Annotated in this window: 198 protein-coding genes, 5 tRNA genes and 6 pseudogenes (2 of these 209 cut by a window edge); 96 read left to right on the top strand and 113 right to left on the bottom strand. The window is 36.7% G+C overall.

Going from position 1 to position 230,686, the window contains the following annotated elements; genetic code table 11:
- The 3 genes from IPP64_04985 to hisS form a co-directional block, all read right to left on the bottom strand.
- Positions 1–439, bottom strand: the beginning of a protein-coding gene (locus tag IPP64_04985) for a T9SS type A sorting domain-containing protein (GenBank protein ID MBL0328773.1). It extends 1,136 nt beyond the left edge of the window; 439 of the gene's 1,575 nt are visible here — the first part of the coding sequence; the start codon lies at positions 437–439; its stop codon lies beyond the left edge, outside the window.
- 244 nt (positions 440–683) lie between these two features.
- Positions 684–2,171, bottom strand: a complete 1,488-nt coding sequence (gene hutH / locus IPP64_04980; GenBank protein ID MBL0328772.1) for a histidine ammonia-lyase — start codon at positions 2,169–2,171, stop codon at positions 684–686.
- A gap of 87 nt (positions 2,172–2,258) precedes the next feature.
- Positions 2,259–3,920, bottom strand: coding sequence for a histidine--tRNA ligase (gene hisS / locus IPP64_04975; protein MBL0328771.1), 1,662 nt, complete (start codon positions 3,918–3,920; stop codon positions 2,259–2,261).
- Between the two features lie 247 nt (positions 3,921–4,167).
- Here hisS and IPP64_04970 point away from each other — a divergent pair, with 247 nt between their 5' ends.
- Positions 4,168–6,315, top strand: coding sequence for a S46 family peptidase (locus IPP64_04970; GenBank protein MBL0328770.1), 2,148 nt, complete (start codon positions 4,168–4,170; stop codon positions 6,313–6,315).
- Between the two features lie 59 nt (positions 6,316–6,374).
- On the opposite strand, the gene IPP64_04965 is transcribed toward IPP64_04970, so the two are convergent.
- From IPP64_04965 to IPP64_04950, 4 genes are all read right to left on the bottom strand, one after another.
- The gene (locus IPP64_04965) at positions 6,375–7,190 is read right to left on the bottom strand and encodes a hypothetical protein (GenBank protein MBL0328769.1); all 816 of its coding nucleotides are present in this window, start codon (positions 7,188–7,190) and stop codon (positions 6,375–6,377) included.
- 1 nt (position 7,191) lies between these two features.
- Positions 7,192–8,757, bottom strand: a complete 1,566-nt coding sequence (locus IPP64_04960; protein MBL0328768.1) for an alkaline phosphatase D family protein — start codon at positions 8,755–8,757, stop codon at positions 7,192–7,194.
- Positions 8,758–8,828: 71 nt separating this feature from the next.
- Positions 8,829–10,505 (bottom strand): energy-dependent translational throttle protein EttA, encoded by a 1,677-nt coding sequence (gene ettA, locus IPP64_04955; protein ID MBL0328767.1) that lies wholly within the window; start codon positions 10,503–10,505, stop codon positions 8,829–8,831.
- A 97-nt stretch (positions 10,506–10,602) separates the two neighbouring features.
- A complete protein-coding gene (locus IPP64_04950; GenBank protein MBL0328766.1) occupies positions 10,603–11,238 on the bottom strand; it encodes a hypothetical protein in 636 nt (211 codons plus the stop codon).
- 56 nt (positions 11,239–11,294) lie between these two features.
- Between IPP64_04950 and IPP64_04945 the strand changes: the two genes are divergently transcribed.
- Genes IPP64_04945 through IPP64_04930 form a run of 4 tightly spaced genes read left to right on the top strand, consistent with a single transcriptional unit; the run spans position 11,295 to position 15,219 of the window.
- Complete coding sequence (locus IPP64_04945) at positions 11,295–13,412, top strand: S8 family peptidase (GenBank protein ID MBL0328765.1); 2,118 nt, start codon at positions 11,295–11,297, stop codon at positions 13,410–13,412.
- A 4-nt stretch (positions 13,413–13,416) separates the two neighbouring features.
- A complete protein-coding gene (locus IPP64_04940; protein ID MBL0328764.1) occupies positions 13,417–13,677 on the top strand; it encodes a hypothetical protein in 261 nt (86 codons plus the stop codon).
- Between the two features lie 4 nt (positions 13,678–13,681).
- Positions 13,682–14,551, top strand: coding sequence for a UbiA family prenyltransferase (locus tag IPP64_04935; protein MBL0328763.1), 870 nt, complete (start codon positions 13,682–13,684; stop codon positions 14,549–14,551).
- 2 nt (positions 14,552–14,553) lie between these two features.
- On the top strand, positions 14,554–15,219 hold the full coding sequence (locus IPP64_04930) for a YdcF family protein (GenBank protein MBL0328762.1): 666 nt from the start codon (positions 14,554–14,556) through the stop codon (positions 15,217–15,219).
- A 63-nt stretch (positions 15,220–15,282) separates the two neighbouring features.
- On the opposite strand, the gene IPP64_04925 is transcribed toward IPP64_04930, so the two are convergent.
- Both IPP64_04925 and IPP64_04920 read right to left on the bottom strand, forming a co-directional pair.
- Positions 15,283–16,059: a C40 family peptidase gene (locus IPP64_04925; GenBank protein MBL0328761.1), complete on the bottom strand. Its 777-nt coding sequence runs from the start codon at positions 16,057–16,059 to the stop codon at positions 15,283–15,285.
- A gap of 151 nt (positions 16,060–16,210) precedes the next feature.
- Positions 16,211–17,389: an acetyl-CoA C-acyltransferase gene (locus tag IPP64_04920; GenBank protein MBL0328760.1), complete on the bottom strand. Its 1,179-nt coding sequence runs from the start codon at positions 17,387–17,389 to the stop codon at positions 16,211–16,213.
- A 315-nt stretch (positions 17,390–17,704) separates the two neighbouring features.
- On the opposite strand from IPP64_04920, the gene IPP64_04915 reads away from it, so the two are divergent.
- The 3 genes from IPP64_04915 (at position 17,705) to IPP64_04905 (ending at position 21,014) form a co-directional block, all read left to right on the top strand.
- Positions 17,705–19,762, top strand: a complete 2,058-nt coding sequence (locus IPP64_04915) for an HDIG domain-containing protein (protein MBL0328759.1) — start codon at positions 17,705–17,707, stop codon at positions 19,760–19,762.
- Between the two features lie 137 nt (positions 19,763–19,899).
- The gene (locus IPP64_04910) at positions 19,900–20,157 is read left to right on the top strand and encodes a hypothetical protein (GenBank protein ID MBL0328758.1); all 258 of its coding nucleotides are present in this window, start codon (positions 19,900–19,902) and stop codon (positions 20,155–20,157) included.
- A gap of 11 nt (positions 20,158–20,168) precedes the next feature.
- Positions 20,169–21,014, top strand: coding sequence for an alpha/beta fold hydrolase (locus tag IPP64_04905; GenBank protein ID MBL0328757.1), 846 nt, complete (start codon positions 20,169–20,171; stop codon positions 21,012–21,014).
- Between the two features lie 47 nt (positions 21,015–21,061).
- Here IPP64_04905 and IPP64_04900 read toward each other — a convergent pair whose 3' ends face one another.
- The 6 genes from IPP64_04900 to IPP64_04875 all read right to left on the bottom strand — a co-directional run bounded on the left by IPP64_04900 (position 21,062) and on the right by IPP64_04875 (position 30,529).
- Positions 21,062–22,321: an aminotransferase class V-fold PLP-dependent enzyme gene (locus IPP64_04900; GenBank protein MBL0328756.1), complete on the bottom strand. Its 1,260-nt coding sequence runs from the start codon at positions 22,319–22,321 to the stop codon at positions 21,062–21,064.
- Between the two features lie 35 nt (positions 22,322–22,356).
- Complete coding sequence (locus IPP64_04895) at positions 22,357–23,448, bottom strand: hypothetical protein (protein ID MBL0328755.1); 1,092 nt, start codon at positions 23,446–23,448, stop codon at positions 22,357–22,359.
- A 58-nt stretch (positions 23,449–23,506) separates the two neighbouring features.
- Positions 23,507–24,451, bottom strand: a complete 945-nt coding sequence (locus IPP64_04890) for a T9SS type A sorting domain-containing protein (GenBank protein MBL0328754.1) — start codon at positions 24,449–24,451, stop codon at positions 23,507–23,509.
- A 111-nt stretch (positions 24,452–24,562) separates the two neighbouring features.
- Positions 24,563–25,927, bottom strand: coding sequence for a PorP/SprF family type IX secretion system membrane protein (locus IPP64_04885; protein ID MBL0328753.1), 1,365 nt, complete (start codon positions 25,925–25,927; stop codon positions 24,563–24,565).
- Positions 25,928–25,972: 45 nt separating this feature from the next.
- Positions 25,973–29,722: a gliding motility-associated C-terminal domain-containing protein gene (locus IPP64_04880; GenBank protein MBL0328752.1), complete on the bottom strand. Its 3,750-nt coding sequence runs from the start codon at positions 29,720–29,722 to the stop codon at positions 25,973–25,975.
- A gap of 108 nt (positions 29,723–29,830) precedes the next feature.
- Positions 29,831–30,529 (bottom strand): SDR family oxidoreductase, encoded by a 699-nt coding sequence (locus IPP64_04875; GenBank protein MBL0328751.1) that lies wholly within the window; start codon positions 30,527–30,529, stop codon positions 29,831–29,833.
- A gap of 66 nt (positions 30,530–30,595) precedes the next feature.
- Between IPP64_04875 and IPP64_04870 the strand changes: the two genes are divergently transcribed.
- Complete coding sequence (locus tag IPP64_04870; protein MBL0328750.1) at positions 30,596–31,141, top strand: hypothetical protein; 546 nt, start codon at positions 30,596–30,598, stop codon at positions 31,139–31,141.
- 8 nt (positions 31,142–31,149) lie between these two features.
- Here IPP64_04870 and IPP64_04865 read toward each other — a convergent pair whose 3' ends face one another.
- The 6 genes from IPP64_04865 to IPP64_04840 form a co-directional block, all read right to left on the bottom strand.
- The gene (locus tag IPP64_04865) at positions 31,150–32,682 is read right to left on the bottom strand and encodes a fused MFS/spermidine synthase (protein ID MBL0328749.1); all 1,533 of its coding nucleotides are present in this window, start codon (positions 32,680–32,682) and stop codon (positions 31,150–31,152) included.
- Between the two features lie 46 nt (positions 32,683–32,728).
- Positions 32,729–33,316, bottom strand: coding sequence for a hypothetical protein (locus IPP64_04860; protein ID MBL0328748.1), 588 nt, complete (start codon positions 33,314–33,316; stop codon positions 32,729–32,731).
- Positions 33,317–33,468: 152 nt separating this feature from the next.
- The gene (locus IPP64_04855) at positions 33,469–35,178 is read right to left on the bottom strand and encodes a hypothetical protein (protein MBL0328747.1); all 1,710 of its coding nucleotides are present in this window, start codon (positions 35,176–35,178) and stop codon (positions 33,469–33,471) included.
- A 59-nt stretch (positions 35,179–35,237) separates the two neighbouring features.
- The gene (locus tag IPP64_04850) at positions 35,238–35,801 is read right to left on the bottom strand and encodes a sigma-70 family RNA polymerase sigma factor (GenBank protein ID MBL0328746.1); all 564 of its coding nucleotides are present in this window, start codon (positions 35,799–35,801) and stop codon (positions 35,238–35,240) included.
- 54 nt (positions 35,802–35,855) lie between these two features.
- Positions 35,856–36,296: an energy transducer TonB gene (locus tag IPP64_04845; protein ID MBL0328745.1), complete on the bottom strand. Its 441-nt coding sequence runs from the start codon at positions 36,294–36,296 to the stop codon at positions 35,856–35,858.
- Positions 36,293–36,772, bottom strand: coding sequence for an energy transducer TonB (locus IPP64_04840; GenBank protein ID MBL0328744.1), 480 nt, complete (start codon positions 36,770–36,772; stop codon positions 36,293–36,295). The genes IPP64_04845 and IPP64_04840 overlap by 4 nt, the downstream gene beginning before the upstream one ends.
- A gap of 187 nt (positions 36,773–36,959) precedes the next feature.
- On the opposite strand from IPP64_04840, the gene fahA reads away from it, so the two are divergent.
- The 3 genes from fahA (at position 36,960) to IPP64_04825 (ending at position 39,415) form a co-directional block, all read left to right on the top strand.
- The gene (gene fahA, locus IPP64_04835; GenBank protein ID MBL0328743.1) at positions 36,960–38,231 is read left to right on the top strand and encodes a fumarylacetoacetase; all 1,272 of its coding nucleotides are present in this window, start codon (positions 36,960–36,962) and stop codon (positions 38,229–38,231) included.
- Between the two features lie 6 nt (positions 38,232–38,237).
- Positions 38,238–38,444, top strand: coding sequence for a hypothetical protein (locus tag IPP64_04830; protein MBL0328742.1), 207 nt, complete (start codon positions 38,238–38,240; stop codon positions 38,442–38,444).
- Between the two features lie 131 nt (positions 38,445–38,575).
- Entirely contained in the window at positions 38,576–39,415 is an 840-nt protein-coding gene (locus tag IPP64_04825; GenBank protein ID MBL0328741.1) for a hypothetical protein, read from the top strand.
- 69 nt (positions 39,416–39,484) lie between these two features.
- Here IPP64_04825 and IPP64_04820 read toward each other — a convergent pair whose 3' ends face one another.
- From IPP64_04820 to IPP64_04800, 5 genes are all read right to left on the bottom strand, one after another.
- Positions 39,485–40,141 (bottom strand): hypothetical protein, encoded by a 657-nt coding sequence (locus tag IPP64_04820; protein ID MBL0328740.1) that lies wholly within the window; start codon positions 40,139–40,141, stop codon positions 39,485–39,487.
- A 145-nt stretch (positions 40,142–40,286) separates the two neighbouring features.
- On the bottom strand, positions 40,287–43,724 hold the full coding sequence (locus IPP64_04815) for a T9SS type A sorting domain-containing protein (protein MBL0328739.1): 3,438 nt from the start codon (positions 43,722–43,724) through the stop codon (positions 40,287–40,289).
- A gap of 147 nt (positions 43,725–43,871) precedes the next feature.
- Positions 43,872–44,828 (bottom strand): PD40 domain-containing protein, encoded by a 957-nt coding sequence (locus tag IPP64_04810; protein ID MBL0328738.1) that lies wholly within the window; start codon positions 44,826–44,828, stop codon positions 43,872–43,874.
- A 2-nt stretch (positions 44,829–44,830) separates the two neighbouring features.
- A complete protein-coding gene (locus IPP64_04805; GenBank protein ID MBL0328737.1) occupies positions 44,831–46,954 on the bottom strand; it encodes a S9 family peptidase in 2,124 nt (707 codons plus the stop codon).
- Positions 46,955–47,044: 90 nt separating this feature from the next.
- Positions 47,045–47,956 carry an OmpA family protein gene (locus IPP64_04800; GenBank protein ID MBL0328736.1) on the bottom strand — a complete coding sequence of 304 codons (912 nt, stop codon included), beginning with the start codon at positions 47,954–47,956 and terminating at the stop codon, positions 47,045–47,047.
- Positions 47,957–47,971: 15 nt separating this feature from the next.
- Here IPP64_04800 and IPP64_04795 point away from each other — a divergent pair, with 15 nt between their 5' ends.
- The 5 genes from IPP64_04795 to IPP64_04775 all read left to right on the top strand — a co-directional run bounded on the left by IPP64_04795 (position 47,972) and on the right by IPP64_04775 (position 58,984).
- Positions 47,972–49,738, top strand: coding sequence for a DUF885 domain-containing protein (locus tag IPP64_04795; protein ID MBL0328735.1), 1,767 nt, complete (start codon positions 47,972–47,974; stop codon positions 49,736–49,738).
- Positions 49,739–49,847: 109 nt separating this feature from the next.
- A complete protein-coding gene (locus IPP64_04790; GenBank protein ID MBL0328734.1) occupies positions 49,848–51,002 on the top strand; it encodes a hypothetical protein in 1,155 nt (384 codons plus the stop codon).
- Positions 51,003–51,095: 93 nt separating this feature from the next.
- On the top strand, positions 51,096–56,387 hold the full coding sequence (locus IPP64_04785) for a gliding motility-associated C-terminal domain-containing protein (protein MBL0328733.1): 5,292 nt from the start codon (positions 51,096–51,098) through the stop codon (positions 56,385–56,387).
- Positions 56,388–56,404: 17 nt separating this feature from the next.
- On the top strand, positions 56,405–58,645 hold the full coding sequence (locus tag IPP64_04780) for a gliding motility-associated C-terminal domain-containing protein (protein ID MBL0328732.1): 2,241 nt from the start codon (positions 56,405–56,407) through the stop codon (positions 58,643–58,645).
- 117 nt (positions 58,646–58,762) lie between these two features.
- Entirely contained in the window at positions 58,763–58,984 is a 222-nt protein-coding gene (locus IPP64_04775) for a hypothetical protein (GenBank protein ID MBL0328731.1), read from the top strand.
- 3 nt (positions 58,985–58,987) lie between these two features.
- Here IPP64_04775 and IPP64_04770 read toward each other — a convergent pair whose 3' ends face one another.
- Entirely contained in the window at positions 58,988–59,737 is a 750-nt protein-coding gene (locus IPP64_04770; protein ID MBL0328730.1) for a TerB family tellurite resistance protein, read from the bottom strand.
- A 96-nt stretch (positions 59,738–59,833) separates the two neighbouring features.
- Between IPP64_04770 and IPP64_04765 the strand changes: the two genes are divergently transcribed.
- The 3 genes from IPP64_04765 to IPP64_04755 all read left to right on the top strand — a co-directional run bounded on the left by IPP64_04765 (position 59,834) and on the right by IPP64_04755 (position 61,608).
- The gene (locus IPP64_04765) at positions 59,834–60,235 is read left to right on the top strand and encodes a hypothetical protein (protein MBL0328729.1); all 402 of its coding nucleotides are present in this window, start codon (positions 59,834–59,836) and stop codon (positions 60,233–60,235) included.
- Between the two features lie 122 nt (positions 60,236–60,357).
- Positions 60,358–60,606, top strand: coding sequence for a hypothetical protein (locus IPP64_04760; protein MBL0328728.1), 249 nt, complete (start codon positions 60,358–60,360; stop codon positions 60,604–60,606).
- Between the two features lie 72 nt (positions 60,607–60,678).
- The gene (locus IPP64_04755) at positions 60,679–61,608 is read left to right on the top strand and encodes a DoxX family protein (protein MBL0328727.1); all 930 of its coding nucleotides are present in this window, start codon (positions 60,679–60,681) and stop codon (positions 61,606–61,608) included.
- 83 nt (positions 61,609–61,691) lie between these two features.
- Here IPP64_04755 and IPP64_04750 read toward each other — a convergent pair whose 3' ends face one another.
- From IPP64_04750 to htpG, 4 genes are all read right to left on the bottom strand, one after another.
- Positions 61,692–62,471: a TPM domain-containing protein gene (locus IPP64_04750; GenBank protein MBL0328726.1), complete on the bottom strand. Its 780-nt coding sequence runs from the start codon at positions 62,469–62,471 to the stop codon at positions 61,692–61,694.
- Between the two features lie 13 nt (positions 62,472–62,484).
- Positions 62,485–62,922: a TPM domain-containing protein gene (locus IPP64_04745; protein MBL0328725.1), complete on the bottom strand. Its 438-nt coding sequence runs from the start codon at positions 62,920–62,922 to the stop codon at positions 62,485–62,487.
- A 68-nt stretch (positions 62,923–62,990) separates the two neighbouring features.
- The gene (locus IPP64_04740) at positions 62,991–63,596 is read right to left on the bottom strand and encodes a LemA family protein (protein MBL0328724.1); all 606 of its coding nucleotides are present in this window, start codon (positions 63,594–63,596) and stop codon (positions 62,991–62,993) included.
- A gap of 189 nt (positions 63,597–63,785) precedes the next feature.
- Positions 63,786–65,645 (bottom strand): molecular chaperone HtpG, encoded by a 1,860-nt coding sequence (htpG, locus tag IPP64_04735; protein ID MBL0328723.1) that lies wholly within the window; start codon positions 65,643–65,645, stop codon positions 63,786–63,788.
- A 389-nt stretch (positions 65,646–66,034) separates the two neighbouring features.
- Here htpG and IPP64_04730 point away from each other — a divergent pair, with 389 nt between their 5' ends.
- The 7 genes from IPP64_04730 (at position 66,035) to IPP64_04700 (ending at position 73,465) form a co-directional block, all read left to right on the top strand.
- Positions 66,035–67,519, top strand: coding sequence for a T9SS type A sorting domain-containing protein (locus tag IPP64_04730; protein ID MBL0328722.1), 1,485 nt, complete (start codon positions 66,035–66,037; stop codon positions 67,517–67,519).
- Positions 67,520–67,558: 39 nt separating this feature from the next.
- A complete protein-coding gene (locus tag IPP64_04725) occupies positions 67,559–68,476 on the top strand; it encodes a WD40 repeat domain-containing protein (GenBank protein ID MBL0328721.1) in 918 nt (305 codons plus the stop codon).
- An 83-nt stretch (positions 68,477–68,559) separates the two neighbouring features.
- Positions 68,560–69,582, top strand: a complete 1,023-nt coding sequence (locus tag IPP64_04720; GenBank protein ID MBL0328720.1) for an LLM class flavin-dependent oxidoreductase — start codon at positions 68,560–68,562, stop codon at positions 69,580–69,582.
- Between the two features lie 82 nt (positions 69,583–69,664).
- Positions 69,665–70,204, top strand: coding sequence for an RNA polymerase sigma factor (locus IPP64_04715; protein MBL0328719.1), 540 nt, complete (start codon positions 69,665–69,667; stop codon positions 70,202–70,204).
- Between the two features lie 29 nt (positions 70,205–70,233).
- On the top strand, positions 70,234–70,527 hold the full coding sequence (locus IPP64_04710) for a hypothetical protein (GenBank protein MBL0328718.1): 294 nt from the start codon (positions 70,234–70,236) through the stop codon (positions 70,525–70,527).
- Positions 70,528–70,531: 4 nt separating this feature from the next.
- The gene (locus tag IPP64_04705) at positions 70,532–71,011 is read left to right on the top strand and encodes a periplasmic heavy metal sensor (protein MBL0328717.1); all 480 of its coding nucleotides are present in this window, start codon (positions 70,532–70,534) and stop codon (positions 71,009–71,011) included.
- Between the two features lie 192 nt (positions 71,012–71,203).
- Positions 71,204–73,465 (top strand): CotH kinase family protein, encoded by a 2,262-nt coding sequence (locus tag IPP64_04700; protein MBL0328716.1) that lies wholly within the window; start codon positions 71,204–71,206, stop codon positions 73,463–73,465.
- 218 nt (positions 73,466–73,683) lie between these two features.
- On the opposite strand, the gene IPP64_04695 is transcribed toward IPP64_04700, so the two are convergent.
- From IPP64_04695 to IPP64_04670, 6 genes are all read right to left on the bottom strand, one after another.
- Positions 73,684–74,670, bottom strand: coding sequence for a S1/P1 Nuclease (locus tag IPP64_04695; protein ID MBL0328715.1), 987 nt, complete (start codon positions 74,668–74,670; stop codon positions 73,684–73,686).
- 36 nt (positions 74,671–74,706) lie between these two features.
- A complete protein-coding gene (locus IPP64_04690; protein MBL0328714.1) occupies positions 74,707–75,426 on the bottom strand; it encodes a 2-phosphosulfolactate phosphatase in 720 nt (239 codons plus the stop codon).
- A gap of 8 nt (positions 75,427–75,434) precedes the next feature.
- Positions 75,435–75,788, bottom strand: a complete 354-nt coding sequence (locus IPP64_04685; protein ID MBL0328713.1) for a hypothetical protein — start codon at positions 75,786–75,788, stop codon at positions 75,435–75,437.
- A gap of 61 nt (positions 75,789–75,849) precedes the next feature.
- Positions 75,850–76,953, bottom strand: coding sequence for a glycine cleavage system aminomethyltransferase GcvT (gcvT, locus tag IPP64_04680; GenBank protein ID MBL0328712.1), 1,104 nt, complete (start codon positions 76,951–76,953; stop codon positions 75,850–75,852).
- Between the two features lie 39 nt (positions 76,954–76,992).
- Positions 76,993–78,084, bottom strand: a complete 1,092-nt coding sequence (locus IPP64_04675; protein ID MBL0328711.1) for a glycosyltransferase family 4 protein — start codon at positions 78,082–78,084, stop codon at positions 76,993–76,995.
- A 7-nt stretch (positions 78,085–78,091) separates the two neighbouring features.
- Positions 78,092–79,279, bottom strand: a complete 1,188-nt coding sequence (locus tag IPP64_04670; protein ID MBL0328710.1) for a glycosyltransferase — start codon at positions 79,277–79,279, stop codon at positions 78,092–78,094.
- Positions 79,280–79,390: 111 nt separating this feature from the next.
- On the opposite strand from IPP64_04670, the gene IPP64_04665 reads away from it, so the two are divergent.
- The 3 genes from IPP64_04665 to IPP64_04655 are packed head-to-tail and all read left to right on the top strand — an operon-like array spanning position 79,391 to position 82,091.
- The gene (locus IPP64_04665; GenBank protein ID MBL0328709.1) at positions 79,391–81,268 is read left to right on the top strand and encodes a polysaccharide biosynthesis protein; all 1,878 of its coding nucleotides are present in this window, start codon (positions 79,391–79,393) and stop codon (positions 81,266–81,268) included.
- A gap of 3 nt (positions 81,269–81,271) precedes the next feature.
- Positions 81,272–81,661, top strand: a complete 390-nt coding sequence (locus IPP64_04660) for a hypothetical protein (GenBank protein MBL0328708.1) — start codon at positions 81,272–81,274, stop codon at positions 81,659–81,661.
- A gap of 10 nt (positions 81,662–81,671) precedes the next feature.
- Positions 81,672–82,091 carry an acyl-CoA thioesterase gene (locus tag IPP64_04655; protein ID MBL0328707.1) on the top strand — a complete coding sequence of 140 codons (420 nt, stop codon included), beginning with the start codon at positions 81,672–81,674 and terminating at the stop codon, positions 82,089–82,091.
- 93 nt (positions 82,092–82,184) lie between these two features.
- Here the strand turns inward: IPP64_04655 and IPP64_04650 are convergent, their stop codons facing one another.
- The 3 genes from IPP64_04650 to IPP64_04640 are packed head-to-tail and all read right to left on the bottom strand — an operon-like array spanning position 82,185 to position 84,897.
- Complete coding sequence (locus IPP64_04650; protein MBL0328706.1) at positions 82,185–82,766, bottom strand: tRNA-(ms[2]io[6]A)-hydroxylase; 582 nt, start codon at positions 82,764–82,766, stop codon at positions 82,185–82,187.
- Position 82,767: 1 nt separating this feature from the next.
- Complete coding sequence (locus IPP64_04645) at positions 82,768–84,003, bottom strand: cation:proton antiporter (protein ID MBL0328705.1); 1,236 nt, start codon at positions 84,001–84,003, stop codon at positions 82,768–82,770.
- 6 nt (positions 84,004–84,009) lie between these two features.
- Positions 84,010–84,897: a universal stress protein gene (locus tag IPP64_04640; GenBank protein ID MBL0328704.1), complete on the bottom strand. Its 888-nt coding sequence runs from the start codon at positions 84,895–84,897 to the stop codon at positions 84,010–84,012.
- A 119-nt stretch (positions 84,898–85,016) separates the two neighbouring features.
- Here IPP64_04640 and IPP64_04635 point away from each other — a divergent pair, with 119 nt between their 5' ends.
- From IPP64_04635 to IPP64_04605, 7 genes are all read left to right on the top strand, one after another.
- On the top strand, positions 85,017–85,745 hold the full coding sequence (locus IPP64_04635) for an acyl-CoA desaturase (protein ID MBL0328703.1): 729 nt from the start codon (positions 85,017–85,019) through the stop codon (positions 85,743–85,745).
- Positions 85,742–86,539 (top strand): DUF1295 domain-containing protein, encoded by a 798-nt coding sequence (locus IPP64_04630; GenBank protein MBL0328702.1) that lies wholly within the window; start codon positions 85,742–85,744, stop codon positions 86,537–86,539. The genes IPP64_04635 and IPP64_04630 overlap by 4 nt, the downstream gene beginning before the upstream one ends.
- An 81-nt stretch (positions 86,540–86,620) precedes the next feature.
- Positions 86,621–87,649 (top strand): class I SAM-dependent methyltransferase, encoded by a 1,029-nt coding sequence (locus IPP64_04625; GenBank protein ID MBL0328701.1) that lies wholly within the window; start codon positions 86,621–86,623, stop codon positions 87,647–87,649.
- Positions 87,650–88,894, top strand: a complete 1,245-nt coding sequence (locus IPP64_04620) for an FAD-dependent oxidoreductase (protein ID MBL0328700.1) — start codon at positions 87,650–87,652, stop codon at positions 88,892–88,894.
- 144 nt (positions 88,895–89,038) lie between these two features.
- Complete coding sequence (locus IPP64_04615) at positions 89,039–89,449, top strand: DUF1365 family protein (protein ID MBL0328699.1); 411 nt, start codon at positions 89,039–89,041, stop codon at positions 89,447–89,449.
- On the top strand, positions 89,446–89,829 hold the full coding sequence (locus tag IPP64_04610; GenBank protein ID MBL0328698.1) for a DUF1365 family protein: 384 nt from the start codon (positions 89,446–89,448) through the stop codon (positions 89,827–89,829). Before IPP64_04615 ends, IPP64_04610 begins: the two co-directional genes overlap by 4 nt.
- A 16-nt stretch (positions 89,830–89,845) precedes the next feature.
- The gene (locus IPP64_04605) at positions 89,846–91,084 is read left to right on the top strand and encodes a class I SAM-dependent methyltransferase (protein ID MBL0328697.1); all 1,239 of its coding nucleotides are present in this window, start codon (positions 89,846–89,848) and stop codon (positions 91,082–91,084) included.
- Between the two features lie 7 nt (positions 91,085–91,091).
- Here the strand turns inward: IPP64_04605 and IPP64_04600 are convergent, their stop codons facing one another.
- Positions 91,092–92,429 (bottom strand): MFS transporter, encoded by a 1,338-nt coding sequence (locus IPP64_04600; GenBank protein ID MBL0328696.1) that lies wholly within the window; start codon positions 92,427–92,429, stop codon positions 91,092–91,094.
- A 192-nt stretch (positions 92,430–92,621) separates the two neighbouring features.
- Between IPP64_04600 and IPP64_04595 the strand changes: the two genes are divergently transcribed.
- The 4 genes from IPP64_04595 to IPP64_04580 all read left to right on the top strand — a co-directional run bounded on the left by IPP64_04595 (position 92,622) and on the right by IPP64_04580 (position 97,935).
- Positions 92,622–95,102, top strand: a complete 2,481-nt coding sequence (locus IPP64_04595; GenBank protein MBL0328695.1) for a TonB-dependent receptor — start codon at positions 92,622–92,624, stop codon at positions 95,100–95,102.
- A 21-nt stretch (positions 95,103–95,123) separates the two neighbouring features.
- On the top strand, positions 95,124–96,053 hold the full coding sequence (locus IPP64_04590; GenBank protein ID MBL0328694.1) for a DUF4249 domain-containing protein: 930 nt from the start codon (positions 95,124–95,126) through the stop codon (positions 96,051–96,053).
- A gap of 115 nt (positions 96,054–96,168) precedes the next feature.
- Positions 96,169–97,110 carry a thioredoxin-disulfide reductase gene (gene trxB / locus IPP64_04585; GenBank protein MBL0328693.1) on the top strand — a complete coding sequence of 314 codons (942 nt, stop codon included), beginning with the start codon at positions 96,169–96,171 and terminating at the stop codon, positions 97,108–97,110.
- Positions 97,111–97,209: 99 nt separating this feature from the next.
- A complete protein-coding gene (locus IPP64_04580) occupies positions 97,210–97,935 on the top strand; it encodes a hypothetical protein (protein MBL0328692.1) in 726 nt (241 codons plus the stop codon).
- Positions 97,936–98,151: 216 nt separating this feature from the next.
- Here IPP64_04580 and IPP64_04575 read toward each other — a convergent pair whose 3' ends face one another.
- Positions 98,152–98,343 carry a cold shock domain-containing protein gene (locus IPP64_04575; protein MBL0328691.1) on the bottom strand — a complete coding sequence of 64 codons (192 nt, stop codon included), beginning with the start codon at positions 98,341–98,343 and terminating at the stop codon, positions 98,152–98,154.
- Positions 98,344–98,441: 98 nt separating this feature from the next.
- Here IPP64_04575 and IPP64_04570 point away from each other — a divergent pair, with 98 nt between their 5' ends.
- On the top strand, positions 98,442–99,266 hold the full coding sequence (locus IPP64_04570; GenBank protein MBL0328690.1) for an alpha/beta fold hydrolase: 825 nt from the start codon (positions 98,442–98,444) through the stop codon (positions 99,264–99,266).
- 60 nt (positions 99,267–99,326) lie between these two features.
- Here the strand turns inward: IPP64_04570 and IPP64_04565 are convergent, their stop codons facing one another.
- From IPP64_04565 to IPP64_04545, 5 genes are all read right to left on the bottom strand, one after another.
- Positions 99,327–100,313, bottom strand: coding sequence for a T9SS type A sorting domain-containing protein (locus IPP64_04565; GenBank protein ID MBL0328689.1), 987 nt, complete (start codon positions 100,311–100,313; stop codon positions 99,327–99,329).
- A gap of 64 nt (positions 100,314–100,377) precedes the next feature.
- Entirely contained in the window at positions 100,378–101,361 is a 984-nt protein-coding gene (locus IPP64_04560; GenBank protein MBL0328688.1) for a T9SS type A sorting domain-containing protein, read from the bottom strand.
- Positions 101,362–101,421: 60 nt separating this feature from the next.
- Positions 101,422–105,906, bottom strand: a complete 4,485-nt coding sequence (locus tag IPP64_04555) for a DUF3494 domain-containing protein (GenBank protein ID MBL0328687.1) — start codon at positions 105,904–105,906, stop codon at positions 101,422–101,424.
- Between the two features lie 571 nt (positions 105,907–106,477).
- A complete protein-coding gene (gene dnaK / locus IPP64_04550; protein ID MBL0328686.1) occupies positions 106,478–108,385 on the bottom strand; it encodes a molecular chaperone DnaK in 1,908 nt (635 codons plus the stop codon).
- 159 nt (positions 108,386–108,544) lie between these two features.
- Positions 108,545–109,588: a DUF4249 family protein gene (locus IPP64_04545; protein MBL0328685.1), complete on the bottom strand. Its 1,044-nt coding sequence runs from the start codon at positions 109,586–109,588 to the stop codon at positions 108,545–108,547.
- Between the two features lie 174 nt (positions 109,589–109,762).
- On the opposite strand from IPP64_04545, the gene panB reads away from it, so the two are divergent.
- The 3 genes from panB to IPP64_04530 all read left to right on the top strand — a co-directional run bounded on the left by panB (position 109,763) and on the right by IPP64_04530 (position 111,846).
- Positions 109,763–110,581, top strand: coding sequence for a 3-methyl-2-oxobutanoate hydroxymethyltransferase (gene panB / locus IPP64_04540; protein MBL0328684.1), 819 nt, complete (start codon positions 109,763–109,765; stop codon positions 110,579–110,581).
- Positions 110,582–110,678: 97 nt separating this feature from the next.
- The gene (locus tag IPP64_04535) at positions 110,679–111,086 is read left to right on the top strand and encodes a GxxExxY protein (GenBank protein MBL0328683.1); all 408 of its coding nucleotides are present in this window, start codon (positions 110,679–110,681) and stop codon (positions 111,084–111,086) included.
- A gap of 70 nt (positions 111,087–111,156) precedes the next feature.
- Positions 111,157–111,846: an RluA family pseudouridine synthase gene (locus IPP64_04530; GenBank protein ID MBL0328682.1), complete on the top strand. Its 690-nt coding sequence runs from the start codon at positions 111,157–111,159 to the stop codon at positions 111,844–111,846.
- A 67-nt stretch (positions 111,847–111,913) separates the two neighbouring features.
- Here the strand turns inward: IPP64_04530 and arfB are convergent, their stop codons facing one another.
- Positions 111,914–112,318, bottom strand: a complete 405-nt coding sequence (gene arfB, locus IPP64_04525) for an aminoacyl-tRNA hydrolase (GenBank protein ID MBL0328681.1) — start codon at positions 112,316–112,318, stop codon at positions 111,914–111,916.
- A 116-nt stretch (positions 112,319–112,434) separates the two neighbouring features.
- Here arfB and IPP64_04520 point away from each other — a divergent pair, with 116 nt between their 5' ends.
- The 9 genes from IPP64_04520 to gldM all read left to right on the top strand — a co-directional run bounded on the left by IPP64_04520 (position 112,435) and on the right by gldM (position 122,112).
- Positions 112,435–113,721: an N-acetylmuramoyl-L-alanine amidase gene (locus IPP64_04520; protein MBL0328680.1), complete on the top strand. Its 1,287-nt coding sequence runs from the start codon at positions 112,435–112,437 to the stop codon at positions 113,719–113,721.
- Positions 113,722–113,725: 4 nt separating this feature from the next.
- The gene (locus IPP64_04515) at positions 113,726–115,666 is read left to right on the top strand and encodes a sensor histidine kinase (protein MBL0328679.1); all 1,941 of its coding nucleotides are present in this window, start codon (positions 113,726–113,728) and stop codon (positions 115,664–115,666) included.
- Positions 115,667–115,683: 17 nt separating this feature from the next.
- Positions 115,684–116,331 carry a response regulator transcription factor gene (locus tag IPP64_04510; protein ID MBL0328678.1) on the top strand — a complete coding sequence of 216 codons (648 nt, stop codon included), beginning with the start codon at positions 115,684–115,686 and terminating at the stop codon, positions 116,329–116,331.
- Between the two features lie 153 nt (positions 116,332–116,484).
- Positions 116,485–117,216: a hypothetical protein gene (locus IPP64_04505; GenBank protein ID MBL0328677.1), complete on the top strand. Its 732-nt coding sequence runs from the start codon at positions 116,485–116,487 to the stop codon at positions 117,214–117,216.
- Positions 117,217–117,282: 66 nt separating this feature from the next.
- Positions 117,283–118,092 (top strand): hypothetical protein, encoded by an 810-nt coding sequence (locus tag IPP64_04500; protein ID MBL0328676.1) that lies wholly within the window; start codon positions 117,283–117,285, stop codon positions 118,090–118,092.
- 153 nt (positions 118,093–118,245) lie between these two features.
- The gene (locus IPP64_04495) at positions 118,246–118,467 is read left to right on the top strand and encodes a hypothetical protein (protein MBL0328675.1); all 222 of its coding nucleotides are present in this window, start codon (positions 118,246–118,248) and stop codon (positions 118,465–118,467) included.
- 20 nt (positions 118,468–118,487) lie between these two features.
- The gene (locus tag IPP64_04490) at positions 118,488–118,970 is read left to right on the top strand and encodes a hypothetical protein (protein MBL0328674.1); all 483 of its coding nucleotides are present in this window, start codon (positions 118,488–118,490) and stop codon (positions 118,968–118,970) included.
- Positions 118,971–119,053: 83 nt separating this feature from the next.
- Entirely contained in the window at positions 119,054–120,376 is a 1,323-nt protein-coding gene (locus tag IPP64_04485; GenBank protein ID MBL0328673.1) for a T9SS type A sorting domain-containing protein, read from the top strand.
- Between the two features lie 140 nt (positions 120,377–120,516).
- Positions 120,517–122,112 (top strand): gliding motility protein GldM, encoded by a 1,596-nt coding sequence (gene gldM / locus IPP64_04480; GenBank protein ID MBL0328672.1) that lies wholly within the window; start codon positions 120,517–120,519, stop codon positions 122,110–122,112.
- 48 nt (positions 122,113–122,160) lie between these two features.
- On the opposite strand, the gene IPP64_04475 is transcribed toward gldM, so the two are convergent.
- Together IPP64_04475 and priA are read right to left on the bottom strand one after the other, a co-directional pair.
- The gene (locus IPP64_04475; protein MBL0328671.1) at positions 122,161–122,745 is read right to left on the bottom strand and encodes a hypothetical protein; all 585 of its coding nucleotides are present in this window, start codon (positions 122,743–122,745) and stop codon (positions 122,161–122,163) included.
- A 21-nt stretch (positions 122,746–122,766) separates the two neighbouring features.
- Positions 122,767–125,355 carry a primosomal protein N' gene (gene priA / locus IPP64_04470; GenBank protein ID MBL0328670.1) on the bottom strand — a complete coding sequence of 863 codons (2,589 nt, stop codon included), beginning with the start codon at positions 125,353–125,355 and terminating at the stop codon, positions 122,767–122,769.
- A gap of 619 nt (positions 125,356–125,974) precedes the next feature.
- Here priA and IPP64_04465 point away from each other — a divergent pair.
- Complete coding sequence (locus IPP64_04465; GenBank protein MBL0328669.1) at positions 125,975–126,430, top strand: hypothetical protein; 456 nt, start codon at positions 125,975–125,977, stop codon at positions 126,428–126,430.
- A 185-nt stretch (positions 126,431–126,615) separates the two neighbouring features.
- Here IPP64_04465 and IPP64_04460 read toward each other — a convergent pair whose 3' ends face one another.
- From IPP64_04460 to IPP64_04450, 3 genes are all read right to left on the bottom strand, one after another.
- The gene (locus IPP64_04460; GenBank protein ID MBL0328668.1) at positions 126,616–127,266 is read right to left on the bottom strand and encodes a YdcF family protein; all 651 of its coding nucleotides are present in this window, start codon (positions 127,264–127,266) and stop codon (positions 126,616–126,618) included.
- 273 nt (positions 127,267–127,539) lie between these two features.
- Positions 127,540–128,514 (bottom strand): 6-phosphofructokinase, encoded by a 975-nt coding sequence (pfkA, locus tag IPP64_04455; protein ID MBL0328667.1) that lies wholly within the window; start codon positions 128,512–128,514, stop codon positions 127,540–127,542.
- A gap of 5 nt (positions 128,515–128,519) precedes the next feature.
- The gene (locus IPP64_04450) at positions 128,520–129,695 is read right to left on the bottom strand and encodes a class I SAM-dependent RNA methyltransferase (protein MBL0328666.1); all 1,176 of its coding nucleotides are present in this window, start codon (positions 129,693–129,695) and stop codon (positions 128,520–128,522) included.
- Between the two features lie 205 nt (positions 129,696–129,900).
- Between IPP64_04450 and IPP64_04445 the strand changes: the two genes are divergently transcribed.
- The 6 genes from IPP64_04445 to IPP64_04420 all read left to right on the top strand — a co-directional run bounded on the left by IPP64_04445 (position 129,901) and on the right by IPP64_04420 (position 137,102).
- On the top strand, positions 129,901–130,842 hold the full coding sequence (locus IPP64_04445) for a T9SS type A sorting domain-containing protein (protein ID MBL0328665.1): 942 nt from the start codon (positions 129,901–129,903) through the stop codon (positions 130,840–130,842).
- Between the two features lie 301 nt (positions 130,843–131,143).
- Positions 131,144–132,040, top strand: a complete 897-nt coding sequence (locus tag IPP64_04440; GenBank protein ID MBL0328664.1) for a hypothetical protein — start codon at positions 131,144–131,146, stop codon at positions 132,038–132,040.
- A 51-nt stretch (positions 132,041–132,091) separates the two neighbouring features.
- On the top strand, positions 132,092–132,526 hold the full coding sequence (locus tag IPP64_04435) for a hypothetical protein (protein MBL0328663.1): 435 nt from the start codon (positions 132,092–132,094) through the stop codon (positions 132,524–132,526).
- Positions 132,527–132,611: 85 nt separating this feature from the next.
- Positions 132,612–135,704, top strand: coding sequence for an ATP-binding cassette domain-containing protein (locus IPP64_04430; GenBank protein ID MBL0328662.1), 3,093 nt, complete (start codon positions 132,612–132,614; stop codon positions 135,702–135,704).
- A 74-nt stretch (positions 135,705–135,778) separates the two neighbouring features.
- Positions 135,779–136,321 (top strand): sigma-70 family RNA polymerase sigma factor, encoded by a 543-nt coding sequence (locus IPP64_04425; GenBank protein MBL0328661.1) that lies wholly within the window; start codon positions 135,779–135,781, stop codon positions 136,319–136,321.
- A gap of 1 nt (position 136,322) precedes the next feature.
- Entirely contained in the window at positions 136,323–137,102 is a 780-nt protein-coding gene (locus tag IPP64_04420; protein MBL0328660.1) for an anti-sigma factor, read from the top strand.
- A 106-nt stretch (positions 137,103–137,208) separates the two neighbouring features.
- Here IPP64_04420 and IPP64_04415 read toward each other — a convergent pair whose 3' ends face one another.
- The 5 genes from IPP64_04415 to IPP64_04395 form a co-directional block, all read right to left on the bottom strand.
- Positions 137,209–137,589, bottom strand: a complete 381-nt coding sequence (locus IPP64_04415; protein MBL0328659.1) for a DUF1987 domain-containing protein — start codon at positions 137,587–137,589, stop codon at positions 137,209–137,211.
- A 10-nt stretch (positions 137,590–137,599) separates the two neighbouring features.
- Positions 137,600–138,145 (bottom strand): hypothetical protein, encoded by a 546-nt coding sequence (locus IPP64_04410; GenBank protein ID MBL0328658.1) that lies wholly within the window; start codon positions 138,143–138,145, stop codon positions 137,600–137,602.
- A gap of 176 nt (positions 138,146–138,321) precedes the next feature.
- Entirely contained in the window at positions 138,322–139,152 is an 831-nt protein-coding gene (locus IPP64_04405) for a hypothetical protein (GenBank protein MBL0328657.1), read from the bottom strand.
- 101 nt (positions 139,153–139,253) lie between these two features.
- The gene (locus IPP64_04400) at positions 139,254–142,556 is read right to left on the bottom strand and encodes a SpoIIE family protein phosphatase (protein ID MBL0328656.1); all 3,303 of its coding nucleotides are present in this window, start codon (positions 142,554–142,556) and stop codon (positions 139,254–139,256) included.
- Positions 142,557–142,645: 89 nt separating this feature from the next.
- The gene (locus tag IPP64_04395; GenBank protein MBL0328655.1) at positions 142,646–144,046 is read right to left on the bottom strand and encodes a SpoIIE family protein phosphatase; all 1,401 of its coding nucleotides are present in this window, start codon (positions 144,044–144,046) and stop codon (positions 142,646–142,648) included.
- Between the two features lie 71 nt (positions 144,047–144,117).
- Here IPP64_04395 and IPP64_04390 point away from each other — a divergent pair, with 71 nt between their 5' ends.
- Both IPP64_04390 and IPP64_04385 read left to right on the top strand, forming a co-directional pair.
- Positions 144,118–144,861: a methyltransferase domain-containing protein gene (locus IPP64_04390; GenBank protein MBL0328654.1), complete on the top strand. Its 744-nt coding sequence runs from the start codon at positions 144,118–144,120 to the stop codon at positions 144,859–144,861.
- A gap of 40 nt (positions 144,862–144,901) precedes the next feature.
- A complete protein-coding gene (locus IPP64_04385; protein ID MBL0328653.1) occupies positions 144,902–145,618 on the top strand; it encodes a ZIP family metal transporter in 717 nt (238 codons plus the stop codon).
- Between the two features lie 182 nt (positions 145,619–145,800).
- Here the strand turns inward: IPP64_04385 and IPP64_04380 are convergent, their stop codons facing one another.
- Positions 145,801–146,268: a redoxin domain-containing protein gene (locus IPP64_04380; GenBank protein MBL0328652.1), complete on the bottom strand. Its 468-nt coding sequence runs from the start codon at positions 146,266–146,268 to the stop codon at positions 145,801–145,803.
- 125 nt (positions 146,269–146,393) lie between these two features.
- On the opposite strand from IPP64_04380, the gene IPP64_04375 reads away from it, so the two are divergent.
- From IPP64_04375 to IPP64_04365, 3 genes are all read left to right on the top strand, one after another.
- Complete coding sequence (locus IPP64_04375; GenBank protein MBL0328651.1) at positions 146,394–147,023, top strand: peroxiredoxin; 630 nt, start codon at positions 146,394–146,396, stop codon at positions 147,021–147,023.
- 92 nt (positions 147,024–147,115) lie between these two features.
- Positions 147,116–147,763 (top strand): OmpH family outer membrane protein, encoded by a 648-nt coding sequence (locus tag IPP64_04370; protein ID MBL0328650.1) that lies wholly within the window; start codon positions 147,116–147,118, stop codon positions 147,761–147,763.
- Positions 147,764–147,812: 49 nt separating this feature from the next.
- Complete coding sequence (locus IPP64_04365; GenBank protein MBL0328649.1) at positions 147,813–148,199, top strand: nucleoside triphosphate pyrophosphohydrolase family protein; 387 nt, start codon at positions 147,813–147,815, stop codon at positions 148,197–148,199.
- Positions 148,200–148,201: 2 nt separating this feature from the next.
- Here IPP64_04365 and IPP64_04360 read toward each other — a convergent pair whose 3' ends face one another.
- Both IPP64_04360 and IPP64_04355 read right to left on the bottom strand, forming a co-directional pair.
- Complete coding sequence (locus IPP64_04360; protein ID MBL0328648.1) at positions 148,202–148,819, bottom strand: LysE family transporter; 618 nt, start codon at positions 148,817–148,819, stop codon at positions 148,202–148,204.
- Positions 148,816–150,351 carry a GH3 auxin-responsive promoter family protein gene (locus IPP64_04355; GenBank protein ID MBL0328647.1) on the bottom strand — a complete coding sequence of 512 codons (1,536 nt, stop codon included), beginning with the start codon at positions 150,349–150,351 and terminating at the stop codon, positions 148,816–148,818. The genes IPP64_04360 and IPP64_04355 overlap by 4 nt, the downstream gene beginning before the upstream one ends.
- Positions 150,352–150,447: 96 nt before the next feature.
- Between IPP64_04355 and IPP64_04350 the strand changes: the two genes are divergently transcribed.
- Positions 150,448–151,245, top strand: a complete 798-nt coding sequence (locus IPP64_04350; GenBank protein ID MBL0328646.1) for a hypothetical protein — start codon at positions 150,448–150,450, stop codon at positions 151,243–151,245.
- Here IPP64_04350 and IPP64_04345 read toward each other — a convergent pair.
- From IPP64_04345 to IPP64_04335, 3 genes are all read right to left on the bottom strand, one after another.
- Entirely contained in the window at positions 151,235–152,107 is an 873-nt protein-coding gene (locus IPP64_04345) for a hypothetical protein (protein ID MBL0328645.1), read from the bottom strand. The two genes, IPP64_04350 and IPP64_04345, sit on opposite strands and share 11 nt — an antisense overlap.
- 86 nt (positions 152,108–152,193) lie before the next feature.
- Complete coding sequence (locus IPP64_04340; protein ID MBL0328644.1) at positions 152,194–153,312, bottom strand: M42 family metallopeptidase; 1,119 nt, start codon at positions 153,310–153,312, stop codon at positions 152,194–152,196.
- Positions 153,313–153,389: 77 nt separating this feature from the next.
- Positions 153,390–155,222 (bottom strand): DUF885 domain-containing protein, encoded by a 1,833-nt coding sequence (locus IPP64_04335; GenBank protein MBL0328643.1) that lies wholly within the window; start codon positions 155,220–155,222, stop codon positions 153,390–153,392.
- Between the two features lie 213 nt (positions 155,223–155,435).
- Between IPP64_04335 and IPP64_04330 the strand changes: the two genes are divergently transcribed.
- From IPP64_04330 to IPP64_04315, 4 genes and pseudogenes are all read left to right on the top strand, one after another.
- Complete coding sequence (locus IPP64_04330; GenBank protein MBL0328642.1) at positions 155,436–156,497, top strand: tetratricopeptide repeat protein; 1,062 nt, start codon at positions 155,436–155,438, stop codon at positions 156,495–156,497.
- 44 nt (positions 156,498–156,541) lie between these two features.
- Positions 156,542–158,599, top strand: coding sequence for an OmpA family protein (locus IPP64_04325; protein MBL0328641.1), 2,058 nt, complete (start codon positions 156,542–156,544; stop codon positions 158,597–158,599).
- Between the two features lie 98 nt (positions 158,600–158,697).
- Positions 158,698–159,391, top strand: a pseudogene (gene mnmD, locus IPP64_04320) (tRNA (5-methylaminomethyl-2-thiouridine)(34)-methyltransferase MnmD).
- 39 nt (positions 159,392–159,430) lie between these two features.
- A complete protein-coding gene (locus IPP64_04315; protein ID MBL0328640.1) occupies positions 159,431–159,883 on the top strand; it encodes an NUDIX domain-containing protein in 453 nt (150 codons plus the stop codon).
- A 62-nt stretch (positions 159,884–159,945) separates the two neighbouring features.
- On the opposite strand, the gene apaG is transcribed toward IPP64_04315, so the two are convergent.
- The 5 genes from apaG to IPP64_04290 all read right to left on the bottom strand — a co-directional run bounded on the left by apaG (position 159,946) and on the right by IPP64_04290 (position 164,442).
- The gene (apaG, locus tag IPP64_04310; GenBank protein ID MBL0328639.1) at positions 159,946–160,341 is read right to left on the bottom strand and encodes a Co2+/Mg2+ efflux protein ApaG; all 396 of its coding nucleotides are present in this window, start codon (positions 160,339–160,341) and stop codon (positions 159,946–159,948) included.
- Positions 160,342–160,535: 194 nt separating this feature from the next.
- Complete coding sequence (locus IPP64_04305) at positions 160,536–161,906, bottom strand: DUF5103 domain-containing protein (GenBank protein ID MBL0328638.1); 1,371 nt, start codon at positions 161,904–161,906, stop codon at positions 160,536–160,538.
- Positions 161,896–162,453, bottom strand: a complete 558-nt coding sequence (locus IPP64_04300) for a hypothetical protein (GenBank protein MBL0328637.1) — start codon at positions 162,451–162,453, stop codon at positions 161,896–161,898. The genes IPP64_04305 and IPP64_04300 overlap by 11 nt, the downstream gene beginning before the upstream one ends.
- 180 nt (positions 162,454–162,633) lie before the next feature.
- On the bottom strand, positions 162,634–163,362 hold the full coding sequence (locus IPP64_04295) for a DUF2807 domain-containing protein (GenBank protein ID MBL0328636.1): 729 nt from the start codon (positions 163,360–163,362) through the stop codon (positions 162,634–162,636).
- Positions 163,363–163,374: 12 nt separating this feature from the next.
- Entirely contained in the window at positions 163,375–164,442 is a 1,068-nt protein-coding gene (locus IPP64_04290) for an acyloxyacyl hydrolase (protein ID MBL0328635.1), read from the bottom strand.
- A gap of 156 nt (positions 164,443–164,598) precedes the next feature.
- Here IPP64_04290 and mazG point away from each other — a divergent pair, with 156 nt between their 5' ends.
- Entirely contained in the window at positions 164,599–165,366 is a 768-nt protein-coding gene (gene mazG / locus IPP64_04285; GenBank protein MBL0328634.1) for a nucleoside triphosphate pyrophosphohydrolase, read from the top strand.
- Between the two features lie 4 nt (positions 165,367–165,370).
- On the opposite strand, the gene IPP64_04280 is transcribed toward mazG, so the two are convergent.
- Positions 165,371–166,702 carry a hypothetical protein gene (locus IPP64_04280; protein ID MBL0328633.1) on the bottom strand — a complete coding sequence of 444 codons (1,332 nt, stop codon included), beginning with the start codon at positions 166,700–166,702 and terminating at the stop codon, positions 165,371–165,373.
- Positions 166,703–166,746: 44 nt separating this feature from the next.
- Between IPP64_04280 and IPP64_04275 the strand changes: the two genes are divergently transcribed.
- Positions 166,747–167,331, top strand: coding sequence for a DUF479 domain-containing protein (locus IPP64_04275; GenBank protein ID MBL0328632.1), 585 nt, complete (start codon positions 166,747–166,749; stop codon positions 167,329–167,331).
- A gap of 182 nt (positions 167,332–167,513) precedes the next feature.
- Here IPP64_04275 and IPP64_04270 read toward each other — a convergent pair whose 3' ends face one another.
- The 5 genes from IPP64_04270 to IPP64_04250 form a co-directional block, all read right to left on the bottom strand.
- A complete protein-coding gene (locus IPP64_04270; GenBank protein MBL0328631.1) occupies positions 167,514–168,128 on the bottom strand; it encodes a phosphatase PAP2 family protein in 615 nt (204 codons plus the stop codon).
- Positions 168,129–168,165: 37 nt separating this feature from the next.
- Entirely contained in the window at positions 168,166–168,888 is a 723-nt protein-coding gene (locus IPP64_04265) for a response regulator transcription factor (protein MBL0328630.1), read from the bottom strand.
- Positions 168,866–169,927: a histidine kinase gene (locus IPP64_04260; GenBank protein MBL0328629.1), complete on the bottom strand. Its 1,062-nt coding sequence runs from the start codon at positions 169,925–169,927 to the stop codon at positions 168,866–168,868. The genes IPP64_04265 and IPP64_04260 overlap by 23 nt, the downstream gene beginning before the upstream one ends.
- Before the next feature lie 9 nt (positions 169,928–169,936).
- Positions 169,937–171,784, bottom strand: coding sequence for a peptidase M61 (locus IPP64_04255; protein MBL0328628.1), 1,848 nt, complete (start codon positions 171,782–171,784; stop codon positions 169,937–169,939).
- Between the two features lie 178 nt (positions 171,785–171,962).
- On the bottom strand, positions 171,963–172,400 hold the full coding sequence (locus IPP64_04250) for a peptidylprolyl isomerase (protein MBL0328627.1): 438 nt from the start codon (positions 172,398–172,400) through the stop codon (positions 171,963–171,965).
- A 127-nt stretch (positions 172,401–172,527) separates the two neighbouring features.
- On the opposite strand from IPP64_04250, the gene IPP64_04245 reads away from it, so the two are divergent.
- Both IPP64_04245 and IPP64_04240 read left to right on the top strand, forming a co-directional pair.
- Positions 172,528–173,493 (top strand): cytochrome-c peroxidase, encoded by a 966-nt coding sequence (locus IPP64_04245; GenBank protein ID MBL0328626.1) that lies wholly within the window; start codon positions 172,528–172,530, stop codon positions 173,491–173,493.
- A 221-nt stretch (positions 173,494–173,714) separates the two neighbouring features.
- Entirely contained in the window at positions 173,715–174,602 is an 888-nt protein-coding gene (locus tag IPP64_04240; GenBank protein ID MBL0328625.1) for a peptidoglycan DD-metalloendopeptidase family protein, read from the top strand.
- A 1-nt stretch (position 174,603) separates the two neighbouring features.
- On the opposite strand, the gene IPP64_04235 is transcribed toward IPP64_04240, so the two are convergent.
- Both IPP64_04235 and IPP64_04230 read right to left on the bottom strand, forming a co-directional pair.
- Positions 174,604–176,277: a WG repeat-containing protein gene (locus IPP64_04235; GenBank protein MBL0328624.1), complete on the bottom strand. Its 1,674-nt coding sequence runs from the start codon at positions 176,275–176,277 to the stop codon at positions 174,604–174,606.
- Positions 176,278–176,354: 77 nt separating this feature from the next.
- On the bottom strand, positions 176,355–176,735 hold the full coding sequence (locus IPP64_04230; GenBank protein ID MBL0328623.1) for a hypothetical protein: 381 nt from the start codon (positions 176,733–176,735) through the stop codon (positions 176,355–176,357).
- Positions 176,736–176,856: 121 nt separating this feature from the next.
- On the opposite strand from IPP64_04230, the gene IPP64_04225 reads away from it, so the two are divergent.
- Together IPP64_04225 and IPP64_04220 are read left to right on the top strand one after the other, a co-directional pair.
- Positions 176,857–177,054: a hypothetical protein gene (locus IPP64_04225; GenBank protein MBL0328622.1), complete on the top strand. Its 198-nt coding sequence runs from the start codon at positions 176,857–176,859 to the stop codon at positions 177,052–177,054.
- Between the two features lie 146 nt (positions 177,055–177,200).
- Positions 177,201–177,992 carry a hypothetical protein gene (locus IPP64_04220; GenBank protein MBL0328621.1) on the top strand — a complete coding sequence of 264 codons (792 nt, stop codon included), beginning with the start codon at positions 177,201–177,203 and terminating at the stop codon, positions 177,990–177,992.
- On the opposite strand, the gene IPP64_04215 is transcribed toward IPP64_04220, so the two are convergent.
- Complete coding sequence (locus IPP64_04215) at positions 177,964–178,623, bottom strand: CoA pyrophosphatase (GenBank protein MBL0328620.1); 660 nt, start codon at positions 178,621–178,623, stop codon at positions 177,964–177,966. The two genes, IPP64_04220 and IPP64_04215, sit on opposite strands and share 29 nt — an antisense overlap.
- Positions 178,624–178,702: 79 nt before the next feature.
- Between IPP64_04215 and IPP64_04210 the strand changes: the two genes are divergently transcribed.
- The gene (locus IPP64_04210; GenBank protein ID MBL0328619.1) at positions 178,703–178,918 is read left to right on the top strand and encodes a hypothetical protein; all 216 of its coding nucleotides are present in this window, start codon (positions 178,703–178,705) and stop codon (positions 178,916–178,918) included.
- A gap of 3 nt (positions 178,919–178,921) precedes the next feature.
- Here the strand turns inward: IPP64_04210 and IPP64_04205 are convergent, their stop codons facing one another.
- From IPP64_04205 to IPP64_04180, 6 genes are all read right to left on the bottom strand, one after another.
- The gene (locus tag IPP64_04205) at positions 178,922–179,860 is read right to left on the bottom strand and encodes a peptidoglycan DD-metalloendopeptidase family protein (protein ID MBL0328618.1); all 939 of its coding nucleotides are present in this window, start codon (positions 179,858–179,860) and stop codon (positions 178,922–178,924) included.
- A gap of 185 nt (positions 179,861–180,045) precedes the next feature.
- Positions 180,046–181,245, bottom strand: coding sequence for a pyridoxal phosphate-dependent aminotransferase (locus tag IPP64_04200; protein ID MBL0328617.1), 1,200 nt, complete (start codon positions 181,243–181,245; stop codon positions 180,046–180,048).
- Between the two features lie 86 nt (positions 181,246–181,331).
- Positions 181,332–181,715 carry a DUF1573 domain-containing protein gene (locus tag IPP64_04195; protein ID MBL0328616.1) on the bottom strand — a complete coding sequence of 128 codons (384 nt, stop codon included), beginning with the start codon at positions 181,713–181,715 and terminating at the stop codon, positions 181,332–181,334.
- A 15-nt stretch (positions 181,716–181,730) separates the two neighbouring features.
- Positions 181,731–182,084 carry a DUF1573 domain-containing protein gene (locus tag IPP64_04190; GenBank protein ID MBL0328615.1) on the bottom strand — a complete coding sequence of 118 codons (354 nt, stop codon included), beginning with the start codon at positions 182,082–182,084 and terminating at the stop codon, positions 181,731–181,733.
- Positions 182,085–182,265: 181 nt separating this feature from the next.
- Positions 182,266–182,718, bottom strand: a complete 453-nt coding sequence (locus IPP64_04185) for a DUF1573 domain-containing protein (GenBank protein MBL0328614.1) — start codon at positions 182,716–182,718, stop codon at positions 182,266–182,268.
- Between the two features lie 41 nt (positions 182,719–182,759).
- Positions 182,760–183,236, bottom strand: coding sequence for a DUF1573 domain-containing protein (locus IPP64_04180; GenBank protein ID MBL0328613.1), 477 nt, complete (start codon positions 183,234–183,236; stop codon positions 182,760–182,762).
- A gap of 146 nt (positions 183,237–183,382) precedes the next feature.
- On the opposite strand from IPP64_04180, the pseudogene IPP64_04175 reads away from it, so the two are divergent.
- The 4 genes and pseudogenes from IPP64_04175 to IPP64_04160 all read left to right on the top strand — a co-directional run bounded on the left by IPP64_04175 (position 183,383) and on the right by IPP64_04160 (position 188,892).
- Positions 183,383–186,015, top strand: a pseudogene (locus IPP64_04175) (valine--tRNA ligase).
- 17 nt (positions 186,016–186,032) lie between these two features.
- A complete protein-coding gene (locus tag IPP64_04170) occupies positions 186,033–186,314 on the top strand; it encodes a hypothetical protein (protein MBL0328612.1) in 282 nt (93 codons plus the stop codon).
- Positions 186,315–186,511: 197 nt separating this feature from the next.
- The gene (locus IPP64_04165; GenBank protein MBL0328611.1) at positions 186,512–187,105 is read left to right on the top strand and encodes a murein L,D-transpeptidase catalytic domain family protein; all 594 of its coding nucleotides are present in this window, start codon (positions 186,512–186,514) and stop codon (positions 187,103–187,105) included.
- Positions 187,106–187,224: 119 nt separating this feature from the next.
- On the top strand, positions 187,225–188,892 hold the full coding sequence (locus IPP64_04160) for a M1 family metallopeptidase (GenBank protein MBL0328610.1): 1,668 nt from the start codon (positions 187,225–187,227) through the stop codon (positions 188,890–188,892).
- 2 nt (positions 188,893–188,894) lie between these two features.
- Here IPP64_04160 and IPP64_04155 read toward each other — a convergent pair whose 3' ends face one another.
- On the bottom strand, positions 188,895–189,635 hold the full coding sequence (locus IPP64_04155) for a YdcF family protein (protein ID MBL0328609.1): 741 nt from the start codon (positions 189,633–189,635) through the stop codon (positions 188,895–188,897).
- A gap of 146 nt (positions 189,636–189,781) precedes the next feature.
- On the opposite strand from IPP64_04155, the gene IPP64_04150 reads away from it, so the two are divergent.
- From IPP64_04150 to IPP64_04110, 9 genes and pseudogenes are all read left to right on the top strand, one after another.
- Positions 189,782–190,429: an aminopeptidase gene (locus tag IPP64_04150; protein MBL0328608.1), complete on the top strand. Its 648-nt coding sequence runs from the start codon at positions 189,782–189,784 to the stop codon at positions 190,427–190,429.
- The gene (locus IPP64_04145; protein MBL0328607.1) at positions 190,429–190,824 is read left to right on the top strand and encodes a hypothetical protein; all 396 of its coding nucleotides are present in this window, start codon (positions 190,429–190,431) and stop codon (positions 190,822–190,824) included. Before IPP64_04150 ends, IPP64_04145 begins: the two co-directional genes overlap by 1 nt.
- A 126-nt stretch (positions 190,825–190,950) precedes the next feature.
- Positions 190,951–194,336 (top strand): annotated as a pseudogene (locus IPP64_04140) (methylmalonyl-CoA mutase family protein).
- Positions 194,337–194,769: 433 nt separating this feature from the next.
- Entirely contained in the window at positions 194,770–195,147 is a 378-nt protein-coding gene (locus IPP64_04135) for a GxxExxY protein (GenBank protein MBL0328606.1), read from the top strand.
- A 207-nt stretch (positions 195,148–195,354) separates the two neighbouring features.
- The gene (locus tag IPP64_04130; protein ID MBL0328605.1) at positions 195,355–196,143 is read left to right on the top strand and encodes a TIGR00266 family protein; all 789 of its coding nucleotides are present in this window, start codon (positions 195,355–195,357) and stop codon (positions 196,141–196,143) included.
- Positions 196,144–196,206: 63 nt separating this feature from the next.
- Entirely contained in the window at positions 196,207–196,560 is a 354-nt protein-coding gene (locus IPP64_04125; protein MBL0328604.1) for a hypothetical protein, read from the top strand.
- 48 nt (positions 196,561–196,608) lie between these two features.
- Entirely contained in the window at positions 196,609–197,109 is a 501-nt protein-coding gene (locus IPP64_04120; GenBank protein MBL0328603.1) for a GNAT family N-acetyltransferase, read from the top strand.
- A gap of 13 nt (positions 197,110–197,122) precedes the next feature.
- Positions 197,123–197,782 (top strand): TatD family hydrolase, encoded by a 660-nt coding sequence (locus IPP64_04115; GenBank protein ID MBL0328602.1) that lies wholly within the window; start codon positions 197,123–197,125, stop codon positions 197,780–197,782.
- 23 nt (positions 197,783–197,805) lie between these two features.
- Complete coding sequence (locus IPP64_04110) at positions 197,806–198,528, top strand: tRNA threonylcarbamoyladenosine dehydratase (protein ID MBL0328601.1); 723 nt, start codon at positions 197,806–197,808, stop codon at positions 198,526–198,528.
- On the opposite strand, the gene IPP64_04105 is transcribed toward IPP64_04110, so the two are convergent.
- Positions 198,529–199,605 carry a PA0069 family radical SAM protein gene (locus IPP64_04105; GenBank protein MBL0328600.1) on the bottom strand — a complete coding sequence of 359 codons (1,077 nt, stop codon included), beginning with the start codon at positions 199,603–199,605 and terminating at the stop codon, positions 198,529–198,531.
- Between the two features lie 112 nt (positions 199,606–199,717).
- Between IPP64_04105 and IPP64_04100 the strand changes: the two genes are divergently transcribed.
- Together IPP64_04100 and dinB are read left to right on the top strand one after the other, a co-directional pair.
- Positions 199,718–200,782, top strand: coding sequence for a SpoIIE family protein phosphatase (locus IPP64_04100; GenBank protein ID MBL0328599.1), 1,065 nt, complete (start codon positions 199,718–199,720; stop codon positions 200,780–200,782).
- 45 nt (positions 200,783–200,827) lie between these two features.
- Positions 200,828–201,913 carry a DNA polymerase IV gene (gene dinB, locus IPP64_04095; GenBank protein ID MBL0328598.1) on the top strand — a complete coding sequence of 362 codons (1,086 nt, stop codon included), beginning with the start codon at positions 200,828–200,830 and terminating at the stop codon, positions 201,911–201,913.
- Here the strand turns inward: dinB and IPP64_04090 are convergent.
- Both IPP64_04090 and IPP64_04085 read right to left on the bottom strand, forming a co-directional pair.
- On the bottom strand, positions 201,910–202,275 hold the full coding sequence (locus IPP64_04090; GenBank protein ID MBL0328597.1) for a hypothetical protein: 366 nt from the start codon (positions 202,273–202,275) through the stop codon (positions 201,910–201,912). The genes dinB and IPP64_04090 overlap by 4 nt on opposite strands.
- A gap of 49 nt (positions 202,276–202,324) precedes the next feature.
- A complete protein-coding gene (locus tag IPP64_04085; protein ID MBL0328596.1) occupies positions 202,325–203,458 on the bottom strand; it encodes a YcaQ family DNA glycosylase in 1,134 nt (377 codons plus the stop codon).
- A gap of 145 nt (positions 203,459–203,603) precedes the next feature.
- Between IPP64_04085 and IPP64_04080 the strand changes: the two genes are divergently transcribed.
- On the top strand, positions 203,604–204,443 hold the full coding sequence (locus IPP64_04080; GenBank protein ID MBL0328595.1) for a hypothetical protein: 840 nt from the start codon (positions 203,604–203,606) through the stop codon (positions 204,441–204,443).
- Positions 204,444–204,484: 41 nt separating this feature from the next.
- On the opposite strand, the gene IPP64_04075 is transcribed toward IPP64_04080, so the two are convergent.
- Positions 204,485–205,876, bottom strand: coding sequence for a SpoIIE family protein phosphatase (locus tag IPP64_04075; protein MBL0328594.1), 1,392 nt, complete (start codon positions 205,874–205,876; stop codon positions 204,485–204,487).
- 140 nt (positions 205,877–206,016) lie between these two features.
- Here IPP64_04075 and IPP64_04070 point away from each other — a divergent pair, with 140 nt between their 5' ends.
- Positions 206,017–206,580: a YceI family protein gene (locus IPP64_04070; protein MBL0328593.1), complete on the top strand. Its 564-nt coding sequence runs from the start codon at positions 206,017–206,019 to the stop codon at positions 206,578–206,580.
- A 110-nt stretch (positions 206,581–206,690) separates the two neighbouring features.
- On the opposite strand, the pseudogene IPP64_04065 reads toward IPP64_04070, so the two are convergent.
- From IPP64_04065 to IPP64_03990, 16 genes and pseudogenes are all read right to left on the bottom strand, one after another.
- Positions 206,691–207,838, bottom strand: a pseudogene (locus tag IPP64_04065) (aminopeptidase).
- Between the two features lie 213 nt (positions 207,839–208,051).
- Positions 208,052–208,366, bottom strand: a complete 315-nt coding sequence (locus IPP64_04060; protein ID MBL0328592.1) for a DUF3467 domain-containing protein — start codon at positions 208,364–208,366, stop codon at positions 208,052–208,054.
- Positions 208,367–208,454: 88 nt separating this feature from the next.
- Positions 208,455–212,744, bottom strand: a complete 4,290-nt coding sequence (gene rpoC, locus IPP64_04055) for a DNA-directed RNA polymerase subunit beta' (GenBank protein ID MBL0328591.1) — start codon at positions 212,742–212,744, stop codon at positions 208,455–208,457.
- An 83-nt stretch (positions 212,745–212,827) separates the two neighbouring features.
- A pseudogene (gene rpoB, locus IPP64_04050) lies at positions 212,828–216,532 on the bottom strand (DNA-directed RNA polymerase subunit beta).
- A 263-nt stretch (positions 216,533–216,795) separates the two neighbouring features.
- Positions 216,796–217,167, bottom strand: coding sequence for a 50S ribosomal protein L7/L12 (gene rplL / locus IPP64_04045; protein ID MBL0328590.1), 372 nt, complete (start codon positions 217,165–217,167; stop codon positions 216,796–216,798).
- A 95-nt stretch (positions 217,168–217,262) separates the two neighbouring features.
- Entirely contained in the window at positions 217,263–217,760 is a 498-nt protein-coding gene (locus tag IPP64_04040) for a 50S ribosomal protein L10 (protein MBL0328589.1), read from the bottom strand.
- Between the two features lie 91 nt (positions 217,761–217,851).
- On the bottom strand, positions 217,852–218,547 hold the full coding sequence (locus IPP64_04035) for a 50S ribosomal protein L1 (protein ID MBL0328588.1): 696 nt from the start codon (positions 218,545–218,547) through the stop codon (positions 217,852–217,854).
- A gap of 103 nt (positions 218,548–218,650) precedes the next feature.
- A complete protein-coding gene (gene rplK, locus IPP64_04030; GenBank protein ID MBL0328587.1) occupies positions 218,651–219,097 on the bottom strand; it encodes a 50S ribosomal protein L11 in 447 nt (148 codons plus the stop codon).
- 140 nt (positions 219,098–219,237) lie between these two features.
- Positions 219,238–219,803, bottom strand: a pseudogene (nusG, locus tag IPP64_04025) (transcription termination/antitermination factor NusG).
- Positions 219,804–219,823: 20 nt separating this feature from the next.
- Complete coding sequence (gene secE, locus IPP64_04020; protein MBL0328586.1) at positions 219,824–220,015, bottom strand: preprotein translocase subunit SecE; 192 nt, start codon at positions 220,013–220,015, stop codon at positions 219,824–219,826.
- 89 nt (positions 220,016–220,104) lie between these two features.
- Positions 220,105–220,175, bottom strand: a tRNA-Trp gene (locus tag IPP64_04015).
- A gap of 125 nt (positions 220,176–220,300) precedes the next feature.
- Positions 220,301–221,488: an elongation factor Tu gene (gene tuf / locus IPP64_04010; protein MBL0328585.1), complete on the bottom strand. Its 1,188-nt coding sequence runs from the start codon at positions 221,486–221,488 to the stop codon at positions 220,301–220,303.
- A 67-nt stretch (positions 221,489–221,555) separates the two neighbouring features.
- Positions 221,556–221,627 (bottom strand) — tRNA-Thr (locus IPP64_04005).
- A gap of 107 nt (positions 221,628–221,734) precedes the next feature.
- A tRNA-Gly gene (locus tag IPP64_04000) sits at positions 221,735–221,810 on the bottom strand.
- 80 nt (positions 221,811–221,890) lie between these two features.
- Positions 221,891–221,971, bottom strand: a tRNA-Tyr gene (locus IPP64_03995).
- Positions 221,972–222,005: 34 nt separating this feature from the next.
- Positions 222,006–222,079 (bottom strand) — tRNA-Thr (locus tag IPP64_03990).
- Between the two features lie 449 nt (positions 222,080–222,528).
- Between IPP64_03990 and IPP64_03985 the strand changes: the two genes are divergently transcribed.
- Positions 222,529–223,218, top strand: a complete 690-nt coding sequence (locus IPP64_03985) for a YdcF family protein (GenBank protein ID MBL0328584.1) — start codon at positions 222,529–222,531, stop codon at positions 223,216–223,218.
- A gap of 63 nt (positions 223,219–223,281) precedes the next feature.
- Here the strand turns inward: IPP64_03985 and raiA are convergent, their stop codons facing one another.
- From raiA to IPP64_03945, 8 genes are all read right to left on the bottom strand, one after another.
- The gene (raiA, locus tag IPP64_03980; GenBank protein MBL0328583.1) at positions 223,282–223,581 is read right to left on the bottom strand and encodes a ribosome-associated translation inhibitor RaiA; all 300 of its coding nucleotides are present in this window, start codon (positions 223,579–223,581) and stop codon (positions 223,282–223,284) included.
- Between the two features lie 67 nt (positions 223,582–223,648).
- Entirely contained in the window at positions 223,649–224,527 is an 879-nt protein-coding gene (locus tag IPP64_03975) for a tyrosine-type recombinase/integrase (protein ID MBL0328582.1), read from the bottom strand.
- A gap of 92 nt (positions 224,528–224,619) precedes the next feature.
- On the bottom strand, positions 224,620–227,049 hold the full coding sequence (locus IPP64_03970; protein MBL0328581.1) for a T9SS type A sorting domain-containing protein: 2,430 nt from the start codon (positions 227,047–227,049) through the stop codon (positions 224,620–224,622).
- Positions 227,050–227,156: 107 nt separating this feature from the next.
- Positions 227,157–227,351 (bottom strand): 30S ribosomal protein S21, encoded by a 195-nt coding sequence (locus IPP64_03965; GenBank protein MBL0328580.1) that lies wholly within the window; start codon positions 227,349–227,351, stop codon positions 227,157–227,159.
- 118 nt (positions 227,352–227,469) lie between these two features.
- On the bottom strand, positions 227,470–228,609 hold the full coding sequence (locus IPP64_03960) for an acyl-CoA dehydrogenase family protein (GenBank protein MBL0328579.1): 1,140 nt from the start codon (positions 228,607–228,609) through the stop codon (positions 227,470–227,472).
- 51 nt (positions 228,610–228,660) lie between these two features.
- Entirely contained in the window at positions 228,661–229,188 is a 528-nt protein-coding gene (locus tag IPP64_03955; protein ID MBL0328578.1) for an adenine phosphoribosyltransferase, read from the bottom strand.
- A gap of 97 nt (positions 229,189–229,285) precedes the next feature.
- Positions 229,286–230,248 (bottom strand): helix-hairpin-helix domain-containing protein, encoded by a 963-nt coding sequence (locus tag IPP64_03950; protein ID MBL0328577.1) that lies wholly within the window; start codon positions 230,246–230,248, stop codon positions 229,286–229,288.
- Between the two features lie 134 nt (positions 230,249–230,382).
- Positions 230,383–230,686: the 3' portion of an amino acid permease gene (locus tag IPP64_03945; GenBank protein ID MBL0328576.1), read on the bottom strand. 1,148 nt of this gene lie beyond the right edge of the window; 304 of the gene's 1,452 nt are visible here — the last part of the coding sequence; the start codon falls outside the window, past its right edge; its stop codon occupies positions 230,383–230,385.

Here is a 230,686-nt window from a genome sequence, read left to right as displayed (position 1 = left end):
ACGGATTGACTACGATCCCTTCTTTATCTTGCACTTTCACACCATTTTTTCCTACCGCTGTACCACTTGTCCACCAAGTTGCGCCACCATCGGTTGATTTGGTAAAAACAATACGATCCACCCAACTTCCACCGGATGGAGGATTTGATAAATGTGAATAATAAAAATTACCTGTGGTATCTGTAAAAATTATTGGATCACCCCAAACACCATTTGTTGGATCCGATAAATTCCCAATTGACCAAGTTGCACCGCCATCAGAGGAATGATAAACATTGTCCAAGTTAGCACCGGCAACTACCTGATTCGAATTTTTAGGATTGATACGAATCGAAACCTCTTCCGGATCGTTCACATTACTAATCATCACATTGGTGTATTGTGCTGAGAGCGTTGTTGCGAAAAACAACAAAGCGAGAAGAAAGATGTTTTTTTTCATCACCTATTTTTTAACGCTGATACCATTTGAATTTGCAATGCACTCATTACAATACGTTTTCCCATCACAACCTATTACACCAGGACAATCCATAGTACACATATCATCTTTGTGCTTTTGGTATAATACATCGTCATAGCATGAGCCTTTATCTTTTTTACAAGAAAAAATCGAAAATGACAAAAACATCATGAAGAAAATAATTGAAAATTTATTGCTTTTCATTGTCAAATATTTTAATCTATTACAAACTTATACTGAACTGTTTCAAAAATTGAACACTCTTTTCAATTTCTGTGTACATGATTTTATCTTCATCAACAAAAGGAACATGTTTTCTATAATCAGCAACAACTTTTTGCAATACAACAGAGGATTTAAGTGGCTTTCTGAATTCCAATGCCTGCGTACCGTTGAACAATTCAATCGCCAAAATTCGATTCAGATTTTCAACTACCTTATAACATTTTGTAGCTGCATTCGAACCCATCGATACATGATCTTCTTGTCCGTTTGAACTTACAATCGAATCAACCGATGCCGGAGAGCACAATTGTTTATTCTGACTAACAATACTTGCTGCTGTGTATTGCGGAATCATAAATCCGGAATTTAATCCCGGTTTTGCAACCAAGAACGATGGCAAGCCGCGTAAACCTGCAATCAACTGATAGGTTCTTCTTTCGGAAATACTTCCAAGTTCAGCTAACGCAATCGCTAAAAAATCCAAGGCCAATGCCAACGGCTGTCCATGGAAATTTCCGCCTGAAATAATTTCATCCTCCTCCGGAAAAACAGTTGGATTGTCGGTCACAGAATTTATTTCTGTCAAGAAAACATTTTCCACATATTCAATCGCATCTTTGGAAGCGCCATGCACTTGAGGAATACAACGAAAAGAGTAAGGATCTTGTACGTGTTCTTTTTTCTGTTTGATAATTTCACTTCCTTCCAACAACTTGCGCATGTTCTCCGCAGTTTTTAATTGTCCTTTATGCGGACGAATGGTATGAATGTGTAATTTGAATGGATCCATTCGTCCATCAAATCCTTCTAAGGAAATCGCACCAATGACATCCGCTGCGCTATTTAATTTTCTAGTTTGCAACAAACACCATACACCATAGGCGCTCATAAATTGAGTTCCGTTCAACAATGCTAACCCTTCTTTCGATTTTAAAGCAATCGGTTTTAAATTTAATTGTTTCAACACATCTGCTGCGGTTTGCTTTTTCCCTTTGTAAGAAACTTCACCCAATCCCAATAAAGGCAAACACATATGTGCCAATGGCGCCAAATCTCCGGAAGCACCTAAGGATCCTTGCTGATAAATAACCGGTAATACATCGTTATTAAAAAAGTCGACCAGGCGCTCAACCGTTTGCAACTGCACTCCGGATTTACCATACGACAAAGCTTGAATTTTCAACAGCAACATCAGCTTTACAATATCCGATGGCACTTCATCCCCTGTTCCGCAAGCATGCGACATTACTAAATTCTGTTGTAGTTTTTCTAAATCAGCATCCGGTATGGTGACATTGCACAAAGAGCCAAAACCGGTGTTGATACCATAAATCGGTTCTTTTTGTGAAGCCATTTTTTTATCGAGGTAATCGCGACAAGCGGTAATGTTCTTTTTTGCTTCTTCAGAAAGAGCAAGCTTTTTGTTTCCTGAAATGATTTCAGAAATTGTTTGTAAGGATAATTGGGCTGTTGTTATTGTGTGCATATTTTTACCACTAAGGCACCAAGTTCACTCAGCTTCACTAAGACTTGTTAATCCTTAGCGCCTTCATAGTGAACTTAGTGGTGAATTTTATTTTAATTTTTCTATAATTTTTTCAATGCTTATTTCTTCTCTTTCACCACTAACTATATTCTTCAAGGTCAAAACACCCTCTTTCGTTGAAACAACAAAAGGAATATTTTTTGATTCACCATAGGTGAACTGTTTTTTCGCATCTGCTTTTACATTTGGATAAATTTCAGAATTGATGCCTGCCTTACGAACCTTTGCTAATAAAGGAAGCATATCACTCTGGTCTTTTTCATTAAAAGCAACAAACAATAATTTTGTAGATGCAGAAACCGTATCCGGATATAAATTCAATTCGTTTAGCACATCATAAATCCGATCTGCCCCAAACGAAATTCCAACACCACTCATATTTGGCAATCCGAATATTCCGGTTAAATCATCGTAACGACCGCCACCACAGATGCTGCTGGTGAATTGCGAGCGAGGGTCATTAACTTGAACCTCAAATATTGCTCCTGTATAATAATTTAATCCTCGGGCTAAAGTTAAATCTAACTCAACACTAGAATATTGAGGATTTCCTAATTCTTTATTCAAGAGCTTTAAACGATCAGTAATTGCTAAAACTTCTTCAACACCAATTAATCCTTGAGGAATATCCTTAAATTTTGTTTTTAAATACGGAACTTTATTATTGTCATCTAGTGGTCGAAATTCATCTACAAATAGTTTTAATTTTGAAATTGACTCTTCAGAAAATCCTTTTTCTCTTAATTCATCATAAATTTTTTCACCTATCTTATCATATTTATCCAAGGCAACCGTTATATCTACAATTCTATTTTCTTCACCAATTGCAATTCCAAGCCCTTGGAGTATTTTTCTATTATTTATTTTAATTACAACTTTAACTTTTAATCTCGTAAACACATCATCAATCATCTGCACCAATTCCACTTCATTAATCAAGGAATTGCTACCAATAACATCCGCATCACATTGGTAAAATTCTCTGTAACGACCTTTTTGTGGCTTGTCTGCTCTCCAAACAGGTTGAATTTGATAGCGCTTGAACGGAAAAGTAATTTCATTTTGGTGTTGAACAACGTAACGTGCAAAGGGTACTGTTAAATCGTATTTAAGTGCCTTTTCTGAAATGTACTTTGTCAATTCACTTGATTTTAAATCATTAATTTTTTGTTGAAAATTTAATAATTTTTCCTTTTTTTCTAATATCTCTTGGAAATACAACAAAGTTTTTTCTTTAACAGAATCCATCTTACGTTGAAACTCCTGAAGCTTTTCTTTTATTTTATTTGATTCATCATTCTCAACTCCTTTTTTTAATCGCTCTTGAATTTCGTTCAAATATGCTTGATTTTCAGGGTAGAATTCCTTATTCAAATAATTACTAAAATCAACAGACTCTTCTAGTTTTAATTCGAAGATGTTTTCATTTTCATCATTCAATTTTAATTCCTTCCTCTTGAAAGAATCGAAATACTCTCCAGAATCTAAAATTTTAAAAATCAACTTATCCCCTTCTTCACCGTATTTACCCATAAGGGTAGAAAGGTTTTCCATTGCAGGTGTTTCAATTGGCAAATAGCCATAACGCTGAAACACTTTTTTAATGGTATCAAAAATATAATTTCGTCTCACCATTTCTTGTGGTGAAAAATCGCGGGTGCCTTTGGGTATGGATGGTTTTTGTGCCATTTTATAAAATCCTAATTCTAAAATTTCTTAATCCTTAATTTAAACCACGAATATCGTGATTTTTCCCCTAATAATCACCCTACCATTCATCCTAAAATATCTACCATTGATAACTGATTTTAAAGCCTTTAGCTTATCTATGATGGCTGTTTCATTATAATTTATAGTTTTGTAAACTCTAAACTAAAAAATTAACCTTTTATGAATTGCAATGCATTCATAAATGCTTTTAAAAACTATTCTACTTATGACTAAAAAAATCACGTTACTGCTTTTAACTTTTCAACTTTTAACGGCTAACTTCATAAAGGCGGATGAAGGAATGTGGCTGCCAATGCTTTTAAAAGACAATTATGAGCAAATGGTAAAAGCCGGCTTAAAACTTACTCCGGAACAATTGTACGACATCAACAATGCGAGTTTAAAAGATGCGATTGTTTGGTTCAACGGAGGTTGTACATCTGAAATTATATCTGAAAAAGGATTATTGCTTACTAACCACCACTGCGGTTACGAAGCCATTGCAAATCATAGTACTGCTGCTGACAACATTCTTGACAATGGATTTTGGGCAAAAAATTATGCAGAAGAAAAAGTAAACAAGAACTTATTTGCTTCAATCCTTGTTCGGATGGAAGACGTGTCCGACAAAGTAAACAAGGCACTTGCAGGTGATGCTAGTGAGGCAAAAAAACAAGAGGTATTTAAAAATTTAGTGGCGGATGCAACAAAAGACACACATTACGAAGGTCTTGTGCGTTCGTTCTTCAGAGACAATGCCTATTATTTATTTGTGTTTGAAAAATTCACAGATGTTCGTTTAGTGGCGGCTCCTCCTCAATCCATTGGGAAATTTGGTGGCGAAACCGACAATTGGATGTGGCCACGCCATACCGGAGATTTTTCTATGTTCCGCATCTATGCAGACAAAGACAACAAACCTGCAAAATATGCAGCAGACAATGTACCTTACAGACCGAAAAAATTCTTAAGCATTTCTATTAAAGGTGTTGAAGAAGGCGATTTCACAATGGTTTATGGATTCCCAGGAAAAACTAACCGCTATGAAACTTCTTATGGTATTGAATTGGCAACCGACAAAATCAATCCTGCTATTGTTGCTTTGCGCGACATTCGCTTAACAGCCTGGAAAGAACAAATGGATAAAAGTGATAGCACTCGTTTGTTAATGTCGGCTCAATATGCACGTATTTCGAATTATTGGAAATATTTCATCGGACAAACAGAACAGTTGAAACGATTGAAAGTATACGAAGAGAAAAAAGAAACCGAAAAGCAATTCAATACTTGGGCAAAAGGAAAAGCGGAATACGAAAGCATCTTCCCTAATTATGAAAAAGCGTATGCGGATTACAACAACTATGCACTGCACTCAACATACATGAGAGAAGGCATTTCCGGCTGCGGAATTTTGGCTGCCGCCCTCAACTACTCTGCCTTAGAAAAAGCATTGACAACGGATTCAAAAAATGCGGATAATGTAAAAAAAGCTACAGACCGCATCCTTGCATTCAATGCAAACTTTTACAAATCGTTTAACAGAGAATCAGAGCAAAAGATTTTGGCGAAAATTATTCAGATGTATTATGAAAATATTCCGGCAAATCAACAACCAGCCTACATGGCCGAAGTATTAAAAAAATACAAAGGAAAAACGAATACCGAAACATTTGAAAAATTTGCCAAAGCTGTTTTCGCGAAAAGTATCATGACCACATCCGCATCGGCATCTAAATTCCTAGAAAAACCGGATGCTAAAAAATTACAAAAAGATCCTGCGTATGCTTTTGTGATGGCTTGTTACAATAACTATAATACTAACATTGATGCACACATCGAAACGTTTAACGCGATCAATACAACCGAAGGAAGTAAGTATATCAAAGGATTGATGGCAATGCAACCGAGCAAGAAATTTTATCCGGATGCTAACGGAACATTGCGTTTAACCTATGGTAGTGCAAAATCATATTCACCAAAAGATGCTGCACACTTTAATTTCTATACAACATTAAACGGAATCATGGAAAAAGACAATCCAAACGATTTCAGCTTTAATGTTCCATCCAAATTAAAAGAGCTTTATAAAAGCAAGGACTATGGAAGATATGCTGATAAAAATGGTGATATCCGTGTTGCCTTTATCAGCAACAACGACATCACCGGAGGTAATTCTGGCAGTCCGGTTTTAAATGCAAATGGTGAATTAGTTGGACTTGCTTTTGATGGTAATTGGGAAGCGATGAGCGGAGATATTTATTTCGACAGTAAATACAAACGTACTATCAGCAATGACATTCGTTATGTTTTATTCTTGATTGAAAAATATGGCGGAGCAACCAATTTGATTAACGAAATGAAGATTGTAAATTAGTTTTCTAAGCTTTGCTCGAAATGACAATTAGAATGTCATTTCGAGCAAAGCCGAAAAAGCTATTTTATCTTATCCAATATCTTCTTTATATTCCCTTTTATTTCTTTACTGATAATCTTCTTCGCTTCTACAGGTGAATCAATAGATGTTTTTAATATTTCTATTTCATCGTAATAGTTAAACTTCCTATCCTTATTGGTATCAAAACGTACTTTCATCAGAATACTTTTTGTTTGCATATCAATAAACCAGTCGACTAGCTGTGTCTGATCCGGAGTAATTTTAAACATATTCTTACCCGACAAATCTGTTAAATAAACGGTTTCCGCATCATCGGTATTAATGTATCCATCCAGATTGGTATCATCTTCGCGAATACCTAATAGGATAAAATAATATTTATCACCTGTATATTCTTTGTCATAATAAGGGAAATAAAATTGCGAAATGATAGCCGGCTTCTGCAACAAAAGATGAGTTTCATCATTTTGTTTGTTATAAAAGATAATGTTATTGCAATTTCCAAAATCCAAGGAATAGAAATTATATTTATAACTGCGGTAACTGCTGGCATAACTTTCAGCATATTCCCCACTCGACTTCGAACGCAACCCTTTGTCTTCCATACTTTCAATCGTCTTCATGCCAATGGGAATCAGCAAATAATCTGTGCTATCCAAATCCATATAATCACCATACACCAAAATCTGCTGATTTTTAGCATCATTTACAGCTGTTGAGTCGCTAGCAACCAATCGAATTCCTGATTTATTATCGGTGCGGTTATTTTGAAAAAGCACCATTACTAATAATATTAAAACTGCTCCGGCAATTCCACCGATAAGTATTCCGAGTAATAATCTTTTTGATTTCATATTATAATTTTATCCATTGTTTTTTAAAACTTCCTTTATTCGTATCAAATTGTACAATATAGCTTCCTGCCTTTAAATTAAGAGGAATATGATATTCATCAACTGTTTCATTTATGTTTTTAGAAAACACTAATTCTCCTGACACAGAAAAAATTTGAATACTTCCTAAAATTGTTTTTTCATAAAAAATCACATTCAAATTTTGCGAGGGATTCGGCTGAATGGACACGATTGCGTTTTTCTTTTCTTCCAAAGAAGTTGTAGTCATTGGTGGTAAATATCTGCAAAAATGATAGGAGTTTATTAACGAGAGCGAGGCACCACTGCTATCGATCCGATAACCTTCAAAATCAATACAAATGCTATCCAAACTAGTGCTTTCATCAGAAACAATCACTCTTCCGAATTGTCCAAAAGTGTTGTTAGGGTTCATAAAATATCCGCCTTCGCTGTAAATTCCACCTTTGAATGAACCATTTTGATTTAAAGCGGCTGCTTGAAAAATAGGATAATTGTAAGCGGGACACGTATTCGTAGAAAAGTTTGCATGTGTTCCATTATCAATGGCCAACATGTGTGCATCACCCGATAAAATAAATAAATTTTGAATGTTGTTACAATACAAAAAATCATTAATGGATGTTCGCTCAAGAGAAAAAGCAGCCCAATTATCTGTCCCTACACCACTCCAAGAATAGGTGCTCATCCAGGCAATCATTAAATTGTGGTCTCTGGCATACAAACATTCACTTTCAAACCAGGCACGTTGTGATGCTTTCATGATATGTCCGGGATATCTTTCCGATCTTAAATCAGTTAAAATAAAATGAATCCTGCCAACGGTAAAAGATTGAGCAATGGGGCTGGTGGTATCTGAACCAAAAGCTAATGGATAATGAGGAACATATTCATGGTATACCTTTCTTGCATTAACTTTCCCAGCATACGAACTATCTGAATCATTTCCACAATAGTCGTGATCATCCCAAACATATGCGATAGGGGTTTGTTTTAAAAATTTTGCCAAGCGTGGTTTAGAAAGAACGCTGTTCTCATAGGGCAAACGATGTATATTAATATTTATTCCGCTGTTCGGATTTTGATAATGAAGATCGCCCATATTTAAATAGAAATTCGGAGCCAAATTTCTCATGGCATCAAACACACGGTGATTTGAATTGATTCCACATGACCCAATAACAAACGAATAGGAAAATGGCCCATTCGCAAACGTAGTAAAACTGCCGATATCTTCTGCACTAGTATCAATAATACCATCCGACTGAATTGCATAAAAATATTTTGTTTGAGGATTCAAACCATTTATTTCTAATGACACCATATAATTGGTGGATGCACCTACAGAATAAAGTATAGAATAATCAGGAAATGAAAACAAACTATCTTGAGAAACCACCAATTGCACAGCAGAAGAGCTATCCGTCATCTTAGCATTTACCTTTACTGATTTAAATGTAAGTGCTCCCGACCACAAATATTTCACTTCGTTTTGTGAATATGCAGATGAAAAGAAAATGGCAAAAAAAAGGAATAAAAAACTGCGCATCTATCAATAAAAATGAGGAATTCAAATGGTTTGAATTCCTCATTAAAGTTAAAACAATTTTATGAGATAAACTAAACCGTTAATTTCTTATAACGTACACGTTTCGGTTCAACATTTCCTAAACGTTTTTTCTTATTCTCTTCATATTCAGAATAACCACCTTCAAAATAATAAACGGTTGAATCGCCTTCAAAGGCAAGAATATGTGTACAAACTCTATCCAAGAACCAACGATCGTGGGAAATAATTACAGCACAACCTGCATAACTGTCCAAACCTTCTTCCAACGCTCGAAGTGTGTTCACATCCAAATCGTTGGTAGGCTCATCCAGTAACAATACATTGGCCTCTTTTTTCAAGGTCATTGCTAAATGCAAGCTATTACGTTCACCACCGGAAAGAATACCACATTTTTTTCCTTGATCAGAACCATTAAAATTAAACTTGGAAACGTATGCTCTAGAATTCAATGTTTGTCCACCAATCACAATATTATCTGCTCCACCGGTTAATACTTCATAGATTGTTTTCTCAGGATCAATTTCAGCATGCGACTGATCCACATAGGCAATTTTTACGGTTGAACCCACTTTAAACTCTCCATGATCCGGAGTTTCTTCACCCATAATCATACGGAACAAAGTTGTTTTACCTGCACCATTCGGGCCAATAATACCAACGATTCCGGCAGGAGGCAATTTAAAATTTAAATGCTCGTATAATAATTTATCACCAAATGCTTTAGATACTTCAATGGCTTCAATCACTTCATTTCCTAAACGCGGACCATTCGGAATAAACAATTCCAATTTTTCTTCGGTCGCTTTTGCATCCACACCCAACATTTTTTCATAGTTCTGTAAACGTGCTTTTGATTTTGTCTGACGACCTTTTGCACCTTGACGTACCCAATCCAACTCGCGCAATAATGTTTTCTGGCGCTTGCTTTCTGTTTTTTCTTCTTGTGCTAAACGCTTTTGTTTTTGATCCAACCACTCCGAATAATTTCCTTTCCAAGGAATACCTTCACCTCTATCCAATTCCAAAATCCATCCCGCTACATTGTCTAAGAAATAACGATCGTGGGTTACTGCAATTACAGTTCCTTTATAGTTTTGTAAATGTTGCTCCAACCAATCAACCGATTCTGCATCCAAGTGATTGGTAGGCTCATCTAATAATAATATTTCAGGTTCTTGAATCAACAAACGACATAATGCAACACGTCTGCGTTCCCCTCCTGATAAATTTTTAACGGGTGCATCACTTTCCGGACAGCGCAATGCTTCCATCGCTTGCTCCAAACGATTATCCAAGTTCCACAAATCAAACTGATCAATCAAATCTTGCAATTTAGCCTGACGATTAATCAACTTATCCATGTCTTCTGCCGACATTTCTTCTGCAAACTTATTGTTTACTTCCTCGTATTCTTTTAAAATATTTACATGTTCTGCAGCACCTTCGCGAACAATTTCTATAACTGTTTTTGTTTCATCCAATTGCGGCTCTTGCTCCAACATCCCGATTTTATATCCGGGAGAGAAATGAATTTCACCTTGGTAGTTTTTTTCAACTCCGGCAATAATTTTAAGCAACGTGGACTTACCCGAACCGTTTAATCCGAGAATACCAATCTTTGCTCCGTAGTAAAAAGATAAATAAATATCTTTTAAAATAGTTTTACCTGCAGGTAACGTGCGACTCACGTTCACCATCGAAAAAATAATTTGTCTGCCTTCTGACATCTTTTTAAATTGAAAAATTAATAATTGATTCCGAGTGCTATCGGATCGTAAAATTTATGGGAGTGTAAATATCGGAATTTTTGATGAAATAAACGGGTTATTTTGCAGCTAAATACAAGGGATACTTTTCGTTGTATTTTCGCAGATAGATGAAGATAGAATCGGCTTTTTTACGTTTTTTCAGCTTAATAAATTCGGCATACAATTCGGCATCATTTTTCAATAATAGCTCCATGTTTTTGACATTAAAATCAACAATTTTATTTGTTTGTGAATCAAAAATAAACTGTCGCAACTCCTGAAACGTAGGCTGAATCGCATACATATCGTTAATCGGATCCGAACGCATGGGTGATGAAACAATCATTGCAGAAAACAAACTCAATGTTCCGATCACATTCAGACGATTAAATTCATTATTAAAATTTACATAAATGGCTCTGTTTTGTGAATACCCCCAAACAGCGCTTCGTTGCAATTTCTGCTCAACGCCTGCACTGTCTTTATACACCACCACATTCTGCTCCAGCACTTGTGTAAAAAAATCAAGTTGATCTTTGGGTAAAACAGAAACAATAGCAGATTTAAGTATAGGGGTGTTGTTTTTAAAATGCTGCAACGTCAGAAAGATTCCTTCTTTAAATTCATAATCGCGCGAACAAGCAACCGTGTTTGTTTGGGCATTACACAGCAATGGAAACAATAACAGAATGAACCAACCAACTTGACGCATAGGAATTAGTTTTTTTCCCTTAAGAATCGTAAATTTCGTAATTATTCAGCTATAAAATGAAAAAAACATACTCCTTCTTTTTCGCTTTATTGATTTTTTCAATCAATGCATTTGCTCAAGGCAAAATGAATCTTGCACTGGCATTAAAAAACAATCCCGCTTCCACTGAAATTATTGACATTTTTATAAAAGGAGACATTTTAACCATTCAGCAACTTTGTGCCAACGTTAACGGAAAAGTCAACTATTTTTCAGGCGATATTGCCGCTATAAAAATTCCAGCAGCTTCGCTTTCAACATTTGCACTTCATCCTAAAATTGAGCGACTGGAAGCATTTCCTCCCCACTATAAACCGATGAACGACACCATGCTTTTGCACAACAATGTTGGTCCGGTTCACTCCGGTACAACGCCTTTGACACAAGGTTATAACGGCAACGGAGTGGTAATTGGAATTATTGATACAGGTATTGATTTTTCGCATCCCGATTTAAGAGATAGTGTTGGGAATACCCGCATCAAATATCTTTGGGATGAGCGATTGCCCGTTGCTGCTAATACACCAAGTTATGGATACGGACAAGAATGGGATAACATTGGAATAGATGGTGGACTGGCTGCTGCATCTACAGATATCGACTGGAATGGACATGGAACACATGTTGCCGGAATTGCTGCAGGAAATGGATTGGCAAGTGGAAACTATAAAGGTGTTGCACCCAAAGCAGACATTGTAATGGTGGTTTATGATTTTTATACCTATAATCCAACGTCTATGACGGATGCGGTTGACTATATTTATTCAAAAGCCAATCTATTGGGCAAACCTTGTGTGATTAATGCCAGTTTAGGAAGCTATTTAGGCTCGCATGATGGTTTAGATTTGGAAGCACAATTGATTAAAAATATGATTACGGCTCAACCCGGAAGAGCATTTGTGGCTTCTGCCGGAAACGCAGGTGATGTCGACTATCATTTGGGATATACAGTAACAAGTGATACCAACTTTACATTTTTTCAAGGCAGCAGTGGCGTAAACATTGGTATTTATGCGGATACAGCCGACTTCAACAACGTAGATTTTGCAATTGGTGTTGACCAACTAAGCCCGACACATTCTTTACGTGGCACAACACCATTTTCAGACATTTCGACACATTTGTTTGTATTAAAAAACGACACAATATATAATGCAGGGAACAGAATTGGAATTGTACAATCCTATGGGAGTTTAATAGGAGGAGTTTACTCAATGGAATTCAACATTCTCTCCGACTCCATCGGTTATGTTTGGCGATTAATCACTACCGGAAGTGGAAAATTTGATGTTTGGGATTTTAATATAATCAGTAGCGGATTGCCTTCTATGGCAACGATGCCCGACAGCATGAATTATAAATTCCCGGATTTAAATCAAACCATTTGCTCCGGTTTTCAATGTTTAAACGAAGTAATCACCGTAGGAAATTATACCAATAGAAAAAGTGTGTTGAATTACAACAGTGTACTTTATGTTGATCCGTTTCGAACTCCCGGACAGCGCCATCCGAACTCGAGCTCCGGGCCGACACGCGATGGACGAATCAAACCAGACATTGCAGCACCTGGAGATTTCACCATGTCGTGCTCCTTATTATCTAATTTACCGTTGGATGCCGTTACTTACCCCGACTATTACGATCCGGGCGGATATCATACACGGGGTGGAGGAACATCTGCCTCCGGCCCAGGTGTAGCAGGAATTGCTGCTTTGTATTTACAAAAAAATCCCACAGCCAACGCCATGGATGTAAAAAATGCCATAATCAATTGCGCAACAGTTGATGGATTTACAGGAGCTGTGCCAAACAACCAATACGGTTATGGAAAAGCAAATGCGTTTACAGCCTTGACAGGATGCCTTGTAACGGATGTTGAAGAAGGTAGCGAAAGCACTTTTAATATTTACCCCAACCCAACGCTATCTGGAACGGATATTCAGATAGAATTTCAAGACCTATCAGCAAACCCGAATTCAACTTTAATAATATACAACTCAATTGGACAAGTAATTGCTACAGAACAAATCAAGGATTCATCTGTTCAATTAAAAGCATTCGCTCCCGGAATTTATTTTTGCAAATTAGTTTCCGAAGGAAGAATCATCGCTACACAAAAAATGATAATTTTGTAGTCGTATGGAAAAAAGAATTAAAATTTTAGGAATTATTGCACTTTCATTGGGAATAATCTCTGCTTTGCTTTGTGTGATGCCTTACGGCCTATTTCTTTCGCTACCAACCGGATTTTTAGGAATGTTAACATCAACGACCTATGTTTATTTCGACACCAAATATGGGATAAGTAAAAAGAAACTTAGCCTGGGTGTTATCGGAATTCTATTAAGCTCTATTCCAATTATCCTAGTATTGGCAATCATTATTATGAGCAAACGATAAACGCATGGATGCAAAACCTAATACCATCAGTAATTATCTTTCACTCGTAAAATTTAGTCATACTATTTTTGCTTTGCCATTTGCCATCATCGGTTACTTTTTGGCAATTACCTATACCGAAGCAACCTTCAACATCAAGCTATTTGCATTAGTTGTTTTATGTATGGTATTCGCAAGAAGCGCAGCTATGGCGTTTAACAGGTACATCGACAGAAGAATTGACGAACAAAATGCACGAACAGCGATCCGTGAAATTCCGGCTGGAATTGTAAAGCCTCAATCAGCATTAATTTTTGTGATTGCCAACTGTGTTTTATTTGTTAGCGCAACTTATTTTATTAATCCACTTTGTTTTTATTTATCACCGGTAGCACTTCTGGTTGTTTTAGGATACAGTTTAACCAAACGTTTTACAGCATTGTGCCATTTGGTTTTAGGATTGGGATTATCGCTTGCACCCATTGGCGCATACCTTGCAGTTACAGGTGAATTTAATTGGCTACCACTCTTCTTCTCCTTTGCCGTTTTATTTTGGGTAAGTGGCTTTGATATTATTTATGCCTTGCAAGACGAAGATTTTGATCGATCACAAAACTTGAAATCCATTCCGGTAATGCTTGGAAAAAAAGGCGCATTAATGCTTTCTAATATTTTGCATGTAATAAGTGTCGCATTTGTTGTATATGCCGGCATCTATGCAGAATTTGGATTCTGGTATTGGGGCGGTGCTGTTGTATATGCATTGCTATTATTCTATCAGCATACCTTGGTAAAGCCGAATGATTTATCAAAAGTAAATCTGGCCTTTTTCACCACCAACGGAATCGCAAGTGTTGTATTTGCAGCTTTTGTTCTGATTGATTTGTACGTTTAGCAATGTTCCAAAAAATAAAATCCCTCCCTTTTAAAAAATTAGTCAAATGGTCGTTTATACTAGTTGTGATCCTTATTCTATCCATTATTCTCAGTAATTATTGGATTATCAAAAGTACCAAAGCACAAATTTATTCCGACACCTCATTGATTCCTCAAAATGATGTTGCCTTGCTATTAGGAGCGAGTAAAACCTTGCGCAACGGGAGTGAAAACTTATTTTTCAAATATCGTATTGAAGCAGCTGCTAATTTATACAAAGCAGGAAAAATAAAACACATTATTGTGAGTGGCGACAATTCGAAAAAAGAATACGATGAGGCCACCGACATGCGAGAAGCATTAGTAGCATTGGGTGTACCCGACAGTTGCATTACACAAGATTATGCAGGATTCAGAACCTTGGACTCGATGGTTCGTTGTTTGAAAGTATTCGGCCAAAACAAAATCACTGTCATCTCGCAACGTTTCCATAATGAGCGAGCTGTATTTATTGGAAATTTTTATGAAATGGAAGTTGTGGCATTCAATGCCAAAGATGTACCGGATGCTTTTTCATTAAAGACCCGAACACGGGAGCATTTCGCAAAGTTTAAAGCAGTTTTGGATTTGTATTTATTGCATAAGCAACCCAAATTTTTAGGAGAGAAAATTCTGATTAAACTTTAGTCGCGACTATTAGAGAGAAATCAATCCGCTTTAATTGGCTGAATCAGCGCTATCCGCGTTCCATCAGATAATCCTTTTCAACAATCTCAAACGGTGAGAATAATCTCGTTTATCGTTGTTAAAAATCCCTTGATGATCAAAACCATCGATGCGAACTTTTCCTGAAGCGTGAATGATTTTATTATTGTCCATTACAATTCCAACATGTACAATCTTCCCTTCATCATTATCAAAAAAAGCCAAATCACCGGGCTCCGCTTCTTCCACAAAACTAAGCGTTTCGCCTTCTTCCGCTTGCTGATAGGCATCGCGTTTAATCTTTACCCCGTTGAGCTTATAGACCATCTGAGAAAAACCGGAACAATCAATACCGAATGGTGTTTTTCCACCCCATAAATACGGAGCATTCAAATACATCATCGCTGTATCAATAATTCCATTTTTAGAAAATGGTAACAGTCCGGTTACATAAGCACCATCATATGAATAAGTAGAATTTTCAATTGCACATTCGCCATTATCAAAATTTGGAAGTGTGCTACCAATTGAAACCGGAAAAAGCTGGGATAGTTTTGTATCGGAAACGATCTGAATCAACTCATTCACACAATATGCTTCAGTCGAATTTAGAATATCAAATGTAGGTTGAGCAATCGGGAGAAACTGTTTTTTGTCAATCCAACATTCGTAGGCATCGTAGGCAATTTTAATTCTACACCACGAACCTTGTACTTCCAAAAGCTCAAAGTGATCGCCAAATAGCAATTGAGTAACCATTTCGGAACGATCCGAAGGTTCTTTTCTGCAAGGGACGATGCTTAAGTTACAAATTCCGAACATACAACTAAGACTCTTAGTTTAAAACAAAAACATTGTTAAAATTGTCATTCCGACTATCGTGGAGGAATCTAATTAGACATTGACTTCAATTCATATCTAGATTTCTCCACGCTGTTCGAAATGACAACCATATAACATTTATTAAGTAATCTTAAACATTCTCAACAACAACAGCACTCGCTCCTCCACCACCATTACAAATTCCGGCAGCACCATACTTCGCTTTGTTTTGTTTTAATACATGAATTAACGTAACAATGATACGCGCTCCGGAACAACCTAAAGGATGACCCAAGGAAACAGCACCACCATTTACGTTTACTTTGCTTGCATCCAATTTCATTTTTTGCATGTTCACGATTCCAACAGTTGAAAAGGCTTCGTTTAATTCAAAATAATGAATATCACCTAATGTCAACCCTGCTTTTGAAACAGCTTTTGGAACTGCTAAAGAAGGTGCTGTGGTAAACCACTCCGGTGCATGTTCTGCATCCGCAGAACCACGAAGAATCGCGATTGGTTTCACACCTAATTTTTCCGCTTTTTCTTTGCTCATCAATACAACTGCTGCTGCTCCATCATTCATTGTAGAAGAGTTGGCCGCAGTTGCTGTTCCGTCTTTTGAAAATGCCCCTTTCAATTCAGGAATTTTATCAAAACGAACATTTTTATATTCTTCATCCTCTTTCATAATGATTGGATCGCCTTTACGTTGAGGAATTTCAACGGGAACAATTTCATCATTAAATTTTCCTGCAGCCCAAGCTGCTTGTGAACGTTTATACGATTCGATTGCAAATGCATCTTGTTCTTCGCGAGAGATGTTACATTCTTTCGCACATAAATCCGCGGCATTTCCCATCGGATAATTATGGTAAACATCCGTTAATCCGTCTTTTGCCAAACCATCAATCATTGTAACGTTACCATATTTATTCCCCCAACGCATGTTTTCAGAATAAAAAGGAACCTGACTCATATTTTCCATTCCACCGGCAACAACTACATCAGCATCACCCAACATAATACTTTGTGCGCCAATCATAATTGCTTTCATTCCGGATGCACATACCTTATTGATTGTGGTGCACTGAACGGTATTTGGTAAACCTGCAAAAATTGCAGCCTGACGTGCAGGAGCTTGTCCCAAATTCGCTTGCAAGACACTCCCCATATAAACTTCCTGTACTTCTTTTCCATCAACACCGGCTTTTGCCAATGCTCCTTTGATTGCTACTGCTCCTAATTTAGTTGCAGAAACGCCTGCTAGTGCTCCGCCAAAACTTCCCAATGGTGTTCGAACTGCAGAGATAATGTATACTTCTTTCATAATTGATTTATTGATTTTAGTCCCGATAGCAATCGAGATAGAGATTTATAATAGAGGCAAATTTAAGCATTATTCGGGCTTTTAACAAATTGTTAAACTCAAATTGATATGCACTGCATAAGGCTTAAAGACCTTTGTTTTAAAGGGACAGTTAAAAAACAATCGTTTTTTAACCGTTTTATTGGTGTCATCCACACGCGCATGGCTGTAGACAGGTTCCACCTACCATTGTGAATAAACCTGTGCACAAACTTGCCACTACGTCCTCTTAAAAATCCTCATTAATTGGTTATTTTCGTACTGACAATTAAAATCATGAAAAAATTTATCTCTTTCATCCGCCATTCTCATCCTGAAATATACAAAGGCATTCTTTTTTGTATTGCGGTTGCTGCTATCGTATTCATTTTCCCCAAGCAAGGAAAATTTAAGTATGAATTTCAAAACTTAAAAGGCAAACCTTGGTTACATGAAGATTTAATTGCACCGTTCGATTTTGCTATAAAAAAATCAGCGGATGAACTACAAAAAGAAAAATCTGAAATTCTTGCCAACGCTAAGCCTTACTTCAAATTCGACAAGTCAATTGTGGAAGCAAAAAAGAAACAACTAAAATTTGAAATTGAAAAAACCTGGGATACCAAAAAAAACAAAACAATCCAAACAAAAGCGTTGGCGATTGGCGAACAAATTTTAGATTCTATCTATAAAAAAGGAATACTTGAACCAAATGCTGTTATCGACAATAAATCTTCTGATTTCTCCATTTATGTAATTGACAACAACATTGCTGAAGAGCATGAATTGCGCGATTTCTACACAATTACTTCTGCCTTTGAATACCAACAGGCGCAACTGGCAAACAACAACGATTCCAAACAACTGTTACCAATTCTTGAAAACTGTATTGCTCATACCATCTTCTACGACAAAGGAACATCTGATAAAATATTAAAACAAAGCATTGATGATATTTCGCCTTCGCGAGATAAAATACTAAAAGAACAAAGTATTATTTCAAAAGGTGAAATTATTGATGCGCATAAATTTCAAATTTTGGAATCTTTAAAATCAGAGTATGAAGGACAGAGTGGCAACTCTAGCAGTTACCTATTTATTTTATTAGGACAAGTAATGATTGTAACTTCTTGCTTATTTGTTTTAATTGCCTTTTTGGGCTTTTTCAGAAAAGATATTTTCTTAGACAATGCAAAAATTACATTCATTTTGATATTGGTCTTCTTACAAGTTTTGATGGCTCACTTCTCAAATGGCTCACAGTCGTTCAGCATTTACCTATTACCTTTTTGTATTTTACCCATAATTGTTCGTGCATTTTATGATACCCGAATCGCGCTTTTTACGCACTTGGTCACAGTACTGATTGTTTCGTTTATGGCACCCGACCGCTTTGAATTTACTTTCATTCAATTACTAGGAGGCATGGTTGCAATTTTTAGTATTGTAAATATGCGCAACCGTTCGCAAATATTCATTTCATCCGGATTTATATTTTTAACCTACAGCATTGCATTCGTTGGCATCACGATTATTCAAGAAGGAGGCAGCGATGCCATTTTATTGGAAGATTTCGCTTGGTTTGGAATTAGCGCATTGCTTACCTTATTTTCTTATCCGCTTATTTTTGTTTTCGAAAAATTATTTGGATTCATTTCCGATGTGTCACTTCTGGAATTATCCGATACTAATGGAAAACTATTACGTGAATTAGCATCTCGTGCTCCGGGAACCTTCCAGCACTCCTTGCAAGTTGCCAATCTTGCGGAAGAAGCTATCTATACAATTGGTGGCAACACTTTACTTGTTAGAACAGGAGCCTTGTACCACGATATCGGTAAAATGGAAATGCCGATGTATTTTATCGAGAACCAAGCTAACGGGATTAATCCACATGATGAAATGAGCTTTGACGAAAGTGCAGCGATGATTATTTCCCACGTCATTAAAGGAATTGAGATTGCAAAACGCAACAACCTTCCTGAACAAATCATCGACTTTATCCGCACACACCATGGAACAAGTATTACGGGTTACTTTTATCGTTCGTTTCAAAATGCATTCCCCGAAGAACAAATTGACGAATCCAAATTTCACTATCCTGGGCCGATTCCATTTTCAAAAGAAACTGCAGTATTAATGATGGCAGATTCGGTAGAAGCTGCCTCTCGTAGTTTAAAAAAGTATGATGCCGAAAGCATCGACAATTTAGTAGAGCGAATTATCAACACACAAATTGAGCAAAATCAATACGCCAATGCCGATATCACGTTTAAAGATATCAATACACTTAAAAAGATTTTTAAGAAAAAATTAATGAATGTGTATCACGTAAGAGTAGAGTATCCCCGATAATCACTTTTCAACACTTCCAAATTTCATTTCCACAAAAAGTGTGAATCTTGCAAGTTTACAACATTGTTTTGCAACACATTGATATTTTCTTCTTACCAACTTTGTTCTATAATAATTTACACAAAATATAGACTTAGATGGAACCTATTCACCTAGACCGTAACGCACTGAACAACCCTGATAAAAAGAAAGAAATCAGTGAATCAGAACAAGAGGGTTCCCTATTAACCATTGAGAAACCTCAAGACAAGCAAACTAAAATCAAATTAAAAACTGAAAAAGAAATAGAACAGTTGGATGCGGATCAAGAAACAACAAAAAAGAACAATGATTTACGAATCTCTTTCAGCTTCTTTTCGAACATACAACAAAATAAGACGAATTACATTTACTAAAAAAAACGACCATGGAACCAATACACCCAATAGGAAAAGATATTAGTATTACGTTAAACGGAATGACAACGTGTTATGATGATTTTGGCACTGGTGAAATCCCAATCATTTTTATTCATGGATTCCCATTTGATAAATCGATGTGGGATGTGCAGATGGAGCAGTTAAAAAAAACAAACCGAGTGATTGCTTATGACATTCGAGGATACGGAAAATCAAGCGCAGGTGAAGACGAACAAAGTATCCGGTTGTTTGCTGACGATTTATTAAATTTCATGGACGCCTTGTTCATAGAAAAAGCGATTGTTTGCGGTTTCTCAATGGGGGGCTACACCTTGTTAAGTGCTACATCTCGCTATGCAAAAAGATTTGAAGCTTTAATTTTATGCGACACACAGTGCATTGCAGACTCAACCGAATTAAAAGAAAAACGAAATGAAGTTATTTCACAAGTAAAATCGGGAAAAATAAATGAATTCACTGAAACATTCCTTGGTTCTGTTTTTTGTCCGGAATCAATCCAACTAAAACCTGAAATCGTAGAAAAAGCAAGAGCCATTATCCTCAACACCTCTCCATTTACAATTGCAGGAGGATTGGCCGCCATTTCTCAACGATGGGAAACCTTCACTACTTTATGTGAAATCAATGTGCCAACGTTAATTTTAAGTGGTAGAAACGATGCAATTACCCCAGTTGAACAAGCTGAATTCATGCATAAAAATATTGAAAATGCCAAACTCTATATTATTGAAAATGCCGGGCATATGTCCAACTTAGAACAACCAGAACAGTTCAATAAATATCTCGATCATTTTATTAAGAGCTTAGTAAAAGAGGAAATGTTGGTTGTATAGCTTACAAACGATAGGGGCTAAACATTACTAAGAAGTGATTGTAAAAACTAACCAGCAATCTCCTTTAATGCTTTAATAAAAACAGTCAATTCCGCGGTTGTTGTATAAACATGTGGCGTGACCCTCACACCACGAACATTTGCCGAATCAATCGCAACGGTCCAGATTTTATATTTATCGAATAACGTTTTTGCTAATTCAGCAGGTTTGATGCCTTCGATTCCAACGTTGGCGATTCCACAATGTCTGGAAGGATCCGTTGGCGTATTCAGATATACTTTTTTTATATCCGTTACCTTTGAAGTCCAGAATGTTTGCAAATAACGCAATCGTTCTTCCTTTCTTTTTATACCAATCATTTGATGGTAATCAATTGCATGATGAATCGCGATATCTGTTGCAACCGGATGTGTACCGGTATGATTCAACTTTTTTATATCCGTTTCCGGAAAACCATATTCACCATAAATCGGCCAGATTGTTTTTATTTTATCTTTTCGCACATACAATATTCCGGCTCCCATGGGAGTACCTAACCATTTATGCAAACTGCTGCCATAATAGTCGCAACCAAGTTCCGAAATTTTAAAATCAAAATGCGCCACCGCATGCGCACCATCTACCATCACTTCTACACCTTTACGATGTGCCATCTCAGAGATTTTTTTTATTGGTAGAATTTGGCCGGTAATATTAATCATGTGACAAACCATGAGTAATCGAGTTTTAGAAGTGATTGCATTTTCATACAATGCAACAATTTCTTCATCTGACTTCGGGTGCAATGGAACGGATACTATTTTATTGACAATCCCGTATCGCTTGCTTTGTTGTTTGAACATATCGAGCATACTTCCATAATCTTGCTCCGCCATCACTGCTTCATCTCCTGCTTTCCATTCTATTCCGGAAATAATAGTATCCAGCGATTCTGTTGTATTTCGTGTAATAATCAATTCTTCTGAGGAGCAGCCCAATACTTCTGCCAAACGATCGGTTACTTTTTGTTTATTTTCATACTGAACCGTACGCATATAATAAGAAGCCTCTGTATTAATTGTTCGAATATCGTTTAGGTATTTATCTAGAACAGGTTGAGCCATCATACTGAAATAGCCGTTCTCTAAATTTATATAATCAGGCTTCAGTTTATAATCATTGCGAACTTGCAACCAAAAATCATCGGGCGTATTACTCATCAGTCCTTCAGGAAGTTCATCCAATATACTTTTTGCCTTTGCTGTAAACGGAATCGTTGAAAACAAGAGCATCGACTTAATAAAATTTCTTTTGTTCAGCATGGACATATTTTTAAAATGCATATTAAATATACTGCAATAAATTATTTTTTCAAACTTTCGAGCAACGCATCTAAATGATTTGATGAACAATAGCATCCTACTAAATGACATTGACCAACGGAAGCCAAATCAAACAAGAGTATGGGTGAATGAACCAACTTCTTTTCAAAATTTTCTTTCAAGTCTGTTACACATCCTTTGTGATTACAGCCTAATGTTGTATTCAAGTGTTTATAAGGCCCGGGACCAAACCAACCTACCTTTTTTCGAAGTACAAAATCGTGTTCATTGTAACCAATCATTAGCCTATAGTTATCCTTGCTTTTAAAATCAAAATCCGTTCTCCGATTGTAGTAATTTTTTAATACTTCGTCTACAGAAAGCGCTGGAGCAATTAAACAAATATTAATCAGGGTGTTAACAGGTGTAGGACTTGTACTTTCACTAAAATCAAACAACGCATGCAACGCCACTTTTGCGCCTAAGCTATGTGTGATAATGTTAACGGTATCGAATTGTAAATTATAAATTACCTTTCTCAAGGTGTGTCCGACAGGAAGTGAATTTTTTTCAGCTTCTTTGAGAAGATCAAACAAAGCATTATTATTCTTTCTATTCGTTGAAAAACAACAATCATACATGGCATCCCAATACACCTCAACAAAAATTGTTTTTAAACTTTTGCCGACTTTCTCTTCCAATATTTCATAATCTCTTGGAGAAGTGCGATCATTATTACTTTTCAAAAATGGTTTCCGATAGCCATGAATAAGAAAGCTAACGGAACCACAATCAGCTTTTTTAGAACCAATGAGTCGCTTCGTAAAAGCAAGTATAGAATCATTTAATACGTTTACATTTTCACGGGTAAACGTTTCAAATTGACAGCCATACTGCTTAGAGATTGTTAGGAATGCACTTGGATGTTTTGCATACCAATTTAATAAGGATGCATTACAACTATCTAACGAGGTATTTGAAATAAAACAATCTGGATACAAAAAACCATCCTTATCAAGATAGATAGCAAACGCCTCATGCTTTACCTCTCTTTCACCAAAAAGAACATGTGTAGATTGCCCTGAAACAGAGAAAAAAGACAATAAAAATAAAAATGATAAATATACTCTCATTGATTAAAAAAAAGACTGTCAAAAATGACAGTCTCAAAAATAGAATTAATAGTTCAGTTTATTTTTTAACAACCTTATGAGTAACCATTTGATTATTAGAATTTACTTTGATAAAATACAGGCCTTTTTCTTCAGGCAAAATAATGGTTGTTTGCAAAGCTGATATTTGCATATTTGAAACAACTTGGCCCAAAGCATTTAACACCTCAACCTTTGTTGTTTCGTTAATTTTTTCAAAACTCAGAGTAACATTGTCATTCGTTGGATTAGGAAACAACTTAATTTCATTATTGAAATCATTACCTATGATACCAACTGTACCGGAAGTGTACTCTCCTGTAATAATAACATTATCAACTAACCAGGTATCAGTAGAAGAACTTGATCTGCAAGTAATACTAATTTGAACTTGAGTGACAGTTCCTGGGAAAACGATTTCGCAATTGCTATACCCTAGAGTCGTTTGTAAACCACTTGTGATTGGTTGAAACAACGCTTCTGTGGTTGGCAGATAATATACTTTTGCTACACCGGTAGCTGCATACTCCCAAAAACTATTGTTTGCGATTGCACCTCTTATTCTCAATCGCCCGCTAAAGGTTGTTCCACCATCAACACTATATTGCATTAAAACATAATCCAAATCATCCGGACCACCTGTACTACCTGATAAATTCATTGCGGCTAAATTAAAATGAACTCGAACGCTGTCGTATCCGGAAGCAACAGGAACATTGCTAAAATCAAGTACTAATCCTCCGCTATTGGTTGTTGTTTCCCAAGCTCTTGAGGCACCAATACCAATCGGACTGCTAGGTGGAGCCGCAGTAGGTATGCTGGTGCCTGAATTATAAATCACAGGACCTGTAAAACTCCAAGTAGGCGTTGCAGGTGTAATTTCAAAATCTTGAATTGCTAACGTATCAATTGTTAATTGTGCTTTCAGATTTAAGGAGCAAAAAGATAATAAGATGCAAACGAATAATGTTAAGTTTTTTTTCATGGAAAGTAGTTTTAGATAAGTAAATAAAAATTCGAAAAAATTAAACTAAAAAAGAAAAAAATCGCCTCAAATCTAATAAGAAATGAGGCGAATCAAAATTTAAACCTATGATTACTCTAGTTTTTGCAACCAAGTATCCGGATATTCTGTTTTAAACTTCAGCTGTTCAGCTTCAGCATCGGTTTGTTTGTCAAATTTATTTACAAATACATAATACACTTTCGTTTTATGATTTTGAACGATTTGAGTGTTATTGTATCCTTTAATAATGTTTGCATCTCTGAATTTATTTGCATTGTCTTTACTGCTAAAAGTACCAATCACAACATAAAAGCCTGCACTCATGCTCATTCCGTTATCATCAACGAAATCACTACTATTTCCTGTACGCATTAAGTTTTCTGTTAAACTTTCTGTAGGTTTTGTTGCTGTTGCACCTTCACCGGATTGCAATTTCGCAATAGCCTCTTTCAATCGTTGAATCTCAGCTTCGCTGGTATCTGATTTTGCTTTTAACTTCGCAATCATTTCATCCACTACAGCATCTTTTGTATCCTCTTTTATCACCTCATCACTTTTTGAACCACCACCAAAGGTGTAACTCAATAAAAATTCGGAAGTATTACCGGTGTATGCTTTCACTTTACTAATTCCTAAATCATACGCATAACCTACAGCGATGTTCTTATAACGCAAACCTGCACTCATTGCTATTGCATTGTTACTGTGGTAGGTTACTCCTACCCAACCAATTTTTTTCCAGTCCAATACGATATTTCCATCATACTGAAAAACAGATCCTGTAGCGTAACGCACCATTACTAACGGATACACGGATATTTCTTTTTCCTTCGATACATCAAATGAATACTTAATTGATCCTTGGTAATGACGAGCAAAAGTATAATAACTGCTACCATCATCTATTTTTTTGTATTTCATGGTGTTTCCTAAAATTTGTGGAGCACAAACACCAATTTCTAATTTTTTCCAAGTGTATGCTAATCCGAAATCAGCAGAAAAAGCGGCTTTGCTTTGAGCTTCTGTATACAAAAACGGATCATCACCATCACGAACCACAGCTTTTGAAAAATCGATTTTATTATTGATTACTCCTAAGGCCACACCAAAAAACAAATTGTGATCTTCTTTTAATTTCAATTTATAAGAGTAGTTTGCAAAAGCGCCAACACGACTGGTAATATCAGTCACATCAGAATACAGGTTTAATCCTAAACCGATGTTTTTTGCTTCAATAGGACCATCTAACGTTAAATAGCTGGTTTGCGGTGCACCGGTAATTCCTGTCCATTGTGAACGGTGTGTTAAAAATGCATTTACGCGTTCGTGATTCCCTGTAAAAGCAGGATTGGTCACAAATGGATTTGCATAGTACTGACTGCTAAATGGAACTTGCTGAGCAATGGTTGTTCCTGTTACTAAAATAAGAGCAGATGATATAATTAAATTCCTCATAGGATATAATTTTAAATGTTGTTTGTTTCTTTTACCTGATTAGATTTATTTAGAGCCTTCTTTTAAAATGGTGATGGCCCCTTTTAATATTTTCTCATCATTAGCGAATTGAATTACATAATAATAAGTTCCATCAGGTAATCGACCACCTGTTTTAGTGGTACCATCCCAATTGTTATCATAAGCATCCGAGCTGAACACTTCTTGTCCTTCACGATTAACAACAATCACTTTGGTGTCAGGATAATTTTCAATGTTTTGAATCACCCAACGATCATTATAGCCATCGTCATTCGGAGTCATCAAATTCGAAATGGTTACGTTATAATCCATCACAACAGTAATGGTCATTGTATCTACATCCATACAACCATTGGCATCGGTTCCGGTTAATGTATACATGGTAGTAACAAGTGGTGCTGCTGTTGGATTAGAAATAGATGCATTGGTTAATCCTGTATTTGGGAACCAGAACCAAGTAATTACACCTGAACCGGAACCTTCTAAATCAACCGTATTTCCTAAACTTAATTCAACATCTGCACCTGCAGATACGGAAGGTGAAGGATAAACGATTGTAGTTACAGAATCCATATTCATACAACCGGTAACGGAATCGGTAATGGTAAGAACAAATGTTCCGGCAGTAGAAACCGAAAGACTTTGAACGGTATCGGTAGTACTCCATAAATAATCAAATGCTCCTGCAACTGCACTCAAGGTCAAGGTATCTCCTGCACAGAATCCTAATGGTCCGCTCGCTGATATAGTAGCAGATGGCAACGCATTTACCACAACATTCACAGAAACGGTATCTAAACATCCTTGATTAGAAGTTAACATTAAACTTACAGTAAATGTTCCTGCTGCACCGTAAGTATGTGTTGGACTTGGCGCTAATGAATTGTTTCCATCACCAAAATCCCATTGATTAAATTGAATAAATCCAGAAGGAATTGTGGATGTGTTTGTAAATGTTGTTGCATTACCATAACAAACTGTATCGGCTGTAAATGCTCCAACAGGCTTTGGATAAACAATCACCATTGCTGGTGCAGAAGTGTCTGCGGTACACATATTACTTTGTACGATAATGCGGTACCAAGTTGTATCCACTAAATTTAAATAGGTTTGAGTTGTTGTTGTATTTGCTAAACTTACCCAAGTAGCTCCTCCATCAACAGAAGATTCCCAATCAACAACCGAACCTACCGTTCCTGTTGCTGTTAATGTTCCAGAATTTGCACCTTCGCATCCTGAAGCAGCACCAGTGATTGTACCTGCAACAGATGCAGCATCAACAGTGATCGTGTCAATATTAGAAATCGTACCTAAACAAACACCACTATTAACAAAAGCTCTGTAATAAGTAGTTGTCATTAAATTTAAATACGACTGTGTATTCGTTGTATTTGAAAGAGCAAACCAAGTAACACCATCGGTTGTTGTTTCCCAATTGATAATGGTTCCAACATAACCTGTTAAAGTTAACGTTCCGGAGTTTACGCCTGCACACACTGTATCATTCGCAACAAGATTTCCTCCAATTGGCGGACTATCAACAATGATAGTCGCAGTTAAGGAGGTATCGCTTGAACAAACGCCACTTACAACGATTGCACGATACATAGTTGTAGACAATAAATTCAAATAGTTTTCTGCGGCAGTCGTATTCGCAATTGGAGTCCAAGTAACACCACCATCAACAGAAGATTCCCACATTGTAACACTTCCTACATATCCAAACAAGTTTAATGTACCGGAGTTTGCTCCGCCACATACTGTTGTGCTTCCAGAAATGGTACCTCCCACAGAAACAGGATTAACAGTTAAAGTAGCAACACCAGAGTTCACAGATGAACAAGCTCCATTTTGAACAACCGCTCTATATACAGTTGTAATAATAATGTTTGAATAAATATACATTGGAGTGGTATTGCTAATCGAAATCCAGTTGATACCGCCATCCGTTGAATACTCCCAGCGCACTACGTTACCTGTATGGCCTGTTAAAAATAATGTATCTCCATTGTTACCGTAACAAACATTAGCACTCGCTGTAACAGATCCTCCAACAGAAGGAACATCAATTGTAATTGTATCAATACTTGACAATGCAGAAGGACAAGCACCGCTTGTTACATTCGCTTGATAGTAAGTAGTTGAAGAGATGTTTAAATACGACTGAGAAGTTGTTGTGTTTGCGATGGTTGTCCAGGTGATACCATCGGTAGAGGATTGCCAGTTAGAAACGGTTCCGATATTACCGGACAAGGTAATGGTTCCACTATTGGATCCACTACAAACCGTATCATTCATTGTTGTTGTTCCTCCAACAGAAATAGGACTTACTGTAATTGTAACCGTTCCTGAATTCGTTGCTGCACAAGCACCACTCTTTACATTTGCACGATAAATCGTTGTTGCTGTCAAATTCAAATATGATTGTGTGTTTGTGATGTTTGCAATGGTTGTATATGTTGCTCCACCATCTGTGGAAAATTCCCAATATTGAACAGTACCGGTATTACCGGCTAAAGTAAGTGTTCCGCTATTTGCTCCGGAGCATACTGTAGCAGCAGAAGAAATTGTTCCTCCAACTGAAACTGGATTCACTACGATAGAATCAATTGAAGAATAGGTTCCTGTACAACCGGCACTGGTAACAAATGCTCTAAACCAACGTGTAGCCGTTAAGTTTAAATACGATTGCGTTGTTGTTGTATTGGTAATGTTTGTCCAACTCACACCAGCGTTGGTTGAAAATTCCCAACGAGTAACACTACCCGTATGACCTGCCAAGGTTAAGTTACCACTGTTTGTACCACTACATACGGTGGTTCCACCGGAAACCGTTCCACCAACTGATGGAGGATTAACAGTAATGGTAGCTGCAGGAGAAAACAACGCCACACAAGATCCGCTTTGCACTTGCAAGCGATAACGAGTTGTTTGGGTTAAATTTAAATAGGATTGAGATGCGGTTGTATTTGCGATATCCGTCCAAGTAGAACCACCATCTATAGAGAATTGCCATTTTAAGATGGATCCTACTCGCCCGCCACCGGAATTAACAACTCCGGAATTGGCACCACTACAAACTGTTGTAGAACCTGTAACCGTTCCTGCTACCGTAGATGGGTCGATGGTCATGATGGCTTCAGAAGAAACGGTTGAAGCACAAACACCATTTTGAACCTGCGCTCTGTATCTTGTTGGCACAGTTAAATTCAAATAACTTTGAGTTGTCCCAGTGTTGGAAATACTAATCCAAGTGGTACCACCATCTATTGAATATTCCCAGTTCAAAACCGAACCAGTATGACCAGAAAGGGTTAAACTTCCAGAGTTCGCCCCGTTACAAACATTGGTTCCTCCGGCAACGGTTCCGCCAACTGACAAAGCAGTAGAAGTAACAGTATAACCGGTAAATGCATCATTGGTTGTATTGATGTCGGTTCCTAAAGTTGAAAATGCCGTAAATGTATACGTTGCCGGCAATGATAAATCAGCAGGAACAGTAAATGTATAAGATACAGTAGTGTTCGAAGCGAAAGAAGCGAAACTCACCCCTAAATCTGTTACTGGCGCACCAGCATCAATTGTATAAGACAAATCAAATGGCACACCACTTAAATCTGTCAAACCCACATTTCGAACGCTGATGGTTACGCTTGAGGTAGCGCTTAATGAACAACCTGATACAGGTGCAGTTATCGCGATAACGCTAACATCCTGTGCTAATGCAATTTTACCAATAAGTAGAAGGGAAAAGAGCGTAAAGATTTTTCTCATAGAGTAGAATTAATTGAATAGATAGTTTAGTTTTTATTAAAAACACCGAGACGTTTTACGAATAGGCGCTTTTAAGGTTACGAATATATAAAAATTTACATACAAACGCTAAGGCGTACTCAATGAAACGGGAATCACTTTCCCATTCATTATTTTATGTGCATTTAACACAAAATCAGATACATACAAAGACATTTCACTGGCCGAAACAGGGGCTTTGTACCCAGGAAATGCTTCACTCAACATTTCTGTTTGAACAGCCCCCAACGCCAAACAATTGAAAGCGATATTCCTATCCTTGAATTCCTCTGCCAAACACTCTGTCAAACATACCAGCGCTGCTTTACTTGAACTATAGGCCGACAAACCCGCAAACTTCGCACTACCCTGAAAACCACCCATACTGCTGATATTTACAATGTGAGACTTTTGTTTTTCCTCCATCATTGGCAAAACACCTTGTATTAGGCGGATGACAGAAAATACATTTACATTGAAAACATAGTCTAACTCCGACTTCGAAATCTCTGAAAATGGCTTATTAATAATTGCACCGGCATTATTTACCAAAGCATCGATTGAGGAGGTATGCTTTTTTAAATTATTAAGCAGACTTACTATTGACATTTCCTTACTTAAATCACACTCGATTGTAATCACATTCTTGTTTTCACACTCGCTTTTAAGGCGCTCAAGCAACTTCCCATCTCTCGATACTGCAAAAATGGTATGTGTCGAATTGGTACTTAAGTTCTTAACCAACTCATAACCAATCCCCCGACTTGCTCCTGTTACAACAATTTTCATTTTTAAACGTATTAATTATAGTAGCCAAAGAAACGCAATTTTTTTGTAACTTTATGCACCAACAATATGCGCAAACTCATTTTCTATATCAGTTTTTCTTTTTTTTGCTTTGGATTTCTAAACTCCATTGCTCAGGATAGTGCAATGATTCGAAAACGGCCTGTCAAAAAAAACTTCAAAGACAATATTTTTGTGGGAGGAAATGTGGGCTTACAATTTGGAACCGTCACTTTTGTAGACGTATCTCCACTTGTTGGTTATAAATTTACAGAGAAAATTTCAGCAGGCATTGGAGCAACCTACCAATATTATCGTTACCGCGATAAGTACTACGACTTTGAAACGAATGTTTATGGTGGTAGAGTATTCGCAAGATACAACTTCACCGATTACCTTTTCGGACACGCAGAATATGAATACTTAAACTTAGAAGCGTTTGATTTTTACAGAAGAAGAGTAGATGTTGGAAGTTTAATGGCTGGTGCTGGTTACATCCAGCGTATCAGTGATCGGTCAGGGATCGTTGCAATGGTTTTATATAATTTCACCGAATCGGCTTATACGCCTTATCAAAATCCAATTTTTAGAGTTGGATTTGTTGTTGGATTATAAAAAAAGGGCTATTCGAAAATCGGCAATACCCGCTGATTCGGATCCACATTAAAACTTTGAATCGCCATCACTCTCCAACGCTGCGCAGCCTCTGCATTCAGAATATCCAATACAGGATATTCATCTTTTAAAACAACTGCATCTTTTAAATCCATATTCTTTTCATCAATAAAATCCGGATGGGATTGAATTGCACCTGTTGATGCATAAAATAAAATATTACGTTGATCAGGATTGGGATCGGTTGTTAATGCTTTAACATTAAATCCGGCTGCTTGAAATGTTTTATAAACCGAACGCATCGACTTACCAATACTCCCTTCAAAATAACCCAAACTATTTACAAATATAATTCCATCAGGATTTAACATTTCTTTTAAAGCAGTTAAAGACTCAATTGTAAATACATGGTTCGGTGGATCTTCTCCTTTGAACATATCCAACACAATAATATCGTATTTTTTTTTGCAGTTTCTTATAAAATGTCTGCCATCATCCACCTTGATGTTTACTTTCGGACTCAAATAAAAATACTCTCTAGCAACATCTGCAATGCGTTGATCAAGTTCACAAACATCCACATCAAATCCTTTTTCGATTAATTTCTTAGCAACACTCCCACCACCTAAACCGATTAACAAAGATTTAGAGGCTTTCGGAAATGAATCTACATAATCAGAGATACGATACACATAGGTGAAATATTTTTCTTCACCATTTGTTTCATCCGCCAATGAATCATACATCGTTTGTGAAACACGGTTAACAAATAGCCAACGACTGTAACCATCCAAAACAGTATCTTTATTGTAATGCGGATAATCTAAAACAGCAACCTGCCCGAGCAAGCCTTCTTCTGCATATACACGTTTAATATTCGATGAAAAACTTTGAGACGCTATCGAAATAGCCCAAACACACAGCAAAAAAAAACCTGCTGCTTTAGCAATTTGTTTTTGTTTGATAATAACAAAAAGTGGAATAATTCCTAATACAATACCCGTTAGTATCGCGGGCAATGTTAAACCGAAATTTGGAATAATATAAAATCCAAACGTAAACGTTGCAAGAATACCACCTACAGTAGAGACCGCATAAATGGCACCGGCAGCCCTTCCGGATTGCTCTACATCAACTGTAATTGCACGAATAATTAATGGAGATACCATTCCCATCATAAAAACGGGTGGAAATAAAATACAAGAAGCAGAAACAATTACAGAAGGAATTAAACTATGTGAACCAACAACCCACAGAATCATTTTTGAAGAGAACGGCATCAAAACCGTAAATGCGGCAGCGGCTAATAAAACATAAAATAAAGTAAGCGGATTTTTACTTTTGTAGGAAACGATTCCACCGGCATAATACCCAACAGCCAAACCGCCTAAAGTAATGGCTAAAACACTTGCCCATACATACAACGAGGAGCCAAAATATGGGGCCAACATTTTTGCACCTAGTAATTCGGCCGCCATTACAGAACCACCTTCAATAAATGAAAGCAAAAAATAAAAATTCTTGTTTTTGAAAATTTGCATACAGAGCAAAGATAGAGAAAAAAAGGTACAGAGAAATGGAACAAATTTATTCCTCAAACGGAGTATAGGAAAAGTAAACAGTAACGGTACCTACCACATCTACATTTTTTTTGTTGGGTTTAATCACCACCTCGCCTCTGTATTTATCCTTTTTAGGAAGAATAATATAACCCGGAATCCATCTATCAATTTGTTTTAAAAACTTCAAACAATTTAAATGCAAATTATTTAATTCATACGTACCCGTTTTATTATCATAAGTAGCAGGTACACCTTTTACCATCATGGTCGGACTTTTATCTTTAATATACACTTTGCCGTTCTCCAATATTTTCACTTCCATCACAACCGTATCTTTCTCCTTCCCTTTCAGTTCAATTACCTTTTTGCTAAAGCAATCATTAAAATATTTATTGTAATTAAAAGGATAAGCATATCCTTCTACAATAGGAAATGGCTGGTATTTATCCACACTTTCCCAAGCACCTTTTCCACCAGCAACGTTGTACATATTAAATTTGCATACCGCTTTCACATATACTTCTCCATCTTTAGCCTTTGCAATTTTTATAGTGCCGCGCACCGGGGTTGTATCCGTTTGTGCAACAGAGATACTGCAAATGAGTATAAACAATAAAAGGAAATAAGTTTTGATGCTATTAATCATAATTACACTCATATGTCCTCTCGTCCCGATAGCTATCGGGACGAAATGACACACAACAAGCATTTAGTTATATAATAAATCCATGACAATCCATTTTATTCTGGTCATCAGCGTTCCATCTAAAAATTAAAATATGCTTTCATCTCCTCTACCGTCTCAAATTTCTGATCAACTTTATTCATAACAAATTCTTTTGTCCCACCATTAATGGAATTGAACTGCTCCGGTTTCAACCAATACAATATTCCATTTTCAACAGTCCACAGCATATTTTTTGACTTCGGATTAAAAGAAAAACGCGTTACCGGGTTTTTATAATACGTAAACAATCCATTTTTTTCTTTATCCACCAAATACACATCGTAGCACATTAAATCTTTTTTCAAATCATTTTTAATCGTTGCCGTGCATAAAACACCTGTTGGATAGGCGCTTGGATTATCACAATTGAATACTCCAAAACTACTTACAGTAAACGACCGCATTACTTTTTGAGTTGTTTCCATTTGTTTAAACAAATTGGCAGCTCGTTCTTCATTCGCTTTTACAATTGCTTCTTGTTGCTTTTTAAATTCAGCAACTTTTGCCTGATAGATTTCTTCTATTCGTTCCTCCTCTGCAATGCGTTTATCAAGCGTTAGTTTGTATTTATTAAATTTTTCCTGATACGTTGCCAGTGCTGTTTCATAATTTTTACCTTCAAAAACAGGGTATACCACAAGCTCATATTTCTTCAACCCTTTCACCAACGTAAGATTGTAATTCACTCCTGCTTTGGCCCCTTCTTTCACTGTTGCTTCATCCCAAGTGACATCATACATCGCTTTATTAAAATTGGCATTTTCATCTCCAACTTCAAATAACAATCCTTTGTAAATTGACAATTCAGGAAACTCTTTCGCATCCACTTCTATATTGAATGTATATTTCCCTTTTTTTACTGGTGCTGGTTTTACAGGCTCTGAAACAGTTTTCGGTAATGCTGCAACTTGAACTTCTTTTTCTTTTTTCGCTTCTATTTTTTTAGTTTCTAAAGTTTTGTATTCTATTTTTTCTTGAATAGGCACTTGTCTTATAGTATCCTTAAAATTGCTTGAGTTATCTTTCTTTGCGACTACCTTATCTTTCCCCAAACAACTCCAATTGTTTGCGAGTGTATCCAATTTATAAAAATTGTATTGCTCCCCATCATAATCTGATGCCATTTCAAAAGCAATTTCTTTTTTAGGAGCCATGGTTAGCATTTCTCCATTTTGATATGCCAATACCTCTATCATTCCAGCCGACTCAAACTGATACTTCACTCCTGCACTATCATAGGTCATGGGAATTCCGGACACAAAAAAATCAAATGCATCGTGCAACTCTCGGTAACGCAACTCTACTTCTCCTGTTATGAGTTTTCCGTCTTTATCTGTAAATGCATTCTTAGGAATAGTGATTTTCGATCCTGTTTTATAATCCAAGTTTGCTCCTTTTTCTGCTATCACAGTATAGGTTGTATACGTCACATTTAAACCTTTGATTGGAGGAGCGATGCAAGGTTTTGCTTCTTCTGCTTTGTAGAATGCTTGCAATGCCACACTATCCATTAATTGCTCTTGATTGTTTGTATCAGACAAATCTGTCTTTGTGTTTTGATTCAACAACACAACCGTTGCAACAATTGCAATTGTTACAGCAACTACACTCGACAAAAACCAGGGTTTCTTAATCAACGGCTTGCCCCCAACACTTGCACTCTGTTTTAAAACCGAATCAAAATCCTTGCGCTTGGCAATTTCTGCTGAGCTGATTTCGGGACGGTTTAAATTTACTTTTCGTTTCATTTGTTTCTTTTTATTTCTTGTCGGTGAAAGTCGACAAGTTCTTTTATTTTTTTGTCTAATTATTTAATAATTTTCTTCAACTTCTCTAAAATCCTATACGTCTTCACTTTTGCATTGTTCTCTGTAATTTCCAAAATCTCACCTATTTCTTTAAAAGAACGCTTTTCAAAAAAGCGCATCTCGATCAATTGTAATTCATCTTCCGGAAGTTCTTGTCCGATAATTTCCACAATCTTATCATGGTATTGATCAATTTTTGTTTCTTCCATCTCCTCCATCATTCCGTAAACCCCAACCGAATCAATATTTACCGTACGTTGCTTTTGTGCGCGATAAATGTTGTTTACTTCACTGGAAGCAATTCTATAAAGCCAAGAAGCGAACGGCACTCCACGAAATTCGTATTTATGCAAGCTTTCCAACGCTTTTATAAAAACCTGCTGCATGGCATCAAACGCTTGTTCTTTGTCATCCACCCGCTGGTAGATGTATCTGAAAATCTGTTCATAATACTTATCATACAAGCTCGCAAACTTTGCCGGCTCCTTTTTAGCCGCCTCAACTAAAGCCTGTTCATTGGCTAAGTCGGTTTGTGTTGCATGATATTTTGATGTTTCAATCATATACAATCTTCTGAATTCTGAACTTATAACGTAGGTATTAAAAAAAGATACAGCCTAAAGTTGAAATTTAATCGGCAAATTGTATTGCATGATTGTTTGCTTATCGTTTTTCAACCCCGGAGTCCATTTTGGCATTATCGAAACAATCCTTAATGCTTCCTGCTCTAAACCGGGAGCACCGGGAATCCCTTCTAAAATATTTACATTTGTTATTCCACCATCGAGGTTCACCGTAAACCTTACACGTACCGTCCCTTGTATTCCTGCTTTCCTTTCTGCAGCGGGATATTTTAGATTCTTTTTAATAAATGCATTCATCTCCGATTGACCACCCGGGAACATCGGCATTTGTCCGACCTTCACATATCCGGCTAAATTGGGAGTCTTCGTTTCCGCCACGTCCACCTTCTTCACTTTTATCGTTCCTCTTTTCGTATCCTGTGCAAAACAGGAAATCGAGAACATTAAAAAAGTTATGAAGAATAGCTTTTTCATTTCAATTTAAAGTTAATGGGTAGATTAACTTGCACCTCCACATTTCTGCCATTTTGCATTCCAGGATTCCACTTAGGCATCATTTTTACAACTCTTATCGCTTCCAAATCAAGATTTACACTGCCATTTATTCCTTTTAAAAGCTTTACATCTGAAAGAGTTCCATCCACCTCAACTTTAAATGTCACCCAAACAGTAACTTGATTTCCTCCTTTTTTTTCAACTGTAGGATTCTTTATATTTTTTTGAATAAATGAATCCATTTCTTTTTGACCACCTGGGAAAGTTGGCATTTTTTCTACTATTGTAAGAGGTGCCGTTACTGAAACTAGCATTGTATCAAGACCAATATTGCTTGACGCAACCGTATCCTTATTTGCAGACTCCACCTTCTTAACTTTAATTGTACCTTTCGTATCCTGTGCAAAACAGGAAAGAGAGACTATAAAAAAGAAGAGAATGACTATTTTTTGCATTTTATTGAATTCTACTGATATAACGTAAAAGTAATTAAAAGATACCTTAAAAAGTGACTAGGTGATTAAGAAACTAGGTGACTAAGGGGTTTATTAAATCAAACTCGCTTTACATCGTCACTTAATCACCTCGTTACCCAGTCACCTACAAAAAAATTCTTACTTTTGTTCCTCTCAATTTAATACTATGATAAAAGCAAACGACCCCTCATTAAAATCCTGGATAGAAGTACAACCCAACAGCGATTTCCCTATACAAAATTTACCTTTTGGTATTTTCAAAACACAGAGTTCCAGTCCGCGTGTTGGTATCGCTATTGGCGATCAAGTGTTGGACTTAGCCATATTAAACAAGTTGGGCTTTTTAGACAAGTTAAAAATTGACAACTCCATCTTTACCAACCAATATTTGAATGATTTTATTGCATTAGGAAAATCAACAACTTCTGCTGTTCGTGAATTGGTTTCTCATTTGCTGAATGAAAACACCCCTGATTTGCGCGACAACAAAGAAGCGAGAGCAAAAGTATTTCAATATATTAGTAATGTACAAATGCTTATGCCTGTAAGAGTTGGCGACTACACCGATTTTTATTCCAGCATCGATCATGCTACCAATGTAGGAACAATGTTTCGTGACCCGAATAATGCATTGTTACCGAACTGGAAACATTTACCCGTAGGTTACCATGGAAGGGCTTCTTCTATCGTTATTTCTGGAACTGATTTTCACCGTCCTAAAGGACAAACAAAACCGGTTGAAACGGAGCCTCCTGTATTTGGACCTAGTAAATTATTGGATTTTGAATTAGAAACCGCTTTTATTATCGGCAAAGGAACACAACTTGGAGAAAGTGTAACAACTGCTGCTGCTGAAGATCATATTTTTGGAATGGTTTTGTTTAATGATTGGAGTGCGCGCGACATTCAAACATGGGAATATGTTCCACTTGGACCCTTCCTTGCGAAAAATTTTGCGTCTACCGTTTCTCCTTGGGTGGTGACCATGGACGCATTGGAACCATTCCGAGTTCCAGGGTATAAGCAAGAACCAAAAGTATTACCTTATTTAGAATATACCGGAAATAAAAACATTGACATCAACCTGGATGTTTTTATTGCACCGGAAAAAGGAGAAGAAAATTTAGTGTCGCATTCCAATTATAAATTTATGTATTGGACCATGGAGCAACAATTGGCTCACCATACCGTAAATGGTTGCAACATTAATGTTGGGGACATGATGGCCTCCGGAACAATCAGTGGCCCTACGCCAGATTCATTTGGATCTATGCTCGAAATCTCGTGGAGAGGAACCAAACCAGTGAAGATGAAAGATGGCAGCGAACGCAAATTCATTAATGATAACGACACCGTAATTATTCGTGGATATTGCGAAAAAGAAGGTATTCGCATAGGATTTGGGGAAGCGAAAGGGAAAGTTTTACCGGCAATCTAATCGAATATGAAAGCACTTTCTATTATCGGAATGGTGTTTAGCCTCTTGCTACTACTGTTAAGTTTTGCTGTGATCGATATTCATTGTTATGACCAATGGGGCTCTAGCCAACCGGGGCTCGAAATTGGATTGATTATTTTTATACTTGCCGCATTTTTCTTAGCCTTTTCAATCGTGGCTTGCGTTTTTGCCTTTAAAAAGAAGAAGGCTTAAAATTTCTTACCCTAAAAACAAAGGGATTCACCTCTATTTATCATTTTTTTTAGCCATCGACTAAACTTCATTGTTTTTCGTTCGTCATAGATGCAAATAAACTTAAAATCAACAATTAAAACGATAAACAAATGAAAACGACAAACGCTTTTAAATACATAATGGTAGTTGCTACTGTTGGTATGTTATTCACTTCTTGCAGAAGAGATAAAGATGAAAAAGATACAGATACATCCTCTGCTTCTGACAATGCTTTAGCTGAAGGAACCTACAATGATGTAAACAACATTGCTGACGAAGCAGCTAGCGGAAACTTGACTTCATATTTAACTCCTAGCCCATCTGAAAATAAATCCATTTTAAGTGCTTGTGCAACAATTACTCACGACACAACAGTAACACCGCGTATATTAACAATCGATTTCGGCACAAGCAATTGTCTTTGCAATGACGGCAGATACCGCAGAGGGATTATCAATGTTTCCTATTCAGGTCATTACCGCGATTCGGCATCAACACATACCATTTCATTTACCAACTATTATGTAAACGACAATCAAGTGTTGGGCTCAAAAACAGTTACGAATAATGGTCATAACTCAGCCGGACATTTATCTTATTCTATTTCGGTAAATGGACAAATTATCAAAGCAAGCGGTGGTGGAACAATCACTTGGACATCTACCCGCACTCGTGAATGGATTATTGGAGAAAGCACATTAATTTGGAATGATGATGTGTATTTAATTACCGGTTCCGCAAACGGATCAAACGCTGCAGGAGTTTCTTACAGCATGAACATTACAAGTCCATTAAGAAAAGAAATCGGATGTCGTCATTTAGTAAGCGGACAGTTATCCTTAACACCATCCGGCAAACCAACACGATATGTTGACTTTGGTTCAGGAGCATGTGATGATCAAGCAACAGTAACAATTAACGGAAACGTTTACAACATCACTTTACGATAACTATTAATCTGTATAAAAAAAACGCTCCTCCGAATAATCGGAGGAGCGCTTTTTTATTTATGAATTTACTTAAAATTTAATGCTAAATCCTACCGAAGCATTGTAACTTGAATGTGAATGCGGATGAACTCCAATTTCAACAAACACACCAAAGTTATTCACAAAATAATAACGAGCACCTACAAATCCCGCAACGTAAGGACTAAACGGATTCACAGAAACAGAATAATCGTTGTTGGGGTCATTGTCAGAATACGAGTAAACATTCAAATGTGCTCCAATTAAAACACCACCATATACTTCTGCCTTTTTTGAATTCAATACATCCCAGTGGTATGCAGCACGACCTGCAATGGTATAATAACTATGTCGTTTTTCATAACGATAGCCGTTGCCATAAAATGTATTGTAGTTGTATTCGTATTTTTCTGTTTTATATCCAAAATACGCACCAACACCCAAAAATCCGGGGCCCAATTTTTTCGGCCATGGTTGCTCATACGATAAATTTAAATAAGGAGAAGATGAATATTTTTCTCCACCAACTCTAACATAATATCCTGATGCTAATCCAATACCAAGGTTGATGATGTGTGTTTTTTCATCGAAACATTTTTCTCCATCACCTGGACTTAATACCAAATTACTGTTCTTATTAATTGGCTCTCCGGCAAATGTTGAAAGAGAAAATGCCACCATACCGATCAATGCGAATGTTTTTTTCATAATTAGTGTTTTTGATTGTTTACGCCATTATTTTAGCGAAGGTTCTACAAAGTTATAAAGTAATATCCATTATGGTTGGTAATATCCAATCAAAAAAAATGCCTCTTTTAAAAAAGAGGCATTTTTTCAAACAAAATAAAACACCTTATCGAATAATCAACTTTTTGGTAATCAACTCCTTACCAGATTTTAGTACAACAAAATAAACACCACTTTGCAGATGCGATAAATCAGCTTCAACACTTTCAGCGGTTAAACTTTTAAATTCATAATGATATACATTCTTACCAAGTACATCCACAATATCCACAACTCCATCTTGTTTCGTTGTCATATTAATATCAATAAAAACATGTCCATCTGACGGATTTGGATAGACACTTAATGTGGTATTATCAACTAAAAAATAATCGTCCATCGAACTGGTTAAGCCTACCGTAAACTGCTGATAAATTTGTCCACCAAAATCTGTTGGGTAGGTTTTTATAATTGACGAAGGTGTTACTTTTCGCAATCTTAAATAGCCACTTCCTTGTGATGGGTTTGCCCAGAATGCCAATCCATCTTCACCGGTATCTCTCATCTCAAGCGTATAGCAACCATTTGCCAACGTTACGGTATCTTTATAAATAGTATTTGCACTTAGTGTTGCACCATTTCTGGAAACAATTGTTGTTCCTGCATCATCTTTCAACGTGTACATATCTTCCCACGGATAATTGTTTGTTCTGAATTCAATCACAAATGGAGAAGGCATTACAGCAGGATACGTATATTTATTTACTTTCTCATTGTTGAATGCATATTGATCAACACCACCATTTGGATTACTGATGGTAACAGTAAAATCGGAAGCGCCCATTGCCCAATTAAATGTTCCCAATGTAACCGTTGCTGATTCCATAAATGGTAAACTACCTGTCCATGTGTATACAGATGGTGTTGCACCATTCATGCCATAGGTAATTGTTAAAGAAGTTAATGTGGTTGAACCTGTATTTCTAATTTTAATTACGGGTGCAGTACAAACCGGATTCATACGCGCCCACATTTGATCTTTGCTGGGCGACAAGATATCTTCCAGAGCGGCATCCAATGTAAAGTTTGGTGCACTATAACTCACTAACTGATCTTCAATTTGATAATAATCCCAACCACCAGTGTGCGAATAAGCTTGTACATCGTGATCTAAATTAATTGTTCCACCCGGAGTTGTAAACGGAGTTAACTCAAAATCATACGTCCATACTTCTGCACCCGGGCACCAGTTTGCGCGGTCATACACCCATGTTCCACCTTGAGGATATAACGGGTTCACATCACAGTTGTCGCGCCATACCAATTTTGAAAATTGTTGAACACCGTTCACTTCGAAGTAATGTGTTTTCGCACAAAATTCAGCGCAGTTTTCAGGAGTATCCATTCCATGACCAGTTATTCGAGACTTCCAACGCGTTGTTACACCATTGACAGGTATTGTTTTATTGAGTGGCAACAAATGATTATCAATCGGATCAGTTGGGTTACCATAATCAAATCCACCATTCCATAAATTTTGAATATCAACAACATCTCTTGGAGGAGTTCCTTCAATCATTAAAAATTCCATGCTCAACAATTCTTGCCAATTTCCAGCTTCTAAATGAACGCTGTCTGCAAGCAAAGTTCGGTAATCACTAACATCAAATGTCCATGTCCACCCACTGCCTAAGCTCAACCCATTTCCGTACGGTGTGATGTAACGTGCCAATTCATAACGAAGCACTTGCGGAAATTTTTTATACCATTGATAATATAATAAATGCAATGTACTATCCGGAGTAACGAAAGAAGAATCAGTTGCGATACCATTTACGTCATATACATAATTATTATAATAAGATGGCCAAACAATCATGGTATCAACCGGCATACCAGGATTACTAGTTGAATCCGTATAGGTAACAATTTGAATTGGAGCATTCATTGTTGAATCCACAATTAATGTAGAATCGATTACTGTAGTGAATACACCTTGTTCAAATGTAATATTTGGACGTAAAGTTGTTTGCGAAAATTGAGAGATTAATTCAGACGCACTTTTCAATGGATTGTCGACACTTACTAAGCTTGCTGCAGCATGTGTTCCGGGAGCCGCATCTGCAAACGTAGCATAATTTCCATCATTGCATTGGTAATACAATGCAAGGTTTGCATAATTCGGATGCGAAGGAGTAATTTTCTGATTCATGTAGTTTAGAATCGTTGTTGCATTTAACTCGACATTAAAAACAGCAAACTCATCAATTTTTCCCGCATACGTTTGCGAACCTGCCCAATTACCTCTTCCGATTTTAAATTTCGAAATGCCTTGCATGGATTTAACCTTTGCAGTTCCACTATGCCACAGCACACCGTTCAAATAAATTTTCATGGAGCCGGTTGCAACATTTTTTGTGAAGGTCCAATAGTTCCATTGTCCTTCAATTTCAGAAGTTACTGCTGCTTTATTAATTCTATCATAAGCCGTTCCGCCATATCCTGCATCCCAATATACATTGCTATCACTCCAAGGCAAATGGCTGTTTAATAATCTTCTGTCCAACGAATCTACCGCTTCAAATGCCGTTCCATCCATTGGCTGAGCGGGAGCACCAAAACACCAGAATGCAACGGTAACAAAAGAATCGATTGCAACTAAATTCGAATTCATTGGAACATCTACATAGCCATAGGTTCCAAAAGAAGCAACTCGATCTGTTCCTGAATTTGTTAATCCAGAATTAAATGTTGTAGTGGATGCAGCAACAATATTGTCGATGGCTGTTGCCATATTTTCATAAGTAATTTCAACTAACAAATTGGAAACACCATCCCAATTAAATGGAGTTGTCAACTGCAAGCTATTCCAACCCAAAGTTGTAAATTGAGTGTTTTGAGAATATACTGTGGTAAAACCAGAGTTATTAAATGTGCTTTGTGATAAGGAATCTAAGGTAACCGCCTTGATGTGAATCGTCATGTTTTGCATTTGCGCTCCCAATGTTTGCAGATAAAATTGCAAGCCAGTAATATTTCCGGCAGTCATTCCAGCTGCAGAAATTTCAGATGCTTTCCACAAATATTGTGTTCTGGATACAGGAGCAGATGCGCCAAATGGAAACACATCGTTTGTTGTTCCTGCCCCAACCGCATAGGTATTCAAAGATGTTGTATCGGTGTGTACAGCAGTGTACTGCCAATGTGTATCATACGAAAACGAAGGCGTATTCATATACATCACACTATCCGGAGATGCACCATTCATAGTATAAGTAGGCTGATTAATGAGAGTTGAATCCAACAAACCGGTATGATCATATAAATAGGTGTAGGTTAAATAATCCCATTCTCCACAAGGAGGTGTTTGGGCCGGATTACATTTTAAAGTGTATCGCATCAATATTTTTTCGAAACGGACAGTATCTGATGGGAAGACGAACCATGCATTTTGAGGAGAACCAAAAGTAAATGTTTGCACGCGAATGGTATCACCTGGATTCGCCACAATTGCGCCAACGTTCAACACAAGAAAAGATAATGTAACAAAGAGTAGTTTTTTCATTAGAAAAATAGTTAAATTTTAAGCTAACGAAAATACATAATTCAGAGGGGGAGTACAAGGAAAATAGAAGAACATTCTTAGCAATTGATAAGGAAAATACAAGTAGTAAAAACCAATCAATCAGACCATTGAAACTGTTCGAATTGTTTACCGTTTTAGGAGAGATGAAATATCAACCGTGTAGATCCGACTCAAACCATTTTCATATTTATTCATTTCCTTCAACAACTCGATTAATGAATATTGTTTTTCAAAAATTGTTTTGACAGAATTCCGTTTGCTTGTAAAATAAAGCGTTTCGTTCTTCTCATCCACAAACGGACAATAATCCATTTTATCTGAATTAATTTCTTTACTCAAATTAAGGGAGGAAGTCCATTCACCTTTTTTATTTTTAAAACTAATATATAAATCACCGCTGCCAACGCCACCTGCACGATTATAACCGGTGTAAATTAAATACGACTCGTCCGCTGCAACAAATGCATTAAACTCATACTCCGTTGTATTAATGGAATCGCTCAATAAAACTGGGGACGTGTATTTGCCGCTTACAAATGCAGACATAAAAATATCATCCCTTCCTTTTGATAACGAAGGCAAGTTATCGGAAGTAAAATACAAATTACCATTTTTTGAAAGCGAAGGATAGAATTCATTTCCAACAGAATTAACAGGTGCGCCCAAATTTATTGGATCCGACCAATCCTCCTTGATTGATTTGCGCTCCACATACCAAATATCATAATCTTTTATTTCTAAGGATTTATCATCCACCGCGCGATTTGAAACAAAATACAATCTCAAACCATCCAAATAAAAAAACGGCTCCAAATCATTGAACCTTCCTGAGAATGCCGCCATTTTTGCTTCACTCCATTTTCCATTTACTTTTTGGGAATAAGCAATAGAGGAACTTCCTTCGACATAACTTTGGACAGTAAAATAAACTTCATCTCCGGATGGCGACAAGGCAATGTCTCGCACATTCGGAAACTGAGAAAACAATTCCGGCAGAAAAGGTGTTGCAGTTTCGGATGCATTTTGAGCAAGATTGTTGATTGCCCAAAACAGTATTAGAACAAAAATAGATATGCGTTTCATGTTTAGTATTTCATTCCTAAATTATAAAACACAAAACTCCAAATGTCAGCATACTCTTCAATTTGTTTAGATGTTGGCTTACCGGCACCGTGACCGGCATTGGTATCAATACGAATTAATACTGGGTTTGCGCCCTTTTGTTTTTCTTGCAAGGTTGCAATAAATTTAAATGAATGTGCAGGCACTACTCGATCATCGTGATCACCTGTAGTTACTAATGTTGCAGGATAAGCAACTTCTTTCACATTGTGTAGGGGTGAATACTTAATAATGCAATTGTATTCCTCTTTATTTTCACTTGAGCCATAATCACCTGTCCACGCCCACCCGATAGTGAATTTATGAAAACGCAACATATCCAAAACACCAACCGTAGGAATCGCAACTTTTGCTAAATCCGGACGCTGTGTCATCACTGCACCAACCAACAATCCACCATTGGAGCGACCATGGATAGCCAACTTTGAAGAAGAAGTATATTTTTCTTTAATTAAATATTCAGCGGCTGCAATAAAATCATCAAATACATTTTGTTTTTGGCATTTTGTTCCTGCCTTGTGCCAATCTTCTCCGTAATCACCACCACCGCGTAATCCTGGAATGGCATAAATCCCTCCATTTTCTAAGAAAACAGCCCGATCGATTCTGAACTCCGGAGAGTAATAGGAATTAAAACCACCATAGCCAAACAAGAAACATGGATTTGTGCCATCCAACTTAATACCTTTTTTATGGGTAATAAACATTGGCACTTTGGTTCCATCCTTGCTGGTATAAAAAACTTGTTTGGTTTCATAGTCATCGGACTTAAAATCAATTTCCGGCTTGAACCAAACGGTCATTTTATTGGTAACCATGTTGTATTTATAAACCACATCCGGTGCAGTAAATGTTTTATAGGAAAAGAAAGCTAAGCTATCATCTTTGTCACTATCAAACGCATCCACTTTACAAACACCAGGCAATTTAATTTCACTTTCTTTTTTACCATTCATATCATACACATACAAACGTGTTGTCACATCTTTTAAATATTTTGCAACAAACTTCCCATTTGCCAACGATACGCTTTCCAACAAATCAGTAGATTCCGGAATTATTTTTTTCCAGTTTTCATAATCCGGCTTGCCATGAATATCGATTTCTAAGAGTTGGTATTTCGGAGCACCTTTATCCGTTATCACATAAAGTTTATTGCCTTCATTGTGAACAACACCATAATTGTTTTCGAAATTATTTACTAACTGTATGAAAGCTGAATTGGGTTTATCAAGTTCCTTAACGGCTAGCGTTGTTCCACTTGTAGATTCCGAACCATACAACAGCAACAACTTTTCATCTTCTGAAATAGAAGCAGAAAAATTTCTTAACGGATTTTTTTTATCTTCATACACCAATACATCCTTACTTTGAGCTTCTCCGATTTTATGATAATACACTTTATGATATTCATTTTTATTAGAAAGCTCACTACCTCCGGTTGGGGCATCATAAGCACTATAATAAAATCCATCACCTTTCCATGCGATATCAGAAAATTTCACCCACTTAATTTCATCGGATAATTTTTTACCGGTTTCAATTTCCATTGCATAAATCTCACTCCAATCGCTACCAGCACGGTTAATGCTATATGCCAAATACTTACCATTTTTACTGATGCCCATTCCTCCAAGTGAAGCGGTACCATCGTTCGCCAATGTATTCGGATCAAGTAATAGACGAGCTTTACCATTTAAGCCTTCCTGAACATAGAGGACACTTTGATTTTGAATCCCATCATTTTTATAGAAGAAATAATTTTTCCCTTTTTTGAAAGGAGCACTTACTTTGGCGAAATTCCAAATCTTCGTTAATCGTTCCTTTACTTTTTCTCGGAATGGAATGGTTGCCAAATAGTCAAACGTTACTTTATTTTGAGCCTTCACCCATTCACCTGTTTCTGCAGAACGATCATCTTCGAGCCAACGATATGGATCGGCAATTTTGTTTCCAAAATACGTATCCACAGAATCTGTTTTGCGAGTAATTGGATAGTTCATTTTCACAGGATCATTGTTAACAAGCGTAGCTGCAACCGAAACAACTGCAGAAAGGATTAAAAATGGGACAATTTTTTTTAACATCGTTTTTCAAGTTTATTTATCAAAAATAAGTAATTAATTGGGAGAAAATTTATAAAATGATTAGTGGTTGTAGAGGAGGATGAATGGATATTAATCTTCTTCATCCGTATTTATTAATGGAATCTCTTTCTTTTGAGGAAGATTATAATCTTTTCTAAGAACAGATACAACAACCCTTTGATTTATTGGACCTTTTAATTTACCAATTACTTTATAGGCCAAATCTCTCTTTTCCAATGGTTGTTTTTTGCCATAAGACTTGCAAGACAAACGATCCTTTTCGATTCCTTTCAGAACCATCAGATCATATACTTTTTTCACTCTTAATTCTGAAAGTTTCTTCGGATTTTTTTCCTTTTTGTCGGCATGTCCAGCTAATTCAAAAACATATTGAGGAAAATTCTTCATTAAATCTACCAAGCAATCAACAGCAGTATCTCCTGAATAGACATAATAATCATATTCATCAACCTGACTTCTACCAAACTCTAAGCTGTTTTTTTTGAAAAAAACGGTAGGTATAATTAAGGACCGTTGGATAGGAATTAAACAAAAATCATGAATGATGTTCGCATTAGAAATATTTTCTTCCGTTTTAAACTTTACTTTATCAGCTGAATTCAAATAGCCATTGCGAAAATAACTATATTGACACATTCCGTATGGGACTTTCACCGTTTCATCGGGAGCAATCGTAGTCAACACATATTCTAAACTCGGTTTTAGGACACTATCATGAAAAAAATAAAATCCTGAAGAATCACTTTTTGTTTCAAATGTTCGCTGATCAATACAAACCAATTTAATGATTGTATTTTTAATAGGTGTTTTAAATTTACAATCATAAATTCTACCTGATAACTTATGCCCAATTTGTGCATTTGCAACAAAACAAAAAAGGATGCAACCTAAAAAAACTATCCTGACTAATAATGGTTTTAAGCCCTTCATTTTATCATCAATTAATGCACTAAAGTTAATACTATTTTCTACCTTTAGCATCCAAATAAAAACTCAATGAAAAAAATCTATTTAGCAGCCCTTGTTTGTTTTTCAATTGTCTCCTGTGGAGGCGATTCACAAAAAGCTGAAATAAAAACTGTAACGGATATGAATCCACAATTTGATAAATACAAAGAGCAGTTTATTGAGAATCTTTGGAAGGTTTATCCAGGCTGGGCAAGTAGCCTTGGGTACCACAAATATGACAGTGTGCTCATTGTACCGAATGAAGCTGCCAGAGCAAAAGAATTAGCTTTTGCAAAAGCCAATTTAGATTCGTTAAAATTAGTTGACATTAATGGACTATCCGACAATAATAAAACGGATTATTACATGATCGAAAACCAATTAAAATCAATTGAGTGGTCGATCAACGCTTTCAAATCCTTTGAATGGAACCCAACTGAATATAATGTTTCCGGCAGTTTCGCAGAACTCTTAAATGGCAACTATGATTCGTTAGACGTTCGTTTGCGGAATTTCTATTTAAAAATGACCAACATTCCTGCCTACTACGAAGCAGCAAAAATGAACATCAAAAATCCAACAACAGAGCATACGCTTTTGGCTATCGAACAAAACTTAGGAGGGATTTCAGTATTTGAAACCGATTTTCATAATGCGCTAAACAAAGTACATTTTGGTGAACACGAGAAACAATCAATGGAAGCAACAGCAAAACAAGCAATAGCAGCCATTAATGATTTTGCTGAATGGTTGAAAAAGTTAGATAACAAAACACCACGCAGTTTCCGTTTAGGAAAAGAATTGTATGCCCAAAAATTTGAATACGATATTCAAAGTGGCTATTCTGCAGACGAAATTTTTGAAAAAGCATTGGCACGTAAAAAAGAACTGCATGAAAAAATGTTTGAGCTGGCCGACAAACTTTGGGGAAAATACATGCATAGTGCTCAGAAGCCAACAGACAAATTGGTTTTAATAAAACAAATAATCGATAAGATTTCTGAGAAACACGTAAAACCGGAAGAGTTTCAATCTGCAATTGAAAAACAAATGCCCGTGTTGGTTAACTTCATCAAAGAAAAAGATTTAATCTACATCGACCCATCAAAACCTTTGGTAGTTAGACGTGAGCCTGATTACATGGCTGGTGTTGCAGGTGCATCTATCTCGGCACCGGGACCGTATGATAAAAATGGAAACACTTACTATAATGTAGGTAGTTTAGCCGGTTGGGATAAAGAAAGAGCAGAAAGCTATTTGCGTGAATACAATCACTACATTTTACAAATCTTAAATATTCACGAAGCTATCCCCGGGCATTATACTCAATTAGTGTATAGCAATCAATCACCTAGTTTAATTAAAGCCATATTTGGAAACGGAGCAATGGTAGAAGGCTGGGCCGTTTACACAGAACGCATGATGCTAGAAAGCGGTTACGAAAACAGTGATGAAATGTGGCTCATGTATTATAAGTGGAATTTAAGAACCACTTGCAACACCATTTTAGATTATAGTGTGCACACAAAAGAAATGAGCAAGGAGGCCGCTCTTAATTTATTAATGAACGAAGCATTCCAACAAAAAGCAGAAGCCGAAGGAAAGTGGCGAAGAGTTTCAGTGACTCAAGTACAACTTTGTTCTTATTTTACCGGATATACCGAAATCTATGATTTCCGCGAAGAATTGAAAAAACAAGCCGGTGAAAAATTTAATTTAAAACAATTTCATGAGAAATTTCTCAGCTATGGAAGTGCGCCCGTTAAATACATAAAAGATCTAATGTTAAACGAAATGAACAAACCAGCCAACTAATTGTTGAATCATAATGCTCATCCCCTGTTCAAAAATACCCAACAAAAAAAAATCGGAGCTTCGAAAAAAAGCTTCTGATTTTTCATTTGCTGTTTATGATTCGGTGGCAATGATTCACACCGAACATTGGAATCAAGTAGTGAATTATGGAAGTGAATATTTACAGCTTCCCTTTTTAGGTGTTTTAGAAAAAGAGCATCCCAACAACATGCATTTTCATTATGCAATCATCTACCAAGAAAAAAAACCGGTAGCAATTGCTTATTTTCAGGTAATCGACTTTTCTTCAGATAGCTTCGGAAGTTCAATACTTGAATCAACGAGTGACTATTCCTGCTTAATAACCGACTATCTAAAAAAACACATCACCAACCATTTAATCAAAAGTGCCGACCACATTAACATGCGCTTATTGATATGCGGAAATGCCTTTGTTAGTGGCGAACATGGTTTCACAAGCATTCCCGAAACAAATAAAACAGAAGTAATAGATGCTTTAGCAGATGTCATCTACCGAATTAGCAGAGCGGAGAAACTAAGAGGAAAAATTGCGGCAGTTTTGGTAAAAGATTTTTATTCCTCATCGGTTGTTCATACAAAAGAATTTGAAGAATATAAATATCACGACTTCTTGGTAGAGCCGAATATGGTGTTGGATATTCAATGGGAGAATTTTGATGCCTACTTGAATGCAATGAGTAAAAAATATCGTAATCGAGCGAAGAGCATTATTAAAAAGGGAGCCCAAATTATTCGAAAAGATTTTTCGGCCTTAGACATTCGAAATAATTCAAAACAAATTTTTGAACTTTATAATAATGTTCATTTGAAGGCAAAATTCCGAATGGCATCCATTACTCCTACTTATTTTGAAGAAATGAAAAATATAATGGATGAAGAGTTCAGTTTCACCGGCTACTATTTTAACGAAAAATTAGTCGGCTTCCGCTCCACCTTCATTCTTAAAAATGATATCGAGGCACATTTTATAGGATTGGATTATTCGATCAACAAGGAACTTGACCTCTACCAAAACATTTTATGCGATTATGTGAAGGATGGCCTCAACAAAAAAGCCAAACACCTCATTTTAGGAAGAACTGCTTCTGAGATCAAAAGCACACTGGGAGCGGAAGCCGTAGAGTTAACCTGCTACATCCGCCACCGAAATCCGCTATCTAATAGAATTATTAAGCCTTTTGTGGATTATTTAAAGCCTTCCGAGTGGGTTCCACGCAACCCTTTTAAAGAAATAAGCATCTGATATAAAGAAGATAACGGGAGTATTGGAAATCCCGTAAATTTCTTTTACATTGGCTAAAATTTTTTTGCAAAATTATAGCCCAACATTCAGCGCATGAAACGTTTTAAACACTTTGTATTTTTTATATTTTGTTTCACCACCTCTGCATCCATTGCTCAAAGGGGAATTGACGGCAACAGAATTGTATCTGCGGCAGGAACAATCGTGAATGAATATACCACATTGACTGCAGATGCTGCTGCAGGAGCCACAACCATAACTGTTGCTGCAAGCGGGTTAAATGCGAATACACGTTTTGGTGCAGGAAATAATTTGGCTGCAGGTGATTTAATTATGATTATTCAAATGCAGGGGGTTAGTTCTTCAACTAGTTCTTCTATCGAATTTCCTGCAGGAAGCGGCCAATTTTATGGTTTTCCGAATGACTTAACCTGGGGGCAAATCACAAGTTATAACAATTGCGGCAATTATGAATTTTGTCAAGTTCGTTCGGTACCAACCGCCACAACAATTACCATTGATTGTGGGTTAAAAAACCCTTATACTTCTGCAGGCAGAGTTCAAGTCATACGCGTACCAAGATACAATACATTAACAATAAATTCTGGGGGAGTCCTCACCTGTCCGGCTTGGGCAGCTGGTGGTATCTATACCGGAGGAATAGTGGCAGTTGAAGTGTATGGAGCCACAGTAATAAATGCGGGCGGGAGCATCACCTCAACAGGCTTAGGGTTCAGAGGTGGTTCTCGTGTAGGTGATAATGTTACAACTTTAGGAGGGGGGCAAGTTGCAAGAAATGATGCAACTGAAGGTGCTGAAAAGGGTGAAGGTGTATTTGGATATCAAGCTGACTATAATGTTATTGCAGGGAGATTCTGCAGAGGCGCAGCCGGTAATGCCGGTGGCGGTGGAGATGCACATAATGCAGGAGGAGGCGGTGGAGCAAATGCAGGAACTGGCGTTTGGGATGGAGAAGGTAATCCCGATGTTAGTGGAGGTGCCGGTTGGATTGCGGCTTGGAATCGAGATATTTCAGTGACGTTTGCCACTCACGTTTCTTCTGGAGGTGGTCGTGGAGGATATTCTTTTTCTTCTGCAAATAGAGATGCTACACTTGAAGGCCCAAAACCATTTCAGGCTGCCGGATCAAATTTATGGGGAGGCGACTTTAGAATTAATAATGGTGGATGGGGAGGAAGACCATTGGATTATTCAACTGGCAAAATATTCCTTGGTGGTGGCGGTGGAGCCGGTGATCAAGAAAACAATTGCGGTGGAAGTGGTGGAAATGGTGGCGGAATGGTTTATATTATGAGTTACGGAACAATTAGTGGCGCTGGTACAATTACGGCCAATGGTGCTGCAGGTTCAAACACAACTTCCTCAGGCGTAAACTTCGGAATTGATGCTGCCGGTGGCGGTGGCGGTGGCGGTACCATAATTTTGAATTCTATCGGAACCGTTTCAGGAATTACTGCTGCTGCAAATGGTGGAGTTGGTGGAAACCAAGACGTACTTCCTGCAGTAAATGAAGCAGAAGGACCAGGTGGCGGTGGTGGCGGTGGCTATATCGCTATTTCTACAGGAGTAATAACAGCAACTGTCAATGGTGGAGCAAACGGAACAACTGACTCAAATGCGATGACCGAATTCCCTCCAAATGGTGCGACAAGAGGTGGGGCAGGATTAACAAATCAACCTATTTCTGCAGATACTATTAATGTCGCTAATACAACCATCTGCTCGGGAAATACAGCTACATTGACAGCAAATTTAGTTGGTAGTATTCCTGGAACAATCACTTGGTACAGTGCGCAAGTTGCCGGAACCGTTTTAGGTACAGGAGCAACATTCACCACACCAACACTTTCAACAACTACAACTTATTATGTCGGATTTTGTCCAGGCACCTATACTATTCCAGTTACAGTGACGGTTAACACTTCCCCAACAACATCTGCTGCAGGTCTTGACCAAACTGTATGTGCAACATCTGCCACTTTTGCTGGAAACCCAGCCTTAGCAGGTACTGGAACATGGACATTAATCAGCGGAGCAGGAACAATCACTACACCTTCTTCCCCGACCTCAGCGGTTACCGGTCTTGGATTAGGAGCAAATGTTTTTCAGTGGACAATTACCAATCCTCCTTGTGGAACTTCAACTGATCAAGTTACAATTACCAGCACTGGTGGTCCAACAACATCCGTTGCCGGAACAGCTCAAACTGTTTGCGGAACCTCTGCTACACTTGCTGGAAACACACCAACAACAGGAACGGGAACATGGACCTTAGTGAGTGGTGCAGGAACAATTACAACACCTTCTTCACCTACTTCCGGTGTTACCGGATTGGGAGTTGGACCAAATGTATTTCAATGGAGCATTGCCAGCGCCCCTTGTCCACCTTCGACTTCAACAGTTACCATAACGGGTGTTACAGCTCCAACAACAGCTAACGCTGGAACTCCACAAACTGTTTGCGGAACTAGTGCTACACTTGCTGGAAATACAGCCACAACCGGAACTGGAACATGGACATTAGTGAGTGGTGCAGGCACCATTACAACACCCTCTTCACCTACTTCCGGGGTTACCGGATTAGGAGTAGGACCGAACGTCTTCCAATGGAGCATTGCCAATGCACCTTGCCCTGCTTCTACTTCTACCGTAACTATTACAGGAGTTGCTGCTCCAACAACTGCTAACGCTGGTTCAGCGCAAACAGTTTGCGGAACCACTGCTACACTTGCTGGAAATACAGCCACAACCGGAACTGGAACATGGACATTGGTGAGTGGTGCAGGAACAATTACCACACCTTCTTCACCTACTTCCGGTATCACCGGATTAGGAGTTGGACCAAATGTATTTCAATGGAGCATTACCAATGCACCTTGCGTTGCTTCTAATTCAACAGTTACAATAACAGGAGTTGCTGCTCCAACAACAGCTAACGCTGGAACTCCACAAACTGTTTGCGGAACCACTGCTACACTTGCTGGAAACACGGCTACAACAGGAACTGGAACATGGACCTTGGTGAGTGGTGCGGGAACAATTACCACTCCTTCTTCGCCAACTTCCGGTGTTACCGGATTGGGAGTTGGACCAAATATTTTTCAATGGAGCATTGCAAATGCCCCTTGCCCCGCTTCTACTTCTACCGTAACTATTACAGGAGTTGCTGCTCCAACTACTGCTAACGCTGGTACTCCGCAAACTGTTTGCGGAACCACTGCTACACTTGCTGGAAATACAGCCACAACCGGAACTGGAACATGGACCTTGGTGAGTGGTGCAGGAACAATCACAACACCGTCTTCACCTACTTCCGGTATCACCGGATTAGGAGTTGGACCAAATGTATTTCAATGGAGCATTACGAATGCCCCTTGCGTTGCTTCTACTTCAACAGTTACAATAACAGGAGTTGCTTCTCCAACTGCTGCTAATGCTGGTACACCGCAAACTATTTGTGGAACAACTGCTACGCTTGCAGGAAATACTCCAACAACCGGAACGGGAACGTGGACTTTAGTAAGTGGTGCTGGAACAATTACCACTCCTTCTTCACCAACTTCCGGTATCACCGGATTAGGAGTTGGACCAAATGTTTTTCAATGGAGCATTACGAATGCCCCTTGTCCTGCATCTACATCAACCGTTACGATAACAGGCACAACTGCTGCAGATGCTACCATTAGTAGCGTTACCCCTATTTGTCTCGGTACTCCTGCATTTAATTTAACAGCTGCAACTGCTGGAGGAGCATGGACAGGAACAGGAATCACTTCCGGGGCAAGTGGAACTTTTAACCCTGCCACTGCCGGAGTAGGAACATATACTATTACCTATACCATTTCTGGAGCTTGCGGAAATGTGGATACAACAATCGTGACGGTTCTTCCGAATGATGATGCTACAATCAGCCCTATTGCTTCTTTATGCGTAAGTGCAACTCCAACCAATTTGGTTGCTGCTACGGTTGGTGGGACCTGGAGTGGAACAGGAATTACAGATGCAGTAAATGGAACTTTTGACCCTGCCGTTGCAGGAATTGGTTCATATACCATCACCTATTCTACCCCTGGAATATGTGGTTCAACGGATACAGTAATTGTTACAGTTAATTCAAGCTCCGATGCAACAATTACTTCAATCGCACCAATTTGTACAGGCAGTTCCGCATTCAATTTAACAGCTGCTACTGCAGGAGGCGTATGGAGTGGCACAGGTATTACATCAGGTGCCACCGGTACATTTGACCCGACAATTGCAGGAATAGGTGTACATATTATTACTTACACTATTTCCGGAACATGTGGTGCAACTGACACGGCTTCCATCAATGTAACCGCAGCGGCAAATGCCACAATTACGGCTATTTCGCCAATTTGTGCAAGCACTGCACCCTTTAACTTAACAGCAGCAAATAGTGGTGGTACATGGAGTGGAACAGGAATTACAGATCCAATCAATGGAACATTTAATCCATCGTTGGCTACACCAGGAGTAAATACGATTACCTATTCTATTTCGGGAGCATGTGGCGATACAGCAACAACAACGATTACTGTAAATGCATTACCTGTTCCAACATTTACAGCGGATGTTACTAGCGGATGCGAGCCATTATGTGTGACATTTAACGAATCAGCGACTAACACCTGTACTTCGATGAGCTATGATTTTGGGGATGGTAATACATCAGCCTCTTCTACTTTTACAAATTGTTATACTTCTCCAGGAACCTACTCTGTATCCATCACCTGCACAGATGCAAATGGATGTGTAGGATTAGCTACTGTTACGAATATGATCACCGTTTCTCCTAGACCTCTAGCTAATTTTACGGTGTCACCAAGCGGAGTATTACCTGTTGGTTCAACAGCTGTATTTACTGATATCTCCACCAATGGAGGTATTTCATTTTGGAATTTTGGTGATCCGACATCAGCAAGCAATACATCTATTTTAACAAGCGACTCACATATGTATGCAGATGCGGGCATCTATTGTGTGCTTCTTATCGCAGGAAATACAGGAGGATGTGTTGATTCCATCACTATTTGTGTTGATGTTGCTGATGATGCTACCATTAACACGCCAAATGTTTTCACTCCAAATAATGATGGAGCAAACGACATTTTCTATTTTTTAACCACATCTGTTAAAGAACTAAACTGTTCTGTTTATGATCGATGGGGACTAAAAATAGCAGAGTGGACTTCCCTAAACGATGCGATAAATGGATGGGATGGACGAACAACGAGCGGACTTATTGCGCCAGACGGGGTGTATTACTATATTATGAAAGCAAATACCGCTAACGAAAAAGTAATTGATCAAACCGGATTTATACATTTATTAAAAGAAAAATAATTACAAACCATTTAAATATGAAACATAAAAATCTCCATTATTTTGCAATTGTAGTTGCAATTGTATTTTGCAGCACAAACCTCTTGAAAGCACAAATGGTTGGCCCGGATGCCTACATAAAAGCTACAAGTGTAGAAATTGGTCTCGATGGTCAAGGTGGTTTTGAAGGATGCAGTACTACTGCTTCTCCTCCACTTCCTGGGATGCATTTCCGCTCAGGCAATCCACTTTTTGGATTCGTTGCAAATCCACAAATAAATTTATGGACCACTTTTGATGGCGACTTTTTCACTCCCGGAACTCCAGAAAATGGATGGGGAATTGAAATCGGAACTACCGGAGGGGTAGCTGCCAGTAACAATGCTACAGGAGAGTTTAATATCCCAGGAGCAATTACCGATTGGACCCATAACTTCGATTGTTATTCAGCTGATTGGGAAGGAGATCTAACCTCTGGAACGAACCTCCATATAAAAGTAAACTACTTCTTACAAGAAACAGATCTATTTTATACTACAACAGTTTCTATTACCAACAATACATCTGCAACAATTCCGGAATTGTTTTATTACAGAAATTTAGATCCGGACAACAATGTTTCGATTAGTTCGGATTATACTACTCAAAACACGATTGTTAGTCAACCCGGTTCAGGCTGTAACCTCGCACATGTAAGTGCAACATCATTAGTTCCTGCAACCCAGCCACAATCCTATTTAGGATTAGCAGCCGTTGGCCCTAACTGGAGAGCAATGTATGGCGGATTCTCAAACAGAGATGGTTCTGACATTTGGAATGGCACTGGAGGTGGTTTTGTTCAAACTGTTGGTGCAACAAATTTTGCTGATGAAGCAATTGCCTTAGGTTATAAAATTGAAAACCTAGCCCCCGGAGCTACAGAAATCATCAAGTTTGTGGTGATTTTAGATGGTGCATCTGCTACGATGGCCATCAATAATTTATTGTATTTGTCCTATCCAGGATCATCTTCAACAACACCACAAGTTTGTACTCCATTCATTGATACAATTCCAACTTGCGGTGGTCCGGTTCCAATTTCAGTTACTGGAACATCTTTGGGTGATTATTCATGGAGCTGGAGTCCGGCTACCGGTTTATCTGGAACTACCGGAACAACTGTTATCGCAGATCCTCTAACAACAACAACCTATACCGTAACAGGAACACCTATTTCAGCATGTGTTGCACCGGTTAGTTTCACATTTGTAGTAGACCTTACAACACCGGCAGATGCAACCATTAATCCGGTCACATCCATGTGTTCGAGCGCCACTCCATTTAACATGACTTCGCTTACAGGAGGAGGTACTTGGTCAGGAACAGGAATTACAAACAGTGGTACAGGAACATTTGATCCATCTGTTGCCGGTGCCGGAACATTTACGATTACACATACAATCGGAGGTGGTTGTGGCGATACAGCAACGACTAGTGTTACCGTTCTCCCTTCTCCAACCCCTTCCACAGCGGCAAGTATAACAAGTGGCTGTGCACCTTTATGTGTTGACTTTACAGAAACTGTGAGTGCTACATGTACAAGTGTTGGTTATATCTTTGGTGATGGCGATACGTCTAGTGCTTCAAATCCATCACATTGTTATGATACAACTGGTGTATTTACCGTTTCCATACATTGTACAGATGCGAATGGATGTGTTGGGACAACCACATTTACTAATATGATTACAACATTCCCAACTCCTGTATCCAGCTTTACTGTTGCTCCGGGAACTACCGTTGCACCAGGAACAAATGTTATTTTCACAAATACAAGCAGCGGAAGTACAGGTTCTTCGTGGACATTTGGTGATCCGGGATCTAGTGATAATACATCATCCTTATTTTCACCAACACACCTTTATCCTGCTGAGGGAACATTCTGTGTTGATTTAATTTCTACTGCAACTTCTGGTTGTGCGGATACATCAAGATATTGCATCATCGTTGAAGGCGAATCATCCATCTTTATCCCAAATTCATTCAGTCCGAATGGCGATGGAAACAATGATATTTTCTTGGTAACAACCAAAAATTTCAGAGAGGTAACGTATGATATTTACGATCGTTGGGGATTATTAATTGCTAGTTATGATGGAATAACAGGAGGTTGGAATGGCAAAACTAAAAATGGTAAAATGGCTACAGATGGTGTTTATTACTACATTTTAAAAGCCACAACTGACAATGGTAAACTAGTGGAACAAGAAGGATTCATTCATTTGTTCTCCGAAAAATAAGGAATCTTAATTATTGAAAAAAAATGCTCTTCAGAAATGGAGAGCATTTTTTTTGTTAATCCTGTGGTAATACAAACTTAATGTGTCGACTCTAATTTTGTAATAAAAAATTAAATAATGACACAATTAAACAACACAGAGATGAATACGACCGAAGCAGTAGTATATTTAAAAAATGGGAAAAGAAAATATGGTTTAATTTTAGAAGAAGTGATTAACGATACTTATCAATTTATATCAAACGTTGACTACTTTGCATTTTTAGAGAACAAAAACCAAGAATATATTGAAGAATTGCATGCATCAACAATAGAAACGATTGACACAAATTTAAAGTAAGAATTAGGAAAACCCTCTTTGCTTTTTAATATTATCGTAGGCGCTTTGAACTTTTTGAAATTTTTCGTTCGCAGCTTTTTGCACCTCTTCCCCTAATGCTGCTACTTTATCTGGATGAAACTTCACAGCCATTTTACGATACGCTTTTTTCACTTCTTCATCCGTTGCAGACGGGGTAATTTCCAGGATTAGATAATCGCTATTGGTATCTCGGAAGTACATCGCTTTTAATGAATTAAAATCAGCAGCACTTACTCCTAAATAGTTGGCAATGGTATGAATGGTTTGTAATTCCAATTCGTGCACATGACCATCCGCTTTTGATATTCCAAACAAATAATGAATAATTTGCAGACGTTCAGAATGAGGCATGTATTGCTTTATTTGTATACATACGTCATGCAATGGAATTTCTTGCTTTAATATTTCCTTTAACAGCAAAATTTGTTGTTGTGCATGATCTTCACCAAACTGCTGACTTAAAAAACGTTTAACGAAATCCAATTCACTTTTTAATGTACGCCCATCACTTTTCATAACGGCAGCCGAAAGCACTAATAAACTTGCAGCAAAATCACCAACATGTGGTGCGGAACCACGATTAGAATAGGTTGTTTTTCCGTTCGCTTGAACTGTTACACTGGCTGCATCAAATGCAGAACCCAATGCAAACCCTAAAATTCCACCAAGTGGGCCACCCAATGCCCATCCTAAGCCTCCACCTAACCATTTACCAAATTTTACTTTTGCCATTGCTTTAAATTATTGTGCAAATTTAATTATTAAAAGAGTTGGAATAATAATTGAATGCTATAAATTCGTAAAAAACTCACCTAAAATAAATCTACCATGAAAACAGATGCATACACAAAAACAATCTTGACCATCATTGCAATTGCATTAATCGCTTTGGTCTTTAAAAACGGAATAATTATTAATGAAGCAAAGGCAGACAAAGCAATGCTCAGTCGTTATGCCTCCATTCCTTTAAATGACGATGGCTCTATCAATGTAAAATTAGTAAGCAGCGATATGGATGTAAACCTAAAAAGTATCGGAGGAAGCAGCGTTTATGGCACCATTCCGATGAATTTAAAAGAAATAGGAGGGAGCAGTTTTTATGGAAGTTTACCGATTAATATCAAGGAATATGGTGGAAGTTCTGTAAGTTCAAGTGGATTACCTATAAACATTGAATCTTTGAACGGAAGTAGTGTATATAGTTCACTACCTGTGAAGGAAACACACTAATATTTATGACTGATAATCAATTAGTTACAACCTTGTAAGCAATTTAGAATTATTCTTTTGCAGGGCATTCAAAAAAAGCTATAAATTTGCCACGTATTAACTAACTTAAAACTAATTACAAAATGAAAAAAGTATTATTATTTGTTGCTGTTGTTACAGCTGCATCATTTGCTTCTTGCAAAAAAGACAGAACTTGTACTTGTACTTCTACTACAGGTGGTGTTACAACAACTACAGTAACAGTTATTCACGAAGCTAAGAAAGCTGATGCTCGTCAAATGTGTTACGGAACTCAAACAACTACAACTACTGCAGGTGGTGGATTCTCTGGATCTTCAGTTGGAGCAGATGAAACTTGTGAGTTGAAATAATCTTTAACTGATTATACAAAAAGCGTTCTTCCAAGAAGGACGCTTTTTTTTTACCCAATACAGATTGAAACAATGATAAAAAAAATTCTTCTGGCGTTACTCTGCTCATTAATGGGTGCGCTCTTTATTTTTTCAGGCTGGACAAAACTCTTCCCTATTGAGCCTTTTGAGTATACATTTGTTGACCTAGGTTTTATCAACTGGCAAGTAGCACCATTTGTTGCTAGGTTTATGATTGGTTTCGAGTTCTTCATTGGAGTGATGCTCCTATTCAACCTAAACCTTCATAAAATTACTTATAAATTAGCCATTGGAATTCTTTTGATTTTTTGCGTTTACCTTACACTTTTAATGGCATTTGTAGGAAACAAAGGAAACTGCGGATGCTTCGGTGAACTTTTTCCAATGACTCCATTCTGGGCATTGATGAAAAATGTAGTGATGCTCCTCCTCTTTTTTGTTTTGTACAAATTTCATAATGGATGGGAATTAAAAGGGAAACTCAAATATGCAATCTTGCTTATTTTTATTTCATCACTCGTATTTCCTTTCATTCGTAATACGGTTGAACTGAATTATTCTGAAGCTTATCTTAACAAATCCGAAGGGAATCAAAAATTAGAACTGGATTCATTGTACAGTAGTGCAAAATTAAATATCCCTCCCAAAACACTTTCGCAAGGAAAACATGTTTTAGCATTTATGAGTATGACTTGTCCGCATTGCCGCATTGCTGCAAAAAAGATGCGCATTATCCATGAACGCAATCCGGAAATACCTATGTATATTGTTTTGAATGGAAAGGATGAAAAATTAAAACCATTTTATGATGATACGCATGCAGAAGGAATTCCACATTGTATTTTAAACGGAAGGAACTTTGTGTTTTTAGCAGGAGTAGAAATGCCAAGAATTTATCTCATCAACAACAGCGTTGTTGAGCACGATTTATATTATTTTGATTTAGATCAAGGTGAGCTGGAAAAATGGTTAAAAGAATAGTAAAAAAAATCCTGTGATTGCTCACAGGATTTTTTTTTAAGGAACCCGTCTGTAGAGGCTGGTTCATATTTTCGTAATCTGCACTACCAGCTTCCACCGGCACCGCCACCACCGGCTCCACCGCCACCAAAGCCGCCAAAACCTCCGGAAGAACCGCCACCAAAGCCACCACCGCCTCCGCCAAACATATTGCCCAACAAGAACCCGGTGCCCATGCTCATTCCTCCACCACCACCTCGGCCACCTTTAGAGGCTCTGTAGATGATGAATAGAATAATCAGAATCAAAGGCACAATCATTTTTCTCGGGAAACTTTTCTTATTCTTTTTGGCATATGCCGTTGAATCATATTCCCCTTTTGCAATGGCCATCAAGATGTCAACCGTTTTATCAATCGCTTGATAATAATTACCGGAAGCCAATCCCGGTCCTAATTCGTTATCCGAAATTTGGTTAGCAGTGGCATCCGGAATGGCACCTTCCAACCCATAACCCACAGAAATATGCACTTTGCGTTGTCCCTTTCCTCCAGTTGGTTTGATTAAAATGACTACACCATTGTCCTCTTTAGATTGACCAACGCCCCATTTCTGATGCAAACGAGTTGCAAAATCCCAAGGTTCAAGCCCGCCAATTTCATCAACAATTACTACTGCAATTTGATTCGAAGTTGTATTTGCAAAATCAGCCAATTTACTTTCCAACTGTCTTTGCTCATTCGATGAAAGAAAATCAGGAAACTCTTTAGATAAATTATTTACTAATCGTGGAGGACTAGGTCGCTCCGGAATCCCATCTGACTGTGCAAACACCGATGAGGAAAACAGGACCAATAAAATAATCGAAAAATATTTTTTTAACATCTGTGTCGTTTTATTATTTACCAAAACTCATGTCATTTGAAAGTTCATTGGTATCATTTGACTGCAAAGGAAAGTTCACTTTTAATTTTTCTCCAGCCATTTCTATTCCTTTGCAAAGTCCTTCTGTAAATTCTTGTTTTTTAAAATGTGCCAACATCGTTTCTTTGATGGTGTCCCAAAAATCACTTGGCACCTTCTCATTGATTCCTTTATCGCCCAAAATTGCAAACTTATGATCTGTTACTGCTAAATAGAACAAAACGCCATTGCGCAATTCTGTTTTATCCATTTTCAGCGCATGAAACCTATCTGCTGCTGCATCCAAAACATCTCCTTTGCATTTATCATCAATGTGCACACGAATTTCACCAGAGGTGTTTAATTCGGCATTGGCTATGGATTTTTGAATGGATTTTTGTTGTTCGGAAGAAAAGAAATTTTTTGCTGACATCTTTAATTATTAAAAGTTTAAAAAAGGGGAATAGCCCAATTAACTATTCCCCTCAGTAACTAATTCACTTAGTTTTTGTCTCTCATACTCTTGATATCAGGGGCTGTTTCAGCACCTGCTTGCGACTCAAAGTAAGCACGTTTTTGGAATCCAAACATTCCTGCCCAAATATTTTTTGGGAATTTACGGATGTAGGTATTCATATTCTGTGCAGCTTCGTTAAAACGCATACGCTCTGTGGAGATTCTGTTTTCCATTCCTTCATATTGCGCTTGAAAATCGCGGAAGGCTTGTACACTTTGCAAAGCCGGATAGTTTTCAGCAACGGCCATTAATCGACCTAAAGAAGAACTGAATGCATTTTGAGCTTTTTCAAATTCAGCTAATTTCTCAGGAGTTAGGTTATCCGCATTGATTTGGATGCTGGTTGCTTTACTTCTCGCTTCCATAACTTCCATCAACGTTGTTTTTTCAAAATCAGCTGCACTTTGTACAATTTCGAATAGATTTTTTGTTTTATCCATACGTGCTTGATACGCAACTTCTACTTGTTGCCATTGTGCAGTTACACCTTCATCCATTGTAACCATTGAGTTGTACGAGCTACACCCGTTAAATCCAATTAATAATACAAATAAGCCTATTACAGCTAAAATGATAGTTCCTTTTTTCATTGTTTTTTAGTTTGTTTTTATCCGCTTTAACTTTTGCCAAAACGGGGGTTGGTTAATATGCGCCTCTATTGTCAAAGCATATACCATTGTAGGTACAATGACAAGCTGACGAAATTTGTCATACCTCCAATCTTCCACCACATCGAATTTCATCACAATGACAGGCATTTCAGAGATACAAGGAGCAATTTAGTCAATTAAATCAACACTTCTCTTAATAAACTTTGTCAATTCCTCACCTTTTAGGAGCCCTTGCGACAACATTGCCAAATCTGCAGTCTGTTTTGTCAGTTGCTTCTTTTTATCTAAGTCCTTCTCATTCAATATCTTAGATATTAAAGGGTGATTGGAGTTCACCACCAAATTGTGCATCTCCGGCATCGAACCATAAAAGGCCATACCTCCACCGATTGCGCTCATATCCTTCATTCTTCTCATAAACTCAGGCTTCGTAATAAGCATCGGTGCGTCTTTTTCACTCAGACTTTCAAATACCACCGTGAACTTTTCCTTTGGAACTGTTTCTTCCACGATAGGCTTTAATGTATTTTGTTCTTCCTCTGTAAGTTTGCTCGGCTGTACTTCTTCTTTCTTAATTAATTTATCAATAACATCTGCATCCACACGAACGAAAGAAGTGTTTCCTAATTTCTGCTCCAACTGATTGATGTAATGAGAATCAATCGGACTATCAAATACAATTACATCGTAACCGCGTTCTTTTGCTGTTTCAATAAAACTGTGTTGCTCTTCAACATTTGTTGTGTACAAATAAATAACACGCTTGTCTTTATCCGTTTGTGCCACTTTTACTTTTTCAGCATATTCTTCTAAAGTAGAATACACACCTTCTGTATTTTTAAGAAGTGCAAACTTTTGTGCTTTCTCATAAAATTTTTCTTCCGACAACATTCCATACTGCACAAATACTTTGATATCTTCCCACTTCGATTCAAAATCTGCACGATCTTTTTTGAAAATCTCTTCTAATTTATCCGCCACCTTTTTAGTAATGTGTGCAGCAATTTTTTTCACATTACCATCACTTTGCAGGTAACTACGACTAACATTTAAAGGAATATCCGGAGAATCAATTACCCCTTGTAACAAGGATAAAAAGTCGGGCACAATGTTTTCTACCGAATCAGTAACGAATACTTGATTGCTATACAATTGAATTTTATCTTTTTGTACTTCAAATGATTTTTTAATTCGTGGGAAATATAAAATCCCAGTTAAGTTGAATGGATAATCAACGTTCAAGTGAATATGAAACAAAGGATCCTCAAAATTCATTGGATATAATTCACGATAAAATGCTTTGTAATCCTCATCTTTCAAATCTGCCGGTTTTTTTGTCCATGCAGGAGATGGATTATTAATCACATTATCAACTTCTACTTCATGGTCCTTGTCGCCTTCTTTTTTCGTTCCGAATTTAATTTCAACCGGAAGAAATTTGCAGTATTTATGCAACAAATGATCAATTCTTTCTTGTTCTAAAAATTCTTCCGAATCTTCTGCAATATGCAATACGATATCTGTTCCTCGTGTTGTTTTATCGGTTTCTACTAATGTGTATTCCGGACTACCATCACATTCCCAGCGAACTGCTTTTGCTCCTTCTTTGTGAGATAACGAGAAAATTTCAATTTTCTTTGCAACCATAAAACCGGAGTAGAAACCCAATCCGAAATGACCAATGATGGCATTTGTCTCCGGTGTTTTGTCTTTGTATTTATTTACAAATTCTTCTGCTCCGCTAAATGCAATTTGCGTGATGTACTTTTCAATTTCTTCTCCTGTCATACCAATTCCTTTATCACGAATGGTTAACGTTTTTGCAGCTTTATCAATGATTACTTCAACTTTGATATCGCCCAAATCACCTTTGGTTTCACCGATTGCGGTTAATGTTTTTAATTTTTGAGTAGCATCCACAGCATTTGAAACTAACTCACGTAAAAATATCTCGTGGTCGCTGTAAAGGAATTTTTTAATGATTGGGAAAATGTTTTCGGTCTGTACGTTAATCTTTCCTGTGCTCATGGTTAATCGTTATTAGTTTTGATTATTAGTTGTTTCTTAGAATATCCTATCGACTGAAGTGGAGACATCTTGCCTGTTTTTAAGTATAGTGCTACTTGGTGCAAGATCCCTCCACTTTGGTCGAGATGACACGAACAAAGTCAAACTACATGCCAGTGGGCTTTTTCTGACAAGATGACAACCTTGCTCTTTCAAGATTAAATAGGAAAGTAATTAAAAAAAAAGGACTGTGAAAAAGCTATGCGATGCATAACAAAATAAAATATAAACAATTAAATATCAATAATTTACAAATAATTTATCAATTTCAATTCATAACATTCTGTACAATATTGTAATTGAGTTTCATAACCGAGCGACTACATTTGACACCAAACCCAACTATTACTATGAAAAAAATTCACGTATTGCTGTCTGGCTTATTACTATTCAACCTCGTTATACAAGCGCAACCTTGCAAAGAAATTATCGGTTATTACCCAAATTGGCAATGGTACGACAGAGGTCAATTGGTAAAACCAACAACGATTGCTTATTCAAAATACTCTGTGATCAATTATTGTTTTTTTAAACCCGAAACAACAGGTTTAATTTCTAACACCGATGCGTGGGCGGATGAAAATTTATTGCTTGGACAAATCAACTGGTCGACCACTCCAACATCTTATTATCCCAATACATCTGTGATTGATTTGGCTCATAATGCAGGAACCGATGTTATGGTTTCGATTGGTGGCTGGACATTATCAGATAATTTCCCAGGCATTGCAGCCAATGCCACAAAACGCGCAACATTTGCAGCTGAGTGCAATCGCTTATTGGATTATTATAATTTCGATGGAATTGATATCGACTGGGAATATCCTGGTTATGCAACACATTCGGGTACACCGGCCGACAAAGTAAATTTCACCATTTTCATGCAACAGATTCGTGATTCCATTACAGCATTAGGAATACGAAATGGTAAATCATACAAATTGTCCGCTTGTTTCGGAGCGAGTGCAAGCTATGCTGCAGATATTGAATGGACCAACATTGTTCCGATTTTAGATATGATTAACTTAATGACCTATGATTTTTTCGGAACATGGGATTGTTTGGCAAACCACAACTCCCCTTTGTATGCACCAACCAGCGGAGATCCTTCTTTTAATTTAAATAGTGCCTTTAATTTATTGACCACAACCTACAGTGTACCGGCATCAAAAATAAATTTAGGCGTTGGTTTTTATGGACGTTCGCAAACAGGTGCAACTGCTTTACATGCAGCTACCAGTTGCAATGCAAACACCACTTTATTTTCTGCTGATGATGGCACTCCGCTATATTACAATGTGGAAGCCAACATGACGCAGTTCAACAAATATTGGGACAATACAGCAAAAGTTCCCTATCTGTTAGGCAAGCCTACAGGAACAGCACCCGGTACATTTGTATCCTACGACAATAAACTATCAGTTGGATACAAAGCACAATACATCATGAGCAACAATGCTCGTGGTGCCATCATTTGGGAAATTACCGGTGATTATATGGAAACAACACCCGGCTCGGGAGTTATTGCAGGAACACCTTTGGTAGATACATTGAATCAAGTATTTTGTCTAGCAACCTCAATAACCAATAACGAAAAAGAAATTTCCTTCTTTTCAATTTATCCTAATCCAACAAACGGAGAATTGTTTGTTTCCGTAAAAGATAAAACCGAAGGTGTATTTACAATAAGCGATGTAAAAGGTTCAATCATACTTCAACAAACAATGGTAAAAGGAGAAAACAAAATCAATATGCAATCGTTTTCAAAAGGAATTTACTTTTTAAGTATTCAATCCGGAAATGAAATATACCATCAAAAAATAATTAAGGACTAACTCAGATTCATTGTTGCTAATATTAGTAACTTAGCAACAATGAATATTTCAGTCAAGAAAATAGGCACTTTAACCGGTCATAGTGGCGCGGTGTATGCACTGTCGGAAGTACAAGAAAAAAAAAGTGAACACTCATCACAAATTTTCTCCGGCAGCAGTGATAAATTTCTTGCTCTTTGGAATTTAGAGACCTTACAACCCGAAAAGTTTGCAGCTCAGTTTCCATCCATCGTGTATGCGATTTGTCATATTCCCGAAAAACAAATTTTATTAGTAGGCACTTCAGCAGGAAGCATTCATGTTTTAGATCTTGAAAAAAAACAAGAACTTAAAATATTACAACACCATACTTCCTCCATTTTTGATTTAAAATATTCCGCTCAAACAAATTGCTTTTATTCTGCAGGTGGTGACGGCAATTTTGCCATCTGTAGTTTGGAAACACTTTCCATGATTCAAATCAAAAAACTTTGTGCCGAAAAAGTGCGAAGCATTGTTTTCAATTATCATAACAGTGAATTTGCCGTTGCAAGTGGCGACTGTAACATCCGTATTTTTGATTTAACCACTTTGGAAGAAAAGAAAATCTTTGTTGCTCATACCCTATCTGCCAACATCGTTTGCTACTCACCCGATGGGAATTTAATTTTAACAGGAGGAAGAGATGCCCATCTCAACATTTGGGATGCAAAAAGCTATACCCTCATTCAAAGCATTCCTGCGCACAACTACGCCATTTACGATATTGTATTTTCTCCAGATGCAAAATTATTTGCAACAGCCAGCAGAGATAAAACCGTAAAGATTTGGGATGCCGAAACATTTGAATTACAAGTACGCATCAACAAAGAAAATTATGATGGACATGTAAACTCTGTAAATAAATTATTATGGACAGAGAAATATCTTGTTTCTACTGGGGATGATCGGGCGGTTATGGTTTGGGAAGTGAAATAAATCAAGCAATTCCATCATTTAAATAAATTTGCACCTCCAAACAATTCAAACAACCATTTGTTATTACTTAAACAAAATATTTTATGGAAATAGGAATCGACAGTTTTGCATCAGCAACAAATAATAATAGCACAACCGCAAAAGACAGAATGAATTCGATGGCTCAATTGTTAGAGCGCATGGAACAAGCAGATAAATCAGGATTGCATGTTTTTGGAATTGGAGAACACCATCGCAAAGAATTTATGGATTCGGCACCGGCTATTATTTTGGCTGCCGCTGCCGCAAGAACCAAACAAATAACACTTACCAGTGCAGTTACCGTTTTAAGTGCTGCAGATCCTGTGCGTGTATTTCAAAATTTTGCGACATTGGATTTAATATCACAAGGTCGTGCCGAAATGGTTGTAGGACGCGGTTCATTTACAGAAGCATTTCCATTGTTCGGGTTAGACTTAAATGATTACGATGAATTGTTTTCTGAAAAATTAAATCTTTTATTGAATATTCGCGACAATGAAGTTGTAAACTGGTCGGGACACTTTCGCGCTGCCTTAAAGAATCAAGCCATTTATCCACGACCATTGCAAGAAAAACTTCCAATATGGTTGGGCGTTGGCGGAACACCGGAATCATTTGTACGCGCAGGCTCATTGGGCTTGCCATTAATGGTGGCCGTGATTGGCGGAGAAACACATCGCTTCCGTCCGTTTATTGATTTGTATCGTGAAGCAGGTAAACGTGCAGGATTTGCACCCGAACAATTAAAAGTAGGATTACATTCCTTGGGGTATGTTGCAAATTCTGCGGAAGAAGCTGTTTCAGATTATTATCCGGGCTATGCAGAAACATTTACTCGAATAGGAAAAGAAAGAGGTTGGCCTCCGGTAACAAAAGCACGCTTTGATGCACAAAACGGACCAACTGGAGCACTATTAGTTGGAAGTGCGGAAGAAGTTGCGGAAAAAATCATTCGTCACAGTGCATCCTTGGGTGGCATCAGCAGATTTACGTTTCAAATGGACAATGCTGCATTACCTCATGAAAAGTTGATGCAATCAATAAAATTAATTGGAGAGAAAGTAATTCCCATCGTGAACAAATAAGTTTTACCGCTACAATAAACGTTATTGCCTATATCTATACATGGAGGAATGAGAACCTCCCAAAATTTCTATCTTTGTTTGAATGCAGTCTGCTCCGCTTCCAACATTTCAGGAAATTTATGAAACGTATAAAAACAAAGTTTTTAATACCGTTATCTCCTATTTGCAGAATCAGGAAGATGCTGAAGAAGTAACGCAGGATGTATTTGTAGAAGTACATCGTTCTATCAACACCTTTGAAGGAAAATCCAGTTTAAGCACTTGGATTTACCGTATCTCCATCAACAAATCATTGGATTTTATTAAAAGCAAAAATCGTAAAAAAAGGTTTGCATTTATGAGTAGTTTGTTCAACGATGCAGGAGATTTAAAACATGATTCCCCCGATTTTTATCACCCTGGAGTTCAATTGGAACAGAAGGAGAATTCAACAATTCTGTTCAAAGCCATTCATTCCCTTCCAGAAAATCAAAAGACCGCATTTATCTTATCCAAGTTGGAAGGATTGAGTTATGCTGAGATTTCGGAAGTTATGCAGCTGAGTGTTTCCTCCGTGGAATCCCTTTTATTTAGGGCAAAACAGAATTTACAGAAGGAATTATCGAATTATTATAAAAGTTAGCGCAAGTTTTAATTTTAAACATCGTCAAAATGGATATGAACAAAGAAAAATGGATAAATGAGGTAATGAACTCTCTGGATGATGTAAAATCAGCCGAAGCAAATCCTTTTTTATACAACAAGATTTTAAACAAGCTAGGTTCAGGAGAAATCGAAAATACTCCAATGAAACTTGTATGGTTGGCTGCAGCATCTTTTGCATTGTTGGCGGTGTTGAATTTTCAAGCAATAAAAAAATCAGCTTCGGGTTCAAACAACAGAACAGATGTACAAGAAATTGCGAGTGCATATAATTTGGTGAATACTAATTCTATCAACTATTAATAAGATGAACAGAACGAAATTATTAACCATTGCGGTCATCGGCCTACTCCTATTGAACTTAGGAATATTGGGAATGATGTTCTTTGGAAAACCGGCTCATCCGCCCATGCATCCTCCACATGGCGGTCCGAATGGCGAAGGTCCAAAACAAATGATTATTGAGCGATTGCATTTGGATGCTGCTCAGCAAAAGGACTATGAATTATTAGTGGTAGACCACAGAAACAAAACCGATGAATTGCACGAAGCATCTAAAAAATTGCATGATGAATTATTTTCATTATTAAAAGGCGATACAATTAACAAAGGTCACAGTGATTCATTGATGTTGGAAGTCGCAAACAATCAAAAAGCAATTGAGAATTTAAATTTTGATCATTTTAATGCCATTAAGAAATTGTGCAAAGGAGAACAAGTTGAATATTTTAATGAGTTGGTGAATGATTTAGGGAGATTATTTGCTCCGAAAGGACCTAGAAGATAGCTCTCTGGCAGAATGTCATCTCGACCGAAGTGGAGAGAGCTAAATAAGCAACCTCTGCACAATGGTCGCTATTATCCTAATCTTGAAAGATTGCTTCGTCCCTCGCAATGACGACACAATAAACATTATTCTTTATTAACAACCGCAAGTTTTTAAAAGAACCATCGTCTAAAAGAAAAACCAACATATTTTATGAGAAAATTATTCTTAGTAAGCACATTCGCACTATGTTCCTTTTTCGGAAAAGCACAAACATTTTACGACATCAATACGATTCAAACCATTGAAATTAATTTTTCAGAAACCAACTGGGATTATTTGATGGATACAGCCAAAGCGGGTTTCGAAACCAATTTGATGGCGCAATGGGTAAAAATAAATGGTGTTCAGTTCGACAGTGTCGGTGTACGTTACAAAGGAAATAGCACCTACAATGCAGCACAAGTTAAAAATCCATTACATATTGAATTGAATGATTTCATCAATCAAGATTATCAAGGATATACCGATATTAAATTAAGCAACATTGGCAAAGATCCATCCATGGTGAGAGAAGTGTTGGGCTACTCCATTTTGCGCCAGTACATGGCTGCACCGCTCTCTAATTATGCGAATGTATATATCAACGGAACATTGATAGGAATTTATGCCAGCTCAGAATCCATTGCAGATAATTTTAATGAGAATCATTTTTACTCCAACAGCGGAACGGCCTTTAAATGCAACCCACCGGCAGGAGCTGGTCCGGGCACAACCGATTACCCTGATTTAGTTTACCAAGGAACAGACAGCACATTTTACTATGATGGGTATGAATTAAAATCAAATTATGGTTGGGCTGATTTAATAAAACTAACCGACACCTTAAAAAACTACACCTCAAATGTAGAAAAGATATTAGATGTTGACAGAGCATTGTGGATGCTCGCATTTAACAATACGATTGTGAACTTGGATAGTTATATCGGAACATTTAAACAAAACTATTATTTGTACCGCGATGAAACACAACGTTTCAATACAACCATTTGGGATTTGAATGAATCGTTTGGAACCTTTAGCATGACGGGTACCATTTCACTTTCATCAACAACAGCAAAGCAACAAATGACACATCTATTGCATTCGGGTGATGCGAATTGGCCATTGGTTCAAAAGCTACTCGCTGTTCCAATGTACAAACGCATGTACATTGCACACATGCGAACCATCTTAAGTGAAAATTTTGCAAGTGGAACCTATTTTACAACGGCACAAAACTTACAAACATTGATTACTCCTTCCGTTACCGCTGATGTAAATAAATTCTATACATTAAGTCAGTTTACCAGCAATTTAACAACGGATGTGAGTTCTGGAATGACGAGCGCACCGGGATTAACAAATTTAATGGGTGCACGAAATACGTGGTTGATGGCACAAACGGACTTTACCTATTCAACACCAACCATTACTGGAATTGCAGCCACAACAGCTAGTCCAATCATGAATAACAACGACACCATTCTTGCAACCGTTACAAATGCAAATATCAATGGGGTTTATTTGGGTTATCGTTACGATGTAAAAGATGCTTTCAAACGTATATTAATGTATGATGATGGAGCTCATGGTGATGGTGCTGCAGCAGATAATGTATTTGGAGTAGAAATTCCAATCAATGCCTCCTATGTTCAATATTATATTTATGCAGAGAATAACAATGCAGGAATGTTTTCTCCACAACGAGCGGAGTATGAATATTACACTTTATATGCAACCATCAGCATGATGAATGCCGGAGATGTTACAATTAACGAATTGTTAGCAATTAACACATCTACGGTTACAGATCCCAATGGTGACTTTTCTGACTATATTGAATTTTACAATAACACTTCGAGTATTGTGAGCATGGACAATGCCTATTTATCGGATGATTATACAACTCCATTAAAATGGGCTTTCCCAAACAATACAACCATTGCTCCAGGCGGTTATTTAATTGTTTGGGCAGATAGTGATACGTTACAAAGTGGTTTGCATTCAAACTTTAAATTATCAGGAACTGGAGAACAAGTGATGTTATCTTACGCGAGTGGAACAATTATCGACAGTGTAACTTACGGAGCACAAACTGCAAATACATCGTATGCACGTTGTGCAAATGGAATCGGTTCCTTCATTACACATTATCCAACATATATGTCGTTTAACTGTTTAACAGGAATTGATGAAAATGATTTAGATGCGAATATTCGCTTATTTCCAAATCCTGCAAGTATCGACCTAACAATAAGTTCGGATAAAGAATTTGAAACTATTGAAATCTACAACACTTTATCACAACTGATCTTTTCAGTGAAAGTGGACGAAACAAAATCTCATGCACTTAACATTTCCGGTTTATCAAATGGAATTTATTTTATTAAAGTGGATAACAAGATTGTTAAGAAAGTGAGTGTTAACCACTAATAAATATCGGAGTATAATTAGGACATCATTGCTCTGAACGAAGCAATCTATGCTTAATCGTGGCGATTGTTCTCATCTGGAAAGGTATCTTCTAGTTTCTGCTAAAGAGCAAAACTCGAAATGATGTTCTTAAAAAACACATTTCATTGAAAAACACAGACCAGCCTCTGGCAGGAAGGTTCGTATTTTCGTATATTAATTAGTAATTCGAAGCCAGGTTAATCATCATGCCCCTTCACATCTCTCGACTTTCCATTTTTCCAAAGCTCTTCAGAAATCTTGTTGGCTTGTTTCAAGGAATCAGAAACATCTTTATCGTTGAAACGATTTAGGTCGGGTTTGCCGGCATTTACCCAAGCGGTGTACCATAAACTACCAACAGAAATAATGGCTTCACGCATGCGATGCTCTACCATACCATTTAACAAGCGATCATAATCTTCGGTGTATTCTTTTGAATATACCTTCATGACTGTATTTCCGCGATTTTCAAAACTATATTTTTTATCGGGGGAATAAATCGCATTGAGTTCTCTTTCAAAAATTAAGACCGAATCAACGGCAGCATGACTGGCTTTTACAAAGTCCCATGCTTTATTGATTGGTTTTTCAATATACTTTGCACGACCAACCCAATAATCATAACCTTCCGATTTCATTTCAGGAATTCGAGATTCCCAAAAGCCGTGAATCCCTTTTTGATTGGTTAATTGTCCGTTATAATTTTCAGTTGTATGAAGCGGAACATGCGCATCAGCAATGTAATGACCGAGGTCGGCAGAATAGTGTAGAATTAAATCCAAATTCTCTTCTTTAAATGCTTCAGTTAAACGGTAGACCATTTTTTCGATATGCCATGGAACAATACCGTAAGCTTTGAGTGTATCTTCCGAATATTTAGCTACTGCCTTTTTCCACCACAACGGAACGGAATCAAATGGATATTTTCCATAATGATCGATGTCGATGTAATGACGTGGGGCTTCATCTTCATTCGCATATCTTCTTTTATCTGGATCAACAGCATGTTCAGAAATGTATTCGATGTGTTGTTTGTAAAAACCAATCATTCCTTCCGGCAAGGTAAATACAGCCATGCGATTGATTTTTTTATGCGCATAAAATCCCCATGAATAAGCAGGTGGCTTATTGGGAAGAAGAAAGAGTAAGAGTACTATTAAAAAAACGAAGATTATTTTACGCATACAACGTAAAGATAAGAAATATAAGAATCGGAAAGGTTAAGGGAGTTTTACTAAATATTTACCTTGTAAAACAGGAATAGCAGTGGTTTGATCCAACTGAAAACAATATTTAATATCTTTTTTCAAGCCCATTGCAGCGAGGCGCTCGGCATGAGAAGAGTTGCGAATAAATTTAATCTGACTTTTTTGTGATTGTTCGTACAGGAATGACATTGCTTTAGCGGCATCACCGGTATTGTGCAAACCCGCTTCAAACAAACGCGTGGTTACAGCTCCTGCAAAAATACTGTCTTCCCAGTTAAAACGGTTTTTCCAACCGGAACATAAAAGCAATACACTTCTATTTTGAGAAACCAGATAATCGCATAAAGCAGTAATATTTGTAAAAGCACCGACTACCACTTGATGCGCATTACGAGCCGCTTCAATCGCTTGCGTTCCGTTAGTGGTAGAAATAACAATGGTTTGACCTTTTATTTTTTCGGTCATATAACTAAAAGGAGAATTTCCAAAATCGAAGCCTTCCAGTGGAATGCCATTTCTTTCGGCACCCACCATAAAACCTTGTTTTTTGTATTCGGTAGCTTCCTCCACGGTTGCAACGGGAATCATTTTATCTACTCCATGGTGAAAAGCGGCACACATGGCAGTTGTTGCGCGAAGAATATCAATGACTACCACAATCGCATCATCTCTGTGATGAACAGGATAGAGGTAAGGAGATAAACAAACGTCAACAATTATTTTCTTTTCCATAAAAGTCGTTAACTATCAAAATTTATAAAATCTACAAGCAACTCCAATTCTTTTCTACTTGTCCACACTTCTTTTTTGAACTGTGCATGATATTTATCAATATTTAAATCAGACTTCTCAAAAGCTATTTTTGCTTTTTCTGAATTATGAAATTTCATATAGTAAATAAGAAAATTTTCGCCTTCTTGTTTATCGAGAAAAACTGATTCGATAAAAACACCTTCCTGCCTTAATGACAGCAATATTTCATCTTTGTGATTCATCAGATAATCTTTCCAATCATAAGCCTTCGAGAGCATTCCATCAGCAATCTTAATTTTCACACAACCCGATTTCAAATCATTCATCTGAATAAAATCCATGAGTTTTAATCTTTAAAGATTAGATTGCCACGCTTCGCTCGCAATGTCGCCAAAAACTAACTTAAGCTTTATAAAAAGGAATTTTCACAACTTTCGCTTTAATTGCTTTATCGCGAATCATGATAAAAATTTCAGAATCTGCTTTAGCAAATGCGGTTGGGACATATCCCATACCGATGGCTTTATTTAATGAAGGCGACTGTGTTCCTGAAGTTACAATTCCAATTACGTTTCCGTTTGCATCTGCAATCGGGTAATCGTGACGAGGAATACCACGATCAATCATTTCGAAGCCCACCAATTTTTTGGAAACACCTTTTTCTTTTTGTTCCAACAAAGCTTTGCTGTTGGTGAACTCTTTTGTGAATTTGGTAATCCAACCCAATCCTGCTTCAACTGGGGAAGTTGTATCATTGATATCGTTTCCATATAAACAGAAACCCATTTCCAAACGCAAGGTATCGCGTGCACCTAAACCAATCGGCTTAATGCCAAACTCTGCTCCTGCTTGAAAAATTGCATCCCACATTTTATCTGCTACTTCATTTGCAAAATAAATTTCGAATCCACCCGCTCCGGTGTAACCAGTATTGGAAATTACTACATTTTCTTCTCCATTAAATTTTCCTTTTTTAAATGTATAATAAGGAATCTCCGAAAGGTTAATATCTGTTAACTTTTGCAACGCCAAAATGGCTTTCGGTCCTTGAACGGCTAACAAAGAAACATCATCCGAAATATTTTTCATCTCCACCCCTTTGGTATTGAACTTGCTAATCCAGTTCCAATCTTTTTCAATATTAGAAGCGTTCACCACCAACATGTATTCATTTTGATTCATTCGGTATACCAATAAATCATCTACAATTCCACCTTTATCATTTGGCAAACAAGAATATTGAATTTTGCCATCTGCAAGAACAGCTGCATCATTCGAAGTAACACGTTGAATTAAATCCAGTGCATGTTCACCTTTTAAAATAAATTCACCCATGTGGCTTACGTCAAAAACGCCCATTGCATTTCTAACGGTTGCATGTTCGTCATTTAATCCGCTGTAAGAAACGGGCATATTGTATCCGGCAAAAGGAACCATTTTTGCTCCTAAAGCAATGTGTTTATTTTCTAATGCTACTGATTTTAATTCTGTTGATGTAGTTTCCATGATTTTTAATTTTATGAATGTAAAAGTAAGAAAAGTATCTTACGAAATCACCTTTGTTAATATCTCGAGATACTTATCCTTATTGGCGTGTAAAGAAAAATTATTTTCAACATGCATCCTACCCTGTTTACCTATTCGTTCGCGGAACATTTTATCCTTTACCAGCCTTAAAATGGCGGCTTTCCACTCGGCATCCGTTTTTACTAACAGTCCGTTTTCCTCTGAAGAAATCACTCTAAAATTGGCCCCAATAGCGGTTGCAATCGTTGGAATTCCCAATGCCATGTATTGCAATGCTTTTAGTCCGCTTTTACCATATACCCAAGGTTCGTCCGGCAAGGGATACAAACCAATATCAATTTTACTCAACTCCTCCACTTCGGTTGCCGCTTTCCAATCAATAGCCGTTATACGTAAACCATCGATTTTAAAATCCGAATCACCGATAACTAGCAGTTCAAAGTCGAGTTCATTTTTCAAATCCAACAAAACAGCATCTAACAAATGTAAAAACTTGGAAGTACTATGACTCCCACTCCATCCCAAAACCACTTTTTGTTTTAATTCATAATTCGTTTTTGGAAGATAGGTATCTGTATTAATTGTTGAAGATATGTCGGTGGTATGCGCATTGTATTTTCTCACAAATTCATCCAGCATAGGCGTGCAGGTTATCACATGATCAGCCTTTTTCATTAAATAAATTGCTTTTGCTTTCCCTTTTAAAAATTTTGACTTTTTATTCGCATCGCTGGTATGCCCCAAAAATATTAAATCATCTATGTCGTACACCATTTTTTTAGCAAACAACACAAACAACCATTCAAAAAAAGTAGCACCCAATGGAGTTACCCACAAATGCACATAAACGACATCGTACTTTCTAATTAAAATTAAATCTTTTAAGCGCCTGCAATAACCAATTAATGTATAAATCGCTTTAAGTAGAAAATTTCCTTCGTTATAAATAATTTTCCAAAATTTTTCATCCACAAAAGAACTGGTTGTGATTTCAAATCCGGCTTTTTCAAAAAAAGGATAATATTGTTCGTACTTCAATCGCTGACTGGGAGCTTTATCGAATGGATAAGGTGATAAGAAAAGAATTTTTCTGGGAGCACTTCCGTTCATACAATCACTAATTTAATAAACGTTGGTATATTTTTTTATACTTTTCAACTCCTTCATTCAAATCATAATAGTGTTTTGATAATTTTCTCGTTTCTCCAGGAAGATGTGTTTCTAAAAACTGTTTTAAATTTCCTACAGCACGTTGATATTCATTTTCATTAAAATCACTAATCAACAGCCCACCGTTTGTATATGTCACAATCCCATCTACATCTCCAATTTTGGTATTGCAAATTACAGGAATTCCCATTGCAAGCAATTCGCCCAATTTAGTTGGCGAGCTTGATTTTTTAGAATAGGCAGGCTTGATAAAGGATAAACTTAAGGTGGATGCCTTAACCAATTTTGGAACTTCATTCCGCTTCGCATTCACAATTTTAATATCGTTAAGTGAAATTCCTTTCTTATGCGCTCGCGAACGAATGGTTTCTTCTTCACCATTACTTACAAATAAAAATTTAGCTCCGACATACTGCATTTTCAGCACTTTAAAAAAGTCGAGCATTTCATCCAACATATACCATGTCCCGATAGAACCCAAATAACTTAAAACAAAATCAGCTGTATTAAATCCTAGCTTTATACGCGCTGCTACTTTATCTTCTTCTGTTTGTAATGTAAACAAATCATAATCGGCACAACAAGGAATCACATCAATTGGCGAGCTATTGTAAGATGGCCATTTTTGCATTTCCAGTTTCCCGTTCTCCGTTAAGGAAACGATGGTATCAGCTGCAGCAATGTATTTTGCTTCCTTTTTCTTATAGGTTTTGTAGGCCAACTTATAAATTGGATTATTCAAATTCCACAATCCTCCATCGACACGTTCATCTACCCAAAATCCGCGGATATCAAATAGAAATTTGATACTGAACTTTTTTTTCAAATAATAACCGATATCACCTGCCACATAACTTCTGCAATGCACCAATGAAAATTGTTTTTTACGATGGAGTTTTGAAGCCTTTTGTTTCAGCTTATTTAAATCATAAAATTTAGCCAAAATAGGTGGTGAAGAAGTAAAAAAAACATGTTCCCATTGGATATTGTTGCTATTCAACAACAACTGGATATAGGTTCCTTGCTCCTTGTACTTCTCTTTTTTTTCGCAGCTCAGCAAGGTGATTTCATAGCCGGCCTTGCTTAAACCAATAAGGTATGGGATAACTTGCGACTGCCCAAGTGGGTCAGTCATGCCATCGTATGATATATATAGTACTTGTTTGTCCAATTCTGTATAACTGACACAAAGATAACAAGGAAGTGCAAATAGCCATCATTTTTTATATCTTTGAGCTACAGAACTATGAAGTTAATCGACTTATTATTTCAACGCAATATGCCTCGGTGGATCATCTTTTTCATCGATATGGGTATTTGCCTTTTTTCATTGATTTTGGCTTACTTGGTAAGATTTAATTTTGCCATTCCCAAAGTTGAAATTGAAGCGTTTCCTTTTGTTTTTGGAATTGTTTTATGTGTTAGGGCTAGCAGTTTCTACTTCTCAAAAACCTACCAAGGCATTGTAAAATATACCAGTTCCAAAGATGCCCAACGTATTTTTATTGTTTTAAGTATTGGCAGTATCATCTTTGTTGGAATCAATGCCATCTTTTATTTTTCGGTGAATAAAACCTTTCCGATTCCTTTTTCCATCATCATTATTGATTATATGGCCACCACTTTTCTGATGATCAGCTTAAGAGTGATGTTCAAAGCTTTGTACCTAGAATTAACAAACCCCAATAAAGAAAAGCGGAGTGTTATTATTTTCGGTGCCGGAGAATCGGGAATCATAACAAAGCGTACCCTCGACAGAGATGCCGGGACAAAGTACAAAGTACTCGGATTTATTGATGATGATGTAAAAAAACAAGGAAAAAAACTCGAAGGATCCACCATCTATGGAATCAAACAACTGGATCAGCTATTGGCTGAAAATGATGTTTCTAATTTGATTATTTCGGTTCAAAACCTAGCTCCTGCAAAGAAGCAGCAGATTGTTGACATCTGCTTAAATCACAATACCAAAGTATTGAATGTACCCCCTGTTACCGATTGGATTAATGGCGAATTAAGCTTCCGACAAATTAAAAAAGTTCAAATTGAAGAATTGTTGGAGCGCGACCCCATCCAATTGGATAAGGACAATATTCAAAAACAATTGTCGGGAAAAACAATTTTGGTTACCGGTGCAGCCGGAAGTATTGGTAGCGAAATTGTTCGACAAGTCATTCGTTTCCATCCTAAAAAAATCATTTTACTTGACCAAGCCGAATCTCCGTTGTATGAGATGGAGATGGAATTGTTTGATAAATACAAAGAGCAATCATACGAAATTGTGATGGGAGATATCCGCAATAAAGAACGGATGGAAAATGTATTCAAAACATTTCAGCCTCAGATTGTATTTCATGCTGCAGCCTACAAACATGTTCCGATGATGGAAAACAATCCATCGGAATCAATATTTACAAATGTATCCGGCACAAAAAACTTAGCCGACTTATCTGTTCAATATCATGCAGAAAAATTTGTAATGATTTCAACAGACAAGGCTGTAAATCCGACTAATGTAATGGGTGCAAGCAAGCGCATTGCTGAAATTTATGCCCAATCATTAGGAAAAAAATCAACCACCAAATTTATCACCACCCGTTTCGGAAACGTTTTGGGTTCAAACGGCTCGGTAATCCCACGCTTTCGTCAACAAATTGAAAATGGCGGTCCGGTTACGATTACACATCCTGACATTACCCGTTTCTTTATGACCATCCCGGAAGCCTGTCAATTGGTTTTAGAAGCTGGAGCAATGGGAAGCGGAGGAGAAATTTTCCTCTTCGACATGGGCGATTCTGTAAAAATTTTAGACCTAGCAAAGAAGATGATTAAACTTTCAGGGCTAACATTAGACAAGGATATTCGTATTATTTATACTGGGCTGCGACCGGGAGAAAAATTATACGAGGAGTTATTAGCCGACCAAGAAAACACCATCGCGACACATCATAAACAAATATTAATTGCAAAAGTTAAAGAATACGATTTTGAACATGTATCTGCTTCCATCTCTGAGCTAATTGATTTATTTAGCAAACAAAACAACCAATCTATTGTTAAAAAGATGAAAGAGCTGGTACCTGAATTTAAAAGCAATAATTCGATTTACGAAAAATTAGATTGACAAATGAAAACACTAAAACACATTCTCTTTTCGCTGTTTTTGACTTTATCAATAACAACAGCAAGTGCACAAAGCGATCCATATTTTGAGAACAAAGACATTGGTTTTTGCAATCAACATGCAGACACCCTAACACTCGATCAAATCAAAGATTGCACGGAGGTAACTATTAATTCCAAAAAAAATATCGTTATAACGTCCTACATCTTCAGTTATTACATCAACGATCAATTGATGTTGCATTCCATTCAGGGATTTAATAATAAAATAGCAAAAGAAGAGATTGAAAAGATGATTGCTATCAAACCAAAAGTGCTTTATTTAACAGAGATTTTAGGAGAATGCAATTCCGAAATATTAATATTAGGTCAGCATAAAATTTTCATTCGTTAGATTATCAATTATGAGCGAACATCCATACAGACACAAAACACCAATTCAAATACGCTTTAAGGACATCGACAAATTAGGGCATGTGAACAACGCCAATCATGTTACTTATTTTGAGTTAGCCCGTGTTGATTATTTTGATGCGCTTGCTGCCGACAACATTAAAATCGATTGGGTGAATGAAGGTGTTATTCTTGCAAAAATTGAAATGGAATACAAACAACCTATTTTATTGGAAGATAAAGTTTTTGTGTACACCTGGGTTTCGAAGATGGGTACAAAAAGTTTTGACATGAGCTGCTCCATTGTAAAAGTAGAGAATGGGATTGAAATCGAATTAGCAAAAGGCTTAGCGATAATTGTTTGTTTCAACTACAAAACCAATCAAACGATTTTAATTCCTGAAAAATGGAAAGCGAAGATGATTGGATAGTTTTTATGGCGAATAATCTCCTAGAATTTCTCTACAAATAGATTTCTCTGCGGCTCTCTTTTTCTCTCTCCTAATTTTCTCTGTGGTATTTTTTTACCCATGAACGGTAGAATCTTTTCCGTAGCTATTAATGATAGATGCTTCGTACTCCAGCCAATCTTGCCAACGTTTATCGATATCAATATCATCACCATACTTTCTAGCAAAACCAATAAATGTAGTATAATGTCCAGCTTCGGAAATCATTAACTCGCGATAAAATTTTGCCAATTCAGGATCTTTGATGTTTTCGGAAAGGACTCTAAAACGCTCACAGCTTCGAGCTTCAATCATTGCAGAAAAAAGCAAACGATCCACCAACGATGATTTTCTACTTCCACCTTTTTGCATGAACTTATACAATTCATTGACATAATTATCTCTGCGTTCGATACCCAAAACTTTTCCACGGGAAAGAATCAGATTGTGAACCATTTCAAAATGCGCTACTTCTTCTTTAACGATTTCCAAAAGTGCAGAAACCAATTCAGGGTAGTTTGGATTATTGATAATTAACGACAAGGCATTGGTAGCTGCTTTTTGTTCACACCATGCATGATCAGTTAATATTTCATCGATATTCGATTCTACAATATTGACCCAACGCGGGTCGGTCGGTAATTTTAATCCTAACATTTTAATCTATAAATTTTTTCATTAATGGTCCGCTTGTCAAACTCGTAACCAGCGCCATAATAACAAGAGCAACAAAAATTGGCTTTGAAATTAATCCGGCATTCAAGGCTAACGTTCCCAAAATGATTTCCATTGCACCACGAGCATTCATCCCAAAACCTACTGCCAGTGAATGATTTTTACTCATTCCACCCAAACGTGCTCCCAAAGTAGCTCCAACCACTTTTCCAACAAATGCCAGAACCAAAACAATCAATACAATTGGCAAATCAAAGTTTTCAATAAAGTTTACTTTCAATCCAATAGAAACAAAAAACAGTGGGGCAAAGAAATTCGTAACGAATTGGTGAATGATTTCTCGCGCTTGTTCACGCAAATGAACACTATCACCAAAGGCAATACCGGCAATAAAAGCACCAAGAATTGCATGAATATTAATTGCTTCGGTAAAAGCTGCCGAAAGCAAACAAATACCCAAAGAAATAGACAAGACTCCACCTGGCCAAGATAATTTTGTTTGCATCCAAGGCAATGTTTTATCAATGATTCGTTTGCCAATTGTAAGCATAAACAACCCAAATCCAATGATATACGCAATGGTATACCACAAGCTTAACTGCTCACCAGCATTAGTATTGGTCAAACTTAATACAAATGAAAAAATTAGCCATCCCAACAAATCATTAAACATAGCAGAAGCAATGATTACCATTCCGATGTTTGTTTTAAACAAATTCATATCCATTAGAATACGAGCAATTACAGGCAAGGCAGAGATGGATAATGCAGTGCCGAAAAATATAGAAAAGAGCAATTTAGGAGCAGGTTCATTACTAATCGAAAATACTTCAGGAAAAAACCAAGCAACGGCAAATCCTGTAAAAAATGGAATTATCATGCTAAACACACTGGTATAAACAGCAACTTTCCCTTGTTTTAACACCAGCGACAATTGCACTTCCATACCAGCAACAAAAAGCAACATAATTACTGAAAGACTAAAAATACCATCCAATGCTATCGGTATATTTCCTGTGCGAGGAAAGAGGTAATTAAAAATATCTGGATAGAGCATCCCTAAAATCGTTGGACCAAGAACAATACCAACAATCAGTTCACCCATAACGACAGGCAATTTCATGCGTTTACCTAACTCAGCAAAAATGCGAGATACAATCAGCATTGTGCTAATAGACAACAACAGTACAATTAATTCGTTATGTGCTAGTTTAATCATATACGACTATACGCGTGAATGCACAATTAAGAGATTACATGGTAAATCGGCCAAAATATATTCAATATCATGGGTAAAAATCCGATCGAATACATTTAGATGTGTATCAGGCGAATTGATAACAAGTAAATCTGCTTTTTTATCTTTTGCATATTTACTTATCGCATAACCAGGTTTTCCTTTTATGCTCTTATCAGTAATTTTTATATCACCAACATCACATTTCTCAATAATTGTTTGAAGTGTTTCTTCTGACTCCTCTGCAATATGTTTTTTAATTTCTTTTGCTTGCGGAGCAGTGCTATTATCTGCAATAGCCATCGCCAAACCTGATACATCTACTTCATTAACAATAGTAATATCTTTTACTTTTAAATTTTTCGCTAAATAAATGGAGGTATTGATTGTGTGAACTGTTTTAGGATTTTCCACTCCATTCACAATGATCTTTTTAAACTTCAAAGGCTCACTGGTCGGATTGGTAAGTAACAATACCGAACATTTTGCTTTTCTGCTAATGTTTCGAGCAATGGAACCCAAATAAAACTTCAAAATATTCTCTTTTTCTAATGCGCCCAAAACGAGCAAATCAACAATATTGAGTTTGCATAATTTTAAAATGGTGTCTACCGGATCACCCTCCATCCAAATAACACGAGAATGATTCGGATTTACACCTATTTCAGCCATCATTTCATCCAGTTCTTGCTCTTTTTCAGCGGTTTTTTCTCCAATGTGCAACAATAACAATGCGGCACCCAATACATCGGAAAGACGCTTCGCTTCTGCTAAGATAGGCTGGCAACGGGGTGAAAATGAAATAGCAACAGCTATTGTTTCAAAAGGATAGGAAGGTCGTTTTTTTAATTTGCTTAAATCCATTTTAAAGTTCATTATTTGCGTGTAAAGATAACAATAACAAGTATTCCAAAACATTTTCAAAATAAAATTGTTATACATCCAAAGTGAATACTTTTACGTACATTACACTAAAATTGAACTTAATTTAGATTATGCCTATATTTTTATTTTTTATTGCTCATTGGTTTCTTTCATTATTTTGTCAGACATTTTTTTTGCACCGCTATTCTTCTCATAAAATGTTCACCATGAAACCATTTTGGGAAAAATTCTTTTACCTGTTTACATTCATAACTCAGGGTTCCTCTTTTTTAAACCCACGTGCATACGCCATTCTTCACCGCATGCACCACGCTTACAGTGATACTGAAAAAGATCCACACTCCCCGCACTTTTTTAAAGATGTATGGCACATGACCATGCAAACAAAAGACATCTATCTGCAATATGCGAAGTACGGTGCTGAGCCAGAAAAAGCCTTCAGAGGCGACTACCCTGTTTGGAAAGCGTTGGATTGGTTCAGTGATTTATGGCTCGTTCGATTGTCGTTTGTTGCTTTGTACATTTTATTTTATGTGCAATTTGCTACTTCTTGGTGGATGTTCTTGCTATTACCCATTCACTTTTTAATGGGTCCTATCCATGGTGCGATTGTAAATTGGTGTGGTCATAAATACGGATATTCGAATTACGACAATAAAGATCATAGCAAAAACAGTTTGCCTATCGACTTTTTAATGATGGGTGAATTGTTCCAAAACAATCACCACAAAAGCCCTAATAGCCTGAATTTTGCAAAAAAATGGTATGAGTTTGACCCAACATTTCCTGTAATATTGGCACTTAACAAAATAGGAATCATCAAAATTCGAAAAATATGAATCCCTTCATCCAACTTCCTTTAGTATCATTCGCAGTTCTTTCCCTCTTAATGATTATTATTTGGGTGTGGGCGTATCGAATCAAAAATGCCGGTATTGTGGATATTTTCTGGGCATTTAATTTTCTAATTATTGCCATAGTCGTTTGGCTCTTAGCAGAAGGATTTGAAACACGTAAATTAATCGTCACTGTTTTAGCAAGTATTTGGAGTATTCGATTAGGAATTTACTTACTCATTCGAGTTGGTTCTCATCTGAATGAAGAAGAAGGACGTTACAAACAATTACGTGCAGAATGGGCGCCACATGAAAATTTAAAGTTTTTTATTTTCTTCCAGATGCAAGCCCTATCGAATGTATTTTTAGCCATTCCATTCTTTATTATCGCAGTAAACACCTCTCCCGAAATTTCAATTCTCGAGTATATCGGTGCCGGGATGTGGTTACTAGCAATCATTGGTGAAGGATTATCGGATTGGCAACTGAAACAATTCAAAAAAAATCCCGCAAACAAAGGCAAAGTATGCGAAGCAGGTTTCTGGAATTATTCGCGTCACCCGAATTATTTTTTTCAATTGATGATCTGGATTTCTGTTCTCATTTTTGCGCTTCCAAGTCCATACGGATGGATAGCAATTGTTTGTCCGCTTGTTATCGGATTGTTAATTTTTAAAGTAACCGGAATTCCAATGACGGAAGAACAATCTATTCGGTCGAAGGGAGAATTGTACAAAAAATATCAGCGAACAACCAGCGTTTTTATTCCATTGCCAAAAAAAATGGATAAAGTGTAATGGAAAATGGAAGAGGTAAATTACTTAGAGCAATTTGTTTCCCCATTATACATTTAACCTGAAACATCTTACATCAAAATTATGTGGTACGACTCACTATTAGAAAAAAATAAAGTTCCTGATTTCTTAATTCGAATCGGGATTCGCAAATTGTTAAAGCAACGGTTGATTGAAGAAAAAAAAGCAACGGTTGAATTGCAACAAGACCATCTGATGCAACTCATCACTGAGCTAAAAAACTCACCAATCGCAATCAATACTGCAGAAGCCAATGAACAACATTACGAAGTCCCCACAGAATTTTATCAGTATTGTTTAGGCAAAAACTTAAAATACAGTAGTGGCTATTGGAAGGAAGGTGTTACCGATATTGATTCCTCCGAAAACGACATGCTCGAAATAACTTGTAACCGAGCGGAATTAAAAGATGGACAAGATATTTTGGAACTTGGATGCGGTTGGGGATCACTCTCTTTATTCATGGCAAAAAAATATCCCAGAAGTAATTTTACCGTGGTTTCCAATTCACGCACACAAAAACTTCACATCGATGAACAAGCCAAGCAACGAGGGATAAGTAATTTAACAGTACTTACTGTAAATATCAACGATTTTACCATTGATAAAAAATTCGATCGCGTTGTGTCAGTTGAAATGTTTGAGCACATGCGCAACTATCAACTGCTAATGAAAAAAGTAGCCGACAGCTTAAAACCTGATGGTAAATTATTCGTTCATATTTTTACACATAAAGAATTCGCTTATAAATTTGAAGTGATTGATGAAACAGATTGGATGAGCAAGTATTTTTTTACAGGTGGCATCATGCCCAGCGATGATTTACTTTTATATTTCAACGAACACCTCTCCATTCAGCAACATTGGCATGTAAGCGGAATGCATTACAGCAAAACATCTGAAGCATGGCTTCAAAACATGGACAAACACAAATCGGAAATCATGCCTTTGTTTGAAAAAACATACGGCAAAGACCAAGCTGTTAAATGGTGGGTATATTGGAGAATTTTCTACATGGCTTGTGCCGAATTGTGGGGTTATAACAACGGAGAAGAATGGATAGTAAGTCATTACTTGTTTTCAAAAAAATAAATGGAAAAATTAGCCATCATTGGAACCGGCATTGCCGGAATGGGTTGCGGACATCTTTTGCATAAAAAATACGACCTGACACTTTTTGAACAGGATAATTATATTGGTGGACATACGAATACCATTACTGTGGATGAAGATGGTACACCCGTTTATATGGATACCGGATTTATGGTTTTCAACTTCGAAACCTATCCGAATCTTTGTAATTTATTTAAAGAACTAAATGCTCCCATCAAAAAAACGGATATGTCGTTTAGTGTGCAATATACTCCAACCGGCTTGGAATATTGTGGTTCCGGATTAAACGGATTATTTGCGCAGCGAAAAAACATCTTTAATATTTCTTACATAAAAATGTTAACACAAATAACTCGCTTCAACAAAGAGAGTTTAAAAGTGTTGGACAACCCACGATTTAATAATTACTCCCTAGGTGAATACATCAAAGAATACAATTATGGAGAAGACATGCTCTGGAAATATCTCATTCCAATGAGTTCAGCCGTATGGTCAACACCCATGAATGAAATGCTCGATTTTCCAATTGTCACCCTTGTTCGTTTTTTTAAAAACCACGGATTTTTAGGATTGAATACCCAACACCAATGGTATACCTTAGAAAATGGAAGCCAGTCGTACCGCAAATTACTCATTGCTCCTTTCAAAGATAAAATTCAAATTAACAATGGGGTTGAAAGCGTGAAAAGAGAAAACGGAAAGGCTATTTTAACAACAAAAGATGGTAGAGTGCATACCTTCGACAAAGTTATATTTGCCTCACATGCCGACCAAACGTTAAAGCTTTTAGAAAATCCTACAGCAGATGAAAAACGATTGTTAACTCCTTTCAAATATCAGAAAAATGTTGCCACCGTTCACACGGATGAATCCATTATGCCGAAAACAAAATTAACCTGGAGCAGTTGGAATTACAGAATTGAAAAGCGTAACGAAACGCTAGCACCAACAACCATCTATTGGATGAACAGTTTGCAAGGAGTCTCCAAAAAGAAAAACTATTTTATTTCCATCAATGCAATTCCTGGTTCGGTCGACAAAAATAAAATCATTCAAGAAATCAATTACGAACATCCTTTATTTGATGTTTCTACCATGCAGGCTCAAAACGAATTGGATAAATTAAATGAATCCGGACCACTGTATTTCTGCGGAAGTTATTTTAAATACGGATTTCATGAAGATGCGTATAAAAGTGCAGTGGATTTATGCGCAAAACTTTGAACCTAAATATATTAATCAAGAGATAACAAAACAATCAAATATGCGAAGCTAATAAATCATAAAAAATCAAGAAAACACAGAAAAAAATCATTTTTTATCATGAAAATCATAACAATCTGCGTTCCATTTTAACGAATCCATCCATTGAACAGCTGTCTCTATAAAGCCAACGTAATGCATCATCGGTTGCAACCTAAAAAACATAGGTTCAACTACAATGTATTTATGTTTTATATTGACTTAAATGAAATAGAACTCCTTTCAAAAAAGCTGTGGATGTTCAGCAACAATCGGTTCAATTATTTTAGTTTACGAAAGGATGAGCACTTACAACTCCCAATCAACAATCCTGATAAAACGAAGAGTATTCGCGAACAAATTACCTTGTATTTATCAGAAAACGGCTTAAACATTGGCAAAGGTCGAATAATGCTTTTAACAAACCTAAACGTTTTAGGGTACAACTTTAACCCTGTTTCCTTTTATTATTGTTATGATGAGAACAATTCCCCCTTTGTGTTGTTTGTGAGATTGGAAATACGTTTGGTGAGATGAAACCTTTTCTTCTGAAGAAAGAACAGCTATCAGAAAACAAGTATCATTTGAATACGACCAAATATTTTTATGTTTCTCCTTTTATTGATCACGATTCGAATTTTGATTTCAATCTGGTGATACCGGATGAAAAATTAAACATCCGAATTGATGATTATAAAGATGGGGAGCGATTTTTTATTAGCACGTTAACGGGAAGTAAAAAAACGTTGACAAACTTGAATTTATTATGGTATAGTATTCGTTTCCCGTTTATTACACTAAAAATTATAACTTTGATTCATTGGAATGCGATTAAACTTTGGATAAAAAAAATACCCTATCACAAAAAATCAGCAAACCAAGAATTACAAAAAGACGTATATAGAAGAACAAATTAAAAACGGTAACACCAGTATGTCAACCATCGCTATCAGCGCCACAAAACGTGGCTTTTATGAAAAAGTAATTTTGAGTCTGTTTTCAAAAATGGAAATGGGACGCCTCACCATTACCATGCCTGATGGAGAAATCATTAAACTGGGGAATGGGGCAGGCAACATCGAAGCCAACATCCAAATCAAAAAACAAGACTATTTCAAACGCTGTGTTTTATATGGCGATATTGGATTTGGTGAAGCATATATGGATGGATGCTGGGATACCGATAACATCACAAATGTGATTAAATGGTTTATCATTAATATTGAAAATGCGCCTACCGTTTCCGGAAGCAATGTTCAAAACTTAACATTGAACATCCTTCGCATCTTCAACAAAATCTATCATTTCAAACGAGCCAACAGTGTGAATGGTTCACGCAAAAATATTTCTGAGCATTATGATTTAAACAATGATTTTTTTGCATTGTTTTTGGATCCATCCATGACCTACTCCTCTGCTTATTTTAAAGAAGAAGGCATGAGCTTGCAACAAGCGCAAGCTGAAAAGTACGACCGTCTTTGTCAGCAATTAAATATCCAACCGACCGATCATGTATTGGAAATCGGTACAGGTTGGGGAGGAAATGCCATTCACATTGCCAAAAAATATGGCTGTAAAGTCACTACTGCTACTATATCCGAAGAACAATATAAACTGGCAAAAGAACGCATCGCAAAAGAACAGCTTTCTAATAAAATAAATGTTGTATTGCAAGATTACCGTTTATTGGAAGGTGAATTTGATAAAATTGTTTCCATCGAAATGTTGGAGGCAGTCGGCCATAAATTCTTAGATGTCTACTTTAAAAAATGTAACGAACTTTTAAAAAAGGATGGCATCCTTGCTTTACAAGTAATTACCTGTCCGGATTCCCGATACGACAGTTTACGTAATGGTGTCGACTGGATTCAAAAACATATTTTCCCGGGGTCACTCCTTCCATCCGTTTCGGCAATCAATACATCCATCAACAATACCGGCAACATGACGATGGTCGATTTGAAAGACATTGGTTTGCATTATGCTAAAACACTTTCCATCTGGAGAGACCAATTCAACAGTCATTTAGAGGAAGTAAAAGCATTAGGATTTGACGAACGTTTTATCCGTAAATGGAATTATTATTTATGTTATTGCGAAGCAGCATTTGCGATGCGTAACATCAATGTGATGCAAATGGTGTATTCAAGACCGAATAACATCAATCGATAATTTAATTCTATCGCTTTTCTTTAAACCGGGTAAAAATAATTGCCGCTAACAAGCACAATACAAAACCCAACAAACCCGACAATCGAATTCCATAATCGTTACCTACATCTTTCCCATAGAGCAGAAACATGGCAAACAATGCAATTCCAAAGGTTTGTGCAATTTTCACAAAAAAGTAACGCACGGCAAAGTAGATTCCTTCTTTATTGGTTTGAGTATCTATTGTATCCTTTTCAATAATTTCAGCTAAGATGGCATTCGGCAAAATATTTAAAGAAGCCAAGGGGATAGCCGCTAAAATGATTAATGAATAAATTTGCAATTCGGCATTCACATTACCCTTGCCTAAGAAATAAATCCCTAAAAAAACCAAGGATAACAATGCAAAAGAAACAATCACGATTATTTTTTTTCCGATTTTTTTAGAAAAATAATTCACTACCGGATAAAAAATAAATGAAACCAACACCATCGTAATCATCAATTTATTCCCTAATGTTTCCGGTAGTTGTAACAAAACCGTAACAAAATATAATAATCCGGAGGTAATGATGGTGACCGCAATGAAATAGGAAAAATCGGCAACAATAAATAAAAGGAAACGCTTATTGGTAAGTGTTTGTTTCAGGGCCATTTTCATCGGAACAGAATGAGGTTTGCTTACACAGTACTTTTTTTCATCAATCGCAAAAACTGTAATCGCCATAAATATTCCTGCCAGAATACACATGATGAGTACCGCCCCTTGCAAAGCCATAATGCGTGATTCCATTTCAAACGTGTGTTGCAATACATCTGCTAAATTAAAAGCATTGGATGCGATTGCAATTCCAAATACATATCCAATGGATTGCCAGGTTGCCAAACGCACTTTTGCTTCGGAGGTGGTCGCCAATTCGGGTAACAAAGCATTGTAAGGAATGATATACGAAGTGGAAGAAACATAGAAACCGATGAGCATAATTACCAACCAAACAATGTTCAACGTGCTTTCCTCCTGCTTTAAGGGATAAAAAATCAAAAAACAAAAGATAAAGGATGGCAAAATGGCCCATTTCATAATGGGAATTCTTCGCCCTTTCGGATTTTTAGAACTATCACTCAACTGGGCAATAAAAGGATCATAAATGGCGTCTATCAATCGGCCACTGGAGGTAATGATGGCAATCACATTAAAAACGCCAAAAACTGCTACTTGTGTAATCAAATGAGGCAATCCACTGTCAGCCGGTGGAAGATAGAGGTAAATCAGGATGACGCTAATGAGGTTAATCATTACACTCCACCCCATCATTCCAAAGGAATAGGCGATTTGTTTGGCGAAAGGCAGCGATTTTTGACTCATTTTAGTGCAATATCGGAATTTAAAAACATTTAAAATAATAGTAAGGAAACTTTGAAATCAAAAAATGTTTCCATAGTTTTGTACCCGAAAATTAACAGTTAGGAAACAACAAGTGAACTTAATTGTTTAATTTTGACAACGCTTTATTGACGGCACAATCGTCATAAACCTAATTAATCTTTTCTTCCATTTATGAGAACTTTTTTATCCCTCAAATCCGTTTACCTCTTTTTAGTTTTTGTAGCATTTTCCTTTTCAGCAAACGCACAAGACAAACAGAAATATACCATCAGTGGTTATGTAAAAGATGCTTCTAACGGAGAATACAGCATTGGTGCCAATGTTTACATCAAAGAACTTTTGAAAGGTGGAAACACCAATCAATATGGATTTTTTTCCATCACTGTTGAAAAAGGGACGTACACCCTCATCAGCTCATACGTAGGCTACACCGATTTTGTAAAAACAATTGTATTGGATAAAGACATCGTTTTAAACATTGAGCTTAAACCATCTGCTATCAATGTGAAAGAAGTTGAAGTAAGTTCTGAAAAAATTGATAAAAATGTTTCCAGTACTTCTGTAGGTTCGATTAAACTTGACATGGAAGAAATTAAAAAACTTCCTGCATTTTTAGGGGAAGTAGATATTTTAAAAACCATCCAACTTTTACCGGGTGTTAAATCTAGCGGTGATGGTAACTCCGGCTTTTATGTGCGTGGTGGTGGCCCCGATCAAAATTTAATTTTATTGGATGAAGCAGTTGTTTACAATGCTTCTCACTTACTTGGATTTTTCTCCGTATTCAATGGCGATGCCGTAAAAAGCATCAACCTTGTAAAAGGTGGTATGCCGGCTCAATATGGAGGACGTTTAGCTTCGGTATTAGACATTTCCATGAAAGAAGGAAACAACAAAACCTATCATGCTTCCGGTGGTATCGGATTAATTTCTTCCCGATTAACGGTGGAAGGTCCGCTTAAAAAAGATACCGGTTCCTTTATTTTATCTGCCAGAAGAACTTACTTAGATGTGTTAGCTCGCCCGTTCGCAAAACCGGATTCTCCTCTCAAAAACTCAGGTGTATATTTTTACGACTTCAATGCAAAAGTGAATTACCGTCTTTCCGATAAAGATAGAATCTTTGCCAGCGGATATTTCGGACGAGACATCATGAAGTTTCAAGATCCGGATGCCGGATTTAAAATGGGCGTTGCTTGGGGAAACTCCACCGGAGTGGTGCGCTGGAATCACTTGTTCAGCAATAAATTATTCATGAACGTTTCGGCCATCATCAGTGATTATCAATTTACATTCTCTGCCGAACAAACAGGTTTTGAACTAAAATTATTTTCCGGCATCAACGACTTAAATGCAAAAGTAGATTTTGGCTATTTCCCAACCATCCGTCACGAAGTTAAATTCGGAGCCAACTACATTTATCATACTTTCAAACCAATGAGTGCTACCGCAAAACAAGGTGAAACAGAATTTGATTTGGGCGGAATAAAAAAATTATATGCACACGATGTTGCGGCTTATGTATCTGACGATTTTGATGTAACCGACAATTTTAAAATTCATGCAGGATTGCGTTACTCTTATTTTGCACAGGTGGGTCCGTTTGACAGATATGTGAAAGACCCGTTAACCGGACAAATTTCTTCAACCATCCACACCGATAAAAACAAAAAAGTGGCCGATTATGGTGGATTTGAACCGCGCTTTAACGCACGTTATTCCTTAAACACAAAATCATCCATCAAAGCATCGTATACCTATAACTTGCAATACATTCACCTTGCTTCCTTATCTGCTGTTACCTTGCCAATCGACACCTGGGTGCCTTCTTCCGAACTAGTTAAGCCACAAGAAGGATCACAATATTCCTTAGGATATTTTAGAAACTTTAAAGACAATGCTTACGAGAGCTCCATTGAAATCTATTACAAAGATTTAAAAAATCAAATTGAGTATGCCGATGGCTCCATGCCTGGTGGTGGAATTGGCGACAATGCCGACAATCAATTTGTGTTTGGAAAAGGCCAAGCGTATGGTGTAGAATTGTTCCTAAAAAAACGTGTCGGGAAATTTAACGGATGGGTAGGATATACTTTATCCTTTACCACACGTGTTTTTCCTGATTTAAATCGCGGTAAAGAATTTTATGCTAAATACGACAGACGTCATGATGCTTCGGTGGTGTTGAGTTACGACCTGAGTAAAAAATGGACCTTCGCCAGCATCTTTGTATATGGCACCGGAAATGCAATCACCATTCCTACTTCCTATTATGTAATTGATGGAAACATCACTTACGATTACAGCGATAGAAATGCATTTCGTATGCCGGCTTATCACCGTTTAGATATTTCGGCAACCTATACACCCGACAGAACCAAACACATTGAACGAAGAAAAAAACGCATCATCAAAAAATTCGGATTGGGCGATACTGTTAAAGCAGAAGATGTAAAAATCCCAACCAAGCTGTTCAAAAACTATTCATCCAGTTGGACATTCAGTGTATTCAATGTTTACAACAGACATAATCCATACATCATTTATTTTGCAAACGAAGGAAGTGCAACGGATGGCACACTTAAAATAAAAGCAAAACAAGTTTACTTGTTCCCGATTATTCCTTCTGCTACCTGGAACTTTAATTTTTAAGAAATTGAAATTTTGAAACAAATGAAATACGCAGTATTCACAAATTCATTAAAAAGAAAATCAATAATGAGTAAAAAATATTTTTTAATCCTTATCGCATCTGCTTCTCTCTTCTCGGCTTGTACCGAAGAGATTGATGTTAAATTGCCCAACTCCGATAAAAAAATTGTGATTGAAGGGTCGATTGAAACCGGAAAATTTGCCGAAGTCATCATCACCCGCACCATTCCACTTTTTTCGTCTGTAACAGGAACCTCACCAACCGACTTTTTTGTTTTGGATGCAACGGTTTATGTTTCCAACGGAATTATTACCGATACACTGGGAATCACCATTGACAGTGCTACTTCACTCGGACTTGTTTACAAAGGCAGTTCTATTGTTGGCGTACCGGGACAAAACTATTCATTGAAAGTAGTTGCTGCTGACGGAACCGTATATACCTCTACAACAAGTATCCCGTATCCTGTAGCTTTGGATTCTGTTTGGTGGAAAGCGGACCCTCCGCTAGATTCATTAGGATTTGCGAATGCTCGCTTAACGGATCCTGCAGGCTTAGGACAAAATTACAGATGGTATTCAAAACGACCGACCAAAGACAGACGTTTTCTGTTCCAATTCGGCTCCACCTTCGATGATAAATTGATTGATGGTAAGAGTTTTGAATTTGCATATGCCAAGGCATACGACCCAACCGATACAGAAAATTCGTTGCAAAACGATCCAGAATCAGAACAGTATTATTATAGAAAATCGGATACCATTTATATCAAATTCGTAACAATGGACAGAGCCAGCAAGGATTTTTTCACAACGTTTGAATCTGCTCTTTCCAGCAATGGAAATCCATTTGCCTCCCCAACTACTATTTTAGGGAATATCGACAATGGCGCGCTTGGAATCTGGTCAGGGATGGCTACAACGTTTGATACAATTATGCCAACACCATAAGGATATCAATTGCTAATTTTAGTATAAGTTTAGTGCTTTTGTGAATAAAAAGTAAACAATAGCATCTTTACAAATGTTATTTTCGTGGAAGAAATTATTTGAAGAAATTAAAATTATGAGCGAACAAATTGAACATGTAAAATGCCTGATTATAGGTAGTGGTCCTGCAGGATATACCGCAGCCATTTATGCAGCACGCGCAGCTTTAAAACCTGTGATGTATCAAGGATTACAACCCGGTGGACAATTAACCATCACTACCGAAGTAGAAAACTATCCCGGATATCCGAAAGGAACACAAGGCCCTGAAATGATGGAAGATTTTAAAGCACAAGCCGAACGTTTTGGAACCGATATTCGTTGGGGATTGGCTACTTCTGTTGATTTCACCGGTCCGATTCACAAAGTAGTGATCGATGAAAAAACAACAATAACTGCAGATACGATTATTATTGCAACTGGAGCTTCCGCAAAGTGGTTAGGTTTACCATCTGAAGAACGATTAAATGGCTTCGGAGTTTCTGCCTGTGCTGTTTGTGATGGATTCTTTTTTAAAGGTCAAGATGTTGCCATTGTTGGCGCTGGAGATACAGCTGCTGAAGAAGCAACGTACCTTGCTAAACTTTGTAATAAAGTATACATGATTGTTCGTAAAGGCGAAATGCGTGCATCTAAAGCGATGCAAACGCGTGTTTTAAATACACCAAACATTGAGGTAATTTTTAATTCTTCAACAAAAGAGATATTAGGAGAGAAATCGGTTGATGGTGCTTTAATTGTCAACGACAAAGGGGAAGAAAGAAAATTAGCCGTAACAGGATTCTTTGTAGCTATTGGACATCAACCAAATACCGCTATTTTTAAAGATTATTTAAAATTAGACGAAACCGGATATATCCAAACCATTCCGGGTTCCAGCAAAACAAACGTACCGGGTGTTTTTGCAACTGGTGACGCACAAGATCACATTTACCGTCAGGCAGTTACAGCAGCTGGCAGCGGTTGTATGGGCGCTTTGGATGCGGAAAGATACCTTGCCGAAAAAGGAATTCATTAGTCCATATTCACCTTTTTTAAAAATCTCCGTTCAAAATACCATGAACGGAGATTTTTTTTTATATTCACGGAATAAACGCCCATTATTAGATTACGATTAATGAAAAAACTACTGCTGCTTTTCCTTCTTACGTTTGCCTTAAAACTCTCTTTTGCTCAGTTTTTTGGACAAATTCCTGTGCCGGTAAAATACAATGAGAAAAAAGTAGTAGATGAAGTATATGGGATTACCATGTATGAAAAATTGAACTTTTATACCGGTGGCGACTCTGTACGCAACGATAAAAAAGGATATGCTTGTCAAGGTTGGATGGAAGATATTTATGAAACAGGGCAAACCTTGCACAAAGGGTTTTATGAAGATGGACATTTAAAAATTTACAAAAATTTTTATTCAAACGGCAATGTTGAACGCTCCTTTAAACTGGTAGACTTTAAACGTTGCAATCTCCAATTGTTTTATCCAGATGGAAAACTAAAATCTGACATCACTTATTATGAAGGAAATCCGCAAGTGTGGACCGATTATTACCCGAACGGACAAATAGAATATACCGAAGAAAACTCCAAGAGTATGGAATATTTGATTTTCCGTAAATCATTTGCGGAGGACGGAAAACCACAGGAACTGTTTGAGATGACAGACCCGAAGAAAAAGATTTATTCCAAAAAAGAATACTATGAAAATGGAAATATCAAAGCCGAAGGCACTATGAAGTATAGCCAATCAGCGATTGATTACCAAAAAGACGGTGCCTGGAAAGAATATGATGAGAGTGGAAAAGTGACCCAACAAAAATGGGTGAATGGCGAAGAAGTGAAATAGTATAAATTTGTCAAGATTGCTTCGTTCGTCGCAATGACGCTCAGTTATAGTGTATTATCCAATCCTATCAGGAGCAATAACAACCAAGACAATCAAATCTGCTAAATTTATTATTCCCTTTAAAATCAGTGAATCTGTGGCAATCATTCAAAAATTGAGCACAAAAAAAAGCTCCAAGTTACCTCAGAGCTTCTTTTCAAAAAATGATTTTTACAATTATGCTTTTTTCACATTTACTGCATTTAAACCTTTTTTACCTTCTGCTTCTTCAAAAGTTACTTTATCACCATCACGGATTTGGTCAACCAACCCTGTAACGTGAACAAATAATTCTTGGTTTGTTCCATCAACTGTGATAAAACCAAATCCTTTAGAAACATTGAAAAATTTTACTGTACCTGTTTTCATTCAATTTAATAATTAATAATTAATACTCTAACAAATATACGACACTTACTTAGTAAATCAAATTTTTATTACTAATATTGATTTTAATAGACTGATATATGAAAAGCAATACCAGAAGCAATATTATACCGATTTTATTACTATTGATAGGGCTTTCCTCCTGCAGCACCTCCTCCTTTTTTTATGTCCCGTACAAAGAATTCAAGTACTATCCCGATACAACCAAGTACTTTTTAGAAGAAGTAAACTTTAAATCAGCGAACGGAAACAACTTAAATGGCTGGTTTTTTAAACCAAAGAATAAACCGGTCATCGGAACTGTTTTGCATTTCCATGGCAATGCTGCCAACATTTCCTATCAATACCAATTCTCCGATTCGTTAATTCAAGCAGGTTTTCAAGTATTGACATTCGATTACCAAGGCTTTGGAAAATCGGAAGGAAAAGAATCACAAGAGCATGTATTGGAAGATGGGATTTCGGCATTGTATTATATAAAAGCACACGAAGATGTAAAAAACACAAAATTGATTTTATTCGGGCAATCCTTGGGCGGACATTTATCTTGTGTAGTAGCAGCGCGTGAGCAGAAATTGATTGATGCCTTAATTGTAGAAGGTGCATTTACCGGCCATGAGCGCATGGCAATTTATGTGGGAAGAAAAAGCGGAGCACCCAAGTGGTTAACAAAAATGTTGGTCCCAACAAAATACGATGCGATAGAAGAAATCGACAAAGTGACCATCCCCAAACTCATCATCCACAGTACCGAGGATAAAACCTGTCCGTTTTACATGGGGAAAGAACTATTTGACAAAGCCATTGCTCCAAAAGAATTCTGGGAAATAAAAGGAGCTCATATTAATGCCAGCGGAATGTACAGAGGAGAGTTTGTAAAGAGGTTTGTGGAGATACTGAAATAAAAAACGCTCCGTATTTCTACTAAGCGTTCAATATATTAATCAATATTTTTAGCACTTAAATTACTTTATAATCGCAAATTTATTGATTTCAATCTTTTTACCATCCACAATAACATCATACAAATAGATTCCTGCCTCCAGCAATTGTGCATCGACAGTTAGCTGTTTTGTACCATTAGCTAAAGTATAGGTGCGAATAAACTTTCCGGTAATGTCGTATATTGTTAGTTTTCCATTTTCCGTATCAAGCAAATTGCATTCAAGTGTCATAACACCATTATTTGGATTAGGATATAGTTTTATGTTGTATGTGTCCTGTTCATTTTCTTGAACACTAACCGGTGGTGGAGTTGTTCCTACATAAACATCATCGATGTAGTAATATGTTGCCGAATAAAAACCCGAAGCACTGCCTAAATACTGTGATACTGTATTTATATCATTTCTAAAATTCCCAATAGACAAAAACTTTTCTCCTCCAAGTGCAACAAAGGAACCAGAAACAGCCACCCAATTAACTTTATCATTTAACGAAACCCCTGTTGTATTTTCAACTTGTGGAACACCCGTTATCCAAGAAAAAGAAGGGGGTGGAAAAGGGTTGAACAATGTATCAGTAAACATAGCACCCATGTTCTCAACGGCATATTGATAATCATCTGCCAAGCTTATATAATATCTAACATAGTAAGTTTGCCCTCCAATTAATTGTGACAACAATTCAATTTCGATGTATTCTCTATTAAACATTCCTGAATTGTACGCAAGCAAACCAACATAAGCATTTCCCGAATGAGCAAATTGATATCCTCCGATAAAATTTGATGGTATGCCATAAAAATTTGATGATGTATCGCAACTATTAAAATAATCGGCAGAATTAAATTCACGCCATGTAGAATCTAATATTTGATAAAAACCTAAAAATGACGTATCAGGGCATTCTTTATAGGTTTCAAAATCAGGATTAGGCACGAGATTTTGACTTCCTAATTCTTCTGAAAAATAGAAACATAAAATAAATAATATAATTTTATTTGTTTTCATTTTAAAAGTAACGCCTTTACACAAAGTTAGTGTAAAGGCGTATCAATTAAAAGTTTATTAGCTATTATTTCATAATCGTCATTTTATTGGTTCTACTCTTCTTACCATTCACAATAACATCATACAAATAGATTCCTGCCTCCAGCAATTGTACATCTATTGTTACTTTTTTTGTTCCAGTAGCTAAACTATACGTGCGTATCAACTTTCCGGTAATATCGTATATTGTTAATTTTCCATTTTCCGTATCAAGTAAATTGCATTCAAGTGTCATGACACCATTATTCGGATTTGGATATAACTTTATGTTGTGTGTGTCCTGTTCATTTTCTTGAACACTTACCGGTGGTGGCGTTGTTCCTACGTAAACATCTTCGATGTAATAATAGGCACCTAGCGTATTTATCGTAGTTCCACCAAAATATTGTTTTACTGTACTTGCATCATCTCTAAAATTTCCGATTGTAATATATTGTTCACCTCCATTAGCCACAAAAGCACCATTCACTGCGACCCAATTATTTTTATCATTTAACATATTTCCTGCTGCGTTTTCTATTTGAGGAATTCCAGTTACCCATGTAAATGTTGGAGCTGGAAAGGGATCAAAAAGTGTATCTGTAAATAAAGCTCCTAAATTCTCAATAGCATATTGCATTGTGTCAGCTAAACTAACATAAAACTGAACGTAATATGTTTGAGAAGTAATAAGTGGACTAGTTAATTGAACTTCAATATACTCTCTTGAGAATACCGTTTGATAATATGCATACAGACCAATATACCCTCTAGCTGAATGAGCCTCTTGATAACCAATTATATTTTGAGGAACTCCCCAATAATTTGAAGTGTCACAGACATTATAATAATCCGCTGAATAATACTCAAACCAAGGTGGAACATCAATTATAATACCTGTAATAGTAGGGGGGGCACAAATAAGCGTATCCGTTTTTTCAAATTGAGGCACAGGTACAAGGTTTTGCGCATAATTTTTAGTTACAAAAATTACTAAAAAGAAAAACAATATTTTCAGTTTGAAAATCATTTAAAATAAACGCCTTTACACAAAGTTAGTGTAAAGGCGTGAAATTAAAAAGTATTATTCCTATTTAATAATTGTCAGTTTCTCGGTCTTGATTCTTCTGCCATTGACAACAATATCATATAAATAAACTCCGGATTCTAGCATGTGTCCATTTATAAGCTGTGTTTTAGTTTCAGTAGTCAGTTTATAACTCTGAACCAACTTTCCTGTAATATCGTAGATATTCAATAGTCCACTTTCGCTTTCAATTAGATTACATTCCAGCAGCATATTACCATTATTCGGATTTGGAAACAATCGAATATTGTGAGAATCTTCTTCCGCAACAACCATTTGACGCGCCACTGGAATACTAATATCACAGTCATTTTCAAATTCAATGATTTGATTTTGAATTTGCATTATCAAATTACGACTTTGAATCACGGCATCCCCTCCTTCGGAAGAGCATTGAGCAGCGATTGCATTTAAACTTTCACAATCTGCTTCAGAGTATACTGCACCGGAATCGACATGTGCTAAATAAATCGCATTAAATGCTTGCTGATTTTGTTCAATAATATTAGCAGGTATAACACTATTGTTATATGCAGTAGCTTGCACATAATCAAAATTCTGCAAAGCTGCATTATGGCTATTAAATAAACCAAACGCTTGTGTTTGGTTAGATGAATAAAAGACATTTAATAAACTATCTTCCAACAAACCAGCATGCTCATTTAATTCGTTGTATATAAATTGTTGCAACATCCATTCAGATGGAACAAACGTGCTGCTTACCGTACTTAACAATTGTTTCAACTCTTCTGCATAAGCAACTTCATCAGAACTCATAGATTTTAATCCTCCATTCTTTTCCACAATCATTCCAGGTGGCACATAAACAGAAGGGCAGGCAATTGCTGAGCCAGTAGCCACGTTTAATCCTGTTGGTGTCGCAGTATGATACTCTTGAGCTGCTCCAGAATTTGTCATATTTGTAGCAAGAGGAGGAAGATATGTTGCTGTATTAATGCAGTAAAGTTTAGAATTAATATTTGCAGATGTTGTGAAATATGTATAAGTTCTTCCATTAGGGAAAGTATATGCATTATTCCAACTATTGCTACTTGCAAAAGTACTTGTTCCTTGTTGCCCAATAATACCAGAAGTTCGCAACATTAAACCAGTACGTGCGTTGTCCATATTGTTTCCTAAAATCCCATTCGTTGTCCCACTATAGCTACTATTCGTTGTACTCAAGCACCCACCTTCAAACACCATACATTGTCCAAGAAAATTCAGAGTATTACAAAACACTTTATTATTGGTACTAGCCTTCACATAAATACCTCGTAAATCCCAATTATCTCCACTGCCATAAGGGCTGCGCAAACTGGAAATCGTATTATTTTTCACCTCCGTTTTATCACAACCATCCAACCAAATACCTGCCACAGCTCCGTTAGAAGCATATCTCAATACAATTTGAGGGTTATTGTATATCACCATGTTGTTTTTAAAATGAGTTACTTTAATTCCATTTTTAACATCGTAAATTGAATTGTTTCGTATGTAAAAAGGATGTACTGTTGTTATGGTATTCCCAATGATATCGCTGACCAAAATAGCTTGTGTGCAATATCCGCTTGAATTCGCATTGATGTTATTTGCATTGATGTCCATTGGAGGATTCAATAAACCTCCGGAAGCTGTATTTCTATTTATCCAAATTCCATTTATCCAATTGGTAAGTGTATTGCTATTCAATTCAATAGTTTCTGTAATGTTTCTTAAGTTCACTCCAATATTTGCTATCGTATTGCCAGAGACACTAGTTGGTGTGCTCGAACAAGTGAAAAAATTATCATTTATTCGGGTAATTCTATAATTATTGATTTCAATTCCTCTAAAACAGTTGGAGAAATAATTTTCGGCATTGGGAACTGCAACATCACCAACCCACATATAATTACTTATTCCAACACTTTGAACCGGAGCATAAATTCCAATTCCATAGGGAGGAGGACTAGGAATAGCAAAGGGTTGCATCCCTGCCATGTTTTGAAATCTGTTATTTCGAATTTCGATGTACGTTCCCTGAACATGGATTCCGTAATCCAAATTATCAAAAATATTTACATCAGTTGCTCCACCGGCAGCGTTACCAATTTTAACAGGCGAAACTCCATTCGAAAGATCAATTAGTTGAACCCCTTTACTTGATCTTATTCCGGCACGTGTTACTGTAGTTGGATATGTGGCCACACCTGCTTTAATTGTATTAAAATAGGTAATAAACGAGCCTGTTGGGGCAGGTAATGTGCGACAAGTAAACACCGTATTTTTAATTGTGTTTGCGCTCATATTTCCTGTATTCGCTTGAAGAATTATATTATCAGTATTTTTATTGAAAATACTTTGGCTAATTTGATAGTTAGGAATTCCTGTTCCAAAACCTCCTGCTGTAACGGCAGCAATCGCATCCTCAATTAAACTTCCATTTTTAACCACCAAATTACCACCTTTAAACAAATAGACTCCTCCCCACATTGTACCGCAAGGGTTACAACCATGAAGCCATGCTCCGTCAATTTCAAGAGTTCCACCAGGCATAACTGCTATTGTTTTATTCGCAAAAAAACTAACATCATCATTTTGAATGATTAAGGTTGCACCAGAATTAATTGTTAAATTCCCACCTACCATAACCGGAGAACCAGCACCAATAAAATGAGGAGAACCCGCGGCTAAATATGTAGTCGTAGGGATTAACGTAACGCCAGCACAAGCAGAAGAAGGATTGGTAACGGTGATTTGATCTGTATCTGAACAACCACCATAAGTTACTGTAATCTCAAAAACGTATGTTCCTGCAACAGTACAACTAATTTCTGAAAAGGGGTTTGTTGGTGAAACAATCACTGCATTTGCAGCCGTAAAAGCACCAACTGGAGCCCAGCTATAAGTTGCGCCAGAAATTGGTCCGCAAGTTGAATAAGGTAACCCAATAATATTAGTAGTCGCGCAATTATAATTTAAATCAGCGCCTGCATCCGCTAACGGACGCAATGCAATATCATCAATATAAAAATAGGACATGGAATGAAAACCTAAAACTCCAAAAGGAGTATAAAATGATGGATCAGAAGGTGTAACAGGAATAGAACCAGATGCGCTTTTAATAGAGATAACATCAATATCACTCCGAGGTGTTGATACGCAACCCGAATATTTATTCCAGCTAGTATTGGTTGTAACGTATGTTCCTGTTGTAAAAAATGGTCCACCTGGATAATACAATGGAGGAATAGGGATTGTACCCAAAAAAAATTGAGAAGTAGCAGGATATACTCCTAATAATTCTGTAGTATTCGATTTATCTGCCAAGCTGGAGTAAAATTCCATGTAATACACTTTATTTGCAATTAAAGGAGCGGGTAAATATTTCTCCAACTTTTCATTATTTTCCCATGTCGCAATATCATATGGCGGTGGTGGGGTATCGTCTTGTGGATCGTAAGTTGTAACCCAAGCATGCTGTATTCCCGCATAATTGTGCCCACTATTGTGCGCTGGCTGCCCCGGACCTGCTGGATCATTAAAAATATTCCAGGGCACGCCAACATCTCCAGTGGTGGGATAGGTATAATCATCACAATCTGAAAAGGCCGAAGGAGTTCTAGTATAAGGAACAACAGGCAACCAATAATAGCTATCCCAATCACAAGCTGCATGAATTTGATTAGTTTGATCAGGACAATACAATATACCACCTGTCCCAACCATCACTTCCAATTCTTCAAAACTTGGATTAATTACCATATTGCAAGGATCAACGGGACCAAGACAATTATCTAAATGTCGTAAACTTCCACTTTTTAAAATTTCGTTTTGAGAATACATCTTTGTACCAGCAATATAACCTCTCAATTTCGTTGTTGAGTCATTGTTGATTGTAATGTTCCCCTGACTCAATAATGCCATAGAACCATGAGTAAAAGGATATAGTGTTATCGTACCACCAGACATTACAATTCCATAAATTGAATTATAACTATTAATCGTTAGTGTTCCCGTGATGTTCCAAAATATTTTAGATGGCATCAAATTTTGATAACCATAATAAATTGCACTATCTATTAATAAATTACCTGTAATGTTAAATATATAAATAGCATTGGTATCTCCTGCTAAAGTGATTGCACCATTTAATGTTGCATTTCCTGAAACGTTATACACACCTGGTGTTAGACTCTGTCCAGCTAAAGTTCCACTAATTGCAGTTCCGGTTTGTCCAGTACAAAAACTTTTCGCTGTAGCTAAATTGCTTAATGCTGTACTTACGGTTCCTCCTCCTGTATAAATTGTTGTTGCCTTAACATACGGACTAACAGCAGTTGATGCACCTGCATTTCCAGCAACAACTGTTGTGTCTGCAGAAAAAATGGTACCTCCTGATAACAAACCAAACGTTTTAGCACTTGCTAAGTTTGGAGCTGTTTGTGCCATGCTTATTGCACTTACAAATAAGAAGACAACGATGGATAAAAAGATTTTTTTCATTTTAAAAAATTTTAAGGTGGTGAATGCACTAAAGTTAAAAGATGGTCAATAATCAATTCTTACAACATTACACCTAAAATAGTTTTGATACAATAGAATTTTGTTAATCCAACTAATAGGAATCCTCTTGAAAAAATTAAATTAATTTTTTCAAAGGTCTCGACAAATGTTGATAAATTAAGGGACAAAGAGAGGTGTCATCCAACATCCTCAAAGAGGTTATATACATTGAATATTTATTAAAAAAATGACCTTTTTTTGCATCCGAATGAATCACCTTTTAAACAAGTCGTAAACCAATATATGTGTATAAGTAATAAAAAAGCCTCTCCAATTTCTTGGAGAGGCTTTACAATTTTTTCCAAAGTTTGGATTATTCATAAAGCTCTGAAAAAAAAAACGCCTCTTATTTCTAAGAGGCGTTTTACTCACATTCACAAACCAACCTAAACTTCTCGATACAATTTTGCTACGCAAAATTACTCGAAGTGACATCCTTACAATTTTGCTATGCAAAATCACTCAAAGTGACGTACTTAGTTACCTAGTTACTTAATCACCTAGTCACTTTTTACTTTTTCTCGTCTTTTACTTCTTCAAAATCTACATCCGTCACTTCACCGTCACCTTTTGCTTCCGGGTTTGCATTTGCTTGTCCGTTTGCATCAGCACCTTGTTGTGCGTTGTACATATCTTGCGAAGCTGCTTGCCATCCTGCATTTAATTTTTCCAAAGAAGAATCAATTGCTGCGATGTCGCGTGAACCGTGTGCTGTTTTTAATTCAGCCAAAGCACTTTCAATAACTGATTTCTTTTCTGCCGGAATTTTATCTCCATATTCTTTCAATTGTTTTTCTGTTTGGAAAATCATTGAATCAGCAGCGTTTACTTTTTCAGTTTCTTCTTTTGCTTTTTTATCTGCTTCAGCATTTGCATCCGCATCTGCTTTCATCTTTTTGATTTCTTCATCACTCAATCCGGATTTTGCTTCGATACGGATGTTATGTGATTTACCGGTTGCTTTATCTTTTGCAGATACTTGTAAAATACCGTTTGCATCAATATCAAAAGTAACTTCTACTTGCGGGACTCCACGTGGTGCTGGAGGAATTCCATCTAAGTTAAATTCTCCTAACTTACGGTTATCTCTTGCCATGGCGCGTTCACCTTGGTATACCACAATCTGCACAGAAGGCTGATTATCGCTTGCTGTAGAGAAGGTTTCTGATTTTTTTGTCGGGATGGTTGTATTCGATTCAATCAACTTAGTGAACACACCGCCCATTGTTTCGATACCCAACGAAAGCGGCGTTACGTCCAACAACAAAACATCTTTTACTTCTCCGGTTAATACACCACCTTGAATTGCAGCACCAATTGCAACAACCTCATCAGGGTTTATACCTTTTGAAGGCGCTTTACCAAAGAATTTTTGAACTGCATCTACAATTGCTGGGATACGTGTTGAACCACCTACTAAGATAATTTCATCAATATCACCAACACTTAATCCTGCATTTTTTAATGCTGATTTACAAGGTTCGATGGTACGTTTAATCAAATCGTCAACCAATTGCTCAAATTTTGCTTTTGTTAAGGTACGTACCAAATGTTTTGGAATACCATCTACCGGCATAATGTAAGGCAAGTTGATTTCTGTTGAAGCAGAACTTGACAATTCAATTTTTGCTTTTTCGGCAGCTTCTTTCAAACGTTGTAAAGCCATTGGATCTTTTGTTAAATCCAATCCACCATTTTCTGATTTAAATTCAGTTACTAACCAGTCGATGATCTTATGATCGAAATCGTCACCACCTAAGTGTGTATCACCATCGGTAGATTTTACTTCGAACACGCCATCACCTAATTCAAGAACAGAAACGTCATGTGTACCACCACCACAATCGAACACCACAATTTTCATTTCTTTTCCTCTTTTATCCATACCATACGCCAAAGCCGCAGCAGTTGGTTCGTTGATGATACGTTTTACTTTTAAGCCTGCAATTTCTCCGGCTTCTTTGGTTGCTTGACGTTGTGCATCGTTAAAGTATGCAGGAACAGTAATAACTGCTTCGCTCACTTCGTGACCAAGATAATCTTCAGCTGTTTTCTTCATTTTTTGAAGAATGATAGCCGAAATTTCCTGAGCAGTATATTTTCTGTCGTCAATTTCAACACGAGGAGTGTTGTTATCACCTTTTACTATTTTATAAGGAACACGGGTAATTTCTTTTGATACTTCATCAAAAGTATGTCCCATAAATCGCTTAATGGAATAGATTGTTTTTTTAGGATTTGTGATCGCTTGACGTTTTGCAGGATCACCTACTTTACGTTCACCATTTTCCACAAATGCCACGATTGAAGGAGTAGTACGTTTTCCTTCGCTATTTGGAATAACTACCGGTTCGTTACCTTCCATAACTGAAACACAAGAATTTGTTGTGCCTAAGTCGATACCAATTATTTTACTCATATTTATTTAGGTTTAGTTGTTACTTTTTTAGTTAATCACGTTTTTTCGAACGCGGTTAGGTGTTTTCAATCATTATGCCAATGGAAATAAGGGGAAATTATGACATAAAAAAAGCGTTCCGAGGAGTCGGAACGCTAAATATTATGACAAAGAGGCAGGTTAGAAACAAGGATGTAACCCTACACCGTTCACAAACTTCAGGTGCTTGGTATATTGTCCACAGGCCAAAGAATCAGTAGATGTTTTGTCCAATGGACGTGAATCCGCGGGGCGGTTTAAACGGGAAGAAAACAAGCCCAATCCATTGTTAATGTTGGTGTATTCCGGGCGTTCTTGAATAATGCCGGTTGATGGTTTATTCACATCCATAAAGATGTTTAATTCATTCGATCCCGCCACGAGTAATAGATCCACTTTCAATGCTTTACGTTGCTCTAGACCAGCAAAAACTGGTAAATTATTACCGATGTACTGGTAAAAATCCTTCCCTCTCATACGTTCCTCTACTAACTCTGCAGTATTAATGTCCGTCACCTTTCGGATTGGTAAGATGTATTGGATGGAATTGGTATCCAGAGCACCGGTCGACAATGAATCAACGTAATTTAATCGTAAAATCACTTGATACAAACGGGCATTTTTTGCAGCGTTGAAGACCACATTAAACGGGTAGTTCGGAACACTTCCAAATGCAACAAAACTAAACGAACTTCCTAAAGCAGGGTTCGTAAATCCGCTGATATCACTCACTAATGATGTTTTTGCTGTCACCACATTTCCAGTTTCGCTGTTGGTAATGGTTAATTCATACTCGCTATCCGCAAATAATGGATAAGCAACGGTGCTGAAGGAATAAATGGCATTTGCCTGGTCTGCAGAATAAAAAATACCAGCATCCTTTGGCATATTTGTAGGGTTCAAAGGAATAACCGGTCCAAAAGGAGACCCGTTTTTAATTCTTCGCAATTGAACATTTAGGGCATTGGCAAATTGAACAGAATCCTTTACCTGCGCATACATATAGGCATCTCCTTCCCCTAAAAAGGCTTTGTTAATCTTTACATATTGTATATCCTGTGCCTGATCCAACAAACCATACACAATCATGGTTTCTTTGTAATCCCCAATAACGTCTAAATCGGTGCTACAAGCAGAAAACAGCAATGTACTTGCTGTAATGACGCTAAGAAAAGCTTTATTCACTGTCTTCATTTTTAATATCTTGAAACACAAAAGTATCAATTTATTCGGTTTAAAACCAACAATTTTTCAGGCGGTAGGATTTGATAAATAAACGGCAGAAAATCATAAAAAAGGGAATCCCAAAAACAATTTGTAATTTTGTGGCAACAAGCCAACAATTCAACAAACAGCAAGATGCCAAAACAAAAGAAAGAAGTAAAAAAAGTAACCACCCATGTTTTATTAGAAATGAAAACAAGTGGTGAAAAAATTTCCATGTTAACTGCCTACGATTTTACCATGGCAAAAATTGTTGATGCTGCAGGGATTGATGTTATTTTGGTTGGCGACTCCGCATCCAATGTGATGGCAGGTCATGAAACAACCTTACCCATTACCTTGGATCAAATGATTTACCATGCTTCTTCGGTGGTTCGCGCTGTTGACAGAGCTTTAATTGTGGTGGATTTACCCTTTGGAACCTACCAAGGAAATTCAAAAGAAGCATTAAACAGTGCCATCCGAATCATGAAAGAAAGTGGCGCCCATGCAGTTAAACTGGAAGGAGGACTGGAAGTAACGGAATCGATACAACGTATTTTAACGGCCGGCATTCCAGTTATGGGACATTTAGGCTTAACGCCTCAAAGCATCTATAAATTTGGGACCTACAATGTACGCGCAAAAGAAGCTGCCGAAGCAAAGAAATTAGTAGAAGATGCCCTCGCACTTGAAAAGGCAGGTTGTTTTGCCTTGGTATTGGAAAAAATTCCGGCAGAATTAGCAGAGAAAGTAGCAAAAAAAATAACCATCCCCGTTATTGGAATTGGTGCCGGTGGTGGTGTTGACGGGCAAGTATTGGTATTCCATGATATGGTTGGCTTGAACAATGAATTTAATCCAAGATTTTTGAGGAGATATTTAAATCTGTATGATGATATCAAAGGAGCAGTTGGGAATTACATTAAGGATGTGAAATCGAAAGACTTTCCGAATAAGAATGAGCAATATTAATTGACGTCAACGAATTACGAAAAAAAATACTAATAATACGAAATACAAAAAATAGAAATACTAAAAGTCTGCTCCGTTAAATTTTAAAATTTAATTTATGACAATTAGTACTGTTAAAAGAACTGACTTAGTTTACCCAGAACTAAGTTTTATTATTGTGGGATGTGCTTATGAGGTATTCAACGAATTAGGGCCAGGGCATACGGAAAAAATTTATCAAAGAGCTTTAGCAACGGTTTTCCAAGAAAGGAAAATCTTTTATAAAGAACAGGAATATTATCCATTAAAATTTAAAGACAAAGTTATTGGTAGAGGTTTTTTAGATTTTGCTGTTGACAACAAAATTATTGTAGAATTAAAAAAGAACGAAACCTATACTAAAACCCATATTGACCAAGTAGTAAATTATTTAAAACTAAGCAATTACAAACTGGCAATACTAATCAACTTTACTTCACAAGGAGTAAAATTTAAAAGACTAGTAAATATTAACCAAGAAGATTAATAATACTTACAGAGCAAAAATTCGTAATTCGTATTATTAGTATTTTTTTTCGCAATTCGCTGGAGTCATTATGGAATATAAGTTAGACGTACTATTTGAAGACAATCACATTATAGCCGTTAACAAACGTCCATCCGACATTGTGCAAGGCGATAAAACAGGTGATACCCCATTAAGCGATTTCGTAAAACAATACATCAAAGAGAAATACAATAAACCCGGTGACGTATTTATTGGTACTGTTCATCGTATTGATAGACCAGTAAGCGGCATTGTGCTTTTTGCAAAAACTAGCAAAGCATTGGCACGTTTAAATCAGATGTTTCAAACCAAAGAAATTCAAAAAACATATTGGGCAGTTGTTAAAAACAAACCGAAAAACATAAACGGACATTTGATTCATTACTTAAAAAAGAATGAAGCAAAAAATATGTCGAAGGCTTTTGAAAAAGAAACACCAGGTGCTTTGCGTTCAGAATTAGAATACGAATTAATTTCCAGCTCTGACAATTACCATCTACTGGAAGTAAAGCCACATACCGGTCGACATCATCAAATCCGGGTGCAATTATCCAACATGGGGTGTCCGATTAAAGGTGATTTAAAATATGGTTTTGACCGAAGCAACAAAGATGCATCCATCCATTTGCATGCACGCAAAGTAGAATTTATTCATCCTGTAAAAAAAGAGCCTGTTGTAATTGTTGCTCCTCCCCCAAATGAAGTATTGTGGAATGAATTTGTGAAGAGAGTTGGGTAAACTTCACCACAGAATACTCAGATTAACACAGATAGAAATTCGTTCGATAGCTACAGGTATTGGAATGCTACCAATCTTTCTTTCTCAACTTCTTAATATCCGAATCTCTTTTTTTAGAAGTCAATCTTCTTTCCTTTGAACCTTTACTCGGTTTTGTGGGTCTACGTTTTTTTTGAACCACAAAACATTTATGAATCATCTCATAAAATTTCTTGATCACAATTTCTTTGTTCCCGAGTTGGTTGCGTTCGGTTTGCGAAATAACTTGAAGAATTCCGTCCTTGGTGACTTTATTGTAGAGTTTACTTAAAATAATGGCTTTTTGCTCTTCGGTAAGTAAAGCAGAGTTTACGATATCAAAATCCAACTCCACTTTCGTGGACACTTTATTCACATTTTGTCCGCCTGCCCCTCCACTTCTGCTGGTTTTAAAACTGAATTCCGAATCAAACTGAATACCCTTGATGTTCATAAAACAAAATTACGCATAAATAACTGTCCCAATAGCTATCGGAATGGAATTTGATTAATTTTGGTTGACCGATTTTTTAACGCTGAGAAAAAGGAGAAAACAAGAGTTTCAGAGAGATGATTTACTTCATAAGAATAGTTGTATTCATATTCATTGCATTTAATTGTCATGGACAAAACGATGTGTCGTCCAAAATAAAATATCATACTGAAAAAGCACAGAATTATTTAGATAAAGAAAAAGCATTATCCGGTTATTATTCCATTGATAAAGAAGGAATAAAGATGTATGCATCACCAGAAAATAAAAAAGCAGGAATTCATGAACTATATGTAAGTTGGAACATGATTGGCACTTTCAGTAACAATTCAAAATTCTATTCATATCAGCAAATGCTCGATGTATGTTTTGTAAACAGAGAGTTTAAACACACAGCCGAAAAGAACATTTACGGAGTATTTGCAGCTCCTTCAACTCCTCCCAAAAAGCTGGCTGGCTTAAAAATCGCCATCGACCCGGGACATATTGCTCACAATTTTGAAATGGGCGACTTGGAAAAAAAACACATCATCATCAAAGGTGATAGCATCAATGGAATCAAAGACTCGATTGAAATTGCTGAAGGAATACTTACTTATGCAACCGCCATTTTATTAAAAGAAAAACTAGAAAAAGAAGGAGCCACGGTTTTTCTAACCCGAACGGCCGACAAATGCGCCTTTGGAAAAACCTTTGAGCAATGGAAAAAAGAGGATTTAAAAACCGCTGTGGATAGCTTGTATAAAATTGGAGAACTAAAAGCATCTCAAAAACAATACTTCTTAAGTGCAAAAGCAAAAGACCGAGATATTTTCAGAGTTGTGTTTCGAGATTTAGAACTCGCAAAACGAGTGGAGCTTATCAACAACTTCAAACCGGATTACTCGGTTGTGATTCATTACAACGTTGATGAAACCAATTTAGATTGGAATAAAACAACTGCAAAAAATTACAACATGTGCTTTGTTGGTGGCGCCTTTATGCGAACCGATTTATCGACCAAAGAAAAACGTTTTGAATTTTTAAGACTGCTCATAACCGATGACTTGGAAAAATCAATTGCAATCAGTTCAACTGTTATCAAGAGTTTTGAAACTGAATTAAATGTTCCAACAGCAACTGCGCGCGATGCTAAGTATTTAATAGAAGGTTGCTTACCAACCGAAGCAAATGGTGTGTATTGCAGAAACCTACAACTAACAAGATACATTCATTCACCCGTTATTTATGGCGAAACACTCTATCAGGACAACATAAATGAATGTAAGTTGTTGTATCAGGAAACTGACAAAACCAAAAACAAACGTATACAACAAGTGGCGGATGGATATTTTAAAGGAATTTTAAACTTTGTAACAAAATAGCTCTATGAGGAAGCAACTATTTACGCTACTGACACTTCTGCTTTTCCCATTTCACATCTTTGCACAAGCGGATGCCAGCGATAGTTTATTAAAAGTACTGAATACTACGACCATTGATTCTCAGAGAGTAGATATTTTGTACGAGCTGAGCAATATTCAGAACAAGCCCGAATTAGCAAAAAAATATGCCAATCAGATTGTAGAAATCTCTAAAAAAACAAATTATACCAAAGGACTGTCTCTTGGCTATAATGTTTTAGGATCTATCGCAAAAAAGGAAGGCGACTTTGATCAAGCCTTAAACTACCATTTTCTTTCTTTAAAGATTTTGGATCCACGCAAAGATTCTTTAAGTATTGCCAAAGTAAACAACAACATCGGTGAAGCCTATCGCTTAATCGGTGATCACACCAAAGCCCTCTCCTATTATTTAAAATCATTGGCAACGCTTGAAAAACTAAACAAACCAAAGCTTGTTGCCATTAGCTTAAGCAACATTGCCATCATTTATCGACAACAAAAAAATCTAAGCAAATCACTCGAATACAATTTCAAAAGTTTAGCCATCCGGGAAGAAATTAAAGATGAAGAAGGAATGTCCAATAGCTACGACAACATTGGCATTATCTATTATGAGCAAAAAAAATATTCCGAAGCAGAGCAAATCAGTTTAAAATCACTTGCCATAAAAGAAAAACGAAAAGACACCGTAGGCCTCGCAACGAATTACAACAATTTATCCAACATTTATTCAGAATCCGGCAACCAGCAACTCGGTTTAAGTTACCAACTAAAATCGCTGGAAATGCGAAAATATCTGAACAACAAAAGAGGCATTTCAATGAGCTATAATAACCTTGGCAACATCTACAGCAAGATGGGGGATTATAAAAAAGCATTGGAATATCAGTTGAAAGGTTTAGAGTTAGCGAAACAAATAAATAGCAAAGAACTGCTCATCAACAATTATGAATCGCTGGTAAAGGTGAATAAAGACTTGCGCAATTTCGAACAAGCATTTTTTTATCAAAATCAGCTGAGCGCTATCAAAGATTCGATGTTGAACATCGAAACCAGCAAACAGATTGCTGAAATGCAAACAAAATACGATACAGAAAAAAAAGAACAGGAAAACCAATTATTGAGCAAGGACAATCAGGTAAAAGAAGCCTTAATCAAAAATCAGGAGATTCAACGCAATGTGCTCATCTTTATATTTATTACGCTTGCCTTAATAGCATTATTGATTTACAACCGATATAAACTGAAACAGAAAGAAGCATTCCAAAAAGAATTGAACAAGCAGCAAGAACTGCGCTCCAAAGCCATTATTGAAGCAGAAGAAAAGGAACGAATGCGTATTGCTCAAGAATTACACGATGGAATCGGCCAACAACTTTCAGCAGTTAAACTCAACATGAGTAGTTTGGAAGCAAACCTTGGGTTAACAAACAGCAATCAGAAACTCCTGATGAAAAATGCACTTGACTTGATTGACGATTCGGTAAAGGAAGTTAGAGGCGTTTCACACAGCATGATGCCCAATGCATTATTAAAGTCCGGCTTAGCTCAAGCCGTTCGTGAATTTTTAAATCGGATAAGTCATACCGACAATTTAAAAATCGAATTGGAAATCAACGGTTTAAACGAACGATTAGAGAGCACTACAGAAACGATTCTTTTTCGGGTGCTTCAAGAGCTTGTGAATAACATTATTAAACATTCCAAAGCCACCGTTGTTAACATTCAGATGATGCGACACGACAATGAATTAACCCTAATTATTGAGGACAATGGTGTTGGATTTAATGTTGAAACAGTCAACTCAAACGGTATCGGCTTAAAGAATATACAGTCCAGGATTGAGTACTTGAATGGAACGGTTCATTTTGATTCACACATTGGAAAAGGAACAACCGTAATTATAGAAATTCCTTTAAAATAAATTCGTATTTTTAACGTATGCCAGCTATTAAACTTTTCTTATTGGATGACCATCAAATGCTTGTTGATGGAATTAAAGCGTTACTTTTAAACGAACAAGATTTTATCATTACCGGTGAAGCAACCATGGCTTCCAAAGCATTAGCATTAATCGATACGAATATTCCTGACATTGTATTAAGTGATATCAACATGCCTGAAATGGATGGAATTTCATTTACACGGGAATTAAAAAAGAAACATCCGAATGTAAAAGTATTAGCCCTTTCGATGTTTGGTGAACGAAGTATGATTTCCGAAATGCTGGATGCCGGAGCATCCGGATACATTTTAAAAAACACAGGCAAAAACGAATTAATAACTGCGCTCAAAAAAATTGCAGCTGGTGGCATGTTCTTCAGCGATGAGATTGCTGCAGAAATGATGAAAACATTGAGCGAACGAGGACAGAAAAAAGAAAATGCCGAAAAAATCTATTTCACAGAAAGAGAAAAGGAAATTATCCAACTGATTGCAAAAGAATACAGCAACGCCCAAATCGGAGAAACACTCTTCATTAGCGAACGCACAGTAGAGACCCATCGAAAAAATATTTTCAGAAAAGCCAATACAAAAACAGCTGTTGGCCTTTTAAAGTTTGCCATGGAGCATAAATTGATTGATTAACGTTACAAGAATATCCCTCGCCTACTCTCCATTTCACTAATTCGCACATTTTCATCTACGTACTAGTACGTACATAAATTTACCACTTCATACGGATTGTTTGAGGAACCTTTAATCACGTCATTTGTGATTATAAACCAACAAACAAATCTTATGAAAAAAGTAATTACTACAACTGCACTTTTATTTTCCGCATTTACAGTTCTTATGGCGCAAGATGCGCCAGTGTTTAAACCAACAAAAGGAGCTAACAATTTAGAGTTAAATTTTATTCCTTTAAATGGAAAACCTATCCAATTAACGTATATACGCTACAGAAAATTCTTAAGTGATAACTCTGCTTTCAGATTGGGAATCGGACTTAGTTATTCTTCAGCGAAAGCAGATTCTGTATTTAACTCAAACGTAACCGCTAACACAACCGTTAGTTCAGGATATAAAAAAACACAATTTGGATGGAACATCAGACCAGGTTTTGAAAAACATTTTGCTGGAACAAATCGCTTAAGTCCTTATATGGGAGTTGAATTAGACCTTGCGGGACAATCTTCTAAAGAAGTAACACCTACAGGAATTGATGCTCAAGATGACTTTTTTATTGTAACGGACAAAAACAAAAGCAAAGGAGGATTCTTTAGAGTAGGAGCTAACGTTGTAGCTGGTTTTGATTGTTACGTTACAAAACACTTGTATTTAGGAACTGAATTTGGTTTCGGCTTCCAAATGGTTAAATACAGCGATTACAAAATGACAACTGAATACCCTGCAAGTGTAACAACAATTCCTACACCTGATCCAGGAAATCCTAATCCAGTTGACCAAGGCAAAGAAACCAATATCGGACCAAACTTTAACAGTGCAATTCGCTTAGGGTTTATTTTCTAGATAACATTTTATATCAGGAGGGTGCTTAAATGCGCCCTCTTTATTCTCATCATAATAATTAAAACTATGAAAAAATATTCACAAATATCTAAAGTATTCTTCGCTGGAGCTCTTGCTTTTACAATATTAATAAGTTCTTGTAAGAAAGAACAAATGGGAATATCGACAAAGAAATCAACCTCTTCTCAAACTGAAAAAACGAAACGCTTAAATGCAAATGTTGAAAAAGCGCTTAGAAATTTTGCAGAAGCCAGCGCAGGTGGATCAAGCGTTTCATCAACATCAGGAGCGGGGGGAAGCACCTTTTCTAATCCAGCAATGAATTACACAACCTACTCAACCCCAACTGCAAATGTTTATGTTTGGAGCGATCCTACATCTGGGACTGTTTTTACGTTGACAGAATCTACAACAGGTGGCGGTTTAGGACAATTGGCATATAATGGAAAAAGTTTTGATTACAACTTCGTTTTGAGTATCAAAGCTTCCAGCAATGACCCAAACTGGTCCGGTTTTTTAAGTGGACGTGATTTGCGTGGAGCAGTTGCAATAGACGGAGAATTGGAGGGAGCCGATTTTAATATAAAAAATTTAGCAATATTTTTAGTTGCAACAACAGGGGGAAGTGGAACATACAGTTTTATTGACTGGAACGCAACAACCTTAAGTGGTGGCGATGGAATTGGAGAACTGCTTGACTTTAGCGCTTTACCTACACCAACATTAGCGTCAATGAACGATGCGAAGTTTTACATTACTTCCAACGGGCATGTAATTGTAGCTGAAAATTCAATTGAAATGGCAAGTGATGCTAAAGTTACAGACATTGCAACCAATGTTGAATATTCAATAAATGGTGCATTAATGTTTGAATAAATTTTGTTGATTAAAATTCAGTTTAAAACGCTATACACAAAAATTGTATAGCGTTTTTTATCAATTTACGAAAAATACATCGGTAAGTGCACCAAATCCTAAAAATGAATTATACTAATAAACCATTTTCCTTTTTTATATAAAATAATATTTATGAAAAAATCTATCCTCGCCATTACAATGCTAATTGCTCTATCCATGAGCTCTTGCAAAAAAGATTATGTATGTGTTTGCACTGAAAAAGCAACCGGTGCAAAAAGCAATGGAGACCATTTCCGAGCGGGACCACTAACAAAAAAAGCTGCTGAAGAATCGTGTGAAGCTAACAATGAAGTGTACAGTAACGACTTGGAAGATTGCCATTTAGAAGACTAATAAACTAAACTATCTATACTATGAAAAAATCAATTTTAAAGTCGTTTGTATTCTTAACATTTATCAGTATAAGTATTTTTTCATGCAAAAAGGATGACCCGGAGCCAACTCCTGCAGCTCCAACTGGTGGCGGTACAACTGCAGCAACAGGTTCTTTTGTTTGGCAGGAAGATGGAGGTGCATCCATAACTGCTGATTCGGCATACTGGGTTACAGGATCCTGGGGAACAGGTATTAGAGCCTATAAAAGTGGAATGGCTAATTATTTTGAAATTAATTGGGATACCATTAATAACACAAGCGTTGGTTTTAAAGTAATGGTGCCACCATATGGCTTCACCTTTATAAAAGGAAGCGATACCTATACCTGTGCTACAAATCAAAATCTAACAATTACTGGAAATTCAAGTAGCACACTATCTGGAAATTTTACTGTCCCAGTTTCAGGAGGAACACTCGCAAGTATTAGTGCAACATTTACAAACTTACCTTATAGACCATAATTTAGGTTCTGAGTCCTAAAAAAAATCAAAAATGGAGTCAAACCAACCCATCAAAAAATCAACCAAATTAAAGAAACAAGAAAATGAAACGATATGTATTATTAGCATTTAGTGTAGGATGTTATATAATTTCCCAAGGACAAACATGGTCGAAAATATCATCCAATTATGATTCATTATGGACAAGCTCTGTAAAATACTTCAACAAAGGGGATACGATTATCTATTATGGAAGTGTTACTGGCACTGGTGCTTTTGACGCTAAACGATTTTATGTATCAACTGACGGTGGGTATAATTTCAATAGAGATTATACAAACTTAGATGCGATAAGCTTATTCCCTATAGTTGGTCTACCAATAAACAATATGATTATTGGTTTTAAAAACACCCCTGATTTAGGTTCATATTCTTTTCAGGCGTTAGGCAATTGGACGAGCGTATTACCAACTGGTACGGGAATCTATGGTGAAGTGGACAATGGAACATTATTATGGAATCCAGGAAGTGGAAGCACGCAAATCAGAACATTAACTCCCACAGGAGGAAGCTTAACATTAGTGGCGAGCGGAAGCACTGGCATCGATCTAATTTGTAGTTTCAATAAAGGAAATCGGTTGTTTCTTGGGGGTGGTACCGCTAACATAAAATATGTCGATAGTGGTAATTTTGCAGGAATACTATCTAGCACCATAAATCCTGCTATTTCAGGCAGCGCTTATGATGTGGTTCGCTTTTTTGAAAGCGGGTCATCACTTTATGCTGTAATTAATAATGGTTTTGATAAGCTCTATCAAAGTACCGACAATGGCGTTACTTGGAACTTGCAAACCACAACCTACACCGATGGTTCAACAACATTCACATTAAATAGTAGCTTCATTATCGGCACCCCAAATGGAAATATCTTTTTCTTAGAAACAAGCACAGGAACTTCTGACAATGTTTATTTAAGTACTGACGGTGGCCTAACGGCAACAAAAATTCCTAACGGCTTACCAACGAATGGCTTATTAATTTCTCCTACTATTGGAAAACTATTAACAAATGGCAATAAAGTTTGGTATCAAGTATGCAAAGCAAACAGCACTGATTTTGTGAGAACAGATACAACAATTGCCGGACTTTATTTGCTGGATATGTCATCCACAAACGTACAGGAAAGCAAAACTGAAAACGATTTGATTGTATTGTTCCCAAATCCTACAAAAAACAGATTAACAATCAACGCAACACAGCCAATTGTGTCTTATGAAATTGTTAATGTTATGGGGCAGGTGGTTCAAGCGGATCGGTACAATGGTCAACCTATAGATTTATCTGATATCCAAAGCGGGATATATTTTGTAAGATTAAAAACTAATCAGAATAAACTATTCACAAAAAAACTAATCATCGAAAAATAGCCAAAACAAGACAACACAAAAACTACTCCATCTAAACGCCACATTTTTCTTGTGGCGTTTTTTTTATTGTATCTTTTTTTCTCGCGTTGCATTATGAGGTCAAAATAAAGTTTTAGTATCCACCTAAATCCTCAAGAATCATGGCTTCAGCAAAAGACACTCCGCGACAAAAAATGATTGGTATGATGTACTTAGTACTCACCTGTCTTTTAGCACTGAATGTTTCCAAAGACATTTTAGATGCATTTATTATTGTGAACAAAGGATTAGAAAACACTGCACTTAACTTTACCGACAAAAACGAAACACTTTATTCCTTGTTCGATTTAGCAAAAAGTGTTGACCCTGTTCGTGTCACTCCCAACTGGAAACAAGCACAGGATATCAAAAAAAAATCTGCCGAGCTTAGTTTGTTTATCGATCAACTTCAAAAAGAGTTGATTGCAAAAACCGAAGGATTGGATGCAAATGTAGCAGACACGTTACAAATGGCCAGCATTGAAAACAAAGACGATGTCAACGTCCCTACCCGAATTTTAATTGGTGATTCAGAAGATGGCTCGGCCGGTGCTTCACGTAATTTAAAAAACAAATTAAACGACTACAAAGCACTTTTAACGAATTACATTTTACCCAAAGACCGTAAAACCGTAAAACTCGACATCAATACAGAAGACCCGAAGAACAGTGAAGAAAATGAAAACTGGGAATTGTACAATTTCTACGATCGTCCATTGGTTGCCAGCTTAACCATTTTATCCAAATTAAAAAATGATGTAAAAAATGCAGAAGCAACCACCGTTGATTATCTGCTAAAACAAGTGGATGTGGAAACATTAAAGTTTGACACCATTGCAGCGAAGGTGATTCCGGAAAGCAATTATGTACTTTTAGGAGAAGAATACAAAGCAGATGTATTTATTGCTGCCTTCAACAAAACCAGAAATCCGGAAATTATGGTGGGCGATTACAACGAAAGCACCAAAACATTTAATGGTAGTTCCAATACCATTCCTGTTGAAAGAGGGCAAGGAAAATATGTGGCAAGCACCAGCAAGGAAGGGATAATGAACTATTCGGGAACGATTAAGGTGGTTTCACCACAGGGAAAAGAAATGGTGTTTCCCTTTAAATCAGAATACATTGTTGCGCGACCGGCATTGACGGTTTCGGCAGACAAGATGAATGTATTGTATGCAGGCTTGGACAATCCAATTTCTGTTTCTGTTCCGGGAATTCCAACTGATCGACTCAGTGTTTCCATTAATAACGGAACACTCACACCAACAGGGAAAGGAACATTCAATGTTAAAGTAATGAGTGGTACCAAAGCAGATGTGAGTGTAGTAGCGAATTTAGAAAACGGAGAAAAAAGAAATATGGGAGTGATGAGCTTCAGAGTAAAAGAAGTTCCAACGCCAAGCGCTAAATTTGGTAATCTAATTCAAAGTGGCAGAATGGATAAAAGTAAAATTGTAACCCAACAAGGCTTAATCGCATTTTATCCATCATTTGATTTTGCTGCCGTTGCAAAAGTTAAATCCTTCAGAATGGTTATCATCGCTGGCGGTGTGGCTGAAGACATGATTTCTACAACAAATATGTTAACACAAGCAATGAAGGATAGATTACAACGACTCAAAAAAAATGAACGTGTAATTTTTGAAGACATTGTTGCTGTAGGACCTAACGGAAAGTCAGTACCTTTAAATGAATTGGTAATTAAAGTAAATTAAGTTGGGGTGGTAGGGTTGGATACGAAGCCTCATTTATTCGGGGCTTCGTTATTGACAACCAGAACCAACAATAAGAATAGCATCCAACCTGTTATTCCAGATTGTCGTATCTTGAATATCAAAAGCGGAATAGTAAGTGATTACTTCTTCATCTCTTAGCCAACAAATCTCAATATAGCGAAGTTCATTAATTGAATTATTCCAATAGCCTTTCGAATAAAAACAATTCTTATTTTTAAGTAACTCCTTTTTTTGAATAATTCTCCCTTCTAACTCTGCATCTTCATATGTACTTTTGTAATAATCCTCGATTGATATCTGTGTATTTGCACGCAACAATCCTTTAACATTTATTTCATTGTTTTTCTTTATTTTGTGTACAAAAGAATGTTGCGCTTTTTCCTCGTCCACAGTATTCTCAACATATTCCTCTAATGGAAGTAACAGACAATACTCCACCATCTCACTATTTTTGTATATAGATAATCCTTCTATTGATTTATTATATTTTGCTGTAGGATTTTCAATAACTGTAGCAACAGTATCTACACTTACTTTTTCTACTGCTTTTTCAGAGCCACATGAAGAGACAAAGATTAGTATTCCTAAAAAATAAATAAACGGTTGTTTCATTATCTTATATATTAGTTTTTTCTACATTGGGTCCACATCAATATTCACCCGCACAGATTTATAATCGGCATTCGTTTTGAACTTTACTAACAATTCACTTACAATTTTCTTTACCTGTGCAACCGAAGCATCGCGCTCAATTTTTAGCAATACATTTTTTCGGTACTGATTCCGAACACGCGAAACCAATGGAAACTCAGGACCTAAAACCCTTTTGGCAAAATGTTTTTTTAACGCATCTGCAAAATACTTTGACGAAGCATTTACCATATCCACATCTTTATGAATCAAGGTAATTTCAATCAATCGATAATACGGAGGATAATTGAAGTTCTTCCGATCCAAAAGTTGATTGGTGTACATCGACAAATAATCGTTTGCAATCACTTCCTGAATAATACTGTGATCCGGATTTTGAGTTTGTATAATTACTTTCCCTCGTTTATTTTTCCTTCCTGCTCTCCCCGACACTTGCGCCATCAATTGATAACTCCGCTCAAACGACCTGAAATCTGGAAAGTTCAACATGCTGTCTGCATTCAATATCCCAACCATACTCACATTATCAAAATCCAATCCTTTGGTCACCATTTGTGTCCCCACCAAAATATCAATGTTCCCTTCTTCAAAATCCTGTATGATATGCTGGTGCGCAAATTTACTTCGTGTAGTATCCAAATCCATCCGTGCAATTCTGGCTTTTGGATAAAAGATGGACAACTCCTCCTCTATTTTTTCAGTACCAAAACCTTTCATCTTTAAATCGGTATCTCCACAAGCAGCACATTTGGTGGGTGGTTTTATCGAATAACCGCAATAATGGCAACGCAATTGATTGCTCACCTTGTGATAGGTTAAACTCACATCACAATTGGTACATTGTGGCACCCAGGCACACATATTACATTCCAACTGAGGTGCAAACCCTCTTCTATTCTGAAATAAAATAATTTGTTCTTTTTTATCCAATGCCAACGTAATCGTATCTAAAAGCAAGGGAGAAAAATGCGACTTCATCATTTTTTTTCGCATCGCCTCTTTTACATCGGCAATTAAAATTTCAGGCATCTGAATGCCCCCAAAACGTTTGGTCATTTCAGCAAAACCAAATTTTCCTTCTTGCGCATTGAAATAACTTTCCAAGCTGGGAGTAGCAGAACCCAACAATGTTTTTGCTTTGTGTAAATGCGCCAGGTAAATAGCCGCATCGCGCGCATTGTAACGTGGAGAAGGATCGTATTGCTTAAAAGATGTATCGTGTTCTTCGTCAACGATTACGAGTCCTAAGTTACTGAAAGGCAAGAACAATGCAGAGCGTGCTCCGATAACTAATTGGTAGTTAGTTGTTGGTTGTTGGTTGTTGGAACGATTTAAAACGCCATTCCAAATCTCTACCCTTTCGTTTTCATTGAATTTACTGTGGTAAACACCTACAGCTTCACCAAAATATTTTCTTAAGCGATTAATGATTTGTGTGGTCAAGGCAATTTCCGGCAACAAATACAAAACCTGTTTACCTTCTGCAATGGTTTTTTCAATGAGCTTTACATAAATTTCGGTTTTTCCGGAAGAAGTAACTCCGTGTAGTAAAACAACATCGACCTCACCCCGGCCCTCTCCAAAGGAGAGGGAGGAATCCTTGCTTACCGGCTTTTCATTTTTGCCATTATTTTTTTGTTGGCCGAAAAACTGAGCATTGATTGAATCCAACACGTTTTGTTGTTCTTCATTCAGATTTGAAATCTTGTTTTCATTCTCAAAACTTGATAAGCGACCTACTTCCCGCTCATAAATTTCAAACACATTTTTTTTCTCCAACGACTTCAAAGCCGCATCCGCCCCTTCCACCATCTTTGCAATCTCCGACTTACGAACCTCTACTTTTTCGGTTGAATAACGCTTAGAAAGCGTAATATAGGCCATCACTACATCCAATTGTTTTGGAGCCTTACGTTCCAAGGCTTCAAAAACTGCTTTTAAATTTTCTTCTTGATCAGCATATTCGGTAAAACGAACAAAGCTTTCAATCTTCGCTTTGAATTTTTCTTTGAGTTCTTCCTGAATCAATACAACACCTTTTTCGATGAGCGATTTGATTATCGGATAAACAATTTTTTGTTCAATAATTTCTGAAACATCCGTCAGTGATAATACTTGTCGGATTTCCAAGGCATCCACAATTAAGAATTCTTTATCACTGAGTTCGATGGAGGAAAGTTGTTCTTTATAATTCTGGTGCAATAGAATTTTCGTTTCACTCGACAAACGTAGTCCACCAGGCAAAGCCGCAATCATCACATCACCGATGTTGCACATATAATAACTGCTCATCCATTCCCACAATTCAAATTGTTTTTGGTTAACAATGGGTGTATCGTCTAAAATAGAATCAATGTATTTTGCAGCGTATTGTTTGGGTGGAGTTTCATGAATTCTTCGAATAAGGGCGGAATAGAGTTTCCCTTTTCCAAATTGCACCACCACGCGTTTACCAATAGCAATCGATTCGTTCCATTCAAACGGCACACGATAGGTGTACAAATTGGGAACCGAAAGCGGTAAAATAACATCAACAAAATAGGTGGTGCGACTCATTGAACAAATATACATACAAAGTATATTTTATGGGAGGGAATAATTCTGGTAATTGAGCAAAAAAAGTATTAGATTAGCATACTTGGGTTTAACGAAGGGGTGGTTTCAGAAGAACCCTAGGAGTAAAAGGAGAAGAATTTGAATAAGTGTTCAAACCCCATTGCGCACACTAGATATGAAAAAAGCCTATTATTATTTATTTTACAAGTTGTATAAATTTTCTGAGGCGGCTCCTTCCAGGTGGCTTAGCGATTGGAAGGCAGGTCTTACTATTGATATCTTAATACTTTTTGTATTTTCGTCATTAATAAATTACTACAAATTTTTTTTTAATCCCCAATCGCAATTAGGAGAGGGTAATTTATTGTTAGTCTCAATCGTCATTATTAGTATTTCTAATTATTTTATCTTTCAGTATCAAAATAAATGGAAAAAATTTGTAAGGGAATTTGACAAGCTACCAAAACAAAAAGATAAAATTGGTAGCTGGGCAATATTTTGTTTTGTTATTATATTGGTGTCTAATTTTATTTTATCTTTTTATCTGTATTATCAAACATAATTTTACATCTAATAATCAATTCCGATTACATAAAAGATTATCGTTATGTGATATACCTAAAAATGTTATATAATGAACAAACAAGATTTAGAAGAAATATACCGAGAAGTGTATAATAGATTTGATAATCAAACAATAAGTTGGCTTCATCTTAGATCAATTGGCAACTTCTTAAATTATTTTGACAAATTACATGTTCAGCACCAAGAACTTGTAGCACAAAAATTATTTAACTATTTTAATTTTTTAAAAACCAATAGGCATTTATTTGCAACCGCAAAAACAGATAGTCTATTTTTATTTTCAGAGTACATAAACCCTATTGGAGTTATTTATCAAAAAGAACTCAATTTTGGTGTTAAAATAAAGTTATGGATGAATATCCTTACAAGTATTATATTAATCTGCATTTGCCTGATTCTGAATTCCATAATAATTGATATTGTATTATTTTCTTTTCTACTTTGGTATGGAATAAGGCAATATCGCAGAAGTAGATTAGGTAAGTTCTATAAATATCAGTACTAAATGAAATTATCTTTTAATCCAAAACCTATGAATTAAATACCTACGATATAGTGTCCAGGTACACCGAAGGTAGTTAATTATTAGAAATTGTATAGCAAAAGGGAGGTAATGTAGTTTCAAAATAAAAGACTACCCTGCAGGCTGGCAGTATGCTATAAAAGTCCACAGGACTTTTTCTTAACGCATTACTCCTTCTCAAACTGAATATTCTTCCCCATCGTTCCTCTTCGTCTATGACGTTTGGTTTGGGTTTCTGTAATCGATTTAAAATTTTCGACTTTACAAGGAGTGGCATCAATCTTAGGATGCACATCATCAATTTTTGCCAGGGTATCGATCACAAAAGGAATATGTGCAATGGGCAACTTAAAACGAGTACGGGAAAAACGCATCAATAAGTTGGATTGAAAAGGATCGGATGCAACAGCAATTTTTGTAAATCCCATCTTTTTTGCAAGGTGATAGGAATAATAAATATTCTCGGTACTGTGCTCGGCTTTGTCTTCAATAATAATTTTTTCTTTAGGAATCCCCAAAGCCTCCGCATACATTGCCATCACTTTTGCCTCTACGTAAGGTGTGTAGATAGCGCCACCGGAAAAAATCACATTCTTGGCAATCCCTTTTTCAATCAAATGGTTGGCCCAAATCACGCGTCCTTTCATAGCTGTTGTCCAGTCGTTACCATCATACGGACAACCCGGAACAATAATCACATCATACGGCTCACTCTTTAATGCACGTTTATAGAGTTTTTTCGGGGAAGGACGAAAGAAAACGCAGCTACTTAAAAACAACGTTGCGATTAACAATAAGATGTATTTTGACTTGATCATGATTTGTATAACAAAGAGCAAATGAATTTGTTTAGTGGAAGTAAGATTTAGTATTCGTCACTTTCCCTCCACTTCCAACAGAACGGATAACGCAATATAACCAAAGAGCATTCATATATATTTAAAATTCAATGGTCAGTTCGAGTATTTATTTTCGCGAAAGAGAAAATAAATGTATCGAGAACGGGGTTAAAAGAGCCATTTTATTATGTTCCGATACTTCTCGATACAATTCTTCTCCTTTGTCGAAGAATCACTCGAAGTGACATACGATTACAGAGACAATATCCCCACCATTCGCATTAAATCGGGATTTAATTCCTGGATGTGTTTTACTGCATTTTCAAAAGGTGTGTATTGAATGTTTTTATCTACAATTCCAATCATGATATTCTTCTCACCTTTCATCAATGCTTCCACGGCAGCAAAACCCATTCTACTGCTGTTTACGCGATCCATCGCTGAAGGGTTTCCTCCACGCTGAATATGTCCGAGAATTGTTACACGTGTATCGTATTCGGGTAAACGTTTTTTCACTTTTTCAGCAATCGCAAATGCGCCTCCGGCTTCATCACCTTCAGCAACAATAATTATTTTTGAAGATTTATTTTTTCTTCCGTTTTCTAATCGTTTGATTAAATCTTCTATGTCCGTTTTTGTTTCCGGCATCAAAATACTTTCTGCTCCCACTCCAATTCCTGCACGCAAAGCAATCAATCCGGCATCTCGTCCCATCACCTCCACAAAAAATAAACGATCATGACTTTCTGCTGTATCTCTGATTTTATCTACTGCATCCACAACCGTGTTGATGGCGGTATCGTAACCAATTGTGAAATCTGTACCAACTAAATCGTTATCAATAGTACCCAGGCAACCAACAAAAGGAATGTTGCACAGCTTACTAAATTCCAATGCACCTTTGAATGATCCATCTCCACCAATTACAACGACCCCTTCTATTCCATGTTTCTTTAAATTCGAAAATGCTTTTTGTTGTCCTTCAATTGTCAGAAACTCTTTGCTTCGTGCTGTTTTTAAAATAGTACCACCACGGTGAATAATGTTAGCAACCGATTTGGAATCCATTTCAATAAATTCATCGTTGATCATTCCATCATACCCATGCATAATTCCAACCACTTGCATGTTATGATAAACAGCGGTACGAACCACTGCTCTTAAACAAGCATTCATTCCCGGTGAATCACCTCCTGATGTAAAGACAGCAATTTTTTTCATTGACATTTTATTTATTCAACATTTTTCTTCTGCTCTCTACCTTCCAACTTATGAATCTTTTTCGTCCCTTGATACATTTCAAATTTCATGAAACGGCATTCCAATGGTCCGTTATACAATTGAATTTTTCGAGATGGACGCAAACCAACATGTTTGAATGCTTCAATATTTGAACTCAAAATCCAACAGTCGTATCCCGCAAAATTTTTCTTAAACGTATCGCCCATCATTTTATACAGCTCGTCAATATTGTCTTTATCCATCCGTTCACCGTAAGGCGGATTTACAACCACCACGCCTCTTCCGGCAGGAACTTCAAAATCTTTCATGTCTACATTTTTGATGGAAACAATATCATCTACTTTTGCAAACTTGATATTTTCTTTTGCTTTTTTTGCAACGTTTGGAGAAAGTTCTCCACCTAAAATTTTCTGTTCGTGGTTAGTGATTTTATTTACGGCAGAATCAAAAATGGTATTCCACAATTCTTCATCGTAGGGTAAAAATTTATTCCAACGTTGAAATCCAAATTCTTCACGGAAGTATCCGGCAGGAATATTATTTGCAATCAAAGCTGCTTCAATCAAAATGGTTCCGGAGCCACACATCGGATCAATAAAATTGGTGCGTTTATCCCAACCGGTTAGCAATACCAATCCGGCAGCGAGTACTTCATTAATAGGTGCTAAATTTGTTTTATCTCTATATCCACGTTTATGCAATGATTCACCGGAACTATCTAAGGCAACGGTAACCGTGTCGCCAACAATGTGAAGATTAATTCTCAAAGTAGGTCTATCCAAATCTACAGAAGGTCGTTCGTTGTGTTTTGCTCTGAACTGATCCACAATCGCATCCTTGGTTTTTTGCGAAATGTATTGCGAGTGGGTAAATAATTCAGAACTCAACACTGTATCAATGGCAATTGTATCGGTCACATCCATGTAGTTTTCCCAGTTGATGGATTGTATTCCGGCATACAACGATTTTTCATCGGTTACTTTAAAGGTTTTAAACGGCACTAAAATTCGCAATGCCACGCGACAGCATAAATTGGCTTTATACATAAAACCTTTATCGCCAGCAAAGCTTACTGCACGATTGTGGATTTCTACATTTTTTGCGCCTAAGCGTTGCAATTCCTGAGCTAATAATTCTTCCAAACCAAAATTGGTTTTGGCAATCATCTTGATGTCGTTTTCGTCCTTCATTTGTGCAAAGATAGGAATAAAAAACCTCACCCCAGCCCTCTCCTTGGGCAAGGAGAGGGAGTGGATTAAGACAAAAAACAATCCACGTCCTTGAAAAGTACCAGCATCCCTTTTTTTGTCCAAACGCTATACAACAGGATGAATCTACATTTGTAGCATAATCATTCTAAAACTAGAAATTATGAAATACGAAGTATTCACGAATACCTTAAAAAACATAAAAAAAATGAGTAAAACAGTATTCATCGCATTCTTACTCTTAGCAGGCTGGAGTATGAACGGACAAACATTAACAAACCCGGGATTTGAGAACTGGACAACAAGTTCGGGATATGCTCCCGATACAGTTCCAACCAACTGGTGGCCGTTTTATTGTAATACGGTAAAACAAACTACCGATGCCTATCAAGGTGCATTTGCTACAAAAATTCAGGGCTTTTTTGCCTGTGGAATTGCTCCGGGAATAATGGTAAACGGACAAGCACCTTTGAGTTATGGGAATCTGATGGAATCAGGGACACCTTTTAATACTAAGCCTGCAACGTTTTCAGGTTATTACAAATACAACGATCAAGGAACAGGCGATTCGGCAGAAGTAACCGTTATTTTAAAGCGTTACAATGCAATCACCCAGCAGCGCGACACGATTGCGTATTCCACAAAAGCATTACCAGCGAGCTCAAGTTATACCATGTTTACAGTAAACATTATTGATTTAATGCCGGGTGTAACACCTGATTCAATTGTGATCATGTTTAACTCCAGTAAATACAACAGCTGGAACGATTCAACATGGGAATTACCAATACTTTACATTGATCGCATCAACATGCCCGAAGCACCAAACGGAATTTCGGAAATAGGAACCACGATTTTCCAATCTCTCGTTTTTCCAAACCCGTTCTCGGGCTCAACAACACTAAGGATTGATGCCACAAACGAACAACTGCAATCGGCTCAGCTGATGATTGTGGATATGACCGGCAGGGAAGTGATGCGTTTAGAAAACATCACGGATAATGTAATTACCATTGAGCAAGGTCAGCTCTCAAAAGGCAACTATATTTATCGAGTTTATGGTGAAAATCAAGTCTTGACAAAAGGGAAGTTAAGCATCCAATAATTCGATTACTAAATCGGTCATAAAAAACGCCTTCCATTGAAATTTGGGGGCGTTTTTGGTGTTCAAAGGAATTTAGGCCATTCCACAAACACCCTCATAATCAATAAGTTTCAGAAACTCAAATAAACACGCTAACCTAAACCTCAACAGGCATGGGCTTTTAAGGAAACGCGCCAATTTCAGGGAAATATGAAATAATAAAAATATACTGATGAATTGTTTGATTTATTAGATAAAGTATTATTTTTGAGCATTAATTTAGAAATACTCAATAAAATACTCAATAAAACCCATAATTGAAATGAGATTGAAATTTATCACATTTAGAGGAGCCTTTTTATTATTATCGGTTTCGGCATTATTTACAGCAGGCTGTGGTGGCGATGACACAAAAGATCCGGATGCATTGCCTCCAGTTGACAGTACACAAACAACCATTTTAAACGTGAATGGTGAGATTTTCAGTATTCCTTCTCCTATCCAGACAGCTTTCCTTATCAAAGGAAGTGGAGCTGCTTATAGCAAAGAGATTTTAAATCCTTCAAACAAAGCATCCGACTATTCAACGAACTTTTCGAAAGCGTTGAACTTAGGAATTTATGGTGCTGATTTAGGATATGTAACTATTTATGATCAAAACCAAGATGCAATTGGATATTTGAACTCAGCAAAAAAATTGGCTGATGAGTTAGGTGTTTCCGGTGCTTTTGATGCAAACACCATTGAGCGTTTTGCAAAAAACTTAGGTAACAAAGATTCAATGTTGGTATTGGTTGGTGTTGCTTACCGTTCAAGTGATGCTTACTTAAAAAACAACGACCGTAGTGATGTAAGTGGTTTAGTACTTGCAGGTGGATGGTTAGAAAGCTTATACTTTGCTACAAACGTTTACAAAACAAAACCAAACGAAGATGTAAAACGCAGAATTGCGGAACAAAAAACATCTTTACAAAGTTTAATCAAATTGTTAACTCAATTTTACAGTCAACCTGAATACACTGAATTCATTGACAACTTAAACGACCTTTCAACAGTTTTTGATGGTGTAGAGTTTAAATACACTTACGAAAAACCAACAACTGACGCTGAAAAGAAATTGACAACCATTACCAGCAAATCAGAAGTGAACATTACTCCTGAGCAAATTGAATCAATCACTCAAAAAGTAAAATCAATCAGAAGTCAAATTGTAGGATAATTTCGGTTTAGTTAACCAAACTCAATCGTCAAATAAAAATATATAACAGAAATGAAAAAAGGAATTTTAAAATTAGCTTTAGTTGTTGGTGGATTTATTACATTAAACAGTGCATCGGCTCAAATTGCAGATACAGTTGCTACTCAATGTGCAAAACACTTAGAAAATCAATTTATTTCTGACGGACAACAATACCGTGCGTTATTAATGAATACAGACGAAACGGCTGAATTTCACACGACTTTATATGGTGGAACGTTATACCGTATTGCTGCTTGCAGCGGATTGGCTGACGGAAACTTAATTTTCTCGGTATACGATTCTGAAAGAAACTTGTTGTTTACCAACAGTGAATTTAAAAATGCTCCTTTCTGGGATTTTAAAATTACAAACACGTTGGATTGTGTAATTGAAGCGAAATTAAGCGGAAGTGCACAAGGATCAGGCAGAGCAGTTTTATTGATCGGCTTTAAACAACAAAAATAATATCCTTTTAAAAACCTTATTCAAAAGGCATTAATTACTGCGGTATTAATGCCTTTTTTTTCTAAAACTACTTATATACTGAACTATGAGTGAACGAATATTAAAAGCCCTGATGCAAATGTTTGCAATTATTGCAAGGGTGGACGGCATCAACGACAACGGCCGTTTAATCGTGCAATCTTTCTTAAAGCAACAATTGAATCAGGAATTGGTAGATCAATATCTTGCCATCTTTGATGAATTTTTAGAAGCGCATCATCAAGTTACCAAAAAGAAAGATGGTACTGCAAAACGTACTTCCCTCAACTCTGTTAAAGTTTTAAAAATCTGTACGCAAATCAATGGCGAGCTTACTCAAGTTCAAAAAGTGGTTGTGCTTATCCGTTTGATTGAGTTTATCAATTCAAATACAGAAATCGCTGAACAAGAATTGGAATTCGTTACTACCGTGGCGGAAACCTTTAACATTGATGATGAAGAGTTCAAGCGTTGTATGCAATTTGTGAGAGCCGGTGCTGATAACATCCCGGAATCACCACAAATTTTAATTATCGACAACAAAACAACTCACAACTTAAAAGAAACAAAACACATTTATGCGGAAGGGGTAACCGGACAAGCGCGTGTGCTTTGGATTCAGAGTGTGAACATGTATGCTTTACTTTATTATGGTAAGAGCGACATTTTATTAAACGGACAGTTATTAACGCAAGGAAAAGTATTTATCCTTACACCGGGATCATCATTACGAAGCTCAAAAGTAAAACCGGTTTATTACAGTGATATTTTAAGTTGTTTCATGAGTGATACCTCAAAAGCGAAAGTATCATTCGTTGTAAAAAACTTAGAGTACAAATTCAAAGGTGGCAAACTTGGTTTACGCGATATCAACTTCAGTGAAGATTCCGGAAAATTAATCGGAATCATGGGAGGCTCCGGTGCCGGTAAATCCACATTACTCAACGTTTTAAATGGAATGGAAATTCCAAGTGGCGGTTCTGTTAAAATTAATGGAATCAATATCCACTCCGAAAAAGCAAAAATTGAAGGGGTAATCGGTCACGTTTCCCAAGATGATTTGTTGATTGAGGAATTAACCGTTTTCCAAAACTTATTTTACAACGCTAAACTTTGCTTTGGCAATAAAACAGATGCGGTAATCACACAAATGGTAACCGATGTTTTAACAAGCATTGGTTTAATTGAAACCCGCGACTTAAAAGTTGGTAGCCCGTTAGAAAAAACAATTTCCGGTGGACAACGTAAACGTTTGAACATTGCCCTGGAGTTAATTCGTGAACCGTCTGTATTGTTTGTGGATGAACCAACTTCCGGTTTATCTTCCCGCGATTCGGAAAACATCATGGACTTACTCAAAGAACTTGCATTAAAAGGCAAGTTGGTGTTTGTGGTCATCCATCAGCCATCGTCCGACATTTTCAAAATGTTCGACAAGTTGATGATTCTCGATGTGGGCGGTTACCCGATTTATTATGGAAATCCGGTTGACTCGGTTATCTATTTCAAAACCGTTGTGAATCACGTCAACAGTAACGAAAGTGAATGTATTGAATGTGGTAACGTAAATCCAGAACAAGTATTCAACATCATCGAATCGAAGGTATTGGATGAGTACGGTAACATTACCCGCAATAGAAAAGTTTCTCCTTCGGAATGGAATGTACACTACAGAGAAAAAATCGAGAAATCGATTGAAGAGGTAGAAAACATTACCGAAATCCCAGAGAGTACTTTTAAGATTCCAAACAAATTCAAACAATTTAAAGTATTCATCACGCGTGATATTTTATCTAAATTAACAAACACGCAATACATTTCGATTAACTTTTTAGAAGCACCTCTACTCGCTTTTATCCTTGCTTACTTTATCAAATTTGTGAATTTGGATTTATCCAACAAAGTAGGATATACCTTCCGTGAAAACGAAAACATCATCATCTACATGTTTATGGCGGTAGTAGTTGCCTTGTTTATCGGATTAACGGTGAGTGCGGAAGAGATTATCCGCGACAGAAAAATTCAAAAGCGTGAATCGTTCTTGAACTTAAGTAAGGGAAGCTACTTATGGTCAAAAATCATCATCATGTTTACCTTATCCTCCTTACAAGCTATCCTATTTGTATTGGTAGGAAATTATGTCTTGGAAATTCAAGGGATGACCTTTGAATATTGGATTTTATTATTCACGACTTTCTGTTTTGCAAACATGTTGGGATTAAATATTTCAGCAAGTTTCAATTCAGCTGTAACGATTTACATCTTAATTCCCATTTTAATTATCCCACAATTATTGTTTAGTGGTGTAATGGTGAAATTTGACAAGTTAAATCCGATCATCACGTCACAGAGTGTTGTTCCATTGGTGGGCGACATGATGGCTTCCAGATGGGCTTTCGAGGCCTTGGCGGTGAAGCAATTCAAAGACAATAAGTTTACTAAAAAGACCTACAAATACGACAAAGCGATTCATATTGCTACGTATAAAAAAGATTATTGGTTGACCGAGATGGCAAAGAAAATCGATTTCTGTGAGTCGAATTTCAAAAAGCCACAAAGCAAAGCGGAAGTAGAAGCGGCTTTAAAAATGATTCTGAATGAAATCAGAAAAGAGTTGAAAGTACCGGGTAACGAAAAACTCATCTGCGGTGGTTTAGAAAACCTGACCATGGCTGCGTTTAGTCCGACTGTTGCCAACCAGATTCGTAACTTCACAAATAATACGTTACGCACTGTGTATTTGAATAACTTCAAGCGTGCAACATCTTTGAGAGAGAAAGAAGTAAATGCAATGACCAAAGACACCATTGCTCGTGCACAATACATCAAAGACAAAAACGATTATGAAAATGAAAGTTTGCAGGATTTGGTAACCAACAGAAATACACCTTATCGTATTTTGGATTTGGATGGTGCATACGTTCAAAAGATTGACCCTATTTATTTAGATCCTGTGGATTCAGATATGGGAAGAGCACATTTCTTTGCTCCTCGTAAAAAATTCTTCGGAAAGTATTACGATACCTATACAGTGAACATTTGTGTGATTTGGGGAATGTCACTTATTTTAGCGATTACACTTTACTTTGATTTGTTGAAAAAACTCATCAACGGCTTGGAGATCGTTTTCAGTAAACTAAGTCGTAAAAAAGCACGATAAGATCAAAACGTTTTTACAAAAAGCTTCTTTCGAAAGAGGGAAGCTTTTTATATTTGCAACACATCCTTTTATTCTTGAAAAAAGTAAGCTATACAGAAGAAGAACTTGTTTCCTTATTGAAAAATAAGGATGCAGCCGCATTTAATGTGCTGTATGAGAACTATTCGGCTGCATTGTATGGAATAGTTTCGAGAATTATTCCTGCGGAAGAGATCGCACAAGACTTATTACAGGAAGTATTTGTAAAAATCTGGAAATCCATCGACCATTATGATAAATCGAAAGGCCGTTTGTATACTTGGATGTTGAACATTGCGCGCAATTCGGCAATTGATTATGCACGGTCCAAGCAATTCAAGCTGGAAAACAAAAACCAAGACATCGATAATTCCGTTTATGAAGTAAACCAGCAGAAGTCGGCTTCCTTTAATCCCGATTTTATAGGCGTAAAAGAGGAAGTAATTAAATTAAAAGAGGATTATCGTGTATTAATTGACATGATTTATTTTAAAGGGTATACACAAGAAGAAACATCCAAGGCATTAAATATTCCGTTAGGAACCATAAAAACACGCGTACGAGCAGCCATTATTGAATTAAGAAAAACGATTAACTAAATTGAATACACAGGATTACATAGCATCCGGCATTATTGAACGCTACCTTTTGGGCGAACTTTCCGAACAGGAAAGAGTCGAGTTGGAAGCGATGGCAAAGAAGCACCCGGAAGTAAAAGCGGAAATTGAATTGGTGGAAGCCACCATGATGAATTTTGCTGCTAAAACACCTCCTGCTGGCTTAAAACAAAAGATTGCAGCACAGCTCACCTTTTCAGAAACAACTGTGATTCCATTGGAACAAAAGAAAAACAAATTTCCTACCTGGCTGGTAGCGGCTTGTTTTGCATTATTGATTGGCAGTTCAGCATACAATATTATTTTAATGAATCAGCTGAACGATACCAAAGAGCAATTGGCTGTTGTAAAAACGGAGAACGAAAAATTCGCAGTGGATTTCGAAGCTCAGTCGAAGTCGTATGGTGAAATGGCGCAAGAAATGGCCGTATTGATGCATCCTGAGAATAAAAAGATTATGTTGAAAGGGATGGAGATTTCACCAAGTTCAATGGCAGCCATCTATTGGAACCAAAACACGAATGACGTTTACATCAATGTAAATTCGTTGCCGGTACCGAGTGCAGACAAACAATATCAGTTGTGGGCGATTGTTGATGGGAAGCCGGTAGATGCGGGCGTGTTTACAATGACGAGTGATTCAGCATCGATTCAAAAGATGAAATCCATTTCGGGAGCACAAGCGTTTGCGGTTACGCTTGAGAAAAAAGGCGGCAACCCAACGCCAACCATGACCGCGATGTATTTAATGGGGAATGTATAACCCGTTGGTAAACTCTATCTAATCCTCAGACTTTGTAGAAGCACAAAAAAAAGCGAGACAAAATGCAAACCGCATCATGTCTCGCTTAAATATACTTTAAAGAATATTATTCAGCTACCTGAACCATTTTGAATGGAACGTTGATAATTGCTTGGTAATCTTCACCAGCTTCCAACATATCCTCATCATCTTCTTCGTAATACCAATTGATTACCACAGAACTTCCACCTTTGTTGATTGCTTCCAATTTTTTGAATACATCTAAAATACATTTAGATGAACTTGTATTGAAATACTCTAATTGAATATTTACATTGGTAGCACTTTGAGGCTTGCTTGCATATTTTTCTAACCAGTCCACTAATGGCTTGTAAAACTCAATAGAGTTTTCAGGGATAGAGCGACCTTTAATTTCTAAAAAGCCTTTTCCTGTATCAAAAGTGATGGTTGGCGTTTTTGGTGTTCCTTCAATTGAAATTGTTTCCATAATCTTATTTTTATTGTGATATTTTAATATTTAAACTGAAAAATGAGAATTTATCATCTACCGGTGAAAAGTTGAAATTTAATTTCTCTCCTGTTTTACGGGCGATGTCAATCATTCCTAATCCACCTCCGCCTTTTAAGGACATTTCACCATTATTTAAAACGGATTTATAGTATTCTTTTAATTCTTCTTTTGATAATAAGTTAATGTCTTCCAAACGTTTTTTCAACCCTTCAACATTTTCTTTTTTAATATAATTTCCTGTAACAATGTTGTATTGGTTATCAATTTTACCAATCATAAAAATAGCAGAACGGATCACATCATTTTGTTCCGGAGCTACTTCATCCATGTGATGATATAAATTTTGCAAACACTCAACTAATACATTGTAAACTTTCTTTTTAATCTTTGGTTCTTCTTGCAAATTATCCAATTTGGATTCCATAATTTGCAAAATGGAGGTCAGTAATTCAGAAGTGATATCACCTTTAAAAGAGAGCATAATATTGTTACGCTCCATTTTATCATAAAAATCGTAAATATCTAACATCATAAAACGCTAAGTTAAATCGATAAAGCTGATATAAATTCTGATTTGTTTAGTTAATTAAGCAAATATATAAATAAGTTTAATTAATCAAACAGTAAATACTATTTTTTTACTCCTTATTAATTTAACCCGAGTACAAGATTCTAAAGCCTCAACAAGCAAGACTTACACATTGTTCATCAATTCAACGTAAAAGCAAACGTATTTCCGTTGATTGTAAGTGTTGCCTGATCATCACAAACACCCGCTGCGCCATAATCTACAGTACGTGTGGCTTTTCCTTCCGGAGTTAACTCAATTTTCCCGGATTGAATCCATGTACAAGACATGCTCTTCACCACCGGTGAGATCACATTCACAGTGTAGCTTTTACCTTCACGTGTTTTTCCTACAGCATTTCCGGTGAATTGGAATACATCATTCGTTAAGATGGTATCACCTACTCCGGCTGTTTGCGTTAATGTTCTGTTGCAAGACCACTCTAGGTTCCAGCTTGGTGCGATGCACTTCCCGCCAATAATTTTATTTGTAAACGAAGCCAAAGAGTTACGTTTAATCATGATACTATCGCAGGCATATTGTACAAAATTTGCCGCACCTGACGCTTTTACGTAGTAATTTACCAATTTAACAACAACACTACATCCTGTTGAATCCCAAGAACGATCGTAGGTTGCTTGAATTTGTCCTTTACGTGTTTTACCATCCAACGGATCAACCAATCCAACCGTTCCATAATCCAAAGTCATTGTAATTGGAAAACCATCTAAGGTATCAGTAGGATTAATAATAATAGCAGGTTCACCTGCCACCATTACTGATTTTACACCCTGTTCCTTAATTGCATACCCATTGATAATCCCCATTCTTCCGGTGAATTCACCTTCACAAACGCTATTGTCTGTTGCTGATTGAGTTTCAGTATCTTGTTCTTCTTTTTTACAAGAATTAAATGTTAATGCCAATGAAGCAGCAACAAATAAAAGTGATGAATAAAGTATACGTTTCATAGTATATAGTTTTATTGTGTTTATGCCAATTTTATCCTAGCATCAAATATAAGAATATTTCGCAATTTATCAAAAATACGAAAAAAAATGCCTTTTATCGATTAAAAGCGCAATCCTATCACCAAAATATCATCAATTTGCTGGTAACTACCTCTCCAATTCTCAAAGGTTTTGTCCAATGTCTGACATTGCTCTTCCATGCTTTGCGACTGCATTGCCAGCAACAGCTCATTGAATCGTTTCACCATAAATTTCTTACCCTTTTCCCCACCAAATTGATCGGCATACCCGTCCGAAGCCATGTAAAACGTATCGCCTTTATTGATTTTCACGGTATGTGCCGTGAATTTGCGCTCTGCATCCAGCTGTGATCCGCCAATCGGGTTTTTGTCGGCCTCAATTTTTTCAAATTTAGCCCCATTCACAATAAACAACGGACGATACGCTCCCGCATATTGCAACTCATTGGTTTTTAAATCTATACAACAAATCGCCACATCCATTCCATCACTCGTATCCACCACATTCGTTCCTTGTTTTAAAGCCGCCTGAACCCCTCTGTGCAATGCATTTAAAATTTCATCGGGCTGTGTAATCCCATTTTCACTGATGATTTGGTTTAACAAATTATGCCCAATCATACTCATAAATGCTCCCGGCACACCGTGACCCGTGCAATCTACCGCTGCAATAATTGTTTTGCCATTCTTCACACCAAACCAATAAAAATCCCCGCTAACAATGTCTTTTGGTTTATACAAAATAAACGACTCAGGGAAATGCTTGAAAATTTGCTCCAACGGAGGCAAAATGGCTAACTGGATGCGTTTCGCATATTGAATACTGCTGGTAATATCCTTGTTCTTTTGCGCCAATTCCTGTGTACGCTCTTCCACCTTTTCTTCCAGAATTTTATTCTCCCGCTTAATCGCACTGGTTCGGTATTTTAAGAAACCCCAGAAACCACCAACCACCAGAAAGATGCACAAGGCATAAAACAATTTCGTTTTCCAAAACGGAGGATTGATGCGAATGTGCAATGTTAGTCCTTCGTTATTCCAAGTCCCATCATTATTTGCTCCGCGCACTCTTAGGATATAATCACCTCCACTCAACTCGGTATAGGTTGCATAACGCTGGGTGCTGGGTGGCGACCAATCTTCATCAACGCCTTCCAACATATAGGAATATTTATTTTTTCCCGGCATTTGATAATCCAAGGCTACAAAATCAAACGAAAAGAAATTTTGTTTGTACGTTAATTCCAAATAGCGTTTATCATAAATCAATGTATCCATCAATACTTCCGTACCAAAACGTTTGTAGGAAATAATGTGCACCGGTGGAACATTTGGATTGTCCTGAATTTTATCGGGGAAAAATGCATTGAATCCATTTACTCCTCCTAAAAATATTTCTCCTTTTTTACTTTGGTGGTAAGCACCTTGGTTAAACTCTAAGCCTTGTAAACCATCGTTCACATCGTAGTTTCGAAAGGCTGCACCATTTTCATTCTTTGTCAACGGATTAAATTTAGAGACACCTTTATTGGTGCTCATCCAAAAATTACCTTTACCATCCGGAAGGATGCAATAAATAAAATCATTCGGCAATCCATCCTTTTCAAAAAACGATTCAAACTTTCCGGTGGTACCGTTCAGTTTGTTTAATCCGTTGGATGTACCAAACCACATGTTTCCTTGCGCATCTTCAAAAGAGCAGTTCACCGAATTGGAGCTGATACTGTTTGCTTTTTCATCACGACTAAACACTCTAAATACATTTGTTTCCGCATTATAGCGAATCACACCGCCACCATCGGTCGCAATCCAAATATTTTTTTTACGGTCCTGATAGATATTGTATATATTATCAATGCTCAATCCATTTTCGCTGTTGTAATTGGTAAACTTGTTTGTTTTTTTATTATACACAAACACCCCGGCTCCATATGTTCCCACCCATACATTTCCATCTACATCTTGAAAAATAGAAACAATGGTTGCTGCACTTACATTTTTAAATTCGGCATAATGGGTGGCCTTCTTTGTTTTTTTATCATATGAATTTAATCCTCCGCCCCAAGTTCCCACCCAAATGATGCCATCACGATCTTCGTACAACGACAAGATGGAATTATTGGACGCAGTTGATAATTCAGAATAATGGGTATAGATTTCTGTTTCACGATCAATGCTGGTTAGTCCACCTCTGCGCGTTCCAACCCAAAGCAAACCGTCTTTGTCTTCTAACAAAGAAAGCACTTCACTGCTCTTTAAACTATTTTCTGAGTCGTCCGTTTTTTTATAAAACTTAAACTTGCTGGATGCTCTAAAATGTGCATTAACACCACCACCTTCGGTACCAATCCAAACAGATCCAACCTTATCGTGATAAATGCATTTTATTTGATTGCTAGTGATGCCGGCAGGATTTTTTTCATCGTAAGAAATGCGTTTGAATCGACCAGTTTTTTTGTTGTATAAATTAATTCCATTCCCATAAGTGGCAATCCAAAGCATGCCATTTGCATCTTCATTGATGCTCATGATTTGATCGTTGCTCAATGAATTGAGGTCCGATTCTTTGTTGCGAATATTTTTTATGAACTTGCCGGATTGCGGATCAAAAATCTGGATTCCTTCACCAAACGTTCCTATCCAAAACATTCCGTCTTTGTCTTCATGAATGGTACGCACCAATGCAATACTTTCGTATAACAGTTTCCCTTGATCATTAAACTGATTAAAACTTTCGAACTTCCCTGTACGTTTATCAAACGAATTTAATCCACCACCGTAGGTTCCTATCCACAATTTCCCGTCAGTGCCTTCTTTTAAGCTCCAAGCATTGTTGTTTGAAATGGTGTTTCTGTTTTTATTGTCATTCAGATAACGGGTAAACTTTCTTGTTTTTTGATTGAACGAATTCAATCCGTCATCCGTTCCAATCCAAAGTAATCCTTCGCTATCTTCCAAAATAGCTTTCACATTGTTATTGCTCAAACTATTTTTGTTGCCTTGCGCACCGATATGATGTGTAAACTTCCCTGTACTTAAATTATAGGAATCAAAACCACCGCCATTCGTGCCAATAATCAATTCACCACTTTTGGTTTCATAAAGTGCATTGATAAAATTATTAGAAAGTGAGTTGGAGTCGAGTTGATTATTCTTAAAAACGGTGATGTTGTAGCCATCGTATTTATTTAATCCGTCTTGTGTACCAAACCACATAAACCCACGACTATCCTGCAATACACAATTCACCACCCCCATGGATAAACCTTGTTCGGAAGTAATATGACTGAATTTAAATTCTTGAGAACGGACAGAATTGATAACACCAAAAAAAAGTGCTACAACGAATAAGAAATGGATATATCTTGAGTAGATTTTATTCAAAACCGTTTATTTGAAAGTAAAGATATAAAATTTTAACTAGGTGACTAGGTAACTATATGACTAAGTGACTAGGTGATTTAATCACAATATCAAATCCGTATCCCAATCACCAGAATGTCATCCACTTGTTCCAAATCGCCTTTCCAGAGTTCATGATGATAATTGAGAATGTGTTTTTGTTCTTCCATTGTATTGTCTTGCATCTCAATCAACAGTTCCTGAAACTTTTTATACTTGAATTTTTTTCCATTCGGGCCACCAAACTGATCGGCATATCCATCTGTAAACAAATAAACCGAATCGCCTTTTTCCAATTTGATGATGTGATTGGTAAATACTTTTACTTCGGCATCGTCTGTATCTGCTCCAATCGCGAGTTTATCGGGCTTTACTTCAATAAATTGTTTTTGACGAACGATGTACAAGGGATTGTTTGCTCCGGCATATTGCAATTCCATTTTTTCAAAATTGATCGCACACAAGGCCATGTCCATTCCATCCTTAATGGAATTCAACGTTTTAGTAATTTCCTTATTTAAAAAACCCAATGCATCAGCAGGGGTATTTACCGCGGCTGCGGTAGTTGTTTGATTCAAAATGGTGCTCCCGATAATACTCATCAATGCGCCAGGCACACCATGCCCGGTGCAATCAACAGCTGCCATCACAACAATGTTTTCCTGCGGTCCATTTTTCGGAGTGGTTTTTACAGCAGCATGCCAATAAAAATCACCACTCACAATGTCTTTAGGCTTAAACAAAATAAAATAATCTTTTAAAACGGTATTGATTTTTTCAGCAGCCGGTAAAATCGCATGCTGAATGCGTTGCGCATAATTGATACTATCCCGAATGTCTTTGTTTTTCTCCTCAATAATTTCGTTCTTAATCTCCAGTTGGTTATTGGATTCAGCCAATGCCAAACGGGCGATGATTTCTTTTTTGGTCAGGTTGGTCCGAGCATTTATCAATAAGATAGTGAACAAGGCAACAGACAAGGTAAGCATCCCACCATTAATCAATACATCACCAATTGCCAAATGTCCGAATATCCAAAAGCAAACGATATTGGCCACCAGTGAAATTACCACCACCATAATTGAATAGATGGGTCGCCACAACACAAACATTCCGGCACCAATAAACAAGGCGATGTAAGCGAACGTATGTTTTTGTAATTCATCCACATTCATGACACTGAACATGTATGCATTTTGAATGGAGATACCAATAAAAGGAATGAAGGCAACGTATTCAGGATGGTTCTTCAATTTATTTTTGGAGAGAACAACAACAAGTGTGACGAATGAAACGGCCAAACGAAAAATAAGAAAATCGATGAAATGAAACGGACTATTAAAATAATCACCAATTGCCCAAATAGGGTTTAAACCAACAGCAACCCAAGCAATAAGCAAGTGGTATTTTAAAGCTGCCGCTTTCAACTCGGTTTGCCAATCAACGGGAGTAATTTGATTGATTTTTGCCATAGTAGTTTTTAGTCTTGTCAAATTTAATCAATTGCCATCAATAATTTCTATTTTTGCAGAAATAATATCAGATGTCGGAAGATAAACATACGGAATGGTTTGAAAGTTGGTTTGACTCACCTTATTACCATGTGCTTTATAAAAACAGGGATTTTTCTGAAGCGGAATTATTTATCGACAAACTAATTCAACTGATTGAACCAGCCAAGGCAAGCCGTGTATTAGATTTAGCTTGTGGCAAAGGTCGTCACTCCATCTACTTAAACAAAAAAGGCTTTGATGTCACCGGCATCGACCTTTCCGAAAAAAGCATTGCCTGTGCAAAAACGGCAGAAAATGAAACACTTCATTTCTACATGCATGATATGCGAAAGCTGTTTCGTACCAACTATTTTGATGTGGTACTCAACTTATTTACCAGCTTCGGTTACTTTGAGCAAGAGCGGGATGATTTGGCAACGATAAATGCTGTTTACAAATCACTGAAGCCAAACGGGATTGTGGTTTTGGATTTCATGAATTCAAAAAAAGTCATTCAAAATCTATCCGATCGTGAAACCAAAACAATTGATGGCATTGATTTTAAAATCAGCAAAACGTTCGTCAATCATTTTATTATTAAGAAAATTGAATTTTCGGATAAGGGAAAAAATTATTCGTTTGAAGAACGTGTGAAAGCATTAACATTGGCCGATTTTGAGAAATACTTTGAGGCAAATAAACTTAAAATAGTACATTTGCGGGGCGATTACGAGCTGAGCGAATTTAATGAAAGCAATTCTGAGCGTTTAATTATTGTCGCGAAGAAAGATTAAGAAATGGAACGTCATTGCAAAGGATTAAAAGATTAACCATATGAATTATTTAATGTACATCATTCTTTTTTTATCTGTTATCATTAGCGGGATAAGTGTGCTGTTCATCAACATCAGTAGCAAGAATTTAAAACTCTTGCTTTCATTCAGTGGCGCTTTTCTCTTCGCCATCAGCGTTTTACATCTCATTCCTGAAATATATTCATCCGGCACCGAAAATGTTGGAATTTACATTCTCATTGGTTTTTTTGCGCAGATATTGCTTGAGTTTTTTTCGGAAGGAATCGAACATGGGCATATTCATGTTCACAAGCATGATCATCATCACAATGCATTTCCATTTGCAATGATGATTGGTCTTTCCATCCATTCATTTTTGGAAGGTATGCCTTTAGCCGCTACAGGAACCGACTCTCACAATTCGTTGTTAATCGGAATTGTGATGCACAACATCCCCATTGCTATTGCATTAATGACCATGTTATTGGCATCCCATATCAGTAAAAGAAATGCCGTGCTATGGCTGATTATATTTGCCTTGGTAACACCTCTGGGAACGTTTATCAGCTATGCCATCGGACAAAATATGCTATTGGATTTATCCATTTACTTTGATAAAATAATGGCAGTAGTGGTGGGTATTTTCTTGCACATCTCCACCACCATTCTATTCGAATCCAGCGAAAACCATCGCTTCAACCTGATTAAGTTTGTAATGATTTTGTTGGGTGCCGGCACTGCGATTGTGCTAATGTAAACCTCATCCGTCCCGCAAAAAAGCGTGACACCTTCTCCAACTGGAGAAGGATTTGCTTCGCAATAAAATTTCCAATTAAATTTATACGATCTGCTTCACAACTTTTGACGACTGCTGTAAGGGTTAGCAGTTACATAGTATAACATTCCCCTCTCCTTCGGAGAGGGGTGAGGGGTGAGGTATTATTTCAATCCAGCCAATACTTCTTTTATCTTCACGAAGTTTGGGATTTCAGCTGCATTTTCAAGAATTTCGGTATAGCGAACAACTCCGTCTTTATCGATTACAAATGCTGAACGCTTGGAAACGCCATTCATTCCTAAAAATGTTTCATACAAACAACCATAAGCGGTTGAAACACCTTTATTAAAATCCGATAACAACGGGAAATTTAGTTTTTGTTCCTCTTTGAATTTCGCTAATACAAATCGGGTATCAATGGAAATGCCAAGCACCTGCGCATTTGTATTGTTATAACTTGCAATATCATCGCGTGTTGCGCACAATTCTGCCGTACATGTTCCAGTAAAAGCAAATGGAAAAAATAATAATAAAACATTTTTACCTTTAAATTGCTCTAACGAAACCTCATTTTTATCACTATCCAATAAGGTGAATGCGGGTGCTTTTTGTCCTACTTCTATTTTCATAATTTATTGTTTTAAGGATGAACAATAAAGATAGTAAATTGTTTATGGTTTAAATCACATTTGAAGCATCAATTTTCGTAAATTTGTGCCGAAAATTTTGTTAAACCTTAAAAAAATATAATAATATGGCATTAGTAGGAAAAAAAGCCCCAGCATTTAAAGCACAAGCAGTAATAAACGGAGGAGAGATTGTTGCTGACTTCTCATTAGAACAATATATTGGTAAGAAACATGTACTTTTCTTTTTCTATCCAAAAGATTTCACTTTTGTTTGTCCAACCGAATTGCATGCATTTCAAGAAAAAATTGCTGAATTTGAAGCACGCAACGTAGCCGTTGTTGCTTGTTCAACAGACACAGAACAATCACATTGGGGATGGTTACAAGTTCCAAAAGCACAAGGTGGGATTCAAGGTGTGAAATATCCAATTGTTGCGGATACAACAAAAACAATTTCAATGAATTTTGATGTTTTGTTTGGAGAATATGAAATTGATGAAAACAATGCATTGGTTGCAAACGGACCGATGATTGCATTCCGTGGTTTGTATTTAATTGACAAAAATGGAATTGTTCGTCACCAATTAATTAACGACCTTTCTTTAGGACGCAACGTAGATGAAGCTATCCGTATGGTAGACGCATTACAGTTTAACGAAGAAAACGGAGAAGTTTGTCCGGCTAACTGGCACAAAGGTGATACCGCTATGAAAGCAACTCACGATGGTGTTGCAAACTACTTAGCAAAAAATTAATTGTTAACATTTTTTAATAAGAATGGAAACGTCCTCCTGCAATTGGGGGACGTTTTTAATTTATATTTGTTCCATACTTAAATTCTCCCATTATGAATAAAAATATTTCCCTTGTATTAAATGTTGTTTTAGCCGTTGCAGTAGTTATTCTGTATTATTTACATTTTTCATCGTCACCGGCTTCTGATGATGTTGCAACCCATATCGACACCACAGCTGCTGCAAAACCAATTGTTTTGACGCCCAAAGAAATTAAGGAATCGAAAATGGTATATGTGAATTTAGATGTATTAAATGAACAATACGATTACATCAAAGAAGTGAATGCCGCTGCGAAAAGAGAATTATCCTCTTTAGAAAGTCAATACCAAAAGAAGGGACAAAAACTACAAGAAGACTATATGTTGTTTCAACAGCAAGCGCAAGGCGGACAATTATCCGACAATCAAATAGCAGCAAAAGAGCAGGAACTTACCAAACGTAAGGAAGAATTGGATCAATTGGAATTGAGATCACAACAAATGATGGATGAAATGCAACAGCGTTCGGAAGAAATGAACATCTCTATCAAAGAATATTTGAAAGAATACAACAAAAACAGCAACTACAATTTTGTAATGGCTTACAGCGCTGGTCCACTTAGTCCGGTTTTAATTGCAAACGACAGTCTTGACATTACCAAAGAAATCCTTGACGGATTGAATGCACAATACAAGGCAAGCAAAGGAGCTAAAAAATAAGAACACAATCGATTTTAAGAAAATGGAAACATCAGAAAGCACAGGAACGTTGATTCACAAAATCAAATACGTAGAAATTTTTCACGATACTTTTAAAATCGGCAACAGATATACACCTACTGCTGAAGTAGGAGAAAATGAATACATGTTACGTTACAATCTCATCAAAGAGGAAAACGAAGAATACCTGGAAGCTTGTAAAAATGGCGATTTGGTGGAGATTGCTGATGCATTGGGTGATCAGTTATACATTTTATTCGGAACCATTTTACGTCATGGATTACAACACAAAATCGAAGAAGTGTTTGATGAAATTCAACGCAGCAATATGAGTAAGTTGGATGAAAACGGACAACCGATTTTCAGAGAAGATGGAAAAATATTAAAGAGCAACTTGTATTTTAAACCGAATATTAAAACGATTTTAGAGAAGTAGTTTTAAGCAAACACTTTATAAATCATGATAACTCCGGAAATCATTAAGATGATGCCGGCAATAATGCTAATAATTCGCAATACCTTTTCACTCAAAAAACGACTAATTTTATTTGCTGAATAAGCCTTTAACACATCCGTAAGAAATACAGTGGTTAAGGAAACAAGAAAGAACAGTAAAATGTGAATGAAGGTATAGTCTTTATTTGAACTCACAGTTACCACACAAGCCATCCACAAGCCAATCACCACCGGATTCAGCAAGTTTAGAAAAAAGCCTTTAGTAACATAAATGGGCATGCTCACCGCTTTCACTTCCACATTTCCACTTTCTACTTTTTTTCGCTGAAACACACTAAAAAAGCCAAACATCACCAGCACAGTTCCACCAATCAATCCAACATAAATTTTATTTTGTGGGCTATCTAAAAACTGAGCAACACCAAAATAAGCCAAAAACACACAAAGAATATCACTTAAAAAAATACCAAATGCCAGCCAAAATGCCGGTCGGAAACCGCGTTTGGTACTGGTTTGTATCAATGCAAAAAAGGATGGCCCCAGCGACAATGCAAGCGCTAGTCCGAGTGTTAATCCCGAAAAAATGGCCTTAAAAATCATTCCTTATTTCTTATCTTTAAATATGATTCCCAATCCAACTGTTGGTTCTTTTTTAATACACGCGGAAATTTATTTGACGAACCCAACTTACCTTTCGTTTTCATATAATCGTAAAACACACTGCTAGGAAACACGTCCACAATAACATCTTTTAAAGCGGCAATTCTTTCAACTTTATAATCGTCATTCAACTCTTTTAGTGTTTCATCAATTCGATTGCGCAATACTTTTGCGTCAACAGCATCATCTGTACCAATAAACCAATGGTGTGCAAACATGGTATCATAATTAATTCCGGCAACAGTAAATTCTTTGATGTCGATGTTTAATTCAGCAGACACCAATTCAATCGCACGGTTCATATTGTCTTGTGAAAGATGCTCGCCACACAAACTCAAAAAATGTTTGGTACGACCGGTAATAATGATTTCATCTTTTTCAAGAGAAGTAAATTTCACCACATCCCCAATCAAATATCGCCACGCACCGGAACAAGTCGTAATCAAAAGCGCATACTCCACTCCTTCTTTCACTTGATCAATGTGCAATGTCTCCGGATTTTCCACAATATTGCTGTCCTCATCAAAATTCTTTTCATTAAAAGGAACAAACTCATAGAACAACCCATTATCCAACATCATCTTCATCGATTCCGATTCTTGTCGTGTTTGAAAAGCGATATACCCTTCAGAAGCCAAATAGGTATCCATGTAGACAATCGGACGAGCCAATAACTTTTCAAAACCTTTTTTGTAGGGAGCGAAGGAAACACCACCGTGGATGTATACATTTAAATTGGGCCAAACATCGTGAATGGTTTCCACATTGTAATCGGCAATAATTTTTTCAAACAAAATCTGAATCCAAGCAGGAACACCGCAAACAATGCCGATGTCCCAGTCTTTTGCATTCTTTGCAATCTCTTCTAATTTCGATTCCCAATTGCGTTCACGTGCAATGCGTTTACCGGGTTTATTGTACCCTTGCACATAAAAAGGAATGGTGCTGGTAGTAATACCGCTCAAATCTCCTTCATAATAGATACCATTGTATTTCAAATCGGTGCTGCCACCCACCATCAAAACACCACGTTCAAAATGTTCCTTTGGTAAACCTAGATGCACTTGCGAAATCATTTGTCGAAGGCTTACCTTTTGAATCACTTTCAGCATATCCGTAGTAACAGGAATATATTTGCTGGAGGATTCAGAAGTGCCGGAGCTAAGGGCAAAATATTTTATTTTGTTCGGCCAACAGACGTTGGGCTCACCTTCCTTAGCACGATACCACCAATTCTTGAACATGGAGTTATAGTCGTGTGTTTTAACGGTATTTTGAAAGGCCGTAATCACATCATCCGCTCCTAATATTTTCGAGAAATTATAATGTTCACCAAAAGCAGTAAACTCTGCTTTTGCGAGTAATTTTTTTAAGACCTTCGTTTGTTGCTTATACCCGTCCTTTTTTCGGATTTTGGGTAAGCGTTCTCTAATTTCAAACGACCGCTTTATGACCGACCCTATGATTGCCATCCTCTGAAATAATTTTAATAAATTTTCACTAAAATAGTAATTTAAAACAAAATTTCATCATTTTTAGGAGGTAATATCAATCATATTTAAACAAAGATGCTAATCAGGCAAACGGCAATCATTTTCCTTCTTCTTTCGGCAAATATTGTTATTGCGCAAGATTGTATCCTAAAAAATGCACATGCGCATAATGATTATAAACACCAGCATCCCTTGTCGGATGCATTGCGACATAAATTTGCAAGCATTGAAGCGGATATTTTTTTAGTCGACAATGAATTAATTGTTTCACATACCCGTCCTATTTTTAAAAAGCATAAAACCTTAGAAAGCCTTTACTTAAAACCATTACTGGATAGTTGTCAGAAAAACAATGGGCATGTTTATAAAAATTGTACCGAATCGATTCTTCTGCTCATCGATGTAAAAACCGATGGATATAAAACACACCTTGCATTAAAAAAATATTTAGAAAAATACAAATCCATTTTAAGCACGTTTAAAAATGGAAAAATCAGCTTAAATGCTGTTACTGTTGTGATAACCGGACATGTACCCTATTTTTCAGTTCAGAAAGATACTTCCAGAAATTATTTTATCGATTTGAGTTTAATGAATTTAGAAAGCACATTAGATTCCACACAATGTTTCATGGTGAGTACAAAATATTCGAATGTATTGAGTTGGAAAGGAAAAGGAGAAATTCCGAAAGCAGAAAAGGAAAAATTGACAGCGCTTGTAAATCAAGCGCACCAGCAAGGAAAACTGGTTCGATTATGGGCTTCACCCGAAAATAAAAATGTTTGGAACGAATTACTGAATTGTGGCGTGGACTTAATCAATACAGACGAACTGGAAGAACTAAATTCTTTTTTAATGGGAATTAAAAAGTAATTACAACACCTTCTACAATCTTGTTGCGGAGTGCCTCAATCTTAGTCCGAAGTGTAATTAGCTGCTTTTCATTCATCGTAACATCGGAAGTAATGTTATTGTATTCAGAAGTGATTCCATTCAACTCTTCGATAACTTCTGAAACATAAGCATCCCTTTTATACTCATCTAACAACTTTATTACAATCTTCAAGCTTTGCTTTTGCTCATATATAACTTTGTACAAAGAAGCATTATCCTTTGTTTTAGGAGCATCAATAAACGTTTTAGTAGAAATATACAAACCCTCCAACCAGCTTCCGGTAGCAACCAAAGCAGCCATTCCAACACGCTCATCATTCTTTAAGGATTTATCAACCTGATTGTACGAATCGTAAACGACTTTTGTGAGAGAATCTTTATTGTCCTTGAATTTAGAATATTTATCCATCATGGTCTGATCAAAAGCATAAGGAATATTTAATTCATCGGCCAAACGTTTTATTGTTTTCACATATGCCCCAATCGACTGAAAGTCCTCATAAGTAACAGCATACGCCAAATCTGCACCATAGATACCTAAATTCATTGCTTTGGAATTATACAAATTACAATTCTCAATATTTTCAATATCGTTCATGGCCTTTTTATTAAAAGGGACATTCTTAGAATATAAATTATCCAGTATTTCAAACGGAAATGGAATATCACTGATCACCATTTCGTAATTAGGCGCTACAACAGAAGGAGATATTGTTTGTTTTAAAGCAATAGAATCGTTAGAGTTGGTTATTCCTTCCGGAATATTTGAATCGTTGCCACAAGAAATAAGCAATGATAGAACAGGTAATAAGAATAAATACAAGGAAGTTTTATTATTCATGTAGACAATTTAACGGTTTTCTCTTACGAGAAAAGATTTATAAAGTTCCAAAAATGGACAACATAAAAAGGGCTTGCGCCCTTTCATTATTTTTTATTGTATTTGAAATCGTGATTATTTTTGATTGATTTCAAGGATTCAAAAATTAATTTAATTACATTTTCCACATCGTGTTTATGCACACTTTCAACGGTTGTATGCATATAACGCAAAGGCAATGAAATCAATGCAGAAGGAACACCGCCAACAGAATAAGCAAAAGCATCTGTATCTGTTCCTGTGGCTCTAGAAACAGCGGCACGTTGGAAAGGAATTTTCTTTTTCGTTGCTGCATCTAAAATCAATTTCAACAAATTATTTTGTACTGCCGGTCCGTAAGTTAAAACAGGTCCTTTTCCACAAGCCAAATCTCCACTGGATATTTTATTCATCATTGGTGATTGGGTATCATGACAAACATCTGTAATGATGGCCACATTCGGTTTAATGGTATGAGTAATCATTTCCGCACCACGTAATCCGACTTCTTCCTGCACTGAATTTGTAAAATACAATCCGAAAGGTAATTTCGTTTTACTTTCTTTCAACAAACGAGCAACTTCTGCAATCATAAAACCGCCTACTCGGTTATCCAAAGCACGACCAACATAATACGTATCGTTTAGAACCATAAACTCATCTTCATAGGTCACCACACAACCAACATGCACACCCAAAGCTTCCACTTCTTTTTTTGTAGCACATCCACAGTCCAAGAAAATATTTTTTAAGGAAGGAGCTTCTTCACGGGCTGCGTCACGCACATGAATAGCCGGCCAACCGAAAACTGCTTTCACAATTCCTTTATCTGTATGAATATTCACACGTTTAGAAGGAGCAATCATATGGTCGCTGCCACCATTTCTTCTTAGATAGATAAAACCATCATTTGTTATATAATGTACAAACCAAGATATTTCATCGGCATGTGCTTCAATCACCACTCTGAATGTTGCTTTTGGATTAATCACAGCAACGGCTGTTCCATAATTATCGGTAAAATAATCATCGGTATATGGCTTGATATAATCTAACCACAATTTTTGTCCTTCACTTTCAAAACCAGTCGGTGAAGCATTATTTAAATATGCTTTTAAAAAATCTAGCGACTTTGTATTTAAAATCGATTTGGATGCTTTTGATTTAGGAGATGTTTTTTTTGCCATTTTATTTTGTTTATTTTCTCTGTAAGTATCTTGCCGTTAATGTGAGTTCTGCACTGTAGCAGAAACGTACATGTATTCTATTTTTTCGCCACCCAATTATTCACCATTTCTTCCAACACATCCATCGGAACAGGACCGGATGTTAAAACGACATCGTGAAATTCACGAATGTCAAACTTATTTCCTAATTTTTTCTTGGCATTTTCACGCAATTCTAAAATTTTGTTCATCCCAATCTTATATCCTGTCGCCTGAGAAGGCCATACAATATAGCGTTCAATCTCTTTTTTATTATCTCCTTCTGGATTCGGGGTGTTTTCTTTAAAATAGGCCAATGCTTGCTCACGCGACCATTTTTTACGGTGAATTCCGGTATCAACTACCAAACGAGCTGCACGAAATAGCTCCATCGCCAATCGTCCGAAATCCGAATATGGATCTTGGTAAAAGCCGATTTCTTTCGGAACTAATTCTGAATACAATGCCCACCCTTCGATGTAAGCGGTGTTTCCACCATGCATCCTAAATTTCGGAATTCCTTTTAGTTCTTGTGCAATTGCAATTTGCATGTGATGCCCTGGAATTCCTTCATGATAAGCCAATGCTTCCATTTGATAAATTGCTTGGTCGGCCATGTTGTACAAATTGATATAATACCTGCCAGGGCGTGAACCATCTATTGCCGGATCTTCGTAGAACGCGCCACCAGCTGATTTTTCACGAAACGCTTCTACAGGTTTAACTACAATATCTGCTTTCGGTTTTGTCTTAAATAGTTTGTCCAACTCCAATTTCATATCATCAATAATTTTCACCGCTTTTACGCGATATGCTTCTTTTCCTGCAGCATCATTCGCATAATAAAACTGTTTATCCTCGCGCATAAAATCAAAAAAGGCTTGCAAATTATTGCTTTTAAAATTCACCTTTTTCATAATCACTTTCATTTCCTCGTGAATTCGAGCTACCTCTTTTAAACCGATTTCATGTATTTCATCGGCAGTTAAATTGGTGGTGGTGGTTTGCTTCAATGCAAAATCATAATACGCATCTCCACTAGGAACCTTCCAGATACCATCATCTGTAGTCGACTTTTTCTCTAATTCTACCCAATAAGCAACCAATTTTTCATAAGCCGGTTTTACAGACGACCTTAGCGCTTCCGTACATTTTTCGATTAAGGCTAACTTCTCTTCACCTTTACAATCCAAGGCATTCACCTTATTCATAAAATCTTCCAACAATGGATTCACCGTTCCTGCTTTATCATAAGGCTGACCGGTCGTCATGTTTTTGCAATCATTTAATACATAAGGAAAAACAAATTTGGGAGGAATAATACTTTTTGCTTCTCGCAACTTTAAATTTTCAATCAATTGATCAAACAATCGACTCATTCCATTTAAACGGGAAATGTATGCTTCTGCGTCTGCAGTAGACGTGACAGCATGCACATTAATTAAAAAAGTAGGAACATCTGCATGCAAGCCTCCCATCTGGGTTACGGGATAATCATACAAATGCCATTGATAATTTTCTACCGCATCTTTACAAGCTTTTTCAAACAAGCGATAACTGATTTGAGTTTGCTCATCCAGTGCTTCTAGTTTAAAATTTGCATGCAGCGAATCCAAATTGGATTTCGTAATCTCTAATTCGCTAGCAACATTACTTTCACTAATATCCGGCCATTTATCATAATCCTTTTTAATGCCAAAAAAAGATTGCTGCATCGGATCACGATCAATTCTTGCATCAAAAACGCGATCAAAAAACGCATTCACTTTCTTACTTTCCAAAGCAATTTCTTCAGATGTATATTCTTTCTTATCTGCCGGATCTTGCTGAACAGGATTGCACGCAAGAAGGACGGAGAGGATAATAAGGCTGCTAAAACTAATTTTTTTCATACTACAATGATATTAAATATTACAATCCCTGACGGAATTATTTGACGAACGGCAAAAACTTCCAAAAACAGCTTTTCCTATTCATTTATCTGTAAACTTAAGCTTTTGTTACGATTATTTACATCGTTTACACTTACAATTTTTGAAAAAAAACCAACCTTTTTTAATATTGAAAAAACTTGCTATATTTATGCTATCTAAAATGATAAAACAATGAACGTAAAAAAACTACTACTGGCTTTCGTTTGCGCTATGGCTATTCAAGCTATAGCAACTGCTCAAACGGATAGTATCGTAAAAGCAAAAGTGTTGGACGATGGATCCCAAGATGCAGAAAAATTTTACAATAGCGGCATTGCCAATTTTGCAAATAAAAATTTCAGCGGTGCTTTAAATGATTTCAACCAAGCAATTGCTTTAAAGCCGGATTTTGAAAGAGCCATTTATAACCGCGGAACAACGAAGTTCGAAATGAAGGATTATAATGGTGCCATTGCCGACTTCGACAAAGCATTAACCATCAATCAAACTGCAGATAGTTATTTTAGTCGCGCACAATCCAAATATGCACTCGGTAATAAAGACGGTGCCATTGCCGATTACACCAAAACGGTTGATATAAAACCAGACTATGCACAAGCCTATTATTACAGAGGTGGGATAAAATTTGAAAATGCCGATTACAAAGGCGCTATTGATGATTTCACAAAAGCCATTACCATCAAACCAGATTATGCTTATGCGTATAACGACAGAGGAAGTGCAAAACGTCAGATGGATGATTTAAAAGGCGCAATTTCAGACTACAACAAAGCACTTGTAGCCAACTCCGAAATGGCTTTTACTCATAATAATTTAGGAAGTGCAAAACGCAAACAAGGCGACTTCAAAGGCGCTATCAGCGATTATACAGAAGCGATTAATCTTAAAAAAGATTATTATGTAGCTTACAATAACCGTGGAAGTGCAAAATTAGACAATGGCGATTATCAAGGTGCTATTGACGATTTCTCAAAAGCCATTCAACTTAAATCGGATTATGCATTTGCTCTAAATAATCGTGCGTATGCAAAGTATAAATTGAAAGATTACAAAGGCAGCATCGAAGATTGTACAAAAGCAATTCAGATCAATGCCTCCTATGGTTATGCCTATCTCAACCGAGGAATTGCAAAAGAAATGCTAAGAGATAATGCAGGAGCTTGTGCCGACTGGAAAAAAGCTGCTGAGCTTGGAGTAGAAACAGCAAGAAATTATTCAGGCGATTGTAAATAATTTTAAATCGAATTTTTTAAAATTAAAAATTAAAAAAACTGCACATGAAAAAACTGATATACATACTTTCAATATTACTTTCAACTACTTCCTTTGCACAAAATATTGAATTCACCAAAGATAACTTTAAGGATGATAAAGATGGATTGAAAGAAGCAAAACGGAACCTTGAAAAAGGAGATGAATTTTTTGCGATGGCAACCGTATTCTACAAACAAGCCTTGGATCCATATTATTTGGCAGCTCAAAAATTCAATCCGAATAATGCATTACTGAATTACAAAATCGGTAAGTGTTATTTGTATTCGAACTACAAACTAAAATCCATCCCCTATTTGGAAAAAGCACTTCAACTAAATCCTGAAGTAGATCCTCAAATCCATTACCTATTAGGGAAAGCTTACCACCTAAATATGGACTGGGACAAAGCAATCAAAGCATTTCAAACATTTCAAAAAACTTTAAAGGGCGAAGAATTAGCACTGGTAATGGGCGATGTAAATGTTCATATCAGTCAATGTTTAACGGGAAAAGAAATGGTTAAAAATCCAATTCGTGTATTTATCGACAATGTAGGTCCGGATGTAAACTCTCAATTCCCTGATTATGGACCGGTAATTTCTGCAGACGAATCGGTAATGATTTTCACCTCCAGAAGAACCGGCAGTACCGGTGAAAAAATTGACCCGGAAATCAATGAGTATTATGAAGATATTTATATGTCTACTCGTGTAAACGGCAAATGGACAAAAGCTATCAACATGGGCTCACCGATTAACACCGACAACCATGATGCAAACTCCGGCTTATCTGCTGATGGTCAAAAATTCTTAATTTATATCGGAAATAACAATGGCGATTTATATGAATCCGAATTAAAAGGAGACAAATGGAGTAAACCGGATCATATGAACAAGAACATCAACACTTCTTATCATGAATCATCTGCTTGTTATACGCCCGATGGAAAATCGGTATACTTTGTAACCGATAAACCAGAAGGTGGATTGGGTGACCGAGATATTTATGTGTCAACAAAAGATGAAAAAGGGAAATGGGGCAAACCTGTCAACCTTGGACCAACAATCAATACACAATACGGTGAAGAAGGTGTTTTTCTTCATCCGGATGGTAAAACACTTTACTTTAGTTCACAAGGACATAAAAGTATGGGTGGTTACGATATCTTTAAATCTGTATACAACACTGAAACCAAAACATGGTCGGAACCAGAAAACATCGGCTATCCTGTAAATACTCCGGATGATGACGTTTTCTTTGTTACTTCTGCAAGTGGTAAACATGGTTACTATGCATCCTTTAATGCAAATGGATATGGAGAAAAAGACATTTACATGATTACGTTTTTAGGTGCGGAAAAACCAATGATCATGAACAATGAAGACAACTTATTGGCTAGCCAAGCGGCACCGGTAAAAGAAACTGTTATTGCTCCAGTTTTAGCAATTAAGGAAGCTCAATTAACAATCTTAAAAGGTGTAATCACGGATGATTTGACCAAACAACCTTTGGAGGCGACCATTGAAATTGTGGACAATTTAAAAAACCAAGTAATTGCAAGTTTCACTTCCAATAGTTCTACAGGGAAGTACCTCGTTTCGTTGCCTGCAGGAAGAAACTATGGTATTGCTGTGAAGAAAGAAAATTATTTATTTCACTCTGAAAATTTTGACATCCCAAATACTGCCGCATACCAGGAAGTTGTGAAAGATGTTGCCTTAAAAAACATTGCAGTGGGTAGTAAAATTATCTTGAAGAACATTTTCTTTGATTTTGATAAAGCAACCTTGCGACCTGAATCAACCAACGAGTTGGAGCGTTTGACAAAACTATTAAACGATGTGCCTACTTTAAAAATTGAAATCTCCGGCCATACCGATTCAAAAGGTGCTGACGAATACAACAAAACACTTTCTAACAATCGTGCAAAAGCCGTTTTGGATTATCTGGTAAAAGCGGGTATCGCTGCTAACAGATTAACGTCTGTTGGATATGGAGAAGAACAACCAATTTCCACAAACGATACGGATGAAGGACGACAATTAAACAGAAGAACGGAATTCAAGATTTTAAGTAAATAAACAAACACCACTTAATTATACAAGTCTTCGACTATGCTCCGCTGACACAGAATTGTCATGCAGAGCATAGTCGAAGTGCTTTCGGAGCAATCAGAACAATGCAACCAACATTCATAACAACAGCAGATGGCTCTCACTCCTTGTATGTGAAAGAGTTGGATGAACACTACCACTCCATCCATGGTGCAATCCAAGAAGCACAACATGTTTTTATCAAAACTGGCATTCACCATTTAATCCATAAAGGGTACAAAACAATTTCCATTTTAGAAATCGGATTTGGTACCGGCTTAAACACACTCTTAACCAGTTTGGAAGCTGAAAAATTAAACATATCAACTCATTATACAACGTTGGAAGCATTTCCTCTTACATCTGACATTACCAATAATTTGAATTATGTGGAACTGATTTCGAAAATTGAAAACAAAAGCAAAGATGAAACCCAACAACTGTTTCAAAAGATACATGCTGCTGACTGGGAAAAGCAAGTTGCAATCAGCAATCAGTTTTATTTGACTAAAATCAAAAACACATTACAAGAAATTGAGTTTCAAACCACATTTGATTTAATATTTTTCGATGCATTCGGGCCAAGAGTACAACCCGAAATGTGGGTAGAAGAAGTGTTTTCGAAAATTTACAACGTTACAAATGAAGACGGATATTTGGTAACCTATTGTGCAAAAGGAGAAGTAAAACGCACATTGAAAAAAGTAGGCTTTGTGGTTGAAACATTACCTAGGCCCTCCTAGAAAGAGAGAAATGGTGAGAGCTGGGAAAATCAAATAATTCGCAATGACGCAAAAAAATTAAACTTACTTTCACACTATGGCAATTAACAAATTCATCATTCGTGTTTACGGCATTTTAATTAATGATCAGTCGCAGGTGCTTATCTCTGACGAATTGATCAAAGGTCATAAAATCACAAAATTTCCTGGCGGTGGATTGGAATTTGGTGAAGGAACACATGAATGCGTCATACGAGAATTCATGGAAGAAACGAACAATGAGGTAGAAGTAATCGAACATTTTTACACAACGGATTACATGCAAGTATCTGCCTACAATCCGGAGCACCAAATCGTAAGCATTTATTATTTGGTTAAACCAATTGGCAATTTTGAAATTAAAACAACCGACAAAATATTTGATTTTATTGGTGGCCAACAACACGAACAAACCTTTCGATGGTTGGATCTTAGAGCCGCCTCCGAAAAGGACTTTACATTACCGATTGACAAAATTGTTGGCAAGTTGCTTCAAACAAGAGCTAAATAAATTCATAAAAAATCCCTTTACTTATTAAAAGTAAAGGGCCTTTTAGGGGATGTATTTCTAAATTAATTTAATCGTTGCGGAACAATTAATTCAAATTCAGGTATTGTTACGTAAAAACGAGCTTTGTCAATTTTCCGCTCCATCATATACCTTCCGCTCATTTTACCCATATCCGTAGTTAAACTACAAGCTGACTCGTATTCAAATACTTCACCGGGTTCCAAAACTGGCTGTTCACCAACCACACCTTCTCCATCTACTTCACTGTGTTCGCTGCTTGAATCATAAATATCCCAATGACGTGAAATGAGTTGCACAGTATATTCACTCTTGTTTTCAATGGTGATACGGTAAGAAAATAAAAAATGACGGTGTTCGGCAACGGAATGTTCACTTTGAAACATGGTTTCAACGCTAATTTTTATTCCATGCGTTACTAGAGTAGTTTGTGTTCCCATAACATATAAGTTTAATAATGTTTGGTTTATAGGTACAATATTAGACAATTCTATCAGATACAAACAAGTATTGGACCAAAAGGTTTTCAACACGGTATCAGTTTAATTCTCTAATCTATAGACGCTTTTCCACCTTGAAAGTTGCTTCGAAGTTTTTTGAATGAGGTCAGTCGGAGTATTTCTGCGGTAAAAAATCAATACTGCTTCATTGAATTTAGGCGTTTCACACCAATCAGTTGATCATAAAACGATCCGGGTTGACGATGATAAACGTAAATGGTATAATCATTTTCTGTATCATAATGCATCCCCTCAATCACTGTTTCATCTGCAGCGTTTTCTCCATCTTTCAAAAATGCATATTCATAATTATAGTATCCTTGCTTCAAATACAATGTACATTCATATCCAAAACGTTTCGGATTATAATGCATTAAATTTTCAGTTGAACACCGCCATGCATTATAAGCACCGAACACATATAAATTACCGTCTGTAAATGGAATATCATAAGGAAGAAAAAAAGTGACATAACAATAATCGGCCTCTACATCACTATTATTCCCTTCTTGAATTTTAATCAAAAAATCACCATTCATATCCGGTTGTGAATAATAACGTTTGAACGTTCTTTTTTCATCGGTATACAATTCAACATGATTTCCAAGCGAGTCGGTTTTAACTTTGTAAATTCTTTCGGAATGATAACGAATGCTCCGAATATCAAAAATCCGAAATTCATTTCCTCCGGCAAATACATTTTGCTCATCATAATCGTACACAAGCTCTTTATCTTTTACAAAAATGGGTTTCAAATCTATTTTTGCATTATCCCATCTTCCATTTTGAGTCAATACGATTTTCAAATCTCCATAAGGATTATTCACCTGATAACCGGTATAATTAATTTTGAAATCAATCTCATGCTTAAACAATCGATCTTCAATAATACTTGCTGCAGCAACATTTGACTCAATCATGATTCGATTTTGAAAAACCATAAACCGTCTCGTTAATATCAGATTCTCCGGATTATTATCCTGATATACTTTTAAAAGATAATTCCCAGATTTAGTTATGCGCAAAGAGCTATTCGGAAATGTAACGTTATAATGTGTGTATTTTTGCAACGTATTAAAAGAATAACGATAATCGTTGATTGAATTTTCGATAAAGCCGTCAATGTATTCATTGGGCATTAAATCAGAAGGCTCCCAATTTGAATTACAATGAATAATGGTATACGAATAGTTCTTTAAATCGGCATCTAAATCATCAAAACTCAATTTTAATTTTTCTTCAGAACCCAAACTTAAAATAGCTTTTGTCAAAATAAAACTCTCATCACGAAGTTCAACCGTTTTAATACTTTTTTTGTAAACATAATCTTCATAACGAAGTGTATTGTCGTTATAATAATCATCGGCAGCACTATCTTTTGCGGTAGGAGTATTCAACGACTTCCACAAACTAACTTTCTTATCTTTTTGGGCAAACGAATAGTGAACAAAGCATATGCTGAGGAATAATGTATAAAAAAAAATATGCACCGACTTATTGCTCATTCAGGTGGTCGTTTAATAGTTGGGTATTTTTTCTATTGCAAATACTATTCCCTAAATACCAAATGTTATTGGTAGCGATATCATTATTGATTTTGATATGCGAATAATTAACGCCTTTCGCATTTTCTGTTATTGCCCCTGAGCCAAATGTAACACCCAAAAACAAACAAATAGGAAAAAGAACAATCTGAGCGATTTTAATTGTTTTATTTTCAAAAGGGAGAGAAAAGCTCGTGATATTTCTGCGATAAGTTCGAATGCCGATGTATGCAAAAAAACCGGCAGAAGCTAACAAAAGTAATAACGACCAAACCGACAAAAAAGTAACCGCTTCTTTCGGATAAACTAAATAGACCAAATCTTCCGTATCCATCATGGCTCCGTATTCGCCATAAATTTTAATGTTGAATATACTCAGAACAGAAACCATTGAAATCAACAAAATATTATAACCCAAATTGATTTGATGCAACCATTTGTTCTTATAAAACTGCTGAAACGACCATAAAATATATGGCACCACCAACATCAAACTGATAGTTGCCAAATCTAGTTGAAGTGCATATAAAAAACTCAAACTCGTTTCTGAGTGCTGGCCATCAGGTATCTTAGCATGATGGTAGACAATAAAAATAATTCGAAAAAGTGCAAAAAATAAAAACCAAAAAACGGTCAGCCGAAGCAAATAATGAATTTTTATTTTATTCCATTTAAACATACTGATTCGTTATTGAATGTGTAAAACACCTGTTCCATCCCTCCCGGCCTCCTGAATTGAGGCAGGATTTCCGTAGCAATATACATCTCCTTTGTTATCAATCCTATAAATTAATAAACCCGATGCCTTAATATAGCTCAAACCCAGTGTAAAGGTATGAAGGTAAGTATACCCTGTATTCAATTCAGAAGCATATAAAAAAGAGGATCCTCCTATGCTACAAGCGTGTTCATTTGTATTTCCTCGCAAGGTTAAATTTCCTATTCCATATATATGAGAAATGACTTTATTATTGTTTACTGTTAAGTCAATGTCTCCAGCACCTTCAATTTGAACATCAAACGAATCCACAGAAATGGTGTTGAGCGATTTTATGTTTCCACTACCATTGGAATGTATATATTTCAACCCAGGAGTTTTTATATAAACGTTTAATGGTTTCTTATAACTTCTGGTCCAATTACATCGGTTCTTATTCCGAATAATTAATATTCCGTCCTCTACAACTGTCTCAACTAAAGGAGCAATATTTTCTCCGGCTTCTACCTTTACCTCAGAAACCACATCCTCCGTAATAAATACATCTACATCTTGTTCAGTAAATATCCTGTTAAAAGGAGGAACAGTTCTGATTTCAGTAATGATTGGCCCTGTGCGTTTAATGCAATCGCATCTATTTTCCTTTTTGCAGGAAGAAAATAAAATAAAAACAACTGAAATAAACGTTAAAAATCTCATTCTTTATTTTCGTTAAAATTCATATCCTAAACCCCATTCAAAATAATCGGCTTTTGCCCAATGAGTATAAAGCGTTACATTTGCAATCACATGCTTTGTAACCATGTATCGAACTCCCAGCCTATGAAAGAATTTTTCTTTTAAATTATCATTCTGAAAAACATAATATCCAAAATCGATGGGAATTGAAATTCGATCGATGTTAAAAGAATAACCTGCCTTCACACCTATTTTAAGCACATCTTTTATTCGCTCAGTAGATGCCGAATCTCTTTCTAACTTCACTCTCGTTTCATTACTATATACAAATTCGACTCCGGTGCCAAATCTGTTCTTATAACTTGCCGAATAATATAAGTTTCCACTTAATCCATAAGCCATATATTTATTTCCTAAAGGTTGCTCTAGTTCTTTAAATCCTACAATCCCAATTACAGAAGGATGCCATCTTTTTTTGATTTTCGGCATCACCGAATCCTTACACATTTCCAGATTTTTATTTCCGAATACATAACCCACACCCAAATTTAAAGTGGCCATGTTTAAACCTAAATTTGGCGTTTTTATCGCTCCATTGGATGCATGGGTTAAACCAATCCCTGAATCCAGGCGCCATGATTTACTCAACATATAGGACGAGCTTAAACGAATATTCACATATCCGTTTATATGAGAACCAATAGCGTTGTTTTTTGAATTTGTAAGGCGATCAAAAGGTTTCGACATATTTGCAATACCCAACCCTAAACGCAAATACATTTTAAAGTTCCGCTTCTGCTTATTCAATCTTAAATTCATGTATGGATAAAGGGCATCCAGATTCCCAATCTCAGAAGGATTGGCGAGATAGAGATGCATATAGCTTAATCCAAACTCCGGGAAAGCATGAATCGGCTGCCAGGATCTTTTACCACAGGTTCTAAAAACATAAGTAAGCTCTCCTCCTCCAATTTGGCCTTTAATTAAATGGACGATACTTCCTCGATGGCTAATGATATAACCAACATGCGCATCTCCCATAAGAATAAAATCTTCTTTAGGTCGACCTTGAGCCACACCGGAAGTTTGTATTAAGAACAAACTCAAAACAGCAATAAAACCGTGCTTTAATTATTTTCTTTAAAGTAAACATTGAATTGCAAAATTATTAAAAATATTGGCTAAAACACATTCTAATTTGATTTGAATAATGCTTATTTTAGCTGATATTTAAAGAATATCATGACAAAAACGAATATGGAAGAAAAACGAAAGGCATTTGAGCGATTATTGATAATTATGGATGAATTGCGAGAAAAATGTCCTTGGGACAAAAAGCAAACAATCGAATCCTTGCGCCATTTAACAATTGAAGAAACCTACGAGTTAGCCGATGCGATTTTAGACAATGACTTACCTAACATTAAAAAAGAATTGGGAGACGTTTTGTTGCACATTGTTTTTTATGCACGTATTGCTTCCGAAACAAACGAATTCGATATCGCTGATGTAATCAACGCTTTGTGTGAAAAATTAATTAGCCGACACCCTCATATATATGGAGATGTGAAAGTAGAAAATGAACAAGATGTGAAGGAAAATTGGGAAAAACTGAAACTAAAAGAAGGAAATAAATCCGTTTTAGCCGGGGTTCCTAAATCTTTACCTTCCCTAATTAAAGCATCTCGGATTCAGGAAAAGGCCCGTGCTGTTGGATTCGACTGGGAAAAACCCGAACAAGTATGGGAAAAAGTTCAGGAAGAAATTGCTGAATTGAAACACGAAATAGACACCAATGCATCGAAAGAGAAAATAGAAGATGAGTTTGGAGATGTATTGTTTTCTTTAATTAACTATGCTCGTTTTGTAAATATCAATGCGGAAGACGCCTTAGAAAGAACAAATAAAAAATTCATCAAGCGCTTTCAATACCTGGAATCAGAGGCGGCAAAGATCGGGAAACCGCTTAGTGATATGACCTTAGCCGAAATGGATGTGTATTGGAATAAAGCCAAAAAATTATAGCCCGTTATTCCAATAAATCTTTGTTTGGGTTAATTTCTTTAGCCAATAGATCAACCCTCAAAAAACAATTCCAATAATGCTTTTTATCCATTTTCTCCCAATGAATATGATAATAACGGTATTGATACATTTGAATCTGAGAAACTATCATAAACACTACCAATATAGAGAAAAATACAGTTTTCCCTTTCAACCAGTGAATACTTTCAATTACAAACAGAAGCAACAGAACAAATAAAGAATAATATTCCACCAACACTCTTGTTCCGAAACTCCCTCCATACCACCAATTCCACCAAGAAGATAAAATATAAAATAACAACAATATAAAAAAAGTAAGCGTGTAAAAACGATACTTACTTTTCTTATATAAAACTATAAATCCATAAACACTCAATAGCAATATAGGTGTATACAGAAACAGTCCTTTCTTATAGCTGAATAAAAAATCAATTAAATGAGGTGAAAGCCAATTAAAAGATTCATCACCGTAGGCATCAACAAAAAACTGCCCTGTCTGAATTTTGTAAATTATCAATTGTAAACCTACAATTGAAACTAAAATTAAAATGGAAAGTAAGAAAATCCAATATCTTTTAAATAAAAAATTGACTCCCGAAACAAAAACAAACCAGTTGAAAGTAAGAAATGGTAAAACAAAAACCAATATCCCATTTACAGGCCGAATCAAGACAATCACTCCAAGAAAAAATGAAAGTAGCAAAACAGATTTTGAGTTGGGAGATTCAAAATATTTTTTCGAATAAAAAACAAACGCAGTGATAAAGGCAAAAGAATAAATGTGCGACATTGCTGGCTCACAAACTGCATAATAAAACAAATTGGTTCCAAATGTAAAAATAACAAGTAAAAAACTAATGAGTGAACCATTCGAGCTGAATTCATGCAATAACTTTTTTAAATAGTACAACCCCAACCATAAATAAAAAATAGCTGCAAAGCTTATTGATATAAGGTATATTTTGGAATAACCATCTTTTTCGAAACCCAGAAATCCAGCACTCCAATGAGCAATCAGAAAGAAAGGACTCATAGCTAACGCTGTCCCAGAAAAATATTTATTGCATGTTTTACCAGCTACATTTACTCTGTAGTCGTAATAAATAGCTGGATTAGGGTGTTTTTTTTCAATCGAATCAAAAAAAGAAAAGTTTAAATCATTGAAAATAAATACAGCGGGTAAATGTGCATAATATCCTTTGCCATCAGCTTCAATAATATCTTTCCAATGATTTCCACCCCATTGAATATTATTTGCTGATAAAACAGCAATGAAAACAATAAGCGGAACAATAAGTTTATTAAGCCAACGCATATCACATTAAATTACTTAAATTTACTAAACATTTTGAAACTCAAATGAATTTTTTGTCTCATCTATACTTATCAGGGGAATCAGAAGGCTTGATTATTGGCAATTTTATAGCCGATTCGGTAAAAGGGAGCTCAATCTATAATTTTTCTGAAGAAGTTCAAAAAGGGATTCTATTACATCGTAAAATAGATACATTTACCGATGCCCACCCGATTGTTGAAACCAGCAAAGAACGACTAAGACCCAAATACAGAAAATATGCAAGTGTTATCGTTGACATCTACTATGATCATTATTTAGCCGCAAATTGGGAAACGTATTCAAACCAATCGCTCCATTTGTACACACAAAACGTTTACTCCATCATTGAGCAAAACAAACATACATTTCCTTTGAAATCACAGTTATTTACAAAATACATGCTGGAGTATAATATACTATCAGCCTACGCTCATTTGGATGGGATTGATCGTGTATTAAAAGGTATGTCGCGGAGAGCAAGTTTTGTTTCCAACATGGAACACGCCATTCACGATTTAAAAGAGCACTACCCCTTATTCGAACAAGAATTCAAATCCTTTTTTCCGGAGCTACAGCAATTTGTTAACACAGAAATCGAAATTCGTTAATCTCTTCTTAAAAATTCAATCATACGCACCCCGTTTCTTTGTATAAAAAACAAATGGAAATTGTCATCCCTTTTTTGTTCAGTCCTATAACGTTTGTTGCAATAGGCTTGATTGGTTTAATAGGCTTCATCGTTTCTCCATACGAAATACATTTTGAAGATAAGGACGAATCTGAAATCTAATCAATCTAACCTTAACTTTTTCTGTATCAGCACTGCGGTATAAGCAAATAGTGGAGCTGCTAAAACGTCAATACTATAGTGAACATGCTGTACGACCAAAAACACCCCAATAAAAGTCGCACCACAAAAAAACAATAATTTTGTTTTCTTTTTTCGGAATACAAATGCGAATAGAAATATAGTTGCTGTATGGCCGGAGAAAAAAAGATCTTTTAAATTCTCTCTTCCGGAGTAAAATGTCGATTGCAAAAAGGTATCTTTCAGAGGAATGATTGTTGACGGAGCTTCTAAAGGAATCACATACAAAGACAACATTCTCAGCAGCGTCATAATTATATAGGCTTGAAGCAAACCGACAAATAATTGTGGCATGCGAAAGGAGATGATAAGTCCGTAAATTCCTAAAAAATAGGTGATAAAGAATGTGATTTCCGAAACCGCAATCGGATGAAAAAGCTCTAAAATGGGATCATCAAATCGATACCCTGCGCGGTGTTCATTATAGGTAAGAAAAAAAACAAAAGATGTTAATGTAAGAACTAAAAAAAACAGCGTCAAAAAAAACAAGATGCGCTTATTCGGTCTCGAAAAATAAATTTGCCAAGCATTTTTCATTCAATCAAATATAACGAAATAACACCACCAATAAAAATCAAAGGCTCATCATATCTTTTAATTTTGCGGCTTGCCTTCTAGAAATTTCAACTTGCTCACCGCCTCTCAACTTCACCATTAAACCACCATTAAACCAGCTTTCGATACTCTCCACCCATTTCAAATTGATAATATGCTTTCTGCTTGCTCTGAAAAATGTTCTATTATTCAATCGTTCATCCAAATTATTTAAAGAACGCAGAATCAATGGCCGATTTTTGTCAAAATAAATTCTAACATAATTCCCTTCCGATTCAAACAAACGAACATCACTCAACTTCACAAACCAACACTTTTCTCCATCTTTAACAAACACTTGATCACTATCATTTAGAGGAAGCGACAATTCTTTCGATTCTTGTCGATCACCAGATTCCTTATTTAGAATTTTTTTTACTGTCTCAGCTAATCGATTCGACTGCACCGGCTTTAATAGATAATCCAACGCATTTACTTCAAAGGCTCTGATGGCGTATTCATCATAGGCCGTCACAAAAACAACCTCCGGCACACCGCTAATTTCTTCCAGGAGTTCAAAACCATTTTTTCCGGGCATTTGAATATCTAAAAATATAACATCCGGCTTCAATTGCTTAATGCTTTCGATTGCCGTTTCAACATTGTTGGCTTCTCCTACAATTTGAATCTCAGGATATGCGGCTAATAAACTTTTGAGCTCTTGGCGTGCCAAGCGTTCATCATCGATCAATATTGCTTTCATAATTCAATATACTTTTAGGAATGATTAATTCTGTTAACACTGTGGATGCATCTAAATTTCGAATATGAAGAGATGCCGCATTACCGTATAACAATTGTAATCGTTGTTTTGTGTTTTTAATTCCAAATCCATTTTCTGAGACGTCTTTCTCTTGCAACTGTCCACTATTCTTAATATCAATTCTCAATACATCATTTTTCACATTTGTTTCGACCTCTAAAATTCCACCGTTAATCAATTTAGAAATCCCATGTTTGATTCCGTTTTCTACTAATGTCTGAATCATTAAAGGAGGTATGTTGAAATTCTTGCTCTCCGGATGCAAATGAACTTTCGTTTTCAACCGCTCCTCATAACGAATCGACTCCAAAGCCAAATAATCACTCACAATTTTAAACTCCTCGTCAAATGGAATCACTTTATTTTTTCCCATTTGCAATGTATTTCTCAAAATATTAGAAAGTTGTGTAATCGCATCCTTTGATTTACTTGGATTTTCATCTACCAATGCACGGATGCTATTCATTGCATTAAACATGAAGTGTGGATTCAACTGCGACTTTAATTTATTTAACTCAATTTCATTGATGGAGGCTTCCCATTTCAGGTTTTCAATTTCTGCCTTTTTATAATTTTCAATAAAATGAAACAAGAAATAAATCAATGACCAAGAAAAAAAGAAAGGGATAAGATTCACGATATTCGTAACGATTGTAATCGCATTCTGATGCTTCCCACCGGCTATACCTAGCAAAAATTCCACACCATATTGTACGTAATCACTTACAATGGCTAACAATATAGAAGCAAAAACAACTCGAGGAATTAATGAAATTATTTTAATCTTCAGCCAACCATATTTAACAATAAAATTTCGATAGAGATGTGATAATAAAATTCCAAAAAACAACAATAAAAACTGACTTGTTGCTGTTTGAACATTCAAGGCATCGCTTAACTTTAAATATAAAGTTTGTGCTAATACCAAAAATAGCCAACCACCAATTTGACAAGACCAATAAAGTGTTTTTTTGTTCATCCGCAACGATTAATGTTTACCAATCCAATCAGCACGCAATTTCAATTGCTCGTCTTTTGCATTCGGCAATAAAATTAAACGGCTACTGGCAGCAGGTAAAACAGGAATTAATTTCGATTTTAATTTTACCTTTTTTGCTTTGGAGTTTTCAGTTTTTTTACGAGCCACCACAACAGTCAAAACATCTCCCTCTTTAGCAGATTGAAGATAACCGCCCAAAATCTCTTGTGCATTTTGCAGTGTTACTTTTTTACCATTAAACTTTACAAGTTCATCATATTCCTGATATCCCATAATTCGGCCAAAATCATCCATCGCTGCAGTATTCACAATCATCAATCGATTGGTAGCTGTATTTAATCCAATTGCAATACCACCAATTGAAATATGTTTTTCCATATTTGCATTCCCACTTCCTATCCCAACCAATTCTAACATCTCTTTTACAGGAAGCGGTTGACTCCCTTCAACATATTTTTTAAAATAGTCGCCAATTTCAGGATAGGTCAATTGAACAATTTGTTGAAACAGCTCCTCATCTTTAAAGGATTTATTTTTTCCGTATGTTTTTGAAAGGTCAGCCATCAATTCTTGCAACCCATACTTCCCTTTTGACAAATAGCGCAATTGAATATCTAAACACAATCCGATGAGCGCTCCTTTCTGATAAACATTGGAATATTGGTCTTTGTATTTTTTCAAACACCCTTCACTCATCACCGTAAACGGAAGCGAATCGTTGTATGCTTTACTTCCGGCAATCTTTGATTCAATTACCTTTAAATAATCTGCAACACTCATGTTTCCATATTTTACTTGAACAAGTCCGGAAGCATACTCTGTTGTCCCTTCGTACAACCACAAGTGCTTTGACATCTGTGGATCATTGTAATTAAAATCACCAATTTGTTGTGCGTGAATATTCAATGGTGTTACAATGTGAAAAAACTCATGCGCAGAAACATCTCTGATTGTTTGTACTAAATATTGCTGATCCATTTCCGGTAAAAAATACACCGATGAATAACTGTGCTCTAAAGCACCACTCGCACCGGATAAACCACCGTTAGGTGTTAAATAAATCAGATATGCATATTTTTTTATTGGCAATTCGCCTCCAAGATATTCTTGCTGAGCGTATAAAATTTCGCTAATATGTTCCGCAATAAACTTAGAGGTAGTTATTCGATTTTGGCTGTAGAGCGAAATGATAATTTCAGCTCCTCCAACCTTCAACACGGTTGTATCCGGAACATTATACATCATTGGAGCATCCTGTAATTTCATGTAATCAGAAACAGAATAGGTATCCACATTATTTTTGGACACAACATCTGTTAAACTGCAGGTTCCATAAAAATTATCCGGTCGGGTAATATCTATTTGATACGACAATTCTTTTTGTCCTTCAAAATATCCAAACAAACAATGCGTATTTATTAAAAAATTCTTGCCTGCTTCAAAATTACTTCCGGCTGGTTCAAAAACATAAGGTTCTTTTATATCTGTATCCCAAGTATCTTCAACTAAATAGGTGATTTTTGCCAAACGAGCAGTCTCCAAAATTTTCCAACTATTTACATCTATTCTTTCTATTGGAATTTCTTTTCCCAAACTATCCAATGCTTTAAAATCAGATATAAAACGACCGAAATTTAATATCTCATACGTTCCTGGAACAATTTTAGGAAGACGGTAAATTGCTTCTTTTGTATTCATTGCTGGAGCAATTAATTCAACCAAAAGTTTATCATTCACACATTTTGTTAAATCAACGGAAAATTGATAACCGTTTCCGGCAAAAGGTGATAAGGGAAAAATAAAAATGAATAAAAGCGGGAGTAGGTATCGTTTCATTCTACGAATATATAATTTAAAAGAATAAGGGAATGGCTGCTACGGTACCATTCCCTTTTTGAAGAATCCTCACACTTAAAAAGAGTTTTGGAATATTCTGTACAAATTTACGTTTGTCGCCATGATTCGTTCGAATTAATACACGAATGGTAAAATTCAATTGTTAGCGGACTAATTCTTAATTTTCATGAACAACAATCTTCTCAATCACATCCCCACCTCTAATTTGTTCAATGATGTCCAACCCTTCCACTACTTTTCCAAAACATGTATGTTTTCTATCCAAATGTGCTGTTTGTGCACGGCTAATCACAATAAAAAACTGAGACCCACCGGTATCTCTGCCCGCATGTGCCATTGACAATACACCCTTATCATGAAATTGGTTGTCGCCATCCAACTCACATTTAATTGTATAACCAGGACCGCCAACTCCAGTGCCTTTTGGACAACCACCTTGAACCACAAATCCCGGAATCACACGATGAAATGTTAATCCATCATAAAATCCTTTTTTTGCCAAATCACAAAAATTCTTAACTGTTCCGGGAGCATCTTTTTCATAAAACTCCACTTTCATTGTACCTTTTGCTGTAACTATTTCTGCTGTTTTCATACGATTAGTATTACACGATTAATTTATCTTACAAATATAACATTAAGATTATTTGTAATCACTTTAAATAGCATTATCCTGTTTTTTATATTCTAATAGAAATCTACCTTTGCATCAAACTACAAGAATGAAAACTTTATTTACTTATTTCGCAAGCATCAGCGCATTAGTTTTGCTTGCTTGCAACTCCAATGAATCCGGAGAACAAAAAAAAGAACCTACCACAAAAGAAGAACTCGGAGAATTACTTTTTTCTGACCCCATACTTTCTCAAAACAACCAAATTAGTTGTGCCTCTTGTCACATTCCTGCTTTTGCATTTTCCGACACAACAAAACTCAGCAAAGGTGTAGATGGAAAATTAGGCGCAAGAAATACACCCAGCGCCATGAATCAAAGCTCCAGAAACTTTTTCTTTCACGATGGCAGAGCCGAATCGCTGGAAGACCAAGCAGCAGGGCCAATTGAAAACCCTGTGGAAATGAATTTGCCAATTGCGGAAGCCATCAAAAAATTGAATGCCGACAAAAACTACCAAACCTATTTTAAAAAAATATATAAAGAAACACCCAACAGAGCTAATTTACTAGATGCAATTGCGGCCTTCGAAAGAACCTTGGAAACAAGCGATACACCATTTGATCGATTTATGAAAAAGGATGAAAAAGCAATCAGTGAAGCAGCAAAACGTGGCCAAATTATCTTCAATGAAAAAGGAAAATGTTTCGATTGTCATTTTGGACCTGATTTTACAGGTGATCAATTTAGAAACATTGGATTGTATAACGGGAAAGACTTAAATGATGAAGGAAGATTTATTGTCACCAAAGACAGCGCGGATCTTGGTAAATTCAAAGTTCCGGGATTAAGAAATATTACCGTAACCGGTCCGTATATGCACAACGGAATGTTTAATACACTGACTGAAGTAATCGACTATTACAATACACCAAATGAATTTGTAAAAGGTAGCATTAACTCCGACTCACTTCTTTTAAAACCACTGGAATTAACAAAAGAAGAAAAATCTGACTTACTTGAATTCCTGTACACACTTACTGACGACCGTTTCAAAGCTGTTTCAAAAAAGTAAACAGTTGCTTGTGTATAAAATAAAAGTGGTTAACATAAATTAACACTTGCATAATTCAAAAAAATGCACATATTTGTAAATCCTGAAAAATAATGGATCCTGATTTAACCTTTTTTATTGATTTACAAATGAACACTCCGATGGTGATTCTTATATAAATAAACTTATATACCAGATCATTACCTCAATTGAGAATCGGATGTGGTAATGTTATATAGTATATGAAACGATTTCTCCTACTCCTTTCCTTTTTCACCATACACCTCTTCGGCCCTTCACTTTTTGCACAAACCGGAAACGATAATCATGCTTCAGACACCATTCCTTTTACCATGGATGAAGAAGAATTAATGGATTACAGCGATTCACTTGTTTTTTTTCCTGCGTCAGGTTTATATTCCGGTTGGGACACCACCAACATCCATACTATGAAAGCGGATCTGAAATCACTCAACGATAGCGTGAGAGAGTTTGCTTTGTACAACGAACACAACTGCGGATATGTTCATCCTTTTTCTGGAAAAGTAACTTCAAAATTTGGCCCTCGAAAAAAACGTTACCATTATGGTGTAGACATCGATTTAGAAACCGGAGATGCTGTTAATGCAGCTTTTGATGGAAAAATTCGAATCGCTAAAAAAAGTAAGAGCTATGGAAATGTGATTGTGATTCGTCACGACAATGGATTAGAAACCTATTATGCGCATCTATCAAAGGTGAATGTAACCGTTGGACAGGAAGTTTTTGCCGGAGACGTTATCGGACTTGGTGGTAACACAGGACGCTCCAGAGGCAGTCATCTTCATTTTGAAGTTCGATATCTCGGCCATCCCATTAACCCAACTGAAATCATTTCGTTTGATGACCAGAAATTAGTATCCAATATGCTGTGTATCGATATGGCAACATTTGACTATGTTTCTGAGGCAAAAAAAGCAGCTGCAAAAAACTATGCCAGTTCCAAAGGAAAAAAAGTACACGTGGTAAAGAAAGGAGATACACTTTCAGCTATTGCCAGAAAATACGGAACAACAACGAAAGCTTTGTGCAAAAAAAATGGGATTAAAGCAACCAGCACCTTGCGACTGGGACAAAAAATTAAACTCTAATTTAAAAGCCTTCTTCTTTCCAGAGATAAGTGCGTGTTGCAGCATTATAATATGCTTGCTTTAAATTCTTTTCAAGCTTATAAATGTTTTCTCTTACACGTATAATTTCATCCATCTCAAAATCAACAACAACTTTTCCTGAAACATCAATCATCCCCTCTCGCTCATCCTCATCCATCGATAACCTCACAATACATAAACCATCTCTAAACACGGCTATATTTTCCGATTCATATAAAAAATCAACTAACACTTTTCCTGTCTTATGGATATAACCGAGCTTTCCATTTTTTATAGTCGCTGCAATACAATCGTTAAATTCTTTTACAGATTGAAAGCTATACGGAATTTGCATTTTTAATTTTTCATCCAGAAACCCCCATTTATCTTTTTTCATCACAGGCGCCAAACCTTCTGTAAAAGGCTCTATTCGATCAAAATCTTTTGCCGTAACATACTTCCCTGATGGATCAATCAAACCTTGCTTCCCATTTTTTTCTGCAACAGCAAAGCCATTTTTAAATCCAAGGGGCAACCAAAAATTTCCACTATAATCAAACTCTATCGGAATAATTATTTTCCCTGCTGTGTTTGCAAAACCATATTTCTGCTCTTTCATCACCATCACCATTCCTTCTTGATAATCTCCAATTAAATCATACTCACAAGCAAGAATCAGCTCTCCACTTTGATTGATGATTCCCATTTTTTTTAGTGATTTCACTTTTGCCAACCCATTTTTAAAATTATCTACCCAATCAAATTTAAATGGAACCACCACTTCTCCCTTTTTATTAATATAACCACTTTGTCCGCCCAACTCAACAGCAGCAAGTCCTTCTGTAAAATCAAAGGCCTTCGTGTAGGTCATTGGAATAATTAAATCACCTTGCTCATTCACGTAACCAAATTTATCACCGATTGAAACTGCGGCCATGCCTTCTGAAAATTCAGAAATTTCATCGTAATTGCAAGGTAAAATGCGTTTCCCCAACTTATTGATCAAACCATATTTTTCATTTAATCGAACAACGGAATAGCCATTTTTAAAAGCTTCTACCTGATCATAAATAAAAGGAATGACCAACTTTCCTGATTTATCAATAAAGCCGGATTGATTATTTAAACCGCATTCTGCTAATCCTTCTGAAAAATCTTCTACCCATTCGTAAATACAAGGAACAGCGGAACGACCCGATTCATCAACAAATCCCCACTTTCCATTTTCACGAATAGGAAATAAAAGTTTATTCACCAGCACAATATCTTGCTCCAAAATATCTTTAAAAGGAAAATCTGGAAATGCAGTCTTAAAGTCAAGTACCGATTTTAAATCAAATGTTCTTGTATACAATGTGTATAATGTAAGCCATGCATATTCAACGTTTGGATTATCGGGATACTTTTTTACAAACTGATGATACTCTTCTTTCGTTTCGTTTTTAGTTGATAAAGAAAATATTTTATTTTTTGCTTCATCAGCAAACGGACTGTAGGGATCTTGAATTAAAAATTGTTCGAACGCCTCAATCGTATTATTTTTAGTCAGCTCTTTAAATTTTGTTAAATGAAACAATTCCCTTGCTTCTTTCACTTCGTTAGCAAGCGGATAGGTTTCGATAAACGATTCATAGGCTTTATACGTATCTTCAACTTTCGCTTGGTTGAATGCCAAACGGTTTCTTAAATCAATTGCATCATAACATTCAGGTGCTGTAATATAAATAGCAATAAATTTATCGAATGCCGCTATTAATTTTGACGCTTATAAAAATCAAAAGCTTTTTCATGAATTCGATTTTTTAATGAATCGATTGCAACAGCGGTGCATCCATATTTCGAATACGCAATTTTATTTTTTTCGGATAGGGATTGAATTTTTTTTTCAGAGAGGATGATATAGTGATACGCACTATCAATATTGGAAAAAGGATTATCAGCTCTAAAATAAATATTGCTTAGACCATACGCTGCCGGTGCCGATTCCTTTTTTAATGATTTCTCAAACAACCGTTTCGCTTCAAAATAATTATAGATTTTTAATGCATCATACGCTTTTGAGAGTTTCCCGCCAAAAGCAGAAAAAGACATACTGAAACACACACAAAACACAACTATTTTTAAACGACCCATTCTTCTATTTAAATATGAGGCAAAAATAATCCAAATAACACAACTAAATCTTTTTTTCTTTTGATTGGAATGGCAATTTATTAGTACTTTTGAGCGTTATTTAAAATATAAATTGCGACCTATGTTTTCTCGTGGACAACTGATCTTTGCCATTGTTTTTTTTCTACTATTTTTAGTAGGAATTATATGGGCGTATAGCAAGGACAAAGGCGACAACAAGCAATTGTTCAAAGGAAGCTACAAAGTTTTGGTGTTTGCATTGTTTGTATTTTTTGCCCTTTATGGCATTGTCAAGCTGAAACATCTCTTAATTGACTGATTCAAATTTCACTTTAAATGACTAAAAAACAGCTCATTACGGTTATTTTTTCAATTTCTTATTGATTATTTTACCCAAAAACTTGCTTTTCTTTTCGATAAATTATATATATTTGTAGACGAATTTACATTACTTGAATTAATAAAATGAAAAACCTACTCCTTCTTTTAACCTTATTTTTGACTTCGCTTGGCAATGCTTTTGCCGGTATTATTGTTGTTGAAGGCAAGTATCAGGATAAAAATTTATACGTGCAGAACGGATATGCCGGTAATGGTGTTGGATTTTGTACCTATGAAGTAACAATTAACGGTAAAACATCCACAGATGAAGTAAATTCATCTGCTTTTGAAATTGACTTTGTAGCATTTGCTATTAAACCCGGCACACCGGTGATTGTTGAAATTCGTCATAAAGATGATTGCAGTCCGAAAGTATTAAATCCAGAAGCATTAAAACCGAGAGCAACCTTCGAAGTTATCAATATTGAAATAGATAAAAATGCGATTTTAAATTGGTCAACAAAAAATGAAATGGGTTCTTTACCATACATTGTTGAACAATTCCGTTGGAACAAATGGATTCCTGTTGGTGAAGTAAAAGGGAACGGTGCGATGGATAAAAACACCTATTCTTTTCAAACTACTTCTCATTCCGGTGAAAACAAATTTCGTGTAAAACAAATAGGTTATGGTGATTTGGCTAAAACGTCATCTAATGTCACTTACATTTCTGCAACTGGTCAGCCAACTTATACGATGAATAAAACCGGTACTGAAATTGATTTTTCAGCAGAAACAATGTATGAAGTTTTTGATGAATATGGTAATGTTATCAAACGTGGTTATGGCAACAGGCTTGACATTTCAAACTTATCAAAAGGAAGCTATTATTTGTGTTATGATAATATCATGACGGACTTTGTGAAGAAGAAGTAAATTTTAATTCAGCTACCACTGCATTTAATTCACTAATCATCATTGCAGTTGCACCCCATATTGTTAAACCCTCTATTTCATAATAGGGGGTTTTTATTTTGAATCCACCGCTTTGTAAAATTGATTTTTCCTTAATGATTTCTTTGTTGTTCAATTGAAACAAATCCACCGTTATAACACGCGCTACTTCACGGGCATCCACAATAAAATCAGGCTTTTGATGAACCACACCAATAAATGGTTTTACTAAAAAATTACTGGGAGTGATATACACTTCTGTTAAACTTCCCAGCACCTTTATTTGTTCAGGCAATAGCCCGATTTCCTCATTCGTTTCACGCAATGCTGTTTGTTTTAAATCAAGATCTCCGTCTTCGAATTTTCCTCCGGGAAAAGCAACTTGACCGCTATGCACGCCTTCGTAAGTTCCTCGTTGAATCAAAACTGCATGAATAGTTTCGTCATGAGGATATAAAACAATCATCACTGCGCTTTTTTTTGGGGATATTTCGGCAAAAGAAATTTCAGAACGTTTTTTTCGTGCTATTGGCGCCATCGAAAACTGAGCTGCTTCTCCTGGCAACTCTTTATTTAAGCGACTTTCCAACTGTTCTATAAAGCTCCGAAACATTATTTTTTATCGGTTTTTTTATCAATATCCTAAAAAATTGCATCCATTACCAAAATCAGACGAAACAAAGTCTGCCCGAATGCCGTACTACACACTAACTCTAAACAACAACCCCATGAACTCAGAACAATTACAAGAAGTAGTTCAGTGGCTAAACCAGCAAATTGTACATGTGAATGAGGTGATTAATGAAGCTCATCGCACAAGTAACTTAGGAAGAGAAACACAATACGAAGGTATGCGTGATGCTTTTATGAGATGCTTAAACAAGATCAACAACAAAGCTGGCGGATAGCAACTATTGAGCAATACATATAACCTGACCGGGCTTCAGTCGCACTTTACCTGTTAAGCCATTCATCTGCCTGATTGAAACTGTTGTGGTTGCATATCGTTTTGCCAATTCAAATACGGTATCACCTTTCTCTACAATATGTTCCTTTTCACCTGCTGGATATGCCGCCAACCCCCATTTCGTTTTCTTAATGGTGATTTCATTACACAATATTTTCTGCTCTTTAAAAGAAATTAAATACTTCGGATTAATCGGCACACCTTTAAATCGAACTTCAAAATGTAAATGCGAACCGGTTGAATGACCTGTACTTCCACCCAACCCAACTACTTGCCCAGCGATAATCACTTGTCCGGGCTTTACTTTCAACTTCGACAAGTGTGCATATACAGTTTCTAAACCATTATAATGACGCACAATCACCACATTTCCAAATCCGCCATAACGTTTCGCAACCCTTACCATTCCATCAAAAGCCGCACAAACCTTATCTCCTTTATTCAAATCGATATCCACTCCATTGTGCTGAGCACTGTCTCTCCAACCAAAACCGGAAGTCATTGGCCCATTAAATGGATGGAAATAATCGCCTCGCTCCCCACCATTTAATTGCAAGGTAACCGAAGTGTCTCCCTTTAACTTAAGCATATCTTTTTCCGGAAACAGGTTATTGATTTCCCAACTAACATATAAATCAGAAGCAGGAAAACTATTAGCAATAGCAGACTTCAACTCATTTTTAGCATCTTCCTCATTAAAATGAGCGATTGCCATGTTGATTTCATTCATTAAATCTCTAGGGATGGTGTCCATCTCAAAAAGGAAATCAACCAAAGAGCTCAATTGCTCCCGATTCATATTCTGAATTAAACTTTTTGGTTTTGCAGCACTAGTTGACAAGGTATCCGGACCCGAAAAGGCAGTTGCAGCAGTTGTTTTCACAACACTACAAAAGAATATACTACTTATTAAAATAGCATAAATCTTGAAACAGGAGTATGTTTTTAGTTTGTCCATTTAGCCCTACCACAGGTTTTGGGATAGCTAAATTAACCATTTTGAGGTAAAAAGCAAATCCCATCAGTACATTGTACGGATGGGATTTGGTAGAGTTAGGTATAAAAACGTTAATTTGTCTTGCCAGGATATACTTTCAAGGCTTTTTCCAAACAAATCATTGCATTTTTAAGGGATTCTTTATTTAATACATAAGCCAAGCGCACCTCATTGGTTCCAGCTCCGGGTGTAGAATAAAATCCGGTGGCAGGTGCCAGCATTACGGTTTGACCTTCATGTTCGAAAGATTCCAATAACCATTGACAGAATTTATCGGCATTATCAATTGGCAAACGAGCAATGCAATAAAAAGCTCCACTAGGTTTCGGACAAAATACACCGTCCATTTTATTTAGCGCCTCAATCACAAAATTTCTGCGCTCCACATATTCTTTTTGCACTTTATCAAAATACGCTTTTGGTGTTTTCAAAGCGGCCTCCGCTCCTATTTGTCCGAAGGTAGGCGGGCTCAATCGTGCCTGAGCAAATTTCATTGCCGTTGCCATTACCTCTTTGTTTTTGGAAATCAATGCTCCAATTCTGGCGCCACAAGCACTGTAACGCTTTGAAATTGAATCTAACAAAATCACATTGTTATCAATACCTGACAAATGCATTACTGAAACATATTCTTTTCCATCGTAACAAAACTCACGGTATACTTCATCACTCAATAAAAACAAATCGTATTTCAACACCAGTTGTTTCAAAGATTCTAACTCTTCGCGTGAATATAAATAACCGGTAGGGTTGCCGGGATTACAAATCATAATCCCTTTTGTTTTAGGAGTAATTAATTTTTCGAAATCAGAAATAGGTGGCAATGCAAATCCGGTTTCTATATAGGATTTAACTGGAACTACTTTTACATCTGCTGCACAAGAAAATCCATTGTAGTTGGCGTAAAAAGGCTCCGGAATAATAATTTCATCTCCATCATTGAAGCAGGTCATCATGGCAATGGATATCGCTTCCGACCCTCCTGTGGTAATGATGATATCGTTTTGATCAATATTAATATTGAATGTTCTATAGTATTCTGCCAACTTTGTTCTATACGATTCAATACCTGCAGAATGTGAATATTCCAGCACTTTGATATCAGCATTTTTTATCGCATTCAACATCACTTCAGGCGTTTCAATATCCGGCTGACCAATGTTTAAATGATAAATTTTACGTCCTACTTTTTTAGCTGCTTCAGCAAATGGAACGAGCTTACGGATGGGTGATGAAGGCATTGAATTGCCTTTGGAAGAAACTTTTGGCATTTGTATAATTTTTAAAAGTCCCCAAAGTTACTATTTTTTTTAACCTAAACTTCTCTTTGAGAACGGGAGAAATGTGCTATCCAACCTTAATTTTTCTTTGGCTTGAGCACCACACCTTTGAAGCGTAATTCGGTAGGAGAATTGGTGGCATTAGAAATCACTTTTACGATGCGATCTTGACGATCGTACTTCTGGTGCGTATCAAATGTCACTTTCAGAACATAAGTTTCGCCAGGCTGGATGGTTTTGGTCACCGCTTCCATAACAGTACAACCACATTCCACGTCATAATTAGAGATAACAAGGGGCTTATCCCCAACATTTTTAAGCTCGTAGGATAATCGCACAGTATCCCCTTCATGCACAAAGCCAAAATTTTGTTTGGCGTCTTTCAATTTTATTTCTTGCGAAATACCGGGGATTGCAATTGCAACTAAAATGAGAATCAATAAGGATTTAATGAAATTCATACCTAAAGATAATAATTATTTAGGAGCCAAAACCTCACCTTTTATCTTTAAAACGAGAGAAGGTCGTTCCCCATCATTCGACTGAACGGTAAGCGTTTTTTCAAACTTCCCGACTCTTTTTGTATCGTAATGTGCTTTAATCACGACTGATTTACCTGGAGCAATTGGTTCTTTCGGCCAGCTTGCAACTAAACAGCCACAAGAAGAATTTACATTCGTTAAGATAAGCGGTTCTTTTCCAACATTCGTAAATTTAAACTCACGATTTCCATCGCCATCTTGTGGTAGCGTTCCGTAATCAACTACCTCCGATTCAAATTTGATTTTAGCACCACCCGTATTTGAAGCAACGGGTTGTTGTGCAGACATTGTAAATGCAAACAGGCAAAAGCTGATAAAGAGAGATAGATTTTTCATTTTACGAAGTATTGATTAGTTTACATGTAACAGGCAACTTTCATTCCAAAGCGATGATTTGGTATAAAAAAATCAAACCCTTTTGGTAATAGAACCAAAAGGGCTTGAAATAGATACTAATAAACAAAACAAACTAGTGCTTTTGCTCAGCAGGAGCAGGAGTTGTTGGTGCTGGTGTTGGATCTGGTTTTACTACACCTTTAATTTTTAATATTTTTGCAGGAGTGTCAGCATTTGAAGTTAACGTTACAGTTTTTTCAAATTGACCAACTCTATCAGTAGCATAGTGTACTTTAATTACAGCAGAAGCACCTGGTTTGATTGGTTCTTTTGGCCAAACTGGAGTTGTACATCCGCATGAACCTACTGCATTTGAAATGATTAATGGCTCTTTTCCAACATTGGTGAATTTAAATTCACGATCACCGTTCGCATTGTGTTCGATTGTACCATAATCAACTACCTCTGTTTCAAATTTGAATTTCGGAGCATTTGGATTTACTGGATTTGGAGTTACAGCTTCTTGTGCATTCGCACCAACCGCAACACATAGCATTAAGCCAATTGATAGGATAACTTTTTTCATTGTTTGTGATTTTGAGATTTTAATTATTTAGTTTAATTGATTTAGTGTTTTTCTAATGGAGTTGCACCATCATCTTTTTTACCATTCGAAGGAAATGCTTCTTCTACAGGAGCTGGTTCAACTTTACCTTTAATCGTTAACAATTTTGATGCCGTTTTTGCATTTGAGGTAACAGTTACTGTTTTATTAAAGTTTCCGGCACGTTTTGTATCATAAGTAACCTTAATTACCTGAGTTTCACCCGGTTTAATTGGAACATTTTTAGGATACGTGGGAACGGTACAACCGCAAGACCCTTTTGCATCGGAAATAATCAATGGTTCTTTTCCGGTGTTTTTAAATTTAAACTCATACGTCCCATTTCCAGCATACTCAATATTTCCGAAATCATGTGTTTCTTGCTCAAAGGTGATTTCAGCTAAGCTGGTAGGTGCAGGCGGAGGAGTTACTTTTTCCTGAGCGGATGCAGCAAAAACAGTAAATAATACTGTTCCGAATGTGAAGGCTAATTTTTTCATTTTTGTATACAATTTAATCGTTTTTCAGCGCTAATTTCTTGTTTTAATTTACAGCCAAAACCATGCCATAATCAAAAAAAGAAAGGAAAATTAATTTTTACTAGATTTGCCTACTTTTTTAAGAAGAACGAAGTAAGTAAATAAATATGGAAATTCCTAAAACATACGATCCAAAAGTTACCGAAGATAAGTGGTATGCCCATTGGTTAAAGCATAAATTTTTTAAATCAACTCCTGATGACCGGGAGCCATACACCATTGTAATTCCTCCACCAAACGTTACAGGAGTATTGCACATGGGACATATGTTAAACAATACCATTCAGGATGTATTGATCCGAAGAGCACGTATGCAAGGTAAAAACGCCTGCTGGGTGCCCGGAACCGACCATGCATCTATTGCTACAGAAGCAAAAGTAGTTGCATTGTTAGCCGAAAAAGGAATTAAAAAAACGGATTTGTCTCGCGAAGATTTCCTCAAACATGCTTGGGAATGGAAAGAAAAATACGGTGGTATCATTCTTAAACAATTGGAAAAACTGGGCGCTTCCTGCGATTGGGATCGCACCCGTTTTACAATGGAGGAAGATTTGAGCGAAGCAGTTATTGATGTGTTTATCGACTTATATAACAAAGGACAAATTTATCGTGGTGTACGCATGGTGAACTGGGATCCGCAAGGATTAACAGCTGTATCAGACGAAGAAGTAATTCACAAAGAAGTGAACTCCAAATTATATTATGTTAAATATAAAATAGAAGGAACTGAAGAATTTGTAACTGTTGCCACTACTCGTCCGGAAACAATCCTTGGCGATACCGCCATCTGTGTTCACCCGGAAGATGAACGCTACAAACATTTAAAAGGGAAACGAGCAATTGTTCCAATGGTGAACCGTTCTGTCCCAATTATTTTGATACCTACATTGATTTAGAATTTGGAACCGGTGCACTAAAAGTGACGCCAGCGCACGATATTAACGATTACAACTTGGGTGTTAAACACAAACTCGAAGTGATTGACACCTTTGCTGCTGATGGAAAAATGAGTGCTGCTGCACAATTTTACATTGGTGAAGATCGCTTTGCAGTTCGTAAAAAAATTGCGAAGGATCTGGAAGAGATGGGACAGATTTTAAAAATCGAAGACATCAAAAACAAAGTAGGCTATAGTGAGCGCACCAATGCTGTGATTGAACCAAAGCTTTCCATGCAATGGTTTTTGAAAATGGATAAAATTTCAAAACCGGCCTTAGAGAATGTATTGAATGGTGAAATAAAATTGATTCCTGAAAAGTTTGTAAACACCTACAAGCATTGGATGGAAAATGTTCACGACTGGTGTATCTCTCGTCAATTGTGGTGGGGACAGCGCATTCCAGCCTGGTACGATGATAAAGGAAACACAGTTGTTGCAAAAACACAAGAAGAAGCATTACAAAAATTAAAAGAAAAAAATTCAGCAGTTACTGCAAATCAAATTAAGCAAGACGAAGATGTATTGGATACATGGTTCTCTTCCTGGCTTTGGCCGATAAGTGTTTTTGACGGATTTAAAAATCCTGAAGGCAAAGACATCAAATATTATTATCCGACAAATGATTTAGTAACCGCTCCTGAAATTTTATTTTTCTGGGTTGCACGAATGATTATTGCTGGTTATGAATACCAAGGCAAAAAACCTTTTACCAATGTTTATTTAACGGGAATTGTGCGTGATAAACAAGGACGAAAAATGAGCAAGTCGCTTGGTAACTCTCCTGACCCAATTGAGTTAATTGAAAAATTTGGAGCAGATGGCGTGCGTGTCGGAATGTTATTATGTTCGCCTGCCGGTAATGATTTACCTTTTGATGAAAGCATGTGTGAGCAAGGAAGAAACTTTTCAAATAAAGTTTGGAATGCTTTCCGTTTAATCAAAGGATTTGAAGTAAGCAGTGCTATCCAACAAAACGATTCCAATAAAATTGCAATCGAATGGTTTGATGCAAAATTCAATGAACAGGTAGAAATCATCAACGATTTGTATTCGAAATATCGAATGAGTGAAGCTTTAATGACCACTTATAAATTGGTTTGGGATGATTTCTGTGCATGGTATTTAGAGATGATCAAACCTGAATTTGTAGATGGCAAATCTTTACCGATTGATAAAGCAACGTATGATGCCACTCTTGTTTTCTTGGAAAAAGTATTAAAAGTATTGCATCCATTTATGCCATTTATCACTGAGGAAATTTGGCATTTGATTGCTGATCGTTCGGAAAAGGATTGCATCATTGTTGCCGAATGGCCAAAGACAAAAAACGAAACGGCCGACATCATCAAACATTTTGATGTGGTAATGGAAGTGATTACCAACATACGCAACATCCGCAAGCAAAAAAATATTTCTCCGAAAGAGAAGCTGCAAGTATTTGAAAAAGTAAATCAAGGAGAGGTGATTAAAACCTACGATTCATTAATTATCAAACTTTGTAATTTAAGTAGCTTCGAATATGTTACCGCGAAAGTGGATGGAGCATTTTCATTTGTATTAAAACATGCTGAGTACTATGTTCCGTTATCACAAAACATTGATGTAGCAGCAGAGAAAGAACGTTTGGCAAAAGACTTGGATTACAATAAAGGATTCTTAAAATCCGTGCAAGCAAAATTGGCAAACGAAAAATTTGTTGCCAATGCTAAACCAGAGATGGTAGAAAACGAAAAGAAAAAATTGGCAGATGCCGAATCAAAAATAAAAGCCATTGAAGAACAATTGGCTGGATTAAAATAGTACCTAAACAAAAACAAATGGCTAACCGCAGAGACGTAAAAAGAAACATCAATCATTTAATGGGTGATGTAATTGAAGAGTATTATAATGCTTTATTGAGCGGTGACTCCCGTTTGGATGAAAGTCAAATTGAAGCATTGGTGGATGAATGTGTTGACCTTGCTGATGATTTAATTTCAAAGGTAAACAGCACCAAGAAATTAAAAACTAGAGCAGAAGTAAAAAAACATTATGCTCAAATCAATGAAAAATTGGGTGAAGGAGTAATTAAGTTCTTAGCGAAGTCGAAAGAGATTTAAGTTTTTCTAATTCAAACTGTTTTTGAAAACATAGGTTTCATATTACCGTCATTGCGAGGAACGAAGCAATCTAACATCACAAGAAAAGAGTCGATCCAAGACCAGATTGCTTCGTTCCTCGCAATGACGTTCTAAATATAACAATACCGGAATCAACAATAAATTCTTTTACAAAGACGTTCCTCAATAAAAAACACATGTATAAGAATTCACTCCTCCTACTCTTCTGCATTTCAATCTTCTCGTTTAAAACGGACCTAAAAACAACCACCCGTTTAAAACAAAAATCAAAAGATGCGGTCACTTTTTGTAAATCGAATGGTTATAATACCGACTTCTGCATTTTAATCGACATGAATATTCATTCCGGTAAAAAGCGTGCATTTTTATGGGACATGAAAAAGGATTCCATCCTTGCTTCCGGAATGTGTGCTCACGGATGCGGAAACAATCCTTGGGGTGAAACGTATACCAAAGAAAAACCAAAATTTAGTAATACACCTGATAGCCATTGCACCTCCATTGGGAAATTCAAAGTGGGAAAACGAGGCTATAGCAATTGGGGAATCAATGTCAACTATTTACTTCATGGCTTAGAAAGCACTAACAGCAATGCTTTGAAACGACAAATTGTTTTACATTCTTGGGACGATGTTCCGGAAAACGAAGTACATCCTTATGGAACACCGGAAGGATGGGGATGCCCGGCTGTAGATAATAAATTCATGAAAACATTGGATCCAAAATTAAAAGCTTCGGGGAAACCGGTTTTATTGTGGATGTTTGATTGAGCATTGACAAAATGATTATATTTCAATACCACCTCTTACGCGCCTTCTCGACTCCGCTCGAAGTGACAACACACGTCAGTTCGAGCGAAGTCGAGAACAGGTGCACAATAATTAAAATTATGAGAAAACTCTTACTCTTTATCGTTCCAATTCTCTTCCTGTCCTCGTGTGGTGCACTTGGCATCCATTTAAAAGTATACAATCCAAAGAAAGCAGGAACGTATCCGAAAGAAACAAAACAAAATAAGTTATTGGCAGAAACAACAAAATACAGAACCTGTTTTGATGTTTACCACAATAAAATTACTGTTGGAATTGAACCATCTGAAAAATTCATTCGAGGAATTGTAACCATCAGTGCAAAAGCCGTAGTTGATTTTGATACTCTTCAGCTCGATCTATACAAAAATATGACTGTCTACACAGTTGACTCTGAAAAAAACCCATTGAATTATTGGCGCGAAGAAGGCGCAATTTTTATAAAAATGCCCCAAACAGTTAAAGCCGGAACAAATTTTTCGGTCGAAATTGCCTTCGATGGTAATCCAACAGAAGCAAAGCGTCCTCCTTGGGATGGAGGTTTCGTTTGGAAAAAAGACAAAGATGGAAACCCATGGATTGGTGTAGCGTGTGAAAGCGAAGGCTCTAGTTTATGGTGGCCTAGCAAGGATGTAATGAACGATGAAGCCGACAGCACTGATGTAACAATCATCGTTCCAAAAGATTTGGTGGCGGTAAGCAACGGAGTTTTAAAAGACACCAGCTTTATAGAAGAAAGCAAAGCCTACCATTGGCATATCTCTTACCCGATCAATAACTACAATGTGACTTTGTACGTGGGAAATTTCAAATTATTAGAAGACAAATATGAAAGTAATGTGAGTGGAAAAACCACAGCCCTCAATCATTATGTACTTCCGTATAATTACGAAAAAGCAAAACTGCACTTCCAACAAGTAAAAAAACACATGGCTTTTTACGAAAAAATGTTTGGCCCTTACCCATGGCAACGCGATGGTTTTAAATTAGTAGAATCACCTTATGCAGGAATGGAACATCAATCGGCAATCGCTTATGGAAATGGATATAAAAACGATTATCAGGAATTATTCGATTACATCATTTTACACGAAACAGCACATGAATGGTGGGGCAACAGCGTAACAGCAGCTGACCTATCCGATGCATGGATCCATGAAGGATTTGCCAGCTATTGCGAAGCGCTTTTTGTAGAGAGCATTTCAGGCTACCAAGCGTATTTAGATTACATGTATTGGCAACGCATCAGCATTTTAAATAAACGGCCGGTAGTTCGACAAAGAGAAATCCGCTACTTCGATTACCACGATGGGGATATTTACAGCAAAGGCTCTTGGATATTGCACACATTGCGCACGACGATTGACAACGACTCCTTGTTTTTTGATATTCTAAAAACTTTTCGAATGGAAAATCACCAAAAAGAAATCTACTCTGAAACGTTTGTTGATTTGGTCAATAAAAAAACTGGAAAGGATTTTAACTGGTTTTTCAATCAATACCTCTATCAAAGAGAAGCGCCCATTTTAGAATTCAATTGGACGGACGATCAACTTTTTTTCAAATGGAAAAACACCAATGCTGATTTTGTTTTGCCTATTAAGATTTTGGTAGGTGGTAAAACCATTCAACTATTTCCAACCACGAAACTGCAGTCGATAAAACTGAGTAATGAGTATCCGAATTTTTATGATAATTCAGATCAGATGTATTATGGAACGAAGAAAAACAAAAAGTTAAAAATGTAATTTTAACCGTAACCGATTACTTTGTAGGTGATGTAACCAACTACTTCATGAATAAGGTTATTCCAATCGTTTAAGGCAGAAGTATTAGGGATAAACAAATGGTCGAATTCGAATTTACGCGGTCCGGAATACCTGTCGGTGCTATACGGTGTTACTTCTAACCCAACTGTTTCAAAACAATTGATGCTTCTGCGCATGTGAAAAGCAGAAGTGATTAACAAAAAGCGTCCTGTAATTTTTTTCTCGTCAATTAAATTTTTAGTAAACAATGCATTTTCGCGCGTATTCTTTGATTGTGATTCAATAATAAAATCTTCTTCCGGAATACCCATAAAAATTAAATACCGTTTGATGTATTCACCTTCACGCATATCCGGCTGTAATATTCGCCCGGAACCACCCGTGAAAATTATTTTTTTTATCATCCCCAACTTGTACAACTCCACTGTTTGCAACAAGCGATCCACGCCACGGTAAAATTGCGGGCGTTCAAAATCTTCATCATATACACTCATTCCACCCAATACAATTCCAACATCATAAATCTCCAAATCTTCGTATTGTGTTGCAGGAACTTCCCAAGCACGAGAAAACTCATCAAATACAAAACTATTTGTAAAAAACAGGATTAAGCCAAATGCCCAATAGAATGCTTTTTTTCTTCGTTTTTCATTTTTGGAATACACGAAAAAAAACAACAAGGTCACAATCCAAACAATTGGACTGATTACAAAAGAGAGCAATTTTGAGAGAAGAAAAAACACCTTTTCGAAAATTAGAAGTCAAATATATAAAAATTTACGGACCTCACCCCTCCCCCCTCTCCGAAGGAGAGGGGAATGTCCCTTAAAAGTACGTGACCCTTCCGAATTATTAATACCTTTATACCATGTTTAAAAGCCTTCTGAAGCTCTTCTTTCAGTTTTTTCTGCTTGCACTCTTCATCTTCCTGATAATCGAGTACAAATTGGCTATTTATGGTCTTCAACAAGGCAAAGGACAACTTGATCTGGTTTGGGGAGCTAAACCCGTTGAAGAAGTATTAACGGATGTCACCTTCCCGGATTCATTAAAACAAAAGCTCCGACTCATCAACGACATGCGCAAATTTACTGTTGAAGAGTTGGGTATGAACGAAAGTAAAAATTACACTTCGGTGTACGATCAAAAAGGACAATCTTTACTCTTAAATGTTTCGGCATGTGAGCCTTATAGCTTTACTCCAAAAGAATGGACATTTCCCTTTTTAGGTGCCGTTCCCTACAAAGGTTTTTTTGATAAAAAAGAAGCAGCAAAAGAAGTTCTGAAATTAAAAATGCAAGGTTACGATATAGATGTTTATAGTCCTTCCGGCTGGTCTACACTGGGTTGGTTCAACGATCCTATTCTATCCAACATGCTCAACCAAGATGAAGGCAGTCTCGCTAATTTAATCATCCATGAATTAACGCACGGGACTTTATTTGTAAAAAACGATGTAAACTTCAACGAAAACCTTGCTAATTTTATTGGTGATAAGGGCGCAGAGCTTTTTTAATTCAACGTTTCGGAAAAGAGTCGAAAGAATACATCGACTATGAACAAGACAAAACCGATCAAAAAATATTTACTACCTACATTCTAAAAAGCAAAGAAAGACTCGATAGCCTTTATAAGTTAATGGGCAAAGGAAATTCAGAACAAGAAACTGAAATACAAAAGAAAGCACTCATCATGGAAATTGTCTTAGGAATAAACAAACTTCCTTTACACAAAAAGAGAAACTATTTCAAATACACACAACAAGCATTTTTCGAAGGCAATGCATTTTTTATGGCCTTTGAACGCTATGACTCTCAATACGAAATTTTCGAAAAAGAGTACAAAGAAAAGTTCAATTCCGATTTGAAAAAGTATTTTGAATATTTGAAGGGAAAATATCCTTCGTTGTGACCCGTAAAGCAAACAAAATCAACACAATCCCTCCTTTCAAATTCATTTGTTTTAATCCATTGAAAACATTAAATTTGTAGTCTACCTGTCGGCAGACAGGCTTAAGCTAAAACATAAGATTTGACTATGAACACATTCGTTACAGAACCTTATAAATCCAAAAACAAGATTAGAATTGTTACCGCTGCTTCGTTATTTGACGGTCATGATGCTGCCATAAACATCATGCGCAGAATCATTCAAAGCAGTGGTGTTGAGGTAATCCATCTTGGCCACGACAGAAGCGTTGAAGAAATTGTAAACTGTGCCATTCAGGAAGATGCGAATGCGATTGCACTTACTTCTTACCAAGGTGGTCACAATGAATTTTTAAATACATGTTGGACCTTTTGAAACAAAAAGGTTGCGGACATATTAAAATATTTGGCGGTGGCGGTGGAACCATCCTCCCTACCGAAATTGAAGAACTTCATGCGTATGGCATCACGCGCATTTATGCTCCGGATGACGGTCGCGCAATGGGATTACAAGGCATGATTAATGACATGTTGGAGAAATGCGACTTCCCAACTGGAAACAATTTAAATGGTGAAGCCAAACATTTAAAAGACAAAGACATTAAATCCATTGCCCGTTTAATTTCTTCCGCTGAGAACTTTCCTGAAGAATTTGCAAAATTTCTTCCTGAAATTAAAAAGAATTCACCGAAGACCGTTACTCCTGTTTTGGGAATCACCGGAACAGGTGGTGCCGGGAAATCCTCGCTGGTGGATGAATTGGTAAGAAGATTCCTGATCGATTTTCCTAAAAAAACCATTGCAATCATTTCTGTTGACCCTTCTAAACGCAAAACGGGCGGAGCATTGCTGGGTGACAGAATTCGTATGAATGCCATTCGTAACGAGCGCGTTTATATGCGTTCCTTGGCAACACGCCAAAGCAACTTGGCCTTATCAAAATATGTACAAGAGGCGATTGATATTGTTAAAGCGGCCAACTACGATTTGATTATTCTGGAAACCTCCGGTATCGGGCAAAGTGATACGGAGATTACCGAACATAGCGACATGAGCTTGTACGTAATGACTCCCGAATATGGAGCAGCAACTCAGTTGGAAAAAATCGACATGTTGGATTTTGCTGACATCATTGCGTTGAACAAATTTGACAAACGTGGCGCACTGGATGCAATTCGTGATGTAAAAAAACAATACAGACGCAACCATCAAATCTGGGATGGCGATGATGAATTGATTCCTGTGTATGGAACCATTGCATCGCAGTTCAATGACCCGGGGATGAATAAATTGTACAAAGCAATTGTGAACAAGTTGGCAGAAAAAACCGGTGCCGATTTAAAATCAGACTTTGCTGTTACGGATGAGATGAGCGAAAAAATTTACATCATCCCTCCTCACCGCACACGTTACTTAGCTGAGATTGCTGAAAACAATCGCGGATACGATAAATGGGTGGATGAACAAAAAGAACTCGCACAGAAATTATATTCCATTCGCAAGTCTATCGATACACTGAACGAAACAAAAATTGAGGACAAAGATCGAATCATCAAAGGCTTGGAAGAAACGTATGCTCAAGTGGCATTAAGTTTTGACGGCCGTAATAAAGTTATTTTAGATGGTTGGGCGGATAAAGTTCAACAATACAAAAATGAATTTTTTATTTTCAAAGTGCGTGACAAAGAATTAAAAATCAAAACGCATTACGAATCACTTTCACATTCTCAAATTCCAAAAATTTCTTCTCCGCGTTACGAAGCTTGGGGTGATATTTTGAAATGGAACTTACAGGAAAATTTTCCGGGTGAATTTCCCTATACTGCCGGAGTATTTCCTTTCAAACGCGAAGGTGAAGACCCAACACGTATGTTTGCAGGAGAAGGCGGACCAGAGCGCACCAACAGACGTTTCCACTATGTAAGTTTGGGAATGCCTGCACACCGCTTGAGTACAGCATTTGATAGTGTAACGTTGTACGGACAAGATCCTGCAATTCGTCCGGATATTTACGGAAAAATCGGTAACTCCGGTGTTTCGATTTGTTGTTTGGATGATGCAAAAAAATTGTACAGCGGATTTAATTTAGCAGATCCGAAAACATCCGTATCCATGACCATCAATGGTCCGGCTGCCATGTTAACCGGATTTTTCATGAATGCTGCAGTTGATCAGCAATGTGAAATTTACATCAAAAAGAACGGGTTAGAAAAAGAGATTGAGAAAAAGGTCGTTGACATCTTCAAGAAAAAAGGAGTTGTTCGTCCGACATACCAAGGCCCATTGCCGGAAGGGAATGATGGTTTAGGATTAATGTTATTAGGCGTTACCGGTGACCAAGTATTACCATTAGACGTTTATGAAAAAATAAAAGCAGAAACCATTGCTGCTGTTCGCGGAACAGTTCAAGCGGATATTTTAAAAGAAGATCAGGCACAAAACACCTGCATCTTTTCTACAGAATTTGCTTTGCGTTTAATGGGTGATATGCAGGATTATTTTATCCGAAAAAACATCCGTAATTTTTATTCGGTTTCTATTTCAGGATATCACATCGCGGAAGCAGGTGCCAACCCGATTACGCAGCTGGCATTAACATTATCCAACGGCTTCACGTATGTTGAATATTATGTGAGTCGTGGAATGGACATCAACAAATTTGCTCCGAATTTATCGTTCTTCTTCAGCAACGGTATCGATCCGGAATATTCTGTGATTGGCCGAGTTGCCCGTAGAATATGGGCAAAAGCAATGAAGTTGAAATATGAAGCGAACGAACGTTCACAAATGTTGAAGTATCACATTCAAACATCAGGTCGTTCTTTACATGCGCAAGAAATTGATTTTAATGATATACGCACCACCTTACAGGCCTTGTATGCGATTTATGACAATTGTAATTCGTTACATACAAATGCGTATGACGAAGCGATTACAACACCTACAGAAGAATCTGTTCGTAGAGCAATGGCGATACAGTTAATCATTAACCGCGAATTAGGATTGGCTAAAAATGAAAATCCATTACAAGGTTCATTCATCATTGAAGAATTGACTGACTTGGTAGAAGAAGCAGTATTGTTGGAATTTGAGCGTATTACCGAACGTGGTGGCGTGTTGGGTGCAATGGAAACAATGTATCAACGCGGAAAAATTCAGGAAGAAAGTTTATACTACGAAACATTAAAACATACAGGTGAATATCCAATCATTGGAGTAAACACATTCTTATCCTCTAAAGGCTCTCCGACTATTGTTCCGAAAGAAGTCATCCGAGCTACGGAAGAAGAAAAACAATATCAAATTACAATGTTGGCCGAATTACAAAAAGGAAACAGTGATAAATCCGTACAACTCTTGCGTGACTTGCAAACAGCAGCCATTCAAAACAAAAACATTTTTGAAGGCTTGATGGAGGTTTGTAAATATTGTTCGTTAGGACAAATTACAAATGCATTGTTTGAAGTGGGTGGGCAGTATCGGAGAAATATGTAGCTGCGTCAACTTTTTACCGCAGAGAAAAGAGGAGAAAACAAGAGGGCCACGGAGAATTATTAAAAAGGTTATTTTAGAGAAAAAGGTAAACCGCAGAGAAAAGGAGAGAAAACAAGAGGCCGCAGAGAATAATTTAAAAGGTTATTTTAGAGAAAAAGGTAAACCGCAGAGAAAAGGAGAGAAAACAAGAGGCCGCAGAGAATAATTTAAAAGGTTATTGTAGAGAAAAAGGTAAACCGCAGAGAAAAGGAGAGAAAACAAGAGGCCGCAGAGAATAATTTAAAAGGTTATTGTAGAGAAAAAGGTAAACCGCAGAGAAACAAGAGGGGCGCGGAGAATATTAAAATTTAAACTCGAGTTAACAAATGGGATATCATGACAAAATGATATTCAGCGGAAGAATAACCGCATGGCGTTAAGTTTTAAAACAAAAATGTCAGAGAATGAAATAACAGAAATCATTATCGGCTGTTCAATCAAAATTCATAAATCAATCGGTCCTGGGCTATTAGAATCTGCTTACGAAGAATGTTTGTTTTATGAACTTTCTAAAACAAATCTTAAAATTGAACGACAGAAAGCATTGCCCTTGATTTACGAGGAAGTGAAGTTAGAATGTGGCTATCGTGCAGATTTTTTGATAGAAAACAAAGTTGTACTAGAATTGAAATCAATAGATGCATTAGAAGATATTCATCTTGCCCAAGTTTTAACATATCTGAAACTATCAAAATGTAAAGTTGGCTTACTCATAAACTTCAATGTTCTCAAATTAACGAATGGGGTAAAAAGAGTAGTAAACAACTATTAAATAAATTTCAGCGGTTCTCTTTTCTTTTCTCCTAGCCCTCTGCGTTAATTTTTTGTACAACCTGCCATTTTCAGTAAATCTGTCACATTTATTCCTAGCTGTATAAATTGGTCTGGATTATGATATTACCACCCCGACAAATTAAAAAATTAACCTCCGCGTTGCTCTGCGTAAACTCTACGCCCTCTGCGGTAAAAAACAAAAAAGATGAGATCAAACCACGAAATCGACTACAAAATTTTAGGGGAAGAATTACAATGCGTAGAAATTGAATTGGACCCGAACGAAACGGTTGTTGCTGAAGCCGGTAACTTTATGATGATGGACGATGGCATCCGTATGGATACCATTTTCGGAGATGGATCGAAAGAACAAGGCGGCTTTATGGATAAATTATTCTCAGCCGGAAAACGACTAATTGTAGGCGAAAGTTTATTCATGACCGCTTTCACCAACGGAGGAAACCTGAAAAAACGCATCACTTTTGCATCTCCGTATCCGGGAAAAATTATCCCCATGGACTTAAGTACGTTAAATGGTAAAATCATTTGTCAGAAAGACGCCTTTTTATGCGCAGCAAAAGGAGTTAGCATTGGGATTGAATTTCAAAAAAAGCTGGGAACAGGCTTATTTGGGGGTGAAGGATTTATTATGGAGAAATTGGAAGGGGATGGATTGGCATTTGTGCATTCAGGCGGAATGATTATAGAAAAACAACTGATGCCGGGCGAGCTTATAAAAGTTGATACCGGATGTATTGTGGCATTTACCCAGGATATTGATTATGATATTCAGTTCGTTGGAGGCATCAAAAACACGATTTTTGGTGGAGAAGGGCTATTTTTCGCAACATTAAAAGGACCGGGCAAAGTTTGGATACAATCCTTACCTGTAAGCCGTTTGGCAGGTCGCTTAATGGCTTATTCACGCGGTGGAAAAGAAGAAGGTAGCGTTTTGGGCGGACTTGGCAGAATGTTTGATGGTGACAATAGCTAAATAAAATTTTTATAAATGAATTTTATTTATTATTTTTATCCTAACCAAACTAAAACTAAACCCATGAAAAAAATCATACTACTTTTTGCTGCAGTGTTATCTTTCACAGTAGCGAATGCTCAAGAGTACAAAGTTCAAAAGGCAGATGCTGCTACAAGAGCGACTACAATGACAGAAAAAATGTCGAATGTATTAGCGCTTAGTGCTGATAAAAAAGCAAAAGTTCAGGAAATTAACTTACAAACCATTAAGTTGATGGATTTAAACCAAGAGAAGACAGGTGATAAACCAAATGAGTTTGAAGTAGAAAAACAACGTATCAGCAAAAAATGGGATACTGAGATGACAGAAGTAATCGGAGCTGAACAACTTCAAAAATGGAAAAAACATCAAGCTGACGAAAAAGCTAGAAAATAATTCACTAAGAACTCTCGATTATATCGGGAGTTTTTTTTTACTAATTATATGATTCAACGACTCGAAACACCCCGCCTCTATTTAAGAGAATTTACCCTTGACGATGCGCAAATATTGATTGACCTCAACAGCAACCCGAACGTTACAAGATATACCGGTGATGGTCCAGTAAAAGACCTGCAAGAAGCTCAACGTATTTTGACAGACATCATTTTACCACAATATAAAAACAAGATTGGACGTTGGGCTATTCATTTAAAATCCAATGATGAATTTATTGGTTGGTGCGGACTCAAACACATTGCCGAAGACAATGAAATTGATTTGGGCTACCGCTTATTTGAAAAACATTGGGGTAACGGTTATGCATCGGAAGCAGCGAAAGCAACTTTGGATTATGGTGTAAATACCTTGAAGCTCAAAAACATCATTGCTCGGGCAGCAAAAGAAAATCATGCTTCTATACATGTCATCAAAAAAATGGGGATGGTGTATCTAAAAGACGATCTCTGTGGTCACGATCCGGCAGAAGTATATATCCTAAAATAAGGAAAGGAAAGAATTGAATTCTGACAACAACTATATCGATGTTCATACGCATTCCTTAAAACAAAGCGATGCGATTCAAGTTTACAACCAAGCTATAGAGGATCCATTTCAAGCAAGCCTTTGCTCCGTTGGCATCCATCCCTGGTACATCAATCGTGACAATTTAAACAATCAACTGGAGCAGCTGGAAATTTTGCTGCATCAAAAAACAGTAATTGCATTGGGCGAATGCGGGCTCGATAAATTAATCGACCTGCCGATGGTGACACAAGAAACGGTATTCAAGGCGCAAATCCTATTGGCTGAAAAACATAAAAAACCTCTGATTATCCATTGTGTTAGAGCATTTGATGATTTGCTCCGTATTCGAAAAGGAATGAATGTTTCTGTTCCAATGATTATTCATGGCTATAACAACAACAAAGAAATTGCACTACAACTATTAAAATCAGGCTGTTACTTTTCATTTGGAAAAGCGCTTTTAAACAATGAATCGAATGCATCTAAAGTGATTTCACTAATTCCTTCCGACAAACTATTTCTGGAAACCGATAGTTCCGACACCACCATTGAAAACATCTATACAGCTGCAAGTGGCCTTTTAAAATTAGAAATGGATGTACTAAAAAAAATAATTTCTACCAATTTCAAGAACGTATTCTTACATTCGTAAAACAAAACTATTCGAGTATTCTTATGAGTGATTTAAAATGGTTATCCCGCACCGAATTGTTAATCGGACAAGAGAACTTAATGAAGCTACAAAACGCCCACGTATTGGTTGTGGGCATGGGTGGAGTTGGTTCGTTTGCGGCTGAGTTTATTTGCAGGGGGGGAATTGGAACAATGACAATTGTGGATGGAGATGTGGTAGACCCTAGTAATCGAAATCGTCAGCTTCCGGCATTATCAACAACACACGGCTTACCAAAAGCAGATATTATGGCCGAACGTTTATTGGCCATCAATCCAGATTTAAAGTTAAATGTGATTAAAGAATTTATCACTCCTGATCGAGCGGTACAAATATTATCAACACCTTATGATTATGTGATTGACGCCATTGACAGCATCACACCAAAAATTACATTTTTAAAAACAGCTTACGAGCACAAAGTAAAAATTGTTAGTTCGATGGGGGCAGGAGCAAAATTAGATCCTACCAAATTGCAAGTGGTAGACATTTCCAAAACGTATAATTGTCCGTTTGCACAATATGTGCGAAAGCGCTTACGTGAAGAAGGAATCAAAAAAGGAATCAAAACCGTTTTTTCACCGGAAGAGCCTATTAAAGAATCGTTGATGTTAACGGATGGGAGAAATTTTAAAAAATCAGCTTACGGTACTATTTCTTATTTGCCTGCAACCTTTGGCAGTGTCTGTGCTTCGGTGGTGATTCGAGATTTGATTGGGAAGTAATTAAAACAATTCCATTTGCGTTACTTCGCCCGGTCGCCTGAAAGCTGTTAAATCATATTCAACACGTTTGCGATCCGACAAGTGTTTTTTAACTGCCATCTTAAATAACTGATGAATGGAACGAATCATATTTCCTTCGCCACTCATTCGTTTTCCATATCGACTATCACTCAATTGTCCACCATGCGCATCCGCAATGTGATGCAATACTTTTTCAGCTCTATCCGGAAAATTTTTATGAATCCAATCTTTGAATATTTCTGCAATAGAACCATTCAAACGCACAATGGTATAGCCGGCACAATCCGCTCCATGGTCTGCTGCCGCTTTGATTAAGTCGGGAATCTCATCGCTGTTTAATCCGGGGATAATGGGAGCAGTCATAACACCAACCGGAATTCCTGATTTGTTTAATGTTTCAATGACTTTCAGTCTGTTCTTGGCTGTAACTGTTCTCGGTTCCATTTTAAGTCGTAAATCATTATTTAAACTGGTGATGGAAACCATTACATGAATCAAATTCAGCTTGGCCAATTCCTGAAGAATATCAATATCACGAATGATTAAATCATTTTTTGTAATCATTCCGGCAGGATGACGAAACTTTAAAAGCACTTCCAACATCTGACGTGTTATCTTTAATTTTCTCTCAATGGGCTGATAACAATCGGTATTGCCGGAAAACATAATCGGAGAAACAATCCAATTCTTATTCATAAATTGTTTTTCCATCAGTTGAGGCGCATTTGGCTTGGCAATAATTTTTCGTTCAAAATCCAAGCCTGCACTATAGCCCCAATACTCATGTGTGTTGCGTGCATAACAATAAATACAACCATGTTCGCACCCTTGATACGGATTCATAGAATACATTCCGGGAATATCCGGACTCTTGACTACGTTAATAATTTTCTTCGGGTGTTCTAAAAAGATTTGAGTTTTTACATCGCTCAGTAAGGGTTCATCCAAGCCTTCGATGTGTTCGGCAACATACGTTCCTTTAAGAAAACGATTGTCGGTATTGACTTGTGAGCCTCTCCCTTTAAAGTAAGTTAATTCCTTTTCTTCGTTTTCCATTTTACAAAATTAGTGGAGGTTCCAACGTATTATAGCCAAGAATTTTAGTATTCTGAAAACTATTTTTAATCGGAATAAAATAGTAGTACCTTTAAATATCAAAAATTAAATCATGAACAGACTCCTTTTCAAAACGCTTCTTCTTTTTTTGTTTCTGACCTTTGTAAGCGCAACAAACTTTGCACAAAGCTTTTTGAGTGACTCAACAGCCTCGGCCGAGCATCACCACACACCATGGGAAGTAATGAGTGGTTCGGGGGAAGACACACTTGTTTGTTATAAACAAGCGCACCGGAATATGTATTTTGTAGTGACCGGATTAATTATCATCATTGCATTGATTGCAATTAAACTTTTGCAAACAAATAGAAAAAACAACAAAATTTTAAAATCACAGAATGAAATTATTGAAGAGAAAAACAAGAGCATAACCGACAGTATCAATTATGCAAAACGTTTACAAAATGCGATTCTTCCTCCAAAAGATTTAGTTGATTCTATTTTACCTGAACATTTCATCATCTATCAACCCAAAGATATTGTCAGTGGCGATTTTTATTGGGTATCGCACCACGAGTCGAAAATTATGGTTGCCGCCATTGATTGCACAGGACATGGCGTTCCAGGAGCATTGCTAAGTATCGTTGGGCATAACGCCATCAATCAAACCGTAAATGAAATGGGGATTCTGCACCCTTCAAAAGTATTGGACAGCATGAATACCATAATCAAAAAAGTATTGCATCAAGACAGAGGAAGTGATATTCGTGATGGCATGGATATGGCTTTGTGTACCTTTGATAAGAACACGCATGCACTGGAATATGCTGGTGCGAACAATCCGGTTTTTATACTTTCTGACGGAAAACTAACCACAATAAAAGGATCGAAGCTTACGGTGGGCAGCTTGGAAGAAAACAAAGTAGAACCTCCCACCAACCATACTGTTCAACTAAAAAAAGGAGATTGCTTTTATATTTTCAGTGATGGATTTGTAGATCAATTTGGTGGAGCAGACAATAAAAAATTCAAAACAAGTAAATTTCAAGAATTGTTAATTGCGATTAACAAACAATCGATGGCGGAGCAAGAAAAAAGTATCTGTAAAGCATTTATGGATTGGAAAGGGAAGAATGAACAGGTGGATGATGTGTTGATTATTGGAATTAGAGTTTAAAGTGGCTGGGTGACTAGGAAAAAGGAGATAAAGTAATACTGTAAGATGTCTCGCAAAATAATTCATATCGATATGGATGCCTTTTATGCATCGGTGGAACAGCGTGACTTTCCGGAGTATGTTGGAAAACCGATTGTAGTTGGCGGGAAACCAGAAGGTCGTGGCGGAGTGGTTGCAACAGCCAGTTACGAAGCACGAAAATTCGGAATCCGATCTGCGATGCCGAGTAAAAAAGCCTTACAACTTTGTCCGCATGTAATTTTTGTTTACCCACGCTTTGCGGCATACAAAGAAGCATCAAAAAAAATTCGAGAAATATTTGAACGGTATACAGATTTGATAGAACCACTTTCATTGGATGAAGCATTTTTGGATGTAACTGAAAATAAAAAAGGAATTACTTCTGCCATTGAAATCGCCAAACAAATAAAACTTGCAATCAAAGAAGAAGTAAATTTAACTGCATCAGCAGGCGTTTCCAGCAGCAAGTTCGTGGCAAAGATTGCTTCCGACATGAACAAACCCGATGGCCTCACATTTATTGCTCCTGAGAAGATTGAAGAGTTTATGGAAAAACTTCCCGTAGAAAAATTCTTTGGTGTTGGAAAAGTAACAGCCGATAAAATGAAAGGCATGGGGATTCACAAAGGTGCTGATCTAAAAAAAATGACAGAAGAAGAATTGGTTCATTCTTTTGGAAAGCCAGGACGATTTTATTATAAAATTGTGAGGGGGATTGACAACCGAGCGGTGCAACCACACCGTGAAACCAAATCCATGGGAGCAGAAGATACCTTTGCGGAGGATTTAACAACCTTAGAAGCCATGAATGAAGAATTGGATAAAATTGCAGAAGTGGTTGTTACACGGTTACAAAAGTATAATCTAAAAGGAAGAACGGTTACATTAAAAGTCAAGTATCATAACTTCCAACAAATCACCCGCAATCATTCATTCAGTAAAGCCGTTGGAGATTTTGAAACAATTATCCATACAGCGAAAGAATTACTTAAAAAGTCGGATTCAGAAAATAAAAAAGTACGGCTCTTAGGAATTTCACTTTCTAACTTTGGGGAGCTACCTGAGAGAATAGTGAAGAAAAAAAATGAGTGGCAATTGGAATTGTTTTAATCAATCCAAACGGTATACACATCCGTTTCATTTCTCACAATCGCATTTACTTCAAAGCCGCCTTCCTGAGGAATAATTTCTTTTAAATCAAATACCACACAATTTTTACTCAATCCTTCAAAGATCAATGTAAATTTTTGTCCGGGTGATTTTGGTGTCCATTGCGGATAAAACGAAACATTAAAAGCTGTGATTAATCGTGCTTCCTTCCCGGTGCCATGTTCAATCAAAAAGGTGGTTGGCCAAATTCTATAAAACGCTTCCTGATTGCAGATGCAGTGAACAATAGTCTGCCCCTCCTCTGCCACCATGGTTTCGGTAGCAACTTCAGTTTCTGTTTTTATGATGGTTTGAGTTGACATATTGGAACGCGGATGACGCAGAAAACAAGGATTAAAACGGATTTAATTATTAAAAAAAATGGTACATTTCCTTCTTCCACTTTTTATCGGCTTTATCGATTACAACTTTATCACAGCCTGTAAAGCTAGCATAAGCTTTTAATTTAACAGCAAATGCTTTGTTAAATTTTTCATTCGGCTTAAATCCTTTTTCAAAATGCATTTGTTTGATGTAAAAAACCTTTTCTGCTCTGTCGGCCTTTGGATCAAAACGGGCTACAAATTGATCTCCATATAAAACCGGAAGGCAGAAATAACCGAATTTACGTTTGGGTTCAGGGACGTAGCATTCAATCACATAATCAAAATCAAAAAAACGTTGTGTTCCTTTGCGTTGAATAATTGCATTATCAAATGGAGAAAGTAACTGAATGGTATTCTCAATTTTGAAATCATTAATTGATTGTAGCTGATTTTCTGTTGTAACAAAAAGTGTTTTCGAGTCACCTTCTAATTTGACTTCAACCACGTTTCCGTCTTTTAGCAACCTCTTCAACGCTTTATTTATTGGTTCTTTGAGCCCTTTGCGTAAGTAAGAAATTTCCTTCTCCTCTACTATTCCGTTAGCCTGAATAGCTTTTCTAATGAAATATTCTGCAAACTCTTTTTCTGTTGGTAAATTCGTATTTACATGAGCAGGTAATACGCGCTCAGTCAAATCGTATACTTTCTGAAAACCTTGCCGTTTGGCCACCATCAATTTCCCTTCCATAAACAATTGTTCTAAGGCTTTTTTAGCGGGCTTCCATTCATACCAGTTACCCGGACCACTTCGTTTAAATTCAAAATCTTTTGATTGAAGCGGTCCTTCTGCTTTTATCCTGTCCAACACATACTTGTTCATCTTTTTATCCTGATTGAACCAATGCGATTTCCCTTCTGAAAAAGTTTTTTTGCTAATCAAGGAAAACCGATAATCGCTCATCGGTAAATAAGAAGCTGCATGGCTCCAATATTCAAAGATGGCTTTATCCTTTTCAAGCAGTTCATTCAAATAGCTTTCTTTATAATCAGGCAAACGACTCCAAAGGGTGTGGTGATGAGCACGGGCAGCCACCGAAAGGGTGTCAATTTGGACATAACCCATGTGTTCAATGGCGTTTTTTACTGCTACTTTACCTTTCCCAAAATCGGGATGAATCAAGCCCTGACTTTTGAGGATGAAGGCTCTAGCATGCTCTACGGATAGTATTTGTTGTGAATTAATCAAAATGCTTGAATTGGCTCGATTTATGAAGACCAAATTAAGGTTTTTTAATTAAATTTGTAGTCTCTAAGCTTTATCAATAATGTCAAAACTGTTCACCCTTTATCTTTTTTTCCTATCTGTTGGCTTATCGGCACAAAACATTACCGGAACACAAAAAATTCCGACTAGTGCTTTACCGGGAACTGAATTCACCGTTGAAACAATCGTGAATAAAGGAACCATTAAAGATTTTATGAAATTTTTCCAGGAAATCCCGGAAGGCCTTGTTGCTAGCGAAATAGAAAGTCAAGGTGGAACATTTACTTTTGCCGATGGCGGAGCAAAAATTGTTTGGATTACACCTCCGAAAGAAGAGGTATTTGTCATCAAGTACAAAGTAACTATAAACGGTGGTGTTTCCGGAACAAAAAAATTGCCGGCAAAAATATCATACATCAATAACAACGAGCGTAAAATTTTTGATTTTCCTTTGGCAAGCATTGTCATTGGTACAGCTACACCTCCTGTAAAAAAAGAAATTCCAACTACGAATCCAACTACTACCACACAGCCGGCAAAAACAACACCGGCAGCAACAACACCTGCGACCACTCCTGTTAAAACGACACCGGTTGAGCCTAAAAAAGAAACTCCGACAACACCCACACAACCTACAACGTTTGCGAAGGTTCCGACAAGTGCATTGCCAACTTCAGCAGGAAAGATGTACCGTGTTCAAATAGGCGCATTTTCATCAAAACCAAAGATTGATGGAGTAACCGAAGTAACGGTTGTAGTATTAGAGAATGGCATCACGAAATACTTCAGTGGTAATTTTTCTGCGTATGAAGATGCATTAAAACGCAAAAAAGAGATGATTGAAAAAGGTTTTCAAGGAGCATTCATCGTTTCCTTTGAGAACGGGAAAATTGTAAAATAGAACAAGCGTAACAATTTTCGAAAACATAAAAAAAATGTCTTTTATATTCTAATTCCTACCATCAGAACATCATCCATTTGACTAATACCTTTTTTATAATTATTAAAAGTCGTTTCTAAAACTTCTTTTTGTACTGATAAATCATTATTACAATTACTTTTTATGAGTGAAAGTAAATTTTTATTCATGAATTTTTTATTCTTAGGTCCACCTATTTGATCTTGGTATCCATCCGAATAACAATATACTAAATCACCCTTTTGAAGTTCCATTTCGTGATCTAAAAATGATTTTTCATACTCTATTTGAGTACCACCAACTGGTCTGCGCGTTCCTTTCAACTCTGATATATTTTCATCTCTAAAATGATACAATGATCGGTGAGCACCAGCATAAACTAACTTATTAGTAATTAAGTTTAATTTTATTAATCCGACATCCATACCATCATGGTTGTGTTTATGACCTACTACATCTTGATCAAGAGATTTAACAATGGATTGATGCAGCATTTCTAATATTTTTGCAGGGGACTTCTCATTTATCGTTGCTACAATGGAATCAAATAGAAAGTGACCAACAATGGAAAGCAATGCACCTGGCACTCCATGCCCTGTACAATCCGCTACTGCAAGATAAATATCATCTCCCAATTTATAAGACCACAAAAAATCACCGCTTACTTTATCCCTGGGGATAAATAAAACAAAAGAATTAGGGATTAATTTTTGGAGCTTTATTTCATTAGACAATACTGCGTGTTGAATATTTTGAGCATAATCGATACTGCTATCAATTTCTGCTTTACTCATTTCTATCTGATCCTTTTGCAAGGTAAGTAATGAATTATTGCGTTTTATCTTCACTAAAAAGAACACCAAAAACGCTGTAAACAATAGCACGGCTGCTAAAATAAAATAGGTCATCTTTTCTATTTTATTCCTTTGTTCTAAAACCTTTTTGTTGTTTTCAGCGATGATACTTTGCAACATACTATTGTTATATAATATGTTTTGTGTAATTGAATAGGTCAGTTGAAAATTGTTTGTTGCCTCAAAAACATTGAGACATTCATTATAATATACAAAGGACGAATCAAAATTCTTATCCAAATCAAAAATATAACCCAAGTCAATTGTCAAAGACTTTAACGTATCAAACTTTTTCAAATCTCTAGCCAAGGCAATCGCTTGTTTTGTATACTTGGTATTGAATTTTGAAATGCTTGTTTCATTTAATTCACCTATAAGAGATTGTTGATAATAGTGTATTTGAAACAACTTATTTAAACGAACGGTATCATCTTTGCAATTATCCAATTCCTTTATTAAATTATTTAACTGAATTGTAGAATCAGCGTGGTTAGACTGCGAAAAACCAAGCACTGTAAAACTTAGAATACTATAAATGAATATAAAACGTAATGAAAACATCTTCTAAAAGATAGGAATATAATATAGTTCACATAAATGTACAAACAATTAAATAAATACGTTAAATTAGAGCTAGAAATTTTGCTAGATTTCTCAGCAAATGCCTTGTAATTATTGTAAAACTACTTGAATATATTACCATGAATCGAATTAAAAATTGTATCCAAAAATCAACCCTACTTTTCATTGTAAGTTTAATGTTTACGCTGACTTTACGCTCACAAAGTAACAATTGGGTGGTGAACTCCTCGGCTGTTGTTTTCGAAATTAAAAATGCAAAGGCGCTAGTAACCGGTAATTTCACAGGACTTACGGCTACAATAAACTTTAACCCTCTCGCTCTGCCCACCAGCAAAATTGAGGCTAAAATTGCTGTAAAAACCATAAAAACGGGGATAGAGATGAGGGATAATCACCTTAAAAAATCCGAATACTTTAATGCCGAAAAATTTCCTGAAATTTCTATTGTAACAAACAAAATATCCAAAATTGGTGACAATCAGTTCGTTGCGAAATGCACCTTAACAATGAAAGGCAAATCAAAAGAAGTAGATTTACCCTTTACCTATTCTGAAAAAGATAACAAAGCAAGTTTTATAGGAACATTAAAAATAAATCGCCTGGATTTCGGAGTCGGATCATCCAGTGTAATTATGGCAAAAGATTTAATTGTAAAGATTACGGTATATACCAGTAGGAAATAATTTCACTTACTCTTCTTTCAAATTTATTCCTAAAACGAAGAAAGTCTTGCCCGAATATTCTGGCAGGACTTTCTTCATTTTAAAGCTTTCTAAAAGCTAATATAGCAAAACTAGAACCCTAATTTTTTGGCTAGCTCCTTTTTTACAGCGTCTTTATGCACCATAATATCAATTGTTTTGTATTTAACATACGATTCAGATACATAAAAGAAACCATCACAATCATTGTTTTTTACGCCCCATGAATTTTTTACGATGTAATATTTAACACCGTTTTGATCTTTTACAATTCCAACAATGTGCATTCCATGATCATCTTGAGTTTCATAGTTATCAAATGCTTTCTGACGAATTTCAGCAGTGATTTCCATTTGCTTTCCGGGATTTAAAATCACAGAATCAATTTTTTCTTTCTTCACATCACTCCATTCCACATTCGGAACAATCGCTACACCATTTTTAAATGAAAAACCTTTTCACTCACATCAGCGCCCCATGCAACAGAGTAGCCATTCATAATAGAATTATCAATCACATCAATCATTTCGTTCAATTGCACATTGTATACTTCATCCCACATCCAATTGTCTTGTACTTCGATTGCAAATTTTGTGTAATACGGGTGGTGAGTGAAAGAAGTAATTTCAACGTAATTATCCATACTCAAACCCAATGAAGCAGCGAATGATTTCGGATCATATTGTTTTCCATTGTAATCAAATTTTTCAGGCGCTTTTCCCAAATAAGCATCCAACGTAGCATTAACAGCAGCAGGCCAGCTAGGAGAAATTTTATTTGCTTTCGAAACAACATCCACTTGCGCTTTTAGCATATTGTCCATTTCACTGTGATTAATTTCTTTATCACCATTCACAAATCCGGTGTAAGCCGATTGTGGCATCAATCCGTAATTTTTGATTACATAGGCAACATCATGAAAAGCACCTCCAGGTCCGAAGTTGATTAAGCCGTGCATCCTAACATATTTATCTGCTTTTGCCATATATGCGGTACGCACGACAAACATTTCAGATAGATTCACCTTTGGTTTTCCCATGCGAATCAATTCGGATTCAAAGAAAGAAAGTGATGAAAACGACCAGCAAGTGCTGGATTGCGCTTGGTTTTGAACTTCCGTTGCTTCGAGATTTTTAACTACAGTAAATTTATAATTACCGTCTTTCTTGTTGGTAAGGGTTTGTGCAACCGCTAAATCAGCTGTCATAAGTGCTAATCCAAGAATAATTTGTTTTTTAATATTCATTTTGAGAGATTTTGTTTTTACTTAACTAATTTACGATTTAAATGCAACCATGTTGTTCAATTTATGATGAGTGGTTGATAACAAACATTATCGGCAGAATAGTTCAAAGTCAGAAAGTTCAAAGTCCAAAGTTTTTTTGCATGTAGCAAGCAATCGGTGAAGTGAAACACAACTTTAAACTTTTCAACTTTAAACTTTGGACTAATTTTAAGCTTGCGCTGTTGGCCCACCGAAGTTCATCGGCAATACATTTGGCATATCCGTATCCTTAATGGCACCGTGTGTTTGTTCAAACTTTGAAATATTATCTTTCAGGGCTTTCATCAAACGCTTCGCATGTTGAGGCGTTAATACGATACGCGACTTCACTTTCGCTTTCGGCACACCGGGCATCATTTTGATAAAGTCCACAACAAATTCAGAATTCGAATGTGTGATAATAGCAAGGTTTGAATAAATTCCTTCTGCGATTTCTTCGCTCAACTCAATATTCAATTGATTGTTTTGATTTTGATCTTCCATGATTTTGTTTTTATATTTTTAGCAAAAGAGGGACTAACATTACTGCAGTCCCTCTTTTAAATTATCTAGAATAACATATAATTAAATTCTATGCTTCTTCTTCTAAAGCTTCTTTTTTAGAAGCTAATAAACGATCGTACTCTTCTTGTGAACCAACAATCATTTTGTCGTAAGCTCTTAAGCCGGTACCTGCAGGAATTAAATGTCCAACAATTACGTTTTCTTTTAATCCTAATAGGTAATCTACTTTTCCGCTTACTGCAGCTTCGTTCAACACTTTTGTTGTTTCTTGGAACGATGCAGCACTCATGAAACTGTTCGTTTGCAATGATGCACGTGTGATACCTTGTAACACTTGGCTTGATGTAGCAGGAACTGCTTCACGAGCTTCGATGATTTTCATATCTCTGCGTTTCAATGAAGAATTTTCATCTCTCAATTTACGTGCACTGATAATCTGACCAGCTTTGTATAAGGTTGAATCACCTGGATCAAGAACAAGAACTTTACCATAAAGGTTATCGTTCTCTTTCATGAATTCCGATTTGTTCACCAATTGTTTTTCTAAGAAGATGGTATCACCCGCTTCGCTGATGTCAACTTTACGCATCATCTGACGAACGATTACTTCGAAATGTTTATCGTTAATTTTCACACCTTGTAAACGGTAAACCTCTTGTACCTCATTTACCAAGTACTCTTGAACAGCAGTTGGTCCTTTGATAGCAAGGATATCGCTTGGTGTAATTGCCCCATCAGATAATGGCTCACCAGCTTTGATGAAATCATTTTCTTGAACAAGGATGTGTTTCGATAATTGAACCAAGTACGTTTTCTTTTCACCGGTACGAGACTCAACATGTACCTCACGGTTACCACGTTTAATCTTACCGAAAGAAACGATACCATCAATTTCAGAAACCACAGCCGGGTTACTTGGGTTACGTGCTTCGAACAATTCAGTTACACGAGGTAAACCACCCGTGATATCACCTGTTTTACCTGATGAACGAGGAATCTTCACAAGGATTTGTCCTGCTTCAATTTTCGCATCATCGTTTACAATGATATGAGCTCCAACTGGAATGTTGTAAGTACGTAATGTTTCTTTGCTAACAACAATCTTGATAGAAGGGTTTTTAGATTTATCACGACTCTCAACAATAACTTTTTCTTTAAAGCCTGTTTGTTCATCGGACTCTTCACGGAAAGTAATACCTTCTTCCACGTTATCAAATTCGATTTTACCAGCGAATTCAGAAACGATAACAGCGTTATACGGATCCCAATCACAGATTAAATCTCCTTTTTTAACTTTCGATAAATGTTTCACATATGCTTGTGAACCGTAAGGAATATTTCCTGTTGTTAAAACAATTTTTGTGTTTGCATCAATGATACGCATCTCAGCTGAACGACCAATAACAACATCAACGACTTGTCCATCAGGATTTTTACGTTTTACTGTTTTTAATTCGTCAATTTCGATGATACCATCATATTTTGCTTCAATTTTATTTGCGGTAGTCGTGTTCGATGCAGTACCTCCAACGTGGAATGTACGCAATGTTAACTGTGTACCCGGCTCACCAATTGATTGAGCTGCGATAACACCTACTGCCTCACCTCTTTGAACCATGCGGCCTGTAGCCAAGTTACGTCCGTAACATTTTCCACAAACACCGCTCTTGCTTTCGCAAGTCAATACCGAACGAATTTCAACCGATTCGATTGGAGATTCTGTGATTATTTTTGCATAATCTTCAGTAACCTCTTCACCTGCACCAATAATTAATTCTCCGGTTAACGGATGATAAACATCGTGTACAGTTGTTCTACCTAATACTCTATCGTATAATGATTCAACTACTTCATCATTTTTCTTCAATGGTGTTGCAATCAATCCACGCAATGTACCACAATCTTCAACTGTGATAATTACATCTTGAGCAACATCCACTAAACGTCTGGTTAAGTAACCAGCATCCGCAGTTTTCAAGGCTGTATCGGCAAGACCTTTACGAGCACCGTGGGTAGAGATGAAATACTCAAGGATGGATAAACCTTCTTTAAAGTTAGAGATGATTGGATTTTCGATAATCTCTCCACCACCTGCACCTTTTTGCGGTTTCGCCATCAATCCACGCATACCACCCAACTGACGAATTTGTTCTTTAGAACCACGGGCTCCTGAATCCAACATCATATAAACCGGATTGAAACCTTGACGATCGTTTGTCAATGTGTTCAATACTTTCGCAGTGATGCGAGAGTTAGTATGTGTCCAGATATCAATTACCTGATTGTAACGCTCGTTGTTGGTAATGAAACCCATGTTGTAGTTTGCTACTACCTCATCCACTTGTGCGTTTGCATCAGCAATCATTTTACCTTTATCTTCAGGAACAATAACGTCACCTAAGTTAAATGATAAACATCCACGGAAGGCACTCATGAAACCTAAGGTCTTCATTTCATCAAGGAACTTAGCGGTTTTCGCCATACCTGTTTCCTTAACAATGTTACCAATGATATCACGTAAAGATTTCTTAGTCAACAATTCGTTGATATAACCAACTTCTTTCGGAACAACTTGGTTGAATAAAATACGACCAACAGTTGTTTCAATAAGTTTGTTTACTAATTTATCACCTTCTTTTACTTCCAAACGAACTTTCACCCAAGCATGCAAATCAACACGTTTTTCGTTGTAAGCGATGATTGTTTCTTCAGGAGAATAGAATGTTAATCCTTCACCTTTCACAACATCATCTTTTGTATTTTTCTTTCCTTTGGTCATGTAGTACAGACCAAGCACCATGTCTTGAGAAGGAACGGCAACCGGAGCACCATTCGCAGGGTTCAAGATATTGTGAGAAGCAAGCATCAACAATTGTGCTTCCAAGATAGCAGCATGTCCCAATGGAACGTGAACCGCCATTTGATCCCCATCAAAATCCGCGTTAAACGCAGTACACACTAATGGATGCAATTGAATCGCTTTTCCTTCAATTAATTTTGGTTGGAAAGCTTGGATACCTAATCTATGCAATGTCGGAGCGCGGTTCAAAAGAACTGGATGTCCTTTTAAAATGTTCTCCAAAATATCCCAAACTATTGGCTCTTTTTTGTCAACTATTTTCTTTGCAGATTTTACAGTTTTAACAATACCACGCTCAATCATTTTACGAATGATAAATGGTTTGAATAATTCTGCTGCCATATCTTTTGGCAATCCGCACTCATGTAATTTCAATTCTGGTCCAACGACAATTACCGAACGTGCTGAATAATCGACACGTTTACCAAGTAAGTTTTGACGGAAACGACCTTGTTTACCTTTTAATGAATCCGATAAAGATTTTAATGCTCTGTTAGATTCAGTTTTAACAGCGTTTGATTTACGTGAGTTATCAAACAATGAATCCACTGCTTCTTGCAACATACGTTTTTCGTTACGCAAGATAACTTCTGGAGCTTTAATTTCGATCAAACGTTTCAAACGGTTGTTACGGATAATAACGCGTCTGTATAAATCGTTCAAATCAGAAGTAGCAAAACGTCCGCCATCCAATGGAACCAATGGACGCAATTCCGGTGGAATTACAGGAACGATTTTCACAATCATCCACTCAGGACGATTTTCTACATTTTGATTTGCATGACGGAAGCTTTCAACAACTTGCAAACGTTTTAATGCTTCGTTTTTACGTTGTTGTGATGTTTCTGTATTTGCTTTTAAACGTAAGTCGTAAGATAAACCATCTAAATCAACGCGGCTCAAAAGTGCTTGCAATGCTTCAGCACCCATCTTCGCGATGAATTTATTCGGATCTGTATCATCTAAATATTGGTTATCTTTTGGAAGTGTATCTAAAATATTTAAATATTCTTCTTCAGATAAAAAATCTAAATAGTTAATTCCATCAGTAGCTTTAACACCGGCATTTACTACAACATAACGTTCGTAGTAAATGATCATGTCTAACTTTTTAGTTGGAAGACCTAATAAATAACCAATTTTGTTTGGTAATGATTTGAAATACCAGATATGAGCAACAGGCACAACTAAATTGATGTGTCCCATTCTTTCTCTACGTACTTTCTTTTCAGTTACTTCAACACCACAACGGTCACAAACAATTCCTTTGTAACGGATGCGTTTATATTTTCCACAAGCACACTCCCAGTCTTTAACCGGTCCGAAGATACGCTCACAGAACAATCCACCCATTTCAGGTTTGTAAGTTCTGTAGTTAATCGTTTCCGGTTTCACTACCTCACCACTTGAGCGCTCCAAAATTGCTTCAGGAGATGCAAGGCTAATGGTGATTTTCGAGAAGTTACTTTTTAATTTGATGTCTCTTTTGAAAGCCATGTTTATTATTTGTTTAAAAAGTTCAAAGTATAAAGTTTAAAGTGGTGTTCCGTATTTCAGAAACACCATTTTAAATTTCGTTATTAGTCAAGTGAAATGTTCAATCCTAATCCTCTCAACTCATGCAACAATACGTTGAATGATTCAGGGATACCAGGAGTTGGCATATTTTCACCTTTAACAATAGCTTCATAAGCTTTCGCACGTCCTACAACGTCATCCGACTTGATTGTAAGGATTTCCTGAAGAATGTTGGCAGCACCAAATGCTTCAAGAGCCCAAACCTCCATCTCACCAAAACGCTGACCTCCGAATTGAGCTTTACCGCCCAATGGTTGTTGCGTGATAAGAGAGTATGGTCCGATTGAACGAGAGTGCATCTTATCATCCACCATGTGACCAAGTTTCAACATGTAGATAATACCTACAGTTGCCGGTTGATCAAACTTCTCACCTGTTCCACCATCTGTTAAGAATGTACGGCCGAAGCGAGGTAAACCTGCTTTGTCTGTCCACTCATTCAACTGATCGGTAGTAGCACCATCAAAAATCGGAGTAAAGAATTTCTCTCCTAATTTTTGTCCAGCCCAAGCAAGAACGGTTTCATAAATCTGACCCAAGTTCATACGAGAAGGTACACCGAGTGGATTCAATACGATATCTACCGGAGTTCCATCATCAAGGAATGGCATATCTTCATCGCGAACGATACGAGCAACAATACCTTTGTTACCGTGGCGACCCGCCATTTTATCACCTACTTTTAACTTACGTTTTTTAGCGATGTACACTTTTGCAAGTTGTACAATACCAGCAGGTAGCTCATCACCAATAGTAACAGCGAACTTCTTACGTTTAAATGCACCTAATAAATCGTTGTACTTGATATTGTAGTTGTGTAACAACATTTTAATTTTGTCGTTCACATCTTTATCAGTTGTCCATTTACTAGCATTCACATTTGAGAAATCGATTTTCTCTAAACTTTTTTGAGTGAATTTCACACCTTTCGCAACGACTTCTTCTTTCAAGATATTGATAACCCCTTGAGAAGTTTTACCGTTTACTAACGTGAATAATTTTTCAATCAATTTATTTTTAAGTGCAGCAACTTCTGTGTTGTGCTCTTTATCGATTTTATCAAGCAATGGTTTTTCTTCTGCTTTCGATTTTTTATCTTTAATTGCTCTAGAGAACAATTTTTTATCGATTACAACACCACGCAATGATGGAGGCGCTTTCAAAGAAGCATCTTTCACATCGCCTGCTTTGTCACCAAAGATGGCACGTAAAAGTTTTTCTTCCGGAGAAGGATCTGTTTCACCTTTCGGAGTGATTTTTCCGATTAAGATATCACCTTCTTTTACTTCAGCACCTACGCGAATCAATCCGTTTTCATCTAAGTCTTTTGTAGCCTCTTCAGAAACGTTAGGAATATCAGAAGTTAATTCTTCTAATCCACGTTTTGTATCACGTACTTCCAATGCATACTCATCGATGTGAACAGATGTGAAAATATCTTCACGAGCAACGCGCTCAGAAATTACAATCGCATCCTCAAAGTTGTAACCTTTCCAAGGCATGAATGCCACTTTCATGTTACGACCAAGCGCTAATTCACCATTTTGAGTTGCATAACCATCACACAATACTTGTCCTTTAGTAACTTTCTCACCTTTCTTAACGATTGGTTTCAAGTTGATACACGTACTTTGGTTGGTTTTACGGAATTTAGTTAATTGGTAACGTTTGATATCATCGTCAAAGCTGATTAAACGATCATCATCCGTACGGTTGTAACGGATTACAATTTCGTTTGCATCAACATATTCAACAACACCTTCGCCTTCAGCATTCACTAATACACGTGAATCACGTGCAACAAGTGGCTCAAGACCAGTTCCTACAATTGGTGCTTCAGGACGTAACAATGGTACAGCCTGACGTTGCATGTTGGAGCCCATCAATGCACGGTTGGCATCATCATGCTCCAAGAAAGGAATCAATGATGCAGCAATCGAAGCAATTTGATTTGGCGCAACGTCCATCAATTGTAATTTTTCCGGTTCAACAACAGGAAAATCTCCTTCGTAACGAGCTTTAACCTTCGCTTCTAAGAATTTACCTTTTGCATCCACAGGAGCATTTGCTTGTGCAATTGTTTTAGAATCTTCTTCTTCAGCACTTAAGTAAGTAACTGATTTTTCCATATCCACTTTACCTTTGGTAACAGTCATATATGGTGTTTCGATGAATCCTAATTTATTGATTTTAGCAAATACACACAATGAAGAAATCAAACCAATGTTTGGTCCTTCAGGAGTTTCAATAGTACACAAACGACCGTAGTGAGTATAGTGAACGTCACGAACCTCGAAACCTGCACGCTCACGGGATAAACCTCCAGGCCCGAGTGCCGAAAGTCTACGCTTGTGCGTGATTTCTGCAAGAGGGTTGGTTTGATCCATAAATTGAGACAACTGGTTTGTTCCGAAGAACGAGTTGATAACCGATGATAATGTTTTTGCATTGATCAAATCGGTAGGTGTGAACACCTCGTTATCACGAACGTTCATACGCTCACGGATGGTACGCGCCATACGCGCAAGACCAACACCAAATTGAGAATACAATTGTTCACCAACAGTACGAACACGTCTGTTACTTAAGTGGTCAATATCATCCACATCAGCTTTAGAGTTGATCAATTCGATCAAGTACTTAATGATGCAAATAATATCTTCTTTCGTTAATGTTTTTGTGTTAGAAGGTGTGTTCAGATTCAATTTTTTATTGATTCTGTAACGACCTACTTCACCTAAATCGTAACGTTTATCAGAGAAGAATAATTTATCAATGATACCACGAGCTGTTTCTTCATCAGGTGGTTCTGCGTTACGTAATTGGCGATAGATATGTTCAACCGCTTCTTTTTCAGAGTTGGACGTATCTTTTTGTAATGTATTGTAGATGATTGCGTAGTCACCAGCATTCACATCTAATTTGTGAAGGATAACAGATTTTACGTTTGCATCTACGATTAAATCGATGTGATTATTATCTAAGATTGTTTCGCGGTCGATAATTACCTCGTTACGTTCAATAGAAACAACTTCACCGGTATCTTCATCTACGAAATCTTCAATCCATGTTTTTAAAACACGTGCAGCCAATTTACGGCCTACTGCAGATTTCAGGGCAGCTTTACTAACTTTTAATTCGTCAGCCAAGCCGAATATTTCAAGGATTTGTTTATCGCTTTCAAATCCGATAGCTCTTAACAAGGTTGTAACCGGTAATTTTTTCTTACGATCGATGTAAGCATACATTACGCTATTGATGTCGGTTGCGAACTCAATCCATGATCCTTTGAAAGGGATAACACGAGCTGAATACAACTTAGTTCCATTAGCGTGACGGCTTTGACCGAAGAACACACCCGGTGAACGGTGTAACTGAGATACGATAACACGTTCTGCTCCATTGATAACGAAAGTACCTTTTGGAGTCATGTACGGGATAGTACCCAAGTAAACGTCCTGCACGATGGTTTCGAAATCTTCGTGTTCAGGATCGGTACAATACAAACGTAATTTCGCTTTTAGCGGAACGCTGTATGTTAAACCACGCTCGATACATTCATCCAGTGAATAACGAGGCGGGTCAATAAAATAATCTAAGAATTCAAGCACGAAATTATTACGTGCATCGGATATTGGAAAGTTTTCTGCGAAAACTTTAAATAATCCTTCGTTCTGACGGTTTTCAGAAGTTGTTTCTAACTGAAAAAGTCTTGGAACGACTGAAGTTGAATATCTAAAAAATCAGGGTAATCGATCTGACTTTTAATAGATGCAAAACTTATTCTTTGCGGTTTTTTAGTTTGAGCCAAGGTGCTTAAGTATTAGGTTTACAATCACAAGTTAATTTTTGTAAGTATAAACGAGGTTAATAAGAAAAACGATTATAATCACCATTAAAGCCAAGTACCCCATCATTCGCCAGAGGCGAATAATGAGGGTATGACTATAAATTGTGTATTAGAAACAGCTTATTTAACTTCAACTTTTGCTCCTGCTTCTTCTAATTGTTTTTTCAATGCTTCTGCTTCTTCTTTAGAAACACCTTCTTTTACTGGTTTTGGTGCACCATCAACAAGATCTTTAGATTCTTTCAAACCTAATCCTGTTAAGTCTTTTACAACTTTTACAACACCTAATTTAGCTGCACCTGCATCAACTAAAATTACATCAAAAGATGTTTTAGCTTCAGCTGCATCTCCAGCTCCACCACCTGCTGCTACAACTACTGCTGCTGCTGCTGGTTCGATTCCGTACTCATCCTTAAGGATTGTTGATAATTCTTGCACTTCTTTAACAGTTAAGTTTACTAACTGTTCAGCAATTGCTTTTACGTCTGCCATTGTATTTGATTTTTAAATTTAATTACTAATTAATTTTTTTTACGTTTCCACTTGCGTTTTAGCGAAAGTGAATCTTACTTTAAACTGTGATCGGGTTAAGCCGCATCTTTTTTCTCTGCATTGTTTTGAAGAGCAGAAAGTACTCGCTTCGCAGGAGATTGAAGTAATCCAATAACTTCACCGATAAGTTCATTTTTACTCTTGATATTTGCAAGAGCATTCAATTCTTTATCGCCAATGTAAATGTTTTCTTCAACGAAAGCCGCTTTCAAAATTGGCTTGTCGTTTTTCTTTCTAAACTCTTGAATCAACTTTGCAGGAGCATTTCCTACTTCTGTAAACATAATCGCAGTAGCACCTTTCAATGCTGGGATTAGTTCAACCAAACGACTATCAGCAGCTTGCTCTAATGCTTTTTTAAGCAAAGAGTTTTTTACTACCGTCATCGAAATGTTTTTTTGGAAGCAAGATCTTCTGAATTGGTTAACTTTTTCAACTGTTAAAGAAGAACAGTCAGCTAGATAGATTTTGTTATTCGCATTGATTCTTTCTACCAGCGACTCGATGATTTTTGTTTTATCTTCTCTTTTCATTTCTTTTTGTTTTTACACCGTTTCTTTTGCAAGATTCGGTGAGGTTTTTCTGCTTAGTGGAAGCCAAGGCAGATGATGGTTTGTTTTAAAATTATTGCCCTAAGAATTTGCTGTCAATTTCGATACTTGGGCTCATTGTTGAGCTCAAATAAATACTTCTAACATACTGTCCTTTTGCTGATGAAGGCTTTAATTTCATAATTGTTTGTAACAATTCATTTGCATTGTCTGCAATTTTGCTGCTATCGAATGATGCTTTAGCAACCAGGGCTTGAACAATCCCTGCTTTATCTACTTTAAAGTCAATTTTACCACCTTTTGATTCAGTTACTGCTTTACCGATTTCCATCGTTACAGTTCCTGTTTTTGGGTTCGGCATTAAACCACGAGGTCCTAATACACGACCCAACGCACCTACTTTACCCATAACTGAAGGCATTGTGATGATTACGTCAACATCTGTCCAACCACCTTTGATTTTTTCGATGTACTCATCCAAACCAACAAAATCAGCACCTGCAGCCTTTGCTTCTGCTTCTTTATCAGGAGTAACAATCGCAAGAACGCGCATTGTTTTACCTGAACCATGAGGCAACGAAACAGACCCACGAACCATTTGGTTTGCTTTACGAGGATCAACGCCTAATCTTACGCTGATATCGATAGATGCATCGAATTTAGTAGTTGTGATTTCTTTAACGATTTTAGCAGCTTCTGCTAATGTGTACGCCTTTGTAGGGTCATACTTAGAAAGCGCAAGCTTTCTATTTTTGGAAATTTTACTCATTTTATAAAAATTATGATGTGCAAACGGCTTACTTGATTCGGCCTCCATCGGGTTTACTAATTTTGATTTGGGAAACAGATTTTGAAATCCTAATTCCTAAATCTTACTTTTTCTTCAAAGGTGATTCACCTGTGATCGTCATTCCCAAACTACGTGCAGTTCCAGCAACCATGCTCATTGCTGATTCAATTGTAAAACAATTTAAATCCGGCATTTTGCCTTCTGCTACTGTACGAATTTGATCCCAAGATACATTACCAACTTTTTTACGGTTTGATTCTGCAGAACCTTGTTTAATTTTTGTGATTTCCAATAACGAAACTGCTACAGGAGGGTGTTTTAAAATGAATTCAAATGTTTTATCGCTGTATACGGTAATAATAACAGGAGTTACTTTCCCTGCTCTATCTTGTGTTCTAGCATTGAATTGCTTACAGAACTCCATAATGTTCACACCTTTTGCACCTAATGCCGGTCCGATTGGAGGTGAAGGATTTGCTGCTCCACCTTTTATTTGCAATTTAATCATTGCACTTACTTCTTTTGCCATTTCTCTTTTTAAGTTTTGAGTTTAAAGTTTTTGAGTTTATCTTTTCTTTAAACGAATTGTTATTTACTCTAATCGTTAATCTTCCTTATTCAAACTGTCACGAGCCGGTGGAAGCCAGGCTTTTTTTATGAATAGTCAGATTAATTTTCTTTCTCTACTTCTAAGTAACCTAATTCCAATGGTGTTTTTCTACCAAAGATTTTTACCATTACTTCTAATTTTTTCTTATCCTCAATAACGCGTTCAATTGTTCCAGTGAAACCATTGAAAGGTCCATTGATTACTTTTACTGTTTCTCCAACGATAAAAGGAATACTAATTTGAGCATCTGTTTCTGCTAAATCATCAACAGTACCTAAAATACGATTTACTTCTGCTAAGCGCATTGGAACTGGTGCACCACCTTTGGTTTCACCTAAAAATCCGATAACACCTGTAATGTTTTTTATAACGTGAGCAACTTCACCCACTAATGCTGCTTCAACCAAAATATATCCACCATAAAAGGGCGTTCTTTACTTACTTTTTTTCCGTTACGGATTTGGTAAATTTTTTCGGTAGGGATTAAAATTTGAGATACAAAATTGCTTAATCCCAAACGGTTAATTTCTACTTCAATATACTGCTTCACCTTTTTCTCCTGACCACTGATAGCTCTTACCACATACCATTTTTTTACGGTGTCAGTTTTTGTTTGCTCGCTCATTTTTTTAATTCTATTAAATATTAAAACAAATGGTAAATAGCTTCCATTCCTTTATTGAACGTGAAATCCATTGCAAATACTAACAATGCAATAATAATAGATGCGATAGCAACAACGATTGCGCTGCTTTGTAATTCGCTCCATGATGGCCAACTTACTTTATGAAAAAGTTCGTTTGCGGTTTCATCGATGTATGTTTTGAATTTGCTCATAATCTTTCGTTATTGGTTATTCGTTATTGGTTATTGGAACGTCCGTAATAACTTTTAACTTTTAACTTTTTTACTTTTAACTACTTGTGCACAGGTGGAGAGATTCGAACTCCCATCAAAGGTTTTGGAGACCTCTATTCTACCCTTGAACTACACCTGTTTAAATACTCCAAATTGTGCTATTCAAATGCCAAAAAATATTGCTTTTGACATCACCCTTATATTAGTAGAAAACAGCACCCCGACTTATCGGGGCACTGTCTGTTACTAATATTGTATTATTTATTACTTAATGATCTCAGTTACCTGACCAGCTCCAACTGTTCTACCACCTTCACGGATAGCGAAACGTAGACCTTTGTCCATAGCAACCGGAACAATTAACTTAACGGTAATTGTTACGTTATCACCAGGCATAACCATGTCACGTCCTGCTGGCAATTCAATTTCTCCAGTTACGTCAGTTGTACGTAAGTAGAACTGAGGACGGTATTTATTGTGGAATGGAGTGTGACGTCCACCTTCTTCTTTTTTCAAAACGTAGATCTCAGCTTTGAATTCAGTATGAGGAGTGATCGTACCAGGACGAACAACAACCATACCTCTACGGATATCTTTCTTATCGATACCACGTAACAATAAACCAACGTTATCACCTGCTTCACCTCTGTCAAGGATCTTACGGAACATCTCAACACCAGTGATTGTAGATTTTAATTTTTCATCTTGCATACCGATGATTTCAACCTCATCACCTGAGTTGATAACACCTGTTTCAATTTTACCTGTAGCAACAGTTCCACGACCAGTGATTGTGAAAACGTCTTCAACTGGCATCAAGAAAGGCTTATCAGTTTCACGTTGAGGAATTGGAATATACGCATCAACTGCATCCATCAATTCCATAATTTTTGGAATCCATTTTGCATCTTTATTCAAACCACCTAAAGCAGAACCTTGGATGATAGGAGTGTTGTCACCATCAAATTGATAGAAAGACAATAACTCACGAATTTCCATTTCAACTAATTCTAACAATTCAGGATCGTCAACCATATCCACTTTGTTCATGAAAACAACAATTTTAGGCACACCTACCTGGCGAGCTAAAAGGATATGTTCACGAGTTTGTGGCATTGGACCATCTGTAGCAGCAACAACTAGAATCGCACCGTCCATTTGAGCAGCACCTGTAACCATGTTCTTCACATAATCCGCGTGACCTGGACAGTCAACGTGAGCGTAGTGGCGGTTAGCAGTTGAATACTCAACGTGAGAAGTATTGATCGTGATACCACGTTCTTTTTCTTCAGGAGCATTATCGATAGAAGAGAAATCTCTTACTTCAGATAAACCTTTTTCAGCCAATACAACAGTGATTGCTGCGGTTAATGTAGTTTTACCGTGGTCAACGTGACCAATTGTTCCGATGTTTACGTGTGGTTTGGAACGGTCGAATTTTTCTTTAGCCATTGCTAGTTATTATTTAATTGTTATTTTATATTTATATTACTATTCTAAAAATTCTTGCTAAAATCAGAGCTGTTGAGCAGGATTGAACTGCCGACCTCTTCCTTACCAAGGAAGTGCTCTACCACTGAGCTACAACAGCTGATTTAGTGGTATGTATTACAGCTTTCTATTGATCCTATTCACATCTAACATGTGACTTTATTAAAAAGAGTGGATTTTAGAGCAATTTCTAAAACCCGACTCTTTTGGAGCGAAAGACCGGGCTCGAACCGGCCACCCTCAGCTTGGAAGGCTGACGCTCTACCAAATGAGCTACTTTCGCGGATTAAAAAACCTATTATTTAAAGAACTATAATTTACTTATTTAAAACTTCTCTCTTTTTGTCTCTTTCAGAAACCAAGTGGGGAGAGAAGGATTCGAACCTTCGAAGTCGAAACAACAGATTTACAGTCTGTCCCATTTGGCCACTCTGGTATCTCCCCGACAGTATCACATTCACATTTAAATTTAAAAAAGAGCCGATGGAGGGATTCGAACCCCCGACCAGCTGATTACAAATCAGCTGCTCTGGCCAACTGAGCTACATCGGCAATACCTTGTAATACTATATTTCAAAAGAACTTCAACCTTTTTTGCAGTGGGCAAAATACACTACCCCCTTGAAAAAGGATTGCAAATTTAGAAAACATTTGCGTAGTAACAAAAGTTTTAGCGGTTTTTTTCAAAAAAAAATCTTTGCACCCTGATTTTGAGTCCGCAAATTTAGATAAATGTGCGAATTAACAAGGTTTTTTAATCCTTTTTTTGCTTCCGCCACCCAATTTAGAATCTTCCCAGATAAAAACACGGGCTTCACCTCTTTCCGCCCACCTAATCCAACACGCTTGCAATATGCACTTCATCGCTTCGTTTTCAGTTAAAACATACATCTCCCATCCATGATTTAACGACTACTCACTATTCTTGCTTTTCCTATATCCGACTTGAGAAATGAGGATACCTCGCAGAGCCGAATAGTGCTAAACTTAAATCCTGGACTATGAAACGGACGCTCTCAACCCCTGCTTTCATTAGCTGTGCACTATTTATGCTTTGCAGCTATGACAAAACAAAAAAAGAATCAAATGACTTAACGGATAAACTAGCGAACCGCTATGATGTAATCATCGTTCCGGGTGTTCCGTATCAGGAACCTTCCCTAAAAAGTGTTTTAAAAGCCCGTATTCTTTGGGCAAAATACCTTTTCGACAGAGGCATCACAAAAAACATTATTTTCTCAGGAGCTTCGGTCTACACGCCCTACATCGAAAGTAAAGTGATGAAAATTTATGCAGATTCGTTGGGTATTCCTTCTAAAAACACCTTTGCAGAAGAGGAAGCTGAACATAGCACAGAAAATGTTTTTTATTCGGTACTCCTCGCCAGAGAACTTGGTTTTAAAAGGATTGCTGTTGCAACCGATGCCTATCAAGCGCTTTTAATAAAAAGTTATATGAAAAAAAAATTTCCGGACATCGAACTCATTCCGATTGCTTATAAAAAAATAAATATGCGTAGCAAATGGCCATTAATAGATGCAGAAACAGCTTATGCAGAAAATTTTGTTTCTTTAGCAAAACGTGAAAACAAAATCAAACGCTTTAAAGGAACAATGGGGATGAATGTTTTTGAAAATAAAAAAGACTCCTCCGCTTTTAGCAGAAAAGTCCCTGTAATTGTGAAAAATTAAGGCTATTAAAACCTCACCCTGCCCTCTCCTTGAAAAAGGAGAGGGTTAGAGTCAGAAATCGAATTACAATCCTTTTACTTTTTCTTTGTGTTTTTTTACTTGTGTTTTTAGCGCATCAATACTCATATCAACAGCTTCTTCAAAGCTTTTGCATTGTTTTTTTACAAACAAATCATTTCCTGCCATGTGCAATTTTATTTCTGCTATTTTATTTTCTACGCTATCTCCTTTATCAATTTTTAAGATCACCTCACTAGTGATAATCCCATCATAAAAAAGGGTTAACTTATCTACTCGCTCTTCTACAAAGGCTAATAATTTTTTGTCTGCATCAAAATGCACGGATTGAATTTTTACTGTCATGGTACTTTCCTCCTATTTTATAGTTAATTAGTAATTCATTGATGATCGTTCGTATGTTTCATATTCATCAGCCTTTCGGATGTGCTTGCTTGTGAATATTTTTTAATTTCTCTACTGTATTGTGCGTGTATACTTGTGTTGCCGACAAGTTGGCATGGCCTAATAATTCTTTAATCCCATTTAAATCGGCACCATTGTTCAACATATGCGTTGCAAAGGTGTGACGCAAAATGTGCGGACTTCTTTTATCAACCGTTGTCACCATTGAAAGGTACTCATTCACCAAACGGTATACAAATTTTTCGTACATTTTTTTTCCACTTGTCATTTGAAATAAAAACTCACCGGGCAAACCGGGCTTTGCATCCATATACTTTTGAATACTGTTTCTTATTTCATTCCCAAATGGAATGATTCGTTCTTTATTCCGCTTTCCCAATACCTTAATCTGACAGGCCTCTAAATCAACGTTGGCCTGCTTTAAGTTAATGAGTTCCGAAAGACGAATACCGGTAGCATAAAAAAGTTCGATGATTAATTTATTTCGTATTCCTTCCACATCCTCACCAAACTCAATTTTATCCATCAACGCATCCATATTGTCTTTTTCAACAAACACGGGCAAACGCTTGGAAGTTTTAGGCGAAATTATCTTCAGCATTGGGTTTTCGGATACAATGCCTTGACGTAACAAATATTTATAAAAGGTTTTAAGCGTTGTGATTTTGCGATTTACGGAGCGCGGACTGATTTTATTCTCCATGAGCTCCACTACCCATGAACGAATCACGGTATGATTCAAATCAGAAAGGTTAGAAATCTGGTAAGTGGTTTGAACGTAATCAAAAAACTGAGTTAAGTCACCGGAGTAGGCCAAAACGGTATGGCTAGACAATCGTTTTTCGAATTGAAGGTATTTTAAAAAACTATCCCGGCTAGCGTCCATAAATGAAAAAAGGAAAAATCTACTTGTTTAACGTAAAATGCGCCTTAATAGTTCACTTTAAATCAGCAAAATTTTCAAAACAAATGTTAATTTTAGTCGTTCTTCACGATTCGCTGACTGATGGATTTTGTTCCATCAGAAACTTTAATAAGATACACGCCATTTGGCTGTTCACTAAAATCAATGGTTCTGTTGCCTGGAACGAGATTCTTTTTATAAAGCAACATTCCAAGCAGATTGTAAATTTCGACATTTAAGGTCTTGGCTGATGTTTCCTTTATATCTATACTGAATTTTCCATTAAAGGGATTCGGATAAACATTAAAAGCAAGTGGTGCAATATTTTCATCAACAGAGAGAGCTGCTATAAAATGGTTTACAGTCGTATTTGTAATCACTGGTGAATTAAAATCAAAATAAATGAAGGCCGTATTATTCACCATTGTGCCGTTGGGCAATCCCGCTTTAGGCTTGATGCGATATTGGACGAATCCTTTGGAACCCTCAAAATCACTGGTACTATCGGGCAACATAATACCCGGAAAATCAAACGTTAGTGCATTTCCTGTCAACGATGCCAGGTTGTAATCGCTATAATTGATTACCTGGAATGTTTCCAAATCGAGATTACCATCCAGAGTATCAGTTAAACGGATGTTCATAGCCGGTGCAGTTCCTGTGTTCTGAAAATGAATGGTGTAAGTGAACCAATCCTGATAATTCGGAAGGACGTCCACAGGATACACCTCCTTCATATTAGGATCGTATGAACTTAATACGGTGTAGCAATAATGGTAAGTGTTATTAACAGGGTTATTATCCCCGCTAGCTGCTGTTGAAACTTCAACATCCACACAAATCAAATCTCCTGCAAGAGCAGTGGTTGGTGTTGCAAACGCCAAATTAAAATCCTGAAGCATATTCACCGCGTCAAAATTCGGAATGGTATACGTGTACACATTCCCTGCTATCGCAGGTGTGAGTGCTCCGGGAGCCACGCCACTAAAAATCTCAGAACCGGTCATTGTTACTTTAACTGTACCAGAAATAGTAGTCGAGCAATAATCCCCATTGTAATTGGTGACATCACCTGCTAGCACTTTCAGGTTATGAATCTGGCCCGGAAAAATCCAACCACTCGTATATACAGACTGAACTCCAATATCAAATCCAGGCTTACACATCATCGCAAAATTTGTATTCTGAACAAGGGGCTGTAAACTTGTCAAGGTCACAGATGCCTGAATTCCAGTTGAGACGCAGCCTGCCATCAAAGGCAGATAGGCGGTGTCTAACTTTACAGTATAGGTTCCCAAAGAAGCCGGAAAATAATACCAGCCATTTGATAGAGTATAAGTCTGAGCCAAAAAGTTCCCTGTTGAGTCATATAATTTCATTGAAATATTATCCCAAAATACATCTGAACTGTTCAAGACACAATCAGAATTATTGTCCTTATAAATCGTGCCCATGATGCCTGCATTACTACAACCATCTGGATTACTAAGCGTATCGCCAGGTGTACAGATAGGATAAGACAGCATTGTTGAATCCATTGCTGCAATGTAATTTGGCAAACAGGAAAACGGGTTGCCAGCGATTACAAGTGCATAAGGCAATATTGAACTTGGAAATGTTGGAAAACACGAAATATTGTTACTATCACAAACGAGAATGTAAACCGAATTGGGTAATGATGGCAAGGATGTCAAATAATTATTTGAGCATTGCAATTCAGAAATAAAGTTAGGCAAGGGAGGAAGGGCTGTTAAAAAATTATCAAAGCACCACAAGCCCAATAATTTATTTGGCAACACAGGTAACGTTGTAAGTTGATTGGAATTACATTGCAATTGCGTAAGTGAATCGGGAAGAATTGGTAAAGTCACAAACTGATTGCCACCACAATAAAGAATTGACATTGAATTGGGCAAAGGAGACGGAAGGCTCGTCAATAAATTTCCAGCACAATTAAAAACAGTAAGCGAATTAGGCAATGTAGGTATACTTGTTAAAAAATTGTTGGTACAACTTACATTCTGTAATGAATTTGGCAATGGAGCGGGTAAACTAGAAAGTTGATTATTGCCAGCATCCAGAACCTCAAGTGATGCAGGCAATGCAGGCAAAGCCGTCAGCTGATTAAAACTACAGATCAAATTAGTAAGCGAGGCAGGCAAAGAAGGCAGGCTCGTTAATGCATTATCATAGCAGTTAAGGGAAAGCAAAGTCGCTGGAAGAGTTGGCAAGCCAGTAAGCAGGTTTGTTGAGCAGTCGAGCACTTCTAAACTGCTAAAATATTGAATACCGGTAAGATCGGATATTGATGAACCGCTTATGTTCAAGGTGATAGCATTGGTGATTCCCGGACAGGTTATGTCCATTTGGTTGCCAAGCATGCACGTTGGATAAACTGCTTGAAGATAGTAAACAAAATTGGCATCAGGGATGGTCACATATGTTTGCGACTTAGTAGGGATAAAAACAATAACAAATAGAAAAAGAATCAGGAATTTTTTCATCGCAGCATATTAAGTGATAGCCAAGGTAACAAATAAAAAAGGAAAGACCTGCTTTCGCAATAAGATCTTTCCTTTTCAGGTAATATTTTAATAAACAGAAGGAAGAACTATGCTTCTTCGCTGCGTTGCATTTTCTCTTTGTAAATCGCTTTAATTTTTGCTTCGCGATACACTACAGAAGGTTTAGTGAATTTTGAACGTTCACGTAATTCTTTAACAACACCTGTTTTTTCAAATTTCTTTTTGAATTTCTTAAGTGCTTTTTCGATTGCTTCGCCTTCTTTAACTTGTACTATTAACATCTTGTTTTGTTTTTAATTTTTATAAATGGGATGCAAATATAAGATAAATTTCTAAATCCTAAATCCTAAAACCCAATTTTTTCAATTTATTTTCAGTTTTTAGCCGAAATACAAGGCCTTATTTCATAATTTCTCGTGCAATCACCATTTTCTGGATCTCTGAAGTTCCTTCTCCGATGGTACACAACTTACTATCGCGGTAGTATTTTTCTGCCGGGAAGTCCTTGGTATAACCGTATCCGCCAAATATCTGAACTGCTTCAGTACCTGCTCTCACCGCTACTTCGGAAGCATAATATTTCGCATATGCTCCTTCTTTTGTCATTTTCTCCCCTTTGTTCTTTTTATCGGCAGCAAAATAGGTCAATAATTCAGCTGCTTCAATTTCGGTTGCCATATCGGCCAATTTGAAGGCCACCCCTTGAAACTGAGAAATTGGTTTCCCAAATTGCTCACGCTCTTTGGAATATTTTAAAGCACATTCGAAGGCGCCTTTTGCAATACCTACTGCCAATGAAGCAATAGAAATACGACCGCCATCCAAAACTTTCATTGCTTGAATGAATCCATCGCCTTCTTTTCCTAGCATTTGGTCTTTGTGAACGCGGCAATCAGTGAAAATTAATTCAGCTGTTTCGGAAGCACGCATTCCCAATTTATTTTCTTTTTTTCCGGAGTTAAACCCCGGTGTTCCTTTTTCAATAATGAAAGCAGACATTCCATGAGAATCGCCTTTTTCACCGGTACGCACAATTACAACCGCAACGTTTCCGCTGATTGCATGCGTGATAAAGTTCTTCGAACCGTTGATTACAAAATAATCTCCGTCTTTCTTAGCAGTTGTTGTCATTCCACCGGAATCAGAACCGGTGCCTGTTTCTGTTAATCCCCATGCGCCAATCCATTCTGCTGTTGCCAATTTCGGAAGGTATTTTTTCTTTTGTTCTTCATTCCCGAATGCCAAGATATGACCGGTACATAAAGAGTTGTGAGCTGCCATGGACAATCCGATGGAGCCACAAATTTTAGATAATTCTACAATTGCAGTCACATATTCGGTATATGAAAATCCAGATCCACCATATTGCTCAGGCACCAAAACGCCCATCAATCCAAGTTCTCCAAGCTTTTTGAATACTTCTACTGGGAATTCTTGTGATTCGTCCCATTCCATCATTTTCGGGCGGATGTGATCTTCCCCGAACTTTTTGATCATATCAGCGATCATTTTTTGATTTTCGTTTGTGCTAAAATCCATTGTTGCAGTTTTTTTGAGTAGACAAAAATATCATTTTTATTTAAATGTAAACTAATAATTCACCAGACTAATAATATTATCCGAATAGGGAGTTAATTTCTCTCTGCCTTTTAAAAAATCGAGCTCCACGACAAAAGCAAAACCGGCTACTTTGCCTTGTTGCATTTCAATTAATTTCACTGCAGCTTCTGCTGTTCCACCTGTTGCCAACAAATCGTCATGGATCAAAACATTCCAGCCAGGCTGAATTTCATCCACTTGCATTTCTACTTTTGCGCTACCGTATTCCAAATCGTATTCGTAAGAAATTTTCTTGTAGGGCAATTTCCCTGCTTTTCTTACTAAAACAAATGGGATGTTCAATTTGTTCGCCAATGCAAAACCAAATAAAAAACCTCTGCTTTCAACACCTACAATGGCATGTATATTTTTATCCGCAACACGTTTCGCAAATTCTGCTACAATTTCGTTGCACAAGTTCTGGTTGTGAAAAATGGGAGTAATGTCTTTGAAAAGAATACCCGGTTTTGGAAAATCGGCTACGTCTCTTATTGTTGATTTTATTTTGGTTTCTAGCATAATTGAGTGACTAAATGATTAAGTGACTAGGTAACTAGGAAGGTGACCAACCGAATAAGAAAATTTGACTCTCTTCGTCACATAGTTACCTAGTTACTTAGTCACCAAGAACTAAGTAGGGTACAATTTTACGGTATGTTTCTTCATCTACCAAATCTGTTTTCTTGATTTCATCAACAGTTTTGTATTTCCCGTGATTTTTCCGATAATTCACGATTGCATTGGCTATGGTCCAGCTGATGTAAGGACTTTTCAAATCTGACGGCTCACAGCTATTGAGATTGATTTTTTTAATTTTTGTTGCATCCACAACGATGTGTTTTTCGATGGCATTTAATTTCTCTTGGTCAAATTTCCAGATTTCTAATAATTGTTCTTTTTTTACAAATCCGCCAATAGCGTTTCGATACTTAATGATGTTTTTTGCATAAAAGGGTCCGATTCCCTTAATACCTGTCAACATTGCGGAGTCGGCTGTATTCAAATCAACAAGACTTATGTGTTCCCCATCCGATTTAGATATCAAAGAAGTATTTTCCACTTTTCCATCCTGAAAAACAGAAGTTGTTTTTTCTCCTGCTCTTGCTGATTCTGCCAGAGAACCAATTTGAATATAGGGTTCTAACGATTCGTATTGCTCTTGTTTGATGCAATACATTTTTTTTACATCTGCTTTTGTTCTAAACTTCCCTCCTTTCGACTCGTATTTTTTTATGCTTTTAATTTGCTTTTCGGAAAGGCCCAAACGTTTCCACTCTTGTTCAGGTAAATTATTCGGATTAAAATAAAATCGTTCTGAATTTGTCTCCACAGCAGTTTCACTTGATGCTTCAAAACTTGATGTTCGATGATAAGTTGCTGCTTTTTTTTGCTCCTCAATCGTCTCTTGAAATTTTTTTACATCTTTATCAAAGGCTGTAAAATCAACTACTTCACGACTAACAAAACGAGAAGAAACATTTAAGTAGAGTATCAATCCACCGATAATGCTTAATAAAATAAATACACCATTGCGTTCACGTTTATTGAACGTAAAAAAATCACGAAAAATGTTTTTCATAAAAAATTTAAAAAAATAAAATGAATACTACGTTTCACAAAAGTCATCAAGGACTTCTGCTTTATGCTTTGGAGCAGTTTAACGGAGTAGCATACGTATTGAGTAGTAGAAATCCCGACAATAATCGGGGATGTTTAGTTAAGCGCTGGCCGCTTTTGTGTAATGTAATATATCGGAATTCCAATTGCTACAATCACCAAACCTAGTCCAGTACTAATGGGACTATAGATAAGAAGATCTACACAAATTGCTGTTGTCACTAAAATATAAAGTGCCGGAATCACAGGATAACCAAAAGCTTTATAGGGTCGTTCGGCATCCGGTTCCTTTTTTCTCAAGACAAAAATCCCAGCAATGGTTAAAATATAAAACAACAATGAAGCAAATGTAGCATATTCTAACAACGCTCCATATTGCCCAGAAAGACATAATACACAA

This window comes from Bacteroidota bacterium (assembly GCA_016722565.1).
Taxonomy (GTDB): Bacteria; Bacteroidota; Bacteroidia; order 2-12-FULL-35-15; family 2-12-FULL-35-15; genus 2-12-FULL-35-15.
The sequence above is the reverse complement of the archived record's forward strand: the minus strand, read 5'-3'. Positions and strand labels throughout refer to the sequence as shown.

Coding starts and splice junctions, on each gene's coding strand:
- hutH (MBL0328772.1), bottom strand. CDS start 2,171: ATGCACACAATAACAACAGCCCAATTATCCTTACAAACAATTTCTGAA.
- hisS (MBL0328771.1), bottom strand. CDS start 3,920: ATGGCACAAAAACCATCCATACCCAAAGGCACCCGCGATTTTTCACCA.
- IPP64_04970 (MBL0328770.1), top strand. CDS start 4,168: ATGACTAAAAAAATCACGTTACTGCTTTTAACTTTTCAACTTTTAACG.
- IPP64_04965 (MBL0328769.1), bottom strand. CDS start 7,190: ATGAAATCAAAAAGATTATTACTCGGAATACTTATCGGTGGAATTGCC.
- IPP64_04960 (MBL0328768.1), bottom strand. CDS start 8,757: ATGCGCAGTTTTTTATTCCTTTTTTTTGCCATTTTCTTTTCATCTGCA.
- ettA (MBL0328767.1), bottom strand. CDS start 10,505: ATGTCAGAAGGCAGACAAATTATTTTTTCGATGGTGAACGTGAGTCGC.
- IPP64_04950 (MBL0328766.1), bottom strand. CDS start 11,238: ATGCGTCAAGTTGGTTGGTTCATTCTGTTATTGTTTCCATTGCTGTGT.
- IPP64_04945 (MBL0328765.1), top strand. CDS start 11,295: ATGAAAAAAACATACTCCTTCTTTTTCGCTTTATTGATTTTTTCAATC.
- IPP64_04940 (MBL0328764.1), top strand. CDS start 13,417: ATGGAAAAAAGAATTAAAATTTTAGGAATTATTGCACTTTCATTGGGA.
- IPP64_04935 (MBL0328763.1), top strand. CDS start 13,682: ATGGATGCAAAACCTAATACCATCAGTAATTATCTTTCACTCGTAAAA.
- IPP64_04930 (MBL0328762.1), top strand. CDS start 14,554: ATGTTCCAAAAAATAAAATCCCTCCCTTTTAAAAAATTAGTCAAATGG.
- IPP64_04925 (MBL0328761.1), bottom strand. CDS start 16,059: ATGTTCGGAATTTGTAACTTAAGCATCGTCCCTTGCAGAAAAGAACCT.
- IPP64_04920 (MBL0328760.1), bottom strand. CDS start 17,389: ATGAAAGAAGTATACATTATCTCTGCAGTTCGAACACCATTGGGAAGT.
- IPP64_04915 (MBL0328759.1), top strand. CDS start 17,705: ATGAAAAAATTTATCTCTTTCATCCGCCATTCTCATCCTGAAATATAC.
- IPP64_04910 (MBL0328758.1), top strand. CDS start 19,900: ATGGAACCTATTCACCTAGACCGTAACGCACTGAACAACCCTGATAAA.
- IPP64_04905 (MBL0328757.1), top strand. CDS start 20,169: ATGGAACCAATACACCCAATAGGAAAAGATATTAGTATTACGTTAAAC.
- IPP64_04900 (MBL0328756.1), bottom strand. CDS start 22,321: ATGTCCATGCTGAACAAAAGAAATTTTATTAAGTCGATGCTCTTGTTT.
- IPP64_04895 (MBL0328755.1), bottom strand. CDS start 23,448: ATGAGAGTATATTTATCATTTTTATTTTTATTGTCTTTTTTCTCTGTT.
- IPP64_04890 (MBL0328754.1), bottom strand. CDS start 24,451: ATGAAAAAAAACTTAACATTATTCGTTTGCATCTTATTATCTTTTTGC.
- IPP64_04885 (MBL0328753.1), bottom strand. CDS start 25,927: ATGAGGAATTTAATTATATCATCTGCTCTTATTTTAGTAACAGGAACA.
- IPP64_04880 (MBL0328752.1), bottom strand. CDS start 29,722: ATGAGAAAAATCTTTACGCTCTTTTCCCTTCTACTTATTGGTAAAATT.
- IPP64_04875 (MBL0328751.1), bottom strand. CDS start 30,529: ATGAAAATTGTTGTAACAGGAGCAAGTCGGGGGATTGGTTATGAGTTG.
- IPP64_04870 (MBL0328750.1), top strand. CDS start 30,596: ATGCGCAAACTCATTTTCTATATCAGTTTTTCTTTTTTTTGCTTTGGA.
- IPP64_04865 (MBL0328749.1), bottom strand. CDS start 32,682: ATGCAAATTTTCAAAAACAAGAATTTTTATTTTTTGCTTTCATTTATT.
- IPP64_04855 (MBL0328747.1), bottom strand. CDS start 35,178: ATGAAACGAAAAGTAAATTTAAACCGTCCCGAAATCAGCTCAGCAGAA.
- IPP64_04850 (MBL0328746.1), bottom strand. CDS start 35,801: ATGATTGAAACATCAAAATATCATGCAACACAAACCGACTTAGCCAAT.
- IPP64_04845 (MBL0328745.1), bottom strand. CDS start 36,296: ATGAAAAAGCTATTCTTCATAACTTTTTTAATGTTCTCGATTTCCTGT.
- IPP64_04840 (MBL0328744.1), bottom strand. CDS start 36,772: ATGCAAAAAATAGTCATTCTCTTCTTTTTTATAGTCTCTCTTTCCTGT.
- fahA (MBL0328743.1), top strand. CDS start 36,960: ATGATAAAAGCAAACGACCCCTCATTAAAATCCTGGATAGAAGTACAA.
- IPP64_04830 (MBL0328742.1), top strand. CDS start 38,238: ATGAAAGCACTTTCTATTATCGGAATGGTGTTTAGCCTCTTGCTACTA.
- IPP64_04825 (MBL0328741.1), top strand. CDS start 38,576: ATGAAAACGACAAACGCTTTTAAATACATAATGGTAGTTGCTACTGTT.
- IPP64_04820 (MBL0328740.1), bottom strand. CDS start 40,141: ATGAAAAAAACATTCGCATTGATCGGTATGGTGGCATTTTCTCTTTCA.
- IPP64_04815 (MBL0328739.1), bottom strand. CDS start 43,724: ATGAAAAAACTACTCTTTGTTACATTATCTTTTCTTGTGTTGAACGTT.
- IPP64_04810 (MBL0328738.1), bottom strand. CDS start 44,828: ATGAAACGCATATCTATTTTTGTTCTAATACTGTTTTGGGCAATCAAC.
- IPP64_04805 (MBL0328737.1), bottom strand. CDS start 46,954: ATGTTAAAAAAAATTGTCCCATTTTTAATCCTTTCTGCAGTTGTTTCG.
- IPP64_04800 (MBL0328736.1), bottom strand. CDS start 47,956: ATGCTAAAGGTAGAAAATAGTATTAACTTTAGTGCATTAATTGATGAT.
- IPP64_04795 (MBL0328735.1), top strand. CDS start 47,972: ATGAAAAAAATCTATTTAGCAGCCCTTGTTTGTTTTTCAATTGTCTCC.
- IPP64_04790 (MBL0328734.1), top strand. CDS start 49,848: ATGATTCACACCGAACATTGGAATCAAGTAGTGAATTATGGAAGTGAA.
- IPP64_04785 (MBL0328733.1), top strand. CDS start 51,096: ATGAAACGTTTTAAACACTTTGTATTTTTTATATTTTGTTTCACCACC.
- IPP64_04780 (MBL0328732.1), top strand. CDS start 56,405: ATGAAACATAAAAATCTCCATTATTTTGCAATTGTAGTTGCAATTGTA.
- IPP64_04775 (MBL0328731.1), top strand. CDS start 58,763: ATGACACAATTAAACAACACAGAGATGAATACGACCGAAGCAGTAGTA.
- IPP64_04770 (MBL0328730.1), bottom strand. CDS start 59,737: ATGGCAAAAGTAAAATTTGGTAAATGGTTAGGTGGAGGCTTAGGATGG.
- IPP64_04765 (MBL0328729.1), top strand. CDS start 59,834: ATGAAAACAGATGCATACACAAAAACAATCTTGACCATCATTGCAATT.
- IPP64_04760 (MBL0328728.1), top strand. CDS start 60,358: ATGAAAAAAGTATTATTATTTGTTGCTGTTGTTACAGCTGCATCATTT.
- IPP64_04755 (MBL0328727.1), top strand. CDS start 60,679: ATGATAAAAAAAATTCTTCTGGCGTTACTCTGCTCATTAATGGGTGCG.
- IPP64_04750 (MBL0328726.1), bottom strand. CDS start 62,471: ATGTTAAAAAAATATTTTTCGATTATTTTATTGGTCCTGTTTTCCTCA.
- IPP64_04745 (MBL0328725.1), bottom strand. CDS start 62,922: ATGTCAGCAAAAAATTTCTTTTCTTCCGAACAACAAAAATCCATTCAA.
- IPP64_04740 (MBL0328724.1), bottom strand. CDS start 63,596: ATGAAAAAAGGAACTATCATTTTAGCTGTAATAGGCTTATTTGTATTA.
- htpG (MBL0328723.1), bottom strand. CDS start 65,645: ATGAGCACAGGAAAGATTAACGTACAGACCGAAAACATTTTCCCAATC.
- IPP64_04730 (MBL0328722.1), top strand. CDS start 66,035: ATGAAAAAAATTCACGTATTGCTGTCTGGCTTATTACTATTCAACCTC.
- IPP64_04725 (MBL0328721.1), top strand. CDS start 67,559: ATGAATATTTCAGTCAAGAAAATAGGCACTTTAACCGGTCATAGTGGC.
- IPP64_04720 (MBL0328720.1), top strand. CDS start 68,560: ATGGAAATAGGAATCGACAGTTTTGCATCAGCAACAAATAATAATAGC.
- IPP64_04715 (MBL0328719.1), top strand. CDS start 69,665: ATGCAGTCTGCTCCGCTTCCAACATTTCAGGAAATTTATGAAACGTAT.
- IPP64_04710 (MBL0328718.1), top strand. CDS start 70,234: ATGGATATGAACAAAGAAAAATGGATAAATGAGGTAATGAACTCTCTG.
- IPP64_04705 (MBL0328717.1), top strand. CDS start 70,532: ATGAACAGAACGAAATTATTAACCATTGCGGTCATCGGCCTACTCCTA.
- IPP64_04700 (MBL0328716.1), top strand. CDS start 71,204: ATGAGAAAATTATTCTTAGTAAGCACATTCGCACTATGTTCCTTTTTC.
- IPP64_04695 (MBL0328715.1), bottom strand. CDS start 74,670: ATGCGTAAAATAATCTTCGTTTTTTTAATAGTACTCTTACTCTTTCTT.
- IPP64_04690 (MBL0328714.1), bottom strand. CDS start 75,426: ATGGAAAAGAAAATAATTGTTGACGTTTGTTTATCTCCTTACCTCTAT.
- IPP64_04685 (MBL0328713.1), bottom strand. CDS start 75,788: ATGGATTTTATTCAGATGAATGATTTGAAATCGGGTTGTGTGAAAATT.
- gcvT (MBL0328712.1), bottom strand. CDS start 76,953: ATGGAAACTACATCAACAGAATTAAAATCAGTAGCATTAGAAAATAAA.
- IPP64_04675 (MBL0328711.1), bottom strand. CDS start 78,084: ATGAACGGAAGTGCTCCCAGAAAAATTCTTTTCTTATCACCTTATCCA.
- IPP64_04670 (MBL0328710.1), bottom strand. CDS start 79,279: ATGACTGACCCACTTGGGCAGTCGCAAGTTATCCCATACCTTATTGGT.
- IPP64_04665 (MBL0328709.1), top strand. CDS start 79,391: ATGAAGTTAATCGACTTATTATTTCAACGCAATATGCCTCGGTGGATC.
- IPP64_04660 (MBL0328708.1), top strand. CDS start 81,272: ATGAAAACACTAAAACACATTCTCTTTTCGCTGTTTTTGACTTTATCA.
- IPP64_04655 (MBL0328707.1), top strand. CDS start 81,672: ATGAGCGAACATCCATACAGACACAAAACACCAATTCAAATACGCTTT.
- IPP64_04650 (MBL0328706.1), bottom strand. CDS start 82,766: ATGTTAGGATTAAAATTACCGACCGACCCGCGTTGGGTCAATATTGTA.
- IPP64_04645 (MBL0328705.1), bottom strand. CDS start 84,003: ATGATTAAACTAGCACATAACGAATTAATTGTACTGTTGTTGTCTATT.
- IPP64_04640 (MBL0328704.1), bottom strand. CDS start 84,897: ATGAACTTTAAAATGGATTTAAGCAAATTAAAAAAACGACCTTCCTAT.
- IPP64_04635 (MBL0328703.1), top strand. CDS start 85,017: ATGCCTATATTTTTATTTTTTATTGCTCATTGGTTTCTTTCATTATTT.
- IPP64_04630 (MBL0328702.1), top strand. CDS start 85,742: ATGAATCCCTTCATCCAACTTCCTTTAGTATCATTCGCAGTTCTTTCC.
- IPP64_04625 (MBL0328701.1), top strand. CDS start 86,621: ATGTGGTACGACTCACTATTAGAAAAAAATAAAGTTCCTGATTTCTTA.
- IPP64_04620 (MBL0328700.1), top strand. CDS start 87,650: ATGGAAAAATTAGCCATCATTGGAACCGGCATTGCCGGAATGGGTTGC.
- IPP64_04610 (MBL0328698.1), top strand. CDS start 89,446: ATGAAACCTTTTCTTCTGAAGAAAGAACAGCTATCAGAAAACAAGTAT.
- IPP64_04605 (MBL0328697.1), top strand. CDS start 89,846: ATGTCAACCATCGCTATCAGCGCCACAAAACGTGGCTTTTATGAAAAA.
- IPP64_04600 (MBL0328696.1), bottom strand. CDS start 92,429: ATGAGTCAAAAATCGCTGCCTTTCGCCAAACAAATCGCCTATTCCTTT.
- IPP64_04595 (MBL0328695.1), top strand. CDS start 92,622: ATGAGAACTTTTTTATCCCTCAAATCCGTTTACCTCTTTTTAGTTTTT.
- IPP64_04590 (MBL0328694.1), top strand. CDS start 95,124: ATGAAATACGCAGTATTCACAAATTCATTAAAAAGAAAATCAATAATG.
- trxB (MBL0328693.1), top strand. CDS start 96,169: ATGAGCGAACAAATTGAACATGTAAAATGCCTGATTATAGGTAGTGGT.
- IPP64_04580 (MBL0328692.1), top strand. CDS start 97,210: ATGAAAAAACTACTGCTGCTTTTCCTTCTTACGTTTGCCTTAAAACTC.
- IPP64_04575 (MBL0328691.1), bottom strand. CDS start 98,343: ATGAAAACAGGTACAGTAAAATTTTTCAATGTTTCTAAAGGATTTGGT.
- IPP64_04570 (MBL0328690.1), top strand. CDS start 98,442: ATGAAAAGCAATACCAGAAGCAATATTATACCGATTTTATTACTATTG.
- IPP64_04565 (MBL0328689.1), bottom strand. CDS start 100,313: ATGAAAACAAATAAAATTATATTATTTATTTTATGTTTCTATTTTTCA.
- IPP64_04560 (MBL0328688.1), bottom strand. CDS start 101,361: ATGATTTTCAAACTGAAAATATTGTTTTTCTTTTTAGTAATTTTTGTA.
- IPP64_04555 (MBL0328687.1), bottom strand. CDS start 105,906: ATGAAAAAAATCTTTTTATCCATCGTTGTCTTCTTATTTGTAAGTGCA.
- dnaK (MBL0328686.1), bottom strand. CDS start 108,385: ATGAGTAAAATAATTGGTATCGACTTAGGCACAACAAATTCTTGTGTT.
- panB (MBL0328684.1), top strand. CDS start 109,763: ATGCCAAAACAAAAGAAAGAAGTAAAAAAAGTAACCACCCATGTTTTA.
- IPP64_04535 (MBL0328683.1), top strand. CDS start 110,679: ATGACAATTAGTACTGTTAAAAGAACTGACTTAGTTTACCCAGAACTA.
- IPP64_04530 (MBL0328682.1), top strand. CDS start 111,157: ATGGAATATAAGTTAGACGTACTATTTGAAGACAATCACATTATAGCC.
- arfB (MBL0328681.1), bottom strand. CDS start 112,318: ATGAACATCAAGGGTATTCAGTTTGATTCGGAATTCAGTTTTAAAACC.
- IPP64_04520 (MBL0328680.1), top strand. CDS start 112,435: ATGATTTACTTCATAAGAATAGTTGTATTCATATTCATTGCATTTAAT.
- IPP64_04515 (MBL0328679.1), top strand. CDS start 113,726: ATGAGGAAGCAACTATTTACGCTACTGACACTTCTGCTTTTCCCATTT.
- IPP64_04510 (MBL0328678.1), top strand. CDS start 115,684: ATGCCAGCTATTAAACTTTTCTTATTGGATGACCATCAAATGCTTGTT.
- IPP64_04505 (MBL0328677.1), top strand. CDS start 116,485: ATGAAAAAAGTAATTACTACAACTGCACTTTTATTTTCCGCATTTACA.
- IPP64_04500 (MBL0328676.1), top strand. CDS start 117,283: ATGAAAAAATATTCACAAATATCTAAAGTATTCTTCGCTGGAGCTCTT.
- IPP64_04495 (MBL0328675.1), top strand. CDS start 118,246: ATGAAAAAATCTATCCTCGCCATTACAATGCTAATTGCTCTATCCATG.
- IPP64_04490 (MBL0328674.1), top strand. CDS start 118,488: ATGAAAAAATCAATTTTAAAGTCGTTTGTATTCTTAACATTTATCAGT.
- IPP64_04485 (MBL0328673.1), top strand. CDS start 119,054: ATGAAACGATATGTATTATTAGCATTTAGTGTAGGATGTTATATAATT.
- gldM (MBL0328672.1), top strand. CDS start 120,517: ATGGCTTCAGCAAAAGACACTCCGCGACAAAAAATGATTGGTATGATG.
- IPP64_04475 (MBL0328671.1), bottom strand. CDS start 122,745: ATGAAACAACCGTTTATTTATTTTTTAGGAATACTAATCTTTGTCTCT.
- priA (MBL0328670.1), bottom strand. CDS start 125,355: ATGTATATTTGTTCAATGAGTCGCACCACCTATTTTGTTGATGTTATT.
- IPP64_04465 (MBL0328669.1), top strand. CDS start 125,975: ATGAACAAACAAGATTTAGAAGAAATATACCGAGAAGTGTATAATAGA.
- IPP64_04460 (MBL0328668.1), bottom strand. CDS start 127,266: ATGATCAAGTCAAAATACATCTTATTGTTAATCGCAACGTTGTTTTTA.
- pfkA (MBL0328667.1), bottom strand. CDS start 128,514: ATGTCAATGAAAAAAATTGCTGTCTTTACATCAGGAGGTGATTCACCG.
- IPP64_04450 (MBL0328666.1), bottom strand. CDS start 129,695: ATGATTGCCAAAACCAATTTTGGTTTGGAAGAATTATTAGCTCAGGAA.
- IPP64_04445 (MBL0328665.1), top strand. CDS start 129,901: ATGAAATACGAAGTATTCACGAATACCTTAAAAAACATAAAAAAAATG.
- IPP64_04440 (MBL0328664.1), top strand. CDS start 131,144: ATGAGATTGAAATTTATCACATTTAGAGGAGCCTTTTTATTATTATCG.
- IPP64_04435 (MBL0328663.1), top strand. CDS start 132,092: ATGAAAAAAGGAATTTTAAAATTAGCTTTAGTTGTTGGTGGATTTATT.
- IPP64_04430 (MBL0328662.1), top strand. CDS start 132,612: ATGAGTGAACGAATATTAAAAGCCCTGATGCAAATGTTTGCAATTATT.
- IPP64_04415 (MBL0328659.1), bottom strand. CDS start 137,589: ATGGAAACAATTTCAATTGAAGGAACACCAAAAACGCCAACCATCACT.
- IPP64_04410 (MBL0328658.1), bottom strand. CDS start 138,145: ATGATGTTAGATATTTACGATTTTTATGATAAAATGGAGCGTAACAAT.
- IPP64_04405 (MBL0328657.1), bottom strand. CDS start 139,152: ATGAAACGTATACTTTATTCATCACTTTTATTTGTTGCTGCTTCATTG.
- IPP64_04395 (MBL0328655.1), bottom strand. CDS start 144,046: ATGGCAAAAATCAATCAAATTACTCCCGTTGATTGGCAAACCGAGTTG.
- IPP64_04390 (MBL0328654.1), top strand. CDS start 144,118: ATGTCGGAAGATAAACATACGGAATGGTTTGAAAGTTGGTTTGACTCA.
- IPP64_04385 (MBL0328653.1), top strand. CDS start 144,902: ATGAATTATTTAATGTACATCATTCTTTTTTTATCTGTTATCATTAGC.
- IPP64_04380 (MBL0328652.1), bottom strand. CDS start 146,268: ATGAAAATAGAAGTAGGACAAAAAGCACCCGCATTCACCTTATTGGAT.
- IPP64_04375 (MBL0328651.1), top strand. CDS start 146,394: ATGGCATTAGTAGGAAAAAAAGCCCCAGCATTTAAAGCACAAGCAGTA.
- IPP64_04370 (MBL0328650.1), top strand. CDS start 147,116: ATGAATAAAAATATTTCCCTTGTATTAAATGTTGTTTTAGCCGTTGCA.
- IPP64_04360 (MBL0328648.1), bottom strand. CDS start 148,819: ATGATTTTTAAGGCCATTTTTTCGGGATTAACACTCGGACTAGCGCTT.
- IPP64_04355 (MBL0328647.1), bottom strand. CDS start 150,351: ATGGCAATCATAGGGTCGGTCATAAAGCGGTCGTTTGAAATTAGAGAA.
- IPP64_04350 (MBL0328646.1), top strand. CDS start 150,448: ATGCTAATCAGGCAAACGGCAATCATTTTCCTTCTTCTTTCGGCAAAT.
- IPP64_04345 (MBL0328645.1), bottom strand. CDS start 152,107: ATGAATAATAAAACTTCCTTGTATTTATTCTTATTACCTGTTCTATCA.
- IPP64_04340 (MBL0328644.1), bottom strand. CDS start 153,312: ATGGCAAAAAAAACATCTCCTAAATCAAAAGCATCCAAATCGATTTTA.
- IPP64_04335 (MBL0328643.1), bottom strand. CDS start 155,222: ATGAAAAAAATTAGTTTTAGCAGCCTTATTATCCTCTCCGTCCTTCTT.
- IPP64_04330 (MBL0328642.1), top strand. CDS start 155,436: ATGAACGTAAAAAAACTACTACTGGCTTTCGTTTGCGCTATGGCTATT.
- IPP64_04325 (MBL0328641.1), top strand. CDS start 156,542: ATGAAAAAACTGATATACATACTTTCAATATTACTTTCAACTACTTCC.
- IPP64_04315 (MBL0328640.1), top strand. CDS start 159,431: ATGGCAATTAACAAATTCATCATTCGTGTTTACGGCATTTTAATTAAT.
- apaG (MBL0328639.1), bottom strand. CDS start 160,341: ATGGGAACACAAACTACTCTAGTAACGCATGGAATAAAAATTAGCGTT.
- IPP64_04305 (MBL0328638.1), bottom strand. CDS start 161,906: ATGAGCAATAAGTCGGTGCATATTTTTTTTTATACATTATTCCTCAGC.
- IPP64_04295 (MBL0328636.1), bottom strand. CDS start 163,362: ATGAGATTTTTAACGTTTATTTCAGTTGTTTTTATTTTATTTTCTTCC.
- mazG (MBL0328634.1), top strand. CDS start 164,599: ATGGAAGAAAAACGAAAGGCATTTGAGCGATTATTGATAATTATGGAT.
- IPP64_04280 (MBL0328633.1), bottom strand. CDS start 166,702: ATGCGTTGGCTTAATAAACTTATTGTTCCGCTTATTGTTTTCATTGCT.
- IPP64_04275 (MBL0328632.1), top strand. CDS start 166,747: ATGAATTTTTTGTCTCATCTATACTTATCAGGGGAATCAGAAGGCTTG.
- IPP64_04270 (MBL0328631.1), bottom strand. CDS start 168,128: ATGAAAAATGCTTGGCAAATTTATTTTTCGAGACCGAATAAGCGCATC.
- IPP64_04265 (MBL0328630.1), bottom strand. CDS start 168,888: ATGAAAGCAATATTGATCGATGATGAACGCTTGGCACGCCAAGAGCTC.
- IPP64_04260 (MBL0328629.1), bottom strand. CDS start 169,927: ATGAACAAAAAAACACTTTATTGGTCTTGTCAAATTGGTGGTTGGCTA.
- IPP64_04255 (MBL0328628.1), bottom strand. CDS start 171,784: ATGAAACGATACCTACTCCCGCTTTTATTCATTTTTATTTTTCCCTTA.
- IPP64_04250 (MBL0328627.1), bottom strand. CDS start 172,400: ATGAAAACAGCAGAAATAGTTACAGCAAAAGGTACAATGAAAGTGGAG.
- IPP64_04245 (MBL0328626.1), top strand. CDS start 172,528: ATGAAAACTTTATTTACTTATTTCGCAAGCATCAGCGCATTAGTTTTG.
- IPP64_04240 (MBL0328625.1), top strand. CDS start 173,715: ATGAAACGATTTCTCCTACTCCTTTCCTTTTTCACCATACACCTCTTC.
- IPP64_04230 (MBL0328623.1), bottom strand. CDS start 176,735: ATGGGTCGTTTAAAAATAGTTGTGTTTTGTGTGTGTTTCAGTATGTCT.
- IPP64_04225 (MBL0328622.1), top strand. CDS start 176,857: ATGTTTTCTCGTGGACAACTGATCTTTGCCATTGTTTTTTTTCTACTA.
- IPP64_04220 (MBL0328621.1), top strand. CDS start 177,201: ATGAAAAACCTACTCCTTCTTTTAACCTTATTTTTGACTTCGCTTGGC.
- IPP64_04215 (MBL0328620.1), bottom strand. CDS start 178,623: ATGTTTCGGAGCTTTATAGAACAGTTGGAAAGTCGCTTAAATAAAGAG.
- IPP64_04210 (MBL0328619.1), top strand. CDS start 178,703: ATGCCGTACTACACACTAACTCTAAACAACAACCCCATGAACTCAGAA.
- IPP64_04200 (MBL0328617.1), bottom strand. CDS start 181,245: ATGCCAAAAGTTTCTTCCAAAGGCAATTCAATGCCTTCATCACCCATC.
- IPP64_04195 (MBL0328616.1), bottom strand. CDS start 181,715: ATGAATTTCATTAAATCCTTATTGATTCTCATTTTAGTTGCAATTGCA.
- IPP64_04190 (MBL0328615.1), bottom strand. CDS start 182,084: ATGTCTGCACAACAACCCGTTGCTTCAAATACGGGTGGTGCTAAAATC.
- IPP64_04185 (MBL0328614.1), bottom strand. CDS start 182,718: ATGAAAAAAGTTATCCTATCAATTGGCTTAATGCTATGTGTTGCGGTT.
- IPP64_04180 (MBL0328613.1), bottom strand. CDS start 183,236: ATGAAAAAATTAGCCTTCACATTCGGAACAGTATTATTTACTGTTTTT.
- IPP64_04170 (MBL0328612.1), top strand. CDS start 186,033: ATGGCTAACCGCAGAGACGTAAAAAGAAACATCAATCATTTAATGGGT.
- IPP64_04165 (MBL0328611.1), top strand. CDS start 186,512: ATGTATAAGAATTCACTCCTCCTACTCTTCTGCATTTCAATCTTCTCG.
- IPP64_04160 (MBL0328610.1), top strand. CDS start 187,225: ATGAGAAAACTCTTACTCTTTATCGTTCCAATTCTCTTCCTGTCCTCG.
- IPP64_04150 (MBL0328608.1), top strand. CDS start 189,782: ATGTTTAAAAGCCTTCTGAAGCTCTTCTTTCAGTTTTTTCTGCTTGCA.
- IPP64_04135 (MBL0328606.1), top strand. CDS start 194,770: ATGTCAGAGAATGAAATAACAGAAATCATTATCGGCTGTTCAATCAAA.
- IPP64_04130 (MBL0328605.1), top strand. CDS start 195,355: ATGAGATCAAACCACGAAATCGACTACAAAATTTTAGGGGAAGAATTA.
- IPP64_04125 (MBL0328604.1), top strand. CDS start 196,207: ATGAAAAAAATCATACTACTTTTTGCTGCAGTGTTATCTTTCACAGTA.
- IPP64_04120 (MBL0328603.1), top strand. CDS start 196,609: ATGATTCAACGACTCGAAACACCCCGCCTCTATTTAAGAGAATTTACC.
- IPP64_04110 (MBL0328601.1), top strand. CDS start 197,806: ATGAGTGATTTAAAATGGTTATCCCGCACCGAATTGTTAATCGGACAA.
- IPP64_04105 (MBL0328600.1), bottom strand. CDS start 199,605: ATGGAAAACGAAGAAAAGGAATTAACTTACTTTAAAGGGAGAGGCTCA.
- IPP64_04100 (MBL0328599.1), top strand. CDS start 199,718: ATGAACAGACTCCTTTTCAAAACGCTTCTTCTTTTTTTGTTTCTGACC.
- dinB (MBL0328598.1), top strand. CDS start 200,828: ATGTCTCGCAAAATAATTCATATCGATATGGATGCCTTTTATGCATCG.
- IPP64_04090 (MBL0328597.1), bottom strand. CDS start 202,275: ATGTCAACTCAAACCATCATAAAAACAGAAACTGAAGTTGCTACCGAA.
- IPP64_04080 (MBL0328595.1), top strand. CDS start 203,604: ATGTCAAAACTGTTCACCCTTTATCTTTTTTTCCTATCTGTTGGCTTA.
- IPP64_04075 (MBL0328594.1), bottom strand. CDS start 205,876: ATGTTTTCATTACGTTTTATATTCATTTATAGTATTCTAAGTTTTACA.
- IPP64_04070 (MBL0328593.1), top strand. CDS start 206,017: ATGAATCGAATTAAAAATTGTATCCAAAAATCAACCCTACTTTTCATT.
- IPP64_04060 (MBL0328592.1), bottom strand. CDS start 208,366: ATGGAAGATCAAAATCAAAACAATCAATTGAATATTGAGTTGAGCGAA.
- rpoC (MBL0328591.1), bottom strand. CDS start 212,744: ATGGCTTTCAAAAGAGACATCAAATTAAAAAGTAACTTCTCGAAAATC.
- rplL (MBL0328590.1), bottom strand. CDS start 217,167: ATGGCAGACGTAAAAGCAATTGCTGAACAGTTAGTAAACTTAACTGTT.
- IPP64_04040 (MBL0328589.1), bottom strand. CDS start 217,760: ATGAAAAGAGAAGATAAAACAAAAATCATCGAGTCGCTGGTAGAAAGA.
- IPP64_04035 (MBL0328588.1), bottom strand. CDS start 218,547: ATGAGTAAAATTTCCAAAAATAGAAAGCTTGCGCTTTCTAAGTATGAC.
- rplK (MBL0328587.1), bottom strand. CDS start 219,097: ATGGCAAAAGAAGTAAGTGCAATGATTAAATTGCAAATAAAAGGTGGA.
- secE (MBL0328586.1), bottom strand. CDS start 220,015: ATGAGCAAATTCAAAACATACATCGATGAAACCGCAAACGAACTTTTT.
- tuf (MBL0328585.1), bottom strand. CDS start 221,488: ATGGCTAAAGAAAAATTCGACCGTTCCAAACCACACGTAAACATCGGA.
- IPP64_03985 (MBL0328584.1), top strand. CDS start 222,529: ATGAAACGGACGCTCTCAACCCCTGCTTTCATTAGCTGTGCACTATTT.
- raiA (MBL0328583.1), bottom strand. CDS start 223,581: ATGACAGTAAAAATTCAATCCGTGCATTTTGATGCAGACAAAAAATTA.
- IPP64_03975 (MBL0328582.1), bottom strand. CDS start 224,527: ATGGACGCTAGCCGGGATAGTTTTTTAAAATACCTTCAATTCGAAAAA.
- IPP64_03970 (MBL0328581.1), bottom strand. CDS start 227,049: ATGAAAAAATTCCTGATTCTTTTTCTATTTGTTATTGTTTTTATCCCT.
- IPP64_03965 (MBL0328580.1), bottom strand. CDS start 227,351: ATGTTAATAGTACAAGTTAAAGAAGGCGAAGCAATCGAAAAAGCACTT.
- IPP64_03960 (MBL0328579.1), bottom strand. CDS start 228,609: ATGGATTTTAGCACAAACGAAAATCAAAAAATGATCGCTGATATGATC.
- IPP64_03955 (MBL0328578.1), bottom strand. CDS start 229,188: ATGCTAGAAACCAAAATAAAATCAACAATAAGAGACGTAGCCGATTTT.
- IPP64_03950 (MBL0328577.1), bottom strand. CDS start 230,248: ATGAAAAACATTTTTCGTGATTTTTTTACGTTCAATAAACGTGAACGC.